Genomic DNA, 230,686 nt, shown 5'->3' on the forward strand with positions numbered 1-230,686 from the left:
TGGTGTAGTGCGTAAGTACAGCAATGCTAGTACTAGATATAACAAGGGAGGCAAGTGAGATGAGCGTCAGCAATTCATCCAATGCACTCTTCGCACTGGTAGATGTGAACAACTTCTACGTTTCTTGTGAGCGCGTGTTCCAGCCCAAGTTAGAAGAAGTACCAATGGTGGTGCTTTCCAATAACGATGGCTGCGCTGTAGCGCGTAGCGCTGAAGTCAAGGCACTCGGTGTAAAGATGGGAACACCTTGGTTTCAGATGAAAGACTTGGCTAAGAAGCATGGTATTCAAGCTTACTCATCCAATTACACCTTATATGGTGATATGAGTAGTCGTGTAGTTCAGGTACTCAGAGAGTTCACTCCTAATCTAGAGGTCTACAGCATCGATGAAAGCTTCTTGCAAATCGAGACTGTCTTAAAGCAGTATCAAGACACGATCGAGCTGGGTCAGAAGATCAAGCAGCAAGTTAAAGACACTACTGGCTTGCCGGTCTGCGTGGGCATTGGTGCTAGCAAGACCTTAGCAAAGCTTGCCAACCACTTGGCTAAGAAGCACAAGCAGTTCAATGGCGTATGTGATGTGAATGCCATGGCAAAAGAAGAGCTCTATCAGTGGATGAGTGAGACTGAAGTGGGTGAGGTCTGGGGTGTTGGCAAGCAAATCGCCAAAAAACTGAAAGCCCAACACATTCAGAGCGTATTTGATCTTTTGCAAACTTCACCACAAGTAATGCGCCAACAGTTTGGCGTAGTGATGGAGCGTCTTTGTTACGAACTACGCGGTACCTCTTGCCTGCAGTTGGAAGAAGTAGCGCCAGCCAAACAACAAATTATTGCTTCACGCAGTTTTGGTAAGTTGGTTACCAGCCAGGTAGAACTTGCCGAATCCGTTGCTACCCATGTAGCGCGTGCAGCTGAAAAACTCAGAACTCAAAATAGCACTACGGGCGCGCTGACTGTATTTATTCAGACTAATCCGTTTAAGCAAAACGAGCCACAGCATCACCAGAGCGTCACGATTCCATTGACTAACCCGACGGATAACACGCTGACATTAACGAATGCAGCGCTGGCAGGCCTCAAGCAAATTTACCAATCGAACTTTCGTTACAAGAAGGCAGGCGTCATTCTCAATCTGATTAGTGACAAGCCAGCTGCTCAGCAATCACTGTTTGAGGATATCGAGACCAAAGGTAAATCAGCTCACCTCATGAAAGCGGTAGATGAGATCAACTCACGCTTTGGTAATGCAGTGATCAGGTCTGCGGCAGCAGGAACAAACGGCACTAAGGAAGAGTGGCAGATGAGATCAAACAATCGGTCACCGAACTACACCACCAAGTGGGATGAGCTACCTGTAGCACGATAAAAAACATGAAATATTTAAACAAAAAACCACAATTTTTTACTAGCTCATTTCGTGAGCTTCAAGTCAATTATTCTGAATTCGTAGCGGCAACTAAATAGCAAAAGAGGACCAAAAAATGAACACAATTAGCAACTTGATGAACAACTTTAACGGTATCTCATTGGCAGCGATCATGATCCTGTCTTACTGCGCCGTATTAAAGAACACGAAGCGTCATGAAAGCGCAACAAAACAGGTCTTTAATCGTAAGTATCAATAAAGAACAAGCAGTAGGCCTGGAAGGGGAATAAGGAAATCACGGATTCCTTATTCCCTAGTAAAGGCTGCTACTTCGCTTCTAATGCTTTGCGCAGGTATTCAGACACATTGTCTTGGCGCAGCATCCATTGTTTATAGTCTGTTGGAACTTGGCTAATAGATTCACCTTTGTGTTTTCCAAAAGGCATGATGGTTGGAATTCTGGCCTTCTCAGACATTTCCCATAGGGCATCAAAAGAGGCTGGGTGCAATTTATCAATAATTTGCCCCACAATTTTTGAGCAAATCCATACATCAGCCAAGGCGCTATGCGCATTGCGTAATTGGTCTCGTGCAGTCTCGCGTTCAAAGTAATAGAGTAGGGCGCTTTGAGTATGGCTATCAAGATCGGGCCATAGGCTACGGGATAAGGCTAAGGTACATATGCGTTTAACTTCCGGTTTGCCAATCGCAACCCAATCAAAATCAATATTGTGACCAATCAAATATTTAGTACCAGCAGGCAATCTAAATGAGCTGCTAGCTGGGCAATGAACTAATTCCTCATCCATGATGTGATGAGTCGCAAGTGCGCCTAAGCTAATGGGTTTGCCTGGGTTGTAGCGCTGCACCCAAGGATTACCTACTTCAAGTGGATTGAGAGAGGTAACGTCTAGCGAGGCGGCCTCAATAATGACGGCATCGTTCTTATCGGTTGCTTCAACATCAAAAATAATGGCTTGGGGCATATGGAGGTCTATCAGGATTGAATCACCCTATTGTGCCTTGAATTAAAAAGCTCAATTGATGTTAAATAAATGTCCGATACCTAAGCCACACCAAGCGCTCATTTTCGACGTGGACCGCTAATAGGTAGGTCGGTAAGTTATTATCTAATCGTCACTTATTCACCCATATTCAATCCAAGGAAGTATCGTGAAATCATTACTAGCAATCGTATTGGCAGCTATTTTTTCCGTGGCATTTGCCCAGCAAAAAACAGCCATTATTCAAACAGATCAGATGCAGCAGGCAATTGCTCGCGGTGCGATTATTTGGGATGTACGCGATGAAAAAAGCTATTTAGATGGGCACATTCCAGGAGCAATCAATATTGGTGAAGTCGGTAGCGTATTGCGCGATCCAAACAAGGAAGACTACATTCCTACAGAGCAAATTCAGAAGATTTTTAACGGCGCTGGTTTAGACGTGAATAAAGATATTGTGGTTTATGGTGCGCGTGGAAATCCATATACTTATTTTGGTCTGTACACGATTAATTATTTTGGCGGAAAAAATGCGCAGATTTACCATGATGGCATTGATGGCTGGAAACAAGCGGGTTTACCAATCCAAAAGGAGCGTCAAACCTTGTCACCGGTATCAGTAGCATTGGTAGCTCAACCTCAGTTGGTTGTTAGCAATGAAGAAATGCTCAAGATGGTCCAATCAAAGTCCGTGCAAATTATTGATGCGAGAACTCCTGATGAGTTTTCGGGTAAAGATGTCCGAGCTATTCGGGGCGGCCATATTCCGAATTCCATCAACATTCCCTATGAAGACAATTGGCAAGATCCTGCAACCGCAATTAAATTAGGAAAAAAGCAAGTTGCCGATAACTCTGGCATGGCACTTAAAAATCAAATGGATCTAAAAAAGTTGTATGCCAATCTTGATCCCGATAAAGAGACAGTGGTGTACTGCCAAAGCGGTGTGCGCGCAGCTGAAACCGCGGTGGTATTGAAGACTTTAGGTTTTAAAAAGGTCAAGGTATACGACTCCGCTTGGCTAGGCTGGGGCAATAACCTTAAAGCACCTGTAGCTGATGAAACTTTCTTAAATGTTGGTGCACTCAATGCAAAGATGGCCGCAATGCAAAATAGAATTAGCCAACTGGAAGAGGCTTTAAAAAACAAAAATAACTGACGCCAGATATTTAAAGATGTCCATATGGCGTTATTTAATAATCCTTTGATGCTTTTGCTAGCAACGATAAAGAACGGTCTCTTTATTCCTACTTTTAAATCATCCTAAACCACTATCCATTGCTACTCGATGACTCTACGCTGAAACCTTCTATATATAGGAGGGATCAGCCTTGCGAGTATCTATTGAGTGTTCTCATAGGCAGTTACAGCTATTTAAGATCCAACTAGACGCACGAACCGTCCTCGTTTTATTAATTATTTGGATGATTTGGGGAATTTTGAGGATTCTGAAGATCTTTTAAAACAAGGCACGATTTTTTGGACCTGGAAAAGACCAATTCCAGCACCTAAAAACGAAAGAGAATTCCAAATCAGTAGTGGTTTGCCTTAATTCGCATAAAGTCGCTTGAAATTACAGTAATCTAGTATTTACAAGATGCATTACTTCACATTTTCAATTGGGCGAGATGGCTTTATGAAGAAGATTTTGGCGGGACTATTTATTCTGATTTATCAATTGGTAGGCATCCAATCCGCCTATGCCTTTTTGCAACCAGTACCTGGGTATGTGGGCGATGGCAGTCTTTATGTAGAAACTGATTCCATTCTTAGAAATGGGAATTCTGCAACACTAATATATGTAGAGAACTTTAATCAAACACAAGCCTATGGCTCTAAAGCCTATTTATCCAAGGCAACTGAAATTCGTGTGGATTGCACTGATAAAAGAGTATTTGCACTTGGAGAAGGTTTTTATTCTCAACCAAGTATGCAGGGCGTCCTGTTAGGAAGATTTCCTTTGCGAGATGAATTTGGTTCAACTCCTGCCGAAGGGAGTTGGAATTTCAATCTCATCAAAATAGGGTGTGGATTCGCTCTGTAGCAATAAAGCGCAGATCAGGGGAGTATGGGATAGGTAGGGGTGGATGAGCCTGGCCCCCGGCACTGGCAGAAATTGGGTTTGGCTGCTTCGTTCCCGACCTGACCAGGTTATCCAACCCACCATGCGGGGAGGCCCATCCAATTCCATTTTAGCTTGTTAGAATGTAAGACATGACAGCATTGGCATTAGCCCGTTCGTGGCGCCCCAAAACCTTCTCTGAATTAGTCGGCCAAGACCATGTGGTTAAGGCCTTAACGCATGCTTTGGATCAGGGTCGCCTGCACCATGCATGGCTCTTTACCGGTACTCGCGGGGTGGGTAAGACCACGATTGCCCGGATTATGGCTAAAGCCCTTAATTGCACGGGATCTGATGGTTCTGGCAAGATGACTTCAGAGCCTTGCGGAAAATGCCCGGCCTGTATGGAAATCGATGCTGGTCGTTTTGTTGACTATATAGAGATGGATGCAGCCAGTAACCGTGGTGTTGACGATATTGCTGCTCTCCTAGAAAAAGCAGCTTACGCACCCAGTAATGGCCGTTACAAGGTTTACATGATTGACGAGGTGCATATGCTCACCAATCATGCCTTTAATGCCATGCTCAAAACTTTGGAAGAACCTCCAGAGCACGTCAAATTTATTCTGGCTACTACTGATCCACAAAAGATCCCGGTAACCATTTTGTCGCGTTGTTTGCAGTTCAACCTCAAGCAAATGCCAGTACCGCTGATTGTGGAGCACTTAGAAAAAGTGCTCGCAGCAGAAAAAGTGGAATACGAAGTGAATGCTTTGCGTGTTCTTGCCAAGGCAGCCCAAGGTTCCATGCGCGATGCCTTGTCGTTAACCGATCAAGCCATTGCCTACGCCGCTGGCAAAGTTTCTGAAGAATCTGTACGTGGCATGCTTGGCACATTGGATGACGCCTATCTCATTCGTATTTTGGATTGCTTGATCGCTAAAGACGGTGCAAGCCTGCTTGCAGTGGCAAATGAGATGGGTGAGCGCAGTATGTCTTTCTCATTGGCATTGCAAGACCTCTCCAGTTTGTTGCAAAAAATTGCAGCAGCACAAGTTGTTCCAGAATCCGTTTTAGAAGATTGGCCAGAAGCAGGTGAGATTCGTCGCTTGGCTGGTCAACTGACAAAAGAAGAAGCGCAACTCTTTTATCAAATTACGATTACAAGCCGCCCAGACTTATCACTAGCTCCTGATGAGCAAACTGGCTTTGCCATGACGCTATTGCGTATGTTGGCATTTCGCCCCGGAAGCAATTCTTCTTCAGCACCATCGGCCCCACCAGTAAATACTGCTCGTCCAGCACCTTCAATTCAATCAGCTGCGCCAGCAGCTAGAGCATCTGCACCAGCGCCTGCAGCTAAAGCGGTAGCTCCAACACCAGTACCCTCGGCATCTGCCCCAGCTACCGCAGCCAGCTCAGCCGAGCGTCCCGACTGGCATAGTTTGATGCGTCAGTTGCCCGTTAAGGGGATGGTGCAGCAGTTGGCGTTTCAGACAGAGTTGCAAGATTGGAATGATTCTGCCGCCGGAGTGCGTGTGACTATCGTTACGCCAATGCCACAGTTAGCTTCTGATGCTACGGTTGGTCGTTTGGCTGACGTACTCACTGCTCACTTTGGTAAGCCAGTAAAGATCGTGATTGAGAAGGGTGAAGTTGAGGGCAAGACCGTTGCCAAAGTGGATGCTCAGATTCATCAAGAGAAAAGAATGAACGCAGAACAAATGATTGCTGCAGATCCATTTATTCAGCAATTGGAAAAAGAGTTTGGCGCTAAAGTGGTTGGTGGCTCAGTGAAGCCACTCTAAATACAGAATTCAAAGAAACTGAATTTAATTTTCACTCTATAAATAAGTCATTAAGGAAAAGAAGCGATGATGAAAGGTGGACTTGCTGGCCTCATGAAACAGGCTCAGCAGATGCAAGAGAAGATGAAAGTAGCGCAAGAGCAATTGACTGCGCTGGAAGTGACTGGCCAAGCAGCCGGTGGCTTGGTTAAGGTAACCATCTCTGGTAAGTACGAACTCAAGCGTGTGCAGATCGATCCAGGCGCCATGGATGACCGTGAGATGTTGGAAGACTTGATCGTTACAGCCTACACAGAAGCCTTCAAGCAAGTAGAAGCAGCTAGTGCGCAGATGATGTCAGGCGCTACTGCTGGCATGCCTATGCCTCCAGGCTTTAAGCTGCCTTTCTAATTAATTTTGATTATTTACGAATTGTTTAATTAGATGGCGCGCATAGAAGCACCTCAAGACGCACTTGGTCGTTTGATCGAGGCATTGCGTGTATTGCCGGGAGTGGGCCCGAAGTCTGCTCAACGGATGGCGTTCTACCTCCTACAGCATGATCGCAATGGCGCGGCAGTGCTCGCTCAATCATTGGGTGAGGCAGTAGAAACGGTTGGTCACTGCGCACGTTGCAATACTTTTTCAGAAACACAGATTTGTAGCACCTGCTCTGATGGCCGTCGTGATCCATCGCTGCTGTGCATAGTGGAAACTCCTGCTGACCAAGTCATGGTGGAGCAGACACTCAGCTTCAAAGGCAATTACTTTGTATTAATGGGGCGCCTCTCGCCACTCGATGGCATGGGCCCAAATGAAATTGGCTTTGATCGATTGCTTAGTCGCATTGAAACTCCCGATACCGGTGTGCCAATTCGTGAAGTGGTACTAGCAACGAATTTCACGAGCGAAGGTGAGGCAACTGCCCATTACATTGGTGAAGTACTAAAAGCCAAAGGCATCAAGGTCACTCGCATTGCTCGTGGTATCCCAGTAGGTGGGGAGCTTGAATATGTAGATGCCGGCACCTTAGCTAGAGCATTAATGGACCGTCGATAGTGAATTGCTCGCCGAACTTATAGTCCTAATTGACTGTGAGACCCCAGGCGCACTAGTTGCAAAGTGCTGTCATCAGGCTTTCGGTAAATCAGAATAAGATCTGGTTTTAAGTGACAGTCTCGATGATCTTGCCAATCACCTTTTAATGCGTGATCGTAATAATTAAATGGCAATACTTTATTTGTTGTCAGAAGACCAATAAGTAACTGAAGATCAGTTGCTAATGTTTCCTTGTGTATTCCTTTAAATTCTCTTTTGTAATCGCGTTTAAATTTTTTAGTGTATTCAATCGTCCGCATTCAAATCAGCCATTAGGTCATCAACAGAGGTAAAGGTTTTCAGTTTTCCTTTCCTCGCTTCTTTCATGGCCTCAATGGTTTCTTTGTTTGGAATCAGTGGCTCAAAAGGCAATGCCTTTTCTCTGGCTACTCTAGTCATCAAAATGCGAAAGGCATCGGAAGGGGTCAGTCCCATAGCAGCTAAGACGGCAGTAGCCTCTTCCTTGATATTTCCATCAATCCTTGCTCGCACAACAGCATTAGCAGCCATGATTTATCCTTTCATATTGAGCTACATTGTAGCTCAATATCAGCTGTTAATCTAGTAAAGAGCACCAAAGACCATGACCCTACAGCGTAAAGAATTATTTAAAAATGCAGTTTGACATTCGAGACATTGATTACGGAATCTGTTGTAGTTCAAGGCCTAGGAATGACGTCTGGATGTAGTTGGTTGTCATTCTCTAGACATAAACACTAGGTAAATTGCCTCTTTTTGGGGATAATTTGGGCTGCACCACCCTTGAGCTTCAATCTCAGGCTGTGTTTGCCTAGTTTTCTTCATCGGCATGTTGCTATTGCATTGCACTGCACTGGCTTCCTCATTAGAAATTGTGAATGACCCGCAAGATTTATCTATTCCTCCTGTTGAGCATTATTTGCACATTTTTCGGGGCAACTGCGTTCGCGCAGAAGGCGGGATCAGGCTCGGACCAAATCGCAAGTTTTGCTGAGGCAATTCATGGTTTGCCAACTGAAGGTGAACTCTTGGGTTTGCCAGTGAACGTGCATGGTCAAACGACTTATATCAATCAGCGTTACAACAACTTTACCTCTAGCTATTCTGGTCAGAACAGTATGTCTGCCCTCAAGTCGATGAGCTATACCTGGTCAGGCACTTTATTCTTTGGTGCACGTTTAGCGCCAAATACGGATATTTATTTCAATCCAGAAGTGGTTTCTGGTATGCCATTTTCTGGACTCACTGGTCTTGGTGGTTTTACCAATGGTGAAGCAACTAAAGCAAATGGCCCAATAGCTAAGTTTTATTCAGCACGTGCTTTTTTACGTCAGACTATTAATCAAGAGGGCGATGAGGTCGTTCTTGAAAACGAAGCCAATCAAATTACTCAAACTGTAAGTAGTAATCGCGTAGTAGTAACTGCCGGTCAGTTTTCTACTTTAGATATCTTTGACGATAGTCGTTACGCTAAAGATCCTCGTGTGCAGTTTATGAACTGGGGCAATATGACCTATCTGGCTTATGACTACGCTGCTGATGCACGTGGCTACAGCACTGGCTTAGCGGGTGAGTGGTATCTCGACAATTGGGTGCTGAGGGCCTCCCGTATGCTTGCTCCAAAAAATCCTAACGGCCGTGACTTGAACTGGCAAATTTTTAATACCTATGGTGATCAATTTGAAGTAGAACGTCAGCATCAAATTGCAGACTTGCCTGGTAAGGTTAGCGTTTTAGCTTATCGCAACAAAATGATCTTGGCGCGTTTTAGCGATGCAACAAATTATGTAGTAGCTAATAATGCACAAGGCACGCAAGCTATTAATAATGTACGCACTAACTACCAATACAAAACTGGTATTGGTATTAATGGCGAACAAGCATTAACTAAAGATCTTGGCATCTATGGGCGCGCATTTACATCCGATGGCCATACAGAGACCATGTCTTTTACTGAGGCAGATAATTCTGTATCGGTAGGTATGGGTCTGAATGGCACAAGTTGGAGTCGTCCAAAAGACAGTATCGGTATTTCTATGATGCAAAACGGTTTATCCAGCTACAGAAGAAATTACTTACAAGCTGGTGGTGTGTCTTACTTCATTGGTGACTATGCCGGTCCAGGCCAGGCAATTTCTTATCGTCCAGAGCGTATCGGGGAGGTGTATTACAACGCCACCGTGATTAAGAATGTCCTAGCGGGTTTGAACTTTCAGCACATCAATAACCCCGCCTACAACTCCGCTCGCGGGCCGGTAAATATCCTGTCTTTTAGGATTCATGCCGAGTTTTAAGAGATTTACTGAGTGTAGACACAATACAGACATAATTATTATCTTTAGAATCATAGACTTAGGAATGATGAATAATTCGACTTTTGGCTTTTGTCCCCTATAATCCTTAAAACCCCCTGAAATGGTTATTGATTCAATCGAAATCTGCATCTGGGGCTATAAAAACAGCATTTATATGATTTAGAGGCAGCCGCATTTGTTGATTCTTGGCAAAACCAAAACTAGCGTAGTTAAACCGCTCAAAAGCATGACTCCATTTGCAATGGCTGCTTTTGTAGTTTGCGCCTCCACTTTTTCGGTTTCAGTGCTTGCACAAACACCTACGGAGAATGCTCCAGCAAGCGTGACCGTTCAGTCAGGTGACACTTCTTTGGCCGCGCCGCCATCTATTGGTGCGCAACTTGGTGCGCAAGATCCTAAAGTCGACTCAAGCTCTAAAGCTGCCGAGCTATTTGCTCCTGTAACCAAAGCCAATACTCCGAAGATTTATACCAAACCTGTTTCTTCAGGGCCAACGGAGATGGATTTACGTCAGCTGTGGAGTGAGCTCAAGATTAATAACCCGCAACTCTCTTCATTGCGTGAGTCTTACTTATCTGCCAAGGCAACTGTTCCACAAATTAATGCACCCGCTAATCCTCAGGTTGGGTTGGTGTGGTCAGGTATGCCAGTAAATTCTCCTTTAGCTTTGGGTGGAGCAAATGCCCCATCTCAGCAATACCCTGGTGGCATCAGTAGCAATAACGCCATATCAATAGCGCAACCTTTTCAGTTCCCGGGCAAGAAGAGCCTGGCAGCAGATATTGCCGACACCAATGCAGAGGCCCTGTTAGCCAGTTCTGAATCTACTTACCTACAGCTTGGCGCACAGCTCTCTACCTTGTACTACAGCGCACTGGCTGCGCAAAAGCAATTGCAAGTTCTTAAAGAGTCCGTTGTTCGTCTCGAGATGATTAAGAATGTGGCTAAGGCGCGTTATTCCAATAATGCTGCAGCCTACGTAGAGTTTTTAAATGCTCAAGTAGCGCAAAGTGCAGCACAGGCAGATCAATTTAATGTTGAGCGCCAGCTCAATGTTGCTTTGAATAACATCAATACTTTGGTCGGGCGCCACTCTCGTGACAAGCTGGTACTACGCGGTGATGTACGTCGCGCGATGAGTAGCGTACCCACCTTAATCGAGCTTGAAGACTACGCAGAATCTAGTCATCCCGCCTTAAAGAGTTCTGCGCTGCAATTAGACGCAGCACGTAAGGGTGTGGATCTGGCGAAGAAAGCTTACTTGCCAGACTTTCAGGTTATTGGTTCTTCATATACACCACGTGGACCATTTTCTGCAAACAATGGCGCGCTGTTTTATCAATTTGAATTAGATCTCATCATTCCTTTGTATTTCTTTACCAAGGAAAAGTATGGAGTGGAGCAGGCGCAGCGTAATCAAGCTGCTGCTGAGGCTGGCAATATATCGAATCGTCAGCAAATTGTGCTGGCCGTAAACACTGCTTATGCCGCTTATGAGCAGGCTAAGAACCAAACCCAGTTTCTGAAAGATCGCCAAGTACCCCAGGCTGATGCTGCCTATAAGGTTGGCCTCACCCAGTACTCTAATAATGGTCAAGGCTTTAATGATTTGTTGACGGCGCAAACGCAATTACGTAACTTGGAGGTGCAATTGGCTTTGGCCGAAGCAAACCTTCTGCAAGCTCAGGCGGTGTTGTTAGTCACTGCCGGAAAAGAACCTTTTTAAGGAGATGTTTTGAAGGACAAACTCATTCATCTTTATCAGCGTCTTAAGGCGGGGTTTCAACCCGTCCTGAAAGAGTTTCAAAAGATCAAAGCCAAATTAGATGCTCGAGTTGCATCTAACACGAATAAGATTCATCGCTCTTATTGGAATCTTCCAGTTGAGACGCGCATGCGTATTCGCTGGGTGCTGATCTGCGTTTCTTTGTTGATGTTTGGTATTGTCATTGGCTTGTTTGTGAATGTGAATCGTCCAGTCAAGCTTGATAAAACGGCCAAGACCTTATCCATTGAAAACACAGGGGCAATGGAGCTAAAACTTCCTGGCGTTGATCTCAATCCCAATATCTATGTCTTCCAAGACGCCGCCAGAGTAAAGGTGCCCATAGAGTTAAATGTTCCTGGCCGCTTGGCATTTAATGCTGAAAAATCTAAAGTACTTTCTGCAAGAGCGCCAGGAAGGGTCGAGCGTATCTATGCTTTTGATGGCGCACCAGTCGAGGCGGGTTCGCCCGTGGTTGAGCTCTATAGCCCTGAGTTCCTCTCAGCCCAGCAAGAGTATTTGCTCTCTTCGAAAACGGCTAAAGTGCTTGAAGCTAATAAGACGATGAGTGATTTACTTGGGGATGCGCAAATTACCCAGCAGGCTGCGGCCAATCGAATGCGCAATTTAGGTGCGAGCGATGGCGACATTAAATCTTTGGAGAAGAGCGGAAAAACCCAATATAACCTGGTGATGCGCTCACCCTTACAGGGTGTGGTTGTGAAGCGCTCCATTGATCCAGGGTCCATTGTGAATGCTGGAGATGTTTTGGTGACCTTGGCTAACCCTAAAGAGCTTTGGTTTTTGGGTAATGTGTACGAGCAAGATATTCGTAAGATTCAAAAAGGGCAGACTATGGTACTGCGTTCAGAGTCTTACCCTAATAAAGAGTTTGTAGCTACCGCGAATTTCATTGCCCCAACGATTGATCCAGAAACTCACGCCTTACTCATTCGTTGCGATGTCGAAAATCCTGATGGACTCTTGCGTCCCGATATGTATGTCAGTGCACGACTGATTACAGGAGAAGCAGAAGCTGTCGTGGTTCCTCAATCGGCAATTGTGCGTGTACGTGAGATGCGATACGTCATTATTAAAACGGGTAAAGATACCTTCCGTCGCTTTGCCGTCAAAGGTTATGACATGGATGGCAAGCGCTATGCCGTTACTGAGGGTTTAGAGCCTGGAATGTTGGTCTTAACTGATGGCGCGGTTCTGTTGAATGACCGCTTTGCCAAGCAGGAGGAATAATTGAGTTTAGTTACCTCCTTCATCCGGGGAGTATTGGATAAGCGCGTCATTATTCTGTTTGCCGCAGCAGTGCTGTTGGTGCTCGGTGCATTTAGTCTCAAACAATTACCCATTCAGCCTTATCCAGGTGTTGCGCCTCTGACGATTCAGGCGATTTCACAATGGCCCGGTAGAAGCACTACTGAAGTTGAGCAACAGGTCACCATCCCCGTTGAAAATGCATTGGCTGGTATTTCAGGGGTAAAGGCATTTCGTTCGGTATCGTTATTTGGTTTATCGGTTGTTACCCTCAAATTCAATGACAACGCAGATCCGTTTAAAGTACGTCAAATTTTTAATACCAATTTAGGTAATGTCTCTTTCCCACCAGGCGTGAGTTCGAGTGTCAGTCCGGATTCTGACGCAACCGGTGAAATCTTGCGCTACCAGGTCACTTCTGACTATGCCTCCCCAACACGCCTCAAGACTTTACAAAACTACGAGATCTACAAAGAGCTCAAGCAGACTCCCGGAATTGCGGACGTTTCTTCTTTTGGCGGTAAGGTGCGCCAGTACCAGGTCATCGTGAGTCCTGAGAGCTTGCAATCGAAGGGCATTACCGTACCGCAGTTAATTGATGCTTTATCTAAAGCCAATGACAATACTGGCGGCGGTATTTTACCTAGTGGTGAACAGCAATTTGTGGTGCGTGGCGTTGGCTTACTCAAAAATATTGAGGATATTAAGCAGGTGGTGATTGCAGTCAACAAAGGTATCCCCATCCGTATTGGCGATGTGGCTACTGTCGTGATTGGTAATGCCCCGCGTTTAGGTCTTTTCCAGTTTGACAATAATCCAGATTCTGTGGAGGGTATTGTTTATCTGCGTCGCGGTGAAAATGCTTCCGAGGTGTTGGCACGTGTACGCGAGAAAATTGACAACATCAATAACCATATATTGCCACCAGGTATTCAAGTTAAACCTTTCTATGATCGCCAGGTATTACTCGATATAACGGTAGGCACTGTTAAGCACACGATGTTCTTTGGCATCACCATGGTGCTGGTGCTGCTTTATGTGTTTTTGGGCAACCTGCGCGCTGCTGCAGTCGTTGCTGCAGTCATTCCATTGGCGCTGTGTTTCTCATTCATCATGATGTACCTCTTCAATGTTCCGGCGAATCTGATTTCTCTTGGAGCGATTGACTTCGGGGTGATTGTGGATGCTGCGGTGATCATTACCGAAAACGTGATGCGTCACATGGAAGAGGGCGGTAAACGAGTAAACCAAAGCATCATCTTGGCAACGAGTGAAGTGCAGCGGGCAATGGTGTATTCCACCAGCATCATTATCGTAGCTTACTCACCCTTATTCTTGATGGGTGGTGTTGAAGGCATCATTTTTAAACCCATGGCTTTCACTATGGGATTTGCTCTAGTTGCATCTATTATCTTAAGCCTGACTTTTTTGCCTGCATCGATGTCTTATGTGTTTGGGGAAAATTTCCATCATGCACCGCCCAAATTTATTACGTGGATCTTAGAGCGTTATCGACCCTTGTTACGTAAGTGGATGGATCATCCACGCCATATCATCACACTATCTATTTTTATTCTATGCATTACTTTATTAAGTGCCACTCGATTGGGAACCGCATTCTTGCCTACTCTTGAAGAAAACAATATTTGGTTGCGGGTGACCCTGCCAAATACGGTTGATCTGAATTACTCGATTAGTGTTGCCAATCAGCTCCGTGAAATTTTCCTAAAGCAACCTGAGCTCGAAAAGGTTGCTGTTCAGATTGGCCGTCCAGACGATGGCACTGATTCAACGGGGGTGTTCAACCAAGAATATGGTTTGTACTTAAAGGCACCCGAATCTTTACCCAAAGGAACCAATAAGCATCTCTTATTACAGCATCTTCAGGCCGAGCTCGAGAAGATCCCGGGGATCAATTTCAGTTTCTCTCAATACATTCAAGATAACGTCAATGAGGCGCTCTCTGGTGTAAAGGGTGAGAACTCGGTGAAAATTTTTGGCTCAGATTTAGAGGTCTTATCTCAAAAAGCGCATGAGGTAGTCGCTCAACTCAAAAAGGTCCACGGTATCGAAGATGAGAATATTCTGAAGGAACTAGGTCAACCTACTTTAAATATTCAAATCGATCGTGATAAGGCCGCACGCTATGGTGTGAATGTCAACGATATTCAGACGGTAGTCGCTAATTCGATTGGTGGCGCACCTGTTGCGAATTTCTTGGAAGATGAAAAAACATTTGGCATTGCGGTGCGCTTGAATGAAGCTAGCCGTAACGACATTCCAGACATTGCCAATTTATTAATTGACACTCCTGGTGGTCAAAAAGTGCCATTGGGTATGGTTGCCAATGTGCGCTTAACAGATGGTCCTTTCTTTATTTACCGTGAGGCTGGAAAGCGCTACATAGCTGTGATCTTTAGCGTGCGTGGTCGAGATCTTGGAAGTGCGGTAGAGGATGCTAAATACTTAGTGGAAAAGAATGTCGCATTGCCAACCAATTACACTATTGCATGGGATGGTCAGTTCAATCAAATGAAAGCCGCTCAACAAAAGTTGATGGTGATCATTCCTCTTACATTGGTCGCTATCTTCTTGTTGTTGGTCACTGCTTTGGGTAATTTCCGTGATGCGGTAATTGTGTTAATTAACGTGCCGTTTGCTGCGATTGGCGGAATCATCGCACTGCATTTGGGTGGTGAGACCCTCAGTATTTCAGCCTTATTCGGATTCCTTTCTTTATTCGGTATTGCGATTCAGGATGGTGTGATCTTGATTTCATACATTAATAAAACCGTGGCGGAAGAGCATGGCGCCATGAAAGACGCTATGGTGGATGGTGCCGCTTTGCGAGTTCGTCCTGTATTAATGACGGCCATGCTTGCTGGCTTAGGTCTCTTGCCTGCCGCTTTATCGCATTCGATTGGTTCAGAGGCGCAGCGCCCTCTCGCTTTAGTGATTGTTGGTGGAATGGTGACAACAACTATTTTGACGCTGTTAGTGTTACCTGTAATCTACGCGGCAATGAGAGCTCGCGGCAAACATAAACCTGGACTCGTTTAACCATGTCAAAACAACCTCATATCCTAGTCTCCAATGATGATGGCTATTTGGCGCCTGGCTTATTGGCTTTGGTTAATGCTGTACGTCCTCTGGGGCGCATTACTGTGATTGCTCCTGAGCAGAACCATAGCGGGGCCTCTAATTCTTTAACACTTTCTAGGCCGCTCTCGATTCATCGCGTGGCTGGTGGAGAGCGTGATGGCTTTTTCTTCATTAATGGCACTCCCACAGATTGTGTACACGTTGCGATGACGGGTTTCTTGGATGAGAAGCCTGACCTAGTGATCTCTGGTATTAATCAAGGCGAGAACATGGGCGAGGATACGCTTTACTCTGGCACTGTAGCGGCCGCAGTTGAGGGCGTTATGTTTGGTGTTCCTGGTATTGCTTTCTCACAAATTGATCGTGGTTGGAATCGGATTGAAGATGCGGCTAAAGCAGCCCATGATGTGGTTGCGCAAATGCTGGTTTCTTCTTTAAGCCAAAATCATGCTGACGGCGCAGCAACGCTACTCAATGTCAATATTCCCAATCGTCCTTATGCTGATTTATATCGCTGGCGTGTAACGCGCCTCGGTAATCGTCATCATTCACAGCCAGTAGTAGTTCAAGATAGTCCACGTGGTGAGAAGATTTATTGGATTGGGGCCGCTGGCGATGTCAAAGAAGGCTCCGAGGGAACTGACTTTCATGCAATTGCTGAAGGATGTATTTCGATTACGCCAATGCAATTGGATTTAACGCACTATGCTCGTTTAGCGGCAATGCGCGCCAATGGTTGGGATCGCGGTTGAAGGCTCCCACCGAACGCTTTGCTGCCTATCGACAGGCCCTGGCTGCAAAAGTGCATGCTAGCGGCGTAAAGCACGGTAAAACTTTAGAAGCCATTGCCACTGTTCCAAGACATGCGTTTATGGATGCGGGTTTGCATGCGCAAGCCTATGAAGACACTGCTCTACCAATTGGACATGAGCAAACTATTTCTAAGCCCTCAGTAGTGGCGCGCATGATTGAGCTACTTCATAAGCCTAAGCATAAGCTGGGTAAGGTTTTGGAGATCGGCACTGGATGCGGGTACCAAGCTGCAGTTCTGAGTTTGTTGGCAGATGAGGTTTACTCTATAGAACGTATTCGTCCATTGCATGACATGGCCAGAGCAAAGTTGCGCCCATTTCGTATCAATAATCTGCGCCTAATCTATGGCGATGGTATTTTGGGTTTGCCTCAAGCCGCACCATTTGATGGGATTATTCTGGCTGCAGCAGGCTTGGGAATCCCGGATGCCTTGCTCGATCAATTATCGATTGGCGGGCGCTTAGTTGCCCCAGTTGTCAAAAATGACAAAGAGCAGCAGCTTGTGATGGTGGAAAGAATGAGCTCCCAGCGCTATCAAAGAACTGTGCTGGACGGGGTCTTTTTTGTGCCCTTACAATCAGGGGTAGTATGAGATTTATGATGAATACTCCAATTCAGAACCCAATTTAATGCCACACCTATTCAAGACTTTCCTAATTGCACTGATATCCACATCGCTGGTGTTGCTAGCGGGGTGTTCCGTACCTCGCACCAAGCCTGCCAGTGTTACCGATCGAACTGCAGGCTCAAGCGAGCCTACGCCTCCTGGGTACTATCGTGTGAAAAAGGGGGACACCTTGGCGCGTATTGCCTTGGATAACGGACAAGCACCACGCGATGTAGTGCAGTGGAATAAGGCAGCCAACCCGAGCTTTAACCCAAATGTAATTGAGGTAGATGACTTAATTTTAATTAAAGCGCCGGGCGGATCTAAGCCAGCACGCGTGGTTGAGAAAAAATCATCTGCTGATAAATCGGATACCCCAATATCTTCTCCAGAACCTGCAAAAACAGAAGTGGTTGCTGAGCCCGGAATTCGTTTATCTTGGCCCGCTAAAGGCAAGGTCACTGGTGAGTTCAGTGAAACCAATAAAGGTATTGATATCGCAGGGAAGGTTGGCGAGCCAGTACTAGCGGCATCCGATGGCAAAGTAGTTTATGCCGGCAATAGTTTGCGTGGTTATGGCAATTTAGTGATTGTCAAACATGACAATACCTATCTCACCGCATATGCTCACAACAGTAAGCTCTTGGTTAAAGAGGGTGACTCTGTGCGCAAGGGTCAAAGGATTGCAGAGATGGGCGATACAGATGCCACATCGCCTAAATTACATTTTGAGTTACGCGTCAATGGTAAACCAGTCAATCCAACGCCGTATTTGCAGTGATGTTGCAGTAAGTACGCATGGCCACCGTTCTTGTATTTGATATTGAAACCATCCCAGATGTAAACGGACTGCGTCGTCTGGAAGACTATCCTGATGCGATGAGTGATTCTGAAGTGGCCGCTAAAGCCATGGCAGATCGAGCCGCTAAAACGGGCAGTGAGTTTCTACCCTTATTTCTACAAAAGATCGTTGCTATATCTTGCGTGATTCGCAGAACGACTAAAGAGGGTCTGCCTCAAATTAAAGTCGGTACTCTAGGCACTCCGCAAGATGACGAAAAAGTATTAGTACAAGCCTTCTTTGATCTGATTGAAAAGTACACTCCTCAATTAGTTTCTTGGAATGGCAGTGGCTTTGATTTGCCAGTTTTGCACTATCGCGCCTTAGCAAATCATGTGCAAGCCCCGCGTTATTGGGAGATGGGCGAGAGTCAAGACTCTGATAGCCGTGAGTTTAAGTGGAACAACTACATCAGTCGCTATCACATGCGCCATCTCGATATGATGGACTTGCTAGCTAAATTTAATGGACGTGCTAATGCCCCCTTAGATGGTTTGGCTAAGCTCTGTGGCTTCCCAGGTAAGATGGGCATGGATGGCAGTCAGGTATGGCCTGCGTATCAAGATGGCAAGATTAACGACATTCGTCGCTACTGCGAGACCGATGTAGTCAATACGTATTTGATGTACTGCCGCTTTCAATTGCTTCGTGGCGGCTTCTCTCTTGAGGAATACCAAGAGGAAATTGATTTTGTAAAAGCTTATCTCGAAAAAGAATCCAAAGAGCCGAATGGCGGTCAGTGGCAAGAATATCTTCAGGGTTTTTCAGCAGATGCGTAGAGGGGATAAGCCAGTCAATATTGAAGTGGCTGAGCCAATCAAAGTTGAAGCCCTAGATCTAGACGCTCAAGGGATAGCCCGTTTAGTTCCTAACAAAGAAGAGGCTTCCCAAGGCCAAAGCGGTAAGGTGATCTTTATTAAAGGTGCGCTGCCAACAGAGTTAGTGACCTACACTATCACCAGTGATAAAGCCCGTTTTAGCAAAGCTAAAGTTCGCAATATTCTCAAGCCCGCAGTATTTAGGGCGGAACCCAAGTGCAAAGCCTTTGGGGTATGTGGTGGTTGCACAATGCAGCACTTAGATATTCGTGCTCAAGTAGCCATGAAACAGCGCGTCCTTGAAGATGACTTGCAACATATCGCCAAAGTAAAGCCAGAAGAAATTTTGCGACCGATGGGTGGCCCCACCTGGGAGTATCGTCACCGCGCGCGTTTAAGCGCCGTGAATCGCTCGATTAAAAAGGGTACGGTATTAATTGGTTTTCATGAGGGCAAGAGTGGCTACGTTGCGGATATGTTGGCATGCGAGATTTTGCCCAAGCATGTATCCGATCTTTTGCCCAAGATGCGTACCTTGGTTATGGGTTTATCTATCGTGGATCGTATGCCTCAGATTGAAATTGCAGTGGGTGAGCCTGAAGATGCGCAATCGGATGATCCTACAAAATCAAGGCCAGTAACGGCTTTAGTGTTTCGAAATCTTAAGCCTTTAACTCCAGAAGATGAGCGGTTGCTGCGGGCTTTTGCAGATCAACATCAGGTTTGGGTATGGTTGCAGCCCAAAGGCATTGAGACCGTAGCTCCTTTTTATCCAGAGACCGGCAAGCTTTGCTATCGCCTTCCTGAATTTGAAATTGAGATGCCATTTAAGCCTGCTGATTTCACCCAAGTCAATCACATGATGAATCGCGCATTAGTGAGTAGGGCGATTCGTTTGTTGGATGTGAAATCAACTGATCGTGTCCTGGATTTATTTTGCGGAATTGGTAATTTCACGCTCCCACTTGCTAGAAAAGCAGAGCAAGTTTTAGGGATTGAAGGTTTAGAGAGTTTGACGACTCGAGCGAAAGCGAATGCAGAACATAACGGACTGGTGGATAAAGCCAGCTTCATGCAAAGTGATTTGTTTCTAGTAACAACAGAAACAATTGCATCGTGGGCTAAGGCGGAGCGCTGGTTAATGGATCCTCCGCGTGAAGGTGCGATGGAGATTTGTAAGGCATTAGCAGAGCTACATTTGCAGCAAAGTGATCTACTACCGCAGCGCATTGTTTATGTTTCCTGTAATCCCAAAACCTTAGCTAGAGATGTGGAGATCCTATGCCATCAGGCGGGATACACCTTAAGCAGTGCAGGGATCATTAATATGTTTCCCCACACCTCTCATGTTGAATCTATGGCGGTATTTGATCGTCAACAGACCCATAAGCCCTTGATTTAGAGGCATCCCCTTAATTATTGCCCTCAATTAGTGCATTTGGCAAATTCGCGGTGCAATTGGTCTAAGTGCAGGTCTTATAGAAGAGTAGATTGAAGTTGTGCAGTGATGTATGGCTGCCAAACCTTTTTACCTTCGGGAGCGCATCATGAAAGCCTCAGATAGTTTTGCCATCTTATTAATTTTGATGGCACTGTCTTACGCTGTAAGCATGCTTGTAGCAAATTAACTTGGGATAAGCATCAATCTCTACTGAGATTCGCCAGTATTCATATCTCTATGTGATAAAACTAACTACTTATATTTAGTTCACATAAAGGTATTTTATGAAATCCATCTTCGGCCTAGCACTAGGCCTAAGCATCAGTTTTGTCGTCAATGCGCAAACCATCCCGACTCTAGCAAAAGTCTATAGTGGTAATACTGTTGAAACCTCAATCAACGCATCACAAAAGAATCCCAAAAGACAGACGCAAACTTTTGTTGGCACTTTAACGATATTGAAACAAGACGGTCAAAGTGTTGAGTTCATGTATCAAAATCCTACTTATAAAGCTTATGAAATCGGGACGATTTCTGCCGATGGGAAGAAATTGCAAATTGCCTATAAGGGTGGCTCTGGCGTATACGACATTAGTCAAAATAAATTAGTGGGCTGCGGCTCCGGACGGGCTAGTGAAGGTCCATTTAGCCAATGGATTAATACCTACTTCGCATGGTGTGATGATTTAACCGCAAACTAATACCTTGGGGAAGATCCATAAGAATAAAGGCGCCTTGAGCGCCTTTATTCATGGGAGTAAAACGAGATTTTTAATCCCTATTGCCGCCAACAATACCCAAGAGGGCGAGTAAGTTGGTAAAGACGTTATAGACGTCTAAGTAAATCGCTAATGTAGCCATGATGTAGTTGGTCTCGCCGCCATTAATAACGCGTTGTACATCAACCAAAATAAAGGCTGAGAAGATGGCAATTGCAAGAACCATCACAGTCAACATCAAGGCAGGTAACTGTAACCAGATGTTTGCTACAGAAGCAACAATCAAGAGCAGTACACCGACCATCAACCATTTGCCCATGCCAGCAAAATCACTTTTGCTTACAGTAGCAATCGTTGCCATGGTGGCAAATATGGCAGCGGTGCCGCCAAAGGACAGCATGATGAGAGTGGCGCCGTTGCTGTAGCTATTCAATGTGTAGCCAACTAGGCGAGACATCATGATGCCCATGAAGAAGGTAAAGCCCAAGAGCAGGAGTACACCTACGCCGGTATCTTTATTCTTCTCAATTGCCCAGAAGAAGCCAAAGGCAACAGCCATAAACACCATAAAGCCAATAAATGGGCTGCCAGAGAATAGGTTAAGACCCATCGCAACTCCGAGCCAGGCACCAATAACGGTTGGAACCATGGACAGGGCTAAGAGGGCATAAGTGTTGCGCAGTACGCGGTTGCGTACCTGGCCGGTGCTAATTGAGCCGGTTTGGCCAAAGCCGTAAGAGTTCAGATCACTCATATTGACTCCTTCTTTTTCATTGTTATTACAAGAGCCCATGGAGGGCTGTTGACAGTAAGTATAGACAAAACGCCCCAATTTCAAGCCCCCAAATGAAAGACCTACAAATTAAAGGCTTATGCCCTGTAAATTCAAGGGCTTAGCCCTACAGGCATAGGGGTAAATACGGTCAAGCAATGTATAATTCGGGGGTCGCTGGAGTGGGGTGGTTTATTAACCTTACCTAGCAAATACCTTTGAAATCACTATTGGAGTCTTGAATGGCAATTGAACGCACCCTTTCTATTATCAAACCTGATGCTGTCGCTAAAAACGTCATCGGCAAAATCTATGACCGTTTTGAATCTGCTGGTTTGAAGATTGTTGCTTCCAGAATGGCGCATCTCTCACAAGTTGAGGCTGAGCAGTTCTACGGCGTTCATAAAGATCGTCCTTTCTTCAAGGACTTAGTAAGCTTCATGATTTCTGGTCCTGTAATGATTCAAGTATTGCAAGGCGAAGGCGCTATTGCTAAGAATCGTGACTTGATGGGCGCTACTGATCCTAAGAAGGCAGACAAAGGCACAATCCGTGCTGACTTTGCTGACAGCATCGATGCAAACGCAGTACACGGTTCTGACGCTCCTGAAACAGCTGCTGTGGAAGTTGCTTTCTTCTTCCCTGGCATGAATGTTTTCAATCGTTAATTGACGATTGCTGACGAATAAGCTATTTAATTTATAAGTAGGCGCATTGACCTCCCCGCGCGTAAATCTCTTAGATTTTGACGCTGACCAAATGGCGGCGTATGTCGCGGGGTTGAATGAAAAGCCCTTTAGGGCGAAGCAACTCATGCAGTGGATACACCAACGCGGTGTAGCAAACATTAATGACATGAGTGATTTAGCAAAAAGCTTTAGAGCGACTTTGCTAGACAAAGCAGAAGTACTTTCTCTCCCCGTTATCAAAGATGAGCATGCCGCAGATGGCACCCGCAAGTGGTTGCTAGATGTGGGCGCTGGTAATGCGGTTGAGTCCGTTTTTATTCCTGAGGACGATAGAGGTACTTTGTGTATCTCTTCTCAGGCAGGCTGCGCGGTCAATTGCCGCTTTTGCTCAACAGGTCATCAGGGCTTCTCACGCAATCTGACTTCCGGTGAAATCATCGGGCAACTTTGGTTTGCTGAGCATCTTTTGCGTAACGATCCTGAAGCTGTTCGCAGAATAGAAAAGTTTCCAACGCCAGGCTGGGAACATACTGGTCGCGTGATTTCTAATGTGGTGATGATGGGTATGGGCGAGCCTTTACTCAATTACGACAATGTGGTTTCTGCATTGCGCTTAATGCTCGACGATAGGGCGTATGGTTTATCCCGTCGTCGTGTCACGGTTTCTACATCGGGAGTGGTGCCGATGATTGATCGCCTTGCACAAGATTGCCCAGTAGCGCTAGCTGTATCCTTGCATGCGCCAAATGATGCCTTGCGTGATCAATTGGTCCCGCTCAATCAGAAATATCCGTTACGAGAATTGCTTGACGCCTGCGAGCGTTACTTGCCATTTGCACCAAGAGATTTTTTGACCTTTGAATATTGCATGCTTGATGGAGTTAATGATTCTGATATTCAGGCTAAAGAGCTAGTGCGTTTACTGAGAAACATTAAGTGCAAGATCAATCTCATTCCATTTAACCCATTTCCAGAATCTGGCCTTAAGCGCTCATCAGCCCAGCGCGTAAATGCGTTTGCTGGCATCTTGTTGGATGCAGGCATGGTAGCGACAGTGCGCAAGACGCGTGGCGATGATATTGCTGCGGCTTGTGGTCAATTGGCAGGAGATGTGGTCGATCGCACGCGAGTTCGTGAACGTGCCGTTCATCATGCTGAGATCGAACTCACAGAGCTTGAGTCTGATGAGGGATCCGATTTGGGACCCAACGAGCACCCCATTGAGTGGCTCAAAAAATTAAAGTAAAAGATGAGAACTCAACTAATAGATCCTCATGCGCTCTGATAATTCTTTACCACCACTTCCGCTAGGTCCATCACCTAAGCGTGCAACGCGACAAGCAACGGTTGCTTGGAAAACCAACATCATCACCGTTGGTGGAGATGCGCCAGTGCGGGTGCAGTCAATGACCAACACCGACACAGCTGATGCTGTGGGTACAGCGATACAAGTAAAAGAATTGGCTCGCGCTGGTTCTGAGATGGTGCGCATTACCGTCAACACACCAGAGGCAGCCGCTGCAGTTCCTTATATTCGTGAACAGCTCGATAAGATGGATGTCTTGGTGCCTCTGATTGGCGACTTCCACTACAACGGACATACTTTATTAAATGATTTTCCAGAGTGCGCTAAAGCGCTCTCGAAGTACCGTATTAATCCAGGCAACGTGGGTAAGGGCGCTAAGCGCGATCCACAATTTGCGCAAATGATTGAAGCCGCATGTAAGTACGATAAGGCTATTCGCATTGGTGTGAACTGGGGTAGCTTAGATCAAGATCTACTCGCTTCCATTATGGACAGCAATGCAGCATTAGCGCAGCCAAAAACTGCGCAAGAAGTGATGATTGAAGCTTTGATTCAGTCGGCATTGCAGTCAGCAGAAAAAGCGGTTGAGTTAGGTATGAATCCTGATCAAATTTTGCTTTCTTGCAAGGTCAGCAATGTTCAAGACTTGGTTGCGGTTTATCGTGACCTTTCTCGACGCTCAGACTATCCATTGCACTTAGGATTAACAGAAGCAGGCATGGGAAGTAAAGGTATCGTCTCATCAACTGCAGCCATGGGCATTTTGTTGCAAGAAGGTATTGGCGATACGATTCGCGTTTCATTGACGCCCGATCCAGGCGCTCCTCGTGAAAACGAAGTGATCGTCGCTCAAGAAATATTGCAAACCATGGGCTTACGTAATTTCACGCCAATGGTGATTGCTTGTCCTGGTTGCGGCAGAACCACCAGCACGACCTTCCAGGAGTTAGCGGCGAATATCCAGTCTTATTTGCGTCAACAAATGCCGATTTGGAAGAAAACCCATCCCGGAGTTGAGAATATGAACGTGGCCGTGATGGGTTGTATCGTGAATGGCCCGGGCGAAAGTAAGCATGCCAATATTGGTATTTCATTGCCGGGAACAGGCGAAACCCCAGCTGCACCAGTCTTTGTTGACGGAGTTAAAGTAAAAACGCTGCGCGGTGAGAAAATTGCCGAAGAGTTTCAGGTGATTGTTGATGAGTACGTCAAGCAAAACTACGCAGCAAAAGTTGAATAAAGCCAAGTTAGAACAAGAATAAAAATGACTGACCAGAATAAGCAAGCCAAAGTACAAAAAACGCAGAAAATTAATGGCGTACGCGGTATGAATGATTTGCTGCCAGCAGAGGCTGCGCAGTGGGCGCATCTTGAGCATGTTTTACGTGATCTAACGCGTGCTTATGGCTACGAATTTTTGAGAACACCGATTGTCGAAGCAACGGCTGTGTTTCAGCGTGGCATTGGCGAGGTTACCGACATTGTGGAAAAGGAGATGTACTCCTTTGAAGATCGCTTAAATGGCGAGCAACTTACTCTGCGTCCTGAAGGAACTGCTGCATTAGTACGTTCTGTGATTGAGAACAATTTGCTCTACGAGGGGCCCAAGCGTCTTTGGTATACCGGTCCGATGTTTCGTCATGAGCGCCCACAACGTGGTCGCTATCGCCAGTTTCACCAGTTTGGTATTGAGGCTTTAGGCTTCGCTGGGCCGGATATCGATGCAGAAATCATCCTGATGGGTCAACGCCTGTGGGATGAGTTGGGCTTAAAGGGCGTGCGCCTAGAAATAAACTCTTTGGGTCAAGCTCCTGAGCGCGGCGAACACCGCGCAGCTTTAGTAACTTATTTCGAAAAGCATCAAGAGCAGCTTGACGAAGATTCTCAGCGTCGTCTCATTAGTAATCCATTACGGATCTTGGATTCTAAAAATCCAGAGATGCAGTCATTAATTGAAGGCGCACCAAAATTATTGGATTTTTTGGGTGAAGAGTCGCTTAAGCACTTTAATGCAGTGCAAGCTTTAATCAAGGCAAATAACATTCCTTGCAAAATCAATCCTCGTTTAGTGCGTGGTTTGGATTACTACAACCTTACTGTATTTGAGTGGGTGACTGACGAGCTAGGTGCTCAGGGAACGATTGCTGGGGGTGGACGTTATGACCCATTGATCGAGCGCATGGGCGGTAAACCAGCGCCTGCCTGTGGTTGGGCGATGGGTATGGAGCGCGTACTTGAATTGATGAAAGTTTCTGGCTCCTTGCCCGAAGCTCAGGCTCAATGCGATATCTTTGTTTTGCATCAAGGTGGCGAGACGTTAACTGCTGCCATGATCATCGCCGAGCGCCTTCGTAGTGCAGGCATTGACACCATTCTTTTCTGCCCTCCAGATGGTCAATCGGCTAGCTTTAAGTCACAAATGAAGAAAGCGGATAGCAGCGGGGCAGCCTTTGCGGTCATTATTGGCCCTGATGAATTTGCTAAAAATGAGGCTGGACTCAAGGACTTACGTGGCACCGGTGAACAGAAATCCATTCCTTTGGATGATGTCTTGGGGGCTGTAATTGATGCCCTGGTTGGCGCCTCCGAATAGAATTAAGCTAATACACCATTAATTACCTATAAATGAGTTTGGATTGACATGCCTTTAGATCTAGAAGAACAAGAACAATTAGACCAATTCAAAGCGTTTTGGCAGAAGTATCGCAACCTCATTACCGGAGTAGTGACTGCCGTCTTATTGACCTATGTCGCCTTTAGTGGGTATCAATGGTGGCGTAACAGCCAAGCACTGGAGGCTTCTAAGCTTTATGAAACGATGGTGAGCGCTATTGCTAAAGGCGATAAAGATCAAACCTTGCGCGCAGCCGATGATTTGCAAAAAGATTTTGGACGCACTCCGTATGCAGCAATGTCGAGTTTGATTGCCGCTCGTATTGCATCTGATGCAGGTGATGGTGCTAAGGCCTTAGATTATTTACGCTGGGCAGCAAAGAATGCTTCAAATGATGGTTATCTCGCATTGGCAAAATTACGCCTAGTAACTCAACTCATTGAGCAGGGTGGTGAAAAGGATTTTGCTGAAGCCGATCAAATATTGAAAGAGAAGCCTATTGCTGGTTTCGAATCTTTGTGGCTTGAGCGTCGTGGCGACTGGTATTTGGTGCAAAAGAAAAATGCTGAAGCTAAAGCAAGTTATCAAGAAGCCTGGAAAAAATTAGACCAGGCAAAAGAATTCCCTGAAGAGGCGCGTCGTCTCTTAAAGGTTAAATTAGACGCTGTTGGAGGAGTTGCTCAGTGATGACTAAAGAGATGAAGCGTTTGCCGATGCGCATAGGCACTGCCTTGGTATTGGGTGCCGTGGTAATTGCTTTAGCTGCTTGCTCTGGGAGCTCTAGAGTAAGAAAGCCCGCCGAACTGGGTGCGGTGACAAATCAATTTGATTTGCAGCCTGTCTGGTCAACCAGTATTGGTTCATCCGAATCTTTTAACTTTCATCCCATCGTTGCTGGGGATGCAGTATATGTAGCCTCTCATCGTGGAAATCTAGCCAAGATTGATTTGGCATCGGGCAATAAAGTTTGGGAAGCATCCGTACCAGAACGTTTGTCGGTTGGTCCTGGTTCCGACGGCCGCACTACTGTTGCTGTTACTACCAAAGGTATGGTCTATGCCTACGACGATGCTGGTAAGCCAATCTGGAATGTCAGCGTCGGTAGCGAAGTCTTAAGTGAGCCCGTAGTTGCGGGCGGTGTAGTCATTGTTCGCGCTCTTGACAATCGTTTTGTTGGATTGGATGCGCAAACCGGTGCACGTAAATGGACCTATCAGCGTCAACAGTCTGCCTTATCCTTGCGTGTCGGCTACGGCATGTTGGCCATCAATAATGAAGTGATCGTGACTGGTTTTGCGGGCGGGCGTTTTGGCATGATTGCGATTGCCAATGGTGGTTTAGTTTGGGAGACGCCGGTGTCCTTCCCTAAAGGTTTCTCAGAAATTGAGCGCTTGAATGATGTCACTGCTAAACCAAGCTTAGAAGGCGATATTCTCTGTGCAGTTTCTTATCAGGGACGTATTGGTTGTGGTCAAGCCCGCACTGGAAGTCTCTTGTGGTTTAAGGATTTTTCAAGCTACACAGGTACTTCACAAAGCACGGATATGGTTTTTGCAGCAAATGAAAAATCCTATGTCACTGCTTTTGCAACGAAAGACGGCACCCAAGTTTGGGAAAATACTCAACTGACATTTCGTGATGTAGGTGAGTCGCTTGCGATAGGTAAGGTTTTATTGATGGGTGATGCCCAAGGCTATATCCATGCATTTTCACAGGCGAATGGTGAGATGGTTGCGCGTATTCGTCACGACAGTAGTCCAATCTCGGCTGCCCCCATTGCGGTAGGTGGCCTCATCTTGGTTCAGTCTCAAGGTGGAAAAATAGCGGCGTACAGTCCAAAATGAATCCAGTCATCACTATCGTAGGTCGTCCCAATGTGGGCAAGTCGACTCTCTTTAATCGCTTAACGCGTTCACGCGATGCATTGGTGGCTGACTTTTCTGGCCTAACGAGAGATCGTCACTATGGCAAAGGCCGCATTGGTGAGCGCGCATTTATTTGCGTAGACACTGGGGGTTTTGAGCCAGTTGCAAAGACCGGCATTGTTGCTGAAATGGCTAAGCAAACTAAGCAAGCTGTTGCTGAATCTGACATCGTGATTTTCTTGGTCGATGGTCGTCTAGGTATGGCACCACAAGATCGCGTGATTGCGGATTTCTTGCGCAAGACGGGTAGACCAGTCATTCTGGCAGTTAATAAAACTGAAGGTATGCAGGCTGGAGTTGTTACCGCGGACTTTCATGAGCTTGGCTTAGGTGAGCCATTCCCAATCTCTTCTGCGCATGGCGATGGCGTGCGCGGTTTGCTTGATGACGCGTTAGATTCACTTGGAATTGCAGAGCCCGATGACGAGGAATTAATTAACGATCCAAATCGCCCAATGAAAATTGCAGTAGTGGGTCGTCCAAACGTTGGTAAATCTACGTTGATCAATAAGTTGATTGGCGAAGAGCGTGTCATTGCATTTGATATGCCTGGTACTACTCGTGATGCCATCGAAGTTCCCTTTGAGCGTAATGGCAAGCCTTATATTTTGGTTGACACTGCAGGTTTGCGTCGCCGTGGAAAAGTATTTGAAGCTATTGAGAAGTTCTCAGTAGTAAAAACATTGCAAGCGATTGCCGACTGCAACGTGGTGATCTTGATGTTGGATGCGCAGCAAGATATTTCTGAGCAAGACGCCCACATCGCTGGATTTATTGTGGAGGCTGGCCGCGCATTAGTGGTTGCAGTCAACAAGTGGGATGGCTTGGATGCTTATGTAAAAGAGCGTGCTCGTTTAGAGATCGCACAAAAGCTGCGCTTTCTCGATTTTGCAAACGTTCATCCAATCTCCGCTAAAAAAGGTACTGGTCTAAAGGAGCTCTTTAAGGATGTGGATTTGGCCTATGCTGCAGCAATGGCTAAGCTGCCAACTCCCCGTTTAACCCGCATCTTGCAAGAGGCAATCGAGCATCAGCAGCCCAAACGGGTTGGTATGGGTCGTCCAAAATTACGTTATGCCCACCAAGGGGGCATGAATCCCCCAATTGTGGTCATTCATGGCACATCCTTGAGTGGAGTGACAGATAGCTACAAGCGATACTTAGAAGGTCGCTTTAGGGACGTCTTTAAATTACGCGGTACACCTTTGCGTATTCAGATGAATACAGCCAAAAACCCCTATGTCGATGCCGATAAAGGTAAAAAAGGCAAAAAGCGCTAATTTGGGCTAAGCTTTCGTGCCAAAAGGGGCTTGATTTTTTTGAAAATCAGCCCAATATAGAAGGTTGGATGTCCCGCTGGGATGAACAGTTTGTATTAAATGTTTTGTAGTGAAGATTTGAAGATTGATATTAATTAAAAAAAGCAAGACTCCCAAAAAAGTAGTTAACAAAAGATAATTAAGGAGCAGTATGAGTAATAGCAACCCCAAACAAATTCAATTACTTCAGGATCCTTTCCTCAATGCCTTACGCAAAGAGCATGTTCCTGTTTCGATCTATCTTGTAAACGGTATTAAGTTGCAGGGCAATATTGAATCATTTGATCAATATGTCGTGCTCTTGCGCAATACAGTGACGCAGATGGTTTACAAACATGCAATCTCTACGATCGTTCCCGCTCGTGCGATTGATTTCCGTTTGGAAGAAGCTAGCCCTGTATAAAACTGGAGTAGATGCGGCACGCGCCGTTCTGGTTGGGGTCGATACAGGACGCGAAGATTTTGCAGATAGTATGGCTGAACTCAGTCTTTTGGCTGATAGCGCCGGCTCTATTCCTGCAGCTAGTGTTATTGCACGCAAAGGCAAAACGGATCCCGCCTTATTTATTGGCTCAGGTAAGGCTAATGAACTCAAGAGAGTAATGGAGGAGCAGGGCGCTGAACTTGCCATCTTCAATCATCCGCTCTCCCCAACTCAGCAACGCAATTTAGAACGTCACATTGGATTTCATGTGATGGATCGCACGGGTTTGATTTTGGATATCTTTAGTCAAAGAGCGCAAAGTCATATTGGTAAGACGCAAGTTGAACTTGCGCAAGTGCGTTATCGCATGTCTCGCTTGGTCAGGGCCTGGAGTCACTTAGAGCGACAGCGTGGTGGTATTGGTGTGCGTGGCGGCCCTGGTGAAACCCAGATGGAGCTGGATCGACGCATGTTGGCCACCAAAGCGAAACGCTTAGAAAATGAATTAGAAAAATTACAGCGTCAACAGAGAACCCAAAGAAGGGCTCGCCATCGTAAAGATGTGTTTTCAGTCTCCTTGGTTGGTTACACCAATGCTGGTAAATCGACCTTATTTAATGCCCTAACTAAAGCAGGGACATATGCCGCTGACCAGCTTTTTGCCACCCTAGATACCACTTCCAGAAAGGTGCATTTAGAGGGAGTTGGGTCGATTGTGGTCTCTGATACCGTGGGATTTATCCGGGATTTGCCTCACCAGTTAGTAGAGGCATTTAGGGCAACTTTGGATGAAACCATCCATGCCGACCTTATTTTGCATGTTATCGATGCCTGCAGCCCTGTTGCTAGGGAGCAAAAGGCAGAGGTTGAGGCTGTTTTGGAGGAAATTGGCGCCGATGACATTCCTAGGATCGAGGTGATGAATAAGATCGACCAGATGCCCCAAACCTTCAACCGTGGGGCTGTTTTAGAGCGTGATGGACAGGGCTTTCCAAGCCAGGTTTTCCTGTCGGCCAAGACGGGCTTAGGCCTTGATTTACTTCGCTCGGCCCTGGCCGAATGCTCTCAAATGACTGATAGAATAAGGGTCGAGCACAACCGTGCCAAGAAGCAATTGGCCCCGGATGAGTTTTTAGAACCCTTACCCGAACGACCAGAAACATCTGAATTTAATCCGATTGCCAACCGAAGCTATTTTTCTAATGACGCGTAAATTTCTAGACCTTTTTTCGGTTAATGATCCAGGATGGGGCAATAGCCACAATTCCGCTGGATCTAAAGATGCCAAAGACGGGCAGGGAGGCGAGCAAGCTCCAAAATCAGATTCTGAAACAAATAAACCTGTAGAGACTCAGCCAGGTAGTCAACCCACAAATCAACCAACGAATCCGGTCAATAAACCAGATGGTCCACCAGATCTCGATGAGTTATGGCGCGATTTCAATGACAGAATTGCTGGCATCTTTGGCGGTAAGAAAAATCCAGGTGCAACCGGTAGTCCTGCTAGTAAGCCAGCGAGCAAACCCAATAGCGGCGACATTCCTCCGCCATCCCAACGCGGCAATGGCGGTAACAATGGCGGCATCAATACGCCTAACTTTAATTTCAGCAATCCGTTTGGCTCTAAGGCAAGCTTTCTGATTGTTGGAGCAGCTGTGTTTTTGATGTGGGTATGCAGTGGCTTCTTCATTATTCAAGAAGGTCAAGCCGGCGTTGTCCTCACTTTTGGTAAGTATGACTACACCGCTAAGCCAGGCATTAACTGGCGTATGCCTTGGCCAATTCAGTCCGAAGAGACGGTGAACTTGTCAGGAGTGCGTTCTGTTGAAGTAGGGCGTCCTGTATTAATCAAGGCAACCAATCAAAAAGATTCCTCAATGCTGACTGAGGATGAAAACATTATCGACGTGCGCTTTGCTGTGCAATATCGCCTGAAAGATCCTACCGATTATTTATTCAATAACCGTGATCCAGATGCAGCAGTAGTTCAAGCTGCTGAAACGGCAGTGCGTGAAATCGTTGCGCGTAGCAAGATGGATACTGTGCTGTATGAAGGTCGTGAAAAGATTGGCATTGATTTAGCCAATTCCATACAGAAGATTTTGGACAGTTATAAAACGGGCATTTACGTCACTAGCGTGACCGTACAAAATGTTCAGCCACCCGAGCAAGTTCAAGCTGCTTTTGATGATGCGGTGAAAGCAGGACAAGACCAAGAGCGTTTGAAGAGTGAAGGTCAAGCTTATGCCAACGATATTATTCCGCGCGCCAAAGGTACTGCCGCACGTCTTATCCAAGAAGCTGAGGGCTATAAAGCCCGTGTAGTTGCTACTGCTGAGGGTGATGCCACGCGCTTTAAGCAGATCTTGGTTGAATACGCTAAGGCGCCTCAAGTTACTCGTGATCGCATGTACATCGATAGCATGCGCGAGATGTATAACAACGTCACAAAGATCTTAGTTGATACCACCAAGAGTAATAGCTTGCTATATCTCCCACTCGACAAGATTGTTGCGCAAGTAAATGCTGAAAGTTCTCAAGCGGCTAGTGGGCAAACCACTTCATCTGGGACAAGCACTCCAACTGGTAGCGTAACGGTGGGTGGGGCAACTGGGACAAATACAAATCCTACAAGCTCTTCTTCTGGTGCTACTCCATTAACGCCAGCAACAAATAGCGCGGTAGATAAACGTGATGGCCTCCGTAGTCGTGATAGGGAGTCCAGATAATGAACGCCAATCGTTTAATTGCTGCGGGTATTGGCTTTATTGCACTGATATATGTGCTGTCTTCCAGTATTTTTGTTGTGGATCAGCGCAAGTTTGCTGTGGTGTTTTCATTTGGGCAGATTGTTCGCGTGATTGAAGCGCCAGGAATTCAAGTAAAGCTTCCAGCCCCATTTGAGAGCGTCCGTTTTTTTGATCGTCGCATACTGACAATTGATAATCCAGAAGCAGAGCGTTTCATTACTGCTGAAAAGAAAAACTTATTAGTAGATTCTTATGTGAAGTGGCGGATTGTTGATCCACGTAAGTTCTTTATTAGCTTTAAAGGTGATGAGCGTTTGGCGCAAGACCGCTTGACGCAATTGGTACGCTCAGCTCTCAATGAGGAATTCACTAAACGTACTGTGCGTGAATTGATTTCTGATCAGCGTGAAGAAGTCATGCAGGGTATTCGCAAGAAGGTCGCCGATGATGCATCTGATATCGGCGTAGAAATCGTAGACGTTCGCTTAAAGCGCGTTGATCTTCTAGCGGAAATTAGCGATTCTGTTTATCGCCGTATGGAAGCAGAGCGTAAACGCGTTGCAAATGAATTGCGATCAATGGGCGCCGCAGAGTCTGACAAGATTCGTGCGAACGCAGAGCGTCAACGTGACACGATCTTGGCGGAAGCCTATCGGGATGCGCAAAAAATTAAGGGTGCAGGCGATGCTAAAGCTACTGCACTCTATGCCGAGGCCTTTGGGCGCGATCCCCAATTTGCTCAGTTCTATCAAAGCTTAGAGGCCTATAGAAGTTCTTTCAAGGATAAGAAAGACATCATGGTGGTTGAGCCGAATGGTGAGTTCTTTAAGTTCTTGCACAAAAAATAAGAAAGCAAATAGTTCACATCATGAATCGCTGGTTACTTCCTGAAGATATTGCAGATGTTTTGCCTGCCGAGGCTCGCAAGGTTGAGTCTTTGCGTCGTGCCGTCTTGGACCTGTATCAGTCTTATGGCTATGAATTAGTTGCGCCTCCAATTCTAGAGTTCTTGGATTCTTTATTGACCGGTACCGGCTCGGATCTCAATCTTCAAACATTTAAGCTGGTAGATCAGTTATCTGGCCGTACATTAGGTTTGCGTGCCGATATGACTCCCCAAGTGGCTCGTATTGATGCACACCTCTTAAATCGTGCTGGTGTCACCCGTCTTTGTTATGCCGGCTCTGTTGCGCATGCTCGCACTCCTGTTGGTAGCTCAGCGCGCGAAGAATTACAACTTGGTGCAGAGATTTACGGTTGTGCAACCTGGGAAGCCGATTTTGAGGCGATTACCTTATTGCTCAAAACACTGTCTGTTGCTGGGTTAGAGAAGGTCTACCTAGATTTGTCGCATGCCGGCATTTTGGAGGGTATCTTAGATGGTCAGAATTTAGATAAAGAAACTATTGAAGTGTTATATGGCTTACTTCAAAGTAAAGATCGTCCTCGCCTAAGTCAATGGGCAAGCTGCTTGCCTGCAAATATCGCTCAAGCGCTGATGGCATTGACTGAATTGAATGGCCCTTGTTCTGAAGTATTGGCAAACGCTAAGAAAGTATTGCCTCAGCATGCAGCGGTTGATCAAGCTTTGGCGGATCTTGAGCGTTTAGTTTCTGCTGCAGCAAAGTTGTCTACTAATTTAGAGCTCAGTATTGATTTGGCTGATCTGCGTGGTTACCAGTATCACAGTGGTGTTATGTTTGCCGCGTACGTTGATCAATTGCCGCAACCGATTGCCAGAGGGGGTCGTTATGACCACGTAGGTCAAGCCTTTGGTCGTTCGCGTCCTGCAACAGGCTTTTCTTTGGATCTATTAACCCTAGCCAATTTATCGCCATTGAATACTCGCAAGTTGGCTATCTTGGCTCCTTGGATTGATGATGCTGAATTAAGCAAGGTGATCGCAACTCTGAGAAGTCAGGGTGAGGTAGTGATACAAATTCCAGCAGGTACGGCAGTAGAAGCTGCAGAATATGAATGTGATCGGGAGTTGGTCAAACAGGGCAACTCTTGGGATGTAAAACAGAAGTAAAGCAATAAATTAGGCATCAAGCAGTTCACTTATTTTGTAATTATCTTTTTGGATTTCATTATGTCTTCAAAGCAGCAAACTAAAGGTCGTAACGTAGTTGTCATTGGCACTCAGTGGGGTGATGAAGGCAAAGGTAAGGTAGTTGATTGGTTGACTGATCATGCCCAAGCAGTGGTTCGCTTTCAGGGCGGTCACAATGCAGGCCATACTCTCATCATCGGCGACAAGAAGACAATTCTGCGTTTGATTCCTTCTGGAATCATGCATAAAAATGTGATCTGCTACATCGGTAACGGCGTAGTGCTGTCGCCAGAGGCCCTCTTTAAAGAAATCGGTGAACTTGAGTCTGCTGGTTTAGATGTTCAATCTCGCTTGAAGATCTCAGAGGCGACGACTTTAATTCTGCCTTATCACGTTGCGATTGATCATGCCCGTGAGAAGAAACGTGGCGAAGCCAAGATTGGCACTACAGGTCGTGGAATTGGGCCTGCATACGAAGACAAAGTTGCTCGTCGTGCATTGCGCGTTCAAGATTTGTTCTACCCAGAAAAATTTGCGGAACAGTTACGTGAGAACTTGGAATATCACAATTTCATGCTCACCAATTACTATGGCGCTGAGCCAGTGAGTTATGAAAAGACATTAGCTGAGGCAATGTCTTACGCAGAGCGTCTTAAACCAATGGTGGTGGATGTCTCTAGCGCTTTGTACACTGCTGAGCAATCTGGTCAGAATTTGTTATTCGAAGGTGCGCAGGGAACATTGCTCGATATTGATCACGGTACCTATCCGTATGTCACTTCCAGTAACTGCGTAGCAGGCAATGCCGCTGCCGGCTCAGGTGTTGGACCAGACTCATTGCAATACATTTTGGGCATTACTAAAGCTTATTGCACACGCGTTGGTGCTGGTCCTTTCCCAAGCGAACTCTACGATCATGACAATCCTGCAAAGCAGGATCCGATTGGCGTACGTTTGGCTGAAGTTGGCAAAGAGTTTGGCTCTGTAACAGGACGCCCGCGTCGTACCGGCTGGTTAGATGCTGCTGCATTGAAGCGCTCAATTCAGATCAATGGATTATCTGGTCTTTGCATTACCAAGCTGGACGTTTTGGATGGTTTTGAAACGATTCGTTTATGCGTTGGTTACAACCTTGACGGTATGAAGTTGGATGTATTGCCACGCGGCGCAGAATCCGTAGCCCGTTGCGAACCTATTTATGAAGATTTTCCGGGTTGGAAGGGTACAACCTTCGGTATCCGTGAGTGGGACAAATTGCCTGCTGAGGCGCAAAAATTCCTGCGCCGTATTGAGGAAGTTGCTGGTAAGCCTATCGCTATGGTGTCTACAGGCCCAGAGCGCGATGAAACCATCCTCCTCCAGCATCCATTCCAGGATTGATGGAAAATATTTAAGAATTTATAAACCAAACCTATTTATTAACTTTTGCTTAAGAAGATAACAACATGACTGCGCGCACTACCTGCAATAGCCTCCAAGTGGCAACCCCTTTATATCGATTTATTGAAGACAAAGTACTTCCAGGTACTGGCATTAAGAGTGTTGATTTTTGGAAGGGCTTTGATGAGATCGTTAAAGACTTAACTCCAAAAAATGATGCATTGCTCGCAAAGCGTGATCGCATTCAATTGGATTTGGATAAATGGCATCAAGCCAATCCAGGCCCAATCAAAGATATGCCTGCATATCGCCAGTTTCTCAAAGAGATTGATTACTTGGTAGATGTTCCAGGAAAAATTACTGCGACAACTAAAAACGTAGATGACGAGTTGGCTCTGCAGGCTGGCCCTCAATTAGTTGTTCCAGTACTCAATGCACGTTATGCATTAAATGCGGCTAATGCTCGTTGGGGTTCTTTGTACGACGCCCTTTATGGTACGGATGTGCTATCTGAAGAAGATGGCGCTACAAAGACTGGCGCGTATAACCCTATTCGTGGTGCTAAGGTAGTTGCTTATGCCCGTAATTTCTTGGATCAAGCTGCGCCATTGGCTAAAGGTTCGCACCGTGATTCAGTGGCTTACACAGTAGACGGTAATAAGCTGTCAGTAAAGTTAAAAGACGGCACATCAACTGGCTTGGCTGATGAGAAGCAATTCGTTGGTTACCAAGGCGATGCTGCGGCTCCAAGCTCTATCTTGTTGCGCAATAACGGTGTTCATATTGATATTGAAATCAATAAGAGCAAAACTATTGGTGCAAGTGATCCTGCCGGCATCAATGATGTTGTCCTTGAGGCAGCACTTTCTACCATTTTGGACTTAGAAGACTCTATTGCTGCAGTTGATGGCGATGACAAGGTTCTTGCCTATGAAAATTGGCTCGGCATTCTCAAAGGCACATTGGTTGAAGAAGTGAAGAAGGGCGATAAGACGATTACTCGCACTCTAAATCCAGATCGTAAGTACAAGGCCGGTATCGGCGCTGTTGATGCAAAAGACGGCATCGTTACCTTGCATGGCCGTTCACTCTTGTTCCTTCGCAACGTTGGCCATTTGATGACTAACCCAGCCATCATTACTGGTGAAGGTAAAGAGATCTACGAAGGTATCTTAGATGCGGTAGTGACAGTGTTGATTGCTTTGTATGACATCAATCGTCCAGCAAGCCAAACCATTGGTAATACTCGCAAGGGCTCTGTTTATATCGTCAAACCAAAAATGCACAGCCCAGAAGAAGTGGCTTTTGCTGGCGAACTCTTTGGTCGCGTTGAGAAATTGCTCGGCTTGCCAGCGGATACTGTCAAACTTGGCATCATGGATGAAGAGCGTCGTATGAGTGCCAACATTAAGGCGGCTATTGCTGCTGCAGGTGCGCGCGTAGCCTTTATTAACACTGGCTTCCTAGATCGTACAGGCGATGAAATGCACACTGCGATGTATGCAGGTCCAATGATGCGCAAAGGTGATATGAAAACCAGCAAGTGGTTATCCGCTTATGAGCGTCGCAACGTATTTGCAGGTTTGGATTGTGGCTTACGTGGTCGCGCTCAAATCGGTAAAGGTATGTGGGCAATGCCAGACATGATGAAAGCCATGGTTGAGCAAAAGATTGTTCACCCAAAAGCTGGTGCTAATACTGCTTGGGTACCATCACCAACAGCAGCTACCTTACACGCGCTGCACTACCATCAAGTAAACGTAGCAGAGCTCCAGAAGGAAATGGAAAAGCTCGATACTGCTGCCGAAGCTGAAGCATTGATCAATGATTTATTGACTATTCCGGTAGTTGAGAAGGCAAACTGGTCTAAAGAAGAGATTCAGCAAGAATTGGATAACAACTGCCAAGGTATCTTGGGTTATGTGGTTCGCTGGATTGATCAAGGTGTTGGTTGCTCTAAAGTGCCTGACATTCATAACGTAGGCTTAATGGAAGACCGCGCAACTTTGCGTATCTCCAGTCAGCACATTGCAAACTGGTTGCTCAACGATATTGTTAGCGCTGACCAAGTGAACGAATCATTGCAGCGTATGGCTAAAGTAGTTGACGGTCAAAATGCTGGTGATGCTTTGTACCAGCCAATGATGCCTAACTACAAAGATTCGTATGCCTATAAAGCTGCTAGCGACTTGATTTTCAAAGGTCTTGAGCAGCCAAATGGTTATACAGAGCCTTTGTTGCATGCTTGGCGTTTAGAGGTAAAGAAGGCGCACGCTAAGTAATTTAGCCAACACCCTAAATAAGAATGGATTTGCCCAATCAGCAAATCCATTTTTTATTGGTCATCAGCAAATGTTCGGATTTCTAAACCCATTCTCTAAAGCACCCTCTAACTTCCCATTTCAATATCACGATGGGGGTAGGGAGACCGCTGGCTTTAAGGGTGGCGCAGGTGACTGTGTTGTGAGGTCAATCGCCATTGCGGCTAGGTTGCCGTATCTGCAGGTCTATGAGCAGCTCAGACTTGCAAATGAGAGTTACGCCCAACTCAGAAATGATCGACTTTCTAAAAGACTTAATGCCAAAGGCTCATCTCCTAGAAACGGCAATCATCGCAATGTCTTTCATGACTACATTCTTGGCTTGGGTTTTCGATGGGTGCCTACGATGAAAATAGGCGCTGGCTGCCAAGTTCATTTAAGGTTAGATGAGCTGCCTTCAGGAGTCTTAATTGTGAGGGTTTCTAAGCATTTGACTGCAATAGTGAATGGTGTCATTTACGATACTCATGACCCCTCTAGAGGTGGAAATCGATGTGTTTATGGCTATTACATCAAAACTTAAGGCAGTTTCTTAACTTCTGGAAAACACGCTCTTTTGCCTAAAAAAAACCCTGAATTAACCTAATAAAGGACTGTTTTTAGGGTTTTTATTTAAAGTTATTTATAGCGACCCAGATATTTAAGATTCCAAGCTTGTCTGTAAATGCCTGTCATTCCAATCATTGTGGAAGTAGTCCAAGCGATTGAAAAAAGGCCTGAAAAGGCGATAAAGAAGGGCACCGTTTTCCATCCATACGGAAGAATGTCAGATATAAAACCCACAGTCGTATAGCAGCTCCCGGCAAAAAGAATGGCATTTACCCCGCTAGGTATTAGGTTAAACCAAAAGAGCATGGCTGCCCAAATGAAGATCTCGCAAATATGAATCAAGGCAATGATAATGAAGGCTACGTAGAAGTGAAAAAAGACCCAATCATATTGATTGCGTTCTAGATTTACCTTGGTAATACGCTCGAAACGCATGGCCATGTGATTTAAGCCGCTACCATGGAATATGAGAATCAGGATTAAGCCCGTAACCCCAAAAAAGATATCCATCAGAACAAAGGTAAGCGAGACGGTTGTTGTCGTGTCTGACAAAGCTGGCAAGTCCATAATTTCCATTCAGCAATAGGTAGGTAGGCAATGTAGCCACAATCCTACCCCAAAGCAGATCCGTGCGCTAGCGAGGATAATGGTCTTTTGTCCCCCTCATTTGCACTGTTGAGTCTACATTGAATTTAGTTCGCACCCCTCAGCAAGAGAGATTCTTTTTGCTTTCCTTGGCTGGCATTCAGTTCACCCACATTCTGGATTTTATGATCATGATGCCGCTTGGGCCTCAGTTCATTAGCGCTTTATCGATCAATACGCATCAATTTGGTTTATTGCTATCTTCTTATACTTTTGCGGCTGCGATTGCAGGCGTATTTGCCACCTATTACATCGATCGATTTGAGCGCAGGCAATTGCTTCTGCGTTTGTATGTTTGCTTCATTATTGCAACCATAGCCTGTGGGTTTGCCCAAAACTATCACATGCTATTTATCGCGCGTGCCTGCGCAGGTGCTTTCGGAGGCATCTTAGGGTCATTAGTGCAGACGATTGTTGCCGACTCCATTCCTTTTGAACGCAGAGGGAAAGCGCTGGGTACGGTCATGGCCGCTTTCTCAGTTTCAACAGTCGCTGGCGTGCCTTTAAGTTTGTTCTTAGCAAACCACATTAGCTTTCTAGGCTGGCGTGCTCCTTTCATGTTTATTGGCCTCATCTCTATATTGATTTTGTTTGTTGGATATCGCTTTATCCCTAAAATTTCTGGACATTTACATCACGTCCAGGAGGGTAGTCGCTTTAGGCAAATCTATGACATTCTGATTGCCCACAAACATGCACGCGCTTTTATGTTTATGGGACTAATTATGATCACCGGATTCTCAGTGATTCCCTATATTGCCCTGTATCTCACCTCTAATGTCGGCGTTGCTAACTCCTATATTTCTTTAATTTACCTATGTGGTGGTATTGCTACTTTGATGAGCTCAAGGTTGATAGGTCAAATGGCTGATAAATATGGCAAGGTTAGAGTGTTTAGAGTTCTGGCGATTGTTAGCTTAATTCCGCTGATAGTAACAACTAATCTTGAACCGGTTCCCCTTTGGGTTGTGTTGATTAACTCCACATCATTTTTTATCTTGATTTCAGGGCGTATGATCCCGGCTATGGCTATTGTGAGCCAGCTCGTGGAGCCAAAGATCCGGGGAACCTTTATGAGTCTAGTAGGCTCAACTCAGATGCTAGCCTCTGGAATTGCATCTGTTTTGGCAGGCCTAGTCGTCACTATTGCACCAGACGGAAAGATGGAGCATTACAACTTGGTTGGCTACGGCGCAGTTATTTGTGGGTTACTGACATTCTGGCTGGTAGGATATATTCATAACGATACGAAAAAAGCATAAGGAGATCTCATGATTGAATTTAAAAGACCTGATGGACAGGCATTGAATGGTTATTTAGCTGAGCCACGTGATAAAGCGAATGCCCCTGGAGTAGTTGTCATTCAGGAGTGGTGGGGTCTTGATGAAGAGGTTAAGGCCGTGGCCGATCGCCTAGCTAAAGCAGGGTATCGTGCGCTGGTTCCTGATTTATACCGCGGTAAGTTGGCTCTCGAGGCTAATGAAGCTGAACATTTAATGGGTGATCTCAATTTTGGGGATGCCGCTGGTCAAGATATTCGGGGTGCCGTTCAATATTTGAAGGCAACTGGCAGCGCGAAAGTTGCAGTTACTGGATTCTGTATGGGCGGTGCGTTAACCGTATTGGCCGCCTGCAATGTGCCAGAGTTAGACGGCGCTATCGTCTGGTACGGTAACCCGCCTCTTGAATACGTTAATGCTGAAGCTATTACTAAGCCGATGCTTGGACATTGGGCCTTGCATGATGAATTTTTCCCGATTTCAGGAGTGGATCAGTTGGAGGAAAAGCTCAAAGCAGCAGGCGTGAATTATGAATTTCATCGCTACGATACAAAGCATGCCTTTGCAAACCCTAAAGCAGATTCGCGGGACTTACCGCCTCTGAAGTACAACGCTGAAGCAGCTCAGCTGGCTTGGGAGCGTACGCTAAAATTTTTACAGAAATACATTAATCAATAATCATCTCCCTTGAACCGCTATGCACTTATTTGCCGAAAATCTTGCTGTTGAAATTTCTAGTTATTACCGTAACTTAGCTTTGGGTCATGGCGTAGTGCCAAAGGTATTTACCTTAGTAGACGGTGAAGGCGACCAATATCTCTTTTTTATTGATGATCTCCCTTTTGAGAAAGATGAAGAGGCAAATCAGTTTCTTGCTTATATTGTGCAAGCGCATGAGGCAGTTTGCTATGCCCGCGGAACTTTAGTAATCGTTGAAAAGAATCAACAGTTTATTGAGTTTGCAGTGATCGACCGCGACGACACGGATGCGATTGTCTGTTCAGCGGAGCTCACAAGGGACATTGAGGATAAGCCTATTGGTCTTGGTGAGTTTGAAAAGACATTGGTTAAGAAGGGCTCTATTATTTTTGGCGGCCTATTTGAACCAGTTCAGATTTCTGAAAATAAGATCGATGACTTTGAAGGTCTTTGGGTGGAGATGAAATCAAAAATCTTGCACCGCTCAATGGGGCTCTAATTTCCTTCTCAGAAATTTACGGGAAGTTGCCTCTAGTGCAAAGGACCCAATTAAGGCGCAGCCCAGCGCAATTGCGCTGCCTGGTGCACTTTCAATTACATTCAAAAGCAGCGTCGTAAACAAGCTCAAGTTAATAATAATGGCCGTCCAGAGAGGCCATAACTTTGCACCAGTTTGCTTACGCACTCGAATATGCCCATAGGTAATTGCTGCATATACCAATAAAAAGGCAAGGCTAGCCATTTTGCCAACTACATCTAGCGGGAATGCCAATACCAAAGCAATTACCAGGAGTGCGGAGATGGTTAATGCACGCAACTGTGTTTTTAAAACAGACTCACTCAGAGCTTTGGAAACGGAGCTTTTCCTTGTCATGTCTGCTGCAATATTCGAGGCGGCAAAGATGGTGGCATTGAGTGCGGCGGCACAGGCCAAGAGGGCGGACGCCCCAATGACAACAAAGCCTGTTTTACCTGCAACGATTTGGGCTGCCTCAGCCAATACGTGGCCGCTGTAAAGCGACATTTGAGCAGGGGAAAGCAGAAGTATTGCTGCGGTGCTAACCAGTACATAAGCGATCGTTACCAAAATGAGCGCAGAGAACATGGCAAGTGGCAACTCTTTTTGGGGCTCGTGCATCGCATTTGAGGAGTTGGTTACCACCCCAAAGCCTTGATAGTTGATGTACAAGATACCAGTGGCAATCGCGATGCCATTCAGAGACCAGCTAGAAAAATGAAATGTCTCAACATTGGCAACATGAATGCCTTCGACAGAAAACAGTAACAGAGCAAGTGTTACAAAGCCAATCGCTAACATTTCTGCTTTGCCAACAATATCGGTGCCTAGCAAGTTAATGCCGGCGCAAAGAATGACTATGCCAGCACCAACTATTTTTACTTCCAGTGGAGATAAATTTCCGCCAAATAGGGTGTTGGCATATTCAGAAAAACCTGCGGCATAAAGCGCAGCAGCAATCAGATAAGCGATGTATTGAAATATATTGAGGCCGCCCGAAATTACCCCTGGCCCAAAGCTCATTACTGTGAATGTGGCGGCACCTCCACTGCTAGGAAAAGTGGCGCCTAATTTGGCATAAGAGTAAACCGAAAATGAGGCAGCAACGGCGCCCAGTAAAAAGGCCAAAGGAATATGAGATCCCGCATGAGCACTGGCAGTGCCTAAAAGGGAAAACAGCCCAGCACCCATCATCCCCCCAATACCTAGGGCGGTAGCTGAAAAAAGGCTAATTGCTTTGGATTTCTTGCTCGAGTCTTTGAGTAAGGCGGGATTCAATTGGGTAGTCAGGGTATGTTGAGAGCTTTTAGTTAAGAGCCCTATATTAAAGCTATTTAGGGTTAAGGAAGACTATATAAATGGCTGGTCAATGGCATAAATCGGAACAATAACTATCAGAGAGATTTCCTGTAAAAAAATTCAACCGCACCATGATTTCTCAATTTATTGCCGCTGTGAAGCCTAAAGAGATTATCGAGAAAGTTATAGGAGCATGGCTTGGTGGTAAGAAAATCGACACCACTATATTCACTGAGCAAATTACGGCGATTGATCCTACCCAACGCTAAGGAATCGGGTGAGGCAGCTCTCAAAAATGCGCATAGTCATTAATGAGTATTCATTACCGATTTAAAGAAATGCCGCCTTTGGGCGGTTTTTCATCAGGAGCAAACTTCTATGCCTGTTGAAAAAGGCGCTTTTGGCCCCATATAGGACTTTGTAGGTGTATTTGGTGCCCAGGAAGGGACTCGAACCCCCACAACCTTACGATCGCCAGCACCTGAAGCTGGTGCGTCTACCAATTTCGCCACCTGGGCATACCTTTATTATAGAGGGATGGGCGTTTTGAGGTCATTTCCGCCCCCATTTGGCTTTTTCCCTTCAGACTTGGTGGTTTGATACAGTAGCCTTATTCATAACAAAAATAGATATCAATAGATATATAGACAGGGCATGTATTGCCGAAGGAATTAAATGCGTAAAGCAAAAGACTTGGTGCCACGTGAGGCTGACCGCTTAGGAACAGTCCAAGGGCATCGAGATGGATTTGGATTTGTCATACCCGACGATGGTGGCGAAGATATCTTTCTATCTGAAAGAGAAATGTCACGCGTAATGCATGGTGACAGAGTTAATGTCAGAGTATTGGGAACAGATCGACGTGGTCGTCCAGAGGGGCAAATTGTCGAGGTAGTTCTGCACGCCAATAAAGTAGTTATTGGGCGTCTCTTAAATGAAAATGGTGTCCTGATTGTTGCGCCGGAAGATAAGCGCATTGGTCATGACATTTTGATTCCACCAAAAGGTCAGGGCACTGCTAAGCTAGGTCAAGTTGTTAGTGTTGAAATTATTGATTACCCAGATAGCTATCGCCAGGCAGTTGGTCGCGTAGTTGAAGTCTTGGGCGAGATTGATGATCCCGGTATGGAAATCGAAATCGCTGTGCGTAAATATGGCGTCCCCCACGAATTTTCCGCCTCAGCCATGAAAGAGGCGGCAGCATTGCCAGATACGGTGCAGCAATCGGACTTAGAGGGTCGTGTTGATCTTCGCGATGTACCTTTGGTAACTATTGACGGCGCTGATGCGCGAGACTTTGATGATGCCGTTTACTGTGAGCCCGTCATGTACGGCCAGACTAAGGCCTGGCGTTTAATTGTGGCGATTGCTGACGTATCGCATTATGTAAAGCCTGGTCAACCATTGGATGATGAAGGTTTATTGCGTGCCACTTCGGTGTATTTCCCAAGACGTGTCATTCCGATGCTTCCTGAGAAGATCTCGAATGGCCTTTGTTCGCTTAATCCCGGAGTAGATCGCCTGTGTATGGTGTGTGACTCTGTTGTAGATAACAACGGTATTGTTTTGGCTTACCAGTTTTATCCAGCAGTCATGCACTCGGCGCAGCGCTTTACCTACGATACTGTTTGGGAAATTCTTTCTAATAGCAAGGGTCCTGAAGCAACGCGCTTTGCGCAGTTCCGTCCATTACTGGGCAACCTTTATTCTCTTTATAAGATTCTATTGGCCGCTCGTGAGAAGCGGGGCGCTATTGAGTTTGAAACTACCGAGACTCAAATCATCAGCAACGAGCTTGGCAAGATTCTGCGCATTGAACCACGTCTTCGCAATGATGCTCACCGCTTAATTGAAGAGTGTATGTTGACTGCTAACGTTTGCGCTGCTGACTTCATTGATAAAAATAAGCATCTGAGCCTATATCGCGTTCACGGTGAACCATCAGAAGAGAAGTTAGTTACCTTGCGTCAAGTTCTGAGAACCTCAGGTTTGTCTTTGGGTGGCGGAGAGAAACCTAAGCCTCGTGATTACGCAAAATTGATGCGTGAAATCAAAGAGCGACCTGATGCCAATATGTTGCAGTCAGTTGTATTGCGCTCCATGCAGCAGGCGATGTACCAGCCAGATAACGAAGGTCACTTCGGTTTGGCTTACCCAGCGTATTCTCATTTCACCAGCCCGATTCGTCGCTATCCGGATTTGCTAACGCATCGAGTGATCAAGTCGATTCTCCAGAAAAAACCATACGTGCCGGTATTACCGCCTAAGGTACCGCTGAATCTCACCTTGCCGCGTAAAGGCAAAGGTCGTGAGAATGCAGTTAATGCTAAGAAATCTCAAAGTGATGCAAAAGCTGGGGTGGCCAAGGGTGTAAAAACACCTAAAGGTGCCAATGCCGCATTACCAATCTGGGGCCAATTGGGTGTTCACTGCTCCTCGAATGAGCGTCGTGCTGATGAGGCATCACGTGATGTAGAGGCTTGGCTGAAGTGTTACTACATGCGCGACCATTTGGGTCAAGAATATGCAGGCACCGTTACCGGTGTTGCTAACTTTGGCTTGTTTATTCAATTAGAGAATCTCTTTGTTGAAGGCATGGTGCACGTCACTGAGCTTGGTGGAGATTACTTCCAATATGATGAAGCTCGACAAGAGTTGCGTGGAGAGCGCACTGGTATTCGCTATCGCTTAGGCGATCGCTTACATGTATTAGTAAGTCGCGTTGACTTAGACGCACGTAAGATTGAATTTAGTCTTGTTAAATCAGTTGGTGCTGAGCCTGGTGGCTCTTCCAATCGCCGCCAGCTTTTATTGGCAACGGATACAGGCAGACCCAATAAAAAAGCTGCCCCTCAAAGAAGTCGTTCTGATAACAAGATCCCACAAAAGCCGAGCGGCATCAATGTGAATGCAGCTAAATCTGCTGGGACTTTAGGAGCTAACCAGTCTAAGAGCAAGGCTAATAGTAAAAACAATAAAAACGGTAAGTCCGCTAAACCGGGTAGATCAGTCGGCAAGCCTGCAGGCAGCAAACCCCCGGTTCGTAGTACTAATGCACGCCGCAAATAAAGATTGATTAGAAAAATAAGATGAAACAAATATTAGTAGGTTTTCATGCGGTGCAAGCGCGTTTACGAGTTGACCCAGATAGTCTGAAGTCTGTGTACTTTGACTCTGGTCGTCGCGATAGGCGTATGGGGGATTTCTTAAAGCAAGCAGAAGAGATTTTGGGTGAGCGTTTGCACGCCGCTGATGCTGAGCGTCTACATAAGTTGACAGGGCATGATCGTCACCAAGGGGTTGTGGCCTTGGCTGAAAAAATGACTGTGGCACGCACTGTCACTGAAGTGGTTGAAGATGCTGAGGGTGCTCAGAAAAAGCCATTGTTCCTGGTTTTAGATGGCATTACTGATCCCCATAACTTTGGAGCTTGCCTGCGCGTAGCAGATGGCGCTGGCGTAGATGCTGTAGTAGTTCCTAAAGATCGCTCCGCATCAATTAATGCCACTGTAAGCAAGGTATCTAGCGGGGCATCAGAAGTGATACCCGTTATTACGGTTACCAACCTCGTTCGAAGTATGAAAGAGATGCAGGAAGCTGGTGTTTGGCTAATCGGCACCGATGATGAAGCTACAAAATCGATTTATGACATTGACCTCACGGGGCCTATTGCCATCGTGATGGGGGCTGAAGGCGAGGGTATGCGCCGCCTCACCAAAGAAACTTGCGATGAGCTAGTGCGCATTCCTATGCAAGGTGCAGTCTCAAGTTTGAATGTATCTGTTGCAAGTGGCGTATGCTTATATGAGGCATTAAGACAGCGCCTAGCCAAAGAAACTGATAAAGCTGCCAAGTAAAACAAGGAGCTTCATATGAAATGCAATATGGGACACACTGATCGCGTTCTACGAATGACTGTTGGCGTCACGCTGATGGGCTTAGCTGGTTTTGGTATTACTGGCCCGTGGGCTTGGATAGGCATTGTTCCCTTACTAACGGGAATGATCGGTAATTGCCCAGCCTATTCTTTACTCGGTATTAATACCGGCAAGAAGTAATAGAAATTCTTTCGCTTGTTTTAGCATGGCAAGTAATGATGTACAGGGACTTGCTTCCCCTTTCTTTGACCCTCTTTATCATTAAGTTGGGTTAACGATCTAAAAACCACCTACCTAATATCAATCGATTATTGGTGAAGTTTCAGTAAACTTTCTTCAAAATTACCAGAAGGCTATTTGCCAGTGAATTTAAAAGAGAAAATGGGTTCTATCAAATTAAAGATAGGTATCACTTTTCTGTATTTGGGAGTGGCTTATTTTGGTTTGCAAACTCTTGCATCAAACCAGCATGATGAGTTTGGGAGAATGGTCAACTCTTCCGGTAAACGGGAGGTGGTGTGCCCAACGCAGCAAAAAGATACTGGTGTATTGCTGGTAATAGGACAGTCAAATTCAGCAAATTATGCTGAAAAGAAATACACCACTGAGTTCCCCGATAAGGTTGTTAATTACTTTAATGGACATTGCTATGTTGCATCCTCGCCATTATTGGGGGCATCCCACAATCAGGGTGAATTTATTACGCTAATGGCCGATAAACTGATAAGAAATGGCACTTTTCAAAATGTGGTCGTTATATCTTCTGGCATTGGCGGGTCACCAATATCTCGTTGGGAAAAAGATGGCGACTTAAACAAAATGCTATTAGAAGTGGTCACACAGTTTGCAGGCCTCTATAAAGTAACCGATATTATTTGACATCAAGGGGAGGCCGATTTTCTCCTTGGCACCTCAAAGCAGGAGTACTACAGTGCGTTTCACTCGTTAGTAGATTCCTTGGAGGGCGGTGGGGTGAGGGCAAATATATTTATTGCTATAGCAACTAAATGTGGCGTTAATCCATCTTGGAAGGAAGCCAACCCAGTTGCCCTGGGTCAGGCGGCATTAGTTGATAGCAAGCAAATTTTTTTGGGTGCCAATACCGACGCTTTACTAGAAAAACAAGATCGGCAGATTGGGGATGATTGCCACTTTAGTGAAAGTGGGCAGGAGAAAACTGCCAATGCTTTCGCGGACTCAATCAAAAAAGCGCATCAAAGCCAATAATCTGCCATTGGTTTAGCTTGAATTACTTGGCCAGCAAAGCCTCTAACTTCTCAGTATCAACACAGAAATTCCTAATGCCTTCAGCTAACTTCTCAGTTGCCATCGCATCATTATTGAGCTGCAGGCGAAAACTGGATTCATCTAGCTTTAAAGGCGTAATGCCTTCGGCCTGTAACGCAGTTTGAGCATTGGCAGCATTGAGTTTTTTCTCAATAGATACATTGCTGCTTTGAAGTTCGGCCAACAATTCTGGGCTGATGGTCAGCAGATCTACTCCGGCTAGCTCCAAGATTTGACTAGTATTTCTGAAGCTGGCTCCCATAATTTCAGTAGGGATGCCAAAGTGCTTGTAGTAATGAAAAATTCTCTTTACCGAAGTCACGCCAGGATCATTCGCTCCACCATTGGCGCTATCGCTCCAGTTGCTAGCTAACTTCGCTTTATGCCAATCCGTGATACGGCCCACAAATGGTGAGATGAGTTTTGCGTTAGCTGCTCCGCATGCAGCCGCCTGCACTAAAGAGAAGAGCAAAGTCATGTTGCAATGAATGCCCTCAGCCTCTAATTCTTTGGCAGCAGCAATGCCTTCCCATGTGCCGGCCAATTTAATCAGAATGCGTTTTCGGTCAATTCCATGGGATTCGTATAGAGCAATTAAATGCTTCGCTTTCGTTACTGTTGCTTTGGTATCAAATGACAATCGTGCATCCACCTCCGTGGAAACGCGACCTGGGACAATTTTCAAAATCTCCAAGCCAAACGCGACCAAGATGTAATCCACCAAATCAGTTGGGCTCAAGCCTGGATGGGCATCCTTTACAGAGCGCACTAAATCTTGATAGTTGCTTTGCTGCGCAGCCTTCAATATCAGGGAGGGGTTTGTGGTCGCATCCTGTGGCTGAAAGGCCTGCATGCGCTCAAAATCGCCTGTATCGGCCACAACGGTAGTGACTTTCTTGAGTTGCTCTAGTTGGCTTAGTGACGAAGAGGTGCTATTCATGGGCTTGCTCGCTGCTAAAAGTGGTTTTCTTGTGGATATCATATGATAGATGGATTAATAACTCTGTTCCAGTAAAGGCATTTGGTAAGGTATATGAATCAAGATCAACTAAAGCAAATGGTGGGTGAGGCTGCGAGAGATGAAGTGCTTAAGCTCCCTGCTGGACTGGTCTTGGGTGTGGGAACTGGCTCGACTGCAAACTGCTTTATTGATGCACTAGCCCCACATAAGGATCATTTTGCGGGCACGGTATCGAGCTCCAATGCAACCACTGAGCGACTATTGAAGCATGGCTTTAAAGTGCTCAATCCAAATGATGTACAAGGTCTGCCGGCTTATGTAGATGGCGCGGATGAAATCGATCCAGCTGGTCATATGATTAAAGGCGGCGGTGGGGCGCTCACACGAGAAAAAATTATTGCCTCAATGGCAAAGCAATTTATTTGTATTTGCGATTCATCTAAGCAAGTGCCGGTGCTTGGTAACTTTGCGTTACCAGTAGAAATTATTCCCCTTTCCCAGGGTGTTGTTACAAGAGCGTTGGAAAAGATTGGTGGGGTAGTCACACTTCGTTTGGCTAAAGATACGCGTGTAGATTTAAACCAAACCCAAAGCGAGCCATTTGTTACGGATAACGGCGGCTGGATTTTGGATGTTGCTGGATTAAAGATTGCAAACCCTATTGCATTGGAAGCTCAAATCAACCAAATCGCTGGCGTGATTACTGTGGGCCTATTTGCCAAGGAAAAGGCTAATATTTTGCTCGTTAGCAATGCGGCTGGCGTTGAGAGAATTGCGCTTTAGATATTAAAAAACCCGACGGGGTATGCCCATCGGGTTTGTTTGCCACGTTTAACGTGACGCGGATAATCGGAAGATATTGAGTTCCGACATCCATAAGTGCATAGATGCACTTATCTTTAGTGGCTTTCGCCAATGTGAGCGAGACACCAACTCTGTCTCACCACAATTCCATCCTACGCCTTTAGTTGGCAGTGTCAACAACAATCAAAAATATATTTTTATAAATTGCACTTCAGTTTGAGATAAATCAATTGCTGTAACGCAATACCAAATAAATGCTTACTCGGCAGGGGGTACATAACCCTGGGCCATATCAGCTCCACCCTCGAAGAAATACTTCTCAACCTGCTTCAAAAGGTATTGGCGTGCTCGTGGGTCTGCCATGTTGAGGCGATTTTCATTAATCAACATCGTTTGCTGCTTTAACCAAGCAGCCCAAGCCTCCTTAGAGACTTGATTCCAAATCTTTTTACCAAGCTCGCCTGGAAGTGGAGCGAAATCCATTCCTTCGGCCTCTTTATTAAGTTTGATGCATTGAACCATGCGTGCCATCTGTAATGCCTTTCTAATGTATTTCTTTTTTCTTATAGATCTTTAGTTAAAACCATGGACTTGCGATCCCAGTTGTAAATTTGTTTTCTTTCTTCAGGCAGATCATCTACTGATGCCCGTTTAAAGCCACGCTTTAAGAACCAGTGCTCGGTTCTAGTGGTGAGAACAAATAATTTTTTAATGCCTTCTTGCTTGGCGCGCATTTCAACACGTTTGAGTAGACGCTCGCCATCGCCAGATCCTTGAACATCAGGATCCACTGCGAGACAAGCTAACTCACCAACACCATTGGGAAATGGGAAGAGGGCAGCGCAACCAAAGAGAACGCGGTCATGCTCAATGACTGAGAAGCGCTGAATATCACGCTCAATCACATCCTGGCCACGCGCTGCCAAAATACCTTCATCCTCAAGGGGCATAGTGAGTTGCAAGATGCCGCCAACATCATCTTGGTTAGCTTCACGTAAGTTCTCAATATCGGATGAGGCCAGCATCATGCCAATACCGTCATGGGTAAAGAGCTCTTCTAAAAGCGCGCCATCTTGGTTGCATGGCAAGAAATGAACACGGCTAACGCCCGCCCTGATCGCTCTTCCAGAGGTATTAAGTAGACTCTTCATGCCTAACTCCATGTCCTTGTTCTGGCCAACGTAATCTTGTAATTGAGCCATTGACATTTCTGTTATGAAATCACCTTCAGCGTCTTTTAAGCCATCGTATGGACTTAAGAAAATTAATTTATCTGCTTTGAGAGCGGCAGCAGTAGATGCGGCAACATCCTCGTATGCGAGATTAAAAGCTTGGCCTGTTGGGGAGAAGCCTAGGGGTGATAGAAGGACAATCTTATTGCTGTCTAGGGATTGCCTAATCGAACTAGAGTCAACTTTACGAACGAGTCCAGTATGTATGTAGTCAGTGCCCTCTACAACGCCTACTGGCATTGCAGTAATAAAGTTGCCAGAGATTACCGAAATACGTGAGCCAGCCATTGGGGTATTTGGTAAACCCCGACTAAACGCTGCCTCAATATCGAGACGCAATTCACCTGCAGCCTCTTTAACGCACTCTAGAGCAGCTGCATCCGTAATCCGATAACTGTGCAGGGCGCTCTTACCAAACTTGCTGGTAATTTTCCGAAGCATTAACTGCTCTTCAATTTGCGGGCGAATGCCGTGAACCAAAACAATACGCATACCCATGGCATGCAACATGGCGATATCTTCAATCAGATTTTCAAGACCAATTTCCTGGACCAGTTCGCCAGCAAAGGCGATGACAAAGGTCTTTTCGCGAAAGCTATGAATGTAGGGCGCAACATCGCGCAACCACCCTACGAAAGGGAAGTTGGAGGTAGTTTCTTCGGCCATTAAGGCCTGATTCGGTGCATTTGTTGGCATAGTGAGAAAATTATAGGGTGCAAGAGCCTATAAACCAACAAAAACCCAAAGCAATGCCACCGCCTGTGCCTGCTTCCAACACCTTACGTAGGTTAGAAATTCGCTTTCCAGAGGAATTGCCAGTCTCGGGTCAGCGTCAGCTGATCAAGGATGCCTTGCAAAGCCACCAGGTAGTGATCGTTTGTGGTGAGACGGGCTCAGGAAAGACCACCCAGCTTCCCAAGATCTGCTTGGATCTTGGACGAGGCACGATTAATGGCGGCAAACTCATTGGGCACACTCAGCCTCGCCGAATCGCAGCAACCGCCACTGCCAAGAGAATTGCCCAAGAGCTGGGCTCTCCAATTGGTCAAGACGTGGGTTATCAAGTCCGCTTTGCTGACAAGAGCAGTCATACAGCCTCTATCAAGCTGATGACGGACGGCATCCTTCTTGCGGAGACTCAGCGTGACCCTCAGTTACGCGCCTATGACACGCTCATCATTGATGAGGCGCATGAGCGTAGTCTGAATATTGATTTCTTATTAGGGTACCTGAGACAGTTGCTGCCCAAGCGACCAGACCTCAAGCTAATAATCACTTCAGCAACTATTGATGCTCAGCGATTTGCTGAACATTTTTCAATGAATGGAAAGATTGCGCCGGTTATCGAGGTCAGTGGTCGACTATTTCCGGTAGAACAGCGTTATTCGCCACTAGAACCAGATACAAAGCCGGATGGCAAAAAAGAATCGAAGACCGCCAAAGAAATTCCAGATGCCGTGACTCAAGAAATTGCCAGTCTATGGCGTGAAGGTGCAGCTGGTGCCGGAGATGTATTGGTGTTCTTACCAGGCGAGAGAGAAATTCGTGATTGCGCAGAAGCCTTGCGTAAAGATCATGTGCTGCAACAGCGCTTTCATCCGGAGATTCTAAGTTTGTTTGCGCGTCAGTCCGTTGCGGAGCAGGAGAGAGTATTTAGCCCGGGCAATGGGCGACGCATCATTCTGACGACTAACGTTGCAGAGACGTCATTAACGGTTCCGAATATCCGCTATGTGATTGATAGCGGTTTAGCCAGAGTAAAGCGTTACTCCTATCGCAATAAGGTGGAGCAGCTTCAGATTGAACCCATTTCTCAAGCGGCAGCCAATCAGAGGGCTGGGCGTTGCGGTCGCGTTTCTGATGGTATCTGTGTGCGCTTATATAGCGAGCAAGATTATCTCAGCCGTCCTAAATTTACTGACCCTGAGATATTGCGCAGCTCTTTAGCCGCAGTGCTCTTGCGCATGAGTTCCTTGCGTCTACCTAAGATTCAGCATTTTCCCTTTATTGATAAACCTTTGGGCAGAGCTATTGCCGATGGTGTGCAGCTTTTGGACGAATTGGGCGCCATTGAGTTTGATGATTCAGAGTCGGCAGATGCTAAAGATGTCGGTAAGGATATTAATAACAGTTTCAAACTCACTGCGATTGGTAAGCAATTAGCAGACTTGCCCCTTGATCCTCGGATTGGCAGAATGTTATTGGCTGCTAAAGAGCAGAACGCTTTAAAAGAAGTAACCATTATTGCTTCTGCATTAGCTACGCAAGATCCTCGCGATCGCCCAATGGATCAAGCTGCTGCAGCCGATCAAGCCCACTTGCAGTTTGCGGATGAGCGCTCAGAGTTCTTGAGCTTCGTAAAGCTTTGGAATTGGTATCAAGATGCTTTGCAACATAAGCACAGCAATCGACAGCTCGAGAATCTTTGTAAAAGTAAATTTTTATCACCACGGCGCTTACGTGAATGGCGCGATGTTCATGGGCAGCTACATACAATGCTTGGTGAGAAGGGTTGGAAAGATAACGGCCTAGCCGCAACATATGAACAAGTTCACCTTGCTTTATTAACAGGCCTGCTTGGATATGTAGCTAAAAAAGAAGAAGACGAAAAATCTCAAGATCGCAATAGCAAAACAGGGGGCTATGTTGGAGCGCGTGGTATCCGTCCCTTTATTTGGCCGGGTTCCACTATCGGCAAAAAGGCGGGCGCTTGGATTTTGGCTGGTGAACTACAAGAAACCAATCGTATGTATGCCAGGACGATTGCAAAGATTGAGCCTCAATGGGTTGAGCGCGTTGCTGCACATCGCTTGATTAAATCGTTGAGCGACCCATTCTGGGATAACCGTCAAGGCGAGGTAATGGCATTTGAACGGGGCACTTTGTATGGCTTGCCTATTTATCATGGCCGTCGAGTGCGTTATGAGCCCCACAATCCTGCTGAAACAAGAGAATTATTTATTGGCCAAGCATTGGTACAGGAGGAAATGTTTGGACGTATGGATACTCCTGCGCTCCAACGTGAAACAGAAACTGATGCCAAAAAGAAATACCCCAATTTATTTGGATTCTTCTGGCATAACCGTCGCCTTATTAAAGAAATTGAGGCCCTAGAACATCGCTCACGTAGACCCGATGTATTGGTGGATGATGATCTGCTATTTGCTTTTTATGAATCGCGCATCCCCAAGGAAGTGCGGAGTCGTGAGAGTCTTAAAGCATGGCTCGGAAAAGAGCAGGGTCTGGATGGACAGCTTCGCTTAGAAAAAGCAGACTTGATGCGCCATGAGGCAGCGGGTATCACCGTAGATCGCTACCCAAAAACCATGTTGGTCGGTGGTGCACAGCTTAGCCTGACGTATCACTTTGAACCCGGCAGCCCAAAGGATGGAGTAACTCTGGTTGTTCCTTTAACGCAGCTCAATCAAGTAGATGGGCGCCGTTGTGAATGGTTGGTTCCTGGCATGTGTGAGGAGAAGGTGCTTCTCCTACTGAAATCACTACCGCAAAAATTAAGACGCCATTGCGTACCATTGCCAGATTACGCAAAGTCCTTTCTTGATCGCAGGTTGGAAGATAAGCAATTTGGTGTTGGCGACTTTTTAGATGGCCTCATAAGCGATATCCGGAAGGAGCGCGGCTTAGAGATTAAGCGAACTGACTTCAGACCCGAGTCCTTGCCCCTACATTCCTCGATGAACTTCCGCTTGATTGATGAGCATGGCCGTCAACTCGAGGTGGAGCGTAACTTAGCTCGCTTACGATCTGAATATGGGCAGACTGCCCGCAGTGCCTTTCAAGCAATTGCTCAAGAGACGGCCCAGGTGGAGTTGGGTATGGAGCCGCCAGTAGGCGAAAAATCTAGACCTAGTGCAACTAACGCTGATGCGACTCGAAAGGTCGAGCAGGGTGGTTACCGCGCCTGGGAGTTTGGAGAATTACCAGAAACCTTGGAGATTCAAAAAGGGAATAAAACCTTATTTGGATATCCCGCCTTAGTTGATCGTATAGATTATTGCGATCTTGAAGTATTTGATGATTTAGAGGAAGCTCGTAAGCAGCACGGCATGGGATTGCGTCGCTTATTCTTCTTAGGGAATAAAGATACGCTCAAGGCTTTGCAAAAACAGTTACCTGGCATTCGTGAATTAGGTTTGCTATTTATCAATGTGGGATCGGTAGAAGGTTTAATAGAGCAGATTCTGAATCTTGCCCTTGAGCGTGCATTTATGACTGAGCCGCTACCGGTGAACGCTGAGCAATTTGCAGAGCGCTTGCAAGCTGGCAAACCTAGGTTATCACTGATTGCTCAGGAGATTTCTCGCCATGCCTTAAATGCATTGCAAGCTCATGCTGATCTCCAAAAGAAGATTGCCAGTGCAAAAGCGGCCTCACCGACTGCTTATGTTGACATTCAAACGCAAATCCAAGGGCTGATATTTCCGAAGTTCGTGGCAGATATACCGTATGCCCAATTAGTCCATGTGCCGCGCTACTTAAAAGCGATTGCAATGCGGATCGATAAATTACGCTCCAACCCCAGCCGTGATGCCCAATGTCAAAAGGATTGGGAGTCAGTAGCGCGTCCCTGGCAAAAGCTGATGCAGGGCAGCAAGGGCTCCGCTTCCTATGCAATGGCTGAGGATCAGGCTTTGACCGATTTTCGTTGGCAGTTGGAAGAGTTGAGGGTAGCTTTATATGCTCAGGAGCTTAAAACACCAACCCCAATGTCCTTAAAGCGCCTAGAAAAGGTTTTATCAAGCTTGCGCTAGGTCAAATCCACACCATTTCCATTTGATTTAGAGGCCTATTAGAAGCTCCCGATTGCTTACAATAGTGCTATGTACAAATTTATCAAGATTAGGGGTTTTCGCACTATTGCGACCTCGGCTTTATTGGCGCTACTGCTAGTCAATCAAAACGCTGTTGCGCAAGCCAGTAACCCTGCTACACCAGCAAGCTCTTCAGGTCAGCCAAAGCTGGCAGTTATTCTCAACTCAGGCGAAGCTTCGGTGAGTCTCATTGATATGACTTCACGTCAGGTCATTAAAACCATTCCGGTTGGTAAAGAGCCTCATCACTTAATGATTACCCCTGATCAAAAAACCCTCTTAATTGCTAATGCGGCTGGCAATGATGTTGTGTTGATGAATCCAACTACTGGTGAGTTGACTGGCAAGATACCAAACATTATTGATCCTTACCAAATTGGTTACTCGCCGAATCACAAATGGTTTGTGGCAAACGGAAATCGTTTGGATCGTGTGGATATTTATGCTGCCGATGGTGCTAATCTCAAATTAGCGAAGACTGTGAAGTTGGCTAAGACACCAAGTCATATTGCTTTCACATCCGATAGCAAAATTGCATTCATTACTTTGCAAGACTCCAGTGAGCTTGCTGCAATTGATCTCGAAACCCAAAACCTATTGTGGGTCATGCCTACAGGAAAAGTGCCTGCTGGTTTGTGGATGACGCCTGGAGACCAATACCTATTGGTCGGCATTACCGGCGAAGACTATGTTCAGGTGATCGATTGGAGAACTCGCAAAGAAGTAAAACGTATCCCTACAGGGAAGGGCGCTCATAATTTCCGCCCCTTAGGTGATAAAAAGCATGTATTTGTGAGTAACCGAATTGCCTCTACGATCAGCTTGATCAATATGCAAACCTTGGAGAAGGTTGGTGAAATCACCGGACTTCCAGCCGGTCCAGACGATATGGAAATTACCCCTGATGGTAAAACCTTATGGGTAACTTTCCGCTTCTCCAAAAAAGTTGGGGTAATCGATATCCCTTCCATGAAGTTGGTAACCGTAATACCTGTTGGCAAATCCCCGCATGGCGTGTTCTTTGCTCCAAGGGCTGGATGGGAATAGCCATCACATGAAGCGTATAAGTCATAACGCATTCACACGCATTACAGCCGCGCTTATGTTCGGCTGTTTTTCATTGGCTGCTTTTGCTCAGACTGCAGAATGTAGTAAGAAGGTATACCTTACTTTTGATACCGGCAATATGTCTGTAGCTGAAAAAGTAGCTGAGATTCTGAAGCGTCAAAATGTGAAAGCTACTTTTTTTCTATCCAACGAAAAAACTTTTCGCGGCGACTTTTCTTTGGATGATTCTTGGAAGGGTTATTGGCAGGAGCGCGTTAAGGAAGGTCATCACTTTGGTAGTCACACCTACGACCATACCTATTTTGTAAAAGATGGCCCCAAAGGTGAAGTCTTTGAGAGACCTCAATTTGGCCCTAAAGCGGGCATGACGATTCTGTACAACGAAGCGGCGATGTGTAAAGAAATCCGTAAGGTAGATCAGCGCTTTCAAGAGCTGACCGAGCATCCCATACAAAAGATTTGGCGCGCACCTGGCGGTAAAACTTCACCTGTCTTAATTCGGATGGGGGATATGTGTGGCTATCAACACATAGGCTGGGCTGCTGCTGGCTTCTTGGGCGATGAGTTGAATTCCGATAAGCACCCTAATAACGTTCTATTGGAGAAAGCTAGCAGGGACCTAAAAGACGGCGATATCACCATGGCCCACCTAGGTATTTGGTCAAGAAAAGATCCTTGGGCACCCGCCGTTTTAGAGCAGCTCATTATTAATCTAAAGGGGAGTGGGTTCTGCTTTGGGTTGCTACCCAAAAATTCTGGAAATCCATCAAAATAAGGCATGGACTTTACTGCCTTCACCTCATTTATTTCAAATGCCTACGCGAGTGTGCAGGAATTCCTTTTTGCCAATGTAGTAGGTCCGATTTTGTATCAATTTGATTTAATGTCTTGGGCGGAAGATGCGTTTGATGGGATCGATTGGTTTTTGTTTGGCTGCATTCAAATTTTCTTAATTATTTTTGTATTAAGAACTTGGGAGCGATTCGCGCCTGCAGAAAAGCAAGAGCGCTTTGCAAAAACGAGTAGGGCGGATGTTTTCTACACCGTGTTTCATCGTCTAGGGATTTTTCACGGACTGATCTTTATTGCTCTATCTGGATTCTTCTTTGAGATCGATTCGATCTTGCATGACTTTCGTTTTGACAGATTGAATGTGGAATCGTGGTGGCCTGGTGTTAGCTCAATTCCAGTTGTCAGTTTCTTGATCTACCTGGTGTTGTTAGATTTCGTTGATTATTTGTACCATCGCGCTTCACATGCAATTAACTGGTGGTGGCAGTTGCATTCTTTGCATCACAGTCAAACAGTCATGACTGCATGGTCTGATAACCGCAATCACATTCTGGATGACATCATGCGCGCAACCTTTATGGCTTTTTTTGCGTTGTTATTTGGCGTGTCTCCTGGCCAGTTCATTATGCTGATTGCCTTAAGCCAATTTATTCAAAGCTGGCAGCACGCCAATCTCAAAGTTCATCTGGGACCTGCTAAATACGTAATGATTTCACCAATGTTTCATCGCATGCACCATGCAGTAGGTTATGGCCATGAGGCCATAGGCAAACCTGGTGTTCTAGGGGGCTGTAATTTTGGTATTTTGTTTCCTTGGTGGGATATGGTGTTTAGAACAGCCATCTTCCCTAAAGAGGTCTATCCTACGGGAGTAAGAGATTTATCAGTTTCAGAAAATGTCCTCTCTCAGCAATGGCAAGGTCTAGTACGAGCCGTTAAAGAATTCAGGCCTAAGTAGGCTGTAGGTCTTTAGGTCCACAGGCAATAGGAGCTGTATGGTCGGATTACCGCAAGTATTTAAATCATTTGGCATGGCCTTGGTTGGCACCATGCATCCGCGCATGTTATGGCTGAGCTTGAGACCATTTTTGATTGTCTCGGTTCTATGGGGCTGCCTCATTTGGCTGACCTGGACACCCGCACTCGAACTCTTAAGTATTTTTCTGACAACTTCTATCTTTACTAGCTGGATACAAGACGGATTAATTTGGGCGGGCTTTGAGAATGCCAGAGCATGGATAGCGCCATTATTTTTTGTCATGCTGATCATTCCTCTCATCACAATCAGTCTGCTAGTGTTCATTGCCTTTTCAACGGTACCAGCGATTGTGAGAATCGCCTCTAGGCAGTCACAATTTCAGGACCTAGAATATAAACGTGGTGGCGGTTTCTTTGGCAGCCTCTTCTATAGCCTATGGTCAGCATTGATTTGTTTGGCTTTGATCATGTTGACTTTGCCGGTTTGGTGGGTTCCACCACTGGTAGCGGTATTGCCCCCATTGCTTTGGGGATGGTTGACGATGCGCCTCATGTCATACGATGTTCTTGCGAAACATGCCAGCACAGAAGAGCGTGATCTTCTCATTGAAAAATATCGCTGGCCTTTGCTTTGTATGGGTATTGCATCGGGAATGCTGGGGGCAGTACCCACCTTCTTTTGGGCGACCTCTGCATTGGCTTTAGTGCTGTTTCCAATCGTGAGTTTTGTAGCGCTCTGGATTTATTCTTTGATTTTCGTATTCGCTGCATTGTGGTTTAGCTACTTCTTATTGGATGCCCTCAAGCAGTTGCGAGAAGAAGAATTGGATAAAGCGCTTACTGTGCAATCGCGTGTTGTTGATATGGAGCTTCCCCATCATCGTTAATACGATGGCTAATGAGATGAGTGATGTAATGAAAAAAGTTGAAATAGATGACCCAAATGAGATGTCAGATGTAGCACAGCGTCGCTTTGGTTTAATCGTGATTGGTGATGAGATATTGTCAGGACGTCGCCAAGATAAACACATGAGTAAGCTGATTGAGCTGCTCAATGAGCGTGGCCTGAGTCTTGCATGGGCTAAATATGTTGCCGATGACCCCGAGCAAATTACCGCGACCTTAAAAGATAGTTTTGCGAGTGGGGATGTGGTGTTTAGTACTGGTGGCATTGGTGCGACACCAGATGATCACACCCGTCAATGCGCAGCACTTGCTCTCGGTACGAAAACTCAATTGCATCCAACCGCGAGAGAGTTAATCGCTGGACGAATTCAGTCGATGGCTGAAGGCGATCCGATGAAGTCGGATTTAAATACCCCCGAGAATCAACATCGCTTCAAGATGGGTGAGTTTCCAATAGGAAGCGACATCATTCCGAACCCCTACAACCAAATCCCCGGTTTTCGAATTCAAGAGCATCACTTTGTTCCTGGCTTTCCGGTGATGGCAGCGCCTATGATGGCTTGGTGCCTAGATACTTATTACAAAGATCTCTTCCATCAAGAAAACTGGGCAGAGCAGAGTTTCATCGTGCCCAAGGGAATTGAGTCCACTTTGACCCCCCTAATGGAGCGTATAGAGGCTAATTTCCCGGGGGTTAAGGTCTTTAGTCTTCCCTCTGTAGGTGATGCCTCTAGGGGTGGGGTCTATAGCCAGCGCCATATTGAATTGGGCATTAAAGGTAATGCCAACCTTTTGGAAAGTGCTTGGATTGCCTTAAGAGCCGGCACTCAAGAGCTGGGTTACGAAATCCACGATATCAGCCAAGAATAATTGCACAAAAAAGGTGCATTTAGGGGTAATTGAGCTTGTATCGGGGGTATTTCAGCACTTAAATAGTGCAATAATGAGCGTTCCCATTTGTTTGCTTCAGTAAATTACATACATCCATTAGGCATGTTTGATGCCTGGAATGAACAAGGGTGTATGCCTTGAGTTTTGATTCCGAATTTAGTTAATAGAGGAGATTTGCATGACGAAGACCGTCGCTGATGTGATGAAGTTAGTTAAAGAGAAAGAATGTACTTTTGTTGATTTCCGCTTTGTAGATACAAAGGGTAAAGAACAGCACACGACAGTTCCTATCTCTGCTTTTGACGAAGACAAATTTGAGAGCGGTCATGCATTTGACGGTTCTTCTATTGCTGGTTGGAAGGGTATTGAAGCGTCTGACATGTTGCTTAGACCAGATCCAACAGCCGCCTACATCGACCCATTCTACGAAGAGCCAACCTTGGTGTTGACTTGTGATGTGATCGAGCCAGCGGACGGCAAAGGTTACGACCGTGACCCACGTTCTATCGCTAAGCGCGCTGAAGCCTACTTAAAGAGTACTGGCTTAGGCGACGCAGCTTACTTTGGTCCAGAACCAGAATTCTTCATTTTTGACGGCGTTCGTTGGGGTGCTGACATGCAGGGTTGCTTCGTGAAGATTGATTCCGAAGAAGCTCCATGGTCATCAGGTGCTGAAATCGAAGGTGGTAATACTGGTCACCGTCCAGGTAAAAAAGGCGGTTACTTCCCAGTTGCTCCTGTAGATACATTCCAAGATATGCGTTCTGAAATGTGTTTGATTCTCGAATCATTGGGCATTCCAGTTGAAGTGCATCACCATGAAGTTGCTGGCCAAGGTCAAAACGAATTGGGCACTAAGTTCAGCACATTGGTACAGCGCGCTGACTGGACTATCTGGCAGAAGTATGTCATTCAAAACGTAGCCCACGCTTATGGCAAGACAGCAACATTTATGCCTAAGCCAGTAGTTGGCGACAACGGCTCTGGTATGCACGTTCACCAATCCATTTGGAAGAATGGTGAGAACTTGTTTGCTGGTAACGGCTATGCAGGCTTGTCAGAATTCGCATTGTTCTACATTGGCGGCATCATCAAGCACGCTAAAGCATTGAATGCGATTACTAACCCAGGCACAAACTCATACAAGCGTTTAGTGCCAGGCTTTGAGGCTCCAGTGAAGTTGGCGTACTCAGCACGTAACCGTTCTGCATCTATTCGTATTCCACACGTTCCAAATCCAAAGGGTCGTCGTATCGAAACGCGTTTCCCTGATCCATTGGCTAACCCATACCTCTGCTTCTCAGCATTGATGATGGCTGGTTTGGACGGCGTTCAGAACAAGATTCATCCAGGCGAAGCTGCTGACAAGAACTTGTATGACTTGCCACCAGAAGAAGATGCAAAGATCCCAACCGTTTGCGCAAGCTTGGAAGAGGCATTGGATGCATTGAAGAAAGATCACGAGTTCTTGACTCGCGGTGGTGTATTCACTGAATCCATGATTGATGCATATATCAATTTGAAGATGGAAGATGTCACACGTTTCCGTATGACTACTCATCCAATCGAATTTGATATGTACTACTCCCTGTAAGCGAAGGAGAGAACTTGAGCGCAGGTCTGTTGCGCAATTCGTTCAAGGGAGCAGCTTCGGCTGCTCCTTTTTTTCCGACATTGCTTGATCAGATGCCCAATGCCATCGTGGTATTTGCGGCAGAGAACCAACAATTGGTGTACGTGAACCCGGCTGCTGAGTCAGCTTTGGACCTCTCGCGTAAATCACTTGAGGGGCAATCTGTGCACAATTTATTTGGTGATAACGAAGCATTAAATGACATGATTTCTGAGGTGAAGCAGGGGCATGTGCTCGCTCAACGCCAAGAAATGATTTTGGATGCATTACCTGGAAGCATTCATCAAGACTCTATTCCGGCTCACGTTGTAGTGGCTGCTTTGGATGATCCCGATCTCATCATGATGGAGTGGTTTCCGATCGATCAGCAGCTGCGCAGCGAGCGTGATGAACGTGTCACGCAGCAAGTAGAGGCCAATAAACAGTTGATGCGTAACTTAGCGCATGAGATTAAAAATCCATTGGGCGGTATTCGTGGGGCAGCTCAGCTACTGGAATTTGAGTTGCCAGAAAAGGGCTTGCGTGAATACACCCAAGTCATTATTAAAGAATCTGATCGTCTCCAGACTTTAGTTGACCGCCTCTTAGCGCCCCATCGTAAGGCGCATGTAATGGAATCCTTCAATGTGCATGAAGCATTGGAGCGTGTTCGCAGCCTAGTCCTGGCAGAGTTTCCAAAAGGTCTGCGCATTATTCGCAATTACGACACTAGTCTGCCAGATGTATTGGGGGATCGTGAGCAGTTGATTCAAGCAACCTTAAATATTGTTCATAACGCTGCACAAGCACTTTCGGAAGAGATTCGTAGTGGTGTTGCGCAAATTGAGTTAAAGACCCGTGTAGCGCGCTCAGTCACGATTGCAAAGCATCGCTATAAGCTGGCGATGGATCTTCATGTAATTGATAACGGCCCTGGGATTCCAGAAGAAATTATTGAGCGCATCTTCTTTCCATTGGTTTCAGGTAGAGAAGGGGGTAGCGGCCTTGGCCTAACCTTAGCTCAAACCTTTGTTCAGCAGCACCAAGGGTTTATTGCTTGCAATAGTCGTCCTGGGCGCACCGATTTTCATATTCAAATTCCATACCGTAGGCAGGAGAAAATATCATGAAACCAATTTGGATCGTTGACGATGATCAATCCATTCGTTGGGTCTTAGAAAAAGCCTTAGCGCGCGAGAATATTCCGCATAAGAGTTTCTCTAACCCAAATGATGTACTCAATGCCCTTGAAAAAGAATCCCCCCAGGTTCTGATTTCAGATATCCGCATGCCACGTGGCAATGGTTTGGATCTATTGCAGCATGTGAAGGCGAGCCATCCAAATTTACCTGTAATCATCATGACTGCGTACTCTGATTTGGATTCTGCGGTCTCATCTTTCCAAGGCGGCGCCTTCGAATACCTTACTAAACCTTTCGATGTAGAAAAAGCGATTGAGTTGATTCATCGTGCAGTTGAGCAGGGCATTCGCAATGATTCTGGGGCGAAAGAGTTAACCGCATGGAGGCAAGATGCCACCGAGATTATTGGTCAAGCGCCAGCTATGCAGGAAATATTCCGTGCAATTGGCCGTTTAGCCCAGTCTAATGCCACAGTGCTGATTACTGGAGAGTCTGGCACTGGAAAAGAATTGGTTGCCCATGCTTTGCACAAACATAGCCCTAGCGCAAAAGGCCCATTTATCTCCTTGAGCACTTCTGCTGTACCGAAAGATTTATTGGAATCTGAGTTATTTGGTCACGAGCGTGGGGCTTTTCCTGGCGCTCAGACTTTACGTCGTGGCCGCTTTGAGCAGGCAGATGGAGGCACTCTCTTCTTGGGTGAAGTGGGGGACCTCCCCTTTGATTTGCAGACCCGTTTACTGCGTGTTCTGTCTGACGGAAATTTTTATCGCATTGGTGGTCAGGATCCTATTAAGGCAAATGTGCGCATCATTGCCTCAACTCATCAAAATCTCGATGCAAGAGTAGCTGCCGGACTCTTCCGCGAAGATTTATTGCATCGCTTGAATGTGATTCGTTTGCGTATGCCTTCATTGCGTGAGCGCAGTGAAGATATTCCCATGTTAGCAAGACACTTCATGCTCAGTTGCGCTAAGTCTTTAGGCGTTGAGCCGAAGAAGCTTTCTGATGAAGTCTTAAAAGAAATTAGCGCAATGCCTTTTTCGGGTAACGTTCGTCAATTGGAGAATCTATGTCACTGGTTAACTGTGATGACGCCCGCAAACGTCATCGGCGTAAGTGATCTTCCGGCCGACATCGTTGCCCAAGTTAATGAACAGCCCGTCATTGTTCACGGAGAGTCTTCACCTAGTAATCCCGCCTCTAGCAAAGTTGCTGTAGGGGATTGGGAGGGGGGCTTAGGCCGTCTTGCTGTCAAGATGTTGCAAGATGGGGATAAAGAAGTTTTTGACGCCTTGACTGCACGCTTTGAAAAAGCTGTTTTACAAGCTGCTTTAGAGGTAACACGCGGCAGAAGGGTGGAAGCTGCGCAACGCCTTGGTATTGGGCGTAATACGATTACTCGCAAGTTGCAAGAGTTGGGCATTGATGACTGATTCAGTTCGAATAGCAGCGTGGAATGTGAACTCCTTAAAAGTTCGCCTTCCACACGTTCTTCGTTGGCTGCAAGATCAGGAAGCAAAGAAACAGCCAATTGATGCACTCTGTTTGCAAGAGCTCAAGCTCACGGATGATAAGTATCCTCATAAAGAGTTAGAGGATGCGGGCTACTTAAGTTTGGCTGCCGGGCAAAAGACCTACAACGGCGTTGCGATTATCTTGCGTAAGGCAGCCCTTGCGCCAATCGCCTCTGATATAGAAACAGCATTTTTAAAACCGACCAGAAATATCCCAAACCACGAAGATGAGCAGCGGCGCATCCTCGCGGCGACAGTTTGCTTTGCCGGAACTCAGCCTATGAGACTAGTCTCGGCGTATTTTCCGAATGGGCAATCACCTGACAGCGATAAATTTGTATACAAGCTCAATTGGCTCAAGGCGCTAAACACTTGGCTGGATGATGAGCTCAAGCAAAACTCTCGCCTCGCACTATTGGGTGACTTCAATATCGCCCCAGCAGACGAAGATGTGCATGATCCCAAGGCTTGGGAAGGGCAGAATCTCGTTTCGCCTCCAGAGCGTGAGGCATTTCAGAATCTAATAAAGCTTGGTCTGAGCGATTCATTCAGAATGTTTGAACAGGCACCCAAAACATTTAGTTGGTGGGACTATCGCATGATGGGCTTCAGAAGAAACGCCGGAATGCGCATTGATCATATTTTGCTCAGTGACGCCCTAAAAGAAAAATGCAGTGCAAGCATCGTGGATAAAGTACCAAGAGCCTGGGAGCAGCCATCCGACCATGCTCCAGTGATTGCGCAGATCAAAAAGTCCTAATATGGGCGCCCATTCCACGCATTGACCTAGTATTCTTAAAACGGGTTTGCCCTTATTATGGTCATTAATAATGAAGCAAGTAGCTTTACCCATCGGGATCAAATCTAAATTCTTGAATGCGATTACTTAGAAATACAACTGCTTATGCATTAACCGTTGCCAGCACTTGTCTGTTGGCCGGATGCATGATGGTTGGCCCAGATTATTCAAGGCCGCCAGTTAAGGCTGTCGATCAATATAAATCATCAACTCAAACGGAATTTACAGAATCTTTGGGTGAAAACTCAAACAAGATTCTGGATCCTGTGGAGTGGTGGCAGAGCTTTAATGATCCAACGCTCAATGCCTTGCTAAAGCAGGCAACAGCGCAAAACTTAAGCTTGCAACAAACAGCCTTACGCATTTACCAATTACAAGCTCAACTTGGAGTGAGTGACGCTACGTTATTGCCATCTGCTAACTTAAGTGCTTCGTATAACAACAATCGGAATAGCGCGATCCAAGAGGCGATTAATGACGCTAATAATTTGGTCTCAAAAAATGCCTTAGTTCAAATGAGTTGGGAGTTGGACTTTTGGGGTAAGAATCGCCGTGGTGTTCAAAGTTCATTGACCTCCTATTTATCAGGGGTTGCAGCCTATTACTCAGCTGATGTTTCTCTCACTGCAGACGTTGCCAATACGTATATCAATATCCGTAACTATGATGAGCTGATCGCGGTTGCTAAAACCAACTTAGCCCTACAAAAAGAAAGCTTACGCATTGCAGGTGCACGTTTTAAATATGGTGCTACCTCCATGCTGGACTTAAGCCAAGCGCAAGCTCAGTATGAGCAGACCAAGGCACAGATACCGGGCTTGGTTGCGAATTTGAAAAAAAATCAGCATGCCATGAGTATTTTGCTAGGTGAGCCTCCAGATTATTACGAAAAGACTTATGGCAACACTAAGGGAAGTCTCAAGCCTCCGGCCGAACTGGGCATTGGTATGCCAAGAGATTTATTGCGTCGCCGCCCCGATGTTTTGCAGGCAGAGTTTGATGCTGCTTCTAAATCGGCCCTCATCGGCGTGAATAAGGCGCAACTGTTCCCAACCTTTACGCTAGGTGGAACTTTTGGATACTCCACTTCCAACTATGGCAATCTAACCTCCGCTAACTTATTTAGTTGGGGCAATAACTCATCTGGAGTAAGTGCTGGTCTTTATTTGCCACTTTTCTATCGGGGTGCAATTGTGGACCAGGTCAGAGTGCAGGATGCCATCTTCCAGCAGAGCCTCTTGGCTTATCAGAATCAAGTCTTGAATGCGCAGAAGGAGGTTGAGGATTCGCTGATTACGATCTCCACCACTAAAAGCTCAAAAGAAGATTTAGGTCGCGGCGTAATTGCGGCGCAAAGTGCCGCAGATTTAGCGCTTGAGCGCTATAAGACCGGGCAGAGTGACTACACTACGGTGATTACTGCACAGCAAAATCTATTAAATATCCAAAACTCCCTAGTCCAAACTTCATCCAATGAGCTCATTGGATATGTTGGGGCATTTAAGGCTCTTGGTGGTGGTTGGACGGCAGACATGAGTCCTCCTCAGTTACCAGACCAGATGATTGCTGATATGTCTGATCGCACGGATTGGGGTTCTGTCCTGACAAGAACGGGTGATCCTTTAACAGTGAAGGTAGGCAAGTTTTTAGTAGATACTCCAGATCCATCCAAGCCTACACAATCAGTTACACCAGCTAAATCAAATACACCTTTAAATATATCCAATCCGCCGACTCAGGGAAGTGCTGCGCCATGAAAGACCTTTTAATCAAAGCCAAACTTTTGCTGCTGCCCTTGTGGAGGTATATTTTGACACTATGGAGTTCACTCTCTGCCAGATGGAATGCACTTCTAGGAAAGCTAAGTACGGTTGAGATTCCCATGCTTAAAAAGAAGCTTTCGCCTCGGATAATTGGGGTATCTCTGCTGGTTCTAATTGCCTTGATAGCAATCATTTGCTTAAAGTCTTGTGGCAAAGAAATCAAACAATCTCCAACACCAGTAACTATTGCGCAGCCACTCTCGCAAGAGATTCGGAGTTTTGCAACCTTTGACGGTTTAGTAGATCCCTACCTCACAGTGAATCTTGATGCGCGAGTAAAGGGCTATCTCACGAAGATTGGATTTGCAGATGGCGCTATGGTAAAGAAGGGGGATCTGCTATTTGTAATTGAGCAAGACCAATATATACAAGAGGTGAAACTAAAGCAGGCAATTTATACCGAAGCGAAGAGTGAGTATGGTCGCCAGAAATCCTTGCTGAAAGAGAATGCTACTTCTCAGGCTGCAGTGGATAAAGCTTTATCTCAATTTCAGCAGGCTGAAGCTAATCTAACCCTTGCCAAGATTAATTTGGGATATACCGAAATCAGAGCGCCTTTTGATGGGCTCATGGGAAGACATCTATTGGATGTGGGCGCTTATTTGGATGCTACGACAAAAGGTGTTCAGCTCTCCACTATTCAGCAGATCTCACCAATTTATGTTTACTTTTCCATTAACGAGAGAGATTTCTTGAAGTTTGAAAAGGGTCAAAATCAAAATTCGGAACGCAAGTCTGAAGTAAACACGCTACCTATCTTTGTTGGACTTCAAAATGAAGTTGGATATCCACACGAAGGTGTCTTAGATTACGCTGCCAACTTAATTTCGACCGAAACTGGATCCCTGCAATTGCGGGCAATCTTGAAGAACGAGAACTATCAGTTAATTCCTGGTTTATATGCTCGCGTCATGGCTCAGTATGGCGCGCCAAGGCAAGCTTTATTGTTGCCTAAGACTGCTGTTATGACAGATCAAGTGGGTGACTATGTCTATGTTTTAGATAATGCAATGCGTGCGCAACGTCAGGATATTGTCTTGGGTCAGCGCTTTGAGAAATATGTAGAGATCAGTAAAGGTTTAACTGCAAATAGTAAGGTGGTGATTAATGGATTTATTAACCTAAGTATTAATCAAGAAGCTAAACCAACAGAGACTACGATTGAGGCAATGCCAGCTCGATAATCATGCTATCTAAATTCTTTATCGAACGGCCAGTCCTGGCCAATGTGATTGCCTTGATCATGCTATTGATTGGGGCGGTATCCATTAATAGTTTGCCCATTGCCCAGTATCCCAATATTGTTCCTCCTACAATTCAGGTGACCGCAAGATATCCCGGTGCAAGTGCGACCCTTGTGCAGCAATTGGTTGCTAGCAATATTGAAACGCAGGTCAATGGTGTTGATGGGATGCTTTACATGGAGTCCGCATCTACCAATGACGGAAACTACACCCTAACCGTTACCTTTAAGGTTGGCACAGATCCGGATTTGGCTCAGGTAAACGTGCAAAACCGGGTAGCTATTGCGCTTCCTTCTTTGCCGCAAGCGGTTCAAAAGCAGGGCGTTACAACGAAAACACAATCAACTGCCATTCTGCAGTTTGTTACCCTAACTTCATCCAATCCAGATCATGACGGTTTATTTTTAAGTAACCTTGCAAATCTCAAGTTGCAACAGCGCTTAGCGCGATTGCCGGGAGTGGCTGCTGCCAACGTCTTTGGTGTGGGTAACTACAGCATGCGAGTTTGGCTCGATCCTGCCCAACTCAAGATGCGCAATCTGACGCCAAGTGATGTGATTAACGTCATTAATAGGCAGAACGTACTGCTCACCGCTGGTCAAATTGGCGCTCCCCCAACACCGATGGGACAAGATTTTCAGCTGACGCTTAATGTCACCAGCGCTATGACAACCCCTGAGCAGTTTGGCAGAATTGTTGTGAAGACTGGTGGTAAGGCTGCCATCACTTACTTGCGAGACATCGCCAGAATTGAAATGGGTAGCCAAAATTACAGTCAGTTCTTCAAGATTGATGATAGGCCTGCAGGCGGCATTGCCATTTATCAAATGCCTGGTGCTAATGCAATTGCAACTGCACAAGCTGTTCAAGAGGAAATGAAAAGTATTGCCAAGACGCTTCCAAAGGAGGTTTCTTGGGCAATTCCTTTTGATACCACGATGTTTGTTCAAGCCTCGATACATGAGGTATACAAAACCCTCTATGAGGCAGGCATCTTGGTTTTACTCGTCATCATGATTTTCCTGCAGAACTGGCGTGCCACACTAGTTCCCGCAACAACAGTACCCGTCACAATTATTGGCGCATTTGCCTGCATGGCAGCTCTTGGTTTCTCCATCAATTTGCTTACTTTATTTGCGATTGTTTTATGTATCGGTATTGTGGTGGACGATGCGATTGTGGTGGTAGAGGCGGTTTCAAAGAAGGTGGAAGAGGGCGAAGATCCTAAGCAAGGTGCAATTGATGCCATGACCTCTTTGATGGGGCCGATTATTGGCATTACCTTGGTTTTGATGGCGGTATTTATTCCTGCGTCATTTATTGCCGGCATTACAGGGCAGATGTATCGGCAGTTTGCCTTGGTGATTGCTGCAACTGCGTTAATTAGTGGCATTAATGCGATCACTCTAAAGCCAACCCAGTCAGCGCAGTATTTAAAGCCGATTGATCCTAACGCAGTTAAAAACAAGCTCTATCAAAAATTTGATCTGTATTTCAATCGCTTGGCAACGTGGTATGGGCACAAGATTGAAGGCTTGATGAAGAATCGAGCCAAGGCATCATTGGTAGGTATTGCAATTATTGTGGCCTCCCTTGTTGGTCTGATGTTTGTCCCGTCTGGCTTCATACCAAATGAAGACCAAGGCTATTTAGTAGTCTCAACTACCTTGCCTGATGCTGCCTCTTTACAGCGGACCGAGGCAGGGATGAAAAAAGCAGTTGATGTGATCAAGAAGGTGCCCGGGGTTGAAACAGTTGTAGTGATTGGTGGTATTAACTTGCTGAACAACAGCAGCTCTCAGTCTAATGCTGGTGGTCTATACGTCATCATGAAAAAGTGGGAAGAGCGAGGTAAAGGCGAGAGTCTTCGTGAAATCTACAACAATATGAATGAAGGGCTAAAGCAAGTGCAAGAGCTCAAGGCCTTTGTGCTCTTACCGCCAGCCATTCCTGGTTTAGGTTTGTCTGGTGGTTTTGAGATGAGATTGATGCTGACTGATGGCAGTAATAATTTTGCAAAGTTAGATGCTGCTGCTAAGGCTTTCATTGATGAAGCACAGAAGCAGCCAGAGATCATGATGGCCTTTACGCCATTCCAAAATAATGTTCCGCAACTACAACTCAGCTTCAATATAGGTAGAGCAGAAACTTTTGGTGTTGAGATTGGGGATGCTTATGACGTATTGCAATCCTATCTTGGATCTTCTTACGTCAACCAATTCTTCAAATATGGTCAAACCTATCAAGTGTATGTGCAGGCTGATGGCAAATACCGTAACGCTATAGAGCAAGTCAATCGTCTTTATGTAAAAAATAATAGCGGCAATATGGTTCCGCTTGGATCCTTCATTGATGTCAAAGAAGTTGCTGGACCAGCTTTCGCATCACAGTTTCAGCTTTATCCTTCTGCTGCTGTCCTGGGCGCAGCCAAGGACGGCTATAGTTCTGGGCAGGCGATGAAGGCTCTAGAGCAAGTGGCCGCCAAGACTTTACCTGATGGTGTCGCTTTCCAGTGGGCTGGTATGTCTTATCAAGAAAACTTGGTAGGGAATACTGTGATCTTGATCTTTGCACTTTCGATCTTGCTGGTGTACTTAGTGCTTGCTGCGCAATATGAAACTTGGGTAGCTCCACTAGCTGTTTTAACTGCAGTTCCACTTTCCTTATCGGGAACGGTATTGGCTTTATTGCTTACGGGCCTATCAAATAATATTTATGTTCAGATTGGTCTGGTGTTAATGATTGCACTCTCCTGCAAGAACTCGATCTTGATTGTTGAAGTCGCCATTGAATGTAGACATAAGGGCATGAGTTTTGTAGACGCTGCGCTAGAAGCTTCGAGAGAGCGCTTTAGACCAATTGTGATGACATCGATTGCATTTATCTTAGGCGTCATGCCATTGCTTCTATCAAGTGGGGCAGGTGCAGCAGCACGTATCTCCCTGGGCATAACGGTATTTAGCGGCATGATCGCTTCCACCTGCCTTGCTGTGGCTCTGGTCCCAATCTTTTATGTGGAAATCGAAACCTTCTTTGAAAACCGGGCGAATAAGAAGGCTGGCAAGACTGGTTAATAGTCTCTAAGCTAAGCCACCATGCCTTAACAAGGCATCAATGCTGGGCTCTCTACCTCTAAAAGCTTTGAACGATTCGGCCGCAGGACGACTGCCACCGACTTCCAATATTTCCTCACGATAGCGAGTACCAGTTTTTTCATCGAGGACGCTGCCAGTCAGTTTTGCCGCCTCTTCAAAGGCAGAGTAAACATCGGCAGACAATACTTCCGCCCACTTATAACTGTAGTAGCCGGCCGCATAGCCACCAGCAAAAATATGGCTAAAGGTATTGATCCAACGGGAGATGGCTGCTTGAGGAATAACATTGAATTGATCTGCTATAGCTCTAGATAAGTCCAGAACTGCTTGACCTTTAGCATTCTTCACATCAAAGCTCGCGTGCAGACGCCAATCGGTTAATGACATCACGATCTGACGCAAGGTCATATAGCCGTTTTGGAAATTCTTGGCAGCGAGGATTTTTTCAAAGAGCTCCCGTGGCAAAGGCTGGCCAGTTTCAGCATGCGCTGTCATTTTTTCTAAGACTTCCCATTCCCAGCAAAAGTTTTCCATAAACTGACTTGGAAGCTCTACTGCGTCCCACTCGACACCATTGATGCCTGATACACCTAAAGCACTGACTTGAGTTAGGAGGTGATGCAGGCCATGGCCGCTTTCATGGAAGAGCGTGATGACATCATCATGAGTAATGGTCGGCTGACGTAAGACGCCATCCACTTTGACTGGCGGTGCAAAGTTACAAACTAAGTAGGCTACCGGCACCTGAATCTCACCATTTGGCAATACTCTGCGTCCACGGGCGTCATCCATCCAAGCCCCGCCACGCTTGCCAGGGCGGGCGTAGGGGTCTAGGTAAAAATAAGCCACGATATTACCCTTGGCATTTTTTACAGAGAAGGATTGGACGTCCGCATGCCAAGTAGGCAAATCTGCCGCTTCAATCTTGACACCAAACAAAGTTTGAATAACCTGAAAGAGTCCATCCAATACCTTTGGTAATGGGAAGTATTGCTTGAGTTCATTCTCCGAAAAGGAGTAGCGCTCTTGCTTCAATCTCTCGGATGCAAAGGCAACATCCCAAGGCTCCAATCCATCAATAATAGAAAGTTCAGTCTTGGCAAACTCAGAAAGTTCTTGCCAATCTTTTAATGCAAAGGGTTTGGCCTTCTGCGCAAAGTTGGTTAAGAATGAGTCAACTTCCTCGACACTGCTAGCCATCTTAGGCGCCAAACTTAGCGCTGCATAGTTTTTGAAGCCCAGCATGCGTGCTTCCTCATCGCGAAGACGTAATTGCTCCAGCATATTTTGAGTGTTGTCCCAATCCAATTTGCCATTGGCGTACTGGGGCGCTAGCTCAGAAGCGCGAGTCACATAAGTCTCATACATTAGGCGGCGTAAAGCTCGGTTTTCTGAATACTGCATGACAGGGTAATAAGAGGGGAAGTGCAGTGTGAATGCCCAGCCTTGTAGGTTTTTTTGCTGGGCAGTATCTGCAGCTGCAGCAATCGCATCTTCTGGCATGCCCACTAAGTCTGCTTTATCGGTTACGAGATGAACAAAACCATCGGTAGCATCCAAGACGTGATCTGAAAAGGCTTTTCCTAAGGTTGCTTGCTCATCCTGAATTTGAGCAAAGCGGGGCTTATCTGCATCACTGAGTTCCGCTCCACCCAAACGAAAGTCTCGTAAGGAGTTTTCAATCACTTTCTTTTGAGCTGCACTCAACTTTGAAAAGTCGGAGGCCTTACTTAATTCTTTGAACTTTTTATAAAGCTCTAAATTTTGTCCAAGACTCGAAAAGAAGGCAGTTACCTTGGGCAACATTTCCCCATAGGCGACACGCAGCTCAGGCGTATCGGCAACACTATTCAGATGAGAAATCACACCCCAAGATCTTCCCAAGGATTCTGTTGCATCCTCAAGAGGTTCAGCCAACATATTCCATGTGGATGCAGTGTTGGGATTGACGGCTAGCTCAACGGCATCTTGTGCATGCTTCAGTAAATACTCAATCGCGGGTGCTATATGTTCTGGTTTGACTTCTGAATAGGCGGCAATGCCGCGTCCAAAGTTAACGAGAGGATTGTTTTGTAATTCTGCGGGGAGAACTCTGCTAAGGGATGTAGTCATCCCTCTAGCTTAATGGACTGGGAGTAATTTTGCCAAAGTCCCAGTTAAATCCTTAGTGCGTAGTAAGTTAATGCTTGGCGGCTTTTTCGGCAGCTTCCAGGGTGTTCATCAGCAGCATGGTGATGGTCATGGGGCCTACGCCACCTGGAACTGGGGTAATCCAGCCAGCGACATACTTGGCAGTATCAAAATCCACGTCGCCGCACAGTTTGCCATCAGGGAGGCGGTTGATGCCTACGTCGATGACAACAGCGCCATTCTTGACCATGTCGCCGGAGATCATTTTGGGTTTGCCAGTAGCAACCACCAAAATATCCGCATCTTTTGTATGGTGAGCCAAGTCACGTGTCTTGCTATTGCAAATAGTGACAGTTGCACCAGCTTGCAATAGGAGCATAGCCATTGGCTTTCCCACAATATTGGAGGCTCCAACAATCACAGCACGAGCACCTCGAATGGGGTATTCAATGCTTTCGAGAATCTTCATGCAACCATAAGGTGTGCAGGGCTTGAATTCTGGTTGACCTACCATCAAGGCGCCAGCATTGGCAACGTGAAAGCCATCCACATCTTTTTCTGGGGCAATCGCTTCCAATACGCGCTCAGAGGCAATATGCTCTGGCAAAGGTAGTTGTACCAAGATCCCATGAATGGCAGGGTCAGCATTGAGAGTGGCAATGCGAGCCAGCAATTCTTCCTCGCCAAGTTCAGCTGAGTAACGTTCTAAAACAGAATGAAAGCCTACGTCTTCACAGGCTTTTACTTTATTGCGAACATACACTGCGCTGGCAGGATTGTCACCAACCACAATCACGGCTAAACCAGGTCTTGTGCCTTTGGCGGTAACAATCGCGCCACGTGCAGCAATCTCGGTGCGGAGTTTTTTAGAAAGGGCGTTTCCGTCTAATAATTGGGCTGGCATTGAAAACCCCGTTAATTAATTAGGCTGGGGATCGGATAAAGCCAAGCGGAGCAGGTCTGCAACCGTATTGACGTTGAGCTTTTCCATGATGTTGGCACGGTGCGCCTCAACAGTCTTAATGGAAATACCCAGGTCATCAGCAATTTGTTTATTTAAGCGACCAGCAACAATGCGCTCGAGAACCTGGCGCTCGCGACCAGTAAGCTTGCTGAGTAAGCTCTGGGTAATTTTGCGTTGACTGGCTTGTGAATAGTCGATGCGCGCTTTTGCAAGCATGCGGTCCACTAATCCGCAGAGATCATTTTCTTTAAAAGGCTTTTCAATGAAATCTACCGCACCCCGTTTCATGGTGGAGACTGCCATAGAGACATCACCATGACCGGTAATGAAAGCAACTGGCATAGGCAAGTTTTCACTGGTAAGACGCTCTTGTAATTCGAGGCCTGACATACCGGGCATGCGCACATCCAAAATGGCGCAAGAGATGGTTGACTTATCCGTGCTTTGCAAGGACTGCAAAAAACGTTCTGCGCTTGCATGGCAACGAACGACATAGCCATTGCTTTCTAGAAGCCAAGTAAGCGAATCTCTTACCGCTTCATCGTCATCGACTACATAGACAACTTCAGCTTGGTTTGGTTTTGCTGCGGCGCTTAAGTTCATATCAGTTCTCGTCAGGTAAATCTTTAAATTCAATCTTAAACATTAGCCTCAGATTGTGGGGATTCCAAGGGTAGAAGTATTGTAAAGGTGCAGCCCGCTAGTTTGGTCTGTTCTGAGTCTTGGACATTGGTAGCCCAAAGCCTGCCATGGTGGGATTCAATAATGGATCTGCAAATATTGAGTCCCATACCCATTCCATCGGATTTTGTACTAAAAAACGGCTCAAACATGCGTTCCAGCACGTTTTCTGGGATACCACCCCCTGCATCGGTTACCTGAATTCGGAGCATCGCCGGGAAAATACTGGTATCTAAATCGGCGCTAATTCGAACGGGTGGCGCCGACCAACGGGAGGAAAGGGGGTATGCCTCTCGTACGCTGTCCAAGGCATTTTTAAGAAGATTAACCACAACCTGCAGGATGAGGACCGGATCCAAGTCAACTACCGGCAAGTTATCGGCGATCTCAGAATGAATGCTTAAGCGGTGACGATGGGCTTCAATCTCTACCAAGCCAACCGCATCATTAATGATGTCGGTAATGCACGAGGCTTTGCGTTGGGGTTCGCTACGTTTTACAAAACCTCGAATCCGTTGAATGATGGTGCCCGCTCGATGCGCTTGTTCAGAAGCCTTTTCAAGTGCAGGCAAAATTTCTTTAGACAGTGCAGGATCTAAGTTGCCATCCAATCGTTTTGCAACGCCCATACAGTAGTTGGAGATAGCGGATAAAGGTTGGTTTAATTCGTGCGCCAAAGAGGATGCCATTTCACCCATAGTAGTTAAGCGACTGGTGAACTGCATCCGCTCTTGTTGTTGCAGAGCTAAATCATCCGCTTCCTTACGAGTAGTAATGTCGGTAGCAATTAATAGCTGTGCAAGATGTCCGTCTACCCATGGGATGAATCGACGTCTCACTTCAAACCACTTATTGCTGTCATCGCTTAACTGGACTTCTTCCGATTCGGATTCTTGATACAAGAATGAGGTTGGAATTCCGGGAGGGGAATCCTCTAGATCTTCCGCGATTTCTCGCATCGTCGTGTTGCCCGTATCAATACCGGCTAACTGGAAGTGACCTTTAGAGTCATCACCAAAGCGCTCACGATAAAACCGATTGGCAAATAGTAGGGCGTTAGTTTCTGGTGATACTACCGATACAGCCGCATCTAGACTTTCTAGAACTGTGGTGAAGCGTTCTTGAGAAGCCGCTAATTCTTCGCGAATCTTTTTAGGCTCAGAAATATCAATTAATGAGGTAACCCAACCAGTCTGCTTGCCTTTTTCATTAATGAGTGGCGCAATAAAAGTGCGCGTCTGAATCAAGGAGCCATCCCTTTTTAAAATTACGCCTTCAATGCCGACCTTCATGTTGCCTGAGATATCGGCCCTTAAAGCGCGATTCATTTTTTCTACAAGCTCATCTCTTCTGGAGTCAGGCCAGAAAGGAAATGGCGGCGTGAGACCCATTAGCTCTTCCGATGACCAGCCCGTCATTTCACAAAAGGCTCGATTGACATACGTAATGCGTTTTTGCATATCATGCGCACGAATACCGACTGGAGTGGAATTTTCCATGGCATTACGAAAACTTGTTTCTGTGCGCAGACTGGCTTCTGCTTCTTGCCGCACTTGCATCTGCTTGAGTACTGACCACAAACTCCACACCACGAATGCGCTCAAACCGAGCACAACACCAATCAGCATTCTAAAAGTGAGATTGGTAGGTGGAGGGTAGGTATCAATGCGCAAATTGATATTTGGGCTCAAGACACCAATATCTAAACTGGTCTGATTGCTAAACGCTCTTTTGGGTGTGTTCTTATCGGAAGATATGCCCAGCACCCTCTCATTGTCGGTGAGTAAGGTAAAGCGGTAATGTGATTTGAGCTCTCCTGGAATGACTTCTAAGATGCCTTGGGTGGTGTAGAGGGCCGCTAAGAAACCAATAATTTCACCGCCAACGATATTGGGTACCACTTGCCAAAAAACAATTTTTCTATCTGCGGAGATCGGCTCATCTACTGGAATCTCTAAGGAGATGAATTGACTAAAGGCTGCCCGACTGGTTACTCTACTTAGTTCGATTGCAGATAAAAGACTGGCATGAATGGGTTGATCATTTTGGCTCTTGCTAATCCAATCTGTTTTCTCGCTTTCAGCTGGAGCAATCCATTCACGTTGATTTTTATCATTTAGCCAAATGATTCTGACAATCTCATGATTGTTTAAAACAATGTCCTCTGCTTGCTCACGAGCAATTTGCCTTAACTTGACCTTGTCTTCACTAGCTGCAACTTCTCGATTGATCGTAGTGAATGCATCCAGATTGCTGACAAAACGAGCCTGAATCCGTTGCTTGGCAAAAGAGAGCTCTCTAAATAGGGCAGCCTCTTGCTGATTTTTTTCCTGCAAATGCAGGGTGCCCAAAATAATGCCCATGACCACTGTAAATAGAACGATTGCGAGTAACGGGGTGTAAACCAGTCTAAATCCGCGAATTTTGCGGAGCCATCTGAATGGACTAAGAATGAGTCCGGATAAGACTGTTTTTTTCATGAATACGAAGATTTTGCCTTAATTGCCTACCTTGAGGCGCATTTTTGCCTGCTTTGAGGCTTCTTATTTGCAGCGCAATAAATTACCACATTATGAGAAATATTATCATTATGTGGAAAATTGCTTGTTTACACCCATATACCTTCCTAGAATGTTGCCTATAGAGTTAATGACAAATTAAGTACTATTTAATGGAGACAAAAGATGGCAGCAGTTCCAGACCAAATACTAGGTAAACAGAATGCCCAGGACGCTGATCCGGGGGAGACTCAAGAATGGTTGCAGGCGCTCGATGGTGTTATTCGCAACGAGGGCCCCGAGAGAGCTGCCTATCTGATTGATCAACAAATTTCTCATGCGCGTGTAAACGGAGTAGTGCAGCCTTTCCATGCGGAGACGCCTTACATCAATACTATTCCCGTTGAAAACCAAGCGCGTTTACCTGGTGATCAAAACGTAGAGCATCGCATTCGTTCTTACACTCGCTGGAATGCGATGGCGATGGTTCTGCGCGCCAACAAAGATACGAACGTTGGCGGACACATTTCTTCATTCCAGTCAGCGGCTACTTTGTATGACGTTGGCTTTAACCATTTCTGGCATGCGCCGTCTCCTGAGCATGGCGGGGATCTTATATTTGTGCAGGGTCACTCAGCGCCAGGTGTCTACGCACGTGCTTATATGCTGGGTCGCCTCGAAGAAGGACAACTCAATAACTTCCGCCAAGAAGTAGGCGGCAAAGGTATCTCCAGTTATCCACACCCTTGGTTGATGCCTGACTTCTGGCAGTTCCCAACAGTATCGATGGGCTTAGGCCCCATCATGGCGATTTATCAAGCGCGTTTTATGAAGTACCTCACAGATCGTGGATTTATTCAGGAGCAGAGTCGTAAAGTTTGGGCCTTCTTGGGTGACGGCGAAACCGACGAGCCAGAATCATTGGGTGCGATTGGTATGGCTGGTCGTGAAAAACTCGATAACCTCATTTTTGTTATTAACTGTAACTTGCAGCGCTTAGATGGACCAGTGCGCGGTAACGGAAAAATTATTCAAGAACTTGAAGGTGAGTTCCGTGGCGCCGGTTGGAATGTGATCAAGGTCGTTTGGGGCGGTCAGTGGGATGCATTATTTGCGCGCGATAAGAAGGGCATCTTGATGCAACGCCTGGGCGAGATCGTCGATGGTCAGTACCAGACTATGAAGTCTAAGAATGGCGCCTATGTTCGCGAGATCGTCTTTAATACACCAGAGTTAAAAGCTCTTGTGAATGACTGGAGTGATGATGAGATCTGGCAACTCAACCGTGGTGGACATGACCCTCATAAAGTCTTTGCAGCCTTCCATGCTGCTGTGAATACCAAAGATCAACCAACTGTCATCTTGGCCCACACCATTAAGGGTTACGGCATGGGCGGCTCTGGTGAGGCAATGAATATTGCTCACCAAGCGAAGAAGATGAACGATGACGACGTTCGTCGCTTCCGTGATCGCTTTGAGATCCCAGTAAAGGATGAGCAATTAGACGAAATGCCTTTGGTGAAGTTTGCTGAAGGTAGTCCTGAGTTGGAATACATGAAGGCGCGTCGTCAAGAGTTAGGTGGCTATCTGCCTCAGCGTCGCATGAAGGCAGAAAGTTTGCCTGTGCCCGCCTTAGACGTTTTTGCCCCATTGCTCGAAGCGACGTCAGAAGGTCGTGAGATCTCTACCACTATGGCATTTGTGCGCATGCTTAATACAGTAGTGCGCGATAAGGTCCTCGGTAAGCGCGTGGTTCCGATTGTTCCGGATGAGTCGCGAACTTTTGGCATGGAAGGCATGTTCCGCCAATTGGGTATTTGGAATCAATTGGGTCAGCTTTACACACCAGAAGATCACGATCAATTGATGTTCTATAAAGAGGATAAGACCGGTCAAATTCTGCAAGAGGGAATTAACGAAGCGGGCGGTATGTGCGACTGGATCGCAGCAGCGACTTCATACTCTACGCACGGTGTGCCGATGTTGCCTTTCTATATCTTCTACTCCATGTTTGGTTTCCAGCGTATAGGTGACTTAGCTTGGGCGGCAGGGGATATGCGTAGCCGCGGTTTCTTGCTGGGTGGTACTGCTGGTAGGACTACTTTGAACGGCGAAGGCTTGCAACATGAAGATGGCCATAGTCATCTGTGGAGTGGTGCAGTTCCAAACTGCATCAGCTATGACCCAACCTTCTCATTTGAATTAGCAGTTGTGATTCAGGATGGTATGCGTCGCATGTTGGAAGTGCAGGAAGACGTTTACTACTACGTCACCTTGATGAATGAAAACTATTCGCATCCAGCAATGCCTAAGGGTGCGGCGCAAGACATCATTAAGGGTATGTATAAGCTCAAGTCAGTTGGTGACGATAAAGCAAAGTTGCGCGTACAACTCTTGGGTTCAGGAACCATCTTCCGCGAAGTGATTGAGGCGGCAGAAATTCTCCATAAAGACTGGGGTATTGCTTCAGACTTATGGGGTTGCCCAAGTTTTACAGAACTTGGCCGTGATTGGACTGCGGTACACCGTAGCAATCTCTTAAATCCGACTGCCGCACCCGCTTTATCTCATGTAGAGAATTGTCTTAAAGATACTGTCGGCCCTGTGATTGCGGCAACTGACTATGTCCGCTTGTTTGCTGAGCAGATTCGTCCAGCCATTCAGCATATGGGTCGCCGTTATGAAGTCTTGGGTACTGATGGCTTTGGTCGTTCCGATACCCGCGAAAAACTCCGTGACTTCTTTGAGGTGGATCGTCGTTGGGTAGTTCTGACTGCCCTGAGGTCATTGGTTGATTCTGGCCAGCTTGATCGCTCTAAGCTGGCAGAGGCGATTAAGAAATATGACATCGACACTACTAAACCAAACCCAATGACGGTTTGATAAGAGATAAATACTATGAGTCAAATAATTGAAATCAAAGTCCCAGATATCGGCGACTATAAAGATGTGCCAGTGATCGAAGTCTTGGTTAAGGCTGGTGACAAAGTTGAGAAAGAGCAATCGATCGTTGTGCTTGAGTCTGACAAAGCCACGATGGATGTTCCATCATCACACTCTGGCATTGTGAAAGAAGTGAAAGTGAAAGTTGGTGACAGCCTTTCTGAGGGATCCCTAGTGATTACCTTGGAAGAGGACGCGACAACTTCAGCTCCGGCGCCAGTAGCAACGCCAGCAGCTAGCGCGCCTGTTCAAGCTCCCGCAGCCGCTAGTGCCAGTGGCGCTAGTAGTACTCCTATTGAAATCAAAGTCCCAGATATCGGCGACTATAAAGATGTGCCAGTGATCGAAGTCTTGGTTAAGGCTGGTGACAAAGTTGAGAAAGAGCAATCGATTGTTGTGCTTGAGTCTGATAAAGCCACGATGGATGTTCCATCATCACACTCTGGCATTGTGAAAGAAGTGAAAGTGAAAGTTGGTGACAGCCTTTCCGAGGGATCAGTCGTTCTGGTCTTGGAAGGCGGGGCATCTGGTGCTACATCAGCTCCTGCAGCCGCTACTGCGGCAGCGCCAGTAGCTCCAGTGACTAAGGCAGTTGAACCGCCAATTGCACGTGCACCAGCACCTCCTCCTATCAGCAATACACCTCCGCCAGCAGATGCCGCCGTAAGTCATGCCAGTCCATCTGTGCGTAAGTTTGCACGTGAGCTTGGTGTCACCATTACTCAGGTCAAAGGATCTGGTCCTAAAGCTCGAATTACTCAAGAAGATGTGCAGGCATTTGTGAAGGCCGCAATGAGTGGTGGTGCCGGTAGTCCTGTAGCAGCTTCAAGTGGCGGTAGTTTAGGCGGTTTAAATCTGATTCCTTGGCCGAAGGTGGATTTCACGAAGTTTGGTGAGATTGAGCGTCAGCCACTCAACCGAATTAAGAAACTCACAGCAGCGAATTTGGGCCGTAACTGGGTAATGATCCCAGCTGTGACTTATCACGAAGATGCTGACATTACCGATTTAGAAGCATTCCGCGTTCTCACTAATAAAGAGAATGAGAAGAAGGGTGTCAAGATCACGATGCTCGCTTTCTTAATGAAAGCTGCAGTTGCTGCATTGAAAAAATATCCAGAGTTCAATAGCTCTTTGGATGGCGATGATCTGATTCTGAAGAAATACTTCAATATCGGTTTTGCGGCAGATACGCCTACTGGATTAGTTGTGCCAGTAATTAAAGATGCGGATAAGAAAGGCATCTTTGAATTAGCAAAAGAGACTTCAGACTTAGCTGCTCTTGCACGTGATGGCAAATTAAAGCCAGACCAAATGCAAGGTGCTAGTTTTACGATCTCATCACTTGGCGGTATCGGAGGTACGTATTTCTCACCAATTGTGAATGCTCCAGAAGTAGCCATTATGGGTGTGAGCAAAGCAGCAATGAAACCGGTTTGGGACGGCAAGCAATTTATACCGCGTCTCATTTGCCCATTGTCTTTATCTGCAGACCATCGTGTGATTGATGGTGCCTTAGCTACGCGTTTCAACGTTTACGTAGCTCAGCTCTTGGCCGACTTCCGTCGCGCCAGTCTGTAAGGGGGATCTATGGCTAAGCAAATGATCCTTGTTCCGGATATTGGTGATTATTCAGATATACCAGTAATTGAAGTGCTGGTTAAAGTTGGTGATGTGATTGAAAAAGAACAGCCACTACTAGTTCTAGAGTCTGACAAAGCAACTATGGAAGTGCCAGCAGATGCCGCTGGTACTGTCACTAGTATTGCAGTCAAGCTAGGCGATAAGGTGAGTAAAGGTTCTGTGATTGCAGAGATTGAAGCCAGTAGCGCAGCGCCTGCTGTTGCTCCTGCCCCAGCAGCATCTTCACCAGCCCCCGCTCCAGCTCCAGCCGCACTCGCGCCTGCGCCAGTAGCAGGGCAGTACAGCGGTAAAGTCGATCATGAGTGTGAAGTGTTGGTACTTGGTGCTGGCCCCGGCGGCTATAGCGCAGCATTTCGTAGTGCCGACTTGGGTATGAACACAGTTTTAGTAGAGCGCTACCCAACCTTGGGTGGTGTTTGCTTAAACGTCGGCTGCATTCCATCAAAGGCATTGCTGCATACAACCTCAGTCATGGACGAAGTCAAAACGATGGCTAAGCATGGCATCACTTTTGGCGCACCCAAGATTGAGATTGATCAATTGCGCGGTTATAAAGAATCCGTTATCGCTAAGCTAACTGGCGGACTTGCTGGCATGGCAAAAGCACGCAAAGTAAAAGTGGTGCGTGGTCTAGGTAAGTTCTTGGATGCAAACCATGTCGAAGTAGAGTTAACCGATGGCGCTGGTCAGGATCTCACTGGCAAAAAAGAAGTAGTGCGCTTTCAGAAGGCGATTATTGCCGCTGGTAGTCAGCCTGTGAAATTGCCTTTCTTGCCAGAAGATCAGCGCATTATAGATAGTACCGGCGCCTTATTACTCACGAGTATTCCTAAACGCATGCTCGTCATTGGCGGCGGCATTATTGGTTTAGAGATGGCTACTGTTTACAGTACGCTTGGTTCACGCATTGATATTGCTGAAATGATGGATGGCTTAATGGCCGGCGCCGATCGTGATTTAGAGAAGGTCTGGGAGAAGTTCAATGCCGGACGTTTTGAAAAAATCATGCTGAAGACCCGCGCAGCCAAAGCTGAAGTAAAGCCTGATGGAATTCAAGTGAGCTTTGAGGGTGAAAACGCACCAGCAGAACCGCAAACCTATGACTTGGTATTGGTTGCTGTAGGGCGCACGCCTAATGGCAAGAAGATCGATGCCGGTAAAGCAGGAGTTCAGGTTGATGAACGCGGCTTTATTCCTGTTGATAAACAAATGCGCACCAACGTGCCTAATATTTTTGCGATTGGCGACTTGGTTGGTCAGCCAATGTTGGCACACAAGGCGGTGCATGAGGGTCACGTTGCTGCCGAAGCTGCTGCTGGCGAAAAGTCCTACTTTGATGCGAAGCAAATTCCATCGGTTGCCTACACCGACCCAGAAGTGGCTTGGGCTGGTTTGACAGAAGAGCAGTGCAAAGCTCAAGGTATTGCTTATGAGAAGGGTCTATTCCCATGGGCTGCTAGTGGACGCGCGATTGCCAATGGACGCGATGAAGGTTTCACCAAGTTGATATTTGATGCTACGACTCATCGCATTATTGGTGGTGGCATTGTAGGCACACACGCCGGTGATTTAATTGGTGAAGTGTGTTTGGCAATCGAGATGGGTGCTGATGCAGTAGATATCGGTAAGACCATTCATCCGCACCCAACGCTGGGTGAGTCTGTGGGTCTCGCTGCTGAGGCAGCTCATGGTCATTGCACTGACTTGCCACCTGTCAAAAAGAAATCTTAAGTAGCACCTAATCTACAAAAGAAAAAGCCCCGAGCAATCGGGGCTTTTGCATTCAAGGGAGTTCCCTGAGATATCTATTAGCTTACTTCTTCTTAGCGGATTTGCTTGCTGTATCGGCAGCCTTCATGACTGTTTCAGTTGCGCTGTTCAGGTTTGTTTGTGCAACCTCTACTGCATGCTTCACTGCCTTTTGGCTAGTCTCAAATACATTATTCGCAGAAGCAATGGCTTGTTTCATAGCCTGAACTGCAGCGTCAGATCCGGCTGGTGCATTCTTCGTCCACTCTTCTACTAAAGAGTTGATTTTCTTTTGGCCGGCTTGAAATTCTTTTTCGGCGGACTCTGTGAAACTGTTTTGTGTCTCATGCGCTAATTCATACAAATGACGGCTATAGGCCATAATTTTTTCGGCCATTGGCTGAACTGCTTCTGCTTGATGGGCGAGTAATTGCTGAATGTCTTTAACCTCAAGGGCTTTCTTGGCGCTATTCATGCTATCCCCCAAGCTTTGCTTAGCGATATGCATATTGAGTTCAACTAATTTTTCAATACTTTGCAACGCTTGATTGGTTAATCCACTCAAGGTCTCTAAGTTTGCTTTTTGAGCTGCTGCAATTTGTTCTGGAGTTAAGTTCATGTCTATCTCTTTCCGTTTGACTGGTTTCTTTATTCTGACTTTAGGCTTTTGCTTAATGTACTCTCTTTGCACCATTGTATTGCATATATGTTGCGTTGCAGCATTAATTCCACGGACTAGACCCACGAAGTGCATTCCTGAAAAGAGCCTAAAATTAGGACCTCAGTAAAAAATCTCAATATTTTCAGTAAGTTACCTATGAAGCTTTCGCTAGACAATGCTATAGCCCCAATTTTTGTACTCATTTGGAGTACTGGGTTTGTAATCGCTCGTCTGGCAATGCCTTACGTAGAGCCGGCTACATTCTTGTTTTGGCGCTTTGCAGGGGTTCTAGCAGCCATGGCAGCCCTCAGCCTAGTGTGGAGAATCACATGGCCTAGCTGGTCTCAAATCAAGCATATTGCGGTTGCAGGCATCTTGCTGCAGTTTGGTTATTTGCTGGGAGTTTGGTTCGCTGTCAGATTGGGAATGACAGCCGGGCTGGTCGCCATCATTGTTGGTTTGCAGCCAATTGTGACGGCATGGTTTGCCGCTTGGATTTCAGAGAAAGTGTCGCCACGTCAATGGATAGGTCTGGGCTTCGGGTTTGCAGGCGTGGCTTTGGTGGTTGCGGAAAAGATTGGTTTTGCACACATCCCTATGTTTAGTTACATATTGGCATTTATTGCGCTTTTCTCAATTACATTTGGCACGCTTTATCAAAAGAAGTTCTGCCCAGTATTTGATCTGCGTGCAGGATCATCCATTCAGTTTGGTGTATCAGCTGTGCTGTGCTTCATCTGCATGTATTTGTTTGAGTCAGGAGAGATGGTTTGGAATCTCCCTGTCATCGGCGCCTTGCTATGGGCCATCTTCCCCTTGTCGATTGGATCGATTAGCTTGCTATTTATGATGATTCGCAAAGGGGCCGCAACTAAAGTCACTAGCTTTCTCTATTTAGTGCCACCGACAACCGCTGCAATGGCCTGGCTGTTATTTGATGAGCCATTCACATTACTAATGGCAGTAGGCTTGTGTTTGACGATGACGGGCGTAGTGTTGGTAAATGCTCGTCAGACCAATACAGTGGCGACAATTGCCGAGTAGGGTTTTTATTTAGAGGGATGAATTGTCTAAATTGGGGCGAATAAAACTGCCTTAGCTTGGGAAATTAATTATCATTCCGTATGTTGAAAGTTTTGGAAGGTATTTTCGGATGCGTTTGAATCGATTTTGGGCCGTTGCCTTGTGGACCCTTTTTGCTGTTGGCACCTTAGTAAACGTACCAGCTACTGCTGCCAATAAAGATAAGCAGGCCGCCAAAACTACGAATAAAGTCGTTGTTAAGACAAGCACGAAGACGGCAAAGAAACCCAAAACAGTTCGCACAACAGTAACGCGCTCAACAGAACCTGTCATTCCTGCAAGACCATCTCTTGCCACGGCCTTGGGTTTGCGAGGTCAACATGACGAACTGAGTTTGAAATCTAGTGTGGCGATGGTTGTAAACCAAGATACCAAAGAAGTGTATTTTGAAAAGAACCCTTCAGTCAGTTTGCCAATCGCCTCCATTACAAAATTAATGACCGCTATGGTGGTCTTAGATTCCAAGTTACCTCTAGATGAAACATTGGTCATTAATGCAGATGATGTGTATATCTATCGCACTTCACGTCTAGCTGGCGGTACGGTTTTAACGCGTGAAGAAGCTTTGCTATTGGCTTTGATGTCCTCTGAGAACCGCGCTGCGTATACCTTGGGAAGAAATTATCCAGGCGGCATCCCAGCATTTGTAGATGCTATGAACCGCAAAGCAAAAGAGTTGGGCATGGAGCACTCTCATTTTGCAGATCCAACAGGACTCTTAAGTGAGAATGTTGCCTCTGCAGAAGATCTCACCCGGATGCTGAATGCTGCGTATCAATACAAAATGATTCGTGAGTTTTCTACTTGGCCAGATTTAACGATGGTGATTGCAAAGCGTCCTCAGAAATTCTTGAACACTAATCGTTTAGTGCGCTCTGGAGATATGAATATTGGTCTGCAGAAAACAGGTTTTATTAATGCTGCTGGTAAATGCTTAGTAATGCAAGCGCGGGTGAATAACACACCATTGCTATTGGTCTTCTTGGATTCCGTTGGAACGCAATCACGCTTTGCTGATGCTGTTCGTGTCCGCGATTGGTATGAGCGCATGCCTTCTGGTGCGCAGCCGATTCGTCGCTTGATGTAACTGATTAACTGAATTAAGTTAATCAGTTAGATTACTGAACCTGGCTCTGCAGACTTAGGCTTAAAGCCCATTCCCTTGGATATCTGTAGGGCAGTTTCTTGTAGGGCGCGTAGCCAATCCGCCTGAATACGATCAGTTGGTGCGCTCAGAGACAGACCGGCAACCAATTTTCCAGTGTCGTCCAAAATGGCGGCGGCCAAACAACTCACACCCAGTTCTAGTTCTTCATCATCACGAGCATTACCTACCTTACGCACATGATTAAGCTCAGTTTCGAGTTTGCTCAGGTCTGTAATGCTATTACGAGTGTGGCCCGATAAACCAGTGCGAGTGACATAAGCACGAACTTGTCCTGGATCATCGCTAGCTAAAAACAGTTTGCCAACAGAGGTGAGGTGTAGTGGGGCGCGACCACCAATCGCGCGGACAACCTGCATACCAGAACGCTCGCTATATGCACGATCAATGTAGACAATTTCATCGCCTTGGCGAACGGACAAATTGACGGTTTCACCGGTGAGCTTGTGGAGAGTGCGCATCGGTAGTTGAGCTGCTTCGCGCACAGATAAGCGCGCTTTAACTAAGTTACCTAACTCTAAAAGCTTCAGACCAAGCCGATAGGTTCCACCATCGCCACGCTCAACCAAGCGGCAGGCAACCATGTCATTCAGAATACGGTGAGCTGTTGAGGGGTGAAGACCAGTGGTTTCTGCTAGATTCTTCAGGCTACTCGACTCTTCTTGCTCGGCAAGAGCATCGAGCAAATTCATCATGCGCTCCACTACTTGGATGGCAGTCTTGCCAACTTCCCCGGTAGATTTGCGAGTTTTCACAGTTTTGCTGATGTTCATAGGCCTCATTGTAGCGATTTCAGATGAAATTGCATATTATGAAATCCTATTTTATAAAGCTAATGTTGCATCTTTCCCCTTTTCAGCGGAAAAATTAGGGTGCCAGACTTGTCTTAAGGCTGCTTAGGGTTGCCTTAGGGCAGTAGCGCACTCATTCACAAGGTCTGGCCCCCGATAGATTAATCCGCTGTAGAGTTGAACGAGACTGGCGCCAGCCATGATCTTTTCGCGGGCGTCTGCGCCCGATAGGATGCCGCCAACACCAATGATTGGAATCTGATTTCCTAATCTGGCTTTCAAAGCTTTGATCACAACATTCGAAGCATTGCGCACTGGAGCACCTGAAAGACCGCCGGCCTCTGCGCAATACTCCATTCCTTGCACTGCATCTCGAGAGATCGTTGTATTGGTTGCAATGACTGCATCAACGCCAAACTCTATGAGGAGATCGGCAATCAGGTTGATATCGCCATGATCTAAGTCTGGTGCAATCTTCAAAAAGAGTGGCTTGCGAACGCCATAGCGATCGCTTAAACGCTTTCTGGCCTCATCTAGGCTACCCAATAATTCGCGGAGCATTTCTTCGCCATGTAGGTCGCGCAGATTTTGCGTATTTGGAGAGGAGATATTGACAGTAATGTAAGTAGCAATTTCATAGACTGCTTCCATTGCTAGAACATAATCGCGTGAGGCTTCTCCTATTGGGGTGCTGGCATTTTTTCCGATATTCAAACCCAGTACACCACCGCTTTGCCAGAATTTGGAGCGACGGACTCTGGCAACACAGGCTTCAACACCATCATTATTAAAGCCCATGCGATTGATGATGGCCTGAGCTTCTGGTAAGCGAAACATGCGGGGCTTAGGATTTCCTGGTTGCGGACGGGGAGTCACCGTGCCAATTTCCAAAAATCCAAATCCTAATGCAGCAAGGGCATCGATATGTTTCCCGTCTTTATCCATCCCTGCGGCCAATCCAACTGGATTTGGAAATTCAATGCCACAGAGTATTTGTGGATCGTTAATCGGTTTAGTGACAAGACGTTCCAACAGTCCCCAGCGCTCTGCGCGATCCATATTGCTAAGGGTGAGGTTGTGTGCTTTTTCGGGGTCTATGCAAAAAAGCCAAGGGCGTAGAAGGGAGTAACGATCAATCATGGGTAGATATTATGACTCAGACAGCGTTTGCCAATGGTCGTCAATCAAACCTTCCATCGGCTGAAATTTCACCTTGTACGACATCTTGTCGCTCTCTTTAATGTAGTAGCCAAGATAAAGATAAGGCAGGCCTAATACGCGAGCTTGTTCAAGTTGCCACAGAATGCTAAAGCTGCCATAGCTCGCAGATGGGCTGGACGTGTCATAAAAGGTATAAACCGAGGAGATCCCTTGTTCCAAAATATCGATCATGCTCACCATGCGTAATCGACCGGGATGCGAATCGTGCGGACCATCCCGAAACTCGACAATGCGTGAGTTCACCCGACTTTGTAATAAAAACTGCATGTACTGATCTTGATCATCGCTATCCATATCGCCACCTGCATGACGCTCAGTTTGATAGCGTTGATAAAGTTGGTAATGCTCTTCTTGATAGCCAAGATTGAGAACAGAGGCCTCAAGGCCAGCATGTTTTTTATGGGCGCGGCGTTGACTGCGAGTAGGCTCAAACTGATTCACCAAGATACGCGTTGCAACACAGGCTTTACATTCATCACAGTAAGGCCTATAGGTATACAAACCACTGCGGCGAAATCCGGCATTGAGTAAGTCGTTATATACATCTGCATGAATGAGGTGAGAGGGGGTGGCTACTTGAGACCGAGCCGTCCTATTGGGTAAGTAGCTACAAGCGTATGGAGCAGTTGCATAGAACTGCAGTGTGGTCAGGGGAAGTTCTTTAAGCTGAGTCATAGCCAGTGATGCAAGATTGCTTTGTCAAAAGTCCAGGATTGCTCAATCTTAGTTTGATTTACGGAAGTTTGCAGTTGCTCTAAAAAGAGTTGTCGAGACATGGGCGCTGCGCCCAGGGAGAGCAGGTGTGCTGTCTCTTGTTGGCAGTCGATCATGTAGATATCGTTTCTCAGACACCATGCGCTGAGGGCAGCTAAAGCAATTTTGGAGGCATTGGTCTTGCGACTAAACATGGATTCTCCAAACACCATGCCCCCGAAGGATACGCAATAGAGGCCGCCAGTGAGTTGACCATCTTCTATTACAGCAATGCTATGGGCGTTTCCCTGTTCATGAAGCGTGGTATAGGCGTCAATAATTTCGTGGGTAATCCAGGTGCCGTCTTGATCTTTGCGGGTGCTGGTGGCGCACGAGCGTATGACTGCGCCAAAATCCTCATCCACCACTATCTGCGATTGGATATTTTGACAAAAGGCGCGAATGATTTTCCGTAAGGAGTCGCTGCATTTAAATTCGCTAGGCTTTAATACCATCCTAGGGTCAGGAGACCACCAGAGGATAGGTTGATTATCCGAGTACCAAGGAAAGATACCTTGTTGATAGGCGCGAGCCAGTTGCCCTGGATAGATGTGTTCACTGACCGCGATGAGTCCCGGCACGCTGGGGTCGGGATCTGCCTCTATGAGGGGATTGGGAAAAGGATCTTGAGGCCCTAACCAAGCAATCTGACTCATGACGACTCTTTAAATTCTCTCAGACGGCAAGACATCACGACTACGGACATAAAACTCTTTTCCCGAATCTAAAAGGCCTGCAGCGCGATCTGCAAAAAACCATTCGAGTGTTTGCTTGACGGTAGGGAAGGCCAAATCATCCCAAGGAATTTCATGTTCATGAAATAAGGCGACTTCTAAGCTCTCTTCGCCAGCATAAAAATCCGGCGTAGTCATTTTGGCTAAGTAAAACAGGTGAACCTGTTCGGCATGCAGTACATTGAGCAATGAATAGAGTGGGCCAATCTCCACAACTGCACCCGCTTCCTCAAGTGTCTCACGGGCAGCACCATGACTGGTGCTTTCGCCTAGCTCCATAAAGCCAGCAGGTAAGGTCCAAAAACCATGGCGAGGCTCAATCGATCTTCGGCATAAAAGAATCTGCTCGCCATATACCGGAATACTGCCCACTACATTGCGAGGATTTTGATAATGAATGCTGCCACAGGCTTCGCATACATGACGTTCGCGAGAATCATCCGCCGGAATTTTGATTGTTAAGACAGAGGCGCAGTTAGGGCAATACTTCATACTGACTTTCTAAAAGTGGGCTTTGACGGCGCCACGCAGGGCATTGCTAAGGATAATCTCATCTGCCATTGAAACATCTTTAATAGTCAGGTTAGCTTCGCGGGCATTCATGGATGGGTCAGCAAGAAGGGCTGCACGCATTACGCCGGGCAGATGACCTGCCGAAACGGGAGGGGTGAGCCACTCAGAACTGCCTTGAGGTTTGATAAAAATGCTAGTCCTGCCACCCTCAGTGACAAAGCCTTGTTCATTTACAAATAGAGCGTCAAATCCACCTAGCTTCACAGCCTCGTGCCAAGCTTGATCGTAAAGAGTGCGATCGCTAATTTTGTGACGTAATAACGCATCCCCAGAAAACATGGTGACATCCATGGGCAGAATATCCTTAGCCCAGAAAATTTTCACGGGATCGTTTGAGTGGTGAATAACCGCAGTTACAACAGAAAGCTCACCATGGGGTGCTAGATCAAGTCTTAATCGATAGGACAGGTTTTTATCCAGAGGTGCGCAGGCGCTTATAACTAAATTCTTAGCAGCCTCTAGATTGAAAGCAATTCTGAGGGAGAGAGCGGAGGTTTGCATCCGATGCAGGTGAGCCTGCAATCGTAGCGCCTCACCCTTGGAGATCGCTATGGTTTCAAACAAGCCTGTAGCACTCGGTAGATCCATGAGAAATGCTGCTTTAATGCCGCATTCTTGCCACTCTTGGCTGGGATTGGAATCATTGGTAATACCAGCACCAATTCCGAGGGTGAAATGAGAAGCGTGAGATTGAAGATCTTGGTGTATTTCAACAGTTCGAATAGGAACGCTAAAGGTAAAATTGCCATTGGGGTCAAGCCATCCTAGGGCGCCACAGTAGTAGCCACGATCTTCAGGTTCCAGTTCTTGAATAATTTCCATGCTGCGTTTTTTAGGTGCGCCTGTAACAGAGCCACATGGAAAAACGGCTTTGACAATATCAAACAAAGCGGTTTCGGGTTTGATCTGACCTTGCACAGTGGAGGTCATTTGCAAAACATCACCATGTCTTGCTACTTCAAATAAATTGGGAACGGTTACCGTGCTCGGCAAGCAAATACGACTGAAATCATTGCGCAATAGATCAACAATCATGACATTCTCAGCTTGATTCTTTGGATCATTGGATAGGGTGCTTGCAATTGCTGATAGGGCGCTCGCAGTACCTTTCATTGGCATGGCTTTTAAAGTATCGCCATCGCGCGCGATAAAGAGCTCCGGTGATTGCGATAGCAAAAAGTTACCTTCATGCTCTATAAAAGCACCAAATCGTCCTGGCTGGCGATCTCTTAAGCGACTATATAGCGAGATTGGAGCACCATAAGTCTTACCTTTGATGCGATAGGTGTGATTAATCTGATAGCTATCACCACTGCGAATATATTCCTGAATTGCCCTGATATCGTTAGAGAATTGCTCCTCATTCAAGGACTCCTGCACATCCATGACGCCAGCATTTTTTTGGGAGCGATCCAGCCAAGCTAATTTTTGGTTAATCCAGTAATCAACATCGTGTTTCGAGAGCTTTTTGAAGTCCAAAAAAGACCAAGCCTCGATGAGTGGGTGGGGGCTATCTGAGTGATTGATGCGTTGAGGCAGTTGATGAATCTGTCTGCCCAATTCGTAAGCGAAAGCAGAAACGACAAATTGACCACAGGCCAGAGCGGCAGATATTTCCTCTAGGCAAGTTTGTGTAGCGAATAAATCTTGTGCGCTATCACCACTTGGTAAGACACGCCAATAATGGACTACGTTTTCGTATAGGCGACTAGTAGGCGAGGCCGCGGTACTTTGCGCATCGTCGAGCAAAATCATCGCGGCTTGCCTGGTTAGTCCTAGTTACTTCAGAATGGTGGCTGATTCTATGGTGACGTTCTTTGTAGGAACGTCGGCCATTCTGCCCATGCGGGGAGAAGGCGCAACCATTGTTGGTACTTTGCGGATGGCATCAATGGTCTGTGTTCCAGAAATTACTTTACCAAACACGGTATATCCATTACCCATGGAATTGGGATAGTCCAAGGCCGCATTATCTTTAACGTTGATAAAGAACTGTGAAGTCGCAGAATCTGGATCGGATGTACGGGCCATCGCAATCGTATACACATTATTTTTAAGACCATTCTGCGCTTCAGAAACAACAGGGGCTTCCGTTGGTTTCTGATTTAAATCTGGTGTAAAGCCACCACCCTGAATCATGAAGCCATCAATGACGCGATGAAAGATAGTGCCGTTATAAAAACCACTCTTCACATAATTTAAAAAGTTGGCTGTTGTCTTAGGCGCTTTTACATCATCAAGCTCCACCACGAAATTACCCATTGTGGTTTTGAATTCGACCTTCGGTCCAGCAATAGCGGCTTGGCTTGCAAAGCAGCTGGCAACGAGAACGAGGCTGGCAAATAGTTTGCGCATAAAGATTCCTTGAATTAAATAGTATGAATGGTATTCATTGTATTGCTCAATGCTAGAAGGGAAAGCTCAGTCTTATTAAAAGAGGAGCTATCTTCAATAATCCGAGTTAGCCTGCTAAAGAGTGCAACTGCAGTAAAAATTTCGCCTGCAGTTGCATCCTCACAAGACTTATTTGGTTGGCGCTGCAGTGACTTCGATTGCTATTGCCTCGGTAAAGGTAGCGTCGACTTGATCGCCCACTTTAATCTTTTGCAGGACTGCTGGATCTTTAACTTTTAACTCCACCGTACGATTTGGCCCTTTTAAGGTGACCATTTGACTTTTCTGGTCGACCTTCATGACGTTTGCAGTAAGGCTTACTGTTCTTTCAACTGCACCAGCAGGCTTGCTACCAGGCGCTGCGCGTACAGATTCTTCGGAGACAATCGGTTGACCTAATTTACCGCCATTAACTGACTTATGCAGATCTAATGCTAATGCTTGTACATAGGTGAGCGTTACTAAATCACCCACTTTAATTTGGTCAAAATTGCGAGCCTGAGGACCCAGAGCTAATGCAACTTCTTTGCCTTGCGGTCCAACGACTACAACGCTACGATTTTGCTTATCAATTGATTTCACTTTGCCCTGAATTTGAATGGCATCAGCGGCGGCAACTTCACCTGGCCCTTTGGCAACCATCATTGCGCCTTGTGGAGCATTTTGAGCTGCAGCTAGATAAGGCATTGCAAGAACAGCGGCGGCGATAGGAAGAATAATTTTTTTCATGATGCTCCTTAGAGTGTATGAAGATGGAAACAAGAAAGACTCAGTCACTATAAAGTGACATTTCTTATGATAACTATCTCTTGCTGCAATTGGATCAATTTAGAATAAAAAGCTTCCAGCCCCAATATTGGCCCTAGTTGAGGCCATTGGGAACATTTCCAGCATATTGATATGAGGCCTCTTCAAACATGCCGGGTCTGCTGAGGTAATCTAGGGCCCAATCGATAGTGTCGACACCCCAAAAGCAGTGCTGCTTGACTATCAGGGCAGGAACCCCAAAAGCACCATCGGTTTTAGCTTGCTTAGTATTGGAGATCAGCTTAGCTTTCACTTCTGGACTTTCCGGTTTGGCCATATCTGCTGGCAGCCCTAGGTAAACACAAAATTCTGGCCAAGATAGATTGGGATCCTTTCCCTCTACCCAAACATAGTCAAAGGCACGTTCAACCATAGCCCAATCGGCATTCTGCTCAACCAGCAAACGTTGTGCCGCTACCGTCATAAAAGGATGGTGCTCGGGAAAGCGAAAGGGGATACCGAGTTTCTCGGCTTGCCAGACGCAGAACTGATATGTATGGGGGCGTTTAGCAGCCACTTCTCCAGGGCCTATGTTTTCAGATGCTCTTAGTAAGCCGCCCAACAAAATTGGAACGGGCTGGATATCTAGCTTGGCTTCAAGGCGCTGTCTTTGCTTAATATAAAGATAGGCAAAGGGTGAGACGATATCGTAATAAAAAGTGGCTGACGTCTTTATGCTCATATCATTTCTTCTTGTGCTCTTCATCGAGCTTTTTTAAGAAAGCCAATTTTTCTTTGATCTGTGTCTCGAGTCCTCGCTCAACAGGCTCATACCAATGCGGTTCTTTCATGCCCTCTGGCAGATAGGATTCACCGGCGGCATAGCCATGAGGCTCATCATGGGCGTAGCGATACTCTTTGCCATGACCAAGTTCTTTCATCAATTTCGTAGGTGCATTGCGCAGATGATTGGGAACAGGTTTGGACTGATCGTTTGCCACATAAGCACGGGCAGCATTAAAGGCGTTATAGCTTGCATTGCTCTTAGAGGCGACTGCAAGATAAACCACCGCTTGCCCCAAGGCAAGCTCACCCTCAGGGGAACCCAGTCTTTCATAGGTCTGCGCGGCATCGTTGGCTAATTGCATGGCTCTTGGGTCTGCCAGGCCAATATCTTCCCAGGCCATGCGAATAATGCGTCTGGCTAGATATCGAGGATCAGCGCCACCATCTAGCATGCGACAAAACCAATACAAAGCCGCATCGGGATTTGAACCTCTAACGGATTTGTGTAGGGCAGAGATTTGATCGTAGAAGTGATCGCCACCTTTATCAAAGCGCCGTGCTTGAGCACTCAGAGCGTTTTCAATAAATTGCTGATCAACTATTTTTACTTCTGCATTGGGTGTAAGTACTGCATTCCGAACTTGCTCAACTAGATTGAGCAGGCGTCTTGCATCACCATCGGCATTCGAGATGATTGTATTAATTGCTGCGGAGTCAAATTGCACATCAGGCATTGCATGTTGATGCGCGCGTTCAAAGAGTAATTTCAGCTCTTCGGGGGTAAGTGACTTCAAGATGTGCACCTGAGCACGCGACAAGAGTGCTGAGTTCACCTCAAATGAGGGGTTCTCGGTAGTAGCGCCAATAAAAGTAAATAAGCCAGACTCAACATGGGGCAGTAGGGCGTCTTGCTGGCTTTTATTAAAGCGATGGATCTCGTCGACGAACAAAATGGTTTGCTTGCCATATTGAGCCATATTTTGCTGGGCATGCTCAATCGCTTCACGGATTTCTTTTACGCCAGCTAGAACGGCAGAAATGGCAATGAACTCGCGATCAAATGCCTTAGCTGAGAGGCGTGCTAGCGTAGTTTTACCAACGCCCGGAGGGCCCCACAAAATCATCGAATGGGGTTTGCCTGAGGCAAATGCTAGGTTAAGAGGTTTACCGCTTGCTAATAAATGGGCTTGCCCAATGACTTCTTCGATTGTCTTTGGACGCAGTGCTTCCGCTAGTGGTGGAGGCGGTGCGCTATCAAAAAGACTGCTCATTGCATCATGCTTGAACAAAAAGAATGACTAAAGATGCCCAGGCCAAACATGCAGCAGCAACATAGGTCAAGCGATTGCGCATAGTCATGAATGCTAAGCGGGTCGCCTCATCAGAAAAATAATATTGATAAGTATTTTGATCAATATTGCGCTGAATGATTAATGTCGAAGCCAAAATTAATAAGCCAACTGGAATATAAATATGAAGTGCCACCCAAGAAACTAGTGCGGGTATTACACCCCAGATCCAGGCATTACGATCTTCCCAGCGGTCTCCTGCGGGAGCTTTGCCTAAAAGATGTAAATTGGCACCCCAATGTAAAGCACCCATAAATGAAGTGATCACGGCACCATAGCCCGCTAAAGATTCAGCGCTTAAGTAATTGACTGGTGTTGGCGCTAGTTGAACCATTAATGCCAGTCCAATAAAAGGAATGAGGCCGGCATAGCCAAGTTTGCGAACTAAGGGTGGTATAGGGTTCACGATGGGAAAGATTTCGTTAATAAGAGTGAAGAAAATTATTTTTCATAGGTGTAAACGCCACGACCAGTTTTGCGACCAAGATATCCGGCTGCAACCATTTCTCGAAGAAGTGGGCAAGGGCGGTATTTGGAGTCGCTGAAGTTTTCAAAATAGACTTCCATCACTGCTAAGCAGGTATCCAAGCCAATGAGATCTGCTAAAGCTAGTGGGCCAATGGGTTGATTGCAACCCAACTTCATGCCAGCATCAATATCTTCTGGACTAGCAAGTCCTTCGGATAAAACGAAGAATGCCTCGTTAATCATTGGTAACAAAATACGATTCACAACAAACCCTGGCGAGTTTTTAACGGTGATCGGCTCTTTGCCAACACGTTTAGCCATTTCAATAATCGCTGCGTGTGTAGCGTCACTGGTTTGTAAGCCGCGAATTACCTCTACCAAGGCCATCAGGGGTGGGGGGTTAAAGAAGTGCATGCCAATAAAGCGTGCGGGATTGGAATCAAGTGCCGCAAGTTTGGTAATGGACAAAGAAGAAGTATTTGTGGCAATGATGGTGTCTTTGCCCACAATTTCATCCACTTGCTTAAGAATTTTTTCTTTAATTGCTTGGTTTTCAGTTGCCGCTTCAATCACTAAGCCTAAGCCTTTAAAGTCTGCATATGAGGTGCTGTCTTTAATGCGCTTAAGCGCAGCTCCTTTTGCTTCAGTCGATAGAGTCTCTTTTTTGACAAGGCGATCTAAGCTTTTGCTAATTTGCTCAAGGCCGCGCTGTACGGCTGCATCGTTAATATCTACCATCACTACATCAAGGCCCGCAACCGCACACACCTGTGCAATTCCATTGCCCATAGTGCCTGCACCGATGACGCCTACTGATTGAATGCTCATCTTATTTCCTCTTTTGATACTGGGTTGAACCAAACAACTGCTCTCTTGCCTTGTCATCATGCAAGGGCTTGCGTAATGCGGTTAATACTTCGCAACCACGCTGTACCGCTGGTCGCGCACCAATTTTTTCAAACCAACGTTTGAAATGCGGGTAGTCATTGATATCAATGCCTTGATTTTTCCAATTACGTGTCCATGGATAAATCGCAATATCGGCAATTGAGTAGGATTTGCCAGCAATATAGGGATTATCTTTCAGTTGGCTATCCAATACCCCGTAGATGCGTTTAGCTTCATTGGTGTAGCGATTGACTGCGTATTCAATTTTCTCAGGTGCATAGAGTCGAAAGTGGTGGTTTTGCCCAAGCATAGGGCCTAGGCCACCCATTTGGAACATTAACCACTGCAGCACTTCAAACTTGCCGCGCGTGTTCTTCGGTAAAAACTTGCCAGTCTTACTTGCTAAGTAGAGCAGGATTGCACCAGACTCAAAAAGGCTGATGGGTTTTCCATCCGGTCCATTGGGGTCCACTATCGCCGGAATCTTGTTGTTGGGGCTGATCTTTAAGAACTCCGGGGCAAATTGGTCGCCGGCGCCAATATCAATCGGGTGAGCAATCCAGTCACGGTTTAAGCGATATCCACATTCCTCTAGCATGATGTGTATCTTGTGACCATTTGGTGTCGGCCAACTGTAAACATCAATCACACCATTCGATTTTGGGTTTGCCATCTTATCCTCTATAAAGTTTGTAAACGCTGCAATGCATTAGTAAGAGTCTGATCTTGTTTTGCAAAACAAAAACGAATGACGCCAGACTCGGTAATTTGTTCGTAAAAAGCAGAAACTGGAATAGCAGCTACCCCAACTTCGGTAGTAAGCCATTTGCAAAAATCTACTTCACTTAATTTTGATTGTGGAATATTCAGAGATGAATAATCCACACATTGAAAATAGGTTCCAGGGGTTGGCAGTAGTTTAAATTTCGTTTGACTTAATCCCGCCCTAAAAAAATCTCGCTTAGCTTGATAAAAAGCCGGTAGATTTAAATAATGTTCAGCATCAGATAAATAGGATGCCAGACCATACTGCATGGGCGTATTAACAGTAAACACATTGAACTGATGAACCTTGCGAAACTCTTTTGTTAGCGCAGGTGGTGCGGCGACATAACCCACTTTCCAGCCGGTGACGTGATAGGTCTTACCAAAGCTGGAGATGAGAAAGCTCCTAGCAGCCAGCTCTGGGTGGGAGGCCACACTATGATGCTGCGCACCGTCATAGACCATATGTTCATAGACTTCATCACTCAGAATTAAGGCTGAAGTATTGCGAACTAGGTTTGCTAAGCGATCCAGATCGGCCTTATCCCAAACCATACCTGTGGGATTATGTGGCGTGTTGATGATGATTAATCGTGTTTTAGGATTGATTGCGTTTGCTAATGCATCCCAAGGGATTTGATATGAAGCAACTTGCCCTATTTCATCGCGGACCACATTTAATGAAACGGAAATTGTTTTGCCGCCCGCTAATGCAATCGAAGGGCGGTAGCTGTCGTATGCTGGTTCGATAATAATAACTTCATCACCAGGGCTAACGCAAGCCAGAACAGCCGTCAGGATGCCTTGTGTGCCACCTGCAGTAATAGTGATGTCCGCATCCGCATCGTAATGATGACCGTATAAATTTTTAATCTTCTGACTAATGCCATTACGAAGCTCAGCAATGCCAATCATCGGCGGGTATTGATTGCGATCTGCCAACATCGCAGCATTTACTTCGGCAATCAGTTTTCGGTCGCATGGAAAGTCTGGAAAACCTTGTCCAAGATTAATGGCTTCATGCTTTGCAGCAAGTGCTGACATGATCGTAAAGATCGTAGTTTCTACCTGCGGTAGGCGGCTTGGAAAAGAGGGGGTCTCTAGCGGGTTCATGAAGATGGGAGGTGATAGTCTGTCTTTTAAAGCGGATATATTCGGTAGTCGCTAGAATGGTAAAAATACATTAACAAATTGTGCCATGCTGATCGTCCTTTCACCTGCTAAATCCTTGGATTACAAGACCCCCGTCAAGGTTAAGGCTTCAACCTTGCCTGAGTTTGTCTCAGAATCGGCCAAACTGATTGCTGATCTTAAGAAGTTAGCTCCCCAAGACGTTGCCAAATTGATGGGTTTATCCGATCAATTGGCTATTCTGAATGTCGGCCGCTACCGAGATTGGTCCAAGAAATTCACCGATGAGAATAGCAAGCCGGCAATCTACGCCTTTAACGGGGATGTCTATGATGGTTTTGATGTCAAAACCCTAGATGCAAAGTCAGTGCAATTTGCCCAAGACCACATCCGGATTTTGTCTGGCCTTTATGGGGCACTAAAGCCCTTGGATTTGATGCAGCCCTACCGTCTGGAGATGGGTACTTCATTCAAAAATCCCAGGGGGAAGGATCTTTATGCTTTTTGGGGAAGTCGCGTAACCGATTCCATTAAGAAAGTTCTGGAAAAGCAAAAGAAGCCCGTGCTATTGAATTTAGCTTCAGAGGAGTATTTCAAGGTGCTCCAGCCAAAAGAATTGGATTGCCAAGTTATCTCCCCAGTGTTTCAGGACGCCAAGGACGGTAAGTACAAGATTATTTCTTTTTATGCCAAGCGGGCCCGTGGCTTAATGGCGCGCTACGTGGTTGAAAATAGAGTTACTGACCCAGTGGATTTAAAAGGCTTCAATTTGGATGGCTATAAATACTATGCCGCAGAATCTAAAGTAGATAAGCCAGTATTTAGAAGGGCGGAAAGAAAATAATGGCCGTACATCGCACTAAATCATCGCAACGTAATTCTCCTGAGGTGGAGAAGTTAGTGTCTGACGCTATTTCATTGGCTGCTTCTGGAAGTCAAATTGAGGATCGCTTTTGGGAAGAGCGTTTGAATGTACGTTTAATGCGCCTGCTCAAAAGTCAAAATCAAAATGTGATTGATGCTGCTTTGGATCAAACCTTTCGCATCAATACAGTAGCCTTTGAAGTGCTCGCCGATATTGCAGAAACATTGGCTGAGTCATTAAAGATTGAGCATGAAGGGCAGGGTTGGGATGTGCTGTTGCTAGCCATGCCTATAGTTGCTCATACTCGTTATCAGATTCCTTCTGGACCATTGCCAGTAAGCATCATTGAGTCTACCGCGCAGGCCTTACATAGCGCGATTGCATCAACCGATACGCGCATAGCCATTGTTCCTTGGTTATATAGCATTGATCAAATGCCACACTCTCATTGTCAAACTCGTGTCTTGACTGAAGCTTTAGCGACTGCTGCCATCTCAGGAAAAGACGTTAAGCTTGAGTTGCGTAACATGTCTGAAACAATCGCCGTCTTGGCAGATCCTCGTTTTATTATTGCCGCCTTAAGTGCGCCAAGTGGATCGCCAATATTTCGTTGGCAGGCAGAGCCACCAGCACGACAAGAGCGTGGCGTGAGTTTGATTGGATGGCAAAACGCGATGCAAGAGCCGATTGCCTCTCTCATGCCTGGTTGCGAGTTTGAATTGCTATTACCAGAAGCGTATTTCACTAACTGCCGCTTGGCTGATAAGCATGTACGACCTTTAAGTATTCGCGCGGCGGTCAACTTCTTGGAAAGTACTCTAGGAATAACGCCTGCCGGTTTATCTTGTGTGGTTGGTGCGTTTGGTGAGGAGCAGGCTGATGAATACCGTATTTCTTTCAGCTCAAAAGGCTCCTCTGAAGTGATGTATGGGGTGATTTGGCCCTTGTACGATCGCGAGAGTGTGGCAAGCGATGCTTTAAATGATTTAACAGATGACGAAAGTCCGATTAAGAAGATTTGTGATGCCTTGCATGATGCGGGTGTAGAGGATGTGTTCCGTCATGCAATGCTGTTTGACCCAGAGCTTTGTGATGACTGTGGCGCACCTTTATTTCCGGATCGCTCTGGTGAGGCTATTCATGCTGAGATGCCGGACGATGCGCCATCACAGCAGCCATTGTTTCACTAGATAAAAATAGACAAAAAAACTAAAAAACAAGAAGCCAAAATAAAACTAAGCAACAATTAAGCAACAAAAAAGCCGAGAAATTCTCGGCTTTTTTGTTTAATGCAACTTCAGAAATTAATTCTGCACAAACGGTTCTGCGCCTGCAAACAAATGTGGCAACTTGCCAGACCTCATCTCTGCCGTTTGGCAGAAATCGGCAAGGCGCACACCTGCTTTGATGTTGAACAACATCGCTTTGTTGCCCAACACTACAAGGTCATAACCAGAATTAGGATTTTTATAGCGCAAGCTACCCGGTAGGGATGTCTGGCGATCTAAATCATAAGTTTTGGATTCCCAAGTGAGGCGCATCTTCTCGACAGTGCCAGAGGTTTTAAACTGTTTGCTTTCGCTACAGCTCCAAGTGAATTCTTCATTAGCGCTCGCAGTTGCTGCGCTAGTGAGACAAGCAAATCCTAGGCCAATGGTGAGAAGCGTTTTCTTCATGTGCAATATTTCCTTAGAAAATTAAGAGAGCAAGTGCTTAACGCCAGCTTGTTCTTCGAGCAATTCATTTAATGTGTGTGTCATGCGCTCGCGAGAGAATTCATCGATCTCTAAACCCTCGATCATTTTGTATTCGCCGTTTTCGCAAACCACTGGGAAGCCATAGATTACTTCAGCAGGAATGTCGTATTCACCTTTAGATGGAATACCCATAGTGACCCACTTACCATTTGTGCCAAGAACCCAATCATGAATATGATCAATCGCCGCATTTGCTGCAGAGGCTGCAGATGAAAGGCCACGGGCTTCAATGATGGCTGCACCACGTTTACCAACAGTCGGAATAAATACATCTTTGTTCCAGGCTGCATCGTTGATGGAGTCTTTTACAGACTTGCCATCGATCGTTGCAAAGCGATAGTCTGGGTACATGGTTGGGCTATGGTTACCCCAAACAACTAATTTCTCAATATCAGCAACAGGCTTGTTCAGCTTGCTAGCCAATTGCGATAGAGCGCGGTTGTGATCGAGGCGCAACATTGCCGTGAAGTTCTTCGCAGGAATATCTGGAGCCGATTTCATGGCGATGTATGCATTGGTATTTGCTGGGTTGCCAACAACCAATACCTTCACAGTTTTCTTAGCAACTGCATTCAATGCTTTGCCTTGGGCTGTAAAAATTTGTGCATTAGCGGAGAGTAAATCTTTACGCTCCATGCCAGGACCGCGTGGACGTGCGCCAACTAACAGGGCAACATCGATATCTTTAAATGCAGTCATTGGGTCAGAGTGCGCTGTCATGCCCGCTAACAGTGGGAAAGCACAGTCTTCCAATTCCATCATGACGCCTGTCAAAGCTTTTTGAGCTTTTTCATCCGGAATTTCAAGCAATTGCAGGATTACGGGCTGATCTTTGCCCAAAAGGTCGCCATTGGCGATACGGAATAAAAGGGAATATCCGATTTGACCGGCTGCACCGGTTACGGCGACACGCATTGGGGCTTTTGCCATTACTAATAACTCCAGAAGAAGGTTAAGAGGGTTAATTAACGAAAACTTTTCTATTATCCATTCAAGTGTAGGGACTTTAGCTTTACACTGTCAATGATGTCTTATATAAGACTAGAATTACCTTGAATTTTATCCAATTGACGCGGTCTGGAGTTAATTTGTCTGATGTGACTTTGCCTGTTGCCTCATTTAGCCCTCTGTACGAACAGATTAAGGCGATGATTTTGGCTAGTTTGCAAGCCTCGGAATGGCTTCCGGGGGACTCTATTCCCTCCGAAATGGAGCTTGCAACCCGTTATGCCGTCAGCCAGGGCACGGTTCGCAAAGCAATTGATGAGCTTGCTGCCCAAAACCTGTTAGTTCGCCGACAAGGTAAGGGTACCTTCGTAGCCACACACCAAGAAGATGACTGGCAATACCGTTTTTTGCGTTTAGCCCCCGATTCCGGTGAAAAGTTCCACCTAACCAATCAATTTTTATCCTGCGAAAAGACTAAAGCGACGGCTTATGTGGCCAATTTGCTTAAATTAAAGGCAGGTGACCCCATCATTCATATCGATCGAGTGCAAAGCTTCGCTGGTAAACCCATTGTTTTTGAAGAAATTTTTCTGCCTGGAGTCCGTTTTAAGGGCTTAGATCTTGAGGCGCTCCATGCTTGGCATGGACCGGTGTATGCATTCTATGAAGGGCAATACGCCACCCACATGGTGCGTGCCGAAGAAAAAATTAAGGCCGTGTCCGCTGATGCGGTATTAGCCAAACATCTGCACCTAAAGGAAGGGGCGCCGCTACTTTCTGTGGAGCGTGTGGCTTTTACCTACGGGAATAAACCAGTAGAAATTCGTCACGCTAGGTATGACACTTCAGAGCAGCATTACGAGAACAAATTGAACTAAGTTAAAGAAGATCCATATCAGTAAAAACCAGTAATTCACCCCTTTAAACGCCAAAAAATCCCCACCACCACTAAGGTTTCCAATAGAATATGTTGCGATACAACAAAACCACAATGAACCTCCACCTACAGATAGAGATTACCCATGGTTGATTCACAGCAAAACGTTAAAAAAGATAGACCGGTTTACCGAAATATTGGTCTTGCTCAATTGATTAAGTACCGCCTTCCTTGGGCCGGTAAAGTGTCAATTCTTCATCGTATTAGCGGAGCGGCACTGTTTTTAATGCTGCCTTTCCTGCTTTATCTTTTGGATCAAAGCTTAGCTTCAGAGCTGAGCTATCAAAACTTCCAGGCAATTACCGGCCATGTGCTGGTGAAATTGATTTGCCTCGGATTAATTTGGGCTTTCTTGCACCATTTCTGCGCCGGTATTCGCTATCTCCTGTTGGATTTAGAGATCGGCGTTGAAAAAGTTGATGCAAACCGTTCAGCGATCTTTGTATTTTTCTTAGGTCTGGCTTTGACCGCGATTGTTGGTCTCAAATTATTCGGCGTGTATTAAGCGCGCATCATTTAAGGAAATTTCATGCCTATTTATCAAATTGGACCAAAGCGCTTAGTTGTAGGCGCTCATTACGGCCTTAAAGAGTGGATTATTCAGCGTGTAACTGCAATTGTGATGGTGGTTTTTACAGTTGTTTTGTTGGTTGATTACTGCGTATCTGGTAGTGCTACCTATGAAGGTTGGTCTGCATTGTTTAGCAACCAATTTATGAAGCTATTGACGCTGTTGGCGTTCATCAGCTTGTTCTACCACGCATGGATTGGTATCCGCGATATTTGGATGGATTACATCAAGCCTGTCAGCATTCGCTTAACACTTCAAGTGTTAACCGTTTTATATCTCGTAGCCTGTGCGGCCTACGCCATTCAAATTTTGTGGAAAGTGTAATTCGATGACTGCAATTAAAAAATCATTGCCACGCCGCCGTTTTGATGCGGTGATTGTTGGAGCAGGTGGTTCAGGTATGCGCGCATCATTGCAGTTGGCTGAAGCCGGCTTGAATGTTGCTGTATTAACTAAGGTATTTCCAACACGTTCACATACTGTTGCTGCACAAGGTGGTATCGGTGCTTCATTAGGCAATATGAGTGAAGACAATTGGCACTATCACTTTTACGACACCATCAAAGGATCTGACTGGTTAGGTGACCAGGATGTGATCGAGTTTATGTGTCGCGAAGCTCCAAAAGTTGTTTATGAGTTAGAGCACTTTGGTATGCCGTTTGACCGCAACCCAGATGGCACAATTTATCAGCGCCCATTCGGTGGACACACTGCAAACTATGGTGAGAAGCCAGTGCAACGTGCTTGTGCTGCTGCTGACCGTACTGGTCATGCAATGTTGCATACCTTGTATCAACGCAACGTGCGCGCGAAAACAAACTTCTTCGTGGAGTGGTTGGCGCTCGATTTGATTCGCGACGATGCTGGTGACGTTGTTGGTGTCACCGCTCTCGAAATGGAAACCGGACAGGTATATATCCTTGAAGCCAAGATTGTGATGTTGGCTACAGGTGGTGCGGGCCGTATTTGGGACGCATCCACAAACGCATTTATCAATACCGGCGACGGTATGGGTTTGGCTGCTCGTTCAGGAATTCCATTGGAAGATATGGAATTCTGGCAATTCCACCCAACCGGCGTAGCTGGTGCTGGTGTGTTGTTGACAGAAGGTTGTCGTGGTGAGGGCGGTATCTTGCGCAATAAAGATGGCGAACGGTTCATGGAACGTTACGCGCCAACTTATAAAGATTTAGCTCCACGTGATTTCGTATCCCGCTGTATGGACCAAGAAATTAAAGAAGGGCGCGGTTGCGGTCCTAACGGTGACTATGTTGTGCTCGATCTGACACACATTGGTGCCGAGACGATCATGAAGCGTTTGCCTTCTGTTTACGAAATCGGTATTAACTTTGCAAACGTTGACGTCACCAAAGAACCTATTCCAGTAGTGCCTACCATTCACTACCAGATGGGCGGTATTCCTACGAACATCAATGGGCAAGTAGTTGTGCCTGCTAACGGCATTCATAACGAAATCGTGAATGGCTTGTATGCCATTGGCGAGTGTTCATGTGTTTCAGTTCACGGTGCTAACCGCCTGGGTACGAATTCATTGCTCGATCTTTTGGTATTCGGTCGCGCAGCTGGTAACCACATCGTTGGCCTTGATCTCAAAAATCGTGAATTCAAACCTTTGCCTGCAAATGCTGGTGAACAAACTTTGGCTCGCATTGCAGCGTTGGATAACTCGACTTCTGGCGAATACGCTCAAGACGTTGCAAACGATATTCGTAAGTGCATGCAGAAGTATGCTGGCGTATTCCGCAACCAAGAGTTGATGGACGAAGGTGTTCGTCAAATGGCTAAGTTGACAGAGCGCGCTAAGCACTTATGGGTTAAGGACAAGTCTGAGATTTTCAATACAGCCCGTATTGAAGCCTTGGAAGTGGCTAACTTGGTTGAGACAGCAAATGCAACCATGATTTCTGCTGCAGCTCGTAAGGAGAGTCGCGGTGCGCATTCCCATGACGATCATCAAGAGCGCGATGATGAGAATTGGATGAAGCACACCCTTTGGTATAGCGAGGGAAATAAGCTCTCTTACAAGCCAGTTGTATTGAAGCCTTTAACGGTTGAGTCCTTCCCTCCTAAAGAACGTACTTTCTAAGCGAAGAGAAATAGAAAATGAGTGATATCCGTATATTCGAAATTTACCGCTACGATCCAGATGTCGATGCAGCCCCGCGCATGCAACGCTATGAGTTAGAGCTTACTGGTGAGCGCATGTTGTTAGACGCTTTGATTTCTTTGAAGAAGCAAGACGAAACGATTTCTTATCGTCGTTCATGCCGTGAAGGTGTGTGCGGTTCAGATGCAATGAACATTAACGGTAAAAATGGTTTGGCTTGTTTGACCAATATGTTGACTTTGCCTAAGGTCATCACATTGCGCCCATTGCCTGGCTTGCCAGTAGTGCGCGATTTGATCGTCGACATGACTTTGTTCTTCAAACAGTATTTGTCGATTAAGCCTTACTTGGTAAACTACAATCCGCCTCCTGAAAAAGAGCGTCTCCAGAGTCCAGAAGAGCGTGAAGAGTTGAATGGTTTGTATGAGTGCATCTTGTGCGCATCATGCTCAACTTCATGCCCATCATTCTGGTGGAATCCAGATAAGTTCGTTGGCCCAGCTGGTCTATTGCAAGCTTATCGCTTTATTGCTGATAGCCGTGATGAAGATACCAATCAGCGTTTGGATAACTTGGAAGACCCATACCGTTTGTTCCGTTGCCACACCATCATGAATTGCGTTGATGTATGTCCTAAGCACTTGAACCCAACCAAGGCGATTGGCAAGATCAAGGAGTTGATGGTTCGTAGGGCAGTATGACCCTCGGCAATGCAGAGTTATATCGTTTAAAGAGTGATGCCCGTAGAGGCTTGCTAGAGAACGATTTAATTCTGCAACGTTTCTTTGAGCGTTACGGCACTCAGTTAAGCGTAGAAGACGGAAATGTTTTAAGCCAGTTGTTAGCGTTAGATGACAACGATTTAATGGATTTATTGATTGGCCGTAAAGATTCTGTGGCAAGTCTAGAGAAAGAGATGCAAACAGCCTCTTTCAAGATGGTTTTACAAAGGCTGAGAGAGAAGTAATTCAGCAATTTGGTGCAGTAGTTTCATAGATGCATGAATGAATAGTGTATTAATCATAATTTTGAATGACTAAGGATTAGAAATGATTGAATCGGACATCAAGGCAAAACTCTCGTTTTCGGATGGAACACCAGATATTGATCTGCCAATTTATAAAGGGACAGTAGGTCCTGACGTAATCGACATTCGTAAGCTTTATGGTCAGACTGGTAAGTTCACTTACGATTCAGGCTTTCTGTCTACTGCGTCATGCAACAGCAAAATTACCTATATTGATGGTGATAAGGGCGAGTTGCTCTATCGCGGCTATCCAATTGAAGATTTAGCAAATAACTGTGACTTCTTAGAAGTTTGCTACCTGCTGATCAATGGTGAATTGCCAAACGCTACCCAGAAAAAAGACTTCGATGAATTGGTCATGCACCACACCATGGTCCATGAGCAAATGCAATTCTTCTTGCGCGGCTTCCGTCGTGATGCACATCCAATGTCTGTACTGACTGGCTTGGTTGGTGCGATGGCAGCTTTCTACCATGACGAGATTGACTACAGTCAGCCTAAAGCACGTGAAGTAGCGCAGATTCGCTTGATTGCGAAGATGCCAACTTTGGTTGCTATGGCTTATAAATATTCAGTAGGGCAACCATTTATCTACCCTGATAACTCATTGTCATATACCGCTAACTTTATGCGCATGATGTTTGCAACGCCATGTGAAGAGTACAAAGTAAACCCAGTATTGGTTCGTGCTTTGGATCGTATCTTCACATTGCATGCTGATCATGAGCAAAATGCTTCTACTTCTACAGTGCGTTTGTGTGGCTCTTCTGGCACAAATCCATTTGCTGCTATCTCAGCCGGTATTGCTTGCCTTTGGGGTCCAGCGCACGGGGGTGCAAACGAAGCCTGCTTACAGATGTTGAATGAGATTCAGGCTAATGGTGGCGTAGACAAGATTCATGAATTTATTGCCCAAGTAAAAGACAAGAACTCAAGCGTTCGCTTGATGGGCTTTGGTCACCGCGTTTACAAAAACTTTGACCCACGTGCGAAGTTGATGCGTGAAACTTGCTATGAAGTATTGAATGAACTTGGTCTTCAAGATGATCCATTGTTCAAGTTGGCAATGACTCTTGAGAAGATTGCTTTGGAAGATGACTACTTTGTGAGCCGCAAGCTCTATCCAAACGTAGACTTCTACTCTGGAATCGTGCAACGTGCTCTTGGTATCCCAACAGAAATGTTCACCTGTATTTTTGCCTTGGCAAGAACGGTGGGCTGGATTGCTCAGTGGGAAGAGATGATTACTGACCCTGAGTACAAGATTGGTCGTCCACGTCAGTTATACGTTGGCGAAACATCCCGCAAGGTTCCGAACATCTCTGTTCGTAAATAAGGTATTTAAGGTCTCTCATGTCTCGTACGCTTTATGACAAATTGTGGGATGACCACGTTGTTTACTCTGAAGAGGATGGCACAGCCACGATTTATATTGATCGTCAACTGCTTCATGAGGTAACTAGTCCTCAGGCATTTGAAGGTCTGAATTTGGCTGGCCGTCCAGTTTGGCGAATCTCTGCCAATTTGGCGGTTTCTGATCACAACGTTCCAACGACGGATCGCTCTGAAGGTATCACCGACCCAATTTCCAAGTTGCAAGTAGATACCCTGGATCAAAACTGTGATGCCTTTGGTATTACCCAGTACAAAATGAACGACACCCGCCAAGGGATTGTTCACGTCATCGGGCCAGAGCAGGGTGCAACCTTACCTGGCATGACGGTGGTTTGTGGCGATTCTCATACTAGTACGCATGGTGCTTTTGGTGCTTTGGCATTCGGTATTGGCACCTCTGAAGTTGAGCACGTCTTAGCAACGCAAACTTTGCTGATGAAAAAAAGCAAGAACATGTTGGTGCGCGTAGATGGCCGTTTACAACCTGGCTCAACAGCAAAAGATATCGTCTTAGCAGTGATCGGCAAGATTGGAACTGCAGGCGGTACTGGCTACACCATCGAGTTTGCAGGTGAAGCAATTCGCAACCTTTCCATGGAAGGTCGCATGACACTTTGCAATATGGCGATTGAAGCTGGTGCCCGTGCCGGTTTAGTTGCTGTAGATGAAACAACCATAGAATATATTCAAGGTCGTCCATATGCCCCTAAGGGCCCTGCAATGCTGCAAGCTTTGCAATATTGGAGAACCTTGCATACGGATGCTGATGCTAAGTTTGATGCTGTGGTTGAATTGCGCGCAGAAGAAATTGCGCCGCAAGTGACTTGGGGTACTTCACCAGAAATGGTGCTTGCGATTAGCGAGCGCGTTCCTGATCCAGAAAAAGAAAGTGATCCCAATAAACGCTCAGCCATGGAGCGTGCTTTGGAGTACATGAATCTCGTACCCAATACGCCGCTCAGCAGTATTTCTGTTGATAAGGTATTTATCGGCTCCTGCACTAACAGTCGCATTGAAGATATGCGCGCTGCAGCTAAGGTCGTCGATCGCTTAGGTAAAAAAGTTGCCGCTAATGTGAAGTTAGCATTAGTTGTGCCGGGCTCTGGATTGGTAAAAGCCCAAGCCGAGCGTGAAGGTTTAGATCGCATTTTCAAGGCTGCTGGCTTTGAGTGGCGTGAGCCTGGTTGTTCTATGTGTTTGGCTATGAATGCCGACCGCTTAGAGCCAGGAGAGCGCTGCGCTTCAACCTCTAATCGTAATTTCGAAGGTCGGCAAGGCAATGGTGGCCGCACGCATTTGGTTAGCCCTGCAATGGCAGCTGCTGCAGCGATTGAAGGTCACTTTGTTGATGTTCGCAAGATTTCTTAAGGAAGCTGATCAATGAAATTTTCTTCACTCTCTTTAATTTCTAGGCTTGCAATTGTTGGTGCAGCTGGAATGATGATTTCTGCTTGCAGCAGCACTATGGAAGGTGTTGGTAAAGATTTGCAGAATATGGGAACATCCATGGGCGGATCAAGTAACACACAGCAAAGCAATCAATCTCAAACCAAGGGTAAGGATGTAGTCGTTACCCCAGTGAAGTAAACAAATAGAAGCAAAGTCGAATTATGGAAAAATTTACGGTATACAAAGGTTTGGTTGCTCCGCTTAATCGCGAGAACGTGGATACCGATGCCATCATTCCGAAGCAGTTTCTGAAATCAATCAAGAAGACAGGCTTTGGACAAAATCTCTTTGATGAATGGCGCTATCTAGATCATGGTGAACCTGGTCAAGATTGCAGTACGCGTCCCATTAACCCAGACTTTGTCTTAAATCAACCACGCTATAAAGGTGCCGGTATTTTGCTGGCCCGCAAAAACTTTGGTTGCGGTAGCTCTCGTGAACATGCTCCTTGGGCATTAGATCAATTTGGCTTTAGGGCGGTAATTGCACCTAGTTTTGCAGATATCTTCTACAACAACTGCTTCAAAAATGGCGTTTTACCGATTGTTTTGACTGAAATGCAGGTTGACCATCTTTTTAATGAAACCCAAGCGTTTAATGGTTATCAATTAACGGTCGATTTAGACGCCCAGCAGGTAATTGCTCCCGATGGTACCGCCTACAGCTTCGAAGTAGCCCCCTTTAGAAAGTTCTGCCTGCTCAATGGCTTGGACGATATTGGCTTAACTCTGCAACATGCAGATAAAATCAAGGCTTACGAAGCCGAGCGCATTCTAAAAATGCCTTGGCTTGCTACACAATTGCCGTAATTTCGTTGATTTAAAGGCCTTTCATGAAAATTGCAGTCCTACCGGGCGATGGTATCGGCCCGGAAATCGTTGCTCAAGCCGTTCGAGTGCTTCAAGCCCTTGGGCATCAATTTGACTTAGAAGAGGCTCCTGTTGGTGGAGCTGCTTATGACGTCGCTGGACATCCTTTGCCACCAGCCACCCTAGAACTTGCCAAAAAAGCGGATGCTATTTTGTTTGGCGCGGTAGGTGACTGGAAATACGATGCGCTCCCACGCGAACTTCGTCCCGAACAAGCCATTCTGGGTTTACGTAAACACCTCGAGTTGTTTGCTAATTTCAGGCCTGCCATTTGCTATCCAGAGTTGACTGCTGCATCTAGTCTTAAGCCTGAAATTATTGGCGGCTTAGACATCTTGATTGTGCGTGAGCTCAATGGGGATATCTATTTTGGTCAGCCAAGAGGCAGTCGCTCTTCTGAGTCACCGCTATTTAAAGGTGCGCGTGAGTGTTTCGATACGATGCATTACAGTGAACCAGAGGTAGAGCGTATTGGCCATGTTGCTTTTGATGCAGCACGCAAGCGCGGTAAGAAAGTGTGTAGTGTAGACAAAGCAAACGTTCTCGAAACTTCTCAGCTTTGGCGTGAAGTGATGATTCGGATCTCTCAAGATTATCCAGATGTTGAGTTGTCTCATATGTATGTAGACAACGCAGCAATGCAATTAGTGAAGGCGCCTAAGGCGTTTGACGTCGTGGTGACTGGCAATCTGTTTGGCGACATCTTGTCTGATGAAGCTGCGATGTTGACTGGCTCTATTGGTATGCTGCCATCAGCCTCTTTGGATAAGAACAATAAAGGTTTGTATGAGCCTAGTCATGGTTCTGCGCCGGACATCGCCGGTAAGGGCATCGCTAATCCACTGGCAACCATTTTGTCTGCTGCAATGATGCTGCGTTATTCCTTGGGCATACCTGCAGAAGCAGACCGCATTGAAAAAGCAGTCCAAAAAGTATTGGCGCAAGGATTGCGTACTGCTGATATTTATACAGAAGGTATGCAAAAGGTATCTACAGTACAAATGGGCGATGCTGTAGTTGCAGCACTTGCTTAAGAGTAGTCAAAAAGAATCTCATTACAGAAATTAAATTTACTAGATAGTTAATCATCATGGCAAATACAAATACACCTTTGGTTGGTTTAGTTGGCTGGCGCGGTATGGTTGGTAGCGTTCTCATGGAGAGAATGTTGGCCGAAAAAGATTTCGATCTGATTGAGCCAGTATTTTTTAGTACCAGCCAAGCAGGTGGCGAAGTGCCGCTTGTCAATGGTCAAAAAGTAAGTAAGAGCGAAAGCACTTTGCAAGATGCGAATGATATTAAAGCGCTCTCACGCTGCGACGTCATCTTGACTTGTCAAGGCGGCGACTACACCAATGACATCTTCCCTAAGCTGCGCGCAGCTGGATGGAATGGCCATTGGATCGATGCTGCTAGTGCATTGCGGATGAAAGATGATGCTGTATTGATCTTGGATCCAGTGAATCGCCCAGTGATTGATAAAGCGTTGGCTGCAGGCGGTAAGAATTGGATTGGCAGCAACTGTACCGTGAGTTTGATGATGATTGCTATGGGTGGGCTGGTAAAGGCTGACATGGTTGAATGGATCAGCGCCATGACATACCAGGCAGCTTCAGGTGCTGGTGCGCAGAATATGCGTGAACTGCTCCTTCAAATGGGTGCGTTGCGTGACAGCGTTGCCGCTGAATTGGCAGACCCATCCTCATGGATCTTGGATATTGATCGCAAGGTTACTGAGACATTACGATCTGCCGACTTTCCGAAAAAGAATTTCCGTAACACTGCTTTAGCTGGTAGCTTGATTCCTTGGATCGATGTTCCTGTTGAGAATGGTCAGACCAAAGAGGAGTGGAAGGGCGGGGCTGAATTCAATAAGATTTTGGGTCGTCCAGCATTCCGCACATCTGGCAGTATTCCAGTTGATGGTTTATGCGTGCGCGTAGGTGCAATGCGTTGCCATTCACAAGGCTTGACTGTAAAACTCAAAAAAGATATTCCGCTCAAAGAGATCGAGGCGATATTGGCTGCAGATAATCAGTGGGTGAAAGTAGTTCCAAATGATCGTGAAACTACTGAGCGCGATTTATCTCCTGCAGCGGTAAGTGGCACATTGACTGTACCGATTGGCCGCTTGCATAAGATGGCAATGGGCCCAGAGTATTTAGGCGCATTTACTGTTGGCGACCAGTTGTTGTGGGGTGCTGCTGAGCCTTTACGCCGTATGCTGCGCATTCTGCTTGAGAAGTAATTCAACCTTTATGTCTCGCATTAGCTCGCTAGGCTTATTAAAGCTCCTGAGCTTTGTTTTGCTGAGCTGGTCAACTGTAGCTGGTGCGCTTACATTAGGTGCTCCACAGTTGCAATCACGTTCTGGTGAACCGCTTCGGCTAGAGATTCCGATTCGGTTTGGAGCTGACGAGCAAAGTGCTTTATCTAGTCTTAAGGCGGCAATACCAAATAAAGCGGCTTATGAGCGATTAGGTATTTCTCAAAAGATTCTTGATCTCAATCCGCAAGCGATGGTGTATCGCAACAAGCAAGAAAAGCTGATGGTATTGGTCGAGACCGTAAATTCTGTCCCGCTGACTGATGATCCATTCTTGGATGTGTTGGTCAATCTCAACTGGTCAAGCGGTAGCATTACAAAAACATTTACCTTGTTGCTAGGTGATGTCCAGAAAGTGACTGTTAAGCCTGGGCAAACCTTATCCGAGATTGCCGCCATCATGGCGCCTCAATTAGAGGGCGCTTCATTGGATCAAACCATGATGGCTTTATTCAAAGCCAATCCTGATGCATTTGCCAGCGGCAGCATTAATCGTTTAGCTGCAGGTGCTGAGCTAACCAAGCCAAGTCAAGCGCTCATACGTTCGATCAGTCCTGCAGAGGCAAACCAGTTTGTGGCTAATGCAAACGAGCAATGGCGTCAAGAGCATGGCGATAAAGATGGCGCAACAGGCTCTTCTGGGTCTGTCAATGCCAAAGCATCCGAATCATCACCCAAAGATCGCCTGAAGATTGGCTCAAGTGCTGACGGTGACGAACAAGAGCGTCGCTATACAGAGGAGTTGGTAGCGCAAGAGAAAATGTTGGAGCAAACCAAAGCTCGTGTTGCTGAACTAGAGAAAAATATTGCTGATCTACAAAGACTCCTAGATAAGTCTAAGGAGAAGAAAGCGGTAGATGGTAACTTTGGTTTAGGTGGCCTAGGTGTGTTCGGCCCTGCAATTCTGGCAATTGCTTTAATTGCTTTGACTGGTTTATTACTTTGGGGCTTGGCTCGCAACGCCCGCCGCTCGGAAGCGCCAACTTTTCACGCATCAACAGATCACTCCGCTAAAGAGATTAATAGAACTGAGAAGCCTGCAGCAGGTTCTCATTTTGAAATGCCTGCTCGTGCTAAAGCGCTATTTGATGGAATTGATCTCGACCTTGCAAAGCCAGCAAAAGAATCTTCTCAAGCAGTAAGTGCTCCAGTAGCAAACCCTCTAGCAGATGCCTTGCGCGTCAAATTGAATTTAGCGCGCGCGTACATCACCATCGAAGACTTTTCTGCGGCTAAAAAGTCGCTTGAAGAAGTGCTTCGCGTAAGCAATTCTGTGGATCTTGCAATCACGATTGAAGCGCAGGGTCTGTTGGCAGAGATCTCGCATCGCAATACTTAGACCATGCGTATAGCTCTTGGCCTTCAGTACGACGGTAGCCCATATTCTGGCTGGCAAACACAGGTTAATCACAATACGGTACAGGACGAATTAGAAAAAGCGATTTCTGCCTTTGTCGGTGAGCAATCCCGTACAGATTGTCCTATCCATACAATTACCGCAGGCAGAACGGATGCTGGTGTTCATGCGCTAGGTCAGGTAGTGCACTTTGACACTAATGTAGAGCGCGAAGATTTTTCATGGGTGAGGGGGGTGAACTCATTTTTGCCCCCATCAATTGTTGTGAATTGGGCAAAACCAGTTTCTGATGAGTTCAGTGCGCGATTCTCTGCTTATGAGCGCGAATATATCTATGCCTTACAAGCGGGCCCTTGTCGCTCCCCGATGTCTCATGCACGTGCAGGTTATTTAATGCTGCCGCCAAATCAATGGCTGGATATTGAGGCCATGAAAAAATCAGCTGAGTGCCTCATTGGCGAGCATGACTTTAGCTCCTTTCGTTCATCCGAATGCCAGAGTAAGACACCAATTAAAACAATCTACTCTATCGAGATCATTTCTGAACAGCCATGGCTGTATTTTCGGATTCGAGGTAATGCTTTCTTGCATCACATGATTCGCAATGTAGTCGGATGTTTTCTACAGATCGGTCAAGATAGACAAAAGCCAGAGTGGATGGCAGAAGTCTTGGTAGCCAGGAATAGACAAATTGCTGCTCCTACCTTTATGGCAGATGGTTTGTATTTAGCCAAAATCACCTACCCAGAAGAATTTGTCATCCCGCAGCCTTGGTTGGAAAACTCCTGGCTACCAGCCCAGGTCATCGGGAAACAGCAGAAAGAACAAAAGAAATAGTGGGCCCTTGGCCTTATCATTCGTTTATGGGCTTACTGACATACTCTCCGGGCCGTACTAGGGTCAAAATCTGCGGTTTAAAGACGTCGGCGGATGTGGATTCTGCAGTTTCTGCAGGGGTGGATGCGGTTGGCTTTGTCTTTTACCCACCCAGCGTTCGTGCTGTAAGCCCCAATATCGCTGCCCAGCTAATTTCCAGGCTCCCTGCAGGGGTAGATGCTGTTGGGCTGGTGGTGAATGCTACAGATGAGCAATTTGCTGCCATTCGCGCTGCCGCCTCTATTACCTTGTGGCAATTTCATGGGGATGAGACTCCAGAGCGCTGCGCCCAGCTTGCTGCAGGCGAGCCTTGGATGAAGGCGGCTCGTGTAGGCACAGACTTCGCTTTTGATGATTTTTCCCTACAATACGGGGATGCAAACGCTTTTCTGCTGGATGCCCTGGTTGAGGGATATGGTGGCGGAGGCGTTCCTTTTGATTGGCAAGGGATTCCACAGACATGGGTAAGCGAAAACGCGCCTCGGGTCGTTTTGAGTGGTGGATTGAACACGCACAACGTGGGCGAGGCGATTGCACGCCTGCAGCCCTGCGCGGTTGACGTCAGTAGTGGCGTAGAAAGCAGCAGGGGTGTTAAAGATCCTGCGCTTATGGCTGAGTTTGTAAAAGCAGTGCGCGCAGCAGATGCTAATGCATCATCCCAATAATTTGCTGTAGATAATTCAAAAGAGGTAGATATGTACGACAAGCCAGATGCACGAGGACATTTCGGTCCATACGGTGGCGTGTTTGTTTCTGAAACATTGATGTTTGCATTAGATGAGCTCAAAGAGGCCTATGCAAAATATCAATACGATCCAGAATTCATCGAAGAGTTTCATTACGAGCTAAAACATTTTGTTGGTAGACCATCGCCGGTGTATCACGCTAAACGCTGGAGCGAAATGCTCGGCGGTGCGCAGATTTATCTCAAGCGTGAAGATTTAAATCACACTGGTGCTCACAAAATTAATAACGTGATCGGTCAAGCAATGTTGGCTAAGCGTATGGGCAAGCCTCGCATTATTGCTGAGACAGGTGCTGGTCAGCACGGCGTTGCTACAGCAACCATCTGCGCCCGCTTTGGTTTAGATTGCACGGTATATCAAGGATCTGTTGATGTGGCCCGTCAGGCACAAAACGTATTCCGCATGAAGCTGCTTGGCGCCAAGGTAGTTCCAGTGGAGTCTGGTACGAAGACATTAAAAGATGCACTCAATGAAGCGATGCGTGATTGGGTTACCAATGTAGATAACACGTTCTACATCATCGGTACTGTTGCTGGTCCCCATCCTTATCCAATGATGGTGAGAGATTTCCAAAGCGTGATTGGTGAAGAGTGCAAAGTTCAGATGCCAGAGATGACTGGTCGTCAACCAGACTATGTTTTGGCTTGCGTTGGTGGTGGCTCAAATGCCATGGGTATTTTCTATCCGTATATTGATTTCCCAGAAGTGAAACTGATTGGTGTTGAAGCTGCAGGACATGGCTTGGGAAGTGGTTTACATTCGGCAGCACTTTGCGTTGGTACGCCCGGTGTGTTGCATGGCAACCGTACTTATTTATTACAAGACAAAAATGGCCAAATTTCTGAGACGCATTCGGTTTCTGCAGGTATGGACTACCCAGGAGTTGGGCCTGAGCATGCTTGGTTAAAAGATTCTGGTCGCGCAGATTATGTAGCGATTACGGATGAAGAAGCGCTCCAAGCATTCCATGATTGCTGCCAGATTGAAGGCATTATTCCAGCCCTTGAGTCCTCTCATGCCATTGCTTATGCCTGCAAGCTGGCCAAGACTTTGCCAAAAGATAAGACTATTTTGGTAAACCTCTCTGGTCGTGGTGATAAGGACATGCATACCGTCGCGCAGGCAACTGGTTCAGAAGGCTGAATAAAATAAAAAACAAAATAGAAAAATAAAAAGAAAATAAATTAGTTATGTCAAAAATTACTGCGCTCTTTAAGGAGCTAAAAGCTACTGGTAAAAAAGGGTTGATTCCTTTTATTACTGCTGGTGATCCAGACCCTAAGCAAACTGTTGAGTTGATGCATGCATTAGTTCGTGGCGGTTCAAGTGTCATTGAGTTGGGTGTGCCATTCTCAGATCCGATGGCGGATGGTCCTGTGATTCAAAGATCATCTGAGCGTGCGTTGACCCACGGTGTGACCTTGCATAGCTGTTTAGAAATGGTGAAAGAGTTTCGCAAGAAGGACACCAATACTCCCGTTGTTCTCATGGGGTATGCAAACCCAGTTGAGCAAATGGGAGCTGAGCGTTTTGCAACCGAAGCAAAAGCTGCTGGTGTCGATGGCGTTCTAGTGGTTGATTACCCACCAGAAGAGTGCGTGGATTTTGCTGCGCGCATGCGCGTTGCTGGAATTGATCCCATCTTTTTATTGGCACCCACTTCATCACATGAGCGCATTAAAGAGGCTGCCAAAATAGCCTCTGGTTATATCTATTACGTTTCTATGCGCGGGGTTACTGGCGCATCGCACCTGAATACCCAGGATGTGGCTAGTATCATTCCGAAAATTCGTGAAGAAACGGATATTCCGATCGCTGTTGGCTTTGGAATTAGCGATGCTGCTAGCGCCAAGGCCGTTTCTGCAAGTGCCGACGCTGTGGTGATTGGTAGCCGAATTATTCGTCTTTTGGAGGATGCACCCCCTGAGCAGGCGGTACAATCACTGGAAACCTTCATTCGTGAAATTCGCGACGCATTGGACAGTTAAAAATTAATGAGCTGGATAGATAAATTACTCCCACCCCAAATTCAACATACCGATCCTGCTAATCGCAAGTCAGTACCAGAGGGATTGTGGGTAAAGTGCCCAAGTTGCGAGACTGTTCTATACAGCACCGACATTGAAGCCAATTTATCAGTGTGCCCAAAATGTAGTCACCACATGCGCATCGGCGCCCGTCTGCGCTTAGATAGTTTGTTGGATGAAAAAGGGCGCTATGAAATTGGTGCTGATATCTATCCAATAGACCCGCTGAAATTTAAAGACTCTAAAAAATACCCAGATCGTATTAAAGAAGCAAATGATGCTTCTGGTGAATCCGAAGCCTTAATTGTGATGGGTGGCAAGATTGAAACGATTCCTGTTGTAGCTGCTTGTTTTGAATTCCAGTACATGGGTGGTTCGATGGGTTCTGTAGTCGGTGAGCGCTTCGCTCGCGGCGTACAGGAGGCAATTGATAAAAAGTGTGCCTTCATTTGTGTCACAGCTACTGGCGGTGCGCGTATGCAAGAAAGCTTGTTATCTCTTTTTCAGATGGCCAAGACCAACTCGATGTTGACCTTGTTGGCTAAAAAAGGTTTGCCCTATATCAGCGTTCTCACCGATCCAACAATGGGTGGTATTTCCGCTAGCTTTGCCTTCATGGGTGATGTAGTGATGGCTGAGCCAAAAGCCTTAATTGGTTTTGCAGGTCCACGCGTGATTGAGCAAACAGTGCGCGAGAAATTGCCGGAAGGATTCCAGAGATCTGAGTTCCTCATGCAAAAGGGTGGTATTGATATGATTGTTGATCGCCGTCAGATGCGCAATGAAATTGCGCGCTTACTTGCTTTGTTACAGAAGCTTCCAGAGCCTGCAATAGCGGGTAGCGCAGCCGTTTAAGCGCTTGAGCTCAGCACACCAAGCCCCCATATTATTTTCTAGCCTAGAGGCCTGGCTTAGCCACCTCGAAACTGCTCACCCTGTCGGTATTGATATGGGGCTTGAGCGTATCAATCGTGTGAAGGCTGCATTAGATCTGCATTTTGAATGCCCAGTGATCACAGTTGCCGGAACAAACGGCAAAGGATCTACCTGCGCTTTTCTGGAGAGTATTCTCTTGGCATCTGGCTACCGTGTTGGTTGTCATACCTCTCCACATCTTCTTAAATTTAATGAGCGTGCTCGCGTTAATGGTGAAGATGTTAAAGACAATATCTTGCTTGAGCATTTCGCAGCTGTAGAAAAAGCCCGCGTTAGCTTGGTGGATGCGCCGACCTTGACGTATTTTGAGTTCACTACTTTAGCCATCATGCATCTATTTGCCAAGTCTAATTTAGACGCGGTTGTATTGGAGGTAGGGATGGGTGGTCGCTTAGATGCCGTGAACATTGTGGATGCAGATTGCGCCATCGTGACAAGTATCGATATTGATCATGCAGATTTCTTGGGTGGAACACGTGAAGCTATCGGCTTAGAAAAAGCAGGTATTTTCCGCCCGGGGCAGATTGCGGTTTGTGGCGATCCTGTACCGCCACAATCACTGATTGACCATGCTGAAAAACTTGCTTGTGATCTCTGGTTACAGGGACGTGATTACAACTTTCAGGGTGATAAGCAGCAGTGGGGCTGGGCAGGGCGTAAAAAGCGCTTTAGTGGGCTTGGATACCCGGCGCTTCGTGGTGCCAATCAGATTCTGAATGCCTCTGCTGTGATTGCCGCCTTAATGGCTTTGCACCAGCGCCTACCAGTGAGCGCCCAGGATATTCGTAATGGATTTGCCTTGGTAGAGTTACCGGGCCGTTTCCAAGTCTTGCCTGGTCAACCTACAGTTGTTTTGGATGTTGCCCACAATCCCCACGCCGCCGCTACCTTGGCTCAGGGGCTCGATAAGATGGGATATCACCCATATACCTATGCGGTTTTTGGGGCTATGGCTGACAAGGATATCGAGGGGGTAATAAAACCCCTCCTCAATATTGTGGATTTTTGGTTCTGTACTGATTTGCCGACCCCCAGAGCCGCCAGCGCCAAGGTCTTGGCTGAGAAGCTTGAAGCCATGGGTGTAAAGCCTAAAAATGGGGCTGATGGGGGTATTGAATGCTTCACAGAACCTGCTTTGGCGTATCAAAAAGCGCTTTCTCAAGCGGGTGAGGGTGATAGAATTGTCACCTTCGGATCTTTCTACACCGTTGCAGGCGTAATGACTTACCGAAACAACCAGGCCCACTGATCCATGATTCGTTTACCAAGCTTTTTTAAGCGAAATACTCAGTCTGATGACTTTGAATTCAGTTCAAGGGGTAGTCGCACTGCCAAAAGAGCGGCCCCACGCAGTTTTCAGCGCGCTGCTGAAGCTGAAGAGCTGGCCCTAACCGAAGATCCAGAACAGCAAAGAGCACGGCATCGTTTGATCGGCGCTGCTGCCCTGGTCTTAATTGCCGTTATAGGTCTGCCTCGTATTTTGGATAACAAACCAAAGTCTGCACCAAACGATATTGCAGTCAATATTGTGACCAGCTTGCCGATTCCAGGAGCTGAAACAAAGTCTAAAGTTGAATCAGTTGCTGAACCTATAAAAGAAGCTCCTAAAGTTGCAGCTACTCCTGAAGTAAAGGCGGAAGCTAAACCCGATGTTAAGCCTGAACCCAAGTTGGAAGCTAAACCAGCGGCACCTGCAGTGAATAAATCTGGAACATTAGGTTTAGCGGCGGGTGAAGAGGTGGTTGCTGCTAATGCAAGTCCTAAAGCGGATGCTAAGCCAAAGACGGAGGATGCTCCTAAATCGAGCGCTTCTAATGGCACAGGCAAGTACATTATTCAGATTGGTGCCTTTGCATCAGAAGAGCGCGCCAAGGGTTGGATTGCAAAACTCAAAGACCAAAAGATTCCAAACTACGTCTTCACGAAGACGGGTAGCGATGGATCAAAGCTTTATGTGCTCCGTGCAGGACCCTATTCCGATCAAGACGCTGCAGAGGCGGCTGAAAAGAAAATTAAGGCGATGGGTCTTTCACCAAGACTGGTCGAGTCCGGTAAGCAGTAATGGAATATTTATCCACCCTCAAGCTAACAACGGTGGATTACTTCACCCTAGTTGTGCTCTTGGTATCTGCATTAGTCGGTATCTCGCGCGGTTTATTTAAAGAGGTGCTTGCGTTAGCTTCTTGGTTTGTTGCGTCATGGGTTGCTTATCACTACAGCAATTACCTATCAACTGAATGGCTTTCTACATTTCATCTTGATGAGCTGCTTAGTTTGGGCGTGAGCTTCATCATTCTGTTTGTTTTAACACTCATCATTTGTAGTGTGTTTGGTGGAGTGGTGCAAAAAATTATTTTGTCAGTAGGTCTTAGTTTGGCTGACCGTTTTTTAGGTTTGGTGTTTGGCGTGATTCGTGGTGGTCTGATTGTTGTGGTGCTTGCTACCTTAGCGGCTCTCACACCTATTACGCACAGCATGGCTTGGCAGAATGCCATAACCAGACCGGCAATTGATATGGCAACTGGTTTAATTAAAGGTTGGCTTCCTGCTGACTGGGCTAAACAATTAGGTGATGCAGTGCCTAAAGTTACCCCCATCATTACTCCTAAAATAACAATAGGAATCTAGAAATATGTGCGGCGTCGTCGGAACTGTTTCTCACTCACCAGTAAATCAACTTCTCTATGATGCTTTGTTGCTCCTGCAACATCGTGGTCAAGATGCAGCAGGCATTGCAACGATGAACGGCAATTCATTCACGATGCATAAAGCCAATGGCTTAGTAAGAGACGTCTTTAGAACTCGTAATATGCGTAGCTTGGTTGGTAGCGCTGGTATTGGCCAGGTGCGTTACCCAACTGCTGGCTCTGCTAGTAGCGAAGAAGAGGCGCAACCGTTTTATGTGAGTGCACCTTACGGCATTATCTTGGCGCATAACGGTAACCTGACCAATGCACCCAGTTTGCGTGTTGAGATGGCCTATCGTGACCGTCGTCACATTAATACAAGCTCTGACACTGAAGTATTGCTCAACGTATTGGCTGACGAACTTCAAAAAGAAACTAATAGCGCGGCTCTTGATGAGAGCGCGATGTTTAACGCAGTTACCGGTGTAACTAATCGCGTTAAAGGTTCTTATGCGGTAGTTTCTTTAATTGCAGGCTATGGCTTATTGGCCTTCCGTGACCAGTATGGTATTCGTCCTCTCTGTATCGGTCGTATCGATACGCCGCAAGGTCCTGAGTGGATGATTGCATCCGAGTCTGTTGCGCTAGAGGGCCTAGGATTCACATTTGTGCGTGACGTTAATCCAGGTGAAGCAATTTATATCGACTTAGATGGCAATTTCTATTCGCGTCAATGCGTACCTAATGCTGTCTTAACACCTTGTATTTTTGAATACGTTTATATGGCCCGCCCAGACTCCACAATTGATGGCGTCACCGTTTATAACGTTCGGATGCGTATGGGTGATTACTTGGCCGAGAAGATCCGCAAGGAGACCGATGTCTCTGAGATCGATGTCGTGATGCCAATTCCAGACTCAAGCCGTCCAGCAGCAATGCAGGTTGCAAAGAACTTGGGCGTGGATTATCGCGAAGGCTTCTTTAAAAACCGTTACATCGGCCGCACCTTCATCATGCCAGGGCAGGCTGTCCGTAAGAAATCTGTACGTCAAAAACTCAATGCCATGCGCATTGAGTTCAAAGATAAGACTGTATTGATTGTGGATGACTCGATTGTTCGTGGAACAACATCCTTTGAGATCGTGCAGATGGCACGTGAATCAGGTGCCAAGAAAGTTATCTTTGCTTCTGCTGCGCCACCAGTACGATTCCCGAACGTTTACGGTATTGATATGCCAACTCGTAGCGAACTGGTTGCTTATGGCCGCACTGATGAAGAAATCAACAAGATGATTGGTGCCGATCAACTGATCTATCAAAGTGTTGAAGATATGAAGCAGGCGGTGACGGATATCAATCCTAATATCAAGCAGTTTGAAGCCTCTTGCTTCGATGGCAACTACATCACTGGCGATATTACTGAGTCTTATCTTGATGCCTTAGAGGCCGCTAGAAATACCTCGGACGCTAAGGCAGATCGGCAGAAGGATTCTAGTGACTTTGCCCGCTCACAGCTCCATTTGCATTTGGCTACCGAAGACTAAAAAGCGACAGGAATATGCCTTACTCGAGGCAAATTCGTAATTCGGTGTCAAAATAGCATCATGAAGAGCAAAACTACCCGCAAAAAACCGGATTTTTCGAAGCTAGCGCTGGAGACCTTAGCGGTCCGTGCTGGCACTCGCCGTACTGCTGAGTATCAAGAGCATTCTGAAGCGATGTTCCTGACTTCCAGCTTTTGCTTTGATAGCGCAGAGTTGGCTGCCGATGGTTTCGCTCATGCTGATCAAGGCTTCATCTATTCTCGTTTTACCAATCCAACAGTAAGCATGTTTCAAGATCGCCTGGCCGCCCTAGAGGGTGGTGAATCGTGTATTGCAACTGCTTCTGGCATGTCAGCCATTCTGACGATGGCGATGGCCCATCTGCAAGCGGGGGATCATGTGGTTTGCTCGCGCTCGGTATTTGGTGCAACGATTCAGTTGTTTACCAATATCTTGGGGCGTTTTGGGATCACAACAACTTATGCTGATTTGGCGGATACCAAGTCATGGCAAACGGCTGTCCAACCAAATACCAAACTCTTTTACCTAGAGACACCATCCAATCCATTGACTGAGATTGCCGACATCAAAGCCATTTCAAAAATTGCCAAGAAAGCAAACGCATTATTTGCTGTGGATAACTGCTTCTGTACTCCGGCATTGCAAAAACCATTGGCCCTCGGTGCCGATGTCGTGATTCATTCAGCTACTAAGTATCTGGATGGACAGGGTCGAGTTGTAGGCGGGGCAATTGTTGGCAGCAATGATTTCATCATGGGCAAAGTATTTCCGTATGTGCGCACAGCAGGGCCAACGCTATCTGCATTCAATGCTTGGGTGTTCCTTAAGGGCTTGGAGACTTTAGAGCTTCGCATGAAGCAGCAGAGCCAGAATGCGCTTGCCTTAGCTCAATGGTTGGAGAAGCAATCTGGAGTAGAGCGTGTTTACCATCCAGGTCTGAAATCCCACCCTCAGCATGCTTTGGCAATGCGTCAGCAAAAAGAGGGCGGTGCAATCGTATCTTTCACCTTAAAGGGTGGCAAGAAGGCGGCGTTCAAGCTGATTAATCAAACCAAACTTTGCTCAATCACAGCAAACTTGGGTGATACCCGCACGACCATTACGCATCCAGCCACAACCACGCATTGTCGCGTGACGCCTGAGGCCCGAAAAGCTGCCGGCATCACCGATGGCTTGGTGCGAATTGCAGTTGGCCTTGAAAACATCAACGACTTAAAGAATGATCTCGTTGGTGGACTCAAAAAATAATCAAGTACATCAAGATAGGCCCATGGGTTTTTCTGATGCCACTCAGTTCTGGAATGAACGCTTCGATAAAGAAGAGTTCATCTTTGGTAAAGAGCCGAATGAATATCTTGTTGAGAAAGCCAGCCAATACCTAAAGCCGCAGGATAAGGTGCTATGCATCGCCGATGGCGAAGGACGCAACGGTGTCTGGCTTGCCAAGCAAGGCATGCAAGTGGTTGGTTTTGATGCATCCGATATTGCGCTAGCTAAAGCAAGGCAGTTCGCTAAAGATAATCAGGTGGAGGTTGAATACTCTTTCTCTGATACTGATAGCTATCCATGGCAAGAAAATACTTACGATGCAGTGATTGCGATCTTTATTCAGTTTGCTGACCGAGCAATGCGCGCCAGAATCTTTGAGCAGGCATACAAAACGTTGAAGCCAGGCGGCCTTTTCATTTTGCAGGGCTATACCCCGAAACAGTTGGAATATAAAACTGGCGGCCCATCGCTCATTGAGCATTTGTATACAGAAGATCTGATCAAGAGCCTTACCAAAGACTTTGAAACTCTTGAGCTTGTCAGTTACGAGAAAGAGCTCTCTGAGGGCCCAAGACACACAGGCATGTCTGCAATTTTAGGGTTGGTTGCCAGAAAGTAATTGATTGCTTAGTCGGTAAAGCGACGAGGATCATTAATCGGTCGCAATGGCATGATATGAATCTTGCTACCATCAATTTCAAGATGAGTACTTTTGCCAACATCCAAGCAGAGTCTCTTGACCTCTGCAGCAGAGGCTTCCCAGGTAATTGCATGTCCACCATCAAGCGTGCGAAGTTGAATAACCGCGATCTGACCTAAAGCACTGATTTGTTCAACAGTCGCTGAGAGTGAAGTAGTGCTGGAGCTGAGATGCAGACTTAAACCTTCCGCCGGAACAACCCAGGCAACAGGTGTATTTGGTGGAATTTTGCCTTTGTCCGCTACATTAAAGATGCGTTGACTGCCTTGCCAGCTTAACTTTCCAGCAGTAAACACCCCCTCAAACTTATTGCTAATGCCCACCAGTTCTGCAACCCGTGAGTTTCTAGGTCTTTCAAATAGCACCTGTGGTGGAGCGGTCTGTAGCCCTACACCTTGGTCAATCACAGTGATGCGATCAGCCAATAAATCTGCCTCCCTTAGATCATGAGTGACAAGCAAAATGGGAATATTTAAATCTTTGCGAAGTTCAGCCAACGTCTTATAAAGACCTTGGCGCGTAGGTGCATCAATCGCAGAGAAGGGCTCATCAAGCAATAGTACTTTTGGTGATCGTGCCAGCGCTCTGGCGAGCGCAACCCGCTGTTGTTGGCCGCCTGAGAGTTGGTTAGGCATGCGGTTGGCTAAGTCATTAATTCCCATGCGATCAAGCCATTCTTTGGCACGAGCTTTGCGATCAGATGGCCTTTGGATATTGTTGTACAAAGGGATGCACACATTCTCAAGCGCTGTGAGATGGGGGAATAGGGCGTACTGCTGAAATAGAAATCCACATGAGCGATTGGCAGGGCTTAAGGAGGTAGTGACTCCGCTGGCATTATTTGCTTCAAACCATAACTTGCCATCACATTCAATTTTTCCAGTTTCGGCATCGTTTAATCCAGCGATTGTTCTCAGGGCAGTTGTCTTGCCGCTACCGGAAGGGCCCACTAAGGCATGCAATTCTCCGGGAATGCATTCAATCTGAAGCTGCAAGGGATTCGGACTAGTCTGGAAGAGCTTTACTTTAAGCATTAGCTACTCCATTGTTTAGATCGCGATGGGTTGCGACTAAAGACGCCATAGGAAAGTGCAATTGCCACAAGAGAAGTGCAAAGTAAAAGTAACGAAAGCGCGCCAGCACCAGAGGTATCAAAACTTTGTACCTTGTCATATATAGCAATCGATACTGTTTTGGTCTCGCCCGGAATGGCACCGCCAACCATGAGGATCACACCAAATTCTCCTAGGGTATGCGCAAAAGTAAGAACGGCTGCGCTAGTGATGCCACGCCAAGCTAGGGGCAATTCAATCAGGCGAAAGATTTGCCATTTGGTCAGCCCGCTGACTTGGGCCGCTTCCCGAATTTCAGGATTAATAGCCTCAAAAGCACGTTGTATTGGTTGAATAGCAAATGGCAAGTTCACAATGAGGGAAGCAATGAGGATTCCCGTGAAAGAAAACACCAATGGTATCCCAAAGAGGCTTTTCCCTCCAAGACCCACTAGGAGGTAATAGCCCAAGACAGTAGGAGGGAGGACTAGGGGTAAGGCAAGCGCTGCCTCGACCCATGACCTGCTTTTGCCCATACTTTGGAGCGAATGCGCTACCCAAATTCCAAAGGGGATGATCAGGACCAAGGTCCATATGGCCAGCCTTAACGAGAGAAGTAGCGCTTCAATATCCATCAAACGATTGTATCTTTAGATACCGTCAGGGTAACTCACTATATGAACTTGGTTGGCATAAGCGTTAAATATGCATATATACGCATATATTTATATAAATGAGCCTCATGAAAGCAAAAGTTCAAAAAGCAACAAAAAACTTATCTCCAAAACAGATGGAGAAGGTCTTTGCACACGTAGCCGCTTATTTCAATGTTCTTTCTGAGCCAGCGCGTTTACGCATCATGTATGCAGTTTGTAACGGTGAGAAATCCGTCTCTGAGGTTGTTGAGATGTGCGGTACAAGCCAGGCCAATGTATCAAGGCATTTATTAGCCCTTCACAAAGCCGGAATTTTAATGAGGCGAAAAGAAGGTGTAACGGTTTATTACTCAATTGCGGATAACGCAACGGTTGAGATGTGTCAGACAGTCTGCGCAAAGATTGCTGAAGGTATTTATTAGTTTTTGCAGTAGTTCACTTTTTAAGTAGAGGTCAAATGACTAAGAAGCAAATTGAATTGAGCGCTGAGGATATCGCTGCGGTTGAGAAGCCTGCCAATAGAGCTCGCTTAGTAAAGGCGCCGGAGCACTTTATTTCTCAGGAGTTGATCGCTGATATTAATGCAAATGGCCTTGATGAAGGTCGTCGCGGTTTTTTGCGTAAAGGCTTTCTTTCTGCCGTAGGTGGAGCTGCAGTTGGGTTGGCTGCCCCGATGGCTTTTGCTGCTGGAGAAGGCGATCCCGCCATTCTGGAGAAGCAAGAGTGGCAAACCACGCTTGGTAAGAACGTAGCCACCATGCCCTATGGTGTTCCTTCGATCTATGAATCGAATTTAATTCGCCGTGAATCACCTGGATTAACGCGTGTATCTGCAGCATCTGTTGCATTTACTCCATTACAGGGTTTGTTTGGCACCATTACTCCAAACGGTTTGCACTTTGAGCGTCATCACCAGGGTTGGTACAACCTCAATCCTGAAACTCATCGCTTGATGGTGAACGGCATGGTCAAGAATGCCCGCGTATTCACGATGAACGACTTGATGAGACTGCCTTCTGTTTCTCGCACCCACTTTATTGAGTGCGGCGCAAATACTGGCTTAGAGTGGGGTAACGTTGCAGTACCAACCGTGCAGTACACCCATGGCATGCTTTCATGCTGCGAATTTACTGGCGTACCCCTCAAGGTATTGCTCGAAGAATGCGGCGCAGATTTGAAAAAAGGGAAGTTCTTGCTTGCTGAAGGTGGCGATGGCTCTGGCATGACGCGCACGATCAATCTAGAAAGCTGTTTGGATGACACGATTGTTGCTTGGAGTATGAATGGCGAGATGTTACGCCCAGAAAACGGCTTCCCATTGCGCCTTGTAGTTCCGGGCGTGCAAGGCGTTAGCTGGGTTAAATGGTTACGTCGTTTGGAAGTGGGGGATATGCCCTGGAATGCGAAAGATGAAGCAGTTCACTACATTGAGCTGATGCCAGATGGCATGCATCGTCAATATGCATCGATTCAAGAATGCAAATCGGTGATTACTACACCTTCTGGCGGTCAGCAATTGCTAGATAAAGGTTTCTATAACGTGAGTGGCATGGCTTGGTCTGGTCGCGGCAAGATTAAGCGCGTGGACGTTTCATTTGATGGCGGCAATAACTGGCGTACCGCTCGTTTAGAAACACCAATTCTGACCAAATCGATTACCCGCTTCAATATTGATTGGGTGTGGGATGGTTCGCCTGCAATATTGCAATCTAGGGCGGTCGATGACACAGGCTATATACAACCTTCAATTAAGGTATTACGTGATTTGCGCGGTAATCGCTCGATCTATCACAACAATGCCATTCAGTCTTGGAAATTAGATTCAAACGGCGAGGTGAGCAATGTACAAGTTGGATAAATTATTTGCTCGTGTGGCCGTTGCAGGTTTAACGTTGCTATCAGTTCAACTGACTTGCGCACAAAATATTCAGGGATCTGCAAAGTTTCCTGGCATTGGTCGTAATGCCACGCCCGCAGAGATCATTGCTTGGGACATTGATGTGCGTCCAGACTTTAAGGGCCTGCCAAAAGGATCTGGCTCGGTGGAGCAAGGTCAAGCCATTTGGGAATCGAAATGCGCTAGCTGTCATGGAGTCTTCGGCGAATCGAATGAGATCTTCACGCCAATCGCTGGCGGAACAACTGCTGATGATGTGAAAACGGGTAGGGTCGCCTCTTTGGGTGACCGTAAACAGCCTCAGCGCACTACTTTGATGAAGGTGCCAACCGTATCTACTTTGTGGGACTACATCTATCGCGCCATGCCCTGGAATGCACCAAGATCCTTAACGCCGGATGATACTTATGCCCTAGTTGCCTTTATTTTGAGCTTAGGCGAAATTGTTCCGGATGATTTTGTGCTGAGCAATACCAATATTGCAGACGTGCAAAAGAAGATGCCCAATCGCAATGGTATGACGCGTAATCATGGCTTTTGGAGTGTTAATGGCAAGCCAGATGTGAATGGCTCATCTTGCATGACCAACTGCGTCAAGTTCGTGCAAATTGGCTCCACGCTTCCAGATTTCGCTAGAAATGCCCACGGTAATATTGCAGAGCAAAATCGCTTGTATGGACCATATCGCGGTTCAGACTCCACTAAGCCACCAATTGCTAAGTTACCCGGTTCTACTGGTGAAGGTCTAGCGCATGCTGCCGATACCCATGCTGCCACCACTAAAGGTCCTGCGGCCCTATTTAAAAACGAGAACTGCTCTGCATGTCATGCTCCGAATGCCAAATTGGTTGGCCCATCTATCGCTGATATTGCGGCGAAATATAAAGGGCAGAGCGGGGCTCAAGAAAAGCTCATGGCTAAGGTCAAGAGCGGGGGTTCAGGGGTGTGGGGAGTGATTCCAATGCCGCCACAGTCACAGTTATCGGATGAGGACAGGGCGACCCTTGTGCGCTGGGTGCTCACCGGGCAATAGGTTTACAGAAGGTTTTTTGAAATACCGCTATATTTGATACTAAGAGTAGATTATTAAAGGAGTTTTTATGAATCAGCAGCGACGCAGTTTATTGAAATATTCAGCCGTTTTCGGCTTAATGGCTTCTGCGGGTCTCATTAGCGTAGCCCAAGCCCAAGAGTGGAATAAAGCCGCTTTCGAAGGCAAGAGTCTGGATGATGTGTTCAAGATTCTAGGTGCCGGTAGTCCAGACAAATCTGGCGCTGTTACTTTGAACGCTCCTGATATTGCAGAAAACGGTGCGGTTGTTCCCGTTGGAATTGTCACCACCCTCAAAGCGGAACAGATGGCTATCTTGGTTGAGAAAAACCCAAGTGCTCTAGCGGCGCAATTCTTTATTCCTTCTGGTACAGAGCCTTTCGTTACTACTCGTATCAAGATGGGTCAAACCTCCAACGTCTATGCCTTGGTAAAAGCCGATGGCAAATGGAGTATGGCTGTGAAGGAAGTAAAAGTGACTTTGGGTGGTTGCGGCGGTTAATCGTCCTCAATCCGAATAAAAACCATTAATTAATTACTAGATTACAAGAGGAACCTATGTCTGATCCAATGCGCGTTAGAGCGGCCGAAAACGGTGGAATTGTGGATGTAAAAATTTTGATGAAGCATGATATGGAATCTGGTCAGCGTAAAGATGCTGCTGGCAAAACGATTCCTGCGTGGCACATCACCACGATCAATGTCAAAGCGAACGGTAAAGATGTTTTGAATGGTCAGTTTGGTCCAGCGGTTTCCAAGGATCCATTCTTGAATTTCAAATACAAGGGCGCTAAAGGCGACAAAATTGTTGTGAACTGGATAGATAGTAAAGGTGACAAGCGCACCGACGAAGCAACTGCATCGTAATTTGCTTGTTGAATTATTAAATCTTTACCATCTCATGGGTTTTGAAAGGGTTGCAAATGCAGCGTAAATTTACTTTAGGGTTAGCCTCAGGAATGATGGCTGCTTTATTAACAGTCTCATTCTCTGTATCAGCGCAAAAAAGTGCGACAGACGATATTGCAAAATATCGCGAGATGATTGCTGATGGCAACCCTTCAGAACTTTATGAGGCAGCCGGTGAAGATCTTTGGAAAAAGCCTGCTGGACCCAAGAACGCTACTTTAGAGAAGTGTGATTTGGGACTGGGGCCAGGAGTGGTAAAGGGTGCAGCAGCGCAACTGCCACGTTATTTCAAAGACACAAATAAAGTTCAAGACCTCGAGTCTCGCTTGATGACTTGTATGCAGAAGCTTCAAGGTCGCGATCCACAAGAGATGGTTGATGCACCATTTCAAAAAGGTCCCAAGAAGGATATGGAGGCCATTGTTGCTTACGTGGTCACTTTATCTAAAGGCGACAAAATTCAAGTCAGCACAGCGCACCCCAAAGAAAAAGAAATGTATGAGCTTGGTAAGCGCGCATTCTTTTTCCAAGGCGGACCAATGGACTTCTCATGCGCTTCTTGTCATGGCGAAGATGGAAAGCGTATTCGCTTACAAGATTTGCCAAACATTACAACTCAGAAGGGTGCAGCGATGGGTTGGGGTTACTGGCCTGCCTATCGCGTATCGAGCGGTCAGTTTTGGACAATGCAGCAACGTTTAAATGATTGCTATCGTCAGCAACGTTTCCCGTTCCCTATTTACGGATCTGATGTCACCATCGCTTTATCAATGTATATGGCGAAGACTGCTAATGGTGGGACTGTAGAGACCCCTGGATTGAAGCGTTAAGAGATAAGAGATAGAGATCATGAAAATTACCCACATCAAAAAACTCTTAACAGTTTCTGGATTTATTCTAGCCACATGCCTCATGCAGAACGCAGCAGTGGCTCAACAAAAGAATGATCCCAAGTTCAACAAAATGATGACTGACAGCTTTAGGGCTGACGGTATCGCAGGATTAGATCGCATTGTGCAAGACGAGACTCAAAAGTTTTGTTCCGACCCCGTGTTTGCTAATAGCAAACAAGGTGAAAAAATGCGTGAAAAGATTCAGAAGATGAATATGGACAGCATTAAGCAGCCATCTGATGGTAAGTACGTTGGCGACTGGAAGAAGGGTGAAGCCATTGCGCAAAGCGGTCGCGGTGCCACTTGGACCGATAAGGCTGACACCGTCATTGGCGGAGGTTGTTATAACTGTCACCAGATTGATCCAAAAGAAATTTCTTATGGAAATATTGGCCCATCATTAACAGGTTATGGAAAGATGCGCGGCTACTCACAAGAAGTGGTGACCTATACCTGGAATCGTATTAATAATTCCAAGGCATACAACGCATGTAGCAATATGCCGCGCTTTGCACACTTCAAACTCTTAAATGAGCAACAGATTCAGGATGTCATGGCATTGCTGCTTGATCCTGCTTCACCAGTAAATCAATAAAGAAGCAAAAAACAGGCCGACAGGCCTGTTTTTATAAGGGGAATTTTATGTCTTTAAGTCGCCGCGATTTTTTGCAGGCTTTAGCGATCGCCTCTGCAGGCGGGATGAGCTTGCAGTCAAATTTTGTGAATGCGCAAAGTACTGCGCAAAAATTTTATGACTTACCTAAATTTGGTAATGTGCACTTTCTGCATTTCACAGACTGCCATGCTCAGCTACTACCAATTTATTTCCGTGAGCCTAATGTAAATCTAGGTATCGGCGCTCAAGAAGGTAAAACGCCGCACTTAGTTGGCGAATATTTCTTAAAAGCGAATGGCATTGCACCGGGTACACGTGATGCTCACGCTTTTACGTATTTGGATTACGTTGCAGCAGCCCAAAACTACGGCAAGATGGGTGGTTTTGCCCATCTGGCTACATTGATTAAGCAAATGAAGGCAAATCGTCCTGGCGCCTTATTACTTGATGGTGGGGATACCTGGCAAGGTTCTGGCACGGCGCTTTGGACCAATGGCCAAGACATGGTCGATGCTGCTCTTGCATTGGGCGTAGATGTGATGACTCCACACTGGGAAATGACTCTCGGGGAGAAGCGTGTCATGGAAATCGTCAATGGTGACTTCAAGGGAAAAGTTTCCTTTATAGCCCAAAATATTAAGACGGCAGACTTTGGGGATATGGTCTTTAACCCATACGTTATGAAGGTACAGAACGGCATTCAGGTTGCCATCATTGGTCAGGCCTTCCCATACACACCAATTGCAAATCCTCGTTACTTCACTCCTGATTGGACCTTTGGTATTCAAGAAGAGAATATGCAAAAGACGATTGATGAAGTGAGATCAAAGGGCGCTAAAGTAGTAGTGCTCCTATCTCACAACGGCATGGATGTGGACCTGAAGATGGCCTCTCGCGTACGAGGTTTGGATGCAATCTTGGGCGGACATACCCATGATGGAGTGCCTATTCCAGTGAAGGTCAAGAATGCTGGTGGCGTTACGCTGGTTACCAATGCTGGATCCAATAGCAAGTTCTTGGGTGTGCTCGACTTTGATGTCAAGGGTGGAAAGCCAGTGGATTTCCGCTACAAGCTTTTCCCAATTTTCTCTAATATGATTCCAGCAGATCCAACAATGAATAAGTTGATCGCTAAAGTCAGAGCTCCGTATGAAGCCAAGCTCAATGAGAAGTTAGCAACTACAGAGGGTCTCTTGTATCGCCGTGGTAACTTTAACGGTAGCTTTGATCAACTCATCCTTGATGGATTGATGGCGCAGAAGAATGCGGAGATTGCATTCTCGCCAGGCTTCCGCTGGGGAACCAGTCTATTGCCGGGTCAAGCGATTACACGCGAAAATCTCTTGGATCAAACGGCCATTACCTACCCATACACCACTGTTACTAATATGAGTGGTGAAACAATCAAAACGATTCTGGAAGACGTGGCTGATAACTTGTTCAACCCAGATCCTTACTACCAGCAGGGTGGCGATATGGTCCGCGTCGGTGGAATGCAATACACAATCGATCCAGCGCAATCTGCAGGTAAACGAATTACTGATATGCGTCTGAATGGCAAACCTATTGCAGCAAGCAAGACCTATAAGGTCGCAGGCTGGGCTCCAGTAAGCGAAGAGGCAAAAAACGCAGGTGGGGAAGCAATCTGGGATGTGATGGAGCGTCACTTGCGCGATGTCAAAGTCGTGAAAGCGGTTAAGCTTAACGAGCCGATTATTAAAGGCGTTGCCAATAACCCTGGTATGGCCCCAATTTAATTGGCTACATATTTAACTACACGAGAATAAAGCATGAAAAAACTACTTTCTATCATTACAGTTGTGGCCATAGCGTTTGGATTTTGCTCTACCGCTTCAGCTCAGCCTGCTGGCAATACCAAGGTGGTTTATCACATTGATGATGCAGAAACTCAGGGTCTAAAAGGCCTGCGCAATATTCGCAATCATTTGGATACTTCTCCCGATACCATCATTATTGTTGTAACTCATGCTAATGGTGTTGATATGTTGATGGAAGGTGCCAAAGATAAGAAAAACAATGTGGAATATGCGCCATTGGTTGGGGCACTCAAATCTCGAGGTGTGAAATTTGAGGTGTGTGAGATCACTTTAAAGAATCGTAACTTGAAAAAAGATCAGTTCACGCTGGATGCGGATTTCACCCCATCAGGTGTGGTACGTGTAGCTGACCTGCAATATAAAGATGGTTTTGCCTACATCAAGCCTTAAGCAATCCAGCATGCAATGCTTGAAGAGTCTGACGGGGATCCTTTTGGGATCCCTTGTATTTTTGAGTTCAGCTTTTGGGCAGGCAAAGCCTGCTGATCCAGTTCAGCTTAAACCCATCCAAGTAGCGCCTCATACTTATTTTGTGCGGGGCTTTCCAGAGCTAGGGAGTAGTACAAATCAAAACTTTATCTCGAATGCTGGGTTTGTCGTAACACCTGGTGGAGTAGTGGTGGTTGATGCCCTAGGCTCGCCTATTCTTGCGCAAAAGTTGATTGCTGAAATTCAGAAAATTACTTCGCAAAAAATTGTTGCCATCATCGTCAGTCACTATCACGCCGATCATGTTTATGGTTTGCAGGAATTTAAAAAGATTGGCGCAAAGATTTATGCGCAAGGAGAGGGGCGAAATTATCTTTCCTCAGAAACAGCAAAGCAGCGCTTGATTGCCTCCAGAATTGATTTTGCTCCTTGGGTAAATGCAAATACAAGACTCATTTCTGCTGATGTATGGATTGATCAAAAATCGAAATTGACAATTGGCGGGATTGATTTCTTGATCAGCAGGGTGGGGCCTGCTCATGCACCCGAGGATCTCATGGTGTATGTCCCTTCGGAGAGGGTGCTCTTTGCAGGTGATCTCGTATTCAGAGGACGCATTCCATTTGTTGGAAATGCGGATAGCAAAGGTTGGCTAGTAGCTCTAGATGAAATCGAAAAGTTAAATCCGAATATCGTGATCCCTGGCCATGGTAATTATTCGGTTAAGCCAACTGAGGATATTGTTTTTACTCGGAACTATTTGAAGTATTTGCGTGAATCCATGTCCAAAGCGGCTATTAATATGGATCCGTTCGAGGATGCTTATAAGCAGGCTGATTGGTCGGAATATGAGGGAATGCCTCTATTTAGGGCGGCTAATCGTATGAATGCCTATAACGTCTACCTCTCTATTCAGGCTGAGTAAGGCAAAGTCGGCTATTGGGCCTTAAAATAGAGGATTAATGCTAAATCCTTGATTTGTAATGAAAATGATTTCCCTCCAATCTATTGCTGCAATCTTATTAAGTGCGCTAATGAGCGCGCCAGCGATTGCTGCCCCGGATTTGGCAAATGGTAAGGTCATTGATCAGCAAAAGTGTTACGCCTGCCATGCCAAGAAAAGTGGTTTTAGTAATGGCGATATGATTTACACCCGCTCAGACGGTAAGGTTAAAACCTTCGCTGATTTAAAGAAGATGGTTGCCCTTTGTAATACGGAACTCCGTCTCGATTTGTTCCCGGAAGATGAAGCAGACGTTGCTGCTTTTCTTAATCAACAATTTTATAAATTTAAACCTTAATTTTTCAAGATACAGTCGCTATGGATGTTGTTGATATTAGTTCTTTAAGTAAGTTAGTCCTTTGGGCCACTTTTGCCATTACCTTTTTCTTGGGTGCGGTCATGCAAAAGACTGGATTTTGTAGCATGGGGGCAGTTTCTGATGTCTTCATCATGTCCAGCTGGGATCGTTTAAAGCAATGGTTCTTGGCCATTGGCGTTGCTATTATTGGCTTTACTTTAATGTCTTATTTTGGGGTCATTGATCCCTTAAAAAGCTTATATACCGGCAGTAAATTTTTATGGCTCTCTACTGCTGTGGGAAGTATCTTGTTTGGCTTCGGCATGGTTTTGGCATCAGGGTGCGGCAGTAAAACACTCATTCGTATCGGCGGCGGCAATTTAAAGTCTATCGTTGTATTTATGGTGCTGGGTTTAACGGCTTACATGACGATGCGCGGTTTCTTAGGGGTTGTTCGCATCAATACTCTAGATACTTTCTTTATTGCTTTCAATACTCCACAAGACCTGCCTAGTCTTTTAAGTGCACCTTTGGGTATTGCACGTCCTGATCTTCATTTGGCTCTAGGCTTGCTCATTGGCTCTGCGTTTATTGCATACGCCTTAATGAGTAAAGCATTTTGGACTGCTGAAAATGTATTTGCAGGCATTGCTGTTGGTTTGGCGATCTGTGCCGTATGGTGGGTATCTGGAAATCTCGGCTTTGTTGCTGAAGATCCCAATACTTTAGAAGAGATATTTTTAGTAACGAACTCTGGACGTATGGAGAGCTTATCTTTTGTAGCCCCTTATGCCTATTCGTTAGACTGGCTCATGATGTATAGCGATACCTCTAAAGTATTAACTGTCGGCATCATGGCTGTGTTGGGAATGATTTTGGGATCAGCCGTGATCTCTATTGCAACAAAATCGTTCCGCTGGGAATCTTTTCGTAATACTGAAGACACTGCAAATCATTTGGTCGGCGCTGCATTAATGGGCTTTGGCGGCGTCACCGCCTTAGGTTGTACAGTAGGGCAAGGTTTGAGTGGCATCTCAACGTTAGCTCTTGGTTCCTTACTGGCCTTACCGGGATTTATTTTTGGAGCTTATTTAGGTTTGCGTTATCTACAAGTTCGTCTTGCTCCAAATCCTTGCAGTTAATTTTAAAAATTGATAGATTAAATAATGCAAATTGATTGGATATCTTTTACCCCATTGCCTTCACTCCTTGGTGGGATGATCCTTGGGGTAGCTGCAGCTCTTTATGTATTGCTTCATGGGCGTATTTTAGGAATTAGCGGAATTGTTTCTGGTTTGCTGCATCCTCAATTGAGTGATTCAGCATGGCGAGTTAGCTTGGTTTTGGGTTTAGTCTCCGCACCTTTTTTTGCCGCACTTTTTTTTGGAATATTCCCAGTCGTAGAAATTGATTCAAATTGGTTTGCGATTGTGATTGCCGGTCTTCTAGTTGGCTTTGGCGCTCAATATGGATCAGGTTGCACTAGTGGTCATGGCATCTGTGGGCTTTCGCGTTTGTCTCCCCGATCACTAGTGGCTACTCTATCTTTTATGGGTGCAGGCTTTCTGATGGTTTTTATTCTTCGCCATTTGATCGGAGGCTAAGATGAAAAAACATTTTGGTCTTGTTAGTCAATACGCTATTGGCGTCCTTTTTGGTTGGGGTTTAATCATCTCGGGCATGAGCAATCCTCAGAAGATCTTGGGATTTTTGGATTTGACCGGTCTCTGGGATCCTTCCTTGATGTTTGTCATGTTGGGTGCTGTGATTGTGGGTCTTGGGGGTTTTTATGTCGTTAGCAAAAGAACGCAAGCCTTTTTTGGCGGCGCCTTGCATATCCCAAATCGCCGAGACATTACCAAGCCCCTCATTATTGGCAGCTTGATTTTTGGAGCGGGCTGGGGAATTGCTGGGTTTTGTCCAGGTCCAGCACTGGTTGCTTTGGGCGCTGGCCACCTTAAGGCCTTGGTATTTATTATTGCCATGCTTGCTGGGATGGAGATTTGCGAGCGCTTCTTTACTGCCCATAGAAACAAGCCAAACCCCTGAAGCTAGCCTGATTTAAAATCAACCCTATTACACAGACATTTAATGTAGAGGGTTTCATGAGTCTTCCTATTTCTTGCCACAACACCCAGTTTGGCACTCTTGGTCAAATCGACCCTAGCCATTTAGTAGAAATTGCCCAGCAGGGTTACAAGAGCGTGATTAATAATCGCCCTGATGGTGAGGGTGGCCCTGGTCAACCCTTGAATGCCGCGATTCAGGCTGAAGCTGAAAAGCTCGGCTTAAATTACGTTTACTTGCCAGTGATTCCAGGTGCATTTACTCAGGCCCAAGTTCAAGAAATGGCGCGCCTCTTGAAAACTCTGCCAGGTCCTATTTTGGCTTTTTGTCGTTCAGGTGCTCGCTCTACAAACTTATATCAACTTGCTTTGCAACTTGGTTAATTAAAAAGAGCATTCGCTAAAGCATGCGCATCACGATTCCGGAAGATAGAAAACTCGTTCATGAAATGATCATGCCCATTCGTTGGGGTGATATGGATGCGTATGGGCATGTCAACAATACTGTGTACTTTCGGTATATGGAACAAGCTCGATGCGAGTGGATTACTTCATTGGGTTATGAAGTTGCACCTGGTCGCGAATCGATGTTGATGATCAATGGCTTTTGTAATTTCTATCAACAACTTGCTTATCCAGGTGAGTTGATACTCAAGACCTCGATTGGTGCAGTGGGCCGAACTAGCCTTGATCTGTATACCAGCATGGCGTTAACTACCGCGCCTGATGCAGAGGCTGCCATTGGCGGTGCAACAATGGTCTGGGTAGATCTCACCACGAATACATCAGCGCCTTGGCCTGAGCACGTTCTGCAAAAGTTGCGCTAGTCGATCGTGCAACCCAGTAATCCCCACATCCTAAGGTCCGAACAATTTTTATCTGAGTTGGATCAATTTGATCTCATTATTGACGTCAGATCTCCAGCGGAATTTGCCTTGGATCATATTCCGGGTGCGGTCAACTATCCGGTTCTCAGCAACGAAGAGCGTATAACGATTGGCACTTTGTACAAGCAGGAATCTCCATTTGCCGCCAAGAAATTGGGTGCCGCATTAGTCTCACGTAATATTGCCAATCATCTCGAAAATCATTTTCTGGACTTGCCTCGTGAATGGCGACCACTCATTTATTGCTGGCGTGGTGGCGAGCGTAGCGGGGCCTTTACCCATATCTTGAATCGCATCGGCTGGAAGGCTAAACAACTCGAAGGGGGCTATCAAGGGTTTCGTCGCACTGTGATTGATGGCTTAGACCAAGCGGCCAGCCAATTTTCATTTCAGGTTATCTGCGGGATGACCGGCAGTGGCAAGACAAGAGTCTTACAAGAGATCGGTGCACTAGGTGCGCAGATTCTGGATCTAGAGTGCTTGGCTGTGCACCGTGGCTCGGTTTTGGGTAACGAGCCCAATATTGATCAGCCGTCTCAAAAAGGCTTTGAGACTGCGCTATGGAATGCCTTGCGCTCCCTTGATCCCACTCAACCTGTGTTTGTGGAATCTGAAAGCAAGAAGGTCGGCGGCTTACATGTGCCCGATGCCTTGATGGAAAAAATTCGCAATGGTGCATGTATTGAGTTGAGATCAAGTGCGCAAACACGTGTCTCTTGGTTAATTCGTGAGTACCATCACTTCTTAACGGATACCGATCAGTTCAAACAAAAATTGGCTTTGCTCACTACGCATTATGGAAAAGTACAGATTGCTAAGTGGAATGAAGAAATTGATGCAGGCCATTTTCCAGAGCTCGTAGAGGAGTTGCTGGTAAAACATTACGACCCCTCATATCAATCATCGATAGTGCGGAATTTCCCCAATTACAAAATTGAACACTTTGTACAACTTGAAAACGATAGTGATGCAGCTTTTGATGCGGCTGCTAAAGCTATTCTAGAAAAGAAGGTAATCAAATCATGAATCAACACTCAGATCATCATCGTGGCCACGTAGTGGCTGGAATAGCGGGTTTTGGAACTTATGCACCAGCAGCTCGAGTGAGCGCAGATGAGCTCGCAAAACAGGCAAATATCCCGGTCGAAAGATTGACCGAGGGAATTGGATTTACGCATATTCATAAAGCAAACGATGAAGAGCATCCTTTCACTATGGGACTTGCTGCGGCAAAAGAAGCCTTGTTAGATGCCGGCATGCGCGGCGAGGATGTTGACTTGGTGATTTTCGTTTCTGCTGGTGATTATGACTATCGGTTTTGGTGTCCCTCGAGTGCTGTTGTGCGAGAGCTGGGTTGTCGCCACGCTTATTCCTTTGAAGTTCGCAATGGTTGCGCCGGTGGTAACTTAGCCTGCAATATTGCCATGGGCCTCATGGACCGTGACTCATCGGTAAAAACGGCATTGATTATCTGTGCCGACACTTTATCTCGAGTAATTTCTCCGGAGATTCCAGAGTGCCATCCTTTACTTTACTTTGGTGATGGCGCAGCTGCAGTAGTGCTGAAAAGAAATCATCCCCGCTATCAGTTGCTAAGCTTCGCTGAACATACAGATGGTGATCTAGGTGATTTACTGCGAGTTGAAGCTGGTGGTACGCGAAATCCTATTAATAAAGAATTTAATGATTGGACCAAGACCTATTCAAAAGTGGATGCAGAAGCATTTGCTAATTTGATCGATAAGGTTTATCTCAAAGAATATCTTGCTGTAATTAAGCGAGCGCTAGAGCGATCTGGTCATAGTGTCACGGAAATGGAATACATCCTCATGAATCAGGTGAAGCATTCCTTGCGTACGCATATCTTGGAAGGTATTGGTATGCCAGAAGATCATACTTATATCTCTATGGATGAGTTTGGGCATATTGGCCCAGCCGATTGCTTATTTACGATGGCAAAGGCCCATCGCGAAGGTTTGTTATCTGAGGGTAAGTTGGCAATTTTGGCTTCGAGCGGTCTTGGATTCTCTTGGGCTGCCACTATTATTCGTTGCTAAAAATTCGGAATCATCTTTGCAGTAAAAAGCCCCGTCTTAACGGGGCTTTTTACTTGCTAGCTTACGTCTAGCTAAATGCTTGAATGCCAGTTTGTGCTCGACCCAGAATGAGGGCATGAATATCGTGAGTGCCTTCATAAGTATTCACAACTTCTAGGTTCAGCATATGACGAACAACACCATACTCATCGGAGATGCCATTGCCGCCGTGCATATCGCGCGCCATACGAGCAATGTCTAAAGACTTGCCGCAGGAATTGCGCTTCATGATGGAGGTAATCTCTGGAGCGGCAATGCCTTCATCTTTCATGCGACCTAAACGCAAGCAACCCTGAAGACCTAAGGTGATTTCAGTTTGCATATCTGCCAATTTTTTCTGAATCAATTGGTTTGCAGCCAATGGCTTACCAAATTGTTTGCGATCCATGGTGTATTGGCGAGCTGCATACCAACACCATTCAGCTGCGCCTAGTGCACCCCAAGCAATACCGTAGCGAGCAGAGTTTAAGCAGGTGAAGGGACCCTTTAGACCTTCAATTTCAGGGAATTCATTTTCTGCAGGAACGAATACTTCGTCCATTACGATTTCGCCAGTGATGGAGGCGCGTAGACCCATCTTGCCGCTGATTTTTGGAGCGCTTAAGCCCTTCATCCCTTTTTCTAGGATATAGCCGCGAATGATGCCTTCATCATTTTTCGCCCACACCACAAATACATCGGCAATCGGAGAGTTGGAGATCCACATCTTCGAACCGGTTAATGAAAATCCACCAGGAACTTTCTTAGCGCGAGTAATCATGCCACCAGCATCGGATCCATAGTTGGGTTCCGTTAAGCCAAAGCAACCTATCCATTCGCCGCTAGCTAATTTAGGCAGGTACTTTTGCTTTTGTGCTTCACTACCAAATTCGTTGATAGGAACCATTACTAAAGATGACTGCACACTCATCATCGAACGATAGCCAGAATCAACGCGCTCAATCTCACGAGCAATTAAACCGTAAGACACATAGTTCAAATTAGCTCCACCGTATTGCTCGGGGATCGTGATGCCTAAAAGGCCAAGCTCACCCATTTCGCGGAAGATGGCAGGGTCTGTCGTTTCATTGCGGTATGCATCATGAATGCGCGGCATGAGACGTCCTTGAGCGTATTCAGCGGCTGCATCACGAACCATGCGCTCGTCTTCAGTCAGCTGGGTATCGAGAAGCAGGGGATCTGCCCAATTAAAGCTCGCCTTACTTTTGCTCATTGCCTTGTCATCCTCTATTTGGTTTGATCGCCACTTTTCGCCTGCTTCCTGCGAATTTCCAAGAATGCAGATATTCTCTTTCTATTATCCATTTTTCTGCACTTATGGACTCACCTAGACGCCACCACCGCTATTACGACCTGATTCTGACTGCCTTCGTGGTCGTTTTGTTGTGCTCGAACTTTATTGGTGCTGGTAAAGCAGCCCAAGTCGATTTGCCGTACTTCGGAAATGTGCCATTTGGCGGTGGAATTCTATTTTTCCCAATCGCCTATTTTTTCGGCGACATCCTAACCGAGGTTTATGGTTATGCCTACGATCGCAGAGCAGTTTGGGCAGGTTTTACTGCGCTCGCATTTGCGGCCATCATGGCTCAGGTTGTCATAGCCTTGCCAGTTGCTCCTGGTGATTACATGGCCAATTATCAGCATGGCTTGGAAACAGTTTTTGGAAACTCTTGGCGTATCGCCTTGGCTTCCATGTTCTCGTTTTGGTGCGGCAGTCTCGTGAATAGCTATGTTTTAGCGAAAATGAAAGTCTGGACTCAGGGGCGTTTTCTATGGATGCGTACTATCGGTTCAACTGCAGTTGGGGAGATGGTTGATTCCTCATTTTTCTATATATTGGCTTTCTACGGTATTTGGCCAACCGAAGAAGTCATCCAGGTAGCGCTTGCCCAATATGTGCTGAAAACTGCTTGGGAGGTCTTAGCAACCCCCATGACCTATTGGGTCGTGAACTTTCTGAAGCGCAAGGAAAATGAGGATTTTTACGATATTCATACGAATTTCACCCCATTTAGGGTCAAAGTCTGACCTAAGCCAATGGCTTCCTGCCAAACAAAGCGTCTAAGCCGTTAAAATAATGGTCTTTGCCCCCAAATTCGGGGGTAACTATTGAATTGAATTTCAGAAAGTTAGAAAACATCCGTGCTGTCAGCATCTAATATCACTATGCAGTTTGGGGCAAAGCCCTTGTTTGAAAATATTTCCGTCAAGTTTGGCGGCGGTAATCGTTATGGCCTCATTGGCGCAAACGGTTGCGGTAAATCAACCTTCATGAAAATTCTAGGTGGCGAGCTTGAGCCAACTAGCGGTAATGTGAGCTTAGATCCCGGTATTCGTTTGGGTAAGCTGCGTCAGGATCAATTTGCTTACGAGGATGTGCGCGTACTCGACGTAGTGATGATGGGTCACGAAGAGATGTGGAAGGCTGCTGCTGAGCGCGATGCTATCTACGCCAATCCAGATGCTACTGATGAAGACTACATGAAGGCTGCCGAGCTTGAAGGTAAGTACGCTGAATACGGTGGCTATACCGCAGAAGCAAAAGCAGGGGAGTTGTTATTGGGAATTGGTATTCCTATCGAGCAACACAATGGCCTGATGAGCAACGTTGCTCCAGGTTGGAAGTTGCGCGTATTGCTTGCACAAGCATTGTTCTCCGACCCAGATGTATTGTTGCTTGATGAGCCAACCAATAACTTGGATATTCACTCTATTCATTGGCTTGAAGATATCCTGAATCAGATCAAGAGCACCATCGTCATCATTTCCCATGATCGTCACTTCCTGAATGAAGTCTGTACGCATATGGCGGATATGGACTATGGAACATTGAAGGTCTACCCAGGTAACTACGATTCATACATGCTTGCTTCTGTGCAGGCGCGTACGCAACAACTCAGTTCTAACGTAAAAGCTAAAGAAAAAATTGCTGAATTAGCGGCTTTCGTGGCCCGCTTCTCTGCAAATGCATCTAAAGCACGTCAAGCTACATCACGTCAGAGGCAGCTAGAAAAAATTGAGATTGTTGAAGTAAAGCCTTCATCACGTCAGAACCCATTTATTCGTTTTGATACTGAGAAAAAACTGCACAATATGGCGGTAGAGTGCAATGCTTTGACTAAGGCCTATGACCGCACTATCTTCAAGAACCTCAAGCTTAGTATTCGCGCCGGCGAAAAGATTGCGATCATCGGTCAGAACGGCGCAGGCAAGACAACACTTTTAAAAACGATTCTTAGCAAGCGTTTTGATGGTATTGCTGCTGATAGCGGTGATGTGAAGTGGGCCGAAAATGCCAATGTAGGTGTGATGCCCCAAGACAATACTGAGATGTTTGCTAAAGATGAGCTGCTCATGGATTGGATGAATTGGTGGCGTAATACTGGTGATGACGATCAAGTCATTCGTGGCACTTTAGGCCGCCTTCTGTTCTCCGGTGATGATATTGGCAAGTCTGTCAAAGTTCTTTCGGGTGGTGAAAAGGGCAGAATGATTTGGGGCAAACTCATGCTCCAAAAATATAATGTTCTGGCAATGGATGAGCCAACCAATCACATGGATATGGAATCGATTGAGAGTTTGCAAATTGCGCTTGAGAAATTCGATGGCACTTTAATATTCGTTTCTCATGACCGTGAATTCGTATCTGCGTTAGCAAATCGTATCTTAGAGGTGAAGATGGATGGAACTATTGCAGATTACTCTGGCACCTACGAAGAGTATTTGCGAAGCCAGGCTATAGCTGGCTAATACCAGTCAAGCAACTAGCTGTTTATAGAAATAAGCCCATCAGTTGGGCTTATTTTCTTTGGCTTGTCGTTGGAAGCGTGTTGCAGTACCTTCCGCGCGAATGCGCTGCCATACCGAATCCTTTTCATCCTGAGAAAAGAATACCCAATTACTCACTTCGCCAAGAGTGCGTCCGCAGCCTTGGCAGATCTCATCGTAAAGCGTGGTACATACTCCGATGCAGGGCGAGTCAGAGTCTGCATCCCCTGTAGAGAGTGAGTGTGAGCCGTCTTGCACAGTCGGTTTAGTGTTGTCGCTTCCAGAATTCATGGCTGTACTTTAGACGATTTCAAAGGACTGTGCTCGGCGAGTTCATCTACGTAGGCACCAATACCTTGATGCTCGCGATTTAAAAAGTGCTGTACTGCTTTAGCAAACTGAGGATCGGCAATGAAGTGAGCGGATTGTATGGTTGTTGGCAAGAAGCCCCTGGCCATCTTGTGCTCGCCTTGCGCTCCACCTTCAAAGGTTTGAATGCGGTTGCTAATGCAGTATTCAATCGCTTGATAGTAGGCGGTTTCAAAGTGCAAACAGGGGATATGTTCAATGGCACCCCAATATCTACCATAAGCCTTGGAGGTAGTAGGGTCAACAACGAGCAACGACGCGGCAATCGGATTGCCATTGCGCTCCGCAATAATGAGATGTAAGTTTTGTGGCATGCGCTGTGCCCACAACTGAAAGAATGTTTCACTCAAATAAGGGCTGGACTGATGCTCTAAGTAGGTATTCTCATAACAGCGGTAAAAGAACTCCCAATCAGCAGCGGTTGAGGATATTCCAGGAACGTGCCTAAAACGAATGAGCTCTCGCGCCACCTGCTCACGCTCACGCCGAATATTTTTGCGGCGCTTCATCGTGAGGGCGGCTAAAAATTGCTCGAAATGATCAAAGCCTTGGTTATGCCAATGAAACTGTACTGAATCTCGCAACATAAAACCTTGTTCTTTTAATCTCTCCACCTCAGTTGCATAAGGAAACAAGATGTGTGCGGATGACAGATTATTTTGCAGAACCAAAGTCTTTAAGCCTTCAATTAAGCGTTGGGCAATTAAGCCCGCATCAATCTGGCTCGCACTACCAGTGAGAATGCGTGATCCTTGAACTGGAGTAAAGGGGATGGCGCAGAGCGCTTTCGGAAAGTATTGCATTCCCTGTTGCTCATATGCTTGAGCCCAAGACCAGTCAAATACAAACTCCCCATAAGAATGTTGTTTCAAATACAGAGGCATAGCGCCCAGCAATGTCTGATCATCCTTTAGGACAAGATGAGCAATTTGCCATCCTGAGTTACCGCCGACGCAAGCTGTTTCTTCTAAGGTACTGAGAAATTCATGGCGAAGAAAAGGACCGGCATCTTTAGGAAGTAGGGCATTCCATTCGCCCGAAGGGATATCGCTTAAGCGATCTACTATTTCCAATTGAAGCGAATCGGGCCCCGCCACGATTAGCGCTGAATGAGCTCTATTTTGTAACCATCGGGATCGGTAACAAATGCGATGATGGTATCGCCGCCAGCAACTGGACCAGCTTCACGAGTAACGCTACCACCGGCAGCCTTGATGTCAGCACAAGCAATATAGGCATCGGGCACTTCAATCGCAATATGACCGTAGGCTGTTCCTATTTCGTAACTGTGAACACCATGGTTATAGGTTAGCTCAATCTCCGATTGACCATCGCCGTTGCCCTTGCCAAAGCCAACAAAGGCGAGAGAGTACCTTTGCTCAGGGCGTTCAGTTGTGCGCAATAAATTCATACCCAAAACTTTGGTATAGAAATCAATAGACCGATTAAGGTCGCCAACGCGAAGCATAGTGTGTAGGATCATCATGGCTTAAATATAACGCTATTTATTTTTTCGTGTTGGGATGAAAAACCCCGGTATTTAACCGGGGCTCTAGGTGTTTACTTTGCTTACATCGATGCGTAGTTGGGGCCACCACCACCTTCTGGAGTTACCCAGACGATATTTTGAGTTGGATCCTTGATATCACATGTTTTGCAATGCACGCAGTTTTGTGAATTGATTTGCAAACGAGGCTTGCCATCGGTTTCAACATACTCATATACACCTGCCGGGCAATAGCGTTGCTCTGGCCCTGCATAGGTTTTGAGGTTGATGTCCACCGGCACAGAACTATTCTTTAGGGTCAAGTGAATTGGCTGATTCTCGGCGTGGTTAGTATTTGAGATAAACACGGAGGAAAGGCGATCAAATGTGATCTTGCCATCTGGTTTTGGATAATCAATTGGCTGATGTTGTGCTGCCGGCTCTAAGCATTCGTGATCGGCGTGCTTCAAATGTACCGTCCATGGCATATTGCCACCCAACAGTTTTTGCTCAAGTCCAACCATCAAGGTGCCAAGGTGGAGCCCCTTCGACATCCATGGCTTGAAGTTGCGCGCTTGATTCAGTTCAGTGTGCAACCAACTGTTTTGGAATGCAGTGGGGTATGCGGATAAAACATCCTCAGAGCGATTCTCATTAATGGCCGCTACTGCTGCTTCAGCAGCAAGCATGCCAGTCTTAATTGCTGCATGGCTTCCCTTGATGCGTGAGGCGTTGAGGAAGCCAGCATCACAACCAATGAGTGCGCCACCCGGGAATACCGTTTTAGGCAGGCTGTTTAAACCACCGGCTGTAAGTGCACGTGCGCCATAAGAAATTCGTTTACCGCCTTCAAATGTTTCGCGAATCTTGGGATGTAATTTGTAGCGTTGGAATTCTTCAAAAGGAGAGAGGTAGGGGTTCTTATAAGAAAGTCCAACTACTAAGCCAACGGCTACCTTGTTGTCGCCCAAGTGATAGAGGAATGAGCCACCATAGGTGTCACTCTCCAGTGGCCAGCCCGCAGTATGAACAACTAGACCAGGCTTGCTCTTAGAGGGTTCTACCTCCCACAACTCTTTAATGCCGATGCCATAGCTTTGTGGATCCGCATCTTTATCTAAGGCGAACTTGGCAATGATTTGTTTGCCTAGATGACCGCGTGAACCTTCAGCAAAGAGGGTGTACTTGCCGCGCAATTCCATGCCAAGCTGAAATTGGTCAGTTGGATTACCTTCCTTGTCCAAGCCCATTGAGCCGGTGATGACCCCACAAACGGCACCTTGCTCGTTATAAAGAATTTCTGCTGCTGGAAAGCCTGGGAAAATTTCAACACCGAGGCTCTCTGCTTGTTGCCCGAGCCAACGCGTCACATTAGCAAGGCTAACAATATAGTTGCCTTCATTTTTAAAGCAGTGTGGCAGCATCCAGTTTGGAACTTGATATGAGTTATCGCTGGTCAAAAATAAAAATTGATCTTGCGTTACAGGGGTATCGAGAGGGGCGCCCAGCTCTTTCCAATCAGGAAATAATTCAGTAAGTGCCTTTGAATCCATGACTGCACCGGAAAGAATGTGGGCTCCGATTTCTGAGCCCTTTTCCAGTACGCAAACGCTGATCTCTTTTCCAGAGGCGTTGGCTAATTGCTTGGCTTTTATAGCGGCTGACAATCCTGCAGGGCCACCACCGACAATGACTAGGTCGTAGTCCATAGAGTCTCTGGGACCAAATTGCTCTACTAACTCTGCAGAATTCATTCAATTTCTCCGAAATTTCTTTAAAAATAAGGCATTTAAGCCCTAATAGTTTAGTTCTAACTGGCAAAAACCGATTTAGTGCTTAGAGCGCCTGGTACGGAGCGTCTGAAGCGTTATGATTGCTTTTTTACCTTTTTTGGCAATATTAGGACAAAAGTTATGAATAAAACTTACCCATCGGCAGTAGATGCCCTGCGGGACGTATTAAAAGATGGACAAAAATTGGCTGTTGGCGGTTTTGGTCTTTGTGGCATTCCTGAGGCTTTAATCCAGGCAGTGAAGGATTTGGGTGCTCAGAACCTCACAGCGATTGCAAATAACGCTGGCGTTGATGGATTCGGTTTGGGTTTATTGCTCAATTCGCGTCAAGTCAAAAAGATGGTTGCCTCCTATGTAGGTGAAAACAAAGAATTCGAGCGTCAGTACTTGGCAGGTGAGTTGGAGTTGGAATTCACGCCACAAGGTACTTTGGCTGAAAAATTACGCGCTGGTGGTTGCGGTATTCCCGCTTTCTATACCAAAACAGGTGTTGGTACTTTGGTTGCTGAAGGTAAAGAAGAAAAAGAATTTGATGGTGAGAGATACATCATGGAGCGTTCAATCATTTCTGATATCTCTCTAGTAAAAGCATGGAAAGCCGATAAATCAGGAAACTTAGTCTATCGCTACACAGCGCGAAACTTCAACCCGGTTGTTGCAATGGCCGGCAAGATTACGATCGCTGAAGTGGAGGAGATTGTCGAGAATGGTCAATTAGATCCCGATCAGATTCATACTCCTGGCATCTATGTCCACCGCCTTGTTGTCAACGCCACTCCAGAGAAGCGGATTGAGCAACGCACATTGACACCAAACGCTTAATTACCCAGAACAGAATATTTAGGAAGATTGATATGCCTTGGACTAGAGATGAAATGGCGGCACGTGCTGCTAAAGAACTAAAAGACGGTTACTACGTAAACTTAGGCATTGGTATGCCAACCTTAGTGGCCAATCACGTGCCGAAAGATATGGAAGTATGGCTTCAGTCAGAGAATGGCTTGTTGGGTATTGGACCATTTCCGACTGAGAAGACGATTGATGCAGATTTAATTAATGCCGGCAAACAAACGGTAACAACATTACCTGGGTCTTCTATTTTCTCTTCTGCAGATTCCTTTGGAATGATTCGCGGCGGCAAGATTAATATTGCCATTCTTGGTGCGATGCAAGTGAGCGAACATGGCGACCTGGCTAACTGGATGATCCCAGGAAAAATGGTCAAGGGCATGGGCGGGGCAATGGACTTGGTAGCCGGCGTAAAACATGTCGTCGTCTTGATGGAGCACGTTGCTAAAAAGAAAGATGGCACAGAAGAGCTCAAGATTCTGCCTAAATGCACACTACCATTAACCGGTGTGGGCGTGATTAGCCAAATCATTACTGATCTTTGTGTTTTGGATATCACCCGTTCTGGCTTGAACTTGATTGAATTAGCCCCTGGTGTGACTAAAGAGGAAGTCATCGCTAAAACGGGCGCCCCTGTTGATACAACGGGTTTCTAGTTAGCGGCGCTATTTAATGGAATAATGGGTTCACTATGTCGGGTTCCCATCATTTCCCTTTTCAGCAAGCAAAAGCCCGGACTCAGTCTGAGGCAGACCCATCCTTGCATGCTCACAAAAAAGGGGATGCAAAGCATTCTCATAGCAAGCAAGTTTCCAATCAAAACCTTCTCTTAATTGCCCTAGTTTTAACGCTAGGCTTTTCTGGGGTAGAAGGTGCTGCAGCCTATTTTGCTAATTCATTAGCGCTAATCTCTGATGCCGGCCATATGGTTACCGATGCGGCAGCGTTAGGTCTTGCTCTGTTGGCGCAAATCATTTCCCGTCGTCCGCCATCCCCAAAACACTCATTTGGTTTTGGACGTGCTGAAGCTCTAGCTGCTTTTGTCAATAGCATTGCGATGCTGGGTTTGGTTGTATGGATTGTGGTTGAGGCAATTAGTCGTTTCTATGATCCGCACAAAGTAGATGGCTTAACAGTAACGGTAGTTGCTGCTATCGGCTTGGCGATGAATATCGTTGTCGCATGGGTGCTATCGCGCGATAAAAAAAGCGTCAATACTCGCGCTGCTCTCGTGCATGTGATGGGCGATTTACTGGGATCGGTTGCGGCTTTAATTGCTGGTGTGGTAATTCAGTTAACCGGTTGGATGCCAATCGATGCAATCCTCTCTATTTTGGTTTCACTCTTGATTCTGAAATCCACCATTTCTATTCTTCACGAGTCCTATCACTTCTTAATGGAGGGAGTACCCCTTCATATTGACTACTTGCAAGTGGGTACTGATTTAAGAAATATTCCAGGTGTACTGGCGGTACATGATCTGCATGTGTGGGAGATGACCCCTAGTTTTCCAGCCTTGATTGGCCATATAGAAATTGCTGATATGCAAGAGTGGCCAGAGATTATGTCCAGAATTAATACGATGTTGCTCGATCAGCACGGCATTGATCATGTCACATTACAGCCTGAAGAATTCGGTGGTGTAGAAGAGCATACGCATGATGAAGACATGCATGATGATGTGCATGCTGCGCCAGTTATTCATCAGGGTGACACGTTCTATGTTGAATGTACTAGCGGCGATGCAACGCATCGTATGGCCTACCACGCCTGGGGAAATCCAGCGAACCGAAAAGTATTGCTTTGCGTTCATGGTTTAACAAGGCGGGGTAGCGACTTTAAAACTCTGGCTGAGGCGATGAGTAAAGATTATTACGTGGTTTGCCCGGATGTCGTTGGCAGGGGCGACTCAGATCGCCTGTCCAACCCCATGTTGTATGCTGTGCCACAGTATGTTGCCGATATTGCTACGCTGGTTAAGAGACTAGGTGTTTCACAAGTAGATTGGTTGGGTACATCTATGGGTGGTTTGATTGGCATGGTGTATGCCGCAATGCCGAACTCGCCTATTCGTAGGATGTTAATTAATGATGTTGGACCCAAGATTGAGCCTGAAGCATTGAAGCGTTTGGGTTCATATGTAGGTCAGTCATTTGTATTTGATGATCGCGCTGACGCGCTCAATCGCTTGAATGAAATCTGCGCCACCTTTGGCGAGCACACACCAGAAGAGTGGGAGATTTATAACGGCCCCATGTTGGTCCAAAAAGATGACAAATGGATCATGCATTACGACCCCGATATTTCTGTGCCATTTGCATCAGTGAATCCTATTATGGCTAAAGCGGGTGAGATGGCGATGTGGCATGCATTTAAGCAAATTCATATTCCAATGCTGATCGTGCGTGGCGGAACTTCAGACTTGCTTTCTGCGGCTACTGTTGCACAGATGTGCAAAGTGAATCCTTATGCTCGGAGTATTGAAATTCCTAATGTTGGTCATGCACCTGCATTTGTAAAGCCAGAACAAATTGCTCTAGCAAAAGAGTTTTTTAGTTAATCATCCTTAGTTGCCTATGGCAAATGCTTCCCCCCAATCAGAAAAAGTAGCGCTATTTCAAGATGCCTGGTATGGCGAGCCGGCAGAGCTTCATTCGGCTGGTATTTTGCAAATATTGCAAGCCCTTAATCTGGATGAGGCGACGTTAACTGCAGCAAGCAATATTGCTCGCACCCATGGTAAAGAAGCGTTGATCAAACTCATTGGTGAGGAGCCTGCCAAGTTACTCATTGGTTATCGTGGCTTACGTCAAGCGCAAGCAAAGTTGCTGCGTGACGATGGTGGCTTAAGTGTCACGGGTCAAGAAGAAATGTTGCGCAAAATGCTATTAGCATTTGGCGATGATTTGCGGGTGGTTCTTATCTATCTCGCATCTCGCTTACAGACCTTGCGCTGGATAACTCAAGAAAAGATCGAGATGCCCACTGCCTGGGCCCAAGAAATTCTGAATATCGATGCCTCATTGGCTAATCGATTGGGTATTTGGCAGATGAAGTGGGAGATGGAAGACTTGGCCTTTCGCGCACTATCGCCGCAGATTTATCGCGATATTGCCAAGATGTTGGATGCGAAGCGGATTGAGCGCCAATCATTTATCGATCAAATTGTTTTGCAATTGCAAGAGGAGTTGATAGCGGCGCAGATTGAAGGGGAAGTGCTCGGAAGGCCAAAACATATCTATAGCATCTGGAAAAAGATGGAAGGCAAATCCTTGGACTTTGCCAATCTGTATGACGTCAGAGCATTTCGGGTATTGGTGGAAGATGTCAAATCTTGTTACGCCGTACTCGGTATCGTGCATAACGTTTGGCAGCCGGTACCAAGAGAGTTTGACGATTACATAGCGCGTCCCAAGCCGAACGGATATCAATCACTTCATACAGTAGTGATGAATGAAGATGGCACAGCGTTTGAAATTCAGGTACGCACTCAAGAGATGCATCAGCAAGCTGAGTATGGTTTAGCTGCGCATTGGCGCTATAAAGAGGGCGCTTATGCTGGTATGGCAACGCCGCCCAATCCCGCAAAGACCAACAAGCCCAGCATCAATCATCAACCAGGAACCCATAGCGCAGAAGTTGCCTATGAAAGGCAGATTGCTTGGGCCCGCCAGCTCATCTCTTGGAAAGAGGATGCTTGGGAGCAACTCAAGCACCATGAGATTGATGATCATATTTATGTTCTTACCCCTTTAGGAAAAGTAATCTCTCTAGAGAAGGGTTCAACACCAATTGATTTTGCGTATGCAGTGCATACCAATCTAGGCCATCGCTGCAGAGGTGCTCGTGTCGATGGTGCAATGGTGCCGCTAGAGACTGCGTTGAAGAATGGTCAGACCATCGAGATCATTGCCGTTAAACACGGTGGTCCATCAAGGGATTGGATTAGTCCCGATAAAAACTATGTCCGCTCACAAAGAGCGCGCCAAAGAGTGCGTGCTTGGTTTAACGCATTAGATGATGAAGAGACTGGGCAATCCTCTAAATCGGTGGATAGCAAGCCTGAGGTCCACTCAGATAGCAAGCTTGCTCCAACTCAACCTGAAATCGTCTTGCGTCATAGCAGTCATAAAGCAGGTCGGGGTGGCGATGTCTTGGTAGTTGGGGTCGATTCATTGCTAACGCAGTTGGCACGTTGCTGCCGACCAGTTCCACCGGACGCGATTGCAGGATTTGTGACTCAAGGCAGGGGGGTTTCGATCCATCGTCGTTCTTGCAAAACATTTAGAGGTCTTCTCGATAGAGCGCCAGAGCGGGTGATACAAACAGCTTGGACCGCTTCTGCTGCTGATCCGGTAGTTAATCAAGAGCAAAAACGGGTGTTTCCGGCAGATTTGGTGGTGACAGGCCTAGATCGACCCGAGTTAATGCGGGAGCTCTTTGAGATTCTCACTAGGCAAGGTGTTCATGTGATTGATTTGCGTAAATCCGCCAAAAAAGGTCTTGCCCAGATCCTTTTAACGATTGAAGTAAAGGATTCGGAAGTGCTCCGACTGGTTCAAAACAGCCTAGAAGAGGTCAAAGGGGTCACCCAAGTACGCCGCCGGTGATAAACTCTATGGCTGTATAGGCTCGTAGCTCAGCTGGTTAGAGCACCACCTTGACATGGTGGGGGTCGTTGGTTCGAGTCCAATCGAGCCTACCAACGAATAAGACCCAAAAGAAGTGCCGAAGTATTTGTCGTATGAATGCGGGCTTCAAAGAGGCGCGGATGCCCAAAAGCTACCGCGCTTTCTTTTTGGGAAAGATGTCAGAAATGAAGTTCAGTAAATAAAATGGGGTCATCATGCTTGTAGTTACTCTGCCCGATGGATCAAAACGTGAGTTTGAGGCACCAGTTCGCGTAGCGGATGTTGCGCAAAGTATCGGTAGCGGTCTTGCAAAAGCTGCTTTAGGCGGCATCGTAGACGGCAAGATGGTCGACACCAGTTTTGTAATTGATAAAGATAGTCAGTTAGCCATCATTACCGATAAGAGTCCAGAGGCGCTCGAGATTGTTCGTCACTCCACCGCCCACTTATTAGCGTACGCTGTTAAAGAATTATTTCCTGAGGCGCAAGTCACGATTGGCCCAGTGATCGAGAATGGTTTTTACTATGACTTCTCTTATCACCGTCCATTTACTCCGGATGACTTGGTTGCTTTAGAAAAGAAAATGACCGAGCTCGCTAAAAAAGATGAGCCAGTAACTCGCACTGTGATGCCGCGCGACGACGCTGTTGAGTTTTTCAAGAAGCAAGGTGAAAACTACAAAGCAGAATTGATTGCTAGCATTCCGCAAGGTGAGGATGTTTCCTTATATGCCGAAGGTAAGTTCACCGACTTGTGCCGCGGTCCACACGTGCCTTCTACAGGCAAGCTCAAGGTATTTAAGCTGATGAAGCTTGCTGGTGCTTACTGGCGTGGCGATAGCAAGAATGAGATGTTGCAGCGGATTTACGGCACAGCATGGCTTCGTAAAGAAGATCAAGATGCTTACTTGCATATGCTCGAAGAATCCGAGAAGCGTGATCATCGTCGCCTCGGCAAGCAACTGGATTTATTTCATTTTCAAGAAGAAGCGCCAGGCTTAATCTTTTGGCATCCAAAAGGTTGGTCAATCTGGCAAGAAGTTGAGCAATACATGCGTCGCGTGTATCAGCAAGAGGGCTATCAAGAAGTAAAGGCTCCGCAGATTTTGGATCGCGGTCTTTGGGAAAAATCGGGTCACTGGGAAAACTATAAAGAAAATATGTTCACGACGGAGTCGGAGAATCGCGCTTACGCATTAAAGCCGATGAACTGTCCTGGGCACGTACAAATTTATAACTCTGGCTTGCATAGCTATCGTGAATTACCGTTGCGCTTTGGTGAGTTTGGTCAGTGTCATCGCAATGAACCATCGGGCGCGTTGCATGGCTTGATGCGTGTGCGTGGATTTACACAAGACGATGGACATATATTCTGTACTGAAGATCAAATTCAGTCAGAGGTTGCCGCGTTCGATAAAGCAGTACGCGCCGTGTATCAAGATTTTGGTTTTACTGAAGTTGCTGTAAAGCTAGCCTTACGTCCTGCGAAGCGTGTTGGCGATGATGCAATTTGGGATAAAGCAGAAGAAGCCCTTCGTGGCGCTCTTAAGGCTTCGGGCCAAGAGTGGGAAGAATTACCAGGTGAGGGCGCTTTTTATGGTCCGAAGATCGAATATCACCTTAAAGACTCCATTGGACGTACTTGGCAGTGCGGCACGATTCAGGTGGATTTCTCGATGCCGGCCCGTTTGGGTGCCGAATATGTAGCAGAAGACAACACACGTAAGACTCCAGTCATGCTTCATAGAGCAATTGTGGGCTCTTTAGAGCGTTTTATCGGCATTTTGATCGAAAATCACGCTGGAAACATGCCGGTTTGGCTAGCCCCAACCCAGGCTGTAGTCCTTAATATCTCCGGAAATTCTGCTGCATATGCACAACAAGTGCAGCAATTGCTGAAAAAACAAGGGTTTAGAGTCGAATCCGATTTGCGGAACGAGAAAATTACGTATAAAATACGCGAGCACGCATTACAGAAGATCCCATTTTTGCTAGTTGTAGGGGATAAAGAATCTGAAAGTAATACGGTGGCCGTTCGTGCCCGTGGCGGAGTTGATTTAGGTGTAATGCCTCTTGATGCTTTCGTTGCCCGACTCCAGCAGGATATATCCCACAAAGTCGGACCCGAGCTTAGCTAGGGTTAGAACGGTTTTTATTGTTTTTTTAAAGGAATTAAGAAGATCGCTACTGAAAAATTGCAGCGCATTAACCGGGAAATTACTGCTCCTGAAGTGCGTTTGATTGGAATGGATGGAGAGCCCATCGGTGTAGTTAAGTTGAGTGAAGCCTTGGCTTTAGCAGAAGAGAAAGAGACCGATTTGGTTGAAATTGCTCCGACGGCTGTGCCACCAGTAGTCCGCATCATGGACTTCGGCAAATTCAAGTACCAAGAAGCTAAGCGGATGCATGAAGCGAAGCTGAAGCAAAAAGTAATTCAGGTGAAGGAAGTGAAATTCCGCCCTGGTACTGATGACGGTGACTACGGTGTGAAGCTACGCAATCTAATCCGCTTTTTGGAAGATGGCGATAAGACAAAGATTACGCTGCGGTTTCGGGGTCGTGAAATGGCCCACCAAGAAATCGGAGTCAGAATGTTGGAGCGTTTGAAGTTGGACCTCGTTGAATTTGGCCAAGTCGAACAGTTTCCAAAAATGGAAGGCCGCCAGATGGTGATGGTATTGGCCCCCATTCGTAAGGCTAAGTAACTAGGTTCTACCTGGTTCTTATGTAGGGAGGTATCTGAGGTGAATAACTGAGGATACCGGTAGTTTGAAGTGCTTCTGGGTACAGGAAGAGTAACCGTCGGTTACCACCTATGTAGCGCAAGTAATTGAAGGGGTGCTTTATGCCCAAGATGAAGAGCAAGAGTAGCGCTAAAAAGCGCTTCACGGTTCGCGCAGGCGGAACGATTAAACGAGGTCAGGCTTTTAAACGCCACATCCTCACTAAGAAGACCACAAAGAATAAGCGTCACCTACGTGGTACTACCGAAGTTGCGAAAGCTGACGTTAAGTCAATTCGCTCCATGCTTCCATACGCTTAACCTCAGACTAGATCAGGAGAATTAAATGCCAAGAGTCAAACGTGGGGTTACAGCAAGAGCCCGTCATAAGAAAATCACCGATGCCGCTACAGGTTACCGTGGCCGTCGTAAGAACGTATTCCGTATTGCTAAGCAAGCGGTTATGCGTGCTGGTCAATATGCATATCGTGACCGTCGTAATAAGAAACGTGTATTCCGCGCTTTGTGGATTGCTCGTATCAACGCGGCAGTTCGTCAGCATGACATGACCTATAGCGTATTCATGAATGGTATGAAGAAAGCTGCGATCGAACTCGACCGCAAAGTTCTTTCTGATATGGCCATTGCTGACAAAGCGGCTTTTGCTGCTTTGGTTACTCGGATCAAATCCGTAGTAAACGCTGCAGCTTAATCTTAGTTTTCTAAACTAAGCTGCAATGGTTTCTCTCGACCACATTGTCGAGGATGCTAAACGTGATTTCCTCGGAGCTGCCGATGCGGCAGCTCTAGAGGACGCGAAAGCCAAGTATCTCGGTAAGTCAGGTGTTCTCACTGAGCGTTTAAAGGCGCTTGGTGGAATGTCGCCTGAGGAGCGCAAGAGTGCTGGCGCCCAAATTAATCAAATCAAAACTCAAGTAGAGGCTGTATTACAAGAGCGTCGCCAAGCTTTGGCTGATGCTGTGTTGATGCAGCGTCTTGCGGCGGAGTCGATTGATGTTTCCTTGCCTGGCCGTGGTCAAACAGTAGGTAGCTTGCATCCGGTGATGCGCACTTGGGAACGTGTTGAAGAGATCTTCCGTTCGATTGGTTTTGATGTAGCAGATGGCCCTGAGATTGAAACCGATTGGTTTAATTTCACCGCCTTAAATAGCCCTGAGAATCATCCTGCACGATCAATGCAGGATACCTTTTATATCGATGGCAAAGATTCCAATGAGAAGCCTTTGTTATTGCGCACCCATACCAGCCCGATTCAGGTTCGTTATGCGAGCGAGCATGTTAAAAAATACGCTAACGCTGATGTTATGCCGCCAATCAAAGTGATTGCGCCAGGCAGAACGTATCGCGTGGATAGCGATGCAACGCATTCACCGATGTTCCATCAGGTTGAAGGTTTATGGATCGCCGAGAGTGTTTCATTTGCTGATCTCAAAGGTGTTTACACCGATTTCTTGAGAACCTTCTTTGAAACGAATGAATTAAAAGTTCGTTTCCGCCCTTCGTATTTCCCATTCACAGAACCTTCTGCAGAAATTGATATGGCCTTTGGAAGCGGCAAACTTGCCGGCCGTTGGTTAGAGATCTCTGGTGCAGGGCAGGTTCATCCAAACGTGCTTCGCAATATGGGCATTGATCCAGAGCGCTACACCGGCTTTGCTTTTGGTTCTGGGCTCGAACGCTTAACGATGTTGCGTTACGGCGTAGATGATTTACGTCTTTTCTTTGAAAACGATCTCCGTTTCTTAGCGCAGTTTCCTGCATAACCAAACTATTTATTACTAAATATAAGATCGCGCTATGCAATTTTCTGAATCTTGGCTTCGTCAGTATGTAAACCCATCGCTCGATAGCGATGCGCTTGGTCATGCAATGACAATGGCTGGTTTAGAGGTTGAGGAGCAGCACTCAGTAGCCCCGGCTTTTACCAAGATTGTGATTGCGCAGATCCTTTCTGCTGAGCAACACCCCGATGCCGATCGTTTACGCGTCTGTAAAGTTGACGCTGGTACTGGCCAAGAATTACAAATTGTTTGTGGTGCACCCAATGCGCGCGCTGGCATCAAAATTCCATGTGCCATGGTTGGCGCTGAATTGCCTCCAACTGAAGCGGGTGGCAAGCCCTTCATGATTAAGGTAGGCAAACTTCGTGGTGTTGAAAGCCAAGGGATGCTGTGCTCCGGTCGTGAATTAGGTTTGGGTGATGATCACGAAGGCATTCTTGAGCTTCCTACAGATGCCCCAGTTGGAAAAGATATTCGTGAATACTTAGATCTTGATGATCAAATCTTTGTTATTAAGTTAACTCCAAATAAAGCCGACTGTCTCTCGCTAATAGGTATGGCCAGAGAGGTATCTGCCATTACTGGCGCTGCACTTTGTGCTCCTAAATGGAATAACCCAAAAGTCACCATTGAAGAGAAGCGCAAAGTTACTGTAGAGAACAAAGAGCTTTGTGGACGTTTTGCTGGTCGCGTGATTAGTGGTGTTAATCCTCAAGCTAAAACTCCTGAATGGATTGCGCAGCGTTTATCGCGTGCGGGCCAAAGAAGTATTTCTGCATTGGTGGATCTTTCTAACTATGTCATGTTAGAAATGGGCCAGCCTACCCACGTATTTGATATCGACAAGTTAAAGGGCGACATCACTGTTCGTTGGGCTAAAGCTGGTGAAACACTCGAACTATTAAATGGGCAAACAGTCACTTTGCAAGGCCCAGATTCTGCAGGCAAGATGCAAGTTGCTGGAGTAGTGGCAGATCAAGCTGGTCCAGTAGCCTTAGCCGGCATTATGGGCGGTAACCATTGCGCCGTATCTGATGACACTAGGAATGTTTATGTTGAGGCTGCTTACTGGTTGCCATCAGCTATTCAGGGGCGTGCCCGCCGCTTTAATTTCAGTACCGATGCAGCCCATCGCTTTGAGCGTGGTGTAGATCCAAAAAATACTGTCAGTTGCTTAGAGTACCTATCTTCACTCATTCTTGAGGTTTGTGGTGGCCAAGCAGGCCCAGTAGATGATCAGGTTTTGAATACGCCAGAGCGTAAGCCAGTCAAAATGCGTTTGGCTAGAGCAGAAAAAGTAATTGGTATTCCTCTGACAAATGAAGTCGTTGCCGATGTATTTAAGCGTCTTGGTTTTGAATTCAAGCAAGAGGGTGATGCATTTGTTGTAACGCCACCAAGCTACCGTTTTGATATTGAAATTGAAGAAGATCTCATTGAAGAAGTCGCGCGTATGTACGGCTTTGAAAATATTCCTGATCAGCCCCCAATCGCCTCACTCAAGATGAGTGCAAAAGCAGAGGCAAAGCGCGGCATTCATTTACTACGCCAGCGTTTGGCTTTGCAGGGCTATCAAGAAGCTGTGAACTTCGGGTTCACGGACCTTGAAAGTGAAATGCGTTTAACTGGCGCCACTGAAAAAGAGATCATCACAGTCCTAAATCCGATTGCTAGCCAGTACGGCGTGATGCGCAGCACTCTATGGGGTGGTTTGCTCAATAACCTAAAAGCCAATTTAAACCGCGGAGCAGGGCGCGTACGATTATTTGAGACTGGTCGTGTATTTAAGCGCGATGCTAATGTTCCAGAAGAGGCTGGCAAAGTAGCCGGCTTTCATCAGCCGCAAAAAGTGGGCGGCCTTGCTTATGGGTCATTTGTGCCTGAGCAATGGGCCAATCCAACACGTGCAGTAGATTTCTTTGATGTAAAGGGTGATCTTGAGCGTGTTTTGGATCCACTACATTTTGTAACGGAAGCCGCTCAACACCCAGCCTTGCATCCAGGGCGCTCAGCACAAGTTTTCTTAAGGGTTGGAAAGAATAATGTTTCCATCGGCTGGATTGGTGAATTGCATCCAGGTTTGCAACAAGCCTATGAGTTGCCGCAAGCGCCTGTTTTATTTGAATTCGATTTGAATCCCATTCTTGAACTTGGCTTGCCTGTGCCTGAGGAGTTAAGTAAATTTCCTGCGGTGCAACGTGATTTAGCTTTAGTAGTAAAGCAAAGTGTTTCCGCACAATCTTTATTGGATGCAATGGCTGCTAGTAAGCAAAATTTTGTACGCAATATTGAACTCTTTGATGAGTTCAAGCCCAAGGCTGGTTCAAGCAGTATGGCTGACGATGAAAAGAGTTTGGCTTTCCGCGTAACCCTCTTAAACCCTAATGAAACATTGCAAGATCCCCAAATTGATGCAGTAATGGCTGCTTTATTGGGCGCCGTTGAGAAAAAGTGCGCAGCCCGTTTGCGCTAGGTTTAATATTAGGCATAAATCAAATAATTACAGAAGAGACTTGCGATGACTGAATTGATTTCTAATGACACCGTTACCAAAAATGAGCTTTCTGAAGCTCTTTTTGACCAAGTCGGACTAAACAAGCGCGAAGCAAAAGATATGATCGATGCTTTTTTTGATCGTGTTGGTCAGTCTCTTGAGGCGGGTGTAGAAGTCAAGATTTCTGGCTTTGGTAATTTTCAGTTGCGCAATAAATCGGCTCGTCCTGGCCGAAATCCAAAGACAGGCCAAATGATTCCGATTGCTGCTAGACGCGTAGTTACTTTTCACGCAAGTCAAAAGCTTAAAGATGTAGTGGAGTCACATGCTCGAGAAAACCGAGTTTGATGCCAGCTCAGTTCTGCTGAGCTCTCAACTTCCCCCGATACCTGCAAAGCGTTACTTCACCATTGGTGAGGTAGCTGATCTTTGTGGCGTGCGCTCACACGTTCTGCGCTACTGGGAGCAAGAATTTTCACAGTTAAGCCCTCAGAAGCGTCGTGGTAACCGTCGTTACTATCAGCACCACGAGGTCGTTTTGATTAGAAAAATACGCTCACTTCTGTACGAAGAGGGCTTTACGATCAGCGGTGCACGTAATCGCCTTGAAGAAGCTCGTGGGGACCTACGGCTTCGTGAAGAATTGCAAGCTGTTCTGCAGATTCTCTCTAAATAGTTACTGCTACAATTTTGTCTTTCGTCGGGGCGTAGCGCAGCCTGGTAGCGTACATGCATGGGGTGCATGTGGTCGGAGGTTCAAATCCTCTCGCCCCGACCATTCAAATTCATCCCACCCTCTCTAAAGCACTATCTTTATGAAAAGCACTGAAAAATCCATTGAATATTTTGGCCTGAAGATCCCTTTTCTAGCGCATTTAGGTGTGATTCCTGAGTATGCAAAGGACGGTAAATCGCGGATTAGCTTAGAAATTAAACCCGAGTATGAGAACAGCTTTGGTATTGCCCATGGTGGCGTCATCATGACTCTACTAGATTTTGCTATGGGTGCCGCAGCCAGAAGCACGTCAGACGTCCCTTTGGGCGCTATGACCATCGATATGACCGTAAGCTTCCTGCGCCCCAGTATTGGCAAAATCGCGGTAGAAGGAACCATCCTAAAGCCTGGGAAGACCATTAACTACTGCGAAGCGATTGTTTTGAATGAGGCAGGGGAGATCACTGCTAAATCTAGCGGTACATTTATGCTCAGAAAATCGAGCGCATCCTAATTAATTAAAGTATTTATAAATATTATGTATTTTACTTCGTTTAATTAATATAGCACCAATAAAAATAGGTTATTAATTCAAATAATATATATTGTGGGCTTCATTAACTTGTATATAATCAAATACCAATACGGCTAATATAAGCCGTATAAATTAAATTATTATTCGGAGATTGATAACAGTATGCCTTCTTATAAAGAGCTCTTAGCCCAACGTGAGCAGTTAGATAAACAGATTAAAGAAGCAATTGCCCTTGAAAAAGCGGATGGTATCGCTAAGGCAAAGTTAATAATTGAGCAATACAACTTAACTGCTACTGATTTATTTAGTCGCAAAGCGGGTGTTAAAAGTGCTGGTGGCAAAGTAGCCCCCAAATACCGTAATCCATCTACTGGCGAAACCTGGACTGGTCGCGGTAAGGCCCCCAAGTGGATCGAAGGCAGAGATCGCAACAGCTATTTGATCTAAATTATTGTTTTTATTGATATTTAATATTAAAGGCCGCTCTTCAGCGGCCTTTTGTTTACCTCTATATCTTGCTACGCGCACTTTCTGGCTAGCGCCTCAATAAACAGAGGCTCTAGTAGTTCATGCCTAGAACCTTGGCCCCAGCTTCCTTCTGCCTCTGGGCTGGTGGCAGGGTAAGCAATGATGAGTGGATTTAAGTCAATTAAGCCGTTTTCCAGCTCGCGCTTGATGCTTTCGGTCAAGGGATGCTTGCCGCCAGAGTTTTCATCCGCCAATGCGACCACGCCAGGATGAAGCTTGATAAAACCTTCATCTACTAGAATAGGTATACGCTGCGTATCCTTGTTTTTACTCAAATAATGGATTAAATGAACTTGCTCAACAGGTGGGATTAGGGCATCCAAAAAGATGAGGTCTGGGGCAATTGATACTGCTTTCATGAGGCCCTCTAGGCTATCTACGGCCATTTCCATTTCTACTTTTAGCTGCCAGTCGGCAATTGAATCTATTAACTCTTGACCATTCTCAGATCTCCTAAATATCCCCATAGCCACACAATTTTGAGTACTCTTTTGGCGCATTGCTCTTTTTCTGCGTTGTAACTGTTGTTCTAAAGAGCTGGCTAATATTCGCCTATGTCCGCCACGGGTTTTCCAGGCTATGAGCTCTCCTAGTTCAACCATTTTCTGAACGGTGCCCAAGGAGACTTGCAAAATCTTGGCGCTTTGGCGAGTGCTGAGATATTCCGTTTCTGGGGTAATTGATTTCATATTTCCCTTAATTTCATTTAAATTGTTTGAAGATTTAGAGGATAAAAATCAAAATCATTTCGATCTGTCAGCAAACCTTTAAAGCGAGGTAGGAAAGTTCTTATTAATTCTCTTTAATAGGGAAATACCCCAAAATCCCTATAAATCAGGGAAAGCCCTTTATGTACCTATGGGCATTCGTGTTAAATTACTGTCGTAGTACCAGTATTTGCACAGATCAGTTCGTGAGACGGTACAGCCGTGTAACGGATGGTTATAACCACAGTTTTTATTCGGGAAACCCGATGAAAGGTGAGCATCATGATGCAGGATCAAAGAGATAATTCCTATCTCTTCGGCGGAAACGCCCCCTACGTAGAGGAACTCTACGAATCCTACTTGCACGATCCAGCTTCTGTAGCTGATCATTGGCGAGATTATTTCGATAACGTGAAACAGGTTCCAGCGGTTGACGGTTCATCTCGAACTGACATTGCTCACGGACCGATTGTTGCTTCATTTGCTGAGCGCGCTAAGCAGGGCCCTATCAGGACGATTTCTGATTCGGCTGACTCAGAGATGGGGCGCAAACGCGTTGCTGTTCAGCAGTTAATTGCCGCGTATCGTAACGTTGGCAATCGCTGGGCAAATTTAGATCCATTAAAGCGGACAGAGCGCCAGGACATTCCTGAGTTAGATCCCGCTTTCTATGGCTTTACTGATGGCGATATGGATATCGTCTTCAATACTAGTAATACATTCTTCGGCAGAAACGAAATGTCCTTGCGCGATTTGCTGCAGGCATTACGTGAAACATACTGCGGCACGATTGGTGTCGAGTTTATGTTTATTGCTGACCAGAAGATTAAGAAATGGTGGCAAGAAAAATTAGAGTCTATTCGCTCAACACCACGATTTAATGTGGAAGAGAAGCGCCAAATCTTAGATCGCGTGACTGCTGCTGAAGGTTTAGAGCGTTACCTGCAGGCCAAGTACGTTGGTCAAAAGCGTTTCTCACTCGAGGGTGGTGAAAGCTTTATTGCCTGTATGGACGAGTTGATTCGTGACTCTGGCAATAAAGGGATACAAGAGATTGTGATTGGTATGGCCCACCGTGGTCGTCTCAACGTATTGGTAAATACCTTGGGCAAAATGCCCACAGATCTATTTGCGGAGTTTGAGCATAAGGGCCCAGAAACATTGCCTGCTGGTGACGTTAAGTATCACCAAGGTTTCTCAAGCGATATTTCTACTCCAGGCGGTCCGGTTCATTTGTCATTGGCATTTAACCCATCGCATTTAGAAATCGTCAACCCAGTAGTTGAAGGTTCTGCACGTGCTCGTATGGAGCGTCGTGGCGATATGTTAGGTGAGCAAGTGATGCCAGTGTTGGTTCACGGTGACGCTGCGATTGCAGGTCAGGGCGTCATGCAAGAAACACTCGCGATGTCTGAGGTTCGTGGTTATTCCACTGGCGGCACTATGCACATCGTGATCAATAACCAAATTGGTTTCACAACCTCCGATCCGCGCGACTTGCGTTCAAGCTTGTATTGCACGGACATCATGAAGATTGTGGATGCTCCTGTGTTGCACGTTAATGGTGATGATCCTGAAGCGGTAGTGTTGGCGACTAAGTTAGCTGTTGAGTTCCGCATGAAGTTCCATAAGGACGTTGCAGTTGACATTATTTGCTTCCGTAAATTGGGTCACAACGAGCAAGATACGCCTGCAATGACACAGCCTTTGATGTACAAAATCATTGCTGCACACCCAGGCACACGGAAGTTGTATGCCGATAAGTTAGAAACTCAAGGCGTATTGCCTGCTGGTACTGGCGACCTCATGGTTAAAGAGTACCGCGCTGCGATGGATGAAGGTAAGCAAACTTCTGATCCAGTCTTGAGTAACTTCAAGGGTAAGTTTGCAGTTGATTGGTCTCCGTTCTTAAATAAGAAGTGGACCGATGAGGCTGATACAGCGATTCCATTAACTGAGTGGAAACGTTTGGCCGATAAGATTTCGACTATTCCAGAAGGTTTCAAGGCGCATCCATTGGTTGCCAAGGTCTACAACGACCGCGCTGCAATGGGTCGTGGCGAAGTCAACATCGACTGGGGTATGGGCGAGCACATGGCTTTCGCATCTTTGGTTGCTAGCGGCTACCCAGTACGTTTATCAGGTGAAGATAGTGGCCGCGGTACCTTTACTCATCGTCATGCTGTATTGCATGAACAAAATCGTGAGAAGTGGGACACCGGTACTTACATCGCTTTACAGCATGTGACCAAAGATCAAGCGCCGTTTGTGGTGATTGACTCAATTCTTTCCGAAGAGGCTGTTCTTGGTTTTGAATACGGCTATGCTGCAGCCGAACCAAATACCCTCACAATCTGGGAGGCTCAGTTCGGTGACTTTGCTAACGGCGCTCAAGTGGTTATTGACCAGTTCATCGCCTCTGGTGAAGTGAAGTGGGGTCGTGCTAACGGCTTGGTCATGATGTTGCCGCATGGTTATGAAGGCCAAGGTCCAGAGCATTCCTCTGCACGTCTTGAGCGTTTCATGCAGTTGTGTGCTGATACCAATATGCAGGTCATTCAGCCAACTACTGCAGCGCAAATCTTCCACGTATTACGTCGCCAAATGATTCGTCAGTTCCGCAAACCGCTGATCTTGATGACTCCAAAATCATTGTTGCGCAATAAAGAGGCTGCATCACCTTTGTCTGAGTTCACTAAAGGGGGTTTCCAAACCATCATCGGTGAGCGTGATGACTCTATTGATCCAAAGCAAGTTACGCGTTTAGTAATGTGCTCTGGTAAGGTCTACTACGATTTGGTTAAGCAGCGCACTGAGAAGAAGATTGCTGATGTAGCGATCATTCGCTTGGAACAGCTATATCCATTCCCGCACAAAGCATTGACTGCTGAGTTGAAGAAATATCCAAAATTGGAAGACGTGGTGTGGTGTCAAGATGAGCCACAAAACCAAGGTGCCTGGTTCTTTGTTCAGCACAACATCTTGGAGAACATGTCTGATGGCATGAAGTTGGGTTATGCAGGCCGTCCTGCATCAGCATCACCAGCTTGTGGTTATGCCCATCTCCACCAAGAACAGCAGAAGTCTTTATTAAATGCGGCGTTTGCCAAACTCAAAGGTTACGTGATCACGAAATAATCGTCTTCATCACTAAACATACACACATACATATAAACAGGATTAATCATGGCTATTTTCGAAGTTAAAGTTCCACAACTCTCAGAGTCAGTTGCTGAAGCAACTTTGTTGCAATGGAAAAAGAAGGTTGGTGACGCTGTAGGTCAAGACGAGATCTTGATCGAAATTGAAACTGACAAAGTGGTTCTCGAAGTTCCAGCGCCTTCAGCCGGTGTTTTGACAGAAATCGTTGTTGCTGATGGCGGCACTGTAATTGCTGAGCAGTTGATTGCAAAAATTGATAGCACTGCTGTAGCCGCTGCTGCTCCTGCCGCCGCAGCTGCTCCAGCTGCCGCACCCGCAGCAGCTCCAGCTCCTGCTGCTAAATCTAGCGCAGCCGCCGCTCCTTCAGCAGCAAAAATCCTTGCAGAGAAAAATATCGATGCTGGTCAAGTTGCCGGCACTGGTCGTGATGGCCGCATCACTAAAGGTGACGCATTAAATGCTAGCGCTGGTGGCGCTAAGTCTGCTGCATTGCCAAGCGCTCCGATTCCAACTGGCGATCGCCCAGAAGAGCGCGTTCCAATGAGTCGTTTGCGTGCGCGTATTGCTGAGCGTTTATTGGAGTCTCAAGCAAACAACGCTATCTTGACTACCTTCAATGAAGTCAACATGGGCCCTGTTATTGCCTTGCGTAATAAATACAAGGATCAGTTTGAGAAGACTCATGGCGTGAAGTTAGGCTTTATGTCTTTCTTTGTTAAAGCTGCTACACATGCTTTGAAGAAATACCCGCTCTTGAATGCCTCGGTTGATGGCAATGACATCGTTTATCACGGTTACTTTGATATCGGTATCGCAGTGAGTTCACCACGCGGTTTAGTAGTTCCTATTTTGCGTGATGTTGACCAAATGAATTTGGCTGATATTGAGAAGAAGATTGCTGAGTTTGGTACTAAAGCGCGCGAAGGCAAATTGTCGATTGAAGAGTTAACTGGTGGCACATTCTCCATCTCTAACGGTGGCGTATTCGGTTCAATGCTTTCCACACCAATTATCAATCCTCCACAATCCGCTATTTTGGGTATCCACGCCACTAAGGACCGTGCTGTAGTAGAAAATGGTCAAGTAGTTGTGCGCCCAATTAACTACTTAGCTTTGTCATACGATCACCGCATCATCGATGGTCGCGAGGCTGTGCTTGGTTTGGTTGCCATGAAGGATGCTTTAGAAGATCCTTCACGTCTCCTCCTTGATTTGTAAGAAGGGTAGATCATGAGCCAAGCTTTTGACGTAGTAGTAATTGGTGGTGGTCCTGGTGGCTACATCGCCGCAATTCGTGCAGCGCAACTTGGTTTTAAAGTTGCCTGTGCTGAATCTAGTTCTTATGATGATCCAAAGGGTGAGCCACGTTTGGGTGGTACTTGCTTAAACGTTGGTTGTATTCCATCCAAGGCTTTGTTGGCATCTTCAGAAGAATTCGAAAAGATCAACCATCACGCTGCTGATCATGGCATTAAAGTGGGTGCGGTTAGCATTGACACTAAAAAGATGATCGCTCGTAAGGATGACATCGTTACCAAAATGACGGGTGGCATTCAGTACTTGTTCCGCAAGAATAAAATCACTTTGTTAAAAGGCCATGCTTCATTTGAAGGTAAGGGCGCTGACGGTTATCAAGTGAATATTGATGGCAAAGATAAAGAAACGGTTACTGCAAAGAATGTGATCATTGCAACGGGTTCTAAAGCGCGTCATCTTCCTGGTATTACTGTGGACAACGTGTTGATCTGCGATAACGAAGGTGCGCTCAAGTTTGATTCTGCCCCCAAGAAATTAGGTGTAATCGGTGCTGGTGTAATCGGCTTGGAGTTGGGTTCAGTATGGCGCCGTCTCGGTGCTGAGGTGACCGTCCTTGAAGCAATGCCTTCATTCTTAGGCGCTTGCGATATCGGCATTGCTAAAGAAGCGCAAAAGCTTTTTGCTAAACAAGGTTTAGATATTCATACTGGCGTGAAGATTGGCGATGTCAAAGCAGACAAGAAGGGTGTAGTTGTTAATTACACCGATAGCGCTGGTAAGGCTGCCAAGTTGGAATGCGATCGTTTAATTGTTTCTGTTGGTCGTGTGCCAAACACAGATAAATTGGGTTTAGACAAGATTGGCCTCAAAGTGGATGAGCGCGGTTTCATTCCAATTGATGATCACACTTGTGCAACTAGCGCGCCTGGCGTTTACGCAGTGGGTGACGTAGTGCGCGGTCCAATGTTGGCACATAAGGCCGAAGATGAAGGTGTTTTGGTTGCTGAGGTGATTGCTGGTCAAAAACCACACATCGATTACAACTGCATTCCTTGGGTTATTTACACTGATCCTGAAATTGCATGGGTTGGTAAAACTGAACAAGCCCTTAAAGAAGCTGGCGTTGCATATAAAGCGGGTCAGTTCCCATTTGCTGCTAACGGCCGTGCATTAGGCATGGGTCGCGCCGATGGCTTCATTAAGGTATTGGCTGACGCTAAGACAGACGAAATTCTTGGCGTACACATCATCGGCGCCAATGCTTCTGACTTAATTGCTGAAGCAGCGGTTGCAATGGAATTTAAAGCAGCAGCAGAAGATATTGCTCGTATCTGTCATGCACATCCAAGTTTGTCTGAAGTGATGCGCGAAGCAGCGTTAGCGACAGACTCACGTGCATTAAATATGTAATTGAAAACCATTGAGTTTTACCAACAAGAGTTAAAGACGCGCGGGTATCAAAGTGATCCCGCGCAGCTTCGCGCCGTAGAGCGTCTTCAGAAATGTGAAGACGAGTGGATTGCTTACAAAGAAATCCGTAGCAATAGCTTAAAGAAAAAGATATTTAAACCAACACTTCCCCGAGGCTTGTATTTGTGGGGTGGAGTGGGTCGCGGTAAATCTTTCCTCATGGACTGCTTTTATGCGGCATCTCCATTAGAAAAGAAAATCCGCATTCATTTTCATGAATTTATGCGTGAAGTGCATCGTGAATTGCATGAGCTCTCAGGATTGGCAGATCCATTGGATGAGTTATCCAAGAGAATCGCTAATCGCTATCGCTTAATCTGCTTTGATGAGTTTCATATCAATGACATCGCCGATGCCATGATTCTCTATCGCTTGCTTAGTGCGCTGTTTGCAGATCGCGTACAGTTTGTGATGACATCGAACTATCGCCCGGATCAGTTGTATCCGAATGGATTGCATCGCGATCGATTATTACCAGCGATTAAATTGCTAGAAGAAAAGCTCGATGTCTTGAATGTTGATGCCGGCAATGATTACCGCCGCGTACAGATGGCGCAAGTGGAAGCCTACCTCACTCCCGTGAATGCAGAAACGCAAGCAACCCTTGGCCAAATGTTTCAAACCTTGATTGGCAATCAAAAAGAGGCTCGTAATCCAGTCTTAAATATTGAGTCCCGTGAATTGCGCCCCTTGCATATGGCAGATGGTGTGGTTTGGTTTGATTTCAAAACCTTGTGCTGTGGCCCGCGCTCGCAAAACGATTATCTAGAGATCTCCAATCAGTTTCATACGGTCATCCTATCTGGGGTGCCTTATATGCCCCCGAGAATGACTAATGAAGCACGCCGCTTTATTTGGTTAATTGACGTCTTATACGACCATAAGATCAAGCTCATCATGTCCGCCGAGGTCCCAGCCCCGGATTTGTACACCGAGGGTCAAATTACCGCTGAATTCTCTCGAACCGTGTCCCGATTGATCGAGATGCAGTCTCGTGACTACCTAGATGCGCCGCGCCGGGTAATTGATACCAGCTTGACCTAAAATAGGGTCATGAGCAGCTTTTCAACCCTAAATGCCGATTTACACTGCCACTCAGTGGTTTCTGATGGAACTTTGACGCCTGAAGAATTAGCTGAGCGCGCCAAGGCAAATGGTGTGCATTTATGGGCACTGACCGATCACGATGAGCTAGGCGGTCAAAAGCGTGCCCGCGAGGCGGCTAATGCATTAAGTATTGATTATCTTGGTGGCGTAGAAATCTCCGTAACCTGGATGGGTCAAACTATTCATATCGTTGGTCTTGGAATTGATGCTGAACATGCCGGAATTATCGAAGGCTTGCGACGCACGCGTGAAGGCAGAGGTAATCGCGCGAAACTCATGGCCGAGCAATTACTAAAAGCAGGTATCCCTGGTGCCTATGAGGGCGCTCTGCATTTTGCTGGTAATCATGACTTGATTTCGAGAACACACTTTGCGCGCTTTCTCGTGGAGCAGGGCGTATGCAAAGATACCGAGCACGTATTTAAAAACTATTTAATTGAAGATAAGCCTGGCTACGTACCCCATTTGTGGGCAACGCTTGATGATGCAGTCGCTTGGATTAAAGCAGCTGGTGGTGTTGCAGTGATTGCACACCCTGGACGCTATAAGCTTAATGCGATGCAGATGGATGAACTCTATAAGCACTTCAAAGATATAGGAGGCTTAGCTATTGAAGTGATTACGGGTAGCCATAGTCCTCATCAGTATCAAACTTATGGAAAGATTGCGCAGCAATATGGATTCTTAGCTTCTCGCGGTTCAGATTTTCATGATCCGAACGAGAGTCATACTGATCTCGGAAAACTGCCACACTTGCCCGACCATCTGACTCCAGTATGGTCTGCTTTTCATTAAATATTAAATACCTTAACTACTTAACCACTTAGAAAAAGAATACAGATGTTTGCTGAACGCGTTCTCTCTGGCATGCGACCAACCGGTAGCTTGCACCTGGGTCACTACCACGGTGTTTTAAAGAACTGGGTGCGCTTGCAGTCAGAATATCCTTGCTTCTTTTTTGTGGCTGATTGGCATGCATTAACCACGCATTACGAGACACCGGATGTGATTGAACAATCCGTATGGGACATGGTGATTGATTGGTTGGCAACAGGCGTAGATCCAAATCAAGCAACCTTGTTTATTCAAAGCAAAGTGCCTGAACATGCCGAACTCTTTTTATTGCTCTCCATGGGAACCCCATTGGGCTGGCTCGAGAGGGTGCCTACCTATAAAGATCAAATCGAGAAGCTTAAGGAAAAAGACCTCCAAACCTATGGCTTCTTAGGTTATCCATTGCTACAAGCGGCTGATATTTTGATCTATCGTGCGCAGTTTGTGCCGGTAGGGGAAGATCAGGTGCCGCACGTAGAGATGACGCGTGAAGTAGCGCGTCGCTTTAATTATTTATATGGACGTGAGCCTGGCTTTGAGGAAAAAGCGTTAGAAGCAGTTAAAAAATTAGGCAGTAAGCGTGCCAAGATGTATGCGGAATTACGCGTCGCTTTCCAAGAGCGTGGCGATGATGAGGCCTTGGAGCAAGCGAAGGCTTTATTGCATGAAGCACAAAGTCTTTCCATGGCTGACCGTGAACGACTCTTTGGTTTCTTGGAGGGTGCTCGCAAAATTATTCTGCCTGAACCACAAGCATTGCTGACAACAGCATCACGCATGCCAGGTATTGATGGGCAGAAAATGTCCAAGTCTTATGGCAATACGATTAGCATTCGTGAAAATCCGGAAGATGTGATTAAAAAGATTCGTACGATGCCTACTGATCCTGCGAGGGTTCGCAGAACTGATGCGGGCGATCCTGCGCGTTGTCCCGTATGGCAGTTGCATACCGTTTACTCCAATGATGAGACAAAACAATGGGCTGATAAGGGATGCAAGTCAGCAGGTATTGGCTGCTTAGAGTGTAAGCAACCTGTAATTGATGCCATTCTGGCTGAGCAACAACCCATGTTTGAGCGCGCACAAAAGTACCTTGATGACCCTAGTTTATTGCGCTCGATTATTGCTGACGGCTGCGATAAGGCCCGCAAGGTTGCGCAAGAAACCATGCGCGAGGTTCGTGAGGCAATGGGCCTTGCTTACGATTGAGGTTTGATCTTGCCTAGCGCACATGATCCCATTTTGAGTGCCTCTCCATGGGTGAGGCGATTTGCACCGCTTGCCCCAAAGGGTGGAGTGATATTAGATTTGGCCTGTGGCTCTGGACGGCACTCTGAGTTAATAGCCAGTATGGGTCATGAGGTGCTTGCGGTTGATCAGGATGTTGCGGCAATTCAAGCGCTCAATAATCCCTTGATCACTGCTCAATGCCTTGATCTTGAGGGGGTTGAGTGGCCTCTTGCTGGTTCCGAATTTAGCGCTATCGTAGTCACCAACTATCTGTATCGCCCATATCTGGACGAGCTTCCCCAAATGCTGCAAAAAGACGGGGTTTTGATATACGAAACCTTTGCTCTAGGGAATGGGGATTTTGGCAAGCCATCCAACCCTAATTTCCTCTTAAATCCAGGGGAATTGCTCACTTTTGCCTCTCGTCATGGGCTCAAGGTGGTAGCCTTTGAGGATATTTATGTGGATCAGCCCAAACCAGCTATGGTTCAGCGCCTGTGCGCTGTAAAAGGTGAGCTAAAACAGCGCATTCCGTTACAATTTCAGGGTTAAGACAGCTAAAAATCGGTGCATATTCGGTGACAAATTCAGCGCATTCCAAAGGTAGTAAAAAGCCCATCGCTGGTAGCATGCCGGCTATTGTTACTCCGATGTTCGAGGATGGCAGCTTGGATTACCCCAGCTTGCGTTCATTATTGGACTGGCACGTTGCCGAAGGTACGGACGGTATTGTCATCGTTGGAACTAGCGGCGAGTCCCCCACAGTTTCTGTTGAAGAACATTGCGAATTGATTCGCGTGACCGTGGAGCAGATCGCAGGACGCATTCCGGTGATTGCTGGTACAGGTGGCAACTCTACGATTGAGGCGATTGAATTAACCAAATTTGCTAAACAGGTTGGTGCCGATGCCAGCTTGCAAGTGGTGCCGTATTACAACAAGCCAACCCAAGATGGAATGTTTGCCCACTTTAAAAAGATTGCTGAGTCCGTGGATTTACCAGTGATTTTGTACAACGTCCCTGGAAGAACTGTTGCTGACTTGGCTGGTGATACCGTAGTGCGTTTAGCAGGAGTGCCGGGCATCATCGGAATTAAAGAGGCGACAGGTAGCCTAGAGCGTGGAACTTTGTTAATTAACGATCTTAAGCGCGCCGGTCATCAAGATTTCTCAGTATTTTCCGGCGACGATTTAACGGCTGCGATGTTGATGCTCATGGGCGGCAAAGGGAATATCTCAGTCACCGCTAATATTGCGCCACGTTTGATGCATGAACTCTGTGTTGCAGCCATGTCAGATGATGTGAAGAGAACCCGTGAAATTCAATATCAATTGATCGCAGTACATAAAGCAATGTTTACAGAAGCAAACCCAATCCCTGTTAAATGGGCCTTGCATGAGATGGGTAAGATTACTGCCGGCATTCGTTTGCCATTAACACCCTTAAGCAATTCCTTGCGCGAGCCTTTAAAAGCAGCGTTAAAACAGGCCAACCTACTATGATGAATTTGTTCTCAATATTGCGTCGATATGTATCGATTCTGGCTTTAATATTTATCGCATCTACTGCGCTGACGGCATGTAAATCGGTTACCAGTAACGATACGGTTGACTACAAAAGCTCAGGCGCTGTTCGTGGACCTAATCTGTCATATCCACCGGACTTGATTACTGCACAAGCGGATCGTCGCTATATTGTTCAAGACGGCACGGCTACCATGTCTGAATACAATGCTGCTGTTAAGAAGTCGTCCCAGATGCGTAGCAACGTGATGACAGGTATTCCGGGTATGCGTATAGCGCGTGATGGTGAGCGTCGTTGGTTGGTTGTTGAAAAACCAGCGCCTGAACTCTATCCGCAAGTGAAAGATTTTTGGCAAGAGAACGGCTTCCTTTTGGTTGTTGACTCTCCATCAACCGGAATTATGGAAACTGACTGGGCTGAAAATCGCGCGAAGATTGCGCAAGATTTCATTCGCTCTGCTATTGGTAGCGCCTTGGATTCAATTTACGACACTGGCGAGCGTGATAAATACAAGACACGCTTAGAAGTTTCTAAGCCTGGTGAGACAGAGATTTACATTACTCAACGTGGCGCGATTGAAAAATGCGTCACCGACACCACTGGTGCGTGCTTGTCCACTATCTGGACTTCTCGTCCGAATGACCCAGAGTTAGAGGCAGTATTTTTGGCTCGCTTGATGGAGCGCTTGGGTATGACTCAAGAGCAAGCTAAGGCTATGGTTGCAGCGCCTTTGGGTCCTAAAACTCCAAAAGCCAAGTTTGTACAAGAGGGTAGTAACCAAGGCTACATTGAGATGAGCGCTGGTTTTGATCGCTCATGGCGTGATATTGGATTGGCTTTAGATCGCTCTAACTTCACAGTCGAAGATCGCAATCGTTCCACAGGTGTTTACTATGTTCGTTACGTAAATCCGAAGGACTTGGGAGATACCAAAGGCTTCTTCTCTAATCTCTTTAGCAGCAAAGATGAATCTGGTATGAAGGCTAAAAAATATCAGGTTGTTGTGAAGAGCACTGGAGAAAATTCTGCGAATGTTTATGTGCAGAATGCGGATGGCAAACCAGAAAATACACCTGCTGGATTCCAGTTGCTTACCTTGCTAACGGATCAATTAACACAGTAATTGTTTTTGCAGATAATAAAAAAGCCGCTTCTCAGCGGCTTTTTTTCTTCATGAAGAAGATTACTTCTTAGCGTCAGCAGCAGGAGCTTCAGCAGCAGGAGCAGCAGGAGCAGCAGCAGGAGCTTCAGCAGCAGGTGCAGCAGGAGCAGCTTCAACAGGTTTTGCTTCTTCTTTTTTACCGCAAGCAGCTAAGGCGATTGCTAACATTGCAGCGAATAGTAGTGACTTCTTCATTTGTAAATTCCTTTAATAAATTAACAACAATTACCGGTAATTGTTTTCCGGATATACCAAGGGATTATCCCTAAGTAGTTTCCAGCAAATATTATATCCATCTCCGGATTTAGGGCTGAAAAACTAGCCATCCAGCCAAATAGGCTTCATAAAGACTAGATTTGTCGAGCTTTGGGAGTTTGCTTGTTGTAAGCATTTTAGTAGCTGACAAGGTCTGCCAAGCCTGTCCAATATCCGGCTTTTGACCCTGAACCATATTGTCCCCATTGCAGTAAACCTGCTTCCCCAGACTCAAAATACGGGTTTTTGGGTGAGGGATCAGATTGCTAGTGCCCAACTTCTTTGAAAATTCTCTAGGATTCAGGGGATTTTCAGGGCCATCAAAGAAAGCTTGCTGTTTAGGCTCCGAAAGGTAGGCGGTGATGCCCGGTAGAAACCCATCAATTTGGTCTAGTTTCAGCTCTTTGAGCTTGGATCTGAGTTGTTTGATGAGCTCATCAGGCAATTGTTCGGCAGACTGGGTCGCGCCTTGTTCTGGGTCTGCAAACTTGCCCTCTAGGGCAGGAATATCCTCCAAGGACTCTGCTAAGCGCCACAAACCCTCTTGCAGTAATTCTTTAAAGCTAGGCGAGCGAAATCCTACTGACCATGTTTGACAGCCAGCATCTAGGGCAATACCATTATGAGCTATATGGGGCGGTAAATACAGCATATCGCCTGGTTCCAGAATCCAATTTTCTTCCGGTTTAAAGTTCTGCAGAATTTTTAAGGGGAGATTTGGGTTGAGGCTGAGATCTTTTTGTTCCGAAATGCGCCACTGTCTTCTGCCAGACATTTGAATCAGGAAGACATCGTAAGAGTCAAAATGTGGGCCAACACCACCTCCAATACCGGCAATGCTAATCATCAAGTCATCAAGGCGGGCATCAGGAATAAAGCGAAACCAAGAGAGTATTTTTGCCGCTGCAGGGTGATGCGCTTCCATCCCTTGAAATAACAAAGTCCAATCGGGTTTATGAATTGAAGGTATTGCCCTTTTGGTCAGCGGGCCGCTATCAAAACTCCAGGGCTTCGATTTCACAAGGCGGGACTCAACCTCATCATCTAGGGCAAATTTGAGTAAATCTTGAGTGGGTATAGGACTCTCTAAGGACTCTCCGGACTGAGCAGAGAGTTTGAATGCCGGAATCGCTCCACGGACAAGCAGGGGCTTTTTATGCCAATAGCGCCCCATGAACTGCTCTGGGCTAATGCCTCCAAATAAGGCCCAGGACTCATCTAAAGGGAGATTTGTGGGTGCCTGAGGTGGATCGTAAGGTTTGCTCAAGTAAAATGAGGTCATAAATAAATGATTAAAAACGAATGTTCGATAAATCCCGTATGAAGATTGAAAAAAATACCATCGTATCCCTTCGGTATAAGTTAACCGATGCGCAAAACAATGTCATCGAAGAACCAGATTCTCCGATGGTATACCTGCATGGCGGCTATGAAGGCACTTTTCCTAAAATCGAGACTTTGCTTGATGGTCAAGATGTTGGTTATGAAGCTACGATTCAGCTTGAGCCTAGTGAGGCATTTGGTGAGTATGACCCCGAGCTTTTAAAGATTGAGCCTCGCACACGTTTTCCTGAGCCTCTAGAAGTAGGCATGCAGTTTGAAGGCATTCCAGATGCGGAGGAGGGCGCGAGCGCCGATGATGCAGATGCTGATGACGAGCCTTTGATCTATACGATTACCGATGTTGCAGACAATCAAGTAGTGCTAGATGGTAATCATCCTTTGGCAGGGATGGCATTGCGTTTTTGGGTTCAGGTAGAAGATGTTCGCGCTGCTACAGATGATGAAATTGAAAATCGTCATCCAGAAGGAGGCGAGAGTTTTTCATTTGGCATGCCAAATGATGATGACGATGATGAAGAGTTTCCTGGTAGCGCATTAGGCGGTGATAGCACCGGTCCACGCACCCTGCATTAATCACGCGCTCAAGATGCAAAAAAGGAATAGCACGCTATTCCTTTTTCTTTACTTTACTTCCGCACCATACTGATAGCGCTACTCTTTTAGCCATTCTTTAATAGCATCAAGATCGCGCTTGGTATCGCTTGAGCCAACAGCATCAGCCTCTGCAGGGGCATTACTTAATTTCGCAAGTGCTTTTTCTAGCGCTGCGATTTTTGCTTCTTGCTCGATCGTTGCATCGATTAAACCCTTTAGAGCCATCGACACAGGATCATCTACATTGGGTGTAACACCATAAGCAGAAAAGTATTCTTTTGTTTTGCTATCTGGGCTTTGCGGTAAGTCCGGGTGCAAAATCCGCGCCGGAATGCCAACAGCAGTAGCTCCTGCAGGAATCTCTTTTAGTACCACTGCGTTAGAACCCACGCGTGCGCCATCGCCCACAGTAAAACCGCCAAGTACTTTTGCGCCGGCACTGATAACAACGCCTTTACCAAGAGTAGGGTGGCGCTTAACGCCTTTATAAAGCGAAGTGCCTCCCAGGGTAACGCCCTGATAAATAGTGCAGTCATCACCAATTTCAGTTGTCTCGCCAATCACAATACCAAGCCCATGATCTAGGAAAACTCTGTGACCAATCTTTGCGCCAGGATGAATTTCAATACCCGTCAAAAAGCGTGCAAACATGGAAAGTACTCGTGCAATCCATTTCAGGCCGACATTCCATAAAAAATGGGAAACACGATGCAACCAAACGGCATGTAAACCTTGGTAGCAGGTGATGACCTCGAGACGATTTCTTGCTGCTGGGTCTCTGGCGATGATGGAGTCGACTTGGTCGAAGAATGGATTGGACATGTTTTGATTTTAACGGGATGTGCTTATTTTCTCAGGAGCATCTGTTTTGCTATCCCCCGCAGAAGATCAATCTCTTCCTTATGCAGGCGACTACGTGCAAAGAGGGCCTGTATACGGGGCATGAGTTTCTTGGGGTTCGCTGGGTCTAAATAGCCTATTGCCTCCAGACCTTCACGCCAATGCTCCAGCATGGCCGCTACGGCTGCGGGATCGGCAAAGTCAGCCCTTTCTTCTCGGTTGGCCAACGAGTGCGGTTTGTCGGTATTCCGATGCAGCGTTTCTCTGAGGGTATAGGCGCAGACCATTAAGGCTTGAGCAAGATTGAGCGAGGGGTAGGCGGGATTGGCATCCAACCAGACCCTATGCGTGCATAAGGCTAAATGATCGTTATCCAGGCCCGTCCTCTCTGGTCCAAAGAGGAGGGCAACCTTTCTTCCCCCTGAGGTCGTATCTGCTATTAAGGAGCGGGCATTTTCCCAGTCGAGGGCTGGTGGCCCAAATTCCCGATCACGGCTAGTGAGACCCAGCACAAGAGAGCATCCTTCTACGGCGGAAGCTAAGGCATCTGTTTCAGAGGACCCCTCTAGGATATCTACAGCACCGCTAGCCAGAGCAATCGCTTCAGCATTTGCCGCCATGCCTTTGATCTTGGGATTGATGAGGCGTAGATCGCTAAAGCCCATGGTTTTGAGGGCGCGCGCGGCTGAGCCGACGTTTCCAGGATGGCTGGTTTCGACTAAAACCCAACGAAGTAATTCGGCTGTATAGATATTCATCAATGCACTAAGAAGGGGTTAATGGGATGTAATGGACGCTAATCGTTTAGAATCAATCTGTTAGCTTCGTATTGTCATTCAATTTACCCTAGTTGTAGGCAATACAAGGAGCTTGTTCTTATTTAATTTGTCCATCAATACTATGCATCCCATGTTAAATGTGGCCGTCAAGGCCGCCCGTCGCGCTGGAACAGTCATCAATCGTGCTTCTTTGAATTTGGAGCGCTTGCAGGTTGACCGTAAGCAACATAACGATTTTGTAACCGAGGTGGACAAAGCCGCAGAAGTGGCCATCATAGAAACGCTGAGCGAAGCCTATCCAACCCATGGATTTTTGGCTGAAGAAACAGGCGAGCAAAATGCGGATGCAGAAAACGTCTGGATCATTGATCCCTTAGATGGCACAACCAATTTCATTCATGGCTTTCCACAATATGCAGTGTCAATTGCGCTTGCAGTAAATGGGGTTATTCAACAAGCGGTTGTCTATGACCCAACCCGCGATGAATTGTTTACCGCGACACGTGGTGCAGGCGCGTATTTGGACCGTCGGCGTTTACGTGTAGCTTCCCAAGATCGTTTAACGAATGCTTTGTTGGGTACTGGCTTCCCGTATCGTGAAGATCAAGATTTGGAAAAATATTTAAAGATTTTTGGCGAGATGACACGCCAATGTGCGGGTTTGCGTCGTCCAGGAGCTGCTTCATTGGATTTGGCATATGTTGCAGCCGGTCGTTACGATGGTTTCTTTGAGAGCGATCTCAAGCCATGGGATATGGCAGCAGGCGCTTTGCTGATTACTGAAGCGGGTGGATTGATTGGCAACTATCGCGGCGAAGAAGGTTTTCTGAAAAGCGGTGAAGTCATGGCGGCAAATCCACGCATCTTTGCGCAGATGGTGCAGTCACTTTCAAAATACTCAGTTTCTTAATTCACTTCTTAATTCGTTTTTTAATCAGTGCTTAATAAGATCTAGATAGCGCACTCCAGCGCTATCTATTAAAAGGGCGCTTGCCCGAGGGCGCAGGCTCTCAGGGTGATCTAAATCCCAGTCTGATAAAACCCAGCGTTGCCAGGTCTGTGTACCCATCAATTCCTCATGATGCGCTGGCATGTGCGTATGCCCATGAATCAATCTGTCACCAGATTGCTCTCTCAATACAGCGGCGCATGCTTGTTGTGTGACATCCATTTTGCGTTGGTGTGACTCGGAGCGTTGCGTAGCTTGATATTGATTATGACTATTACTGCGCAGATGATGGGCAATGCCTTTGCGCCAATTGAGTGGCAGGCCTAAGAAGATTTTTTGTATCCACGGCTTTCTAACCCAGTTACGAAATACTTGATAACCAGTATCTGCAGTACATAAAGCATCACCATGGGCGAGTACCCATTTTTGCGAAGCAATCTCTACTGCGCTTGGATCTGACAAGAGAGTCATGCCCGTTTTTTTAATAAAACTTTTACCGATTAAAAAATCCCGATTGCCATGTAGGTAATACGTTTTTACTTTTGTAGAAAGGCTCGCAATTGCACGCTGCACTTCTTGCTGGAAAGGTGAGGATGCAGCAGCATCATCACCTATCCAATATTCAAATAAATCACCCAGAATAAATACGGCCTCGACTTTGGGAGCTTCTTTCTCGCAGAAGTCAAAAAAGCGTTGCGCCGTCAAGGGCATTGACGGCGTGAGGTGCAAATCTGATATGAGCAGTGCGCTCGCGTATTGCGGAATCATTCCTCGAGAACGGTAGCTTTCTCGATGACAACATCTTCAGCAGGAACGTCTTGATGAAAGCCAGAACTACTGGTCTTGACCTTGCGAATCGTATCGACAACATCCATACCATCTGTGACTTTGCCAAATACTGCATAGCCCCAACCTTGAGCATTAGGAGCGGTATGGTTTAAGAAATCATTGTCATTGACGTTGATGAAAAATTGGGCGGTAGCAGAGTGAGGATCGCTAGTGCGAGCCATTGCTACGGTGTAACGATCATTCTTCAGGCCGTTGTTAGCTTCGTTTTCAATCTCAGCGCCTGTTGGCTTTTGTTTCATGCCAGCAGTCATGCCGCCACCTTGAACCATGAAGTTATCAATCACGCGATGGAAAATCGTGCCATCGTAATGACCGCTTTTTACATATTGCAAAAAATTAGCAACGCTTTTAGGTGCCTTAGCTACATCAAGGGTGAGGGTGATATCACCCTTGTTAGTTTTTAAGAGTACTTTCGCCATTATTGGATCTACTTTCTGGAAGGTTAGTGGATGGGTTATTGCTCGGCAGAGAGCCCGAAGTATTCGGAGTTGAATTTACTGCAGGATTCACTGCGGGATTAATAGAACGCTTTGCGGGAGGCTTCAATATTTCTAGCAGCGCCTTCGCGCGGTTGGAATACTGACGTTGATTTAACTGGACATTTTTGGCAGCATCTTCATAAGCTTGCGCACCAAGGCGAATATAGATCTCACCTAAATTGGCTGAGGCAATGGCATAACTAGGGCGCAGTTTTAATGCCAGCTCTAAATAATCTCGTGCTTCAATCCATTGACCTTGGTTCGCAGCAATCGCTGCCAAATTATTGTAAGGCTCAGGTAGCTCTGGAAACTGCTGGGTAATTTCAATCAAAGTCTTTTTGGCTTGATCAAACTGACGCATCTCAATTTGTAAGCGCGCTTTTACAAAACGCAATTGCACATTACGCGGAGTCTTCTTAAGATCCACATTGATTTGAGTAACTGCGTCTTGATACTTGCGCGCCTTAATGAGTTTTTCGACCTCAGATGGAACGGCGTTCTTGGTGATCGGATCAGGCTCAATAATCAAGAAGGATAAAAATGGAACCCCAACAGTCTCTGAGAGCTCTGGGTTTAATGGGTCGTAGCCCATATCAGCAGACAGTCTAGGTGGGTCAGTCGGGCTGTAGCCACCCAAATAGGGTTGAGGCGCAGCTTGGGTTGAGCTGGTTTCCTGGGCATTTAAAGCCCGAATTTCCGAATCAGCACGTTGCTGGGCGGGGGTACTACAGCCTGTCATCAGCGCCAAAAATGCCAAAGAAGCAAAAGCTGGAGCTAAGACCTTACTGAGGGCTGGACGTGGCGCTGGGACGTTGTGGGACATAGAGGAAGGGGTGTGAAACGGGCTCATTCGATATACTCAGCGCTCAGTCTAACAAATTGGCGCTACTTGCCCCACCTTTATAGCCCTATGCTGCAAATCTATAACACCCTAAGTCGTTCAAAACAGGTCTTTCAGCCCATCGTACCGGGCAAGGTGAAGATGTACGTCTGCGGTATGACGGTCTATGACTTTTGCCATATTGGCCACGCTAGGGTCATGATTGTCTTTGATATGGTGGTTCGTTGGCTCAGGGATAGCGGCTATGAAGTGCAGTATGTACGCAACATCACGGATATTGACGACAAAATCATCAACCGCGCTATCGAGAATGGCGAGACCATTTCTGCATTAACTAATCGCTTTATTGGCGCTATGCACGCCGACTCTGACGAGTTGGGTTTAATACGTCCCGATCAGGAGCCGCGGGCCACCGACTACATCGCGCAGATGCAGGGCATGATTGGCAAATTGATTGAAAATGAATTGGCATACCAAGCGAATGATGGCGATGTCAATTTTGCTGTGCGCTTACTGCCGCGATACGGTCAACTATCTGGTAAGACGCTAGATGAACTCAATGCTGGCGAACGTGTAGCAGTAGGGGATGGCAAACGTGATCCGCTCGATTTTGTTTTATGGAAAAGCGCCAAGCCAGAAGAGCCAGAAGATACTCGTTGGCAATCCCCTTGGGGTGTAGGTCGTCCAGGTTGGCACATCGAATGTTCGGCAATGTCGTGTGATTTGCTAGGTGAGCACTTTGATATCCATGGCGGTGGCGCTGATTTACAGTTCCCGCACCATGAAAATGAAATCGCTCAAAGCGAAGGTGCCCTGTATGGCAAAGATCGCAAAGAAGATGATGCTCCGTTTGTTAACTACTGGATGCATAACGGGCACATCCGCGTAAACGAAGAGAAGATGTCTAAGTCTTTAGGCAACTTCTTTTTAATCCGGGATGTTTTAAAAAGTTTTGATCCAGAGGTACTGCGTTTCTTCATGTTGAAGGCGCATTACCGTAGTCCAATTAATTACAGCGATGCGCAATTAGAAGAGGCCCGTTCTGGCTTGGCCCGTCTATACACTGCCTTGGCTCAAGGACCTAAGGCACAGGCAATTGCACTGGACCCTAATAATCCGTGGGCAACGCGCTTTGCCACTGCGATGAATGACGACTTCAATACGCCCGAAGCGATTGCAGTCTTGTTTGATCTGGCAAGTGAAGTCAACCGCGCGCAAGGCGATGAAAAACAAGCGCTTGCCAATATATTGAAGGCACTGGGCGCTTCATTGAATTTCTTGCAACGTGATCCCACGGCATTTTTGCAAGCGGGGTCTAAAGATCAAGAAGGCTTAAGCCCAGCGCAAATTGAAGAACAGATTGCAGAGCGTGTGGCTGCTAAGCAGGGAAAAGACTTTGCTAAAGCTGACATGATTCGTAAAACATTATTAGAACAAGGGATTGTTCTAGAAGATAAACCCGGCGGCTTAACAGAATGGCGTAGGGCTTAATGACAGCAGTGAAAGAAAAAACAGCAGCAGAATCCATCTTGCAAGAAGTTGCCCCAGATTATTGGGAGCAGGCTTGTAAGGAGTTGATGAAGCAAGACCGCATTCTCAAAAAAATTATCCCGAAGTATGGATCTGGATTTTTAGTCACCCGTGGCGATGCGTTTAATACACTGGCAAGATCAATTGTTGGGCAGCAGATTTCAGTAGCGGCGGCGCAATCGGTTTGGAATAGGGTGCTTGCTGCTAGCAAAAAGAAAGTGACCCCTAAAAATATCCTGGCACTCACAATAGAAGAATTGCGCGCTGCTGGTTTATCTGGTCGTAAGGTCGAGTACATCCGAGATTTAGCGGACCACTTTGATTCTGGTCGCTTGCATGCTAACCAGTGGAAAGACATGGATGACGAGAGCGTTATCAAGGAATTGAGCTCAATTCGGGGAATTGGTCGTTGGACTGCCGAAATGTTCCTCATTTTCAATATGGTTCGCCCCAATATCCTGCCCTTAGACGACGTTGGCCTGATTAAGGCCATCTCCCTCAATTACTTCAGTGGCGAGCCTGTCAGCCGCCATGAGGCCCGTGAGGTGGCGGCAAATTGGGCGCCTTGGCGTACGGTTGCCACCTGGTATATGTGGAGAAGTATCGACCCAATCCCAGTTGAATATTAAAATCAGACTATGAAAACGACTTTCCTGGATTTTGAGCAGCAAATCGCCGAATTAGAGTCAAAGATTGAAGAGCTGCGTTTTGTGCAAGATGAGTCATCGGTAGACATCTCCGATGAGATTAAAACGCTTGCTGAAAAAAGTCAGCAGCTGACTAAAGACGTTTATGCCAATCTCACTCCTTGGCAGGTATCTCAAGTGGCGCGCCATCCGCAGCGTCCTTACACCCTAGATTACGTTGGCGCCTTATTTACAGACTTTCACGAGTTGCATGGTGATCGTACTTTTGCAGATGATCAATCGATCATCGGTGGCTTAGCCCGTTTTGAAAACCAACCCTGTATGGTGATCGGCCATCAGAAGGGGCGCGATACCAAAGAGCGCGCTCTCAGAAACTTCGGCATGAGTCGTCCTGAAGGTTATCGCAAAGCAATGCGCCTGATGCGTCTTGCCGAAAAGTTTGGTATTCCGGTTTTCACCTTCGTTGATACACCGGGCGCATTCCCTGGCATTGATGCAGAAGAGCGCAATCAATCCGAAGCGATTGGCCGTAACCTATACGTGCAAGCAGAACTCGAAGTACCTATCATCGCCACCATTATTGGTGAAGGTGGCTCTGGTGGTGCTTTAGCAATTGCCATGGGTGACGTAGTCTTGATGTTGCAAAACTCTACTTACTCGGTAATCTCCCCTGAGGGTTGTGCTTCCATTCTGTGGAAGACAGCCGATAAGGCTCCGGAGGCTGCAGAGCAGTTAGGCTTAACGGCGCAACGCCTAAAAACTTTAGGCCTGATTGACAAGATTGTGGCTGAGCCAATTGGTGGTGCGCATCGTGATTACGACAATATGATGAGCAATATGCGTAAAGCACTTGCTGAATCTTTAAAAACTTTTGACGGCATGAAAGTAGATGCATTGCTTGAGCGTCGTCATGATCGTTTGATGAGCTATGGCAAGTTCAAGGAAATTACAGCAAAGTCCTAAACCCGGAAAACGAATTGCGGTTGCCTTAAGTGGTGGCCTCGATTCGGTTGTTTTGCTCGATACGGTTTGCAAGGCGCAAACTAAAGCAGCAACACAAAACAAAAACCAAGCCAAAAACCAGATCTTCGCATTTCACATTCATCATGGCTTACAAAAGCCTGCTGATGATTGGCTTGTTTTTTGTGAGAAGCTAGCAAAAAAATATCAGATTCATTTTGATTTTCGACTCCTGCATCTAGATAACTCTGGCGAGCAAGGCAATATTGAGGCTAGAGCAAGAGCAGGGCGTTACGAAGCGCTCAGCGATCTTTGCGAAGAGTATGGCATTGAAGACTTGCTCTTAGCGCATCATCAAAACGACCAAGCTGAAACCGTTCTTCTGCAGCTCCTAAGGGGTTCTGGTGTTGCTGGGTTATCTGGGATGCCGCTGAATAGAGAATTCGGTAGAGGAACCTCTCGTAATCAAAGCCTTACTCTTTGGCGACCACTCTTGAATCAAAGTAGGCAAGAGCTTGAGGCTTATGCCAAAGAACATCAGCTCAAATGGATTGAAGACCCCAGCAATCAAGATCTTCAATACCGGCGCAATGCGGTACGTAAAAAAGTCATTCCTGCTTTAGTAAGCATTCAGCCAGAAGCATTAGCAAATATGGCACGGAGCGCAGAGCTACTTGGCGAGGCGCAAGTTCTACTGAACCGACTAGCAACGCAAGATGGCAAAAGCATTCTCAGCAAAGGCCAATTAAAAGTAGCACCACTGCTCGCTTTGGCCAATCAAGATTTACCAGCCGCAAATAATGTTCTGAGATATTGGTTGCAAACCCAACAGTTGGCCATGCCCTCTCAAGAACGTTTGCAAGCTTGGTGGCGTGATCTTGCTCATGTCAAAGCAGACGCAAGACTTGAGTGGTTGCATGATGCTCGGAAGATTTACCTGTGGCGCGGACTGCTACAGGTAGCAAAAACAGATGAAGGGCGCTGGGTTATCAAAGCATTGCCAGCCAACTCTAAGAAAATGGGCCTTCCTGCAGATTGGGTAAAAGTAGCCCAAGAGAGCAATCAGATTAGCCTGAGAGAACGCCTTGGCTCAGAGAAGATTCAGATTAAACCCAAGACGCCCCGTAAAAGCCTCAAAAACCTCTACCAAGAGGCTGATATCCCGCCATGGGAGCGTCAGGCACCTTTGCTCTACATCCATGATGAATTGATTGCTGTAGCGGGTATTGGGCTTAGCTATCCACATCTGATTGCCTCGGGTAAGCGAGTGATCCTGGAATGGGTACAAAACCCTGTAAAATAAGCCCTTTTTAGACCCTCAAGGATTCATTTCCTTGTTACAGACAGTTAAATAGACGGTTTTTATGGCTCTTATCGTTCATAAATATGGCGGCACCTCAATGGGCTCAACTGAGCGCATTGCCAATGTTGCTAAGCGCGTTGCCAAATGGATGCGTGCCGGCCACCAAGTAGTGGTTGTGCCTTCAGCTATGTCTGGCGAAACCAATCGCTTGCTAGGCCTGGCAAAAGAAATCAATCCTGATGCAAATCCTCGCGAGTTAGATCAAATTGCATCTACTGGTGAGCAAGTCAGCTCTGGCTTATTGGCGCTAGCATTAATGCGTGAAGGTGTTGATGCAGTCAGTTACGCAGGTTGGCAAGTAACGGTACACACCGATTCTGCATTTACCAAAGCACGCATTAAGAGTATCGAGAGTGACAAGATTCTTAAAGATCTCAATGCTGGACGTGCGGTAGTCGTTACTGGCTTTCAGGGTGTTGATCCTAACGGCAATATCACTACATTAGGTCGTGGCGGTTCAGATACATCAGCAGTAGCGATGGCAGCAGCCTTAAAAGCCGACGAGTGCTTGATCTATACGGACGTTGATGGCGTTTACACAACCGATCCACGTGTTTGTGAAGATGCGCGACGTCTCGATAAGATTACCTTTGAAGAGATGCTAGAAATGGCCAGCTTAGGTTCAAAGGTATTGCAGATTCGATCAGTAGAGTTTGCAGGAAAGTACAAAGTTAAAACCCGGGTTCTGTCTTCTTTGACAGACCCATTGATGCCCTTAGACCAAGAGATGAAGTCGGGCACCTTGATTACATTTGAAGAGGACAGCACTATGGAAGCCGCAGTTATTTCCGGCATCGCCTTTGCGCGTGATGAAGCGAAGATTACCGTTCTTGGAGTTCCTGATCGACCAGGTATTGCTTATCAAATCCTTGGCCCGATTGCGGATGCCAACATCGATGTGGACATCATCATCCAGAATCAATCTGTTGAAGGGAAGACTGACTTTACATTCACAGTTCCACGCGCTGATTATCAAAAGGCCTTGGATATTCTGAAGAACACAGTGCAAGCGCACATCGAAGCAAAAGAAATCTCAGGCGATCCAAAGGTTTCCAAAGTTTCAGTAGTTGGCGTAGGTATGCGTTCCCACGTTGGCGTTGCCAGCAAGATGTTCCGCACCTTGTCGGAAGAGGGCATCAACATCTTGATGATCTCCACTAGCGAAATCAAGATTTCTGTAGTGATTGATGAGAAATACATGGAATTGGCTGTACGTGCACTCCACAAGGCATTTGAGCTGGATCAGAAGTAAGTCAAAAAGCACAATAAACCCCTCAGAAGCGGTTATCCGTTAAACTGTGGGGCGTTGTAATAGTAAGAAGTACGGAGACGTGGCCGAGCTGGTCGAAGGCACTCCCCTGCTAAGGGAGCATCGGGGCTAAAACTCTGATCGGAGGTTCGAATCCTCTCGTCTCCGCCAAAATATTTGGCACATCAAATATGGACCGCAGTACCCAGATGAGCCCCGCCAACCGCGGGGCTTTTCTTTTGGATTTTTCTCAACGGTCGCGATTGTCATAACTTTGGCTATGAAAAGATGTCTTTTCTGAGCACACATTTGAAACGGTCACGTTTTAAAGTGATAATAATATTTAACGCTATTATAAAATCTATAGCATATTGATAAAATGTTAATCAATGCGTATAACGCCAATCTATAAAGTGCTTAAAAATATCCAAAGGGTTTTATGAAAAAATTATTAGTAGCTTCCGGTGTTTTGCTTTCGACAGTTGTAGCCAGCCAGGCTAATGCACAGTCAAGGTTTGAGGGTTTTTATGGTCAACTTGGTATTGGCTATGAAAACGTAAGTCCAACCACATCAAGCACGCTGGTAGTTAATGGTGTGAATGTGCCTACTTCTCTATCAGCTGTCAATACCAATAGTTTTGCTGGAACAGCTACCCTTGGATACACCTTTGCAGTTGATAAAGATTTTCTCTTGGGAATTGGTGCAGAGTATTCACCTATCGCTGGCAATTCTTCTAATGTGACGTATAACGTGGTGGGATACAACATTCCACTCGGTACATTTAAAAAGAAAAATTCCTACAATTTCTTCATTGCTCCCAGCGCGGCCATTGGCAGGGATCAATTGGCGTACTTTAAAGTCGGCTATACCGGCGCACAAATTGAAACGACCGATCTTGGCGGAGCCTCAGACACAACCAATTACCATGGGTATTCACTTGGTCTAGGCTATAAACAATTTATTAGCGCGGGACTCTATGGCTTTGGTGAAGTCAATTACTTTAAATACAGCAACCAAACTTCTAATGCGACCGGAACGATTGGTGGCTACCCAGCTAGTGCCTCGCTCACCTCTGGAGCGAGTGCTACCAACTTTATCGTTGGTTTGGGATATAAGTTTTAAAAAATTAACTTAAGAGGTGCTGTGATCGGGATCGCCTCAGGTAGGAGATCCCCAAAGCATTCTGCGTTATTTTGAGGATAAATATTCTCAAAATAGGCCTTTATAGGCAATAGATCGTTCTAAAAAAGATATACTTTATTGATGAACGAGAGTGCAAAAACCCCCATTAGCAAAGAAATAGTGCTCACTCGGCTCAAGCTGGGTTTAAAGGTATCAACCGTCATTGCTCTAATATTTGTAGCTAGCCTTACAGTGCTAGGTTTAATGAGCTGGAATAGTGAATCGAACCTTTATCAAACTAAGGTAGTAAATCAGCATAAGGTCGGCTTCTGTAAGGCCATTAATCGTTATCCCGATGGCACCGACTTTACGCTAGAGATTGCTTCCCTTTATGGCGAGCAGACTGAACAGTGGGTAGGCTGGAAATATGCCAAGGATTTTCAGTATTGCAACACTAACCCCTATTTATCTGGCAATACCTACGCTAGTTGTTATTTTGCAAGGCAGCAGTTGCTGCAGTTTTTTGAATGCCTAGATCCTCCTTTATCCATTGGCGAGACACTAACCAATCTTTTTGCGCGCGTTTGGATCTTGGCTCTTTTGGGCGCATTTATTATTAGTTTGCTTCCCATTACATTTTTATTGTTTGCTCGCCTATTGCGCTCAGGGATCCTAATGGAAAAGCACCCCGGTTGGCGTCGAATCCAAATTGTGATTGCTGGTTTGGTGTTGTTAATTGGGGTAATTCGCGCATTCGTTCGTCTCAATAATTGGCGAAATACTTTTATAGAAGATGTGGCTATTTCCGTTTTGCTTGCACTTTGCAGTTGGGTAGGATTTTTATTGGCGCGCCTGGTAATGCGTTGGCTAAAAGAAGGCTTTGAGGTTACTGAAAACGCTGTAATCCCAAAGACAGTTTCGGAAATCTCTCCAACTTCTGTGGAGTCAGCAAAACAAACTAAGCCAGAAATTCCCATGAGCTTAGCCCCATTTTGGCCAAGATTGTGGGCCAGAATTATTGATATATTTATTGTCTCTTTGGTCGCTGGATTAATCGATTTGCCTGGACTGGTGTTGGCGTTGCTAATTCCGGCAGATATGACGATGCTCTTGTTGGTCAACGAGACGCTTGCCAGTTTGCTTTGGCTATCATTATTTCTCTATTGGTATGACAGCTATATGCACTATAAATTTCAGGCGACGATTGGTAAGCTTGCCCTGGGTATACGGGTAGTAAACAAAAACTACGAGCCCATGAGTTTGTCTGAGTCCAAATCCCGCGCTTATCTCTTGCTTTCTAAAGGGCTGGTTTTCATGTTGTTTTATCCTTTAATTCAAATTTTTAATGCTTGGCAGGCTAAAAAAGCGTTGGACAACGGCCAGTCTGTTGCGTGGGATTGCTCAGGTACGGTTGTGGAGCAAAAACACATCAGCAAAACAAGATTGGTAGCTGTTGCAGTATTGGCTATGAGTCTGCTGCTTACGCAATTGGTCTTACAACGCATCCAAAAGGATCTAACAAGGCAGGAAATCAGATCATCCGTTATGCGTTGAGCTTGACTGAATCGCAAGAAGCTTCTTTAAATTAAATATGCCCATCCATGATTGAATATATTGAACTTATACCAGCAGCTTTTTGGGGCGTTGTGGCCGGCTCATTTTTTTCCATTCTTGGGGTGTGGCTCACAAACCGCTCTAGTGATGGACGTTTATTAAAGCAGCTTGATTATGACCGTGAGGCTAAATCAAAAGAGCGTGAATTAACGCTGAAAAAAGATGTTTATTTATCTGCTGCCGAGGCAATTTCCCTTGGCATTTCAGTTACAGGGAATTTCGCTAATTTTGAAATACATGATGAGGCGGTGGTAAAGCCTTATACAGAAAAGTCATCAGTCATTGCAAAGGTGCATGTCATTGGTGGTTTTGAAACCATCAAAGCTTTAAACAACTTAACTAATGAATTGTCCTCAATCTATTTCATTCTATTTGCAGAAAGGGCAAAAATTTCAAAAGATAAAGTTGAAAAAGATATCTTGTTAAAAAACATCGACTATTACAGCAGGCAAAGAGATGGCACCTTAGAGATGATGAAACAATTTAATCTAGGTGGATCTAAAGATCCTGAAATATGGAAAGTACTTCAGAGTAACTATCAGTTTGAGTCTGATTACGTCCAAAACTCGGTAGCTCAGCATGGCGTTCTTAGTAAACAGTTTTCCCAAAAGCAATTGATTTTCATGAAACAATGCATCGAATACGCCCAAAAGGCTAGCGTACTTATTCCACCTTTATTGCTTGCAGTTCGCAAGGAGCTGGATTTGCCTTTAGATGAAAAAGCTTATCAAGAGGCGGTTAATGAGGGTATATCCAAGCAGATTTTGGCGGTGGATAAATTTGTTAAGGAGTGTACTGTCAACTTTGATTTGACTGCTCCCGAATCAAGACCCTAGAGTGTGCACATAATTGGGGATTATGTAAATTAGATGCGCTTTCCTTGTTATATACCGATAAGGTCACAAATTTTCTCAAACTCCTCCTCAAAACGGCCATCTAAAATGAGATCCTCTGAAGTTCTATTTAATGACTGAGACCATTCTTTAAATTGAAGGGCACCGTTAGATCCACTGCAATAGATCAGCTTTGAATGAGTGCTTCCAAGTGTCCCCCATATATGCGAATCACCAGGCCTAGGCTTAATTCCAATTACATATATTTCTTTCGCTGCTTCACATAATGCGGACCACTTTTGTTTTTGTTCATCTATGAAATTGACGCCAGAAGTTACCCTTTTGTATGGTTCAAAATAGCTCATGACTGGCGGAAATGAATCGTGAGCTAATTTGTAGTTAAATTGTGACCTATCATTAATTGAGTAAATAAGCCCAGTGGTAGTGACACCTGTTCCTGGAAATTCTGCGCCAAGTGTATCTGTTGTGGCGCCGTCACAAAATATGTTGCAGCATCCATGAGGTAGACATATTTCTAGATCTTGCCCGGTGTCAGCTATAGCTAGCTCTAGTAATCTTTCATAGTTAAGTGATGCCAGTCCTATTGATTGCTCTGTGTTCTTTAGTCTTTCGCAGAATTTCCTATATAAGTTTTGCGTATCTGGGGCGTATTGAAAAAAGAAGGCCGCCATTGATTTTTGCAGAGGGGGTAGCTTATTGTTATCAAATTGAGCTAGCCTCATCATCCCACTCTCAAAATCCCCCTGAAAGACAGTTTTTTGTGAATCGGGAATGCTGCCCCAGCCGACTGGATCAAAGTTGGCGAGTTCGCCAAATAAATTTTCTCCTATTGGGGGTGCGTTAACCTTGGTGGATCCAGCGCTTGCACCGGCGCCAAAAATAATGACTTTGGCAGGTCTGTTAGGGTGGGTCGGATTAGGTATTCTTTGCAGTGGACTATTGCAATTGGGGCAAGATTCCGCTGGCATTTGGTTTGATGAAATGCGCATGCGAGTGCCGGAATTTATCCGCAAACTTTGTCCACTCATGACCGTTGTTCCGCTTCTTGTGGGTTGAGAGCTTGATAAGTATTTTCGTTTACAAGTTCCACAGGCTGGTCTCATGGTAGCTCCTATTATGTTGGTGTTTATTTATATTGCCACCGTTTCTGAGGGTTCATGAAATCCCTGTAATTCCCTGTTCTTATTTCTTCAATTTCACTAGATAGAAGGGTTAATAAAGGGTTTGCGGTTAACTTTAAGAAAAATCAGATTAATCTTTACCAAAATACCCAGTAAATTTCCCTGTTATTAGGGTGGGGTGCTGAGACAAAATGGGCTTAGACTGCCCCCACCGCCATCACTTTTGGCATTTTTTCCACTTTTTACTATATGCAACAAAGACTTAGCCCCTTAACTGGGGCTTTTTCTTTAATACTCCCGCTTACCAGTACGCTTACCACTCAAACAATATTTGATTCCAGACATGTGGCTAATGCAGTGGAAGCTATGAATCTCTTATTTCACTAAAAGATTAATAGAGCTTGCTTGCTGCGCAGATAGGCAATAAGCAAAATAGAATTTAAGACTTAATTTTCTAAGTCTTCACTGCCTTCATCAATCTTGTAATGAAACTCTGGTTTTTTAGTAGCTGCTGCCACCGCTTTGCTTTTATCTACATGCGCTGCATCAGTTAAGTAGCACCACCCAAAAAATGGGATTGGTTCTTGTGCCGCTTTTTCTCTGTCTTCAGTGGTAAATGTGGTCATCATTGCCCCCAAAATTAAGGAATAGTTACTTATGGGCTGTTAGAGCAAGCTGAGGAGACCGGAAAGGAGCAGATTTGCTCTTCATCTCCCATAAGTAGCTTTCAGTGTGGGCTGATTAATGTGACATTTCTATCTCAGATTGAAATATTTTTTGATAAATTTTAAGAGGTGAAATTGTCATATTTGGGCTTGATAACAAGACCTCAAATGTGACAATGACATTTAAAAATTCATATAGCTGTCATATAAAAAGAAGAGCATCACAGTCAAGTTCAATGGCAAATTGAAGGAGATAGGAAATGCTTGATCAAAACCTAAATGACAAGGTTATTCATTTAAGAAGAATGGCTGCAGGGCATTTTCAAAAAGCAGCATGGAATCAATTATTGGCTTTAGATAATTATCAAAAGAATAATCTCTTAGCTGCTGAACGTTTTGCCCAACTCTCTTTTGATGATCAGATGAATGGGGTGGAGTGCGCAGAACTGGCCGATGCTGAGTCACTGGTATTGCTAGATCTCAATATTAAGGGAGGATATTGAATATTGCCAATTCATTATCCTGGCTCGCCAGCTCTATTGTGAAGAAAACATTTCTTTTATGTTTGCTAATAGGGAGCCAATCTTGTTTTGCAGTCACAGAGCCACCCCCTTATGATTTGCAGGTATCTATAGAAAAAGCGGGAGCAGCTTTTAAGGTACAGGCAAGCTACTTAGCGCCAGTTAGCCAGTGCGAGGCATATACCTTTTTGACAGATTATGAGGACGTAAAAACAACTCCGGGAATTGTTGAATCTAAGATACGCAGAAGAAATGGCAATAAGGTTACTGTTGAAAGGCTCATTGAGGAGCGGGTTTTATTATTCCCCATTCAACTGCGTTATGAATTAGAGTTTACGGAGCTACCTCAGCAGGGTCTAAATTTTATGCAGATTAAAGGCGATAACAAAGCCTTTTCTGGGACATGGCGACTGCATACCAATGAGAAGGGTGTGCTGGTGCGATATTCCGGCATCATGGAGCCAGATTCTGTCATTCCAAATGGGGTCATAGAATATTTCATGAGAAATAATATTCGGAAGGGTTTTGAAATGATGGCTGAGGGGATGGAGCGCAGCCGCGACACTCTGAGTTTGGCCTGTAAATAGCCTATCTTTCTAGCGAGTATTCAAATAAAGCTTCACCCATACGAATGTGGTCGCCTAAATTAAAGCATGGTAGCAGGCGATAATTTTTTGGAGCAAAAACAATAATAGTTGAGCCATGCTGAAACCAGCCTAATTCCTCTCCGCGAGTGACGGCAACATCACAGTCAATCTCATTGGGGCCTTTGTACTGTAAATGGAAGAGGAGATTAATACAGTGCATTCGGATGCTCGCAACAAGAATGGCGGCTACAGGTACTAGGGTCAGAGTTTTATTTTCAGCGCTGTTATCTGGATGGTCTATTTCACATTCAATTACGGCTCTTTCATTCTTGCAAAAGAGTCGTTCAACTCGCTTTAGTGCAATCGGGTTGACATTCCAAGTATCACCAGAGATATAAGTGATTTTTCTGATCCGCATTGCCGTTGGAGCATGAAATCGGTGGTACATGCTTGAAGTGAGTCGTAAGGTTACATATTCACATCCCTCATAACTCTTGGCTAAGCTCTTGTTGGGAATTAGGTCTTCTAGGTCGTAAGGAAAGCCCTTGGCTTGAAAAATTTCACCATTGCTCACTCTCCCGAATGCTCCTATCAGAGCATCACACGGGCTCACTAGACTATTGAAGTTCTGATTAATCGGTCTTGCATTGGGCTTCAGTTCACGCGTAAAGCAGGCATGCATACTTTTAAAGTGCTGACTCTTCGCTTCCGATAAATCAAGTGCAGAAAAGAATTTCCAAACCTGGATAGAGATATAGGCAATCACAGGGTTTTCAATTTGACTAAACCAGCCAATAAAGCGAGTAAGCGTATTGCGGGGGATGCGATTAGTCAGAAGGAAATTGAGGTCTTCCTGGGACAGAATGCTTTGGATAGTTTTTTTCATTGACATAATTTTGTCAAACAAATGAAGTAAAAGTGTCAAGAAAGATCAATTGGAGTATTTATGAATAGTTGGATCGCACTAAGTATATTCGGAGCAGGGATTGGAGTGTGGATTGCTCGTAAGGTCTATACAAGATTACAGCTATCTAAGGCCAAGCATCCCTCTCTGGCTGGACACTCTCGCATGGCAAAGAGGGTAGCCCGTTTAATCCCTTTTTACTCCTTTAATCGAGAGACCTTTTTTAAAGTCGATGGTGCGCCAGAAAATATCGCCTCCTTAAGAGAGTCTGGTTTTATGCGCTTAGCGCATATCTATCAAGAGCGTTTTGCAAAATCGGTTGCCTTGACAAATCAGGCAGCTAAAAACATATCAGATCTGCAATTCACAGGTAGGTATCGAGTACCCTTTCAATTTAGCCCTTTTGTTAGCGAGCATTTGAAATCTGGCAGCTTTATGCAGTCGTCATCTGGAGTTACCTTGACTGATCTAGATGGCAATGTCTTTTATGACTTAACCGGGTCATATGGCGTCAATGTTCTCGGGTATGACTTTTATAAAAAATCCATTGAAGATGGGGCCAAACGTGTTTCTGAGCTGGGGCCTGTCTTAGGGTTTTACAACCCAATTGTTGCTGACAATGTAAAACGTTTGACGGCCATTTCAGGATTAGATGAAATATCCTTTCATATGTCTGGTACGGAGGCTGTAATGCAGGCGGTGCGCTTGGCTCGTTACCATACAAAGCGTAGCCATGTGGTGCGGTTTAATGGCGCCTATCACGGTTGGTGGGAAGATGTTCAGCCTGGCATAGGCAATCCACTTCCTCCCCGGGAAACCTACACACTCAAGGAGATGGATCAAGATACCTTGCGTGTGCTTCGCAATCGAAAAAATATTGCTTGTGTATTAGTGAATCCATTGCAGGCTATGCATCCGAATAAAGGGGCGCCCGGTGACTCATCTCTCTTAGATAGCTCGCGTACTGCGCATTATGATCGCGCCGCCTATACCAAATGGCTCCATGAATTAAGAGAAGTTTGCACAAATAATGGAATTGTTCTCATTTTTGATGAGGTATTCGTCGGATTTCGTTTGGCACAGGGAGGCGCTCAAGAGTACTTTGGCGTACGGGCTGACATGGTGACTTACGGTAAAACCTTAGGCGGTGGATTACCGATTGGTGTAGTGTGCGGACGTAGTGATTTAATGAAGCGGTTTAGAGAAGAAAAGCCAGCTGACATCTGTTTTGCAAGGGGGACTTTTAACTCGCACCCCTATGTCATGGGGGCGATGCAAGTATTTTTAGAGCAACTTGAAACTCCAGCTATCAAAAAAATGTATGAAGATTTAGATGAAGTTTGGAATCGTCGCGCTAATCTCTTTAATGAAAAATTAATTTCATTAGATTTGCCAGTTAGGGTTGCGAATATGTCTAGTATTTGGACCGTCTATTTCACGGAGCCAAGTCGCTACAACTGGATGTTTCAGTACTACTTAAAGGAACAAGGCCTAGCACTAAGCTGGATTGGAACAGGGAGATTTATCTTCAGTCTAAACTATAGCGATGAAGACATGCTAGCCGTTCTAGAGCGCTTTATTGCCGCAGCCCAATCCATGAAGCAGGATGCTTGGTGGTGGAATGGAAACGGGCTAAGCAATAAAGCGATTAAACGTCAAATTTTCAAAGAGATGCTATTCGGAAGAAGAAACAACCGATATGCATCTGCATTAGGAGTTGATTGAGCCTAGGTTTTCCTCGCTGAGCTCAAGGTGGTTCATCGGGTCGATGAGTTGACCGCGTAATAAATACAGGGGTGAAGTCGCATAAATTTTTGCATCATGGAATGGGTCAGTGATAATTTTTGTCATCCATGCCAGGGCAGCTTCAACGTCATGAATGAAAAAGAGGTGGAAAGTGCGGAAAAGCACCCCACCAACACCAAGCCAGAGCCATAGGAGGCCGGTTTGCCGAATAAAGCCTTCTGTATTTGTGAAGGTATTTAAGGCAACAAATTTTTGCAAGAATACGGGATTGAAATACACCAATACCGGGATTGCTGCCCAAATAGATAAAAGAACAATTTTTCTATTGAGGTTGTAGCCTACTTTAATTTTTTCTTTGTACTCATGGGTGGCTTTATTAACCTCGTCATAACCTTTTGGCTCAAAAAAGAAATGACCGCTTTGACGAGTTGTCATGGCAACAAGCCAAGCAAGCAATGAAGCTGCAATAGGATCTGTAAATAATAAAAAGTAGGCAGTTAAGAAACTCAGTGCACTAACAAGGTGAAGCGATTGATTGATGCGGCTATGGTGATAATAGCGATGATCATCCCAGCGCTGTTTTTTTAGGGTTTCAAAAAATTGAATCAATTTTGGATCCTCTGAATATGGAAGTGCTTCATTACAAAAATATTAATCTCACCCATATTTACAATTTATTTGTGACAATTTTAAGACATGTAAATAAATTCACAATGTCATAAAACTGTTATTTTCTTCGAGAATACTCGATGGCAATGACTTCAAATGCCATGGAAAAAAATAGCAATTCAATGCTGAATGCTTCAGTTAAGGTTGCTATTGTTACGGAAACATATCCTCCAGAGGTTAATGGGGTGGCAAGCACAATCGCTCGATTTATTAAGGGTTTGTCTGAGATGGGGCATGACATCACACTCATCCGGCCTCGTCAGGGATTAAAAGATAAACCCAAGAATGAATCTCTTTTCAAAGAAATACTGACATTGGGAGTGCCTATACCGGGTTATAGCTCGCTTAGGATGGGCCTCCCTCAAAAAAATAAGCTGTTAAAGCAATGGGCATCTGATAGACCTAGTCTTGTCCATATTGTTACCGAAGGCCCTCTCGGATGGTCAGCGCTGGAGGCAGCTAAAAAATTAAACATTCCTATTTGTTCAGATTTTCGTACAAATTTCGATGCTTATTCAACCCACTATGGAATGAGCTTCCTAAAAAATCCAATTCAAAGGTATCTTCGTTATTTTCATAACCATAGCAACTTCACAATGGTGCCGACTCAGGAACTCAAAAATCAATTGCTCAGCAATGGTTTTGAAAGGCTCAGAGTGCTGGCTAGAGGAGTAGATACTAAATTATTTAATCCATCAAAGCGTTGTCAAGAATTGCGAAATCATTGGGGGGTTAAAGACCATGAAAACGTGGTCTTATGTGTCGGTAGGCTTGCTTCAGAGAAAAATTTAAATGTCACTGTAGAAACTTTTAAAGCAATGTTACAAGTTAATCCAAATTTGAAAATGGTATGGGTTGGCGATGGACCTGAAAAAGGAGCCTTAAAGTTAAGCTGCCCTAATAGCATCTTTACTGGAGTGAAGAGGGGTGAAGCTCTTGCAAGTCATTATGCTAGCGGAGATATTTTTTTATTTTCTAGCCTGAGTGAAACATTTGGTAATGTAACGATCGAAGCGATGGCTAGTGGTTTAGCCGTTTTAGCATATGACTATGCTGCAGCTCGGCAATTTATAGATCATGGCGCCAATGGGTTTTTAGCCAATCCAAATGAGGTCAACTCATTTGTTGCAGCAGGCCTTGAGCTAATAAAAGGCGATGTTAATTTAGAAAATTTGAGAGTCCAGGCAAGGCAAACAACCCTAGAAATTTCATGGGAACAAGTTACTAAAAAATTAGAAAATAATTATCACGATTTAATACTCAATTCTCATTCAAAAGATAAGCTGGCTTCATCGCCTGTTTTAAGAGAAATTTTTATTAAGCAATGAATCGTATTTTCTATACGATAGCTTTCTCACAGTTTCTATCATCATTAGCAGATAACGCATTACTCATAGTATCCATTGCTCTTTTGGTTTTGATGCAAGAGCCGGATTGGGTATCTCCCTTACTCAAGATTTCTTTTGTATTGCCTTATGTTCTTTTTGCCCCATTTGTAGGTGCTTTTGCTGACTCCAGGCCTAAAGGCCAGGTGATGTTGATTTCTAATGTGCTAAAAGCCAGTGGGTGCGGTCTAATGCTTTTTGGGATGCATCCATTATTAGGTTATGGCATCGTTGGCATAGGTGCCGCCTTATACGCACCTGCAAAATATGGAATTTTGACTGAGTTATTGCCCTCAGATAAGTTGGTGGCTGCAAATGGTTGGATGGAAGGCCTCATTATTGGTTCTATTATTTTTGGGACCTTGTTAGGGGGATTTCTAATTAGTGATTTTCTGCATGATTTTTTCCAGCTGGTTAATCTAGACTTCATAAGAGGTGATATTTCAAGCTCTACAGCAATAGCCATCCTATTAATTTCAGTCATTTATACATCGGCTGCTTTACTAAATTTACCTCTTTTAAAGGTGGGATTTAGCTATCAAAAGTTGAACCTAAATTGCGGTAATTTGGTGCGGGATTTTTCCACCTGTTTTGTGAGCTTGTGGCGAGATCGGCTAGGTAAGCTTTCCTTAACTGTGACCACGTTATTTTGGGGCGCTGGAGCAACCCTTCAATTCCTGATGTTGAAATGGGCTGAGTATGCCTTACATATGAATCTTTCTGAGAGCGCCGCTTTACAAGCTGTTTCTGCAATAGGGGTTGCAGCAGGGGCTGTTTATGCGGCATGCAAAGTTTCTTTGCAGAATTCTGCTAACGTATTGCCCTACGGTGCACTGATGGGCTTAGTCGTCTGTATCATGGGTGTGTATAGCGATGACCTTTTACCGCCAATCGTTCTTTTGCATTTGTATTCAATTCAATTAACCTTGAACGATTTGCCGGCCTATTTTTTATTATTGCTATTAGGTTGGTTATCGGGTTATTTTGTAGTTCCAATGAATGCCTTGTTACAACATCGGGGGCATTCACTGATGGCAACCGGGCAATCTATCGCCGTTCAAGGTTTTAGTGAGAATTTATCGGTGTTATTTATGCTTCTCATCTACTCTATTCTCCTGTGGATAAACATTAGCTTACCGCTCATCATTATTGGTTTTGGTGGTACTGTCTTTTTGGCTATGGTGTTGATCACGTATCAGTATTTTGGGTCAAAAAATAGCACTCTAAATGCGATTTCCTAAAAAGCTTAGCCCTTTACTTTTAGCGATCTTGCTTTTAAGTAGCATGTCGGGTTTTGCGCAACATATTCAGTATGGGGTAAGACCGTATTATCTAATCGATGCCATGAAAGATGGCCCCTTAAAAAGTAAGCTCAAAAGTTGTATTGGTAATACCCCTCATCAATCCTCATTTTCAATAGCCCATCGTGGAGCTCCGTTGGAGTTTCCTGAGCATACGGTTCAATCAAATGCGGCCGCTGCATTAATGGGAGCCGGTATTTTTGAATGCGACGTTACTTTTACTAAAGATAAGCAGTTAGTTTGTCGCCATGCACAAAATGATTTACAGGGAACAACGAATATCTTAGTAACTCATTTGAAAGAGAAGTGTACGAAGCCATTTATTCCAGCGAACGGCTCAGAGCCGGCAATAGCAGAGTGCCGTACAACTGATCTCACACTAGAGGAATTTAAGTCACTACGCGGCAAGATGGATGGGGTCAATAAAAATGCTAAGGATATTAAGTCCTATATGGCAGGTACACCATCTTGGAGGACGGAGTTATATGCCCAGGCTGGTGATACTTTATTAACGCATCAAGAATCTATCGCTTTATTTAAACAATTTAACGGTAAATTTACTCCTGAGCTCAAAGAGGCAGTAGTTCCCATGCCTTATTTAGGTTTTACCCAAGAGCAATATGCTCAAGCCCTAATTGATGATTATAAGAATGCTGGCATTTCCCCTAAAGACGTATTTCCTCAATCATTTAATTTGAATGATGTGATGTATTGGATTCAGAATGAGCCAGATTTTGGCAAGCAAGCAATCTATTTGGACGGCAGATATGAGCAGAAAGAATTTAATGCAGCACAGCCTGAGTTATTAAAGCCAACCATGCAAGAGCTCTATGCTAAAGGCGTGCGGTATATCGCTCCCCCTATTTGGGTGCTTCTGACCACTGATAGCAATGGACAAATTATTCCGTCGACATACGCAATAGCAGCAAAAGCTGCTGGCTTGAATATCATTACATGGTCCTTAGAGCGTGATGGACCAATGACTAAAGGTGGAGGTTGGTATCACCAATCTATCAAATTGACTATTCACTCTGATGGCCAAATTTACGAAGTTTTAGATGTGCTAGCTAGGCAAGTTGGTGTTGTAGGGGTATTTTCAGACTGGCCTGCAACAGTGACTTACTATGCTAACTGTATGGGGCTTAAGTAAACGCATAATTAAGTAACAACTGAGATATTCAAGATAAGGTAAGGATTAAACTTGCTTAGAGGGTCATCTAGCGATGGATCCCGCCTAACGTAATTTTGTCGACATTGCTTCAGGTTGCACTTTTCGTGGAGGCGGGAACCTAGGATCGAACTAGGGTAGTGAGATTTGCAATCTCATGCATTACCACTCTGCCATCCCGCCATAGTTGCCTTCATTACTCAGACATATACATTTTAACCAAATGGGGACATGCTGAGAACCCAGCATTTAATCCATCTTTAATAATTGAAATCTAGTTACCCACCATACGCTTCATAATGAGAGCTTAGTTTTTGGCTAAGGTCTTAATTAATTCAGCGCTGCAAATATCATCGATATGCCTAAAGGCTAGAGAGATTCCTTCGATTTGATCTGCAGCAATTCCAAGGCTTTCAAAGTGCGTCTTCCATTGCCTGGTTACTCGCCATATGCGATCGATAATGGAACTTGCTTGCTGTGCGGATAGGCCAAAGCGCTCTTTGGCACCATAGGCATTATCTAGTGTGGCCAATTTACCTTGTGGTCCAACACCTAGATGTTGATAACGCTCACTTGCAATGACTGCATGAGGCATCACATCATAGAGTGGACTTAGACTCCAGCCTTTAAGCTTATGATTCCATAAGAATGCATGATTGCGTAGATGATCATCATCGTTACTAACAAAAATATTAAAGATCATGCGTGCATATAGTTCTTCAAGATCAGCTTTGACTGTTTGAATCACGCAATATCTGCGGATGGCATCCGCAATATCCATATAGCTTTTTGTATTGGATTCTGATTCGTGACAGGCAACTAAGGTGAGGGCGCTAACGACATGATGACGAATTTCTGCTGGCCGAGCAAAAGCAGTCCAAGAGCGATCAAAACGTTTGACCATCAACACCTTTTTCTTGCCGACTTGCTCTAATTGGGTTTGCGCTACATTGAGACCAGCTAACTGCGCAAGTTTGAGTGCTGCGTATTCAATGCTCGGCACATCTAAGACTCCATCAGCGTTACCAGGAAACTTAGCCATCCATAAAATATTTTCATCATCGCGCACGCTTGCCTTAGGGCGCATGCCCCCAAGACCGCTACCCACAATCAAAATTCTGGATAGTGCTTCTGACACTGGCAAGCCCGCCTCAATCTTCTGCGCACCCTCGAGTACGTATGACAGATTGTGAATACTTTCATGAGCAGGGCGCTCCTCTTGATCTAAAGAAAATCGAATGTCTAAAGCCCCAACACGATCACTGCCTGCTTCGAGTAGATAGCTTGATTCTGGAAGGCTATTGGCTGGAACCTTAAGCCTAGCTTCAATCACTCTTCTTCCCCAAGAATCAGGAGCAGCATCCCGAATTCCACCAAATGTCTCTAAGCCGTTAGGTGGAACAAGGCGTTTGCCTTTGATCTCGCTTTTATTCTTAAGACTAAGACCGACTGGATCCACTTCTTGTGCGTTGCTCCTATCTAAGTAGCGCAAGCCATAAGCAAATGAAGAGGTAATGAATCTTGAGCCTTCTTCATCTACTTGCAGTTGTCCTGCTGGTACAAATTCACCATCAAGATTGGCAAAGACAAAAAGATCCTTAGTGGTATTGGCCATCAGAAATCAAGCGCATTCATTTCCGCTGTACTTAAATCACGCACGCGTTGTGGGCGTGAGCGACGCTGCAAAGCAATGATCGCAGGATCATCGCCGCTTAAAAGCTGCAATAAAGTCATGCCTGGAGCGATTGCATCTAAGTAACGTAGGAGCGCGCCAATGGCCACACCAGGATCGCCCTTTTCAATGCGTTGTGCAGTAGCGCGAGATAGGCCGGCACGAACTGCCGCTTCACCTTGGCGAACACGACGTGCAAGACGCAAAGAAACAAGGCATTGCGCTATTTCAGCGGATTGCCCGAGTTGCTTTGATGCTAGGGTTAGTTCTTGATCTACGCGCATAGTTGCCCCATACATTTTGTTAAGTATGAGGCGTTAATATACCTGTTTATACGCCATAGATCAATAAATATGACTCATAAATGAGTCTTTAAGTATTTTAATGGCTTATTTATGAGTCTTTTATTAGTTTGTAGAAAAAATTAGGCTTGTAAGGGCGATTTGTTAATAAGTCACTTTTTATGACTAAAGTAGAGTAAGATATATTCAGCGATTTTCAAGCTAATAGTGTTGTTGTACTAGTAATTAACACCGCAGTCCTGCGATAGTTCTTTTTAGCATCTCCCCCGCCATTCTTGACTTTCGCCTCATTTGGGGCATTGCCCTTTTTATATTTTTTAAGGAATAGTCAGATATGGCAAACGGAATTGTGAAATGGTTTAACGACGCTAAAGGCTTCGGCTTCATTACCCCTGAACTCGGTGGCGAAGATTTATTTGCCCATTTTTCAGCAATTAATAGCAGCGGATTTAAGTCATTAGCTGAAGGTCAAAAGGTGACTTTTGATATTACTACTGGCCCTAAAGGCAAGTTAGCATCCAATATTCAACCTGTTTAAATCAACAGCAAATGCCAGGCAGAAATTATTAGCCTGGTCCAAAGCCCAGCCATGCTGGGCTTTTTATTTTTATTAAGGATGTTAAATGGCAAAAGAAGAATTGCTTGAAATGGAAGGTCTTGTTGATGAAATTCTGCCGGATTCTCGTTATCGGGTTACTTTAGACAATGGTCATAAGCTTATTGCCTATACAGCAGGAAGAGTCAAAAAAAATCACATCCGTATATTGGCTGGTGATAAGGTTTCTTTAGAGGTCTCTCCTTATGACTTGAGCAAAGGCCGAATCACATTTAGACATATTGACAAGAGGCAATCTTTTGCTGGTGCGCCGAATAGACGATATTGATAGATCTGAAGTTTAAAACTGCAAGTTAAATCAATATTTGCAAATTTTTGTCATGCCAAACGATTGGTAAAAACGGCTTTAAATGATCCGTTGTTAAGGTGTACTAGTCGATGGGGCTCTTCAGCCTTTATCGCATCTGGCAGGGTGGGGGAGCCACCCCTGTCGCTGTAGGGAAAGCTTTGCCATGCTTTCTGCGAAAATGGTGGGAAAATGAAGCTATAGGTGCGGGGCGATATAGCTTGATCTTGTTTCCTGATTCAAGCGAATCAAATTTACCAATGTTCTTTTTAAGCTAAGAATATTGGATAGAAGGTGGGTTGCACTATGTTTGCCATAAAGGAGTTTTTCAATGTATAGATCAGACATTCTTCAGAATGAAGAGCGCAGACTTGCTGCTCTTGAAGCATTGGAAATATTGGACACCTCACCAGACGAGCAACTGGATTTCATCACCAAAATAGTCAAAGAATATTTTCATGTGCCTATTGCACTCATTAGTCTCGTAGATAGAAGACGTCAGTGGTTTATGTCTAAGCAGGGATTGGAGGTCGATGAAACCCCAAGAGACGTTTCTTTTTGTAGCCATGCAATTTTGCATGAAGGAATTTATGTTGTAAATAATGCTATTGAAGATTCTCTTTTTAAGAATAATGCACTTGTATTAGGCCCACCCCATATTCGTTTTTATGCTGGCATTCCTTTAACCAGTCCCGATGGTTATCGGATCGGAACTTTATGCATCATTGATTCCAAAGCAAGAAGATTGTCTTCCGACGAAGAAGAAAGCTTATTGGGTTTTGCAAAATTAGCTCAGGAATTAATTAATCGAAGAGGGCCCCAGCATCACCTCGAGGCCTTGCTGGATCAAGCAATGGAAGGGCTGTTTGAAATTAATCCAGAACATAATTTTATTCATATTAATGAGTTTGGTGCTAACTTATTGGGCTATGAGAAGGAAGAGTTATTGGGTAAGAGATTAGATTCAATGTTCCCTTCAAAGCGGTATGACGGCAGTCCCTATATGCTGACCAATTTCGTAGATAAAATTACTGCTTCAGGCAATGCGATTTCTCGTGATGAAGAGATTCTCTTGAAAAAGGATGGCCAAACTTTTAATGCCGCATGTAACTTTTTCCCAGTTTTCAGAGCTGGCAAGGTAGTGAGTATCTTGATGTCATTCCGTGACAATTTTGAGAGAGATGCACTACGGTCCGAGGTTCAGTGGCAACGCGAGAGCATCGATAAGATTTTGGATACCCGTATTGCTGGACTTGGCTTGCGTGGCACCAGAAAAAGACCGCGCAATTAATTTTGGCTTTGCCTATCCCTTGGCTGATTCCCGCAGCATCATCGCTAAATACCTAGTATTACTACCAAGACCAAGCCGGTAAAGCGGGGTTTATGCATCCTTTATTGCCCCTCAGAAGGCAAAATGAAAGACAAGGTATAAGATTAATACATAGTAAGGGAAACAAATGATTTCCCACAAGAGGGTAGACCATTGAAGGCGCAGGAATGACAGCTAAATACAACCCAATCAAAAGGCTTAACTATGTCTTGATTGCCAGTATCTGCGTTGGTGAAGCCTTAATTATGTATGTGCTGCCATCCTTTGGGCCAATTTCAAGCTTGGCTTCGATAGTGATAGATGTCGCTTTGCTGACCTTGATTACTATTCCTGTTATTCAGTTGCTTGTGGTCAAGCCAATGAAGAAATACATGCATGATTTAGAATTTGCTGAAGAGACTATCACTGCTCGAGAAAATCAAATGCTAGGCGTTTTAAATGCTTTAGCTGAGGCAAAGGACAATGAGACAGGTAGTCATATCATTCGCACTCAAAAATATGTCGCTCTCTTGGCTAATCGTCTAAAAATCATGGGCGAGTTTCCTGATATCCTGACTGAAGACCATATAGAAAAATTGGTGAAGGCTGCCCCATTGCATGACATTGGCAAAGTTGGCATTCCGGATCATATTCTTACTAAACAAGGTCGCTTGACTGATGAAGAGAGGGAGCTGATGTCGCACCATCCATTAATCGGTGAATCAATTCTGGTGGTGTCGCAGTCAGAAGAAATTGAGATGGAGTTGATTTCAATCGCCATCAAAGTAGCTGGTGCTCATCATGAGAAATGGGATGGAACTGGCTATCCCCGGCGTCTAAAAGGTGAGGTTATTCCCATTGAGGCTCGCATTATGACTGTAGCAGATGTGTATGATGCCCTTGTAAGCAGTAGACCTTATAAAAAGGGCTGGCCTACAGAAAAAGCGTGTAATGAGATTATTAGCAATAGTGGCACTGCCTTTGATCCGATGGTTGTAAAGGCATTTATTGCGGAACGTGAAAACTTTGAATTGGTTGCTCAGCAGTATTAAGGCAAACAGAATCTCTAGAGTAGTGCTTGAACACAAAAAAATAAAGGGGCTCTAAGCCCCTTTATTCATTGGTAATGAATGCACTGAGCCATCAGTTAAAGCCGTTAACCGCCTGCATATAGCCTTGGATATATTGCGGTGGTACAAAGAGTTCCGTCTTCATGCCATTCTTGGCAGAAAGGGTGAGGATAAAACCTTTCTTCATTTTGTCTTTGAGGAATGCTTCAGTCAGTTGTACTGAGAGCACTTCTCTAAAGATGCAACCTCGATCTCCGCAAGCACCCGCTTCTCTGCCAACGACTTTAAATGTAGTAGCAGGAGCGCCTTCTTGGGTTGCAGAATCGTAGTAACGCCATTGTGAAAAATAGGTCAACTGAGCAAGCAGTTCATAGGTCTTTGCACCTTGCTTAGCTTGATCCGCTCTTAAGCTAAACATTTCATAGGTGTTGGCTTCATCCATCGTGTTGATTGGAGGACCTTGATAGGTTTTGCCACCGGTTGCTGAATTGGGAGTGATGATGGTCGAGTGATAGACATCATTGACTTCCCAACCGCTAATTTTTTTATCGTTTAGATTGCAGGCAACAAGACCAGCGCTGATGGCTAACATTAAAACAATACGATAGATATTGCGATACATAAAAACTCCCTAAGAATCACCAAATCATACTATCCCTTTGGCTAGGGCTCTAAATCTGGGGTTTAGGCGTATTTCCCGGTCAGGCCGCCATCAACTACCAGCTCAGTGCCCGTAATATAGGCCGCAGCATCGGATACCAAAAAGGCGCAGGCATGAGCTACATCCCATGCGGTACCAGAGCGACCCAATGGGACTTGGCGGTCACGGGCGGCACGGGCTTCATCCAGTCCATTTTCAGAAAACATCTTGGCAACAGTATGGGCAATACGGGGGGTATCAATTAAGCCAGGCACCACGGTATTTGCCCGAATGCCTTTGTCGGCATATTGCTGAGCAATCATCCTTATAAATTGGGTATTGGCAGCCTTCGTAACGCTATAGGCTAGATGAGGGTAGCCCAAATAGCGCATGCCTGCTACTGAGGAGATGGCAATAATATTGCCTGTACCGCGCGATACCATTTCAGGAAGAACCTCTTGCACTGCTAGCAACAGGCTGCGTACATTCACCTTATGGATGCGATCAAAATCTTCAGCACTGGTTTCTATGGGGCCGCCAACCTTGCCTATGCCCACGTTGTGATGCAATACATCAATCGGGCCAAACTGTTTGCGAGCTTCGCTAAAAAGTCTTTTAACATCGTCCTCTTCAGAAACATCCCCAACCAAAGTCAGTGCTGTACCACCTTCATTCAGAATGATCTGAGTGGTTTCTTCTGCGGATGCAAAATCCCGATCTACCACACACACTTTGGCGCCTAATCTGGCGTACGTCACGCAAGAAGCTCTACCAATACTCCATCCTGGACCTGCAGAGCCGCCTCCTGAGACAAAGATCACGCGACCCGTGAGATCTGTTGGTAAACCAGGGTGATTGGAGATAGCGCTCATTTATTGACTCAGTCCCACCGTAATGCCGCCACAGACATACACAACCTGACCAGTTGTAAAGCCAGCGCGCTGATCTAGCAGCGAAGCAACGATATGCGCCACTTCTTCAGGTTGACCAATACGACCCAGAGGTACGCTATCTAGGATGCGTTGCGTGGCAGGTGCACCAGGCGGGTTAGCGCTCTGAAAGAGTTCGGTGGCAATGGGCCCTGGTCCAACGGCGTTGACGGTAATGCCATCCGCGGCAAGCTCTAAGGCTAGCGTGCGAGTTAGCCCCAGCAAGCCTGCTTTAGAAGTTGCATAAGCAATACGCTCTTCCTTGCCTAAGGCTGCACGACTAGAAATATTAACAATGCGTCCAAAATGGGTCGCCTTCATCGTAGGGATGACTGCTTGTATACAAATAATGGCTGCAGCGATATTGACGTTCATCACCGCATGAAGATCTGCAATCGTCGTGTTCTCAATCGTGGCAGGGCGAACAATGCCGGCGTTATTGACTAAACGCGTAATCGAGAACCTAGAGGTCACTTGGGCTAGCGCAGTGCGTAAAATATTTTCGTTTGAGACGTCTACTTCAAAGAAGCTTTCATGAGCAGCAATTTGAGTGGGAGGTTCTTTATCAAAATTGATGACATGCATACCATCCGCAATGAGACGCTCCAATATGGCTCGCCCAATACCTCGGCTAGCGCCAGTGACTAATGCACATTCTCTAGTGGACTGGACTTCGTTAACCATTATTAGCCAATCTTATTGGCGCCATCCACGAAAGGAATGGCATGTTCGATAGTGTCCCAAATAAAGCGACCGGATGGGCTTTGTTGTTCTTCAACAATATGCGCAACCAAACCCGCTGAACGAGAGATTACTGCAAAGCCTCGCATGACTGCGGTAGGAATACCAATTTCACCAAGCAGGGCTGCAACAGCGCCAGTCGCGTTGATGGTAATTGGTCGACCAGCTACTTCATCTACTGCTTTAGATAAGGTCTCCAATGCCCGAATGTGATCACCCTTGAGTTCTTTCTCAGCGCGACCCATATCTAATAGCTTATAGGCCCGAGGATCTACTGGTTTATGAAGGTGATGTCCAAAGCCAGGAATGGCGCCTTTAATCTCTTTGTAATGCCGTGCAATGGAAAGCGCTTCTGCAGATTGGTCTTTTGCGGCAATAATGCGGTCAAGTAAAGCAGAGCAGTTCTCCATTGTTCCAATAAAGGAGCTACCCACCGCAAGTAGACCGGCAGATACAGCGCCTTGTAGGTTTTCTGGGGCGCTCATATAAATGAGGCGAGTGGCGATTGCGCTTGGCGTTAAACCATGTTCCATCAATACGATCAGCACCGCATCGGTAATGCGGATATCTACGCCACGCGGCTCTCTACCCAGAATTTGCATCAACATCACTTCGGTAAATGTTTTTTTACCCATCAAATCTTCAACTAAATCTGCATCACGGTAGTGCAGGCTAGTTAAGGTATGGGTACACAGGCTGGTAACAGGTGTTTTTTTATTCGTCATAGTGATCAATTCAAAGTTCGTCTAAGCAGATGTTTTTAGTTTTTCAATCACGGCACCCTTGAGCAACTTCCCAACATTTGAGCGAGGCAAGCTCTCATAAAAGTGAACGTGCTTGGGTGTTTGTACTGGGCCTAGTAAATTGCGCACAAATGCAATGAGTTCAGCTTCATCAGCATGTTTGTTGGGATGCAATTGCACGGCAGCTTGAACTGTTTCTCCCCATTTCTCATCAGGCAGACCAAAGACAAGGCATTCATGAACAGCGGGGTGCTGACTTAAAGCATTTTCAACGTCAACTGGATACACATTGAAACCTCCAGTAATGACGATATCTTTTAGACGATCTTTGAGATACAAAAAGCCGCGTTCATCAATCAAGCCGCGGTCACCGGTATGAAGCCAGCCGTCAATGATTGTTTCTGCTGTTTTCTCGGGCATGCGCCAGTAACCATTCATCAACAAATCACCACGAGCGACAACTTCACCAATTTCACCATTGGGTAAGAGCTTGCCTTCAGGAGACATGATGGCAACATCACTAAACCAAGTAGTTCTGCCGACCGCTGCCCAATTTTCGGGATCATCAAAATCCTCAGGACGCATCACTGTCAATATTTGAGGTGCTTCGGTTTGACCATAGGTAGTTCCTAAGACAGGACCAAAGAAATCACGCACCTTGCGAACTTGCTCTGGTGGCATTGGAGCGCCGCCATAAATTAATCTTCGCAGTTTTGGAAAATCATCTCTGGATGCATTGGGTAAAGCCATCAACATATATACCAAGGTTGGTGGCATGAAACAGGCAGTGCCGCGTCGCTCACGGAAAGCAGTTCTGACCACTTCCGCTCCTGCGCCATCCAAAATCACATGACAACCACCTTGAGCTAAGATCGGAAGAATATAGGTAGAGGTACCGTGGGTAATCGGTGCCGCAACCACATAACGCTCATGCTCATCAAATCCCCATACCTGAATCTGATTGCTGATGTTAGCCATCCAAGCACGGTAAGGCTGCATGACGCCTTTAGGAGCCCCAGTGGTGCCGCCAGTAAATTTGATGGCCTGAATGGCGTCCAAGGGTAATTCAAAAGTGGGTTGTGGTGCGTCCTCATGCAGTTGAATTAATTCAACCATACTGCGTGTAGATGCATCAGAGTCGGCACCCGTATAAATCCATGAGCCTGTTGCGCCCTTCAGAAAATCTTGATTGGTGGCATCCAAAATCACGATAGATGGTTCAGTGACATTGATGATGCGTTGTATCTCTGGATGCGTACTCTTAGGATTGAGTGGAACCCATACCTTGCCACAGGCCAAAATCGCTAGCAGGGCAGTAATGTGATCGGCGCTATTGCCTGCGCAGATAGCAACGCGACTTTGCAGTGTTGGATCTAATGCAGTAAGCCCAGCAGCTAGCGCTTTTACACGCTTGGATAAGGTTGCGTAATGAATAGGCCCTTGTGGCGTATCAATCGCAATGCGATCGGGCCAACGCTGTACAGCTCTCCAAAAAAAATCAATCGGGAACATAGACTATTCAGCTTTAGCGCCAGAAGCTTTGACTACTTCACGCCAGCGCTTGACTTCAGATGCCTCAAATGTAGCCATCTTTTCTGGAGTACCAGGCTCTGGTGTTGCTGCCAGCTCTTGCATGCGCTGTTTAACTTCGGGTGAATTTAGTGCCTTATTGAGGGCAGCATTTAACTGTAGAACGATCGGCTTTGGTGTTCCAGCCGGAGCTACAAGTGCAAACCAAGACTGTACGTCAAAGCCTGGATAACCTGATTCAGCAATGGTGGGAACATCTGGCAAAAACGGTGAGCGTTGCGCGCTGGTAACTGCAATTGGGCGAAGTTTTCCAGCCTTAATATGGGGTAATGCCGAAGGGGCGTTATCAAACATGGATTCAACTTGACCACCCAGTAAATCAGTTACCGCAGGAGCGCTACCTTTGTATGGAATATGCAGCATCTGAATTTTTGCCTGCATCTTAAACATTTCACCGGAGAGATGAATAGATGAACCGCTGCCAGAAGAGGCAAATGTAACGCCGTCTTTGGAGTCCTTAGCATAACGCACATAGTCAGCAACAGTTTTTACAGGAAGACTTGGATTAACCACCAGAATATTCGGAATCTTGGCAATCATGCCTACTGGTTCAAAATCTTTAATGGGGTCGTAGCTCAAATTAGGGTAGAGCGTAGCGTTAATGGTGTTTGCAATAGAGAAGGCATACAACGTATAGCCATCGGCAGCTGAGCGAGCCACGATTTCTGCGCCTACGTTGCTATTGGCGCCGGGACGATTTTCAACGACGATGGATTGTCCCAGTGTGTTGCCCATGCCGACTGAAACTAAGCGCGTTAAAACATCAGTCGCACCACCAGCAGAATAGCCAACAACAATCTTAATTGGCTTAGTCGGCCAAGCTGAGGATGATTGAGCGAAAGCTGGGATCGATGTTGCCGTGATGAGGGCGGCAAAGATAGTTAGCAAGCCTTTTTTAGGCATGAAATGTGTAGACATAGATCTCCTCTAATTTCTAGGGTGCATTAAGACAGTCTCATAAGCCCTAATTTCTTATTTATGCAGTATTTATAACACCAAAGCTGCCCAGAGGCGTTCTTGCAGCCAAAGCCATGACACCGAACCCTTAGGCTTTTATTAGGGTATCTCACTAGACTTTTACTAAAGTTCACAACTTCACAACTACAGAAGTTGTGATATAGTGACCGAACTGGGAGATGAAATGAAGAGACAGATACCTAAAACACAACAAGCCTTGGATTGGGTAGGGAAGGGTATGACTGCAGCTCAAGCAGCAAGAAAGATGGAAATTTCAGAATCCAGTGTGTATGCCGCTCTGAGAAAAACAAGAGCGAAAGAAGTCGGTTGTTGTCCAACGTGTGGTCACAAAATAAGGAACTAAGATGAAAAAGACTCTATTAGCAGCCGTATCAGTCTCCGTTGCTGCGTTTGCATTTGCAAATACAAAGCCGTCGGATTCTTCTGAGCTGATAAACCAGCAGTGCAAAATATCAGCCGAGGCCGTATCTATTTTGAAAGACTTGCGTTACGGCAACACTTCCATTCGCAAGGATGTATCTACGTTAATTAACGCGAGTCTGAAGACCCCAGAGAATCGGGATCTTGCGCAAAAGACGTTGAACTTAATGGTTGACGATAAGACAACTGATGCAAGAGGTTTAGAAGGTAAGTACTGCTCTTAAGGAGTTCAGTTAGATTCAATAAATTGGCATATAACGCTGAATGTCCTGATTGTGGAAATATGCGGGCATTGTTCAATCAATGTCCGCATTGTGGCTCAGAAAATTTACCCATTCTGAGCTCGGATACGATTGAGCTCAATATTAAGCAAGACGGGCCATACGTTGAAGAAGCTTTAGATCGACTCACTGACTATCTTCGCAAAGCTCTGGAGTTAGGAATCAAGGCGATTGTGTTGATTCATGGCTATGGATCTAGTGGTGAAGGCGGCCGCATTAAATGGGCTATCCACGATGCTTTGGAAAATAATCGTTATTCCGATCGTGTGGACGAATTTTATTTTGGTGAAGACGTCGCTTATGGTAGCGAGGCTTATTACGACTTACTCAAACGTCGGCCTGGATTAAAACGGTATCTAAAGCGCTTTAAAGAGGGCAATGGAGGAATGACCGTTTTATTGTTGGGATCTCAGGCTAGAAGTGCTTAGAATAGGGTTATGTCTGTAGTGAATGCTTTATCTACTAGGAATACATCTCCATGACCGCTAAGAAGTTAGACCATCCTGTAGTACATGACGAACATAAAACTGGTGCAGAGCAATTGATTGGTGAATTCAAATCACTGATGGCTGATGCCGAGGCTTTAATCAAGGCAACTGAAGATCATCCAGGCGCGGCGATTAGCTCGATTCGAAATAAAGCCCTGGAAACACTAGCGGGTGCTAAAGAGAGTCTTTCTGATGTTGAGGGCAAGCTACTGGATAAGGCGAAAAGTGCCGCGGATAGTGCAGATGATTTTGTTCATCGCAGTCCTTGGGAAGCAGTCGGCGTTGCCGCTGGCTTAGGTTTACTGATTGGCTTATTCATTGGACGTCGCTAGATCTCTATGTCTCAAGAAAATTTACTTTCCTCCATCAAGGGCCTTGCTTCAACAGGAGCATCCATAGCGCAAACTCGTCTCGAACTGTTATCACTTGATGTACAAATTGCTAGAAGTAAATTCATCAACTTACTAGTCATGATTGTTAGCGCTTTATTCTTTTTATTCTTCGGCTTAGTCATGCTGGCATTGCTCATCGTGATTTATAGCTGGGAGACTGACCGAATGCTAGCCCTAGGATTATTGACGGGGGCGTTTTTGTCCGTCGGCTTAATTTTGGCAGCATTAATTACTCAATCACTGCGCAAGATGCCCAAATTATTTGAGGCTTCTATTTCAGAACTTGCAAAAGATCGCGAAGCGCTTTCAAAATGAGTGAGCAACTAAAGGCTTTAGAGCATCGCCAACAGGAGCTTAAGATTCAGGCAAGCCGGGAACGAATTGCGTTAGCAGAACATTTTGAGCCTTGGGAAAAGCCGCTCTCCTGGGCCGATAAAGGCATCGATACTGTTAACTTCTTGAAGAGTAACCCTATCCTCTGGACTAGTGCTTTTGCAGCGCTAGCGCATTACAAACCCAAGCTTGCTAGTAAAGCGCTAGCGGTAGGTTGGGGCGCTATGAAGATCATCAAGAGCGTTAAAAAACTGGTCTAGCTTTTTAATACAGACTGGTGGCGAATGCCGTGTTGATTTAGCAGCTTGCTGCCATTTAAGCAGGCGATTTCAAGCAAGGTAATGGCGCCAGTGACTTCAAAGCCAGCGCTCCGAATTAATTTATCTGCAGCAACCAAGGTTCCCCCGGTAGCCAATACATCATCCAATAGCAATACTTTGGCATCTTTTGGCAGGGTGGACTGCTGAATCTCAAGAGAGTCACTTCCATATTCCAAACCATAAGCTTCTCGATGGCTGGCCAAAGGAAGTTTGTTGGGCTTTCTGGCTAGCGCTAAGCCCTTGTGAGCGTGGTGGGCTAGCGCAGACCCAAAGATAAAGCCACGCGACTCAATACCTAAAATATGGGTGTAATCAAACTGCTGCGCCAGCTCATGGAGTTGTGCAACAGCCTCTTTAAAAGCAATAGGGCTAGCTAAAAGTGGGGAGATATCCCTAAAGAGGATGCCGGGTTTTGGAAAATCAGGAACTCCGGGTAGATAATCTAATAAATTCATCACCAGCCAATATGAAAACAGAACTTCTCATTATTACCGCATTAGAGTCCGAGCTCAAGCGAGAGTCATTGCCTAAAGGGGTGGAGATTGTGTATTCCGGCGTCGGCAAAATTAATGCCACGATGACCAGCATCAAAGCCATACACCAATACTCACCAAAGCGAATCTTGAACTTTGGTACCGCAGGAAAAATCAAGCCATCTTTGCAGGGCCTACTGGAGATCGGCAAGGTAATTCAACGAGATATGGACGCTGAACCTTTGGCGCCCCGTGGCAGCACCCCATTCTGCCCAAGACCTCAAGAGTATCTGTCTACTGGGTCATTTCTATGTGGCTCTGGAGATAGCTTTGTCACCGCCCACGATCCTTGGCTACATAGTCAAGGTGTGGATGTAGTGGATATGGAGCTATTTGCAATTGCTGCAATTGCACATGATCACCATATCCCTTGGCAGTCCTTTAAATACATTACTGATGATGCCAATGAGAGTTCTGGCGATGATTGGCAGTCAAGAGTTCACCATGGCCAAGAGTTATTCTTAGACAAACTAAAGCAAATCATTGCTTAAGTTACGAGACAGTTTCGAGATACTTACGAGATATATTGGTGGATATGTCAAAACCCTGGTTAAAGCATTACCCTGAGGGGGTTCCTCACGAGTTAGGGCCTTTAAGCCATTCCTCCTTGAGTGAGTTTATTGATGAATGTTTTGAACGATTTGGCAGTCGTCAGCTCATTGAATCGATGGGGACCTTTTTTTCTTATCGCGAAATTAATCGACTATCAACAGATTTCGCCTCTTACCTTCAGAGCCTGCAATTAGAGAAGGGTGCCCGTGTAGCGCTGATGTATCCCAATGTTGTCGAGTATGTCATTGCCATGATTGGGACTCTGCGCGCAGGTTGCGTGGTGGTAAATATCAACCCCTTATATACAGCCCGAGAGCTAGAGTCTCAATTGCTAGATAGTGGTGCTTCTGTTTTGGTCATGATGGAAAACTTTGCTTCCACTTATCAGCAGATTAAGACGCAAACATCCGTTAAGAGGGTGGTCGTCAGCAGCCCAGGAGAATTATTGGGTATCAAGGGACATGTCATTAACTGGGTTGCACGTCACGTCAAAAAAATAATCCCGTATTGGAAATTTCCACACATCCAATTTAAAGAAGCTTTAAGTATTGGACGTGAGCATACTTTTGTACGCCCTCAGATTGGTTTAGACGACATTGCTTTTTTGCAATATACCGGTGGCACTACTGGGGTTTCAAAGGGTGCTGTATTGCTCCATCGAAATATTCTTTCTAATGTGATGCAAATAGAGTCTTGGCTCACCCCAGGATTAAAAAGTCGACCAGACCATCAATTGGTTTTTTTATGCGCCTTACCTTTAACGCATATTTTTGCGCTAACTGCTTGTGCTTTATTGGGGCTTGCTAAGGGCGGCTTATTAGTGATGGTAGCCAATCCTCGTGACATCACAGGATTCATCAAAATGCTTAGTAAGCATCCCAATATTAATATTTTCCCAGGGGTAAATACTTTATTTCATGCTCTCATTCACCGACCAGAATTTAAAAAAGTGAAGTTACCAAACCTATTGGTGACGATTGGTGGCGGAATGGCGGTTCACAAAAAGACTGCAGACCATTGGCAAGCATTAACTGGTGTACCAATCGCTCAGGGTTATGGTCTCTCAGAGACATCCCCTGTAGTCTGTGTCAATAGCCCGCTGGAGAAGCATTTCACTGGCCACATTGGCTCACCAATTCCAGGCACGGATGTAGTGATACTGGATGACGATGGTGTTGTCCTGCCGCAGGGTACTGCTGGTGAGATTTGCATTCGAGGGCCACAAGTGATGGCGGGATATTGGAATAATCTCGAAGAAACTCGGCATTGCATGACTGCTGATGGGTATTTTAAGTCTGGTGATATTGGACTTATCACTGCAGAAGGTTTCGTTCAGATTGTTGACCGCAAAAAAGACATGATTGTGGTTGCGGGCTTTAAAGTTTTTCCGAATGATGTTGAGGATGTTCTATCGCAGATGTCTGGCATCAAAGAATCCGCCGTGATTGGAGTACCTCATCGCAAACTGGGTGAGATTGTGAAGGCGTTTGTAGTGAGATCAAACCATCACATCACCGAAGCAGATGTCATGCAATATTCCAAAGACAATCTTCCTAGTTACAAGCGACCCAGGAAGATAGTTTTCGTCAATGAGCTACCCAAATCGAATGTCGGCAAGATATTGCGTCGTGAACTACGACATCTTGAGCATTAGGACTATCTTGATTTTGCTTGCAGTTACTTGCGCGGCGTCTTACCAACCATCTTGACTGCCCTTAAGAAATCAAAGTCCACACCTTGATCTGCTTGAGTAACGGTATCCAAAAAAAGCTTTTTATAGCCGCGTTCAGCAGTGGGTGAAGTAATAGGATTGTCTTTCATACGCTGAGCCAGTTCTTCTTCGGAAATTAAGAGGCTAATTTCACGATTCTTCACGCTTAAGCGAATGCGATCACCATTGCGCACTTGTGCCAAAGGACCACCAATGGCGGACTCCGGTGTGACGTGTAAGACTATCGTGCCAAAAGCGGTGCCGCTCATACGTCCATCAGAGATGCGGACGATATCTTTTACGCCAGCACGGGCTAATTTCATTGGAATCGGAATGTAACCAGCCTCAGGCATACCAGGAGCGCCTTTAGGCCCAATATTTTTGAGTACCAAAATATCATCAGCAGTGACATCGAGATCTGGGCTATCAATACGATTGGCCAAATCAGCCGCATCTTCAAAGACAACAGCGCGACCTTCATGCTCCATGAGTTTTTCATTGGCAGCAGATTGCTTGATGATGGCACCACCAGGGGCTAAATTGCCGTGCAAGACCGCAATACTGCCGCGTGGATAAATAGGCTGATTAAATGGGCGCACGACGTCTTGTTTAAAGCTCGGTGGGGCAGCATCAATTTCTTCGCCAAGGGTTCTGCCTGACACGGTCATTGTGTCTAACTTTAAAAGGGGCTTTAACTCACGCAACAGGGTAGTCATACCACCAGCATCATGGAAGTTCTCCATGTAGTGATCGCCAGATGGTTTCAAGTCCACCAGAACAGGAGTCTCATCACCCATCTTATCGAGTGCATCTAAATCAATCTCTAGACCCATGCGTCCAGCAATGGCGGCTAAGTGCACTATGCCATTGGTAGAGCCACCAATGGCTAGCAGAACACGCATTGCATTTTCAAAAGCGTCTGCAGTTAATACTTTATCGATGGTTAAACCTTCTTTAGCCATCTTTACAGCGCAGGTACCCGTTTCCTCAGCAATACGGATCCGATCCGCCGTGACTGCTGGAGGCGTTGCGCCACCAGGAACGGTCATGCCCAGCGCTTCAGAGATGCAGGCCATCGTGCTTGCTGTACCCATCACCGAACAAGTACCGACACTGGCTACCAACTGATCATTGACTTCATCTTTTTCGACTTCATCGATTTCGCCAGCGCGGAACTTTCCCCAGTAACGACGGCAGTCAGTACAAGCGCCCACCCGTTCGCTACGATGTGAGCCCGTCAACATAGAGCCAGTAATCAGTTGGATAGCTGGTAGACCAGCAGAAGCAGCACCCATCATTTGTGCGGGAACCGTTTTATCGCAGCCACCAATCATGACGACCGCATCCATCGGCTGCGCACGCAACATTTCTTCGGTGTCCATAGACATCAAATTGCGCAAGTACATACTAGTAGGCGCAGCAAAACTCTCATGGATTGATATCGTTGGAAATTCCATAGGTAAGCCGCCAGCTAACATCACACCACGCTTTACTGCCTCAAGCAGTTGGGGCATATTTCCATGGCAGGGGTTGTAGGCGCTGCCGGTATTGATGATGCCAATCACTGGGCGATCTAAGGCGCTATTGGTATATCCAGCACCCTTAATAAAGGCTTTGCGCAAAAACAAAGAGAAGCCTTTATCGCCATAACTGGTTAAGCCTTTGCGTAAACCGCTCTCTGCAGGATCTTTTGGCTTATTGCTCATCAATGTCTCAAATCTTTTTAAATGGTTTTATAGGGTGCTGCATAAACTTTGCTTCAATTGTAGCGATGGAATGGCTGATTTACCTACAGACCGCCACCCCAGCGGTACTGCCAGGAGATGCCTAAGGCTTCGTAGTTCGTATTGGTATTGGAATAGACCCCCTTACTACCAGTTAGGCGTATTGAGTTCTGTTTATTAATAGGGTAGGACAGTGTGCTACCAAAGCGCCAATTTTCTTGTGAACCATTAATTGCCGTGCCGTTGACATACTTCTGTCCGCCCATAAAGTAGGTGGCATCAGCTGATATGTAAGCCGTATTCGGAAAATAATAAATAACATGGCCTTCGGTTGAATAAATTGGGTTTTGCGAGAGAGTGTTGCCACCTAAAAAATTGGTGTTGCTGGTATAGATGGTTGCCATGCCAGCAAGCTCTAAGCGCCAAGGACCGATGGCTTGTGATGCACCGAAAGCAGGTTGAAAAAGAGAGCGATTGGCGCCTACGTTGAGCATTTGTTCGCTGTTGTACTTGCCCCATGGGACGGATGCAGCAAGGCTAGCGCCGATGATCAAGTCTTGTTGGTAGTATTTAAATTCATCCAAAGAAAGTGCTGGTGCGCCGTAAAGATTTGCGGAGATCTTTACAACGGGATCCGATAAGCCTTCTGCGGAGGCATTCATATTCGAGCTTCCTGTACTACCCGTTCCTGAAAGTTGGGCATACGGCAATAAGAGACTGATCCTACCGGATTGCCCAAAGACATCAATGATGCGGGTCATATTTACTGCTTCTGTTACGAGGGTATAAGACCCACTTTTGGCCTGAGCTATACCACCAGAAACAAAGTTAATTCCGATGGGTGCATTGGAATAAGCGCGCGCCTCGATTTCTTGAGCAGAAGCTTGTTGGTAAAAAAATCCCAACAGGCAAAGCCAAAAAATTCTCACGTAATACAAGTAAGGCAATTATTTTTTAGAGCCAAAAAGGATGTTTAGCGTGGCCGTATTACCTAATGCAAGATTGACGCCCATAAAAATCAAGTAAGGCCAAACAATTAGCCAATACACAATCGACATTGCAAAGACTCGCAATGGATCAGAATTTCCAAAGGCTGTCATAGAGGGAATAAATTCTTTGCCATTAATTAAACCGTGAATGCCTGCCTCAAGGTAATTTAATCCCAGAACAACCATTAAATAGACTAATGATTCAAGCAAAAGAGATTTAACAATCCCATGTTGTTTATCAATTTTAATTGGATATGCAGCCTGGGCAATCAACATAAATTTTGCTGATAAAGCCGCCTTAATGAGTGCAAAACCAAAGATGGTTAGCGGAATAGGGCGCTCTTCAAGAGCAGTTGCAGCCATAAAGGCAATCGCGCAGAACCAAGTGCCGAAGTAAAGCGTTAAAGCAAACGCTTTTTTCATCTCCTCCTCGAGCTTTGTTTTTAAGCTAGGTTTATTGGGCTGAATATTAGGGCTGTGGTTATTGGGCATAAAAATCTTCGATCAGAGAAATTGGTGAGCTACTCACCGCAGGTAGAGCAGGACCCTGCTGTTTCCACTGGAGCGGGCTCTTGGGTGTAGCGTGCAATAAAGGCGTGCTTACTAGACATCGGTATTTTGAGCCAGACAAAGTGACCTGAGCCTGGAGCGACATCAATCGAGTCACCATGCATATTCCACATTTCAGATAAGGTGATGTCGGTATTTCCATTGGGCTCGATGATTTCTATTTTGTCGCCGACAGAAAAACGATTCTTAACGTCTACCTTAACGCGGCCTGTTGCTTCATCAATTTCGAGTGTTTCTCCAACATATAAGCTGCGTCCTGATAAAGAATGACCACGCATATAGAGTTGATACTCCTTATCGTGATGACGCTCATAGAAACCATCTGTATAGCCGCGGTTTGCCAAACCTTCTAATTGACCTAATAAGGCAGTGTTAAAAGGTTTTCCTTGAACAGCATCATTAATCGCTGCTCTGTAGGATTGAACAGTGCGTGAAACGTAATAAGGTGATTTGGTGCGGCCCTCAATCTTAAAGGAGTCAACACCCATCTTTGTCAGGCGTTCGATATGTTCAACCGCGCGTAGATCTTTAGAGTTCATGATGTAGGTGCCATGTTCGTCTTCTTCCATCGGCATCAAATCGTCGGGACGGCGGGCTTCTTGCAGAAGTACAACATCTCCGCTGGTGTTTTGTTGGCCAGGTTTGACTTTGTAATCCCAGCGACAGGCGTTAGTGCAGGCGCCTTGATTCGAATCTCGGTGGGACATATAACCTGATAGCAAGCAGCGACCAGAATAGGCAATACATAAGGCGCCGTGCACAAATACTTCGAGTTCCATTTCTGGACAGTCTTGACGTACCTCTTCGATTTCATCAAAGGAGAGTTCGCGAGAGAGGATTACACGACTGATACCAACGGAACGCCAAAATTTTGCTGAAGCACCATTCACAGTGTTCGCTTGGACAGATAAATGGATTGGCATATCGGGCCATGCTTCACGCGCCATCATGATCAGACCAGGATCGGACATGATTAAAGCATCAGGCTTTAATGCAACCACTGGATCCATATCTTTAATGTAAGTGCGTGTTTTACCGCCATGAGGGAGTAAGTTAGAAACTAAATAAAATTTCTTACCCATTTCATGGGCGGTATCAATACCTTCCTTGAGAACTTCAATCTTGCCAAAGTCGTTATTGCGAACTCGTAGGGAATAACGAGGTTGCCCTGCGTAAATGGCATCTGCGCCAAAATCAAAGGCAGTACGCAGCATGGAGAGGCTGCCGGCTGGAGCGAGAAGTTCAGGAATCTTAGTCATTGGGCTATTTTAGTGAATACGGCCAATCTTGTTTGATTTGCGGTATTACCAAGCCCTAGAGCCTGCTAAAGCTGGATTTATGCGTGCCTGACTAACAAACCCTTACCCAATGAAGAGTATCCTAGTTGGTCTGTGGAGAGCATTGTCAAAATGAACGGGGAGCCTTCCCTTAGACTCTTCACCCGAAATTGAAGGCACTTATCAAAGAATGCACGAAGAATGCAGAAAGAATGCAATGACAAAACTAACGTCTAAACCCATCCTAAAAAAGGCGAGCGGTATTTTGGCTCAAGAGTATTCAATACCCAAGGATATTGCTTGGGCATGGGTTACTTTATTGTTCTCGCAAGAAGAGCAGAAGCGCGATAGCGAAGAAATACGTTATAGTCGCATCGCAGAATTTGAAGCCTGGATTTTGGGCTTGGGACTACCGACAGACCCTAAAAATCCACAGAGCATTGCAGTAAGTCCAGCTGCGGTAAAAAATTCCGCTAGAAATGTCTTTGAGTGGCCCCATGAGTACATCTTTGAAGAGCCGGCAGCGCCAAAGCATCCAGATACTAAGGCGACTTATGCCGATACGATCACTAAGCCAATTTTGGATGCCGTCAAAGACGCTGGCGGATCCGATGATCGAGCTGCATTAATCGCCATCTTGGAGGGTTATGTAAAAGAGGGTAAAGAGCCGTTCGCCAATGTCACACCAGAAGGCATTGAGTGGAAGGGCAGTGCTTGGACGCAGGGTGATAAATACAATCTTCTGACTATTAAGACGCTAAATAACCGCCTAGCCAATCTCCGCAAGAAGGGGTTGATCTAAAAATCGCCTCTCCCTACAACAAAAGAAAAAGCCCCTAGATTCCTCTAGGGGCTTTACTTATTTGGCTCGCCTGTTCTGACAAATCTGGGCACTGGGTTTTGGTTATTCCATTGGATTAAACCTCTCCTAGCTGCCATTTTCAGACAAAAGCTAAATTTTCTCAATTTCCGCTTTTCGGCCAAAGCGGTCTTTCGGATTAAGTCTTTGATAGGCCGAAATCGGCCATTAGGAGACGTTTGTTAACAAGTGCGAATGATTCTCAGCAGGGCTTATGGTTGGTTAATTGCACGTCAATTAGTTGAAATATTGCGGGTGTAGAATAAGAACATGCATGTATTGAGATCAAAACCTCTACTTGTTGCTGCATTGTTCCTGGCTATTATTTTGCAGGTATTGACCCCATTTCTGCATGCGCATACTGGAGCCTCAAGTCAGTATGGCCTCCATCTTCACGTTGCTAGCATGGGATTTGAGTCCGCTAATGCATCTAAAACTGGAAAGGCATTTATAACTACCTCTACCGAAGAGTCAGCAGAGGTCGGGATGCCTGCTTCACGTCAAAGTGATCAATTTGATCTTGTTATCTTAAATTTCTATGTTTTAGTCTTGGTTGCTTTAGTGTATGCAACCTATGCTGCTAGACCAATTTCCCATTTTTATAGCATAGACAGATTTGCCTATCAAAGGTACGCCCAAAGTTCACCACCCCTTTCTTTGGCTCCACCTCTAGACCTCTAAATTTCTCTGGCGTGACTTGCTCACGTTTCTTGGATTTAGTTAGCAGTGTTTCTAGAGGTTTTTATGTTTCGTTTCCATATAGTTGGACTTTCCCTTTTCTCGCTGATTTTGAGCGGGAGCCTACAAGCACAAGAATTTGCGCCTAAGTCATTAAAACTGACTGCAAATCAACAGGCGGCTATGGGTGTGAATTTTGCCCAAGCAATTTCCGTTGATTCGGGCTCTGTATTAATTAGTGCTTCAGTCACAGTCCCACCAGAAAAGCAGGCGATTTTATCGGCACCTTATCCTGGGCAGCTCAGTCAAATGGTTGTGGGGGTTGGTGATCCAGTAAAAGTAGGGTCACCATTGGCTTATTTCACCAGCCCCCAGATGGGTGACTCTAGGCAGAAATTGCTGGAAGCCACGTCTGATGCTCGTTTAGCTAAAGAGGCCTTGGTTCGTGATAACGAATTATTTAAAGAAGGAATTATTCCTCAGTCTCGCCTCAACATCACCAAAGCAAAATCTGAAAATGCCAATGCCATATTAATGGCAAGACAGTCGGAGCTAAAGGCCGCGGGGATTAACTTTGATGATCCTAAAAATAAAGATGCGTTTAACTCTTATGCCACAGGCGCATTGAAGTCGCCAATCCAGGGAACGGTAGTTGAGGCTCATAACCTGATCGGTCAGCGCGTTGATACTGGAACCTTGCTTTTTAGAATTGCTGACATCTCCACATTGAATCTCGAAATCAATACATCTGGATTTAAAGCCCTTGGTATTCAGCCTGGAGATGAGATTGTGATTGCCTCCCGTAACGCGAAAGCCAAAGTAACCGGAGTATCCCAGGCAGTTAGCGCCTCACAGTCAGCAAGAATAAGAGCTGTTGTTGAGGAACGCGGCGCTCTGCAGATGGGCGAAGTAGTTACTGCAACTATTCAGGCAAAGCTGAAACCAAATGTTCAGGATAAAGCCTTATGGCAGATTCCCTCAAGGGCGCTGACGAACTGGAAAGGGCAAAGCGCGATATTCATTCTTTCAGGCGCTGGTGTAGTGCTTCAGCCAGTATCGGTCATCTCAAGCGATGATGATTTAGCTTCAATTCAAGCACCACTATCTAGTGGTACTCGAGTCGCAGTAACTGGCATTGCCTCTCTGAAAGCGCTTGCGCAGAAGGGCGAGTAATGTTTACTAATTTAATTGATGCGAGTTTGCATTTTCGCAAGCTCGTATTGGCAATGGCTATTGCATTAGTGCTCTTTGGTATCCATGCGTGGATGACGCTGCCAATTGATGCCTTTCCAGATATTTCCCCAACCCAAGTCAAAATCATTCTAAAGATTCCAGGGATGACGCCTGAAGAAGTTGAGCAAAGAGTTGTTCGCCCAATTGAAATAGAGATGCTCAGCATTCCCAAGAAACGAATTGTGAGATCGGTTTCCAAATATGGTGTAGCCGATATCACGATTGATTTTGATGATGGCACTGATATTTATTGGGCTCGTCAGCAAATCTCTGAGCGATTGAATGCATTTACAAAAGATCTCCCGCCTGGCGCAACTGGGGGTCTGGCACCAATTACTACACCATTAAGTGAAATCTACATGTTCACTCTTGAGGGTGAGGGCTTTAGCTTAAGAGATAAGCGCACTGTTTTGGACTGGACTATCAGGCCTGAATTAAGAACTATTTCTGGTGTGGCTGAAGTCAATGTCTTAGGTGGAGAAATCTTAACTTACGAAGTAATTCCCGACCCATCTCGATTGGCTGCTCGTGGAGTCACCATGGCAGAACTTCGTAAAGCGGTAATGACTAACAATAGTAATGATGGTGCTGGGCGGATTGATCAAGGCGAGGAAACGTTAGTAGTTCGTGTTGAGGGGGCCGTTAAAAAACTAGACGATGTCAAAAGGATCCAGATCTCTAAAGCAAACGGTGGCACAGTCATGCTTGATGAGGTGGCTACGGCTCACTTGGGATCGGCCACTCGCTATGGCGCCGTGACTAAAGATGGCAAAGGAGAAGCAGTTGAAGGTCTGGTTTTAGGCTTGCGCGGTGCAAATGCAAGGCTACTCGTGGACTCGGTCGAGCAAAATTTGATAGAGATTGCCCCACGATTGCCAAAGGGCATGACCGTAAATACTTTCTATAACAGGGGTGAATTAGTCTCCCGTGCAGCAGGTACTGTGACTAAGGCTTTGCTTGAGGCTTCTGTTTTGGTCTGCATCACTTTGTATCTATTTTTAGGGGGGTATCGTGCCGCTCTGGTGGTTGCAGCTGTCCTTCCGCTCTCAATACTCTCTACATTCATATTGATGAAGGCTTTTGGCCTAACGGCTAACTTGATGAGCTTGGGCGGATTAGCCATTGCTATTGGTATGTTGGTGGATGCCGCAGTGGTGGTAGTTGAAAATGTGGAAACAGCCTTTGCTGATTCCAATACATCCAAAGCATTAAGCAAGACGGAAATCATTTCTATTGCTACTCATGAGGTAGTTAAGCCGGTGGTAGCTGGCGTATTGATTATTGCTGTAGTTTTTCTTCCATTGCTAAGTCTTGAAGGTTTGGAGGGCAAACTCTTTTCACCGGTAGCGCTAACTATTGTTATGGCGCTCGCCTCATCCTTATTAATTGCATTCACTGTCATTCCCGCTTTAGCTTCCTTTGTTTTAGAGCGCAAGGCTGATGAAGAAACAAAGTTTATGCGCAAGATTTCAGAAAAATACGTTGAGTGGCGAAATCAGGTTTGGGGCAATACCAAGTGGCTTTACAGGGCTTCTGGCATTGGGTTAGGTGTGATGGTAATCCTTTATATGATTGTGGGAAAAACCTTTATGCCTACTCTAGACGAAGGAGATATCTTGGTTCAGCTGCAAAAGCTCCCATCAATATCCTTAAATGAATCGCTCATCATTGATTCTCAGGTGGAGCAGTTATTTTTAAAAGAAGTTCCTGAGATTAAATCCATTGTTGCTAGAGCAGGTTCAGATGATTTGGGTCTCGATCCCATGGGCTTAAATGAAACAGATATGTTTTTAGTGCTCAAGCCTAAAAGTGAATGGTCTGGAAACAAGGACGATATTGCCAATAAACTAAGGGCTACTTTAGATAACTTTCCTGGCTTGGTCTATGGCTTTACTCAGCCGATTGAAATGCGTGTTTCCGAGATGCTTACGGGAACCCGCGGTGATGTGGCAATCAAAATCTTTGGCAGTGATTTAGCTGAAATCAATAAGGCCGCACAGGCTATAGCTGGCTCAGTTCGCAATGTGAAGGGTGCGGCTGAGGTAATTGCACCTCGTGCTGAAGGTATGCAGTACTTAAGCCTAAAGATTAACCGTACCTTGGCTGGGCAGGCTGGATTCTCGATTGAAGACTTGCAGCAGCGATTACGCAATCAAATTGAGGGTGAAAATCTTGGAGTAGTTTTAGATGGTGTTATCAGAACGCCATTGGTGCTTCGGGGTAATGATTACATTCGTACAAGCCCAGAAGCATTTAGCGACTTGCTAATATCTGCGCCTGATGGCAAATCATGGCCACTAGCATCATTAGCTGAAATCAAGCAAATCGATGGACCTATTCGGATTGACCATGAGCAATCAAGCCGCTTTGCTAGCATTCAAGTGTCTGTCGATGGTAGAGATCTTGCGGGATTTGTAAAAGATGCTCAGGCGGCAGTGATTGCGTTGAACTTGCCTAAAACTATTAATGTAGTTTGGGGAGGTCAGTTTGAAAATCAACAAAGGGCTGCTGCAAGGCTAGCTATTGTGATCCCGATTGCATTAGGACTAATCTTTGCCATCCTGATGGTGACCTTTGGCTCGGCAATACAAGCTGGGATCATTTTCCTCAATATCCCATTTGCACTAGTTGGCGGTGTAGTTGCTTTAACCATTACAGGGCAATACCTTTCGGTGCCAGCATCGGTGGGATTTATTGCATTGCTTGGCATTGCCGTCCTAAATGGGGTGGTGATGGTGACTCACTTTAATGAGCGTCTCGTTAAAGGTGACTCAATGTCTGATGTCATTCACTTTGGCACTGAAAGGCGTTTACGCCCAGTGCTGATGACGGCAGTTATTACAGCGCTCGGAATGATTCCACTTTTATTTGCTACGGGGCCAGGGTCTGAAATTCAACGTCCTTTAGCGATTGTGGTGATTGGTGGATTGATTACATCAACTTTATTAACCCTGCTGCTTTTACCAAAGCTCTATGAGCGTTTTGGGGCATTAAAAAATTGGGGTGAGCTTAAAGATGAAATCCACTTTGATCGCATGATGGATCTGCTGAAAAGGATCAAAAAATGAAAAAGCTGATTCTATTTGCTGTATGTATTGGGGCCTGCTTTTCAGCATCGGCTAACAATTTATTGCCAACTGATGACCAGGTAAAAAATGCTCTGTATTCCAACCCCAAGATTGGTGCTGCAGATGCGAGAAAAGACTCTTTAAATTACAGGGCGGATGCCATCGCCTCGGGATCTCAAGAGTTTGTTGTCAGAGGCACTAGACAGAATCGAAGGGTAACGAATATACCGGGAGCCACAAATTATCAAGAGTACTGGGCAGGCATTGAGCGCCCTATTCGCTTTTGGGGTAAAGGAGGTGTTGATGAGAAGATTTCCGATGCAACTAAATCATTTGCCGGAATTGAGTATGCCGATACGATGCATGAAACCAGTAAGGATTTATTAGCAACCTGGTTTACTTACCTAAAGGCACTTCAATCAAGAATTGTTGCGGAAAAAAATAGCCAGCTAGGCGATCAAATTGGCCGGATTACTCAAGTTCGCTACAAGGTTGGCGATGTTGCTAGGTTAGATGCTCAATTAGCAACAGCAGAACAAGGAAGGTTAAAAGCCTTCTTGGAGCTTGCTAAAGCCCACGAAAGTGCTAGCGGAGAAGCGGTCACACAGAGATATCAGGGCATTGCATTAATTAAGAACTTTAAATGGGATGCAATTCCTAATCTTCAAACCAGGAAGGAATTACTACGTCAACAATTTCTTGAGCGAAGTCATGAATTAAAGCTAGCTAAATCAGATGCCGAACGATTTGATTTGCATGCTAAACGCAGTGGATTAGATAGATTCCCGGATCCAACGGTTGGCCTATATACCGCCAATGAGTTTGGTGGCGCTGAGAGAATTAATGGTGTCAGTTTATCGTTTCCAATATCTGGCGGCGCTCGTTTTTCTAATGCTTCTGCGGCAGCATCTGAAGCAGAAATTAGTCGCCAAAGAGTTATAGAAACTGAGCAACGCATTAGCGTTGAGTTTGAACGCTTATGGTCGCAGATGATGAGTAGAAAAACGGCGGCTGAAACATTGCTAAATTCCGCAAAAACTCAGAATGATGCTGCGCAGGCGGCTGAAAAAGCCTATGTGCTAGGAGAGGGGACTATTTCGGACTTAATTGCAGCAAGAAAGGCTGCTAACGAGAATCAGTTGTCTTCCGACCTCATGCGGTTAGATGCATTGGAATCCTACTATCGTATGCGTTTGGATTTGCACGAGATTTGGGATTTTGATTAATATGAACAGAATGACTCCCATTAATAAGCAACTCATTTTGCGAATCGGTACCGTAAGTTTGGTGCTTTCTCTAGTGCTTGGCTTTTTTTCATATTAT

The 230,686-nt window shown here is 45.9% G+C and carries 225 protein-coding genes, 5 tRNA genes, 1 other RNA gene and 1 pseudogene (2 of these 232 only partly in view); 167 read left to right on the forward strand and 65 right to left on the reverse strand.

The window, feature by feature from the left end; all coding sequences use genetic code 11:
* The 3 genes from ICN33_RS07905 to ICN33_RS07915 all read left to right on the forward strand — a co-directional run.
* Positions 1–58, forward strand: partial view of a LexA family transcriptional regulator gene (locus ICN33_RS07905; RefSeq protein WP_216196013.1) — the 3' portion only. It extends 443 nt beyond the left edge of the window; 58 of the gene's 501 nt are visible here — the last part of the coding sequence; its start codon lies beyond the left edge, outside the window; it ends in the stop codon at positions 56–58.
* Position 59: 1 nt separating this feature from the next.
* A complete protein-coding gene (locus tag ICN33_RS07910) occupies positions 60–1,370 on the forward strand; it encodes a Y-family DNA polymerase (protein ID WP_216196015.1) in 1,311 nt (436 codons plus the stop codon).
* A gap of 115 nt (positions 1,371–1,485) precedes the next feature.
* The gene (locus ICN33_RS07915; protein ID WP_216196016.1) at positions 1,486–1,629 is read left to right on the forward strand and encodes a hypothetical protein; all 144 of its coding nucleotides are present in this window, start codon (positions 1,486–1,488) and stop codon (positions 1,627–1,629) included.
* Between the two features lie 67 nt (positions 1,630–1,696).
* On the opposite strand, the gene ICN33_RS07920 is transcribed toward ICN33_RS07915, so the two are convergent.
* Positions 1,697–2,356 (reverse strand): putative quorum-sensing-regulated virulence factor, encoded by a 660-nt coding sequence (locus ICN33_RS07920; RefSeq protein WP_216196018.1) that lies wholly within the window; start codon positions 2,354–2,356, stop codon positions 1,697–1,699.
* Between the two features lie 187 nt (positions 2,357–2,543).
* On the opposite strand from ICN33_RS07920, the gene ICN33_RS07925 reads away from it, so the two are divergent.
* Both ICN33_RS07925 and ICN33_RS07930 read left to right on the forward strand, forming a co-directional pair.
* Positions 2,544–3,533 (forward strand): sulfurtransferase, encoded by a 990-nt coding sequence (locus tag ICN33_RS07925; RefSeq protein ID WP_216196020.1) that lies wholly within the window; start codon positions 2,544–2,546, stop codon positions 3,531–3,533.
* Between the two features lie 477 nt (positions 3,534–4,010).
* The gene (locus tag ICN33_RS07930) at positions 4,011–4,418 is read left to right on the forward strand and encodes a surface-adhesin E family protein (protein ID WP_216196021.1); all 408 of its coding nucleotides are present in this window, start codon (positions 4,011–4,013) and stop codon (positions 4,416–4,418) included.
* Between the two features lie 39 nt (positions 4,419–4,457).
* Here the strand turns inward: ICN33_RS07930 and ffs are convergent.
* An RNA gene (gene ffs, locus ICN33_RS07935) (signal recognition particle sRNA small type) lies at positions 4,458–4,556 on the reverse strand.
* Positions 4,557–4,588: 32 nt separating this feature from the next.
* Between ffs and dnaX the strand changes: the two genes are divergently transcribed.
* The 3 genes from dnaX to recR all read left to right on the forward strand — a co-directional run bounded on the left by dnaX (position 4,589) and on the right by recR (position 7,282).
* Positions 4,589–6,244, forward strand: coding sequence for a DNA polymerase III subunit gamma/tau (gene dnaX, locus ICN33_RS07940; RefSeq protein ID WP_216196023.1), 1,656 nt, complete (start codon positions 4,589–4,591; stop codon positions 6,242–6,244).
* 66 nt (positions 6,245–6,310) lie between these two features.
* The gene (locus ICN33_RS07945) at positions 6,311–6,634 is read left to right on the forward strand and encodes a YbaB/EbfC family nucleoid-associated protein (RefSeq protein ID WP_216196025.1); all 324 of its coding nucleotides are present in this window, start codon (positions 6,311–6,313) and stop codon (positions 6,632–6,634) included.
* Positions 6,635–6,667: 33 nt separating this feature from the next.
* Positions 6,668–7,282 carry a recombination mediator RecR gene (gene recR / locus ICN33_RS07950; protein WP_216196027.1) on the forward strand — a complete coding sequence of 205 codons (615 nt, stop codon included), beginning with the start codon at positions 6,668–6,670 and terminating at the stop codon, positions 7,280–7,282.
* Between the two features lie 17 nt (positions 7,283–7,299).
* On the opposite strand, the gene ICN33_RS07955 is transcribed toward recR, so the two are convergent.
* Positions 7,300–7,581 (reverse strand): type II toxin-antitoxin system YafQ family toxin, encoded by a 282-nt coding sequence (locus ICN33_RS07955; protein WP_216196029.1) that lies wholly within the window; start codon positions 7,579–7,581, stop codon positions 7,300–7,302.
* Complete coding sequence (locus tag ICN33_RS07960) at positions 7,568–7,831, reverse strand: type II toxin-antitoxin system RelB/DinJ family antitoxin (RefSeq protein WP_216196031.1); 264 nt, start codon at positions 7,829–7,831, stop codon at positions 7,568–7,570. The genes ICN33_RS07955 and ICN33_RS07960 overlap by 14 nt, the downstream gene beginning before the upstream one ends.
* 347 nt (positions 7,832–8,178) lie before the next feature.
* On the opposite strand from ICN33_RS07960, the gene ICN33_RS07965 reads away from it, so the two are divergent.
* The 10 genes and pseudogenes from ICN33_RS07965 (at position 8,179) to ICN33_RS08010 (ending at position 20,972) form a co-directional block, all read left to right on the forward strand.
* Positions 8,179–9,594, forward strand: coding sequence for a carbohydrate porin (locus tag ICN33_RS07965; protein WP_216196033.1), 1,416 nt, complete (start codon positions 8,179–8,181; stop codon positions 9,592–9,594).
* Between the two features lie 247 nt (positions 9,595–9,841).
* Positions 9,842–11,341, forward strand: coding sequence for a TolC family protein (locus ICN33_RS07970; protein ID WP_255530717.1), 1,500 nt, complete (start codon positions 9,842–9,844; stop codon positions 11,339–11,341).
* Positions 11,342–11,350: 9 nt separating this feature from the next.
* Positions 11,351–12,631, forward strand: coding sequence for an efflux RND transporter periplasmic adaptor subunit (locus ICN33_RS07975; protein WP_255530718.1), 1,281 nt, complete (start codon positions 11,351–11,353; stop codon positions 12,629–12,631).
* Entirely contained in the window at positions 12,632–15,709 is a 3,078-nt protein-coding gene (locus ICN33_RS07980; RefSeq protein WP_216196037.1) for an efflux RND transporter permease subunit, read from the forward strand.
* 2 nt (positions 15,710–15,711) lie between these two features.
* Complete coding sequence (surE, locus tag ICN33_RS07985; protein WP_216196039.1) at positions 15,712–16,503, forward strand: 5'/3'-nucleotidase SurE; 792 nt, start codon at positions 15,712–15,714, stop codon at positions 16,501–16,503.
* A 29-nt stretch (positions 16,504–16,532) separates the two neighbouring features.
* A pseudogene (locus ICN33_RS07990) lies at positions 16,533–17,156 on the forward strand (protein-L-isoaspartate(D-aspartate) O-methyltransferase); the annotation flags it as partial.
* A 37-nt stretch (positions 17,157–17,193) separates the two neighbouring features.
* Entirely contained in the window at positions 17,194–17,952 is a 759-nt protein-coding gene (locus ICN33_RS07995; RefSeq protein WP_216196044.1) for a peptidoglycan DD-metalloendopeptidase family protein, read from the forward strand.
* 17 nt (positions 17,953–17,969) lie between these two features.
* Positions 17,970–18,791 (forward strand): 3'-5' exonuclease, encoded by an 822-nt coding sequence (locus ICN33_RS08000; protein WP_216196046.1) that lies wholly within the window; start codon positions 17,970–17,972, stop codon positions 18,789–18,791.
* Positions 18,784–20,232: a 23S rRNA (uracil(1939)-C(5))-methyltransferase RlmD gene (rlmD, locus tag ICN33_RS08005; RefSeq protein WP_216196047.1), complete on the forward strand. Its 1,449-nt coding sequence runs from the start codon at positions 18,784–18,786 to the stop codon at positions 20,230–20,232. Before ICN33_RS08000 ends, rlmD begins: the two co-directional genes overlap by 8 nt.
* A gap of 323 nt (positions 20,233–20,555) precedes the next feature.
* Complete coding sequence (locus tag ICN33_RS08010; protein ID WP_216196049.1) at positions 20,556–20,972, forward strand: hypothetical protein; 417 nt, start codon at positions 20,556–20,558, stop codon at positions 20,970–20,972.
* Between the two features lie 70 nt (positions 20,973–21,042).
* Here the strand turns inward: ICN33_RS08010 and ICN33_RS08015 are convergent, their stop codons facing one another.
* On the reverse strand, positions 21,043–21,744 hold the full coding sequence (locus ICN33_RS08015; protein ID WP_216196052.1) for a Bax inhibitor-1 family protein: 702 nt from the start codon (positions 21,742–21,744) through the stop codon (positions 21,043–21,045).
* Between the two features lie 260 nt (positions 21,745–22,004).
* Between ICN33_RS08015 and ndk the strand changes: the two genes are divergently transcribed.
* The 15 genes from ndk (at position 22,005) to ICN33_RS08090 (ending at position 39,066) form a co-directional block, all read left to right on the forward strand.
* The gene (gene ndk / locus ICN33_RS08020; RefSeq protein ID WP_216196054.1) at positions 22,005–22,430 is read left to right on the forward strand and encodes a nucleoside-diphosphate kinase; all 426 of its coding nucleotides are present in this window, start codon (positions 22,005–22,007) and stop codon (positions 22,428–22,430) included.
* A gap of 91 nt (positions 22,431–22,521) precedes the next feature.
* Positions 22,522–23,697, forward strand: a complete 1,176-nt coding sequence (rlmN, locus tag ICN33_RS08025) for a 23S rRNA (adenine(2503)-C(2))-methyltransferase RlmN (RefSeq protein ID WP_370623252.1) — start codon at positions 22,522–22,524, stop codon at positions 23,695–23,697.
* A 28-nt stretch (positions 23,698–23,725) separates the two neighbouring features.
* Complete coding sequence (gene ispG / locus ICN33_RS08030) at positions 23,726–24,997, forward strand: flavodoxin-dependent (E)-4-hydroxy-3-methylbut-2-enyl-diphosphate synthase (RefSeq protein WP_216196057.1); 1,272 nt, start codon at positions 23,726–23,728, stop codon at positions 24,995–24,997.
* A 24-nt stretch (positions 24,998–25,021) separates the two neighbouring features.
* A complete protein-coding gene (gene hisS / locus ICN33_RS08035) occupies positions 25,022–26,350 on the forward strand; it encodes a histidine--tRNA ligase (RefSeq protein WP_216196058.1) in 1,329 nt (442 codons plus the stop codon).
* A gap of 48 nt (positions 26,351–26,398) precedes the next feature.
* Entirely contained in the window at positions 26,399–27,058 is a 660-nt protein-coding gene (locus tag ICN33_RS08040) for a tetratricopeptide repeat protein (protein WP_216196060.1), read from the forward strand.
* On the forward strand, positions 27,058–28,215 hold the full coding sequence (gene bamB, locus ICN33_RS08045; protein WP_216196062.1) for an outer membrane protein assembly factor BamB: 1,158 nt from the start codon (positions 27,058–27,060) through the stop codon (positions 28,213–28,215). Before ICN33_RS08040 ends, bamB begins: the two co-directional genes overlap by 1 nt.
* The gene (der, locus tag ICN33_RS08050) at positions 28,212–29,576 is read left to right on the forward strand and encodes a ribosome biogenesis GTPase Der (protein ID WP_216196064.1); all 1,365 of its coding nucleotides are present in this window, start codon (positions 28,212–28,214) and stop codon (positions 29,574–29,576) included. Before bamB ends, der begins: the two co-directional genes overlap by 4 nt.
* 190 nt (positions 29,577–29,766) lie before the next feature.
* On the forward strand, positions 29,767–30,018 hold the full coding sequence (gene hfq, locus ICN33_RS08055) for an RNA chaperone Hfq (RefSeq protein WP_216190016.1): 252 nt from the start codon (positions 29,767–29,769) through the stop codon (positions 30,016–30,018).
* The gene (gene hflX / locus ICN33_RS08060) at positions 29,978–31,252 is read left to right on the forward strand and encodes a GTPase HflX (RefSeq protein WP_370623238.1); all 1,275 of its coding nucleotides are present in this window, start codon (positions 29,978–29,980) and stop codon (positions 31,250–31,252) included. The genes hfq and hflX overlap by 41 nt, the downstream gene beginning before the upstream one ends.
* Positions 31,242–32,768: an FtsH protease activity modulator HflK gene (gene hflK, locus ICN33_RS08065; protein WP_216196066.1), complete on the forward strand. Its 1,527-nt coding sequence runs from the start codon at positions 31,242–31,244 to the stop codon at positions 32,766–32,768. Before hflX ends, hflK begins: the two co-directional genes overlap by 11 nt.
* Positions 32,768–33,637, forward strand: coding sequence for a protease modulator HflC (gene hflC / locus ICN33_RS08070; RefSeq protein WP_216196068.1), 870 nt, complete (start codon positions 32,768–32,770; stop codon positions 33,635–33,637). The genes hflK and hflC overlap by 1 nt, the downstream gene beginning before the upstream one ends.
* Positions 33,638–33,657: 20 nt before the next feature.
* The gene (locus ICN33_RS08075; RefSeq protein ID WP_216196069.1) at positions 33,658–34,821 is read left to right on the forward strand and encodes an ATP phosphoribosyltransferase regulatory subunit; all 1,164 of its coding nucleotides are present in this window, start codon (positions 33,658–33,660) and stop codon (positions 34,819–34,821) included.
* Between the two features lie 60 nt (positions 34,822–34,881).
* Entirely contained in the window at positions 34,882–36,222 is a 1,341-nt protein-coding gene (locus tag ICN33_RS08080) for an adenylosuccinate synthase (protein WP_216196072.1), read from the forward strand.
* A 65-nt stretch (positions 36,223–36,287) separates the two neighbouring features.
* On the forward strand, positions 36,288–38,504 hold the full coding sequence (locus ICN33_RS08085; protein WP_216196074.1) for a malate synthase G: 2,217 nt from the start codon (positions 36,288–36,290) through the stop codon (positions 38,502–38,504).
* 70 nt (positions 38,505–38,574) lie between these two features.
* On the forward strand, positions 38,575–39,066 hold the full coding sequence (locus ICN33_RS08090) for a hypothetical protein (protein WP_216196076.1): 492 nt from the start codon (positions 38,575–38,577) through the stop codon (positions 39,064–39,066).
* Between the two features lie 95 nt (positions 39,067–39,161).
* Here the strand turns inward: ICN33_RS08090 and ICN33_RS08095 are convergent, their stop codons facing one another.
* Positions 39,162–39,668: a hypothetical protein gene (locus ICN33_RS08095; protein WP_216196077.1), complete on the reverse strand. Its 507-nt coding sequence runs from the start codon at positions 39,666–39,668 to the stop codon at positions 39,162–39,164.
* A 110-nt stretch (positions 39,669–39,778) separates the two neighbouring features.
* Here ICN33_RS08095 and ICN33_RS08100 point away from each other — a divergent pair, with 110 nt between their 5' ends.
* From ICN33_RS08100 to ICN33_RS08110, 3 genes are read left to right on the forward strand one after another with little or no spacing between them, the layout of a single operon-like run.
* A complete protein-coding gene (locus ICN33_RS08100; protein WP_216196079.1) occupies positions 39,779–40,999 on the forward strand; it encodes an MFS transporter in 1,221 nt (406 codons plus the stop codon).
* Positions 41,000–41,008: 9 nt separating this feature from the next.
* On the forward strand, positions 41,009–41,695 hold the full coding sequence (locus ICN33_RS08105; RefSeq protein WP_216196081.1) for a dienelactone hydrolase family protein: 687 nt from the start codon (positions 41,009–41,011) through the stop codon (positions 41,693–41,695).
* Positions 41,696–41,714: 19 nt separating this feature from the next.
* The gene (locus ICN33_RS08110; RefSeq protein WP_216196084.1) at positions 41,715–42,215 is read left to right on the forward strand and encodes a hypothetical protein; all 501 of its coding nucleotides are present in this window, start codon (positions 41,715–41,717) and stop codon (positions 42,213–42,215) included.
* Here the strand turns inward: ICN33_RS08110 and ICN33_RS08115 are convergent.
* On the reverse strand, positions 42,201–43,511 hold the full coding sequence (locus ICN33_RS08115; protein ID WP_216196086.1) for an APC family permease: 1,311 nt from the start codon (positions 43,509–43,511) through the stop codon (positions 42,201–42,203). The genes ICN33_RS08110 and ICN33_RS08115 overlap by 15 nt on opposite strands.
* 152 nt (positions 43,512–43,663) lie before the next feature.
* Here ICN33_RS08115 and ICN33_RS08120 point away from each other — a divergent pair, with 152 nt between their 5' ends.
* Positions 43,664–43,801: a hypothetical protein gene (locus tag ICN33_RS08120; RefSeq protein WP_216196088.1), complete on the forward strand. Its 138-nt coding sequence runs from the start codon at positions 43,664–43,666 to the stop codon at positions 43,799–43,801.
* 162 nt (positions 43,802–43,963) lie between these two features.
* Here ICN33_RS08120 and ICN33_RS08125 read toward each other — a convergent pair.
* Positions 43,964–44,050, reverse strand: a tRNA-Leu gene (locus ICN33_RS08125).
* Positions 44,051–44,207: 157 nt separating this feature from the next.
* On the opposite strand from ICN33_RS08125, the gene rnr reads away from it, so the two are divergent.
* The 5 genes from rnr (at position 44,208) to ICN33_RS08150 (ending at position 48,637) form a co-directional block, all read left to right on the forward strand.
* On the forward strand, positions 44,208–46,601 hold the full coding sequence (gene rnr / locus ICN33_RS08130) for a ribonuclease R (protein WP_216196090.1): 2,394 nt from the start codon (positions 44,208–44,210) through the stop codon (positions 46,599–46,601).
* Between the two features lie 20 nt (positions 46,602–46,621).
* Positions 46,622–47,389, forward strand: a complete 768-nt coding sequence (rlmB, locus tag ICN33_RS08135; RefSeq protein ID WP_216196092.1) for a 23S rRNA (guanosine(2251)-2'-O)-methyltransferase RlmB — start codon at positions 46,622–46,624, stop codon at positions 47,387–47,389.
* Positions 47,390–47,404: 15 nt separating this feature from the next.
* Positions 47,405–47,590, forward strand: a complete 186-nt coding sequence (locus tag ICN33_RS08140; protein WP_216196093.1) for a DUF2892 domain-containing protein — start codon at positions 47,405–47,407, stop codon at positions 47,588–47,590.
* A gap of 183 nt (positions 47,591–47,773) precedes the next feature.
* On the forward strand, positions 47,774–48,289 hold the full coding sequence (locus ICN33_RS08145) for a hypothetical protein (protein ID WP_216196095.1): 516 nt from the start codon (positions 47,774–47,776) through the stop codon (positions 48,287–48,289).
* 93 nt (positions 48,290–48,382) lie between these two features.
* The gene (locus ICN33_RS08150) at positions 48,383–48,637 is read left to right on the forward strand and encodes a hypothetical protein (protein WP_216196097.1); all 255 of its coding nucleotides are present in this window, start codon (positions 48,383–48,385) and stop codon (positions 48,635–48,637) included.
* A gap of 22 nt (positions 48,638–48,659) precedes the next feature.
* Here the strand turns inward: ICN33_RS08150 and tal are convergent, their stop codons facing one another.
* Positions 48,660–49,637, reverse strand: coding sequence for a transaldolase (gene tal, locus ICN33_RS08155; protein WP_216196099.1), 978 nt, complete (start codon positions 49,635–49,637; stop codon positions 48,660–48,662).
* A gap of 93 nt (positions 49,638–49,730) precedes the next feature.
* Between tal and rpiA the strand changes: the two genes are divergently transcribed.
* Positions 49,731–50,441, forward strand: coding sequence for a ribose-5-phosphate isomerase RpiA (rpiA, locus tag ICN33_RS08160; RefSeq protein ID WP_216196101.1), 711 nt, complete (start codon positions 49,731–49,733; stop codon positions 50,439–50,441).
* Positions 50,442–50,720: 279 nt separating this feature from the next.
* Here the strand turns inward: rpiA and ICN33_RS08165 are convergent, their stop codons facing one another.
* Both ICN33_RS08165 and argA read right to left on the reverse strand, forming a co-directional pair.
* Complete coding sequence (locus tag ICN33_RS08165; RefSeq protein WP_062308940.1) at positions 50,721–50,993, reverse strand: oxidative damage protection protein; 273 nt, start codon at positions 50,991–50,993, stop codon at positions 50,721–50,723.
* Positions 50,994–51,025: 32 nt separating this feature from the next.
* Positions 51,026–52,390: an amino-acid N-acetyltransferase gene (gene argA, locus ICN33_RS08170; protein WP_216196103.1), complete on the reverse strand. Its 1,365-nt coding sequence runs from the start codon at positions 52,388–52,390 to the stop codon at positions 51,026–51,028.
* A gap of 53 nt (positions 52,391–52,443) precedes the next feature.
* On the opposite strand from argA, the gene hrpA reads away from it, so the two are divergent.
* The 13 genes from hrpA (at position 52,444) to ICN33_RS08235 (ending at position 72,372) form a co-directional block, all read left to right on the forward strand.
* A complete protein-coding gene (hrpA, locus tag ICN33_RS08175) occupies positions 52,444–56,466 on the forward strand; it encodes an ATP-dependent RNA helicase HrpA (RefSeq protein ID WP_216859655.1) in 4,023 nt (1,340 codons plus the stop codon).
* Between the two features lie 69 nt (positions 56,467–56,535).
* Positions 56,536–57,573, forward strand: a complete 1,038-nt coding sequence (locus tag ICN33_RS08180; RefSeq protein WP_255530725.1) for a cytochrome D1 domain-containing protein — start codon at positions 56,536–56,538, stop codon at positions 57,571–57,573.
* Between the two features lie 7 nt (positions 57,574–57,580).
* Positions 57,581–58,369, forward strand: a complete 789-nt coding sequence (locus ICN33_RS08185; RefSeq protein WP_216859656.1) for a polysaccharide deacetylase family protein — start codon at positions 57,581–57,583, stop codon at positions 58,367–58,369.
* Between the two features lie 3 nt (positions 58,370–58,372).
* Positions 58,373–59,344 (forward strand): sterol desaturase family protein, encoded by a 972-nt coding sequence (locus tag ICN33_RS08190; RefSeq protein ID WP_216196105.1) that lies wholly within the window; start codon positions 58,373–58,375, stop codon positions 59,342–59,344.
* Between the two features lie 37 nt (positions 59,345–59,381).
* Positions 59,382–60,251: an EI24 domain-containing protein gene (locus ICN33_RS08195; protein WP_216196107.1), complete on the forward strand. Its 870-nt coding sequence runs from the start codon at positions 59,382–59,384 to the stop codon at positions 60,249–60,251.
* 61 nt (positions 60,252–60,312) lie between these two features.
* The gene (locus tag ICN33_RS08200; RefSeq protein ID WP_216196603.1) at positions 60,313–61,140 is read left to right on the forward strand and encodes a molybdopterin-binding protein; all 828 of its coding nucleotides are present in this window, start codon (positions 60,313–60,315) and stop codon (positions 61,138–61,140) included.
* A gap of 199 nt (positions 61,141–61,339) precedes the next feature.
* On the forward strand, positions 61,340–62,755 hold the full coding sequence (gene glnA, locus ICN33_RS08205) for a type I glutamate--ammonia ligase (protein WP_215361531.1): 1,416 nt from the start codon (positions 61,340–61,342) through the stop codon (positions 62,753–62,755).
* Between the two features lie 26 nt (positions 62,756–62,781).
* A complete protein-coding gene (gene glnL, locus ICN33_RS08210) occupies positions 62,782–63,903 on the forward strand; it encodes a nitrogen regulation protein NR(II) (protein WP_370623253.1) in 1,122 nt (373 codons plus the stop codon).
* The gene (ntrC, locus tag ICN33_RS08215; RefSeq protein WP_216196112.1) at positions 63,900–65,351 is read left to right on the forward strand and encodes a nitrogen regulation protein NR(I); all 1,452 of its coding nucleotides are present in this window, start codon (positions 63,900–63,902) and stop codon (positions 65,349–65,351) included. Before glnL ends, ntrC begins: the two co-directional genes overlap by 4 nt.
* Entirely contained in the window at positions 65,344–66,192 is an 849-nt protein-coding gene (xth, locus tag ICN33_RS08220; protein WP_216196114.1) for an exodeoxyribonuclease III, read from the forward strand. The genes ntrC and xth overlap by 8 nt, the downstream gene beginning before the upstream one ends.
* 116 nt (positions 66,193–66,308) lie before the next feature.
* Positions 66,309–67,988, forward strand: a complete 1,680-nt coding sequence (locus ICN33_RS08225) for an efflux transporter outer membrane subunit (protein ID WP_216196116.1) — start codon at positions 66,309–66,311, stop codon at positions 67,986–67,988.
* A gap of 125 nt (positions 67,989–68,113) precedes the next feature.
* Positions 68,114–69,238, forward strand: a complete 1,125-nt coding sequence (locus ICN33_RS08230; protein ID WP_216196118.1) for an efflux RND transporter periplasmic adaptor subunit — start codon at positions 68,114–68,116, stop codon at positions 69,236–69,238.
* 2 nt (positions 69,239–69,240) lie between these two features.
* Entirely contained in the window at positions 69,241–72,372 is a 3,132-nt protein-coding gene (locus ICN33_RS08235; RefSeq protein ID WP_216196120.1) for an efflux RND transporter permease subunit, read from the forward strand.
* Positions 72,373–72,378: 6 nt separating this feature from the next.
* Here ICN33_RS08235 and ICN33_RS08240 read toward each other — a convergent pair whose 3' ends face one another.
* The 4 genes from ICN33_RS08240 to ICN33_RS08255 all read right to left on the reverse strand — a co-directional run bounded on the left by ICN33_RS08240 (position 72,379) and on the right by ICN33_RS08255 (position 78,648).
* A complete protein-coding gene (locus ICN33_RS08240) occupies positions 72,379–74,505 on the reverse strand; it encodes a M3 family metallopeptidase (protein WP_216196122.1) in 2,127 nt (708 codons plus the stop codon).
* Between the two features lie 67 nt (positions 74,506–74,572).
* Positions 74,573–75,427, reverse strand: coding sequence for a bifunctional methylenetetrahydrofolate dehydrogenase/methenyltetrahydrofolate cyclohydrolase FolD (gene folD, locus ICN33_RS08245; protein WP_068321234.1), 855 nt, complete (start codon positions 75,425–75,427; stop codon positions 74,573–74,575).
* Positions 75,428–75,442: 15 nt separating this feature from the next.
* On the reverse strand, positions 75,443–76,090 hold the full coding sequence (locus ICN33_RS08250; protein WP_216196124.1) for a response regulator transcription factor: 648 nt from the start codon (positions 76,088–76,090) through the stop codon (positions 75,443–75,445).
* Positions 76,091–76,125: 35 nt separating this feature from the next.
* The gene (locus ICN33_RS08255; RefSeq protein ID WP_216196126.1) at positions 76,126–78,648 is read right to left on the reverse strand and encodes a PAS domain-containing sensor histidine kinase; all 2,523 of its coding nucleotides are present in this window, start codon (positions 78,646–78,648) and stop codon (positions 76,126–76,128) included.
* A 204-nt stretch (positions 78,649–78,852) separates the two neighbouring features.
* Here ICN33_RS08255 and aceE point away from each other — a divergent pair, with 204 nt between their 5' ends.
* Genes aceE through lpdA (ICN33_RS08270) form a run of 3 tightly spaced genes read left to right on the forward strand, consistent with a single transcriptional unit; the run spans position 78,853 to position 84,984 of the window.
* The gene (gene aceE / locus ICN33_RS08260; RefSeq protein WP_216196129.1) at positions 78,853–81,549 is read left to right on the forward strand and encodes a pyruvate dehydrogenase (acetyl-transferring), homodimeric type; all 2,697 of its coding nucleotides are present in this window, start codon (positions 78,853–78,855) and stop codon (positions 81,547–81,549) included.
* Positions 81,550–81,564: 15 nt separating this feature from the next.
* Positions 81,565–83,190: a dihydrolipoyllysine-residue acetyltransferase gene (aceF, locus tag ICN33_RS08265; protein ID WP_216196130.1), complete on the forward strand. Its 1,626-nt coding sequence runs from the start codon at positions 81,565–81,567 to the stop codon at positions 83,188–83,190.
* Between the two features lie 9 nt (positions 83,191–83,199).
* Complete coding sequence (lpdA, locus tag ICN33_RS08270; protein WP_216196132.1) at positions 83,200–84,984, forward strand: dihydrolipoyl dehydrogenase; 1,785 nt, start codon at positions 83,200–83,202, stop codon at positions 84,982–84,984.
* Between the two features lie 82 nt (positions 84,985–85,066).
* Here lpdA (ICN33_RS08270) and ICN33_RS08275 read toward each other — a convergent pair whose 3' ends face one another.
* Positions 85,067–85,621 (reverse strand): phasin family protein, encoded by a 555-nt coding sequence (locus ICN33_RS08275; protein ID WP_216196134.1) that lies wholly within the window; start codon positions 85,619–85,621, stop codon positions 85,067–85,069.
* Positions 85,622–85,819: 198 nt separating this feature from the next.
* Between ICN33_RS08275 and ICN33_RS08280 the strand changes: the two genes are divergently transcribed.
* Both ICN33_RS08280 and ICN33_RS08285 read left to right on the forward strand, forming a co-directional pair.
* Positions 85,820–86,707, forward strand: coding sequence for a DMT family transporter (locus ICN33_RS08280; RefSeq protein ID WP_216196136.1), 888 nt, complete (start codon positions 85,820–85,822; stop codon positions 86,705–86,707).
* Between the two features lie 109 nt (positions 86,708–86,816).
* Positions 86,817–87,833: a serine hydrolase gene (locus ICN33_RS08285; protein ID WP_216196138.1), complete on the forward strand. Its 1,017-nt coding sequence runs from the start codon at positions 86,817–86,819 to the stop codon at positions 87,831–87,833.
* Positions 87,834–87,859: 26 nt separating this feature from the next.
* On the opposite strand, the gene ICN33_RS08290 is transcribed toward ICN33_RS08285, so the two are convergent.
* The 14 genes from ICN33_RS08290 to ICN33_RS08355 form a co-directional block, all read right to left on the reverse strand.
* On the reverse strand, positions 87,860–88,693 hold the full coding sequence (locus tag ICN33_RS08290; RefSeq protein WP_216196139.1) for an IclR family transcriptional regulator: 834 nt from the start codon (positions 88,691–88,693) through the stop codon (positions 87,860–87,862).
* Between the two features lie 114 nt (positions 88,694–88,807).
* Positions 88,808–89,842, reverse strand: coding sequence for a quinone-dependent dihydroorotate dehydrogenase (locus tag ICN33_RS08295; protein WP_216196140.1), 1,035 nt, complete (start codon positions 89,840–89,842; stop codon positions 88,808–88,810).
* Between the two features lie 9 nt (positions 89,843–89,851).
* Positions 89,852–90,598: an arginyltransferase gene (locus ICN33_RS08300; protein WP_216196141.1), complete on the reverse strand. Its 747-nt coding sequence runs from the start codon at positions 90,596–90,598 to the stop codon at positions 89,852–89,854.
* Positions 90,595–91,332, reverse strand: coding sequence for a leucyl/phenylalanyl-tRNA--protein transferase (gene aat / locus ICN33_RS08305; RefSeq protein WP_216196142.1), 738 nt, complete (start codon positions 91,330–91,332; stop codon positions 90,595–90,597). The genes ICN33_RS08300 and aat overlap by 4 nt, the downstream gene beginning before the upstream one ends.
* Positions 91,333–91,341: 9 nt before the next feature.
* Entirely contained in the window at positions 91,342–91,902 is a 561-nt protein-coding gene (locus tag ICN33_RS08310; RefSeq protein WP_216196143.1) for an NUDIX hydrolase, read from the reverse strand.
* 9 nt (positions 91,903–91,911) lie between these two features.
* Positions 91,912–93,738, reverse strand: coding sequence for a bifunctional anthranilate synthase component I family protein/class IV aminotransferase (locus ICN33_RS08315; RefSeq protein ID WP_216196144.1), 1,827 nt, complete (start codon positions 93,736–93,738; stop codon positions 91,912–91,914).
* Between the two features lie 24 nt (positions 93,739–93,762).
* Positions 93,763–94,338 (reverse strand): peptidylprolyl isomerase, encoded by a 576-nt coding sequence (locus ICN33_RS08320; protein ID WP_216196145.1) that lies wholly within the window; start codon positions 94,336–94,338, stop codon positions 93,763–93,765.
* A gap of 168 nt (positions 94,339–94,506) precedes the next feature.
* On the reverse strand, positions 94,507–95,106 hold the full coding sequence (locus ICN33_RS08325; protein ID WP_216196146.1) for a copper-binding protein: 600 nt from the start codon (positions 95,104–95,106) through the stop codon (positions 94,507–94,509).
* A 133-nt stretch (positions 95,107–95,239) separates the two neighbouring features.
* Positions 95,240–95,866: a 2-hydroxychromene-2-carboxylate isomerase gene (locus ICN33_RS08330; RefSeq protein WP_216196147.1), complete on the reverse strand. Its 627-nt coding sequence runs from the start codon at positions 95,864–95,866 to the stop codon at positions 95,240–95,242.
* Position 95,867: 1 nt separating this feature from the next.
* Positions 95,868–97,181, reverse strand: coding sequence for a replication-associated recombination protein A (locus ICN33_RS08335; protein WP_216196148.1), 1,314 nt, complete (start codon positions 97,179–97,181; stop codon positions 95,868–95,870).
* 4 nt (positions 97,182–97,185) lie between these two features.
* Complete coding sequence (locus ICN33_RS08340) at positions 97,186–97,665, reverse strand: DUF3429 domain-containing protein (protein WP_370623239.1); 480 nt, start codon at positions 97,663–97,665, stop codon at positions 97,186–97,188.
* Between the two features lie 35 nt (positions 97,666–97,700).
* Positions 97,701–98,555, reverse strand: a complete 855-nt coding sequence (locus ICN33_RS08345; protein ID WP_216196149.1) for a 3-hydroxybutyryl-CoA dehydrogenase — start codon at positions 98,553–98,555, stop codon at positions 97,701–97,703.
* 1 nt (position 98,556) lies between these two features.
* Positions 98,557–99,264 carry a glutathione binding-like protein gene (locus ICN33_RS08350; RefSeq protein WP_216196605.1) on the reverse strand — a complete coding sequence of 236 codons (708 nt, stop codon included), beginning with the start codon at positions 99,262–99,264 and terminating at the stop codon, positions 98,557–98,559.
* A 32-nt stretch (positions 99,265–99,296) separates the two neighbouring features.
* Positions 99,297–100,493, reverse strand: a complete 1,197-nt coding sequence (locus ICN33_RS08355; RefSeq protein ID WP_216196150.1) for a pyridoxal phosphate-dependent aminotransferase — start codon at positions 100,491–100,493, stop codon at positions 99,297–99,299.
* Positions 100,494–100,578: 85 nt separating this feature from the next.
* On the opposite strand from ICN33_RS08355, the gene yaaA reads away from it, so the two are divergent.
* Together yaaA and ICN33_RS08365 are read left to right on the forward strand one after the other, a co-directional pair.
* Entirely contained in the window at positions 100,579–101,355 is a 777-nt protein-coding gene (yaaA, locus tag ICN33_RS08360) for a peroxide stress protein YaaA (RefSeq protein WP_216196151.1), read from the forward strand.
* The gene (locus ICN33_RS08365; protein WP_216196152.1) at positions 101,355–102,566 is read left to right on the forward strand and encodes a DUF2863 family protein; all 1,212 of its coding nucleotides are present in this window, start codon (positions 101,355–101,357) and stop codon (positions 102,564–102,566) included. The genes yaaA and ICN33_RS08365 overlap by 1 nt, the downstream gene beginning before the upstream one ends.
* A 114-nt stretch (positions 102,567–102,680) precedes the next feature.
* Here ICN33_RS08365 and ICN33_RS08370 read toward each other — a convergent pair whose 3' ends face one another.
* Positions 102,681–103,052, reverse strand: a complete 372-nt coding sequence (locus ICN33_RS08370; protein ID WP_216196153.1) for a hypothetical protein — start codon at positions 103,050–103,052, stop codon at positions 102,681–102,683.
* A 21-nt stretch (positions 103,053–103,073) separates the two neighbouring features.
* The gene (locus tag ICN33_RS08375; protein ID WP_216196154.1) at positions 103,074–104,063 is read right to left on the reverse strand and encodes a malate dehydrogenase; all 990 of its coding nucleotides are present in this window, start codon (positions 104,061–104,063) and stop codon (positions 103,074–103,076) included.
* 122 nt (positions 104,064–104,185) lie between these two features.
* Between ICN33_RS08375 and ICN33_RS08380 the strand changes: the two genes are divergently transcribed.
* From ICN33_RS08380 to ICN33_RS08495, 24 genes are all read left to right on the forward strand, one after another.
* Positions 104,186–104,959 carry a GntR family transcriptional regulator gene (locus ICN33_RS08380; protein WP_255530737.1) on the forward strand — a complete coding sequence of 258 codons (774 nt, stop codon included), beginning with the start codon at positions 104,186–104,188 and terminating at the stop codon, positions 104,957–104,959.
* A 144-nt stretch (positions 104,960–105,103) separates the two neighbouring features.
* The gene (gene sdhC / locus ICN33_RS08385; protein WP_216196155.1) at positions 105,104–105,523 is read left to right on the forward strand and encodes a succinate dehydrogenase, cytochrome b556 subunit; all 420 of its coding nucleotides are present in this window, start codon (positions 105,104–105,106) and stop codon (positions 105,521–105,523) included.
* Positions 105,524–105,547: 24 nt separating this feature from the next.
* Positions 105,548–105,913 carry a succinate dehydrogenase, hydrophobic membrane anchor protein gene (gene sdhD / locus ICN33_RS08390; RefSeq protein WP_216196156.1) on the forward strand — a complete coding sequence of 122 codons (366 nt, stop codon included), beginning with the start codon at positions 105,548–105,550 and terminating at the stop codon, positions 105,911–105,913.
* A 4-nt stretch (positions 105,914–105,917) separates the two neighbouring features.
* Complete coding sequence (sdhA, locus tag ICN33_RS08395; RefSeq protein WP_216196157.1) at positions 105,918–107,696, forward strand: succinate dehydrogenase flavoprotein subunit; 1,779 nt, start codon at positions 105,918–105,920, stop codon at positions 107,694–107,696.
* 17 nt (positions 107,697–107,713) lie between these two features.
* Positions 107,714–108,418 (forward strand): succinate dehydrogenase iron-sulfur subunit, encoded by a 705-nt coding sequence (locus ICN33_RS08400; RefSeq protein WP_216196158.1) that lies wholly within the window; start codon positions 107,714–107,716, stop codon positions 108,416–108,418.
* Complete coding sequence (locus tag ICN33_RS08405; protein ID WP_216196159.1) at positions 108,415–108,684, forward strand: succinate dehydrogenase assembly factor 2; 270 nt, start codon at positions 108,415–108,417, stop codon at positions 108,682–108,684. Before ICN33_RS08400 ends, ICN33_RS08405 begins: the two co-directional genes overlap by 4 nt.
* A gap of 82 nt (positions 108,685–108,766) precedes the next feature.
* Positions 108,767–110,080, forward strand: a complete 1,314-nt coding sequence (gene gltA, locus ICN33_RS08410; protein ID WP_216196160.1) for a citrate synthase — start codon at positions 108,767–108,769, stop codon at positions 110,078–110,080.
* 17 nt (positions 110,081–110,097) lie between these two features.
* Positions 110,098–111,507 (forward strand): 3-isopropylmalate dehydratase large subunit, encoded by a 1,410-nt coding sequence (leuC, locus tag ICN33_RS08415; RefSeq protein WP_216196161.1) that lies wholly within the window; start codon positions 110,098–110,100, stop codon positions 111,505–111,507.
* 12 nt (positions 111,508–111,519) lie between these two features.
* Positions 111,520–111,726: a hypothetical protein gene (locus ICN33_RS08420; protein ID WP_216196162.1), complete on the forward strand. Its 207-nt coding sequence runs from the start codon at positions 111,520–111,522 to the stop codon at positions 111,724–111,726.
* 23 nt (positions 111,727–111,749) lie between these two features.
* Positions 111,750–112,397, forward strand: coding sequence for a 3-isopropylmalate dehydratase small subunit (gene leuD, locus ICN33_RS08425; RefSeq protein ID WP_216196163.1), 648 nt, complete (start codon positions 111,750–111,752; stop codon positions 112,395–112,397).
* 23 nt (positions 112,398–112,420) lie between these two features.
* Positions 112,421–113,491, forward strand: coding sequence for a 3-isopropylmalate dehydrogenase (leuB, locus tag ICN33_RS08430; protein ID WP_216196164.1), 1,071 nt, complete (start codon positions 112,421–112,423; stop codon positions 113,489–113,491).
* 56 nt (positions 113,492–113,547) lie between these two features.
* A complete protein-coding gene (asd, locus tag ICN33_RS08435) occupies positions 113,548–114,705 on the forward strand; it encodes an aspartate-semialdehyde dehydrogenase (protein ID WP_216196165.1) in 1,158 nt (385 codons plus the stop codon).
* 10 nt (positions 114,706–114,715) lie between these two features.
* Complete coding sequence (locus ICN33_RS08440; protein WP_216196166.1) at positions 114,716–116,122, forward strand: FimV/HubP family polar landmark protein; 1,407 nt, start codon at positions 114,716–114,718, stop codon at positions 116,120–116,122.
* Positions 116,123–116,125: 3 nt separating this feature from the next.
* Positions 116,126–116,977 (forward strand): tRNA pseudouridine(38-40) synthase TruA, encoded by an 852-nt coding sequence (truA, locus tag ICN33_RS08445; protein WP_216196167.1) that lies wholly within the window; start codon positions 116,126–116,128, stop codon positions 116,975–116,977.
* Between the two features lie 26 nt (positions 116,978–117,003).
* Positions 117,004–117,681: a phosphoribosylanthranilate isomerase gene (locus ICN33_RS08450; RefSeq protein WP_216196168.1), complete on the forward strand. Its 678-nt coding sequence runs from the start codon at positions 117,004–117,006 to the stop codon at positions 117,679–117,681.
* Between the two features lie 30 nt (positions 117,682–117,711).
* Positions 117,712–118,905 carry a tryptophan synthase subunit beta gene (gene trpB / locus ICN33_RS08455; RefSeq protein WP_216196169.1) on the forward strand — a complete coding sequence of 398 codons (1,194 nt, stop codon included), beginning with the start codon at positions 117,712–117,714 and terminating at the stop codon, positions 118,903–118,905.
* Between the two features lie 47 nt (positions 118,906–118,952).
* The gene (gene trpA, locus ICN33_RS08460) at positions 118,953–119,750 is read left to right on the forward strand and encodes a tryptophan synthase subunit alpha (protein WP_216196170.1); all 798 of its coding nucleotides are present in this window, start codon (positions 118,953–118,955) and stop codon (positions 119,748–119,750) included.
* A 6-nt stretch (positions 119,751–119,756) separates the two neighbouring features.
* Positions 119,757–120,644 (forward strand): acetyl-CoA carboxylase, carboxyltransferase subunit beta, encoded by an 888-nt coding sequence (gene accD / locus ICN33_RS08465; RefSeq protein WP_216196171.1) that lies wholly within the window; start codon positions 119,757–119,759, stop codon positions 120,642–120,644.
* Between the two features lie 4 nt (positions 120,645–120,648).
* Positions 120,649–121,974, forward strand: coding sequence for a bifunctional tetrahydrofolate synthase/dihydrofolate synthase (folC, locus tag ICN33_RS08470; RefSeq protein WP_216196172.1), 1,326 nt, complete (start codon positions 120,649–120,651; stop codon positions 121,972–121,974).
* A 3-nt stretch (positions 121,975–121,977) separates the two neighbouring features.
* On the forward strand, positions 121,978–122,787 hold the full coding sequence (locus tag ICN33_RS08475) for an SPOR domain-containing protein (RefSeq protein ID WP_216196173.1): 810 nt from the start codon (positions 121,978–121,980) through the stop codon (positions 122,785–122,787).
* The gene (locus ICN33_RS08480; protein WP_216196174.1) at positions 122,787–123,353 is read left to right on the forward strand and encodes a CvpA family protein; all 567 of its coding nucleotides are present in this window, start codon (positions 122,787–122,789) and stop codon (positions 123,351–123,353) included. Before ICN33_RS08475 ends, ICN33_RS08480 begins: the two co-directional genes overlap by 1 nt.
* Positions 123,354–123,357: 4 nt before the next feature.
* A complete protein-coding gene (gene purF, locus ICN33_RS08485; protein ID WP_216196175.1) occupies positions 123,358–124,896 on the forward strand; it encodes an amidophosphoribosyltransferase in 1,539 nt (512 codons plus the stop codon).
* A 60-nt stretch (positions 124,897–124,956) separates the two neighbouring features.
* Positions 124,957–126,165, forward strand: a complete 1,209-nt coding sequence (locus ICN33_RS08490) for an O-succinylhomoserine sulfhydrylase (protein ID WP_216196176.1) — start codon at positions 124,957–124,959, stop codon at positions 126,163–126,165.
* A complete protein-coding gene (locus ICN33_RS08495; RefSeq protein WP_370623240.1) occupies positions 126,149–126,805 on the forward strand; it encodes a class I SAM-dependent methyltransferase in 657 nt (218 codons plus the stop codon). The genes ICN33_RS08490 and ICN33_RS08495 overlap by 17 nt, the downstream gene beginning before the upstream one ends.
* 8 nt (positions 126,806–126,813) lie before the next feature.
* On the opposite strand, the gene ICN33_RS08500 is transcribed toward ICN33_RS08495, so the two are convergent.
* Positions 126,814–127,920 carry an ABC transporter ATP-binding protein gene (locus ICN33_RS08500; RefSeq protein WP_216196177.1) on the reverse strand — a complete coding sequence of 369 codons (1,107 nt, stop codon included), beginning with the start codon at positions 127,918–127,920 and terminating at the stop codon, positions 126,814–126,816.
* Positions 127,920–128,573, reverse strand: a complete 654-nt coding sequence (modB, locus tag ICN33_RS08505) for a molybdate ABC transporter permease subunit (protein WP_216196178.1) — start codon at positions 128,571–128,573, stop codon at positions 127,920–127,922. Before modB ends, ICN33_RS08500 begins: the two co-directional genes overlap by 1 nt.
* Before the next feature lie 98 nt (positions 128,574–128,671).
* Between modB and ICN33_RS08510 the strand changes: the two genes are divergently transcribed.
* The 18 genes from ICN33_RS08510 (at position 128,672) to ICN33_RS08595 (ending at position 142,538) form a co-directional block, all read left to right on the forward strand.
* Positions 128,672–129,016, forward strand: coding sequence for a metalloregulator ArsR/SmtB family transcription factor (locus tag ICN33_RS08510; RefSeq protein ID WP_216196179.1), 345 nt, complete (start codon positions 128,672–128,674; stop codon positions 129,014–129,016).
* Between the two features lie 35 nt (positions 129,017–129,051).
* Complete coding sequence (gene soxC, locus ICN33_RS08515; RefSeq protein ID WP_216196180.1) at positions 129,052–130,452, forward strand: sulfite dehydrogenase; 1,401 nt, start codon at positions 129,052–129,054, stop codon at positions 130,450–130,452.
* Positions 130,436–131,524 (forward strand): c-type cytochrome, encoded by a 1,089-nt coding sequence (locus ICN33_RS08520; RefSeq protein WP_216196181.1) that lies wholly within the window; start codon positions 130,436–130,438, stop codon positions 131,522–131,524. Before soxC ends, ICN33_RS08520 begins: the two co-directional genes overlap by 17 nt.
* A gap of 67 nt (positions 131,525–131,591) precedes the next feature.
* Positions 131,592–132,044, forward strand: a complete 453-nt coding sequence (gene soxY, locus ICN33_RS08525) for a thiosulfate oxidation carrier protein SoxY (protein ID WP_128113451.1) — start codon at positions 131,592–131,594, stop codon at positions 132,042–132,044.
* 56 nt (positions 132,045–132,100) lie between these two features.
* Positions 132,101–132,409, forward strand: a complete 309-nt coding sequence (gene soxZ / locus ICN33_RS08530) for a thiosulfate oxidation carrier complex protein SoxZ (protein WP_216196182.1) — start codon at positions 132,101–132,103, stop codon at positions 132,407–132,409.
* Between the two features lie 56 nt (positions 132,410–132,465).
* Positions 132,466–133,281, forward strand: coding sequence for a sulfur oxidation c-type cytochrome SoxA (gene soxA, locus ICN33_RS08535; protein WP_216196183.1), 816 nt, complete (start codon positions 132,466–132,468; stop codon positions 133,279–133,281).
* A gap of 19 nt (positions 133,282–133,300) precedes the next feature.
* On the forward strand, positions 133,301–133,939 hold the full coding sequence (soxX, locus tag ICN33_RS08540; RefSeq protein WP_216196184.1) for a sulfur oxidation c-type cytochrome SoxX: 639 nt from the start codon (positions 133,301–133,303) through the stop codon (positions 133,937–133,939).
* Positions 133,940–133,986: 47 nt separating this feature from the next.
* Positions 133,987–135,717, forward strand: a complete 1,731-nt coding sequence (gene soxB, locus ICN33_RS08545) for a thiosulfohydrolase SoxB (RefSeq protein WP_216196185.1) — start codon at positions 133,987–133,989, stop codon at positions 135,715–135,717.
* Between the two features lie 33 nt (positions 135,718–135,750).
* A complete protein-coding gene (locus ICN33_RS08550) occupies positions 135,751–136,188 on the forward strand; it encodes a DsrE family protein (RefSeq protein WP_216196186.1) in 438 nt (145 codons plus the stop codon).
* 61 nt (positions 136,189–136,249) lie between these two features.
* Positions 136,250–137,152, forward strand: coding sequence for an MBL fold metallo-hydrolase (locus ICN33_RS08555; RefSeq protein WP_255530751.1), 903 nt, complete (start codon positions 136,250–136,252; stop codon positions 137,150–137,152).
* Positions 137,153–137,210: 58 nt separating this feature from the next.
* Positions 137,211–137,528 carry a hypothetical protein gene (locus ICN33_RS08560; protein ID WP_255530753.1) on the forward strand — a complete coding sequence of 106 codons (318 nt, stop codon included), beginning with the start codon at positions 137,211–137,213 and terminating at the stop codon, positions 137,526–137,528.
* Positions 137,529–137,548: 20 nt separating this feature from the next.
* Positions 137,549–138,670 (forward strand): YeeE/YedE family protein, encoded by a 1,122-nt coding sequence (locus tag ICN33_RS08565; RefSeq protein WP_216196187.1) that lies wholly within the window; start codon positions 137,549–137,551, stop codon positions 138,668–138,670.
* A 24-nt stretch (positions 138,671–138,694) separates the two neighbouring features.
* A complete protein-coding gene (locus ICN33_RS08570; protein ID WP_216196188.1) occupies positions 138,695–139,132 on the forward strand; it encodes a YeeE/YedE family protein in 438 nt (145 codons plus the stop codon).
* 1 nt (position 139,133) lies between these two features.
* On the forward strand, positions 139,134–139,577 hold the full coding sequence (locus ICN33_RS08575) for a YeeE/YedE family protein (RefSeq protein ID WP_216196189.1): 444 nt from the start codon (positions 139,134–139,136) through the stop codon (positions 139,575–139,577).
* Between the two features lie 56 nt (positions 139,578–139,633).
* Entirely contained in the window at positions 139,634–139,978 is a 345-nt protein-coding gene (locus ICN33_RS08580; protein ID WP_216196190.1) for a TIGR01244 family sulfur transferase, read from the forward strand.
* Between the two features lie 23 nt (positions 139,979–140,001).
* Positions 140,002–140,421: a thioesterase family protein gene (locus ICN33_RS08585; protein ID WP_216196191.1), complete on the forward strand. Its 420-nt coding sequence runs from the start codon at positions 140,002–140,004 to the stop codon at positions 140,419–140,421.
* Between the two features lie 6 nt (positions 140,422–140,427).
* Positions 140,428–141,507 carry a tRNA 2-selenouridine(34) synthase MnmH gene (mnmH, locus tag ICN33_RS08590; protein WP_216196192.1) on the forward strand — a complete coding sequence of 360 codons (1,080 nt, stop codon included), beginning with the start codon at positions 140,428–140,430 and terminating at the stop codon, positions 141,505–141,507.
* Positions 141,504–142,538, forward strand: a complete 1,035-nt coding sequence (locus ICN33_RS08595; protein WP_216196193.1) for a 3-oxoacyl-[acyl-carrier-protein] synthase III C-terminal domain-containing protein — start codon at positions 141,504–141,506, stop codon at positions 142,536–142,538. Before mnmH ends, ICN33_RS08595 begins: the two co-directional genes overlap by 4 nt.
* Positions 142,539–142,605: 67 nt before the next feature.
* Here ICN33_RS08595 and ICN33_RS08600 read toward each other — a convergent pair whose 3' ends face one another.
* A complete protein-coding gene (locus ICN33_RS08600) occupies positions 142,606–143,790 on the reverse strand; it encodes an acyl-CoA dehydrogenase (protein ID WP_216196194.1) in 1,185 nt (394 codons plus the stop codon).
* Positions 143,791–143,894: 104 nt separating this feature from the next.
* Between ICN33_RS08600 and ICN33_RS08605 the strand changes: the two genes are divergently transcribed.
* Positions 143,895–144,605, forward strand: coding sequence for a queuosine precursor transporter (locus ICN33_RS08605; RefSeq protein ID WP_216196195.1), 711 nt, complete (start codon positions 143,895–143,897; stop codon positions 144,603–144,605).
* Between the two features lie 114 nt (positions 144,606–144,719).
* Positions 144,720–146,327 carry an ABC-F family ATPase gene (locus ICN33_RS08610; RefSeq protein WP_216196196.1) on the forward strand — a complete coding sequence of 536 codons (1,608 nt, stop codon included), beginning with the start codon at positions 144,720–144,722 and terminating at the stop codon, positions 146,325–146,327.
* A 39-nt stretch (positions 146,328–146,366) separates the two neighbouring features.
* Here ICN33_RS08610 and ICN33_RS08615 read toward each other — a convergent pair whose 3' ends face one another.
* The 4 genes from ICN33_RS08615 to ICN33_RS08630 all read right to left on the reverse strand — a co-directional run bounded on the left by ICN33_RS08615 (position 146,367) and on the right by ICN33_RS08630 (position 149,954).
* The gene (locus ICN33_RS08615; protein WP_216196197.1) at positions 146,367–146,636 is read right to left on the reverse strand and encodes a DUF1289 domain-containing protein; all 270 of its coding nucleotides are present in this window, start codon (positions 146,634–146,636) and stop codon (positions 146,367–146,369) included.
* Positions 146,633–147,787, reverse strand: coding sequence for a GNAT family N-acetyltransferase (locus ICN33_RS08620; RefSeq protein ID WP_216859658.1), 1,155 nt, complete (start codon positions 147,785–147,787; stop codon positions 146,633–146,635). Before ICN33_RS08620 ends, ICN33_RS08615 begins: the two co-directional genes overlap by 4 nt.
* Before the next feature lie 26 nt (positions 147,788–147,813).
* Positions 147,814–148,200 (reverse strand): lactoylglutathione lyase, encoded by a 387-nt coding sequence (gene gloA, locus ICN33_RS08625; RefSeq protein WP_216196199.1) that lies wholly within the window; start codon positions 148,198–148,200, stop codon positions 147,814–147,816.
* 83 nt (positions 148,201–148,283) lie between these two features.
* Complete coding sequence (locus tag ICN33_RS08630) at positions 148,284–149,954, reverse strand: electron transfer flavoprotein-ubiquinone oxidoreductase (protein WP_216196200.1); 1,671 nt, start codon at positions 149,952–149,954, stop codon at positions 148,284–148,286.
* A gap of 159 nt (positions 149,955–150,113) precedes the next feature.
* On the opposite strand from ICN33_RS08630, the gene ICN33_RS08635 reads away from it, so the two are divergent.
* From ICN33_RS08635 to ICN33_RS08710, 16 genes are all read left to right on the forward strand, one after another.
* A complete protein-coding gene (locus ICN33_RS08635) occupies positions 150,114–150,815 on the forward strand; it encodes a CoA transferase subunit A (RefSeq protein ID WP_216196201.1) in 702 nt (233 codons plus the stop codon).
* 32 nt (positions 150,816–150,847) lie between these two features.
* Positions 150,848–151,498 (forward strand): CoA transferase subunit B, encoded by a 651-nt coding sequence (locus ICN33_RS08640; RefSeq protein WP_216196202.1) that lies wholly within the window; start codon positions 150,848–150,850, stop codon positions 151,496–151,498.
* 35 nt (positions 151,499–151,533) lie between these two features.
* On the forward strand, positions 151,534–153,402 hold the full coding sequence (locus tag ICN33_RS10495) for an alpha/beta fold hydrolase (RefSeq protein WP_216196203.1): 1,869 nt from the start codon (positions 151,534–151,536) through the stop codon (positions 153,400–153,402).
* 16 nt (positions 153,403–153,418) lie between these two features.
* Complete coding sequence (locus ICN33_RS08650; RefSeq protein WP_216196204.1) at positions 153,419–155,452, forward strand: bifunctional (p)ppGpp synthetase/guanosine-3',5'-bis(diphosphate) 3'-pyrophosphohydrolase; 2,034 nt, start codon at positions 153,419–153,421, stop codon at positions 155,450–155,452.
* Positions 155,453–155,470: 18 nt separating this feature from the next.
* Positions 155,471–155,547: transfer RNA gene (locus ICN33_RS08655), tRNA-Val, on the forward strand.
* A gap of 141 nt (positions 155,548–155,688) precedes the next feature.
* Positions 155,689–157,611, forward strand: a complete 1,923-nt coding sequence (thrS, locus tag ICN33_RS08660) for a threonine--tRNA ligase (RefSeq protein ID WP_216196205.1) — start codon at positions 155,689–155,691, stop codon at positions 157,609–157,611.
* 42 nt (positions 157,612–157,653) lie between these two features.
* Positions 157,654–158,178 (forward strand): translation initiation factor IF-3, encoded by a 525-nt coding sequence (gene infC / locus ICN33_RS08665; RefSeq protein WP_216196610.1) that lies wholly within the window; start codon positions 157,654–157,656, stop codon positions 158,176–158,178.
* Between the two features lie 140 nt (positions 158,179–158,318).
* Complete coding sequence (gene rpmI, locus ICN33_RS08670) at positions 158,319–158,516, forward strand: 50S ribosomal protein L35 (protein WP_046330084.1); 198 nt, start codon at positions 158,319–158,321, stop codon at positions 158,514–158,516.
* A gap of 25 nt (positions 158,517–158,541) precedes the next feature.
* Positions 158,542–158,907, forward strand: coding sequence for a 50S ribosomal protein L20 (gene rplT / locus ICN33_RS08675; protein WP_011902675.1), 366 nt, complete (start codon positions 158,542–158,544; stop codon positions 158,905–158,907).
* Between the two features lie 25 nt (positions 158,908–158,932).
* Positions 158,933–159,979, forward strand: coding sequence for a phenylalanine--tRNA ligase subunit alpha (gene pheS, locus ICN33_RS08680; protein WP_216196206.1), 1,047 nt, complete (start codon positions 158,933–158,935; stop codon positions 159,977–159,979).
* Positions 159,980–160,013: 34 nt separating this feature from the next.
* Positions 160,014–162,470, forward strand: a complete 2,457-nt coding sequence (pheT, locus tag ICN33_RS08685; protein ID WP_216196207.1) for a phenylalanine--tRNA ligase subunit beta — start codon at positions 160,014–160,016, stop codon at positions 162,468–162,470.
* Between the two features lie 45 nt (positions 162,471–162,515).
* A complete protein-coding gene (locus ICN33_RS08690) occupies positions 162,516–162,839 on the forward strand; it encodes an integration host factor subunit alpha (RefSeq protein WP_072582283.1) in 324 nt (107 codons plus the stop codon).
* Complete coding sequence (locus ICN33_RS08695; RefSeq protein WP_215349475.1) at positions 162,817–163,167, forward strand: MerR family transcriptional regulator; 351 nt, start codon at positions 162,817–162,819, stop codon at positions 163,165–163,167. Before ICN33_RS08690 ends, ICN33_RS08695 begins: the two co-directional genes overlap by 23 nt.
* Positions 163,168–163,192: 25 nt before the next feature.
* A tRNA-Pro gene (locus ICN33_RS08700) sits at positions 163,193–163,269 on the forward strand.
* A 37-nt stretch (positions 163,270–163,306) separates the two neighbouring features.
* A complete protein-coding gene (locus tag ICN33_RS08705; RefSeq protein ID WP_216196208.1) occupies positions 163,307–163,720 on the forward strand; it encodes a PaaI family thioesterase in 414 nt (137 codons plus the stop codon).
* Between the two features lie 183 nt (positions 163,721–163,903).
* On the forward strand, positions 163,904–164,188 hold the full coding sequence (locus tag ICN33_RS08710) for an H-NS family nucleoid-associated regulatory protein (protein WP_216196209.1): 285 nt from the start codon (positions 163,904–163,906) through the stop codon (positions 164,186–164,188).
* 71 nt (positions 164,189–164,259) lie between these two features.
* On the opposite strand, the gene ICN33_RS08715 is transcribed toward ICN33_RS08710, so the two are convergent.
* Positions 164,260–164,958 (reverse strand): helix-turn-helix domain-containing protein, encoded by a 699-nt coding sequence (locus ICN33_RS08715; protein WP_216196210.1) that lies wholly within the window; start codon positions 164,956–164,958, stop codon positions 164,260–164,262.
* A gap of 300 nt (positions 164,959–165,258) precedes the next feature.
* Here ICN33_RS08715 and ICN33_RS08720 point away from each other — a divergent pair, with 300 nt between their 5' ends.
* The 9 genes from ICN33_RS08720 to bamC all read left to right on the forward strand — a co-directional run bounded on the left by ICN33_RS08720 (position 165,259) and on the right by bamC (position 176,683).
* Positions 165,259–168,114, forward strand: a complete 2,856-nt coding sequence (locus ICN33_RS08720) for a 2-oxoglutarate dehydrogenase E1 component (protein ID WP_216196211.1) — start codon at positions 165,259–165,261, stop codon at positions 168,112–168,114.
* 48 nt (positions 168,115–168,162) lie between these two features.
* Positions 168,163–169,356, forward strand: a complete 1,194-nt coding sequence (odhB, locus tag ICN33_RS08725) for a 2-oxoglutarate dehydrogenase complex dihydrolipoyllysine-residue succinyltransferase (protein WP_216196212.1) — start codon at positions 168,163–168,165, stop codon at positions 169,354–169,356.
* Positions 169,357–169,368: 12 nt separating this feature from the next.
* Positions 169,369–170,805, forward strand: a complete 1,437-nt coding sequence (gene lpdA / locus ICN33_RS08730) for a dihydrolipoyl dehydrogenase (protein ID WP_216196213.1) — start codon at positions 169,369–169,371, stop codon at positions 170,803–170,805.
* Positions 170,806–171,909, forward strand: coding sequence for a cell division protein ZapE (zapE, locus tag ICN33_RS08735; protein WP_216196214.1), 1,104 nt, complete (start codon positions 170,806–170,808; stop codon positions 171,907–171,909).
* Positions 171,910–171,918: 9 nt separating this feature from the next.
* Positions 171,919–172,767, forward strand: a complete 849-nt coding sequence (locus ICN33_RS08740; protein ID WP_216196215.1) for a 3',5'-nucleoside bisphosphate phosphatase — start codon at positions 171,919–171,921, stop codon at positions 172,765–172,767.
* A 45-nt stretch (positions 172,768–172,812) separates the two neighbouring features.
* Positions 172,813–174,015, forward strand: coding sequence for a tryptophan--tRNA ligase (locus tag ICN33_RS08745; protein WP_216196216.1), 1,203 nt, complete (start codon positions 172,813–172,815; stop codon positions 174,013–174,015).
* A gap of 9 nt (positions 174,016–174,024) precedes the next feature.
* Positions 174,025–174,588 (forward strand): bifunctional 2-polyprenyl-6-hydroxyphenol methylase/3-demethylubiquinol 3-O-methyltransferase UbiG, encoded by a 564-nt coding sequence (locus tag ICN33_RS08750; RefSeq protein ID WP_255530769.1) that lies wholly within the window; start codon positions 174,025–174,027, stop codon positions 174,586–174,588.
* A 77-nt stretch (positions 174,589–174,665) separates the two neighbouring features.
* A complete protein-coding gene (gene dapA / locus ICN33_RS08755; protein ID WP_216196612.1) occupies positions 174,666–175,538 on the forward strand; it encodes a 4-hydroxy-tetrahydrodipicolinate synthase in 873 nt (290 codons plus the stop codon).
* Positions 175,535–176,683, forward strand: coding sequence for an outer membrane protein assembly factor BamC (gene bamC / locus ICN33_RS08760; protein ID WP_216196217.1), 1,149 nt, complete (start codon positions 175,535–175,537; stop codon positions 176,681–176,683). The genes dapA and bamC overlap by 4 nt, the downstream gene beginning before the upstream one ends.
* A 60-nt stretch (positions 176,684–176,743) precedes the next feature.
* Here bamC and ICN33_RS08765 read toward each other — a convergent pair whose 3' ends face one another.
* Both ICN33_RS08765 and ICN33_RS08770 read right to left on the reverse strand, forming a co-directional pair.
* Positions 176,744–176,917: a hypothetical protein gene (locus tag ICN33_RS08765; RefSeq protein WP_216196218.1), complete on the reverse strand. Its 174-nt coding sequence runs from the start codon at positions 176,915–176,917 to the stop codon at positions 176,744–176,746.
* Positions 176,918–177,026: 109 nt separating this feature from the next.
* Complete coding sequence (locus tag ICN33_RS08770; protein WP_216196219.1) at positions 177,027–178,259, reverse strand: cupin domain-containing protein; 1,233 nt, start codon at positions 178,257–178,259, stop codon at positions 177,027–177,029.
* A gap of 38 nt (positions 178,260–178,297) precedes the next feature.
* On the opposite strand from ICN33_RS08770, the gene ICN33_RS08775 reads away from it, so the two are divergent.
* The gene (locus ICN33_RS08775) at positions 178,298–178,894 is read left to right on the forward strand and encodes a peptidylprolyl isomerase (protein ID WP_216196613.1); all 597 of its coding nucleotides are present in this window, start codon (positions 178,298–178,300) and stop codon (positions 178,892–178,894) included.
* 78 nt (positions 178,895–178,972) lie between these two features.
* Here the strand turns inward: ICN33_RS08775 and cysE are convergent, their stop codons facing one another.
* Positions 178,973–179,737 (reverse strand): serine O-acetyltransferase, encoded by a 765-nt coding sequence (gene cysE, locus ICN33_RS08780; protein WP_216196220.1) that lies wholly within the window; start codon positions 179,735–179,737, stop codon positions 178,973–178,975.
* Between the two features lie 23 nt (positions 179,738–179,760).
* A complete protein-coding gene (locus ICN33_RS08785) occupies positions 179,761–180,513 on the reverse strand; it encodes an RNA methyltransferase (RefSeq protein ID WP_216196221.1) in 753 nt (250 codons plus the stop codon).
* Between the two features lie 142 nt (positions 180,514–180,655).
* Between ICN33_RS08785 and ICN33_RS08790 the strand changes: the two genes are divergently transcribed.
* Positions 180,656–181,444, forward strand: coding sequence for an inositol monophosphatase family protein (locus tag ICN33_RS08790; protein ID WP_216196222.1), 789 nt, complete (start codon positions 180,656–180,658; stop codon positions 181,442–181,444).
* Positions 181,445–181,468: 24 nt separating this feature from the next.
* Here the strand turns inward: ICN33_RS08790 and ICN33_RS08795 are convergent, their stop codons facing one another.
* From ICN33_RS08795 to ICN33_RS08805, 3 genes are read right to left on the reverse strand one after another with little or no spacing between them, the layout of a single operon-like run.
* Complete coding sequence (locus ICN33_RS08795; protein WP_216196223.1) at positions 181,469–182,251, reverse strand: UDP-2,3-diacylglucosamine diphosphatase; 783 nt, start codon at positions 182,249–182,251, stop codon at positions 181,469–181,471.
* Complete coding sequence (locus ICN33_RS08800) at positions 182,248–182,751, reverse strand: peptidylprolyl isomerase (RefSeq protein ID WP_216196224.1); 504 nt, start codon at positions 182,749–182,751, stop codon at positions 182,248–182,250. The genes ICN33_RS08795 and ICN33_RS08800 overlap by 4 nt, the downstream gene beginning before the upstream one ends.
* Positions 182,726–183,634 (reverse strand): M48 family metallopeptidase, encoded by a 909-nt coding sequence (locus ICN33_RS08805; protein WP_255530773.1) that lies wholly within the window; start codon positions 183,632–183,634, stop codon positions 182,726–182,728. Before ICN33_RS08805 ends, ICN33_RS08800 begins: the two co-directional genes overlap by 26 nt.
* Positions 183,635–183,721: 87 nt before the next feature.
* Between ICN33_RS08805 and cysS the strand changes: the two genes are divergently transcribed.
* From cysS to ICN33_RS08850, 9 genes are all read left to right on the forward strand, one after another.
* Positions 183,722–185,143: a cysteine--tRNA ligase gene (gene cysS / locus ICN33_RS08810; protein WP_216196226.1), complete on the forward strand. Its 1,422-nt coding sequence runs from the start codon at positions 183,722–183,724 to the stop codon at positions 185,141–185,143.
* Positions 185,143–185,811: a DNA-3-methyladenine glycosylase gene (locus tag ICN33_RS08815; protein WP_216196227.1), complete on the forward strand. Its 669-nt coding sequence runs from the start codon at positions 185,143–185,145 to the stop codon at positions 185,809–185,811. Before cysS ends, ICN33_RS08815 begins: the two co-directional genes overlap by 1 nt.
* 9 nt (positions 185,812–185,820) lie before the next feature.
* Positions 185,821–186,792, forward strand: coding sequence for an acetyl-CoA carboxylase carboxyltransferase subunit alpha (locus ICN33_RS08820; RefSeq protein WP_216196228.1), 972 nt, complete (start codon positions 185,821–185,823; stop codon positions 186,790–186,792).
* Complete coding sequence (tilS, locus tag ICN33_RS08825) at positions 186,758–188,092, forward strand: tRNA lysidine(34) synthetase TilS (RefSeq protein ID WP_216196229.1); 1,335 nt, start codon at positions 186,758–186,760, stop codon at positions 188,090–188,092. Before ICN33_RS08820 ends, tilS begins: the two co-directional genes overlap by 35 nt.
* Before the next feature lie 61 nt (positions 188,093–188,153).
* A complete protein-coding gene (locus tag ICN33_RS08830) occupies positions 188,154–189,404 on the forward strand; it encodes an aspartate kinase (RefSeq protein WP_216196230.1) in 1,251 nt (416 codons plus the stop codon).
* Between the two features lie 73 nt (positions 189,405–189,477).
* Positions 189,478–189,572 (forward strand) — tRNA-Ser (locus tag ICN33_RS08835).
* Positions 189,573–189,840: 268 nt separating this feature from the next.
* Positions 189,841–190,524 carry an outer membrane beta-barrel protein gene (locus tag ICN33_RS08840; protein ID WP_216196231.1) on the forward strand — a complete coding sequence of 228 codons (684 nt, stop codon included), beginning with the start codon at positions 189,841–189,843 and terminating at the stop codon, positions 190,522–190,524.
* Positions 190,525–190,665: 141 nt separating this feature from the next.
* Complete coding sequence (locus ICN33_RS08845; protein WP_216196232.1) at positions 190,666–192,078, forward strand: RDD family protein; 1,413 nt, start codon at positions 190,666–190,668, stop codon at positions 192,076–192,078.
* Positions 192,079–192,125: 47 nt separating this feature from the next.
* Entirely contained in the window at positions 192,126–192,974 is an 849-nt protein-coding gene (locus tag ICN33_RS08850; protein WP_216196233.1) for a hypothetical protein, read from the forward strand.
* 47 nt (positions 192,975–193,021) lie between these two features.
* Here the strand turns inward: ICN33_RS08850 and ICN33_RS08855 are convergent, their stop codons facing one another.
* Together ICN33_RS08855 and ICN33_RS08860 are read right to left on the reverse strand one after the other, a co-directional pair.
* Positions 193,022–193,981, reverse strand: coding sequence for a hypothetical protein (locus tag ICN33_RS08855; RefSeq protein ID WP_216196234.1), 960 nt, complete (start codon positions 193,979–193,981; stop codon positions 193,022–193,024).
* A 578-nt stretch (positions 193,982–194,559) separates the two neighbouring features.
* Positions 194,560–194,739: a hypothetical protein gene (locus ICN33_RS08860; protein ID WP_216196235.1), complete on the reverse strand. Its 180-nt coding sequence runs from the start codon at positions 194,737–194,739 to the stop codon at positions 194,560–194,562.
* 299 nt (positions 194,740–195,038) lie between these two features.
* Here ICN33_RS08860 and ICN33_RS08865 point away from each other — a divergent pair, with 299 nt between their 5' ends.
* Entirely contained in the window at positions 195,039–195,281 is a 243-nt protein-coding gene (locus ICN33_RS08865) for a hypothetical protein (protein WP_216196236.1), read from the forward strand.
* Entirely contained in the window at positions 195,278–195,886 is a 609-nt protein-coding gene (locus ICN33_RS08870) for an SRPBCC family protein (RefSeq protein ID WP_216196237.1), read from the forward strand. Before ICN33_RS08865 ends, ICN33_RS08870 begins: the two co-directional genes overlap by 4 nt.
* A gap of 1 nt (position 195,887) precedes the next feature.
* Here the strand turns inward: ICN33_RS08870 and asd (ICN33_RS08875) are convergent, their stop codons facing one another.
* On the reverse strand, positions 195,888–196,772 hold the full coding sequence (gene asd, locus ICN33_RS08875) for an archaetidylserine decarboxylase (RefSeq protein WP_255530777.1): 885 nt from the start codon (positions 196,770–196,772) through the stop codon (positions 195,888–195,890).
* Positions 196,773–196,832: 60 nt separating this feature from the next.
* On the opposite strand from asd (ICN33_RS08875), the gene ICN33_RS08880 reads away from it, so the two are divergent.
* The gene (locus ICN33_RS08880; protein ID WP_255530779.1) at positions 196,833–198,515 is read left to right on the forward strand and encodes an aminotransferase class III-fold pyridoxal phosphate-dependent enzyme; all 1,683 of its coding nucleotides are present in this window, start codon (positions 196,833–196,835) and stop codon (positions 198,513–198,515) included.
* Here ICN33_RS08880 and ICN33_RS08885 read toward each other — a convergent pair.
* Positions 198,501–199,145 carry a hypothetical protein gene (locus tag ICN33_RS08885; RefSeq protein WP_216196239.1) on the reverse strand — a complete coding sequence of 215 codons (645 nt, stop codon included), beginning with the start codon at positions 199,143–199,145 and terminating at the stop codon, positions 198,501–198,503. The two genes, ICN33_RS08880 and ICN33_RS08885, sit on opposite strands and share 15 nt — an antisense overlap.
* 140 nt (positions 199,146–199,285) lie before the next feature.
* Here ICN33_RS08885 and ICN33_RS08890 point away from each other — a divergent pair, with 140 nt between their 5' ends.
* The 3 genes from ICN33_RS08890 to ICN33_RS08900 are packed head-to-tail and all read left to right on the forward strand — an operon-like array spanning position 199,286 to position 203,041.
* Positions 199,286–200,533, forward strand: a complete 1,248-nt coding sequence (locus tag ICN33_RS08890) for a glycosyltransferase family 1 protein (RefSeq protein ID WP_216196240.1) — start codon at positions 199,286–199,288, stop codon at positions 200,531–200,533.
* Positions 200,530–201,831 (forward strand): lysophospholipid transporter LplT, encoded by a 1,302-nt coding sequence (lplT, locus tag ICN33_RS08895; protein ID WP_216196241.1) that lies wholly within the window; start codon positions 200,530–200,532, stop codon positions 201,829–201,831. The genes ICN33_RS08890 and lplT overlap by 4 nt, the downstream gene beginning before the upstream one ends.
* A complete protein-coding gene (locus tag ICN33_RS08900) occupies positions 201,818–203,041 on the forward strand; it encodes a glycerophosphodiester phosphodiesterase family protein (RefSeq protein WP_216196242.1) in 1,224 nt (407 codons plus the stop codon). The genes lplT and ICN33_RS08900 overlap by 14 nt, the downstream gene beginning before the upstream one ends.
* Before the next feature lie 126 nt (positions 203,042–203,167).
* On the opposite strand, the gene ICN33_RS08905 is transcribed toward ICN33_RS08900, so the two are convergent.
* The 3 genes from ICN33_RS08905 to ICN33_RS08915 all read right to left on the reverse strand — a co-directional run bounded on the left by ICN33_RS08905 (position 203,168) and on the right by ICN33_RS08915 (position 205,015).
* Positions 203,168–203,242 (reverse strand) — tRNA-Cys (locus ICN33_RS08905).
* A gap of 124 nt (positions 203,243–203,366) precedes the next feature.
* Positions 203,367–204,674 (reverse strand): type II toxin-antitoxin system HipA family toxin, encoded by a 1,308-nt coding sequence (locus ICN33_RS08910; protein WP_216196243.1) that lies wholly within the window; start codon positions 204,672–204,674, stop codon positions 203,367–203,369.
* A complete protein-coding gene (locus ICN33_RS08915; protein ID WP_216196244.1) occupies positions 204,674–205,015 on the reverse strand; it encodes a helix-turn-helix transcriptional regulator in 342 nt (113 codons plus the stop codon). The genes ICN33_RS08910 and ICN33_RS08915 overlap by 1 nt, the downstream gene beginning before the upstream one ends.
* Before the next feature lie 352 nt (positions 205,016–205,367).
* Between ICN33_RS08915 and ICN33_RS08920 the strand changes: the two genes are divergently transcribed.
* From ICN33_RS08920 to ICN33_RS08935, 4 genes are all read left to right on the forward strand, one after another.
* Positions 205,368–205,571, forward strand: a complete 204-nt coding sequence (locus ICN33_RS08920) for a cold-shock protein (RefSeq protein ID WP_072583619.1) — start codon at positions 205,368–205,370, stop codon at positions 205,569–205,571.
* A gap of 85 nt (positions 205,572–205,656) precedes the next feature.
* A complete protein-coding gene (infA, locus tag ICN33_RS08925; protein WP_216196245.1) occupies positions 205,657–205,917 on the forward strand; it encodes a translation initiation factor IF-1 in 261 nt (86 codons plus the stop codon).
* A gap of 349 nt (positions 205,918–206,266) precedes the next feature.
* Positions 206,267–207,226 (forward strand): GAF domain-containing protein, encoded by a 960-nt coding sequence (locus tag ICN33_RS08930; RefSeq protein WP_216196246.1) that lies wholly within the window; start codon positions 206,267–206,269, stop codon positions 207,224–207,226.
* A 206-nt stretch (positions 207,227–207,432) separates the two neighbouring features.
* Positions 207,433–208,296: an HD-GYP domain-containing protein gene (locus ICN33_RS08935; RefSeq protein ID WP_216196247.1), complete on the forward strand. Its 864-nt coding sequence runs from the start codon at positions 207,433–207,435 to the stop codon at positions 208,294–208,296.
* Positions 208,297–208,387: 91 nt separating this feature from the next.
* On the opposite strand, the gene ICN33_RS08940 is transcribed toward ICN33_RS08935, so the two are convergent.
* From ICN33_RS08940 to ICN33_RS08965, 6 genes are all read right to left on the reverse strand, one after another.
* Positions 208,388–208,936 carry a hypothetical protein gene (locus ICN33_RS08940; protein WP_216196248.1) on the reverse strand — a complete coding sequence of 183 codons (549 nt, stop codon included), beginning with the start codon at positions 208,934–208,936 and terminating at the stop codon, positions 208,388–208,390.
* A gap of 62 nt (positions 208,937–208,998) precedes the next feature.
* Positions 208,999–209,826: an SDR family NAD(P)-dependent oxidoreductase gene (locus ICN33_RS08945; protein ID WP_216196249.1), complete on the reverse strand. Its 828-nt coding sequence runs from the start codon at positions 209,824–209,826 to the stop codon at positions 208,999–209,001.
* Positions 209,827–210,567 carry an SDR family oxidoreductase gene (locus tag ICN33_RS08950; protein ID WP_216196250.1) on the reverse strand — a complete coding sequence of 247 codons (741 nt, stop codon included), beginning with the start codon at positions 210,565–210,567 and terminating at the stop codon, positions 209,827–209,829.
* Positions 210,568–210,569: 2 nt separating this feature from the next.
* Entirely contained in the window at positions 210,570–211,349 is a 780-nt protein-coding gene (locus ICN33_RS08955; protein ID WP_216196251.1) for a citryl-CoA lyase, read from the reverse strand.
* A 21-nt stretch (positions 211,350–211,370) separates the two neighbouring features.
* Positions 211,371–212,879, reverse strand: a complete 1,509-nt coding sequence (locus tag ICN33_RS08960) for a class I adenylate-forming enzyme family protein (protein ID WP_216196252.1) — start codon at positions 212,877–212,879, stop codon at positions 211,371–211,373.
* A gap of 3 nt (positions 212,880–212,882) precedes the next feature.
* A complete protein-coding gene (locus tag ICN33_RS08965) occupies positions 212,883–213,875 on the reverse strand; it encodes a tripartite tricarboxylate transporter substrate binding protein (protein ID WP_216196253.1) in 993 nt (330 codons plus the stop codon).
* 223 nt (positions 213,876–214,098) lie between these two features.
* Between ICN33_RS08965 and ICN33_RS08970 the strand changes: the two genes are divergently transcribed.
* The 6 genes from ICN33_RS08970 to ICN33_RS08995 are packed head-to-tail and all read left to right on the forward strand — an operon-like array spanning position 214,099 to position 216,109.
* Positions 214,099–214,278 (forward strand): hypothetical protein, encoded by a 180-nt coding sequence (locus tag ICN33_RS08970; protein WP_216196254.1) that lies wholly within the window; start codon positions 214,099–214,101, stop codon positions 214,276–214,278.
* Position 214,279: 1 nt separating this feature from the next.
* Positions 214,280–214,579 (forward strand): hypothetical protein, encoded by a 300-nt coding sequence (locus ICN33_RS08975; RefSeq protein WP_216196255.1) that lies wholly within the window; start codon positions 214,280–214,282, stop codon positions 214,577–214,579.
* Between the two features lie 59 nt (positions 214,580–214,638).
* Positions 214,639–215,064: a Smr/MutS family protein gene (locus ICN33_RS08980; protein WP_255530784.1), complete on the forward strand. Its 426-nt coding sequence runs from the start codon at positions 214,639–214,641 to the stop codon at positions 215,062–215,064.
* Between the two features lie 50 nt (positions 215,065–215,114).
* Complete coding sequence (locus tag ICN33_RS08985) at positions 215,115–215,456, forward strand: YqjD family protein (protein WP_216196257.1); 342 nt, start codon at positions 215,115–215,117, stop codon at positions 215,454–215,456.
* A gap of 6 nt (positions 215,457–215,462) precedes the next feature.
* A complete protein-coding gene (locus ICN33_RS08990; RefSeq protein ID WP_216196258.1) occupies positions 215,463–215,831 on the forward strand; it encodes a phage holin family protein in 369 nt (122 codons plus the stop codon).
* Complete coding sequence (locus ICN33_RS08995; RefSeq protein ID WP_216196259.1) at positions 215,828–216,109, forward strand: YqjK-like family protein; 282 nt, start codon at positions 215,828–215,830, stop codon at positions 216,107–216,109. The genes ICN33_RS08990 and ICN33_RS08995 overlap by 4 nt, the downstream gene beginning before the upstream one ends.
* On the opposite strand, the gene ICN33_RS09000 is transcribed toward ICN33_RS08995, so the two are convergent.
* On the reverse strand, positions 216,106–216,624 hold the full coding sequence (locus tag ICN33_RS09000) for an adenine phosphoribosyltransferase (RefSeq protein ID WP_216196260.1): 519 nt from the start codon (positions 216,622–216,624) through the stop codon (positions 216,106–216,108). The two genes, ICN33_RS08995 and ICN33_RS09000, sit on opposite strands and share 4 nt — an antisense overlap.
* Before the next feature lie 11 nt (positions 216,625–216,635).
* On the opposite strand from ICN33_RS09000, the gene ICN33_RS09005 reads away from it, so the two are divergent.
* The gene (locus ICN33_RS09005; RefSeq protein ID WP_216196261.1) at positions 216,636–217,193 is read left to right on the forward strand and encodes a 5'-methylthioadenosine nucleosidase; all 558 of its coding nucleotides are present in this window, start codon (positions 216,636–216,638) and stop codon (positions 217,191–217,193) included.
* A gap of 44 nt (positions 217,194–217,237) precedes the next feature.
* A complete protein-coding gene (locus tag ICN33_RS09010) occupies positions 217,238–218,908 on the forward strand; it encodes an AMP-binding protein (RefSeq protein ID WP_216196262.1) in 1,671 nt (556 codons plus the stop codon).
* Positions 218,909–218,931: 23 nt separating this feature from the next.
* On the opposite strand, the gene ICN33_RS09015 is transcribed toward ICN33_RS09010, so the two are convergent.
* The 4 genes from ICN33_RS09015 to ICN33_RS09030 all read right to left on the reverse strand — a co-directional run bounded on the left by ICN33_RS09015 (position 218,932) and on the right by ICN33_RS09030 (position 223,507).
* Positions 218,932–220,671, reverse strand: coding sequence for an IlvD/Edd family dehydratase (locus tag ICN33_RS09015; protein ID WP_216196263.1), 1,740 nt, complete (start codon positions 220,669–220,671; stop codon positions 218,932–218,934).
* An 83-nt stretch (positions 220,672–220,754) separates the two neighbouring features.
* Positions 220,755–221,594: a transporter gene (locus tag ICN33_RS09020; RefSeq protein WP_255530786.1), complete on the reverse strand. Its 840-nt coding sequence runs from the start codon at positions 221,592–221,594 to the stop codon at positions 220,755–220,757.
* A 42-nt stretch (positions 221,595–221,636) separates the two neighbouring features.
* On the reverse strand, positions 221,637–222,101 hold the full coding sequence (locus ICN33_RS09025) for a hypothetical protein (RefSeq protein WP_255530787.1): 465 nt from the start codon (positions 222,099–222,101) through the stop codon (positions 221,637–221,639).
* A gap of 98 nt (positions 222,102–222,199) precedes the next feature.
* The gene (locus tag ICN33_RS09030) at positions 222,200–223,507 is read right to left on the reverse strand and encodes a U32 family peptidase (RefSeq protein ID WP_216196266.1); all 1,308 of its coding nucleotides are present in this window, start codon (positions 223,505–223,507) and stop codon (positions 222,200–222,202) included.
* Between the two features lie 235 nt (positions 223,508–223,742).
* Here ICN33_RS09030 and ICN33_RS09035 point away from each other — a divergent pair, with 235 nt between their 5' ends.
* From ICN33_RS09035 to ICN33_RS09060, 6 genes are all read left to right on the forward strand, one after another.
* On the forward strand, positions 223,743–224,327 hold the full coding sequence (locus tag ICN33_RS09035) for a hypothetical protein (protein WP_216196267.1): 585 nt from the start codon (positions 223,743–223,745) through the stop codon (positions 224,325–224,327).
* Between the two features lie 327 nt (positions 224,328–224,654).
* Positions 224,655–225,065, forward strand: coding sequence for a hypothetical protein (locus tag ICN33_RS09040; protein WP_216196268.1), 411 nt, complete (start codon positions 224,655–224,657; stop codon positions 225,063–225,065).
* 63 nt (positions 225,066–225,128) lie between these two features.
* Positions 225,129–226,235: an efflux RND transporter periplasmic adaptor subunit gene (locus ICN33_RS09045; protein ID WP_216196269.1), complete on the forward strand. Its 1,107-nt coding sequence runs from the start codon at positions 225,129–225,131 to the stop codon at positions 226,233–226,235.
* On the forward strand, positions 226,235–229,363 hold the full coding sequence (locus ICN33_RS09050) for an efflux RND transporter permease subunit (protein WP_216196270.1): 3,129 nt from the start codon (positions 226,235–226,237) through the stop codon (positions 229,361–229,363). The genes ICN33_RS09045 and ICN33_RS09050 overlap by 1 nt, the downstream gene beginning before the upstream one ends.
* On the forward strand, positions 229,360–230,589 hold the full coding sequence (locus ICN33_RS09055; protein WP_216196271.1) for a TolC family protein: 1,230 nt from the start codon (positions 229,360–229,362) through the stop codon (positions 230,587–230,589). The genes ICN33_RS09050 and ICN33_RS09055 overlap by 4 nt, the downstream gene beginning before the upstream one ends.
* A gap of 1 nt (position 230,590) precedes the next feature.
* On the forward strand, positions 230,591–230,686 hold the beginning of the coding sequence (locus tag ICN33_RS09060) for an HD-GYP domain-containing protein (protein ID WP_216196272.1). Its footprint extends 1,185 nt past the window's final position; the window shows 96 of its 1,281 coding nt (coding positions 1–96); its start codon is at positions 230,591–230,593; its stop codon lies off the right edge, out of view.

It is taken from the genome of Polynucleobacter sp. UB-Tiil-W10 (genome assembly GCF_018881605.1).
Taxonomy (GTDB): domain Bacteria; phylum Pseudomonadota; class Gammaproteobacteria; order Burkholderiales; family Burkholderiaceae; genus Polynucleobacter.

What these genes read in the sequence shown, in the direction of transcription:
- der (WP_216196064.1), top strand. Translation starts at nt 28,212, where the DNA reads ATGAATCCAGTCATCACTATCGTAGGTCGTCCCAATGTGGGCAAGTCG.
- ICN33_RS08975 (WP_216196255.1), top strand. Translation starts at nt 214,280, where the DNA reads ATGAAAAAGACTCTATTAGCAGCCGTATCAGTCTCCGTTGCTGCGTTT.
- sdhC (WP_216196155.1), top strand. Translation starts at nt 105,104, where the DNA reads ATGGTTGATTCACAGCAAAACGTTAAAAAAGATAGACCGGTTTACCGA.
- ICN33_RS07965 (WP_216196033.1), top strand. Translation starts at nt 8,179, where the DNA reads ATGACCCGCAAGATTTATCTATTCCTCCTGTTGAGCATTATTTGCACA.
- ICN33_RS08140 (WP_216196093.1), top strand. Translation starts at nt 47,405, where the DNA reads ATGAAATGCAATATGGGACACACTGATCGCGTTCTACGAATGACTGTT.
- rplT (WP_011902675.1), top strand. Translation starts at nt 158,542, where the DNA reads ATGCCAAGAGTCAAACGTGGGGTTACAGCAAGAGCCCGTCATAAGAAA.
- ICN33_RS08320 (WP_216196145.1), bottom strand. Translation starts at nt 94,338, where the DNA reads ATGCGCAAACTATTTGCCAGCCTCGTTCTCGTTGCCAGCTGCTTTGCA.
- ICN33_RS08955 (WP_216196251.1), bottom strand. Translation starts at nt 211,349, where the DNA reads ATGACGAATAAAAAAACACCTGTTACCAGCCTGTGTACCCATACCTTA.
- ICN33_RS08010 (WP_216196049.1), top strand. Translation starts at nt 20,556, where the DNA reads ATGAAATCCATCTTCGGCCTAGCACTAGGCCTAAGCATCAGTTTTGTC.
- ICN33_RS08230 (WP_216196118.1), top strand. Translation starts at nt 68,114, where the DNA reads ATGCTTAAAAAGAAGCTTTCGCCTCGGATAATTGGGGTATCTCTGCTG.
- ICN33_RS08315 (WP_216196144.1), bottom strand. Translation starts at nt 93,738, where the DNA reads ATGATTTTGCTCGACGATGCGCAAAGTACCGCGGCCTCGCCTACTAGT.
- ICN33_RS08960 (WP_216196252.1), bottom strand. Translation starts at nt 212,879, where the DNA reads ATGTTCCCGATTGATTTTTTTTGGAGAGCTGTACAGCGTTGGCCCGAT.
- lpdA (WP_216196132.1), top strand. Translation starts at nt 83,200, where the DNA reads ATGGCTAAGCAAATGATCCTTGTTCCGGATATTGGTGATTATTCAGAT.
- ICN33_RS07970 (WP_255530717.1), top strand. Translation starts at nt 9,842, where the DNA reads ATGACTCCATTTGCAATGGCTGCTTTTGTAGTTTGCGCCTCCACTTTT.
- ICN33_RS08365 (WP_216196152.1), top strand. Translation starts at nt 101,355, where the DNA reads ATGGCCGTACATCGCACTAAATCATCGCAACGTAATTCTCCTGAGGTG.
- ICN33_RS08345 (WP_216196149.1), bottom strand. Translation starts at nt 98,555, where the DNA reads ATGAGCATTCAATCAGTAGGCGTCATCGGTGCAGGCACTATGGGCAAT.
- hrpA (WP_216859655.1), top strand. Translation starts at nt 52,444, where the DNA reads ATGCCACCGCCTGTGCCTGCTTCCAACACCTTACGTAGGTTAGAAATT.
- rpmI (WP_046330084.1), top strand. Translation starts at nt 158,319, where the DNA reads ATGCCCAAGATGAAGAGCAAGAGTAGCGCTAAAAAGCGCTTCACGGTT.
- ICN33_RS09000 (WP_216196260.1), bottom strand. Translation starts at nt 216,624, where the DNA reads ATGAATTTATTAGATTATCTACCCGGAGTTCCTGATTTTCCAAAACCC.
- leuD (WP_216196163.1), top strand. Translation starts at nt 111,750, where the DNA reads ATGGAAAAATTTACGGTATACAAAGGTTTGGTTGCTCCGCTTAATCGC.
- ICN33_RS08785 (WP_216196221.1), bottom strand. Translation starts at nt 180,513, where the DNA reads ATGAATATCTATACAGCCGAATTACTTCGTTGGGTTTTAGTCGAAACC.
- ICN33_RS08295 (WP_216196140.1), bottom strand. Translation starts at nt 89,842, where the DNA reads ATGATTGATCGTTACTCCCTTCTACGCCCTTGGCTTTTTTGCATAGAC.
- ICN33_RS08300 (WP_216196141.1), bottom strand. Translation starts at nt 90,598, where the DNA reads ATGACTCAGCTTAAAGAACTTCCCCTGACCACACTGCAGTTCTATGCA.
- ICN33_RS08190 (WP_216196105.1), top strand. Translation starts at nt 58,373, where the DNA reads ATGGACTTTACTGCCTTCACCTCATTTATTTCAAATGCCTACGCGAGT.
- ICN33_RS09030 (WP_216196266.1), bottom strand. Translation starts at nt 223,507, where the DNA reads ATGACTAAGATTCCTGAACTTCTCGCTCCAGCCGGCAGCCTCTCCATG.
- tilS (WP_216196229.1), top strand. Translation starts at nt 186,758, where the DNA reads ATGGCAAGTTCAAGGAAATTACAGCAAAGTCCTAAACCCGGAAAACGA.
- aceF (WP_216196130.1), top strand. Translation starts at nt 81,565, where the DNA reads ATGAGTCAAATAATTGAAATCAAAGTCCCAGATATCGGCGACTATAAA.
- ICN33_RS08845 (WP_216196232.1), top strand. Translation starts at nt 190,666, where the DNA reads ATGAACGAGAGTGCAAAAACCCCCATTAGCAAAGAAATAGTGCTCACT.
- ICN33_RS08740 (WP_216196215.1), top strand. Translation starts at nt 171,919, where the DNA reads ATGAGCAGCTTTTCAACCCTAAATGCCGATTTACACTGCCACTCAGTG.
- ICN33_RS08510 (WP_216196179.1), top strand. Translation starts at nt 128,672, where the DNA reads ATGAGCCTCATGAAAGCAAAAGTTCAAAAAGCAACAAAAAACTTATCT.
- leuB (WP_216196164.1), top strand. Translation starts at nt 112,421, where the DNA reads ATGAAAATTGCAGTCCTACCGGGCGATGGTATCGGCCCGGAAATCGTT.
- ICN33_RS08710 (WP_216196209.1), top strand. Translation starts at nt 163,904, where the DNA reads ATGCCTTCTTATAAAGAGCTCTTAGCCCAACGTGAGCAGTTAGATAAA.
- ICN33_RS08370 (WP_216196153.1), bottom strand. Translation starts at nt 103,052, where the DNA reads ATGAAGAAAACGCTTCTCACCATTGGCCTAGGATTTGCTTGTCTCACT.
- ICN33_RS09005 (WP_216196261.1), top strand. Translation starts at nt 216,636, where the DNA reads ATGAAAACAGAACTTCTCATTATTACCGCATTAGAGTCCGAGCTCAAG.
- aceE (WP_216196129.1), top strand. Translation starts at nt 78,853, where the DNA reads ATGGCAGCAGTTCCAGACCAAATACTAGGTAAACAGAATGCCCAGGAC.
- ICN33_RS08745 (WP_216196216.1), top strand. Translation starts at nt 172,813, where the DNA reads ATGTTTGCTGAACGCGTTCTCTCTGGCATGCGACCAACCGGTAGCTTG.
- hisS (WP_216196058.1), top strand. Translation starts at nt 25,022, where the DNA reads ATGACTGACCAGAATAAGCAAGCCAAAGTACAAAAAACGCAGAAAATT.
- dnaX (WP_216196023.1), top strand. Translation starts at nt 4,589, where the DNA reads ATGACAGCATTGGCATTAGCCCGTTCGTGGCGCCCCAAAACCTTCTCT.
- ICN33_RS09010 (WP_216196262.1), top strand. Translation starts at nt 217,238, where the DNA reads ATGTCAAAACCCTGGTTAAAGCATTACCCTGAGGGGGTTCCTCACGAG.
- ICN33_RS08500 (WP_216196177.1), bottom strand. Translation starts at nt 127,920, where the DNA reads ATGCTTAAAGTAAAGCTCTTCCAGACTAGTCCGAATCCCTTGCAGCTT.
- ICN33_RS08980 (WP_255530784.1), top strand. Translation starts at nt 214,639, where the DNA reads ATGCGGGCATTGTTCAATCAATGTCCGCATTGTGGCTCAGAAAATTTA.
- glnA (WP_215361531.1), top strand. Translation starts at nt 61,340, where the DNA reads ATGACGAAGACCGTCGCTGATGTGATGAAGTTAGTTAAAGAGAAAGAA.
- ICN33_RS08640 (WP_216196202.1), top strand. Translation starts at nt 150,848, where the DNA reads ATGCCTTGGACTAGAGATGAAATGGCGGCACGTGCTGCTAAAGAACTA.
- ICN33_RS07945 (WP_216196025.1), top strand. Translation starts at nt 6,311, where the DNA reads ATGATGAAAGGTGGACTTGCTGGCCTCATGAAACAGGCTCAGCAGATG.
- rlmD (WP_216196047.1), top strand. Translation starts at nt 18,784, where the DNA reads ATGCGTAGAGGGGATAAGCCAGTCAATATTGAAGTGGCTGAGCCAATC.
- ICN33_RS08940 (WP_216196248.1), bottom strand. Translation starts at nt 208,936, where the DNA reads ATGTATCGCAATATCTATCGTATTGTTTTAATGTTAGCCATCAGCGCT.
- soxA (WP_216196183.1), top strand. Translation starts at nt 132,466, where the DNA reads ATGCAGCGTAAATTTACTTTAGGGTTAGCCTCAGGAATGATGGCTGCT.
- ICN33_RS08795 (WP_216196223.1), bottom strand. Translation starts at nt 182,251, where the DNA reads ATGATTCCGCAATACGCGAGCGCACTGCTCATATCAGATTTGCACCTC.
- ICN33_RS08280 (WP_216196136.1), top strand. Translation starts at nt 85,820, where the DNA reads ATGAAGCTTTCGCTAGACAATGCTATAGCCCCAATTTTTGTACTCATT.
- ICN33_RS08325 (WP_216196146.1), bottom strand. Translation starts at nt 95,106, where the DNA reads ATGAAAAAAATTATTCTTCCTATCGCCGCCGCTGTTCTTGCAATGCCT.
- ICN33_RS08580 (WP_216196190.1), top strand. Translation starts at nt 139,634, where the DNA reads ATGAGTCTTCCTATTTCTTGCCACAACACCCAGTTTGGCACTCTTGGT.
- ICN33_RS08085 (WP_216196074.1), top strand. Translation starts at nt 36,288, where the DNA reads ATGACTGCGCGCACTACCTGCAATAGCCTCCAAGTGGCAACCCCTTTA.
- ICN33_RS08490 (WP_216196176.1), top strand. Translation starts at nt 124,957, where the DNA reads ATGAAGAGCAAAACTACCCGCAAAAAACCGGATTTTTCGAAGCTAGCG.
- trpB (WP_216196169.1), top strand. Translation starts at nt 117,712, where the DNA reads ATGTACGACAAGCCAGATGCACGAGGACATTTCGGTCCATACGGTGGC.
- lpdA (WP_216196213.1), top strand. Translation starts at nt 169,369, where the DNA reads ATGAGCCAAGCTTTTGACGTAGTAGTAATTGGTGGTGGTCCTGGTGGC.
- infA (WP_216196245.1), top strand. Translation starts at nt 205,657, where the DNA reads ATGGCAAAAGAAGAATTGCTTGAAATGGAAGGTCTTGTTGATGAAATT.
- ICN33_RS08995 (WP_216196259.1), top strand. Translation starts at nt 215,828, where the DNA reads ATGAGTGAGCAACTAAAGGCTTTAGAGCATCGCCAACAGGAGCTTAAG.
- ICN33_RS09025 (WP_255530787.1), bottom strand. Translation starts at nt 222,101, where the DNA reads ATGAAAAAAGCGTTTGCTTTAACGCTTTACTTCGGCACTTGGTTCTGC.
- ICN33_RS08105 (WP_216196081.1), top strand. Translation starts at nt 41,009, where the DNA reads ATGATTGAATTTAAAAGACCTGATGGACAGGCATTGAATGGTTATTTA.
- ICN33_RS08225 (WP_216196116.1), top strand. Translation starts at nt 66,309, where the DNA reads ATGCGATTACTTAGAAATACAACTGCTTATGCATTAACCGTTGCCAGC.
- ICN33_RS08985 (WP_216196257.1), top strand. Translation starts at nt 215,115, where the DNA reads ATGACCGCTAAGAAGTTAGACCATCCTGTAGTACATGACGAACATAAA.
- ICN33_RS08695 (WP_215349475.1), top strand. Translation starts at nt 162,817, where the DNA reads ATGCTCGAGAAAACCGAGTTTGATGCCAGCTCAGTTCTGCTGAGCTCT.
- soxZ (WP_216196182.1), top strand. Translation starts at nt 132,101, where the DNA reads ATGTCTGATCCAATGCGCGTTAGAGCGGCCGAAAACGGTGGAATTGTG.
- asd (WP_216196165.1), top strand. Translation starts at nt 113,548, where the DNA reads ATGGCAAATACAAATACACCTTTGGTTGGTTTAGTTGGCTGGCGCGGT.
- ICN33_RS08165 (WP_062308940.1), bottom strand. Translation starts at nt 50,993, where the DNA reads ATGGCACGCATGGTTCAATGCATCAAACTTAATAAAGAGGCCGAAGGA.
- ICN33_RS08615 (WP_216196197.1), bottom strand. Translation starts at nt 146,636, where the DNA reads ATGAATTCTGGAAGCGACAACACTAAACCGACTGTGCAAGACGGCTCA.
- rpiA (WP_216196101.1), top strand. Translation starts at nt 49,731, where the DNA reads ATGAATCAAGATCAACTAAAGCAAATGGTGGGTGAGGCTGCGAGAGAT.
- ntrC (WP_216196112.1), top strand. Translation starts at nt 63,900, where the DNA reads ATGAAACCAATTTGGATCGTTGACGATGATCAATCCATTCGTTGGGTC.
- cysS (WP_216196226.1), top strand. Translation starts at nt 183,722, where the DNA reads ATGCTGCAAATCTATAACACCCTAAGTCGTTCAAAACAGGTCTTTCAG.
- ICN33_RS07995 (WP_216196044.1), top strand. Translation starts at nt 17,194, where the DNA reads ATGCCACACCTATTCAAGACTTTCCTAATTGCACTGATATCCACATCG.
- hflC (WP_216196068.1), top strand. Translation starts at nt 32,768, where the DNA reads ATGAACGCCAATCGTTTAATTGCTGCGGGTATTGGCTTTATTGCACTG.
- xth (WP_216196114.1), top strand. Translation starts at nt 65,344, where the DNA reads ATGACTGATTCAGTTCGAATAGCAGCGTGGAATGTGAACTCCTTAAAA.
- ICN33_RS08520 (WP_216196181.1), top strand. Translation starts at nt 130,436, where the DNA reads ATGTACAAGTTGGATAAATTATTTGCTCGTGTGGCCGTTGCAGGTTTA.
- ICN33_RS08705 (WP_216196208.1), top strand. Translation starts at nt 163,307, where the DNA reads ATGAAAAGCACTGAAAAATCCATTGAATATTTTGGCCTGAAGATCCCT.
- ICN33_RS08890 (WP_216196240.1), top strand. Translation starts at nt 199,286, where the DNA reads ATGGCAATGACTTCAAATGCCATGGAAAAAAATAGCAATTCAATGCTG.
- ICN33_RS08840 (WP_216196231.1), top strand. Translation starts at nt 189,841, where the DNA reads ATGAAAAAATTATTAGTAGCTTCCGGTGTTTTGCTTTCGACAGTTGTA.
- ICN33_RS08930 (WP_216196246.1), top strand. Translation starts at nt 206,267, where the DNA reads ATGTATAGATCAGACATTCTTCAGAATGAAGAGCGCAGACTTGCTGCT.
- ICN33_RS08765 (WP_216196218.1), bottom strand. Translation starts at nt 176,917, where the DNA reads ATGAAGAAGTCACTACTATTCGCTGCAATGTTAGCAATCGCCTTAGCT.
- rnr (WP_216196090.1), top strand. Translation starts at nt 44,208, where the DNA reads ATGCGTAAAGCAAAAGACTTGGTGCCACGTGAGGCTGACCGCTTAGGA.
- ICN33_RS08585 (WP_216196191.1), top strand. Translation starts at nt 140,002, where the DNA reads ATGCGCATCACGATTCCGGAAGATAGAAAACTCGTTCATGAAATGATC.
- hflK (WP_216196066.1), top strand. Translation starts at nt 31,242, where the DNA reads ATGACGCGTAAATTTCTAGACCTTTTTTCGGTTAATGATCCAGGATGG.
- soxC (WP_216196180.1), top strand. Translation starts at nt 129,052, where the DNA reads ATGACTAAGAAGCAAATTGAATTGAGCGCTGAGGATATCGCTGCGGTT.
- ICN33_RS08180 (WP_255530725.1), top strand. Translation starts at nt 56,536, where the DNA reads ATGTACAAATTTATCAAGATTAGGGGTTTTCGCACTATTGCGACCTCG.
- ICN33_RS08720 (WP_216196211.1), top strand. Translation starts at nt 165,259, where the DNA reads ATGATGCAGGATCAAAGAGATAATTCCTATCTCTTCGGCGGAAACGCC.
- ICN33_RS08195 (WP_216196107.1), top strand. Translation starts at nt 59,382, where the DNA reads ATGGTCGGATTACCGCAAGTATTTAAATCATTTGGCATGGCCTTGGTT.
- ICN33_RS08000 (WP_216196046.1), top strand. Translation starts at nt 17,970, where the DNA reads ATGGCCACCGTTCTTGTATTTGATATTGAAACCATCCCAGATGTAAAC.
- ICN33_RS10495 (WP_216196203.1), top strand. Translation starts at nt 151,534, where the DNA reads ATGTCGGGTTCCCATCATTTCCCTTTTCAGCAAGCAAAAGCCCGGACT.
- ICN33_RS08605 (WP_216196195.1), top strand. Translation starts at nt 143,895, where the DNA reads ATGGACTCACCTAGACGCCACCACCGCTATTACGACCTGATTCTGACT.
- aat (WP_216196142.1), bottom strand. Translation starts at nt 91,332, where the DNA reads ATGAGTCAGATTGCTTGGTTAGGGCCTCAAGATCCTTTTCCCAATCCC.
- ICN33_RS08945 (WP_216196249.1), bottom strand. Translation starts at nt 209,826, where the DNA reads ATGAGCGCTATCTCCAATCACCCTGGTTTACCAACAGATCTCACGGGT.
- ICN33_RS09015 (WP_216196263.1), bottom strand. Translation starts at nt 220,671, where the DNA reads ATGAGCAATAAGCCAAAAGATCCTGCAGAGAGCGGTTTACGCAAAGGC.
- gltA (WP_216196160.1), top strand. Translation starts at nt 108,767, where the DNA reads ATGATTGAATCGGACATCAAGGCAAAACTCTCGTTTTCGGATGGAACA.
- ICN33_RS09055 (WP_216196271.1), top strand. Translation starts at nt 229,360, where the DNA reads ATGAAAAAGCTGATTCTATTTGCTGTATGTATTGGGGCCTGCTTTTCA.
- ICN33_RS08375 (WP_216196154.1), bottom strand. Translation starts at nt 104,063, where the DNA reads ATGGCAAAAGCCCCAATGCGTGTCGCCGTAACCGGTGCAGCCGGTCAA.
- ICN33_RS07930 (WP_216196021.1), top strand. Translation starts at nt 4,011, where the DNA reads ATGAAGAAGATTTTGGCGGGACTATTTATTCTGATTTATCAATTGGTA.
- ICN33_RS08965 (WP_216196253.1), bottom strand. Translation starts at nt 213,875, where the DNA reads ATGTCTACACATTTCATGCCTAAAAAAGGCTTGCTAACTATCTTTGCC.
- trpA (WP_216196170.1), top strand. Translation starts at nt 118,953, where the DNA reads ATGTCAAAAATTACTGCGCTCTTTAAGGAGCTAAAAGCTACTGGTAAA.
- ICN33_RS07955 (WP_216196029.1), bottom strand. Translation starts at nt 7,581, where the DNA reads ATGCGGACGATTGAATACACTAAAAAATTTAAACGCGATTACAAAAGA.
- ICN33_RS08095 (WP_216196077.1), bottom strand. Translation starts at nt 39,668, where the DNA reads ATGGAAATTATGGACTTGCCAGCTTTGTCAGACACGACAACAACCGTC.
- ICN33_RS08820 (WP_216196228.1), top strand. Translation starts at nt 185,821, where the DNA reads ATGAAAACGACTTTCCTGGATTTTGAGCAGCAAATCGCCGAATTAGAG.
- ICN33_RS08855 (WP_216196234.1), bottom strand. Translation starts at nt 193,981, where the DNA reads ATGCGCATTTCATCAAACCAAATGCCAGCGGAATCTTGCCCCAATTGC.
- ICN33_RS08910 (WP_216196243.1), bottom strand. Translation starts at nt 204,674, where the DNA reads ATGGCCAATACCACTAAGGATCTTTTTGTCTTTGCCAATCTTGATGGT.
- ICN33_RS08335 (WP_216196148.1), bottom strand. Translation starts at nt 97,181, where the DNA reads ATGAGCAGTCTTTTTGATAGCGCACCGCCTCCACCACTAGCGGAAGCA.
- soxY (WP_128113451.1), top strand. Translation starts at nt 131,592, where the DNA reads ATGAATCAGCAGCGACGCAGTTTATTGAAATATTCAGCCGTTTTCGGC.
- ICN33_RS08120 (WP_216196088.1), top strand. Translation starts at nt 43,664, where the DNA reads ATGATTTCTCAATTTATTGCCGCTGTGAAGCCTAAAGAGATTATCGAG.
- ICN33_RS08480 (WP_216196174.1), top strand. Translation starts at nt 122,787, where the DNA reads ATGGAATATTTATCCACCCTCAAGCTAACAACGGTGGATTACTTCACC.
- accD (WP_216196171.1), top strand. Translation starts at nt 119,757, where the DNA reads ATGAGCTGGATAGATAAATTACTCCCACCCCAAATTCAACATACCGAT.
- ICN33_RS09050 (WP_216196270.1), top strand. Translation starts at nt 226,235, where the DNA reads ATGTTTACTAATTTAATTGATGCGAGTTTGCATTTTCGCAAGCTCGTA.
- ICN33_RS08285 (WP_216196138.1), top strand. Translation starts at nt 86,817, where the DNA reads ATGCGTTTGAATCGATTTTGGGCCGTTGCCTTGTGGACCCTTTTTGCT.
- ICN33_RS08935 (WP_216196247.1), top strand. Translation starts at nt 207,433, where the DNA reads ATGACAGCTAAATACAACCCAATCAAAAGGCTTAACTATGTCTTGATT.
- ICN33_RS08775 (WP_216196613.1), top strand. Translation starts at nt 178,298, where the DNA reads ATGAAGATTGAAAAAAATACCATCGTATCCCTTCGGTATAAGTTAACC.
- ICN33_RS08310 (WP_216196143.1), bottom strand. Translation starts at nt 91,902, where the DNA reads ATGAAGTATTGCCCTAACTGCGCCTCTGTCTTAACAATCAAAATTCCG.
- ICN33_RS08235 (WP_216196120.1), top strand. Translation starts at nt 69,241, where the DNA reads ATGCTATCTAAATTCTTTATCGAACGGCCAGTCCTGGCCAATGTGATT.
- truA (WP_216196167.1), top strand. Translation starts at nt 116,126, where the DNA reads ATGCGTATAGCTCTTGGCCTTCAGTACGACGGTAGCCCATATTCTGGC.
- ICN33_RS09035 (WP_216196267.1), top strand. Translation starts at nt 223,743, where the DNA reads ATGACAAAACTAACGTCTAAACCCATCCTAAAAAAGGCGAGCGGTATT.
- tal (WP_216196099.1), bottom strand. Translation starts at nt 49,637, where the DNA reads ATGAATAGCACCTCTTCGTCACTAAGCCAACTAGAGCAACTCAAGAAA.
- dapA (WP_216196612.1), top strand. Translation starts at nt 174,666, where the DNA reads ATGCCGGCTATTGTTACTCCGATGTTCGAGGATGGCAGCTTGGATTAC.
- ICN33_RS08400 (WP_216196158.1), top strand. Translation starts at nt 107,714, where the DNA reads ATGAGTGATATCCGTATATTCGAAATTTACCGCTACGATCCAGATGTC.
- pheT (WP_216196207.1), top strand. Translation starts at nt 160,014, where the DNA reads ATGCAATTTTCTGAATCTTGGCTTCGTCAGTATGTAAACCCATCGCTC.
- ndk (WP_216196054.1), top strand. Translation starts at nt 22,005, where the DNA reads ATGGCAATTGAACGCACCCTTTCTATTATCAAACCTGATGCTGTCGCT.
- ICN33_RS08080 (WP_216196072.1), top strand. Translation starts at nt 34,882, where the DNA reads ATGTCTTCAAAGCAGCAAACTAAAGGTCGTAACGTAGTTGTCATTGGC.
- ICN33_RS08880 (WP_255530779.1), top strand. Translation starts at nt 196,833, where the DNA reads ATGAATAGTTGGATCGCACTAAGTATATTCGGAGCAGGGATTGGAGTG.
- ICN33_RS08805 (WP_255530773.1), bottom strand. Translation starts at nt 183,634, where the DNA reads ATGTCCCACAACGTCCCAGCGCCACGTCCAGCCCTCAGTAAGGTCTTA.
- ICN33_RS08860 (WP_216196235.1), bottom strand. Translation starts at nt 194,739, where the DNA reads ATGACCACATTTACCACTGAAGACAGAGAAAAAGCGGCACAAGAACCA.
- ICN33_RS07960 (WP_216196031.1), bottom strand. Translation starts at nt 7,831, where the DNA reads ATGGCTGCTAATGCTGTTGTGCGAGCAAGGATTGATGGAAATATCAAG.
- soxX (WP_216196184.1), top strand. Translation starts at nt 133,301, where the DNA reads ATGAAAATTACCCACATCAAAAAACTCTTAACAGTTTCTGGATTTATT.
- ICN33_RS08865 (WP_216196236.1), top strand. Translation starts at nt 195,039, where the DNA reads ATGCTTGATCAAAACCTAAATGACAAGGTTATTCATTTAAGAAGAATG.
- ICN33_RS08630 (WP_216196200.1), bottom strand. Translation starts at nt 149,954, where the DNA reads ATGAATTCTGCAGAGTTAGTAGAGCAATTTGGTCCCAGAGACTCTATG.
- ICN33_RS08565 (WP_216196187.1), top strand. Translation starts at nt 137,549, where the DNA reads ATGGATGTTGTTGATATTAGTTCTTTAAGTAAGTTAGTCCTTTGGGCC.
- ICN33_RS08450 (WP_216196168.1), top strand. Translation starts at nt 117,004, where the DNA reads ATGGGCTTACTGACATACTCTCCGGGCCGTACTAGGGTCAAAATCTGC.
- ICN33_RS08075 (WP_216196069.1), top strand. Translation starts at nt 33,658, where the DNA reads ATGAATCGCTGGTTACTTCCTGAAGATATTGCAGATGTTTTGCCTGCC.
- ICN33_RS08405 (WP_216196159.1), top strand. Translation starts at nt 108,415, where the DNA reads ATGACCCTCGGCAATGCAGAGTTATATCGTTTAAAGAGTGATGCCCGT.
- pheS (WP_216196206.1), top strand. Translation starts at nt 158,933, where the DNA reads ATGGTTTCTCTCGACCACATTGTCGAGGATGCTAAACGTGATTTCCTC.
- ICN33_RS08950 (WP_216196250.1), bottom strand. Translation starts at nt 210,567, where the DNA reads ATGGTTAACGAAGTCCAGTCCACTAGAGAATGTGCATTAGTCACTGGC.
- ICN33_RS08275 (WP_216196134.1), bottom strand. Translation starts at nt 85,621, where the DNA reads ATGAACTTAACTCCAGAACAAATTGCAGCAGCTCAAAAAGCAAACTTA.
- ICN33_RS07915 (WP_216196016.1), top strand. Translation starts at nt 1,486, where the DNA reads ATGAACACAATTAGCAACTTGATGAACAACTTTAACGGTATCTCATTG.
- asd (WP_255530777.1), bottom strand. Translation starts at nt 196,772, where the DNA reads ATGAAAAAAACTATCCAAAGCATTCTGTCCCAGGAAGACCTCAATTTC.
- ICN33_RS08560 (WP_255530753.1), top strand. Translation starts at nt 137,211, where the DNA reads ATGAAAATGATTTCCCTCCAATCTATTGCTGCAATCTTATTAAGTGCG.
- ICN33_RS08595 (WP_216196193.1), top strand. Translation starts at nt 141,504, where the DNA reads ATGAATCAACACTCAGATCATCATCGTGGCCACGTAGTGGCTGGAATA.
- ICN33_RS08690 (WP_072582283.1), top strand. Translation starts at nt 162,516, where the DNA reads ATGACTGAATTGATTTCTAATGACACCGTTACCAAAAATGAGCTTTCT.
- ICN33_RS08575 (WP_216196189.1), top strand. Translation starts at nt 139,134, where the DNA reads ATGAAAAAACATTTTGGTCTTGTTAGTCAATACGCTATTGGCGTCCTT.
- ICN33_RS08475 (WP_216196173.1), top strand. Translation starts at nt 121,978, where the DNA reads ATGATTCGTTTACCAAGCTTTTTTAAGCGAAATACTCAGTCTGATGAC.
- ICN33_RS08800 (WP_216196224.1), bottom strand. Translation starts at nt 182,751, where the DNA reads ATGGCGAAAGTACTCTTAAAAACTAACAAGGGTGATATCACCCTCACC.
- ICN33_RS08330 (WP_216196147.1), bottom strand. Translation starts at nt 95,866, where the DNA reads ATGAGCATAAAGACGTCAGCCACTTTTTATTACGATATCGTCTCACCC.
- ICN33_RS08015 (WP_216196052.1), bottom strand. Translation starts at nt 21,744, where the DNA reads ATGAGTGATCTGAACTCTTACGGCTTTGGCCAAACCGGCTCAATTAGC.
- soxB (WP_216196185.1), top strand. Translation starts at nt 133,987, where the DNA reads ATGTCTTTAAGTCGCCGCGATTTTTTGCAGGCTTTAGCGATCGCCTCT.
- ICN33_RS08900 (WP_216196242.1), top strand. Translation starts at nt 201,818, where the DNA reads ATGCGATTTCCTAAAAAGCTTAGCCCTTTACTTTTAGCGATCTTGCTT.
- surE (WP_216196039.1), top strand. Translation starts at nt 15,712, where the DNA reads ATGTCAAAACAACCTCATATCCTAGTCTCCAATGATGATGGCTATTTG.
- ICN33_RS08830 (WP_216196230.1), top strand. Translation starts at nt 188,154, where the DNA reads ATGGCTCTTATCGTTCATAAATATGGCGGCACCTCAATGGGCTCAACT.
- ICN33_RS08920 (WP_072583619.1), top strand. Translation starts at nt 205,368, where the DNA reads ATGGCAAACGGAATTGTGAAATGGTTTAACGACGCTAAAGGCTTCGGC.
- rlmN (WP_370623252.1), top strand. Translation starts at nt 22,522, where the DNA reads ATGGCGGCGTATGTCGCGGGGTTGAATGAAAAGCCCTTTAGGGCGAAG.
- hfq (WP_216190016.1), top strand. Translation starts at nt 29,767, where the DNA reads ATGAGTAATAGCAACCCCAAACAAATTCAATTACTTCAGGATCCTTTC.
- gloA (WP_216196199.1), bottom strand. Translation starts at nt 148,200, where the DNA reads ATGATGATCCTACACACTATGCTTCGCGTTGGCGACCTTAATCGGTCT.
- folD (WP_068321234.1), bottom strand. Translation starts at nt 75,427, where the DNA reads ATGCCAGCCCAATTATTAGACGGAAACGCCCTTTCTAAAAAACTCCGC.
- ICN33_RS09040 (WP_216196268.1), top strand. Translation starts at nt 224,655, where the DNA reads ATGCATGTATTGAGATCAAAACCTCTACTTGTTGCTGCATTGTTCCTG.
- ICN33_RS08570 (WP_216196188.1), top strand. Translation starts at nt 138,695, where the DNA reads ATGCAAATTGATTGGATATCTTTTACCCCATTGCCTTCACTCCTTGGT.
- ICN33_RS08185 (WP_216859656.1), top strand. Translation starts at nt 57,581, where the DNA reads ATGAAGCGTATAAGTCATAACGCATTCACACGCATTACAGCCGCGCTT.
- ispG (WP_216196057.1), top strand. Translation starts at nt 23,726, where the DNA reads ATGCGCTCTGATAATTCTTTACCACCACTTCCGCTAGGTCCATCACCT.
- ICN33_RS08635 (WP_216196201.1), top strand. Translation starts at nt 150,114, where the DNA reads ATGAATAAAACTTACCCATCGGCAGTAGATGCCCTGCGGGACGTATTA.
- ICN33_RS08090 (WP_216196076.1), top strand. Translation starts at nt 38,575, where the DNA reads ATGTTCGGATTTCTAAACCCATTCTCTAAAGCACCCTCTAACTTCCCA.
- sdhA (WP_216196157.1), top strand. Translation starts at nt 105,918, where the DNA reads ATGACTGCAATTAAAAAATCATTGCCACGCCGCCGTTTTGATGCGGTG.
- ICN33_RS08550 (WP_216196186.1), top strand. Translation starts at nt 135,751, where the DNA reads ATGAAAAAACTACTTTCTATCATTACAGTTGTGGCCATAGCGTTTGGA.
- ICN33_RS08770 (WP_216196219.1), bottom strand. Translation starts at nt 178,259, where the DNA reads ATGACCTCATTTTACTTGAGCAAACCTTACGATCCACCTCAGGCACCC.
- ICN33_RS08970 (WP_216196254.1), top strand. Translation starts at nt 214,099, where the DNA reads ATGAAGAGACAGATACCTAAAACACAACAAGCCTTGGATTGGGTAGGG.
- thrS (WP_216196205.1), top strand. Translation starts at nt 155,689, where the DNA reads ATGCTTGTAGTTACTCTGCCCGATGGATCAAAACGTGAGTTTGAGGCA.
- ICN33_RS07920 (WP_216196018.1), bottom strand. Translation starts at nt 2,356, where the DNA reads ATGCCCCAAGCCATTATTTTTGATGTTGAAGCAACCGATAAGAACGAT.
- ICN33_RS09045 (WP_216196269.1), top strand. Translation starts at nt 225,129, where the DNA reads ATGTTTCGTTTCCATATAGTTGGACTTTCCCTTTTCTCGCTGATTTTG.
- ICN33_RS08990 (WP_216196258.1), top strand. Translation starts at nt 215,463, where the DNA reads ATGTCTCAAGAAAATTTACTTTCCTCCATCAAGGGCCTTGCTTCAACA.
- sdhD (WP_216196156.1), top strand. Translation starts at nt 105,548, where the DNA reads ATGCCTATTTATCAAATTGGACCAAAGCGCTTAGTTGTAGGCGCTCAT.
- odhB (WP_216196212.1), top strand. Translation starts at nt 168,163, where the DNA reads ATGGCTATTTTCGAAGTTAAAGTTCCACAACTCTCAGAGTCAGTTGCT.
- ICN33_RS08715 (WP_216196210.1), bottom strand. Translation starts at nt 164,958, where the DNA reads ATGAAATCAATTACCCCAGAAACGGAATATCTCAGCACTCGCCAAAGC.
- cysE (WP_216196220.1), bottom strand. Translation starts at nt 179,737, where the DNA reads ATGTCCAATCCATTCTTCGACCAAGTCGACTCCATCATCGCCAGAGAC.
- ICN33_RS07910 (WP_216196015.1), top strand. Translation starts at nt 60, where the DNA reads ATGAGCGTCAGCAATTCATCCAATGCACTCTTCGCACTGGTAGATGTG.
- leuC (WP_216196161.1), top strand. Translation starts at nt 110,098, where the DNA reads ATGTCTCGTACGCTTTATGACAAATTGTGGGATGACCACGTTGTTTAC.
- ICN33_RS08255 (WP_216196126.1), bottom strand. Translation starts at nt 78,648, where the DNA reads ATGAAAAAAACAGTCTTATCCGGACTCATTCTTAGTCCATTCAGATGG.
- ICN33_RS08850 (WP_216196233.1), top strand. Translation starts at nt 192,126, where the DNA reads ATGATTGAATATATTGAACTTATACCAGCAGCTTTTTGGGGCGTTGTG.
- purF (WP_216196175.1), top strand. Translation starts at nt 123,358, where the DNA reads ATGTGCGGCGTCGTCGGAACTGTTTCTCACTCACCAGTAAATCAACTT.
- ICN33_RS08440 (WP_216196166.1), top strand. Translation starts at nt 114,716, where the DNA reads ATGTCTCGCATTAGCTCGCTAGGCTTATTAAAGCTCCTGAGCTTTGTT.
- bamB (WP_216196062.1), top strand. Translation starts at nt 27,058, where the DNA reads ATGACTAAAGAGATGAAGCGTTTGCCGATGCGCATAGGCACTGCCTTG.
- bamC (WP_216196217.1), top strand. Translation starts at nt 175,535, where the DNA reads ATGATGAATTTGTTCTCAATATTGCGTCGATATGTATCGATTCTGGCT.
- lplT (WP_216196241.1), top strand. Translation starts at nt 200,530, where the DNA reads ATGAATCGTATTTTCTATACGATAGCTTTCTCACAGTTTCTATCATCA.
- modB (WP_216196178.1), bottom strand. Translation starts at nt 128,573, where the DNA reads ATGGATATTGAAGCGCTACTTCTCTCGTTAAGGCTGGCCATATGGACC.
- ICN33_RS08110 (WP_216196084.1), top strand. Translation starts at nt 41,715, where the DNA reads ATGCACTTATTTGCCGAAAATCTTGCTGTTGAAATTTCTAGTTATTAC.
- ICN33_RS08420 (WP_216196162.1), top strand. Translation starts at nt 111,520, where the DNA reads ATGAAATTTTCTTCACTCTCTTTAATTTCTAGGCTTGCAATTGTTGGT.
- ICN33_RS08240 (WP_216196122.1), bottom strand. Translation starts at nt 74,505, where the DNA reads ATGACTACATCCCTTAGCAGAGTTCTCCCCGCAGAATTACAAAACAAT.
- ICN33_RS08290 (WP_216196139.1), bottom strand. Translation starts at nt 88,693, where the DNA reads ATGAGGCCTATGAACATCAGCAAAACTGTGAAAACTCGCAAATCTACC.
- ICN33_RS08790 (WP_216196222.1), top strand. Translation starts at nt 180,656, where the DNA reads ATGCATCCCATGTTAAATGTGGCCGTCAAGGCCGCCCGTCGCGCTGGA.
- ICN33_RS08040 (WP_216196060.1), top strand. Translation starts at nt 26,399, where the DNA reads ATGCCTTTAGATCTAGAAGAACAAGAACAATTAGACCAATTCAAAGCG.
- ICN33_RS08915 (WP_216196244.1), bottom strand. Translation starts at nt 205,015, where the DNA reads ATGCGCGTAGATCAAGAACTAACCCTAGCATCAAAGCAACTCGGGCAA.
- recR (WP_216196027.1), top strand. Translation starts at nt 6,668, where the DNA reads ATGGCGCGCATAGAAGCACCTCAAGACGCACTTGGTCGTTTGATCGAG.
- argA (WP_216196103.1), bottom strand. Translation starts at nt 52,390, where the DNA reads ATGCCAACAAATGCACCGAATCAGGCCTTAATGGCCGAAGAAACTACC.
- yaaA (WP_216196151.1), top strand. Translation starts at nt 100,579, where the DNA reads ATGCTGATCGTCCTTTCACCTGCTAAATCCTTGGATTACAAGACCCCC.
- ICN33_RS08600 (WP_216196194.1), bottom strand. Translation starts at nt 143,790, where the DNA reads ATGAGCAAAAGTAAGGCGAGCTTTAATTGGGCAGATCCCCTGCTTCTC.
- ICN33_RS08650 (WP_216196204.1), top strand. Translation starts at nt 153,419, where the DNA reads ATGGCAAATGCTTCCCCCCAATCAGAAAAAGTAGCGCTATTTCAAGAT.
- ICN33_RS08200 (WP_216196603.1), top strand. Translation starts at nt 60,313, where the DNA reads ATGTCAGATGTAGCACAGCGTCGCTTTGGTTTAATCGTGATTGGTGAT.
- ICN33_RS08250 (WP_216196124.1), bottom strand. Translation starts at nt 76,090, where the DNA reads ATGAACTTAAGCGCCGCAGCAAAACCAAACCAAGCTGAAGTTGTCTAT.
- ICN33_RS08815 (WP_216196227.1), top strand. Translation starts at nt 185,143, where the DNA reads ATGACAGCAGTGAAAGAAAAAACAGCAGCAGAATCCATCTTGCAAGAA.
- ICN33_RS08355 (WP_216196150.1), bottom strand. Translation starts at nt 100,493, where the DNA reads ATGAACCCGCTAGAGACCCCCTCTTTTCCAAGCCGCCTACCGCAGGTA.
- rlmB (WP_216196092.1), top strand. Translation starts at nt 46,622, where the DNA reads ATGAAACAAATATTAGTAGGTTTTCATGCGGTGCAAGCGCGTTTACGA.